The organism is uncultured Draconibacterium sp. (genome assembly GCF_913060805.1).
Lineage (GTDB): Bacteria > Bacteroidota > Bacteroidia > Bacteroidales > Prolixibacteraceae > Draconibacterium.
The window spans coordinates 1-191,149 of the sequence record NZ_CAJXTC010000006.1 but is presented as its reverse complement, the minus strand read 5'-3'; the positions used below and the strand labels follow the sequence as shown (position 1 = coordinate 191,149).

General features: G+C 42.1%; 126 protein-coding genes. 61 read left to right on the top strand and 65 right to left on the bottom strand.

Annotated features, from left to right (window positions below; translation table 11 throughout):
• Positions 1–382: 382 nt before the first annotated feature.
• The 10 genes from efp to QZ576_RS05490 all read right to left on the bottom strand — a co-directional run bounded on the left by efp (position 383) and on the right by QZ576_RS05490 (position 12,719).
• Positions 383–952, bottom strand: a complete 570-nt coding sequence (efp, locus tag QZ576_RS05535) for an elongation factor P (RefSeq protein WP_297094903.1) — start codon at positions 950–952, stop codon at positions 383–385.
• A gap of 93 nt (positions 953–1,045) precedes the next feature.
• The gene (locus tag QZ576_RS05530; RefSeq protein ID WP_297094902.1) at positions 1,046–1,780 is read right to left on the bottom strand and encodes a DUF3108 domain-containing protein; all 735 of its coding nucleotides are present in this window, start codon (positions 1,778–1,780) and stop codon (positions 1,046–1,048) included.
• Positions 1,777–2,490: a tRNA (adenosine(37)-N6)-threonylcarbamoyltransferase complex dimerization subunit type 1 TsaB gene (gene tsaB / locus QZ576_RS05525; protein ID WP_297094900.1), complete on the bottom strand. Its 714-nt coding sequence runs from the start codon at positions 2,488–2,490 to the stop codon at positions 1,777–1,779. Before tsaB ends, QZ576_RS05530 begins: the two co-directional genes overlap by 4 nt.
• A gap of 183 nt (positions 2,491–2,673) precedes the next feature.
• Positions 2,674–4,323, bottom strand: coding sequence for a carbamoyltransferase C-terminal domain-containing protein (locus tag QZ576_RS05520; RefSeq protein WP_297094898.1), 1,650 nt, complete (start codon positions 4,321–4,323; stop codon positions 2,674–2,676).
• Positions 4,323–5,318 carry a DUF6427 family protein gene (locus QZ576_RS05515; protein WP_297094896.1) on the bottom strand — a complete coding sequence of 332 codons (996 nt, stop codon included), beginning with the start codon at positions 5,316–5,318 and terminating at the stop codon, positions 4,323–4,325. Before QZ576_RS05515 ends, QZ576_RS05520 begins: the two co-directional genes overlap by 1 nt.
• Before the next feature lie 97 nt (positions 5,319–5,415).
• Positions 5,416–6,684, bottom strand: a complete 1,269-nt coding sequence (gene purD / locus QZ576_RS05510) for a phosphoribosylamine--glycine ligase (protein WP_297094894.1) — start codon at positions 6,682–6,684, stop codon at positions 5,416–5,418.
• A 26-nt stretch (positions 6,685–6,710) separates the two neighbouring features.
• Positions 6,711–9,788: a DUF2723 domain-containing protein gene (locus QZ576_RS05505; protein WP_297094892.1), complete on the bottom strand. Its 3,078-nt coding sequence runs from the start codon at positions 9,786–9,788 to the stop codon at positions 6,711–6,713.
• Between the two features lie 594 nt (positions 9,789–10,382).
• Positions 10,383–11,243, bottom strand: coding sequence for a type IX secretion system membrane protein PorP/SprF (locus QZ576_RS05500; RefSeq protein WP_297094891.1), 861 nt, complete (start codon positions 11,241–11,243; stop codon positions 10,383–10,385).
• 68 nt (positions 11,244–11,311) lie between these two features.
• Positions 11,312–12,049 (bottom strand): peptidoglycan editing factor PgeF, encoded by a 738-nt coding sequence (pgeF, locus tag QZ576_RS05495; RefSeq protein WP_297094889.1) that lies wholly within the window; start codon positions 12,047–12,049, stop codon positions 11,312–11,314.
• Entirely contained in the window at positions 12,042–12,719 is a 678-nt protein-coding gene (locus QZ576_RS05490) for a Crp/Fnr family transcriptional regulator (RefSeq protein ID WP_297094887.1), read from the bottom strand. Before QZ576_RS05490 ends, pgeF begins: the two co-directional genes overlap by 8 nt.
• A gap of 78 nt (positions 12,720–12,797) precedes the next feature.
• On the opposite strand from QZ576_RS05490, the gene QZ576_RS05485 reads away from it, so the two are divergent.
• Together QZ576_RS05485 and hcp are read left to right on the top strand one after the other, a co-directional pair.
• Complete coding sequence (locus tag QZ576_RS05485; protein WP_297094885.1) at positions 12,798–13,679, top strand: ATP-binding protein; 882 nt, start codon at positions 12,798–12,800, stop codon at positions 13,677–13,679.
• Positions 13,680–13,756: 77 nt separating this feature from the next.
• Positions 13,757–15,412, top strand: coding sequence for a hydroxylamine reductase (gene hcp, locus QZ576_RS05480; RefSeq protein WP_297094882.1), 1,656 nt, complete (start codon positions 13,757–13,759; stop codon positions 15,410–15,412).
• A gap of 93 nt (positions 15,413–15,505) precedes the next feature.
• On the opposite strand, the gene QZ576_RS05475 is transcribed toward hcp, so the two are convergent.
• Both QZ576_RS05475 and QZ576_RS05470 read right to left on the bottom strand, forming a co-directional pair.
• Positions 15,506–18,745: a two-component regulator propeller domain-containing protein gene (locus QZ576_RS05475; RefSeq protein WP_297094880.1), complete on the bottom strand. Its 3,240-nt coding sequence runs from the start codon at positions 18,743–18,745 to the stop codon at positions 15,506–15,508.
• Positions 18,746–19,014: 269 nt separating this feature from the next.
• Positions 19,015–20,010 (bottom strand): class II fructose-bisphosphate aldolase, encoded by a 996-nt coding sequence (locus QZ576_RS05470; protein ID WP_297094878.1) that lies wholly within the window; start codon positions 20,008–20,010, stop codon positions 19,015–19,017.
• A 252-nt stretch (positions 20,011–20,262) separates the two neighbouring features.
• On the opposite strand from QZ576_RS05470, the gene fbaA reads away from it, so the two are divergent.
• Positions 20,263–21,339, top strand: coding sequence for a class II fructose-bisphosphate aldolase (gene fbaA, locus QZ576_RS05465; protein WP_297094876.1), 1,077 nt, complete (start codon positions 20,263–20,265; stop codon positions 21,337–21,339).
• A 318-nt stretch (positions 21,340–21,657) separates the two neighbouring features.
• Here the strand turns inward: fbaA and QZ576_RS05460 are convergent, their stop codons facing one another.
• A complete protein-coding gene (locus tag QZ576_RS05460) occupies positions 21,658–23,091 on the bottom strand; it encodes a transporter substrate-binding domain-containing protein (RefSeq protein WP_297094874.1) in 1,434 nt (477 codons plus the stop codon).
• A gap of 219 nt (positions 23,092–23,310) precedes the next feature.
• On the opposite strand from QZ576_RS05460, the gene QZ576_RS05455 reads away from it, so the two are divergent.
• The 6 genes from QZ576_RS05455 (at position 23,311) to QZ576_RS05430 (ending at position 33,667) form a co-directional block, all read left to right on the top strand.
• Positions 23,311–25,395, top strand: coding sequence for an ATP-binding protein (locus QZ576_RS05455; RefSeq protein WP_297094871.1), 2,085 nt, complete (start codon positions 23,311–23,313; stop codon positions 25,393–25,395).
• A 305-nt stretch (positions 25,396–25,700) separates the two neighbouring features.
• Positions 25,701–28,139 carry a DUF4982 domain-containing protein gene (locus QZ576_RS05450; protein WP_297094869.1) on the top strand — a complete coding sequence of 813 codons (2,439 nt, stop codon included), beginning with the start codon at positions 25,701–25,703 and terminating at the stop codon, positions 28,137–28,139.
• Positions 28,140–28,155: 16 nt separating this feature from the next.
• On the top strand, positions 28,156–29,592 hold the full coding sequence (locus tag QZ576_RS05445; protein ID WP_297094866.1) for an arylsulfatase: 1,437 nt from the start codon (positions 28,156–28,158) through the stop codon (positions 29,590–29,592).
• Positions 29,593–29,602: 10 nt separating this feature from the next.
• Positions 29,603–31,177: a sulfatase gene (locus QZ576_RS05440; RefSeq protein ID WP_297094864.1), complete on the top strand. Its 1,575-nt coding sequence runs from the start codon at positions 29,603–29,605 to the stop codon at positions 31,175–31,177.
• Between the two features lie 113 nt (positions 31,178–31,290).
• A complete protein-coding gene (locus QZ576_RS05435) occupies positions 31,291–32,220 on the top strand; it encodes a TIM barrel protein (protein WP_297094862.1) in 930 nt (309 codons plus the stop codon).
• Positions 32,221–32,815: 595 nt separating this feature from the next.
• Complete coding sequence (locus QZ576_RS05430; RefSeq protein ID WP_297094860.1) at positions 32,816–33,667, top strand: AraC family transcriptional regulator; 852 nt, start codon at positions 32,816–32,818, stop codon at positions 33,665–33,667.
• A 23-nt stretch (positions 33,668–33,690) separates the two neighbouring features.
• On the opposite strand, the gene QZ576_RS05425 is transcribed toward QZ576_RS05430, so the two are convergent.
• From QZ576_RS05425 to QZ576_RS05405, 5 genes are all read right to left on the bottom strand, one after another.
• Entirely contained in the window at positions 33,691–36,099 is a 2,409-nt protein-coding gene (locus QZ576_RS05425; RefSeq protein ID WP_297094858.1) for an ABC transporter permease, read from the bottom strand.
• A gap of 117 nt (positions 36,100–36,216) precedes the next feature.
• Entirely contained in the window at positions 36,217–36,885 is a 669-nt protein-coding gene (locus QZ576_RS05420) for an ABC transporter ATP-binding protein (protein WP_297094856.1), read from the bottom strand.
• A 198-nt stretch (positions 36,886–37,083) separates the two neighbouring features.
• Positions 37,084–39,501 carry an ABC transporter permease gene (locus tag QZ576_RS05415; RefSeq protein ID WP_297094854.1) on the bottom strand — a complete coding sequence of 806 codons (2,418 nt, stop codon included), beginning with the start codon at positions 39,499–39,501 and terminating at the stop codon, positions 37,084–37,086.
• Between the two features lie 227 nt (positions 39,502–39,728).
• Positions 39,729–42,071, bottom strand: coding sequence for an ABC transporter permease (locus tag QZ576_RS05410; RefSeq protein WP_297094853.1), 2,343 nt, complete (start codon positions 42,069–42,071; stop codon positions 39,729–39,731).
• A gap of 10 nt (positions 42,072–42,081) precedes the next feature.
• Positions 42,082–44,457 carry an ABC transporter permease gene (locus tag QZ576_RS05405; protein ID WP_297094851.1) on the bottom strand — a complete coding sequence of 792 codons (2,376 nt, stop codon included), beginning with the start codon at positions 44,455–44,457 and terminating at the stop codon, positions 42,082–42,084.
• Positions 44,458–44,747: 290 nt separating this feature from the next.
• On the opposite strand from QZ576_RS05405, the gene QZ576_RS05400 reads away from it, so the two are divergent.
• Complete coding sequence (locus QZ576_RS05400; protein WP_297094849.1) at positions 44,748–45,563, top strand: SGNH/GDSL hydrolase family protein; 816 nt, start codon at positions 44,748–44,750, stop codon at positions 45,561–45,563.
• Positions 45,564–45,566: 3 nt separating this feature from the next.
• Here the strand turns inward: QZ576_RS05400 and QZ576_RS05395 are convergent, their stop codons facing one another.
• From QZ576_RS05395 to QZ576_RS05340, 12 genes are all read right to left on the bottom strand, one after another.
• Positions 45,567–46,568, bottom strand: a complete 1,002-nt coding sequence (locus QZ576_RS05395; protein WP_297094847.1) for a DUF4097 family beta strand repeat-containing protein — start codon at positions 46,566–46,568, stop codon at positions 45,567–45,569.
• A gap of 362 nt (positions 46,569–46,930) precedes the next feature.
• The gene (locus tag QZ576_RS05390) at positions 46,931–49,321 is read right to left on the bottom strand and encodes an ABC transporter permease (protein ID WP_297094844.1); all 2,391 of its coding nucleotides are present in this window, start codon (positions 49,319–49,321) and stop codon (positions 46,931–46,933) included.
• A 99-nt stretch (positions 49,322–49,420) separates the two neighbouring features.
• A complete protein-coding gene (gene tnpA, locus QZ576_RS05385; RefSeq protein ID WP_297094842.1) occupies positions 49,421–49,882 on the bottom strand; it encodes an IS200/IS605 family transposase in 462 nt (153 codons plus the stop codon).
• A 110-nt stretch (positions 49,883–49,992) separates the two neighbouring features.
• Positions 49,993–52,395 carry an ABC transporter permease gene (locus QZ576_RS05380; RefSeq protein WP_297094840.1) on the bottom strand — a complete coding sequence of 801 codons (2,403 nt, stop codon included), beginning with the start codon at positions 52,393–52,395 and terminating at the stop codon, positions 49,993–49,995.
• A gap of 85 nt (positions 52,396–52,480) precedes the next feature.
• Positions 52,481–54,784 carry an ABC transporter permease gene (locus QZ576_RS05375; protein ID WP_297094838.1) on the bottom strand — a complete coding sequence of 768 codons (2,304 nt, stop codon included), beginning with the start codon at positions 54,782–54,784 and terminating at the stop codon, positions 52,481–52,483.
• 30 nt (positions 54,785–54,814) lie between these two features.
• Positions 54,815–57,148, bottom strand: a complete 2,334-nt coding sequence (locus QZ576_RS05370) for an ABC transporter permease (RefSeq protein WP_297094836.1) — start codon at positions 57,146–57,148, stop codon at positions 54,815–54,817.
• 63 nt (positions 57,149–57,211) lie between these two features.
• Positions 57,212–59,599 (bottom strand): ABC transporter permease, encoded by a 2,388-nt coding sequence (locus QZ576_RS05365; RefSeq protein ID WP_297094834.1) that lies wholly within the window; start codon positions 59,597–59,599, stop codon positions 57,212–57,214.
• 28 nt (positions 59,600–59,627) lie between these two features.
• Positions 59,628–61,952, bottom strand: a complete 2,325-nt coding sequence (locus QZ576_RS05360) for an ABC transporter permease (protein ID WP_297094832.1) — start codon at positions 61,950–61,952, stop codon at positions 59,628–59,630.
• A gap of 96 nt (positions 61,953–62,048) precedes the next feature.
• Positions 62,049–64,397 (bottom strand): ABC transporter permease, encoded by a 2,349-nt coding sequence (locus tag QZ576_RS05355; protein ID WP_297094830.1) that lies wholly within the window; start codon positions 64,395–64,397, stop codon positions 62,049–62,051.
• Between the two features lie 163 nt (positions 64,398–64,560).
• Positions 64,561–65,259 carry an ABC transporter ATP-binding protein gene (locus tag QZ576_RS05350; RefSeq protein ID WP_297094828.1) on the bottom strand — a complete coding sequence of 233 codons (699 nt, stop codon included), beginning with the start codon at positions 65,257–65,259 and terminating at the stop codon, positions 64,561–64,563.
• Between the two features lie 174 nt (positions 65,260–65,433).
• A complete protein-coding gene (locus QZ576_RS05345; protein ID WP_297094826.1) occupies positions 65,434–66,714 on the bottom strand; it encodes an efflux RND transporter periplasmic adaptor subunit in 1,281 nt (426 codons plus the stop codon).
• Positions 66,715–66,739: 25 nt separating this feature from the next.
• Positions 66,740–68,050: a TolC family protein gene (locus tag QZ576_RS05340; protein ID WP_297094824.1), complete on the bottom strand. Its 1,311-nt coding sequence runs from the start codon at positions 68,048–68,050 to the stop codon at positions 66,740–66,742.
• A gap of 311 nt (positions 68,051–68,361) precedes the next feature.
• Here QZ576_RS05340 and QZ576_RS05335 point away from each other — a divergent pair, with 311 nt between their 5' ends.
• Together QZ576_RS05335 and QZ576_RS05330 are read left to right on the top strand one after the other, a co-directional pair.
• Positions 68,362–69,747, top strand: a complete 1,386-nt coding sequence (locus QZ576_RS05335; RefSeq protein ID WP_297094822.1) for a sigma-54 dependent transcriptional regulator — start codon at positions 68,362–68,364, stop codon at positions 69,745–69,747.
• On the top strand, positions 69,744–71,096 hold the full coding sequence (locus QZ576_RS05330) for an ATP-binding protein (protein WP_297094819.1): 1,353 nt from the start codon (positions 69,744–69,746) through the stop codon (positions 71,094–71,096). Before QZ576_RS05335 ends, QZ576_RS05330 begins: the two co-directional genes overlap by 4 nt.
• A 114-nt stretch (positions 71,097–71,210) precedes the next feature.
• On the opposite strand, the gene QZ576_RS05325 is transcribed toward QZ576_RS05330, so the two are convergent.
• The 17 genes from QZ576_RS05325 to QZ576_RS05245 form a co-directional block, all read right to left on the bottom strand.
• A complete protein-coding gene (locus QZ576_RS05325) occupies positions 71,211–72,935 on the bottom strand; it encodes a coagulation factor 5/8 type domain-containing protein (protein WP_297094818.1) in 1,725 nt (574 codons plus the stop codon).
• A 51-nt stretch (positions 72,936–72,986) separates the two neighbouring features.
• Entirely contained in the window at positions 72,987–76,595 is a 3,609-nt protein-coding gene (locus QZ576_RS05320; RefSeq protein ID WP_297094817.1) for a family 78 glycoside hydrolase catalytic domain, read from the bottom strand.
• 11 nt (positions 76,596–76,606) lie between these two features.
• A complete protein-coding gene (locus tag QZ576_RS05315; protein WP_297094816.1) occupies positions 76,607–78,844 on the bottom strand; it encodes a cellulase family glycosylhydrolase in 2,238 nt (745 codons plus the stop codon).
• A gap of 156 nt (positions 78,845–79,000) precedes the next feature.
• On the bottom strand, positions 79,001–80,512 hold the full coding sequence (locus QZ576_RS05310) for a RagB/SusD family nutrient uptake outer membrane protein (RefSeq protein ID WP_297094815.1): 1,512 nt from the start codon (positions 80,510–80,512) through the stop codon (positions 79,001–79,003).
• A 19-nt stretch (positions 80,513–80,531) separates the two neighbouring features.
• Complete coding sequence (locus tag QZ576_RS05305; RefSeq protein ID WP_297094814.1) at positions 80,532–83,888, bottom strand: TonB-dependent receptor; 3,357 nt, start codon at positions 83,886–83,888, stop codon at positions 80,532–80,534.
• A gap of 100 nt (positions 83,889–83,988) precedes the next feature.
• A complete protein-coding gene (locus QZ576_RS05300) occupies positions 83,989–84,963 on the bottom strand; it encodes a FecR family protein (RefSeq protein WP_297094813.1) in 975 nt (324 codons plus the stop codon).
• Positions 84,964–85,199: 236 nt separating this feature from the next.
• Positions 85,200–85,793, bottom strand: coding sequence for an RNA polymerase sigma-70 factor (locus QZ576_RS05295; RefSeq protein WP_297094812.1), 594 nt, complete (start codon positions 85,791–85,793; stop codon positions 85,200–85,202).
• A 154-nt stretch (positions 85,794–85,947) separates the two neighbouring features.
• The gene (locus QZ576_RS05290; protein WP_297094811.1) at positions 85,948–86,358 is read right to left on the bottom strand and encodes a DoxX family protein; all 411 of its coding nucleotides are present in this window, start codon (positions 86,356–86,358) and stop codon (positions 85,948–85,950) included.
• Positions 86,359–86,623: 265 nt separating this feature from the next.
• Entirely contained in the window at positions 86,624–88,585 is a 1,962-nt protein-coding gene (locus QZ576_RS05285; protein WP_297094810.1) for a glycoside hydrolase family 127 protein, read from the bottom strand.
• An 11-nt stretch (positions 88,586–88,596) separates the two neighbouring features.
• Positions 88,597–91,182: an alpha-L-arabinofuranosidase C-terminal domain-containing protein gene (locus tag QZ576_RS05280; RefSeq protein ID WP_297094809.1), complete on the bottom strand. Its 2,586-nt coding sequence runs from the start codon at positions 91,180–91,182 to the stop codon at positions 88,597–88,599.
• Between the two features lie 111 nt (positions 91,183–91,293).
• On the bottom strand, positions 91,294–93,675 hold the full coding sequence (locus QZ576_RS05275; protein WP_297094808.1) for a glycoside hydrolase family 127 protein: 2,382 nt from the start codon (positions 93,673–93,675) through the stop codon (positions 91,294–91,296).
• Between the two features lie 11 nt (positions 93,676–93,686).
• Positions 93,687–95,054, bottom strand: coding sequence for a glycoside hydrolase family 27 protein (locus QZ576_RS05270; RefSeq protein ID WP_297094807.1), 1,368 nt, complete (start codon positions 95,052–95,054; stop codon positions 93,687–93,689).
• A 155-nt stretch (positions 95,055–95,209) separates the two neighbouring features.
• Positions 95,210–95,782 carry a twin-arginine translocation signal domain-containing protein gene (locus QZ576_RS05265; protein ID WP_297094806.1) on the bottom strand — a complete coding sequence of 191 codons (573 nt, stop codon included), beginning with the start codon at positions 95,780–95,782 and terminating at the stop codon, positions 95,210–95,212.
• A gap of 73 nt (positions 95,783–95,855) precedes the next feature.
• Entirely contained in the window at positions 95,856–97,484 is a 1,629-nt protein-coding gene (locus QZ576_RS05260) for a RagB/SusD family nutrient uptake outer membrane protein (RefSeq protein WP_297094805.1), read from the bottom strand.
• Between the two features lie 18 nt (positions 97,485–97,502).
• The gene (locus QZ576_RS05255; protein WP_297094804.1) at positions 97,503–100,793 is read right to left on the bottom strand and encodes a TonB-dependent receptor; all 3,291 of its coding nucleotides are present in this window, start codon (positions 100,791–100,793) and stop codon (positions 97,503–97,505) included.
• Between the two features lie 105 nt (positions 100,794–100,898).
• Positions 100,899–101,897: a FecR family protein gene (locus tag QZ576_RS05250; RefSeq protein ID WP_297094803.1), complete on the bottom strand. Its 999-nt coding sequence runs from the start codon at positions 101,895–101,897 to the stop codon at positions 100,899–100,901.
• Positions 101,898–102,037: 140 nt separating this feature from the next.
• Complete coding sequence (locus tag QZ576_RS05245; protein WP_297094802.1) at positions 102,038–102,586, bottom strand: sigma-70 family RNA polymerase sigma factor; 549 nt, start codon at positions 102,584–102,586, stop codon at positions 102,038–102,040.
• A 165-nt stretch (positions 102,587–102,751) separates the two neighbouring features.
• Between QZ576_RS05245 and QZ576_RS05240 the strand changes: the two genes are divergently transcribed.
• The 20 genes from QZ576_RS05240 (at position 102,752) to QZ576_RS05145 (ending at position 142,486) form a co-directional block, all read left to right on the top strand.
• Entirely contained in the window at positions 102,752–107,038 is a 4,287-nt protein-coding gene (locus QZ576_RS05240; RefSeq protein ID WP_297094801.1) for a two-component regulator propeller domain-containing protein, read from the top strand.
• Between the two features lie 143 nt (positions 107,039–107,181).
• Complete coding sequence (locus QZ576_RS05235; protein ID WP_297094800.1) at positions 107,182–107,340, top strand: hypothetical protein; 159 nt, start codon at positions 107,182–107,184, stop codon at positions 107,338–107,340.
• Positions 107,341–107,483: 143 nt separating this feature from the next.
• Entirely contained in the window at positions 107,484–109,181 is a 1,698-nt protein-coding gene (locus tag QZ576_RS05230) for a hypothetical protein (RefSeq protein WP_297094799.1), read from the top strand.
• Positions 109,182–109,206: 25 nt separating this feature from the next.
• Positions 109,207–112,404: a TonB-dependent receptor gene (locus QZ576_RS05225; protein WP_297094798.1), complete on the top strand. Its 3,198-nt coding sequence runs from the start codon at positions 109,207–109,209 to the stop codon at positions 112,402–112,404.
• A gap of 29 nt (positions 112,405–112,433) precedes the next feature.
• Positions 112,434–114,191, top strand: coding sequence for a RagB/SusD family nutrient uptake outer membrane protein (locus QZ576_RS05220; RefSeq protein ID WP_297094796.1), 1,758 nt, complete (start codon positions 112,434–112,436; stop codon positions 114,189–114,191).
• Between the two features lie 83 nt (positions 114,192–114,274).
• Positions 114,275–115,966: an arabinan endo-1,5-alpha-L-arabinosidase gene (locus tag QZ576_RS05215; RefSeq protein ID WP_297094793.1), complete on the top strand. Its 1,692-nt coding sequence runs from the start codon at positions 114,275–114,277 to the stop codon at positions 115,964–115,966.
• Positions 115,967–116,463: 497 nt separating this feature from the next.
• Positions 116,464–117,465: a glycoside hydrolase family 43 protein gene (locus QZ576_RS05210; RefSeq protein WP_297094790.1), complete on the top strand. Its 1,002-nt coding sequence runs from the start codon at positions 116,464–116,466 to the stop codon at positions 117,463–117,465.
• Between the two features lie 10 nt (positions 117,466–117,475).
• On the top strand, positions 117,476–118,453 hold the full coding sequence (locus QZ576_RS05205; protein WP_297094788.1) for an arabinan endo-1,5-alpha-L-arabinosidase: 978 nt from the start codon (positions 117,476–117,478) through the stop codon (positions 118,451–118,453).
• A 179-nt stretch (positions 118,454–118,632) separates the two neighbouring features.
• Entirely contained in the window at positions 118,633–120,165 is a 1,533-nt protein-coding gene (locus tag QZ576_RS05200) for an alpha-L-arabinofuranosidase C-terminal domain-containing protein (RefSeq protein ID WP_297094786.1), read from the top strand.
• Between the two features lie 285 nt (positions 120,166–120,450).
• The gene (locus tag QZ576_RS05195; RefSeq protein ID WP_297094784.1) at positions 120,451–121,041 is read left to right on the top strand and encodes a sigma-70 family RNA polymerase sigma factor; all 591 of its coding nucleotides are present in this window, start codon (positions 120,451–120,453) and stop codon (positions 121,039–121,041) included.
• A gap of 73 nt (positions 121,042–121,114) precedes the next feature.
• The gene (locus QZ576_RS05190; protein ID WP_297094782.1) at positions 121,115–122,305 is read left to right on the top strand and encodes a FecR family protein; all 1,191 of its coding nucleotides are present in this window, start codon (positions 121,115–121,117) and stop codon (positions 122,303–122,305) included.
• Positions 122,306–122,448: 143 nt separating this feature from the next.
• Positions 122,449–125,745: a TonB-dependent receptor gene (locus QZ576_RS05185; protein WP_297094780.1), complete on the top strand. Its 3,297-nt coding sequence runs from the start codon at positions 122,449–122,451 to the stop codon at positions 125,743–125,745.
• 13 nt (positions 125,746–125,758) lie between these two features.
• On the top strand, positions 125,759–127,582 hold the full coding sequence (locus tag QZ576_RS05180) for a RagB/SusD family nutrient uptake outer membrane protein (protein ID WP_297094778.1): 1,824 nt from the start codon (positions 125,759–125,761) through the stop codon (positions 127,580–127,582).
• 171 nt (positions 127,583–127,753) lie between these two features.
• Positions 127,754–131,131 (top strand): glycosyl hydrolase, encoded by a 3,378-nt coding sequence (locus QZ576_RS05175; RefSeq protein WP_297094776.1) that lies wholly within the window; start codon positions 127,754–127,756, stop codon positions 131,129–131,131.
• Between the two features lie 195 nt (positions 131,132–131,326).
• A complete protein-coding gene (locus QZ576_RS05170) occupies positions 131,327–132,253 on the top strand; it encodes a hypothetical protein (protein WP_297094774.1) in 927 nt (308 codons plus the stop codon).
• An 81-nt stretch (positions 132,254–132,334) separates the two neighbouring features.
• A complete protein-coding gene (locus tag QZ576_RS05165; RefSeq protein WP_297094772.1) occupies positions 132,335–134,944 on the top strand; it encodes a family 78 glycoside hydrolase catalytic domain in 2,610 nt (869 codons plus the stop codon).
• A 171-nt stretch (positions 134,945–135,115) separates the two neighbouring features.
• Positions 135,116–136,732 carry a glycoside hydrolase family 43 protein gene (locus tag QZ576_RS05160; protein ID WP_297094770.1) on the top strand — a complete coding sequence of 539 codons (1,617 nt, stop codon included), beginning with the start codon at positions 135,116–135,118 and terminating at the stop codon, positions 136,730–136,732.
• Between the two features lie 191 nt (positions 136,733–136,923).
• A complete protein-coding gene (locus tag QZ576_RS05155; protein WP_297094768.1) occupies positions 136,924–138,420 on the top strand; it encodes a Gfo/Idh/MocA family oxidoreductase in 1,497 nt (498 codons plus the stop codon).
• Between the two features lie 18 nt (positions 138,421–138,438).
• Positions 138,439–139,503, top strand: a complete 1,065-nt coding sequence (locus tag QZ576_RS05150; RefSeq protein ID WP_297094765.1) for a sugar phosphate isomerase/epimerase — start codon at positions 138,439–138,441, stop codon at positions 139,501–139,503.
• A gap of 202 nt (positions 139,504–139,705) precedes the next feature.
• Positions 139,706–142,486: a sugar-binding domain-containing protein gene (locus tag QZ576_RS05145; protein WP_297094763.1), complete on the top strand. Its 2,781-nt coding sequence runs from the start codon at positions 139,706–139,708 to the stop codon at positions 142,484–142,486.
• 18 nt (positions 142,487–142,504) lie between these two features.
• Here the strand turns inward: QZ576_RS05145 and QZ576_RS05140 are convergent, their stop codons facing one another.
• Together QZ576_RS05140 and QZ576_RS05135 are read right to left on the bottom strand one after the other, a co-directional pair.
• Positions 142,505–143,245, bottom strand: a complete 741-nt coding sequence (locus tag QZ576_RS05140; RefSeq protein WP_297094761.1) for a hypothetical protein — start codon at positions 143,243–143,245, stop codon at positions 142,505–142,507.
• A gap of 156 nt (positions 143,246–143,401) precedes the next feature.
• Positions 143,402–144,298, bottom strand: coding sequence for a helix-turn-helix domain-containing protein (locus QZ576_RS05135; RefSeq protein WP_297094759.1), 897 nt, complete (start codon positions 144,296–144,298; stop codon positions 143,402–143,404).
• A gap of 365 nt (positions 144,299–144,663) precedes the next feature.
• On the opposite strand from QZ576_RS05135, the gene QZ576_RS05130 reads away from it, so the two are divergent.
• From QZ576_RS05130 to QZ576_RS05055, 16 genes are all read left to right on the top strand, one after another.
• Positions 144,664–145,521, top strand: coding sequence for a DUF3737 family protein (locus QZ576_RS05130; protein WP_297094757.1), 858 nt, complete (start codon positions 144,664–144,666; stop codon positions 145,519–145,521).
• A 5-nt stretch (positions 145,522–145,526) separates the two neighbouring features.
• Positions 145,527–146,708, top strand: a complete 1,182-nt coding sequence (locus QZ576_RS05125; protein WP_297094755.1) for a MalY/PatB family protein — start codon at positions 145,527–145,529, stop codon at positions 146,706–146,708.
• A gap of 105 nt (positions 146,709–146,813) precedes the next feature.
• Entirely contained in the window at positions 146,814–148,178 is a 1,365-nt protein-coding gene (locus QZ576_RS05120) for an MATE family efflux transporter (protein WP_297094754.1), read from the top strand.
• A gap of 146 nt (positions 148,179–148,324) precedes the next feature.
• Positions 148,325–149,407 (top strand): Gfo/Idh/MocA family oxidoreductase, encoded by a 1,083-nt coding sequence (locus QZ576_RS05115; RefSeq protein ID WP_297094751.1) that lies wholly within the window; start codon positions 148,325–148,327, stop codon positions 149,405–149,407.
• A gap of 31 nt (positions 149,408–149,438) precedes the next feature.
• Positions 149,439–150,092 carry an SDR family oxidoreductase gene (locus tag QZ576_RS05110; protein ID WP_297094749.1) on the top strand — a complete coding sequence of 218 codons (654 nt, stop codon included), beginning with the start codon at positions 149,439–149,441 and terminating at the stop codon, positions 150,090–150,092.
• A 92-nt stretch (positions 150,093–150,184) separates the two neighbouring features.
• A complete protein-coding gene (locus QZ576_RS05105) occupies positions 150,185–151,237 on the top strand; it encodes an NAD(P)-dependent alcohol dehydrogenase (protein ID WP_297094748.1) in 1,053 nt (350 codons plus the stop codon).
• 273 nt (positions 151,238–151,510) lie between these two features.
• Complete coding sequence (locus QZ576_RS05100; protein ID WP_297094746.1) at positions 151,511–152,188, top strand: cyclophilin-like fold protein; 678 nt, start codon at positions 151,511–151,513, stop codon at positions 152,186–152,188.
• Positions 152,189–152,233: 45 nt separating this feature from the next.
• Positions 152,234–152,641, top strand: coding sequence for a cyclophilin-like fold protein (locus tag QZ576_RS05095; RefSeq protein WP_297094744.1), 408 nt, complete (start codon positions 152,234–152,236; stop codon positions 152,639–152,641).
• Positions 152,634–153,191: a DapH/DapD/GlmU-related protein gene (locus tag QZ576_RS05090; protein ID WP_297094742.1), complete on the top strand. Its 558-nt coding sequence runs from the start codon at positions 152,634–152,636 to the stop codon at positions 153,189–153,191. The genes QZ576_RS05095 and QZ576_RS05090 overlap by 8 nt, the downstream gene beginning before the upstream one ends.
• Before the next feature lie 40 nt (positions 153,192–153,231).
• Positions 153,232–153,789 (top strand): sugar O-acetyltransferase, encoded by a 558-nt coding sequence (locus tag QZ576_RS05085; RefSeq protein WP_297094740.1) that lies wholly within the window; start codon positions 153,232–153,234, stop codon positions 153,787–153,789.
• 4 nt (positions 153,790–153,793) lie between these two features.
• Positions 153,794–154,555 carry an SDR family NAD(P)-dependent oxidoreductase gene (locus tag QZ576_RS05080; RefSeq protein WP_297094738.1) on the top strand — a complete coding sequence of 254 codons (762 nt, stop codon included), beginning with the start codon at positions 153,794–153,796 and terminating at the stop codon, positions 154,553–154,555.
• A gap of 248 nt (positions 154,556–154,803) precedes the next feature.
• The gene (locus tag QZ576_RS05075) at positions 154,804–156,009 is read left to right on the top strand and encodes an alcohol dehydrogenase catalytic domain-containing protein (RefSeq protein WP_297094736.1); all 1,206 of its coding nucleotides are present in this window, start codon (positions 154,804–154,806) and stop codon (positions 156,007–156,009) included.
• Between the two features lie 49 nt (positions 156,010–156,058).
• Positions 156,059–156,925: an aldo/keto reductase gene (locus tag QZ576_RS05070; protein WP_297094734.1), complete on the top strand. Its 867-nt coding sequence runs from the start codon at positions 156,059–156,061 to the stop codon at positions 156,923–156,925.
• Between the two features lie 90 nt (positions 156,926–157,015).
• A complete protein-coding gene (locus QZ576_RS05065; protein ID WP_297094732.1) occupies positions 157,016–157,243 on the top strand; it encodes a tautomerase family protein in 228 nt (75 codons plus the stop codon).
• Between the two features lie 11 nt (positions 157,244–157,254).
• Positions 157,255–157,635, top strand: coding sequence for a DUF2255 family protein (locus QZ576_RS05060; protein WP_297094730.1), 381 nt, complete (start codon positions 157,255–157,257; stop codon positions 157,633–157,635).
• A 188-nt stretch (positions 157,636–157,823) separates the two neighbouring features.
• The gene (locus QZ576_RS05055; protein WP_297094728.1) at positions 157,824–158,792 is read left to right on the top strand and encodes a DMT family transporter; all 969 of its coding nucleotides are present in this window, start codon (positions 157,824–157,826) and stop codon (positions 158,790–158,792) included.
• 104 nt (positions 158,793–158,896) lie between these two features.
• Here QZ576_RS05055 and QZ576_RS05050 read toward each other — a convergent pair whose 3' ends face one another.
• A complete protein-coding gene (locus QZ576_RS05050) occupies positions 158,897–159,295 on the bottom strand; it encodes a pyridoxamine 5'-phosphate oxidase family protein (RefSeq protein ID WP_297094726.1) in 399 nt (132 codons plus the stop codon).
• A 114-nt stretch (positions 159,296–159,409) separates the two neighbouring features.
• Positions 159,410–160,036, bottom strand: a complete 627-nt coding sequence (locus tag QZ576_RS05045; protein WP_297094724.1) for a metalloregulator ArsR/SmtB family transcription factor — start codon at positions 160,034–160,036, stop codon at positions 159,410–159,412.
• A 202-nt stretch (positions 160,037–160,238) separates the two neighbouring features.
• On the opposite strand from QZ576_RS05045, the gene QZ576_RS05040 reads away from it, so the two are divergent.
• The 10 genes from QZ576_RS05040 to QZ576_RS04995 all read left to right on the top strand — a co-directional run bounded on the left by QZ576_RS05040 (position 160,239) and on the right by QZ576_RS04995 (position 170,081).
• A complete protein-coding gene (locus QZ576_RS05040) occupies positions 160,239–160,862 on the top strand; it encodes a superoxide dismutase (protein WP_297094722.1) in 624 nt (207 codons plus the stop codon).
• A 166-nt stretch (positions 160,863–161,028) separates the two neighbouring features.
• Complete coding sequence (locus QZ576_RS05035; protein ID WP_297094720.1) at positions 161,029–161,604, top strand: NADPH-dependent FMN reductase; 576 nt, start codon at positions 161,029–161,031, stop codon at positions 161,602–161,604.
• A gap of 552 nt (positions 161,605–162,156) precedes the next feature.
• Positions 162,157–162,912, top strand: coding sequence for a carboxymuconolactone decarboxylase family protein (locus QZ576_RS05030; protein ID WP_297094718.1), 756 nt, complete (start codon positions 162,157–162,159; stop codon positions 162,910–162,912).
• Between the two features lie 127 nt (positions 162,913–163,039).
• Positions 163,040–163,438, top strand: coding sequence for a cupin domain-containing protein (locus QZ576_RS05025; RefSeq protein ID WP_297094716.1), 399 nt, complete (start codon positions 163,040–163,042; stop codon positions 163,436–163,438).
• A gap of 41 nt (positions 163,439–163,479) precedes the next feature.
• Positions 163,480–164,538, top strand: a complete 1,059-nt coding sequence (locus tag QZ576_RS05020) for an alpha/beta hydrolase (RefSeq protein ID WP_297094714.1) — start codon at positions 163,480–163,482, stop codon at positions 164,536–164,538.
• Between the two features lie 85 nt (positions 164,539–164,623).
• Positions 164,624–165,475, top strand: coding sequence for an alpha/beta fold hydrolase (locus QZ576_RS05015; RefSeq protein WP_297094712.1), 852 nt, complete (start codon positions 164,624–164,626; stop codon positions 165,473–165,475).
• A 34-nt stretch (positions 165,476–165,509) separates the two neighbouring features.
• Positions 165,510–166,010: a cyclophilin-like fold protein gene (locus tag QZ576_RS05010; RefSeq protein ID WP_297094710.1), complete on the top strand. Its 501-nt coding sequence runs from the start codon at positions 165,510–165,512 to the stop codon at positions 166,008–166,010.
• A gap of 45 nt (positions 166,011–166,055) precedes the next feature.
• The gene (locus QZ576_RS05005) at positions 166,056–166,901 is read left to right on the top strand and encodes an AraC family transcriptional regulator (RefSeq protein ID WP_297094709.1); all 846 of its coding nucleotides are present in this window, start codon (positions 166,056–166,058) and stop codon (positions 166,899–166,901) included.
• Between the two features lie 279 nt (positions 166,902–167,180).
• Positions 167,181–168,341, top strand: coding sequence for an iron-containing alcohol dehydrogenase (locus QZ576_RS05000; protein WP_297094707.1), 1,161 nt, complete (start codon positions 167,181–167,183; stop codon positions 168,339–168,341).
• Positions 168,342–168,560: 219 nt separating this feature from the next.
• Positions 168,561–170,081, top strand: coding sequence for a family 43 glycosylhydrolase (locus QZ576_RS04995; protein ID WP_297094706.1), 1,521 nt, complete (start codon positions 168,561–168,563; stop codon positions 170,079–170,081).
• 100 nt (positions 170,082–170,181) lie between these two features.
• Here QZ576_RS04995 and QZ576_RS04990 read toward each other — a convergent pair whose 3' ends face one another.
• The 11 genes from QZ576_RS04990 to QZ576_RS04940 all read right to left on the bottom strand — a co-directional run bounded on the left by QZ576_RS04990 (position 170,182) and on the right by QZ576_RS04940 (position 184,845).
• A complete protein-coding gene (locus tag QZ576_RS04990; protein WP_297094704.1) occupies positions 170,182–172,215 on the bottom strand; it encodes a glycoside hydrolase family 3 N-terminal domain-containing protein in 2,034 nt (677 codons plus the stop codon).
• Between the two features lie 20 nt (positions 172,216–172,235).
• Positions 172,236–172,829, bottom strand: coding sequence for a NapC/NirT family cytochrome c (locus QZ576_RS04985; RefSeq protein WP_297094702.1), 594 nt, complete (start codon positions 172,827–172,829; stop codon positions 172,236–172,238).
• Between the two features lie 39 nt (positions 172,830–172,868).
• Positions 172,869–173,567, bottom strand: a complete 699-nt coding sequence (locus tag QZ576_RS04980) for an FAD-binding protein (protein WP_297094701.1) — start codon at positions 173,565–173,567, stop codon at positions 172,869–172,871.
• Positions 173,551–174,540: an FAD-binding protein gene (locus tag QZ576_RS04975; protein ID WP_297094699.1), complete on the bottom strand. Its 990-nt coding sequence runs from the start codon at positions 174,538–174,540 to the stop codon at positions 173,551–173,553. Before QZ576_RS04975 ends, QZ576_RS04980 begins: the two co-directional genes overlap by 17 nt.
• Before the next feature lie 248 nt (positions 174,541–174,788).
• Positions 174,789–177,140, bottom strand: coding sequence for an alpha-L-rhamnosidase N-terminal domain-containing protein (locus QZ576_RS04970; RefSeq protein ID WP_297094697.1), 2,352 nt, complete (start codon positions 177,138–177,140; stop codon positions 174,789–174,791).
• Between the two features lie 39 nt (positions 177,141–177,179).
• On the bottom strand, positions 177,180–178,007 hold the full coding sequence (locus QZ576_RS04965; protein ID WP_297094695.1) for an MBL fold metallo-hydrolase: 828 nt from the start codon (positions 178,005–178,007) through the stop codon (positions 177,180–177,182).
• 9 nt (positions 178,008–178,016) lie between these two features.
• Entirely contained in the window at positions 178,017–179,669 is a 1,653-nt protein-coding gene (locus tag QZ576_RS04960) for a carboxylesterase family protein (protein ID WP_297094692.1), read from the bottom strand.
• A gap of 70 nt (positions 179,670–179,739) precedes the next feature.
• Positions 179,740–180,762 carry an alpha/beta hydrolase gene (locus QZ576_RS04955; protein WP_297094690.1) on the bottom strand — a complete coding sequence of 341 codons (1,023 nt, stop codon included), beginning with the start codon at positions 180,760–180,762 and terminating at the stop codon, positions 179,740–179,742.
• A 118-nt stretch (positions 180,763–180,880) separates the two neighbouring features.
• Positions 180,881–182,548, bottom strand: a complete 1,668-nt coding sequence (locus QZ576_RS04950; RefSeq protein WP_297094688.1) for a carboxylesterase family protein — start codon at positions 182,546–182,548, stop codon at positions 180,881–180,883.
• 37 nt (positions 182,549–182,585) lie between these two features.
• Positions 182,586–183,416, bottom strand: a complete 831-nt coding sequence (locus tag QZ576_RS04945; protein WP_297094686.1) for an MBL fold metallo-hydrolase — start codon at positions 183,414–183,416, stop codon at positions 182,586–182,588.
• Between the two features lie 58 nt (positions 183,417–183,474).
• A complete protein-coding gene (locus tag QZ576_RS04940; protein ID WP_297094684.1) occupies positions 183,475–184,845 on the bottom strand; it encodes a neutral/alkaline non-lysosomal ceramidase N-terminal domain-containing protein in 1,371 nt (456 codons plus the stop codon).
• A 56-nt stretch (positions 184,846–184,901) separates the two neighbouring features.
• On the opposite strand from QZ576_RS04940, the gene QZ576_RS04935 reads away from it, so the two are divergent.
• The 3 genes from QZ576_RS04935 (at position 184,902) to QZ576_RS04925 (ending at position 186,563) form a co-directional block, all read left to right on the top strand.
• Positions 184,902–185,351: a hypothetical protein gene (locus QZ576_RS04935; protein ID WP_297094682.1), complete on the top strand. Its 450-nt coding sequence runs from the start codon at positions 184,902–184,904 to the stop codon at positions 185,349–185,351.
• Positions 185,352–185,508: 157 nt separating this feature from the next.
• The gene (locus tag QZ576_RS04930) at positions 185,509–185,958 is read left to right on the top strand and encodes a hypothetical protein (protein ID WP_297094680.1); all 450 of its coding nucleotides are present in this window, start codon (positions 185,509–185,511) and stop codon (positions 185,956–185,958) included.
• A gap of 155 nt (positions 185,959–186,113) precedes the next feature.
• Complete coding sequence (locus QZ576_RS04925) at positions 186,114–186,563, top strand: hypothetical protein (protein WP_297094678.1); 450 nt, start codon at positions 186,114–186,116, stop codon at positions 186,561–186,563.
• 489 nt (positions 186,564–187,052) lie between these two features.
• Here QZ576_RS04925 and QZ576_RS04920 read toward each other — a convergent pair whose 3' ends face one another.
• From QZ576_RS04920 to QZ576_RS04910, 3 genes are read right to left on the bottom strand one after another with little or no spacing between them, the layout of a single operon-like run.
• The gene (locus QZ576_RS04920; RefSeq protein ID WP_297094676.1) at positions 187,053–187,934 is read right to left on the bottom strand and encodes an Abi family protein; all 882 of its coding nucleotides are present in this window, start codon (positions 187,932–187,934) and stop codon (positions 187,053–187,055) included.
• A 39-nt stretch (positions 187,935–187,973) separates the two neighbouring features.
• On the bottom strand, positions 187,974–189,137 hold the full coding sequence (locus QZ576_RS04915) for a DUF262 domain-containing protein (RefSeq protein ID WP_297094674.1): 1,164 nt from the start codon (positions 189,135–189,137) through the stop codon (positions 187,974–187,976).
• Positions 189,134–190,225 (bottom strand): adenine-specific methyltransferase EcoRI family protein, encoded by a 1,092-nt coding sequence (locus QZ576_RS04910; protein ID WP_297094672.1) that lies wholly within the window; start codon positions 190,223–190,225, stop codon positions 189,134–189,136. Before QZ576_RS04910 ends, QZ576_RS04915 begins: the two co-directional genes overlap by 4 nt.
• Between the last annotated feature and the right edge of the window lie 924 nt (positions 190,226–191,149).

Here is a 191,149-nt window from a genome sequence, read left to right as displayed (position 1 = left end):
TGCTGTAATAAAAAAAGAAAAAGAGTACCTACAAAATTACATTAATCCCTTGTCTGTTTCATAAGAATAGAGAGGGACGATTGTGTTGAAGTCACAGTTAGGGTGAGTCAATAAACTTTGAACCAGATTTTGCTATAGATTTTCAAGCGGCTTTCGGAAAAAGATAGTAGTGTAATAAAAGTATCCCGGCCTCTTACAGGGCCGGAACACTCTCCCTAACCAAACAGGGTTTACTATGAAAAAATTGCCTACAAAGCCTTTGCCATGTAGCTCTTTGTTATACGAAATAAATTGGCATAAAGTTGTCGTTCCACTTTCGTTTAAAACGAAAAAGCGGGCCCTGGAAATCCAGAGCCCGCTTTTTTATTTAGCGTAAATTTGTTTACTGTTTTACACGCTCGCTGTATGAACGGTCGGCAGTGCTTACGCGAATTACGTCGCCTTCGTTAATAAACATTGGCACCATAACTTCAGCACCTGTTTCAACAGTTGCCGGTTTTAAAGCTGTTGAGCTGGCAGTGTTACCTTTTTCACCTTCAATGGTTGCAGTAATTGTTAACTCAACTTTGTCGGGCATTTCTGCTGTTAAAGGCAATTCTTCTTCGGCATGAAACTGAATTTCAATTACCTGTCCTTCTTTCATCAGGTCGTTGTTTTCAACCATCGATTCAGGAATAGAAATCTGCTCGTATGTTTCAGTATTCATTACATTTAATCCCATATCATCGCGATATAAGTATTGGTACGAACGACGCTCAACACGAACATCATCAACTTTAACACCTGAATTAAATGTATTTTCAATTACCCTTCCGGTTTTTACATTTTTAAGTTTTGTACGTACGAAAGCGGGACCTTTACCCGGTTTTACGTGAAGGAATGATACAATGGTGTAGATTTCACCTTTGAACAAGAAACACATTCCATTTTTAAAATCTGCTGTAGAAGCCATGATAAATTAATTTCTTTTTATATGCGGTGCAAAAATAATTAAATCCGTTAAAAATCAAGCATTTCTAAATGCTTTTACTAAAAAGCCGAAAATCTACTTTAAACTTTGTTCTACGCCATTAATTTTATAATGTTGTATAACGGCCTTAAGCGAACCAACCCGCATGTCGAACTCAATGTAAACCGGCACCTTGTCTTCTTTTGCCAGGTAAAACCGCACTCCGTCAGACTTTTCAAGTACTTTCCCTTTCCGAACCGATGGTGTTAATACGTGGCAATCTACCGTTCCAACATCGGTTTTAATCTTTTCGTCGCGCAAATATTGTATCGACACATCCGATATTTTATCGGCATTTATAGTTGGATAAACAACTGCATCGCCGGGCTGAAGATTCTCGAATGGATTTTTATGAACGAAATAAAAGAACACCGAAACCAGGTCGAGCAGATCATCGGGAACAGCACGCCAGCCGCTACGACTGCTGTTTATCGAATCAACATCGTGATAAAAAAGCGTTTCCGTGTAACGACGGTAACTTCCTTCCTTTACATTTCGGATTGTTTTTACCGGAAGGCGGGTTTCGGCATCAACGTAGGTTTCGTAAATATCGTAAACGCCATACAGTTTGTTGGCCAATCCCGTTGTTTTGCCCATTACGTGGTAATGAATGGCGGGCCGGTCGTTAAAAACCGTATCACTGATCGTCATTTCGGCTTCGCCACCTTTTACAAAACTAAATTTCAGGTTGAACTTTATCGAAATATCCTCGGCACTTGCGGTTTGCGCTGCCAGGAAGAAAACAATCAGTATGGAGAAAAACTTGTTCATTTTAATACTTTGTTTTTCGGAATGGTTGCTACAAAATCCTTTAAATAAAAGGGCTCGAAATAAGCAACGTCTTCAAATTCCTTTTTGTTGTACTTAATTTCTGCCAGATTTTGCATAAATCGTGCCGTTGTTTTATCGGGCCCGTTAAACAAGGCATTTGCATGCGTTATTTTTTCGCGGCATTTGTCGGCACCATTTCCAAAAAACAATATTTTTTTTGTTCGAAGATGATCTGCAAAAGAGTTCTCATCAATAATTTCGGCTGTAACTTCTGTTATTTCCGTTCCTCCTTTTTCAAAAAGGGCGGTGTAAACTTCCATGCGGCGGGCGTCAATCATTGGGCAGAACAACAGTTCTTCCCCATCAACAGCCTGGTAGAATTCGCCGGCGTTTTCGGCCACATAATGTCCCATTGCTTCAATCGAACCAATACCGATAAGCGGTTTTCCCAATCCGTAACACAAGCCTTTTGCCACCGACACGCCAATGCGCAAACCGGTATACGAACCCGGACCTTTACTTACGGCCACCGCATCAATTTTATGGATGTCGAAATTATTTTCGCTACAAAGATCCTCAATAAAAACAGTGAGCAACTTCGAATGATTCAATCCTTCGGTGCTCTCTTTTTGGTAAAGTGTTTTACCGTTCTCAGCCAGTGAAACCGAACAAACTTCGGTTGATGTTTCGATATTTAAAATTATTGCCATTTGAATCCTATTAACAAAGTTCTGCAAAAATAGTTATACCAATTGTACTTTTAAATGCCGCATGGCAATAAAATGTTTACAATAGCCTGTCCCGAAATTTTTTCGGGAGTTAATGCCGATAATACAACAAAGGAGCAGATTGAACAAAGTGAAGATATGCGACATTTTGTTGTTAAATCGGTATTAAAGCGGAACAAACTTTCCGTTTAAAACTACGCCGTTGAGTTGCATTTTTTTTGCCGATTGCAGCGCATCCTCTTCTGTATGAACGATGGGTTCGCCACCGACATTAAATGAGGTATTTATCAGCGCTTTTATACCGTTTTTTTCATCCAATTGTTTCAGCAAAGCAAACAAAAACGGGTTATCCGTTTCTTTTGAAATAGTTTGGAAACGTGCCGTTCCGTCGGCGTGAATTGCGCCGGCTATTTCCTGTTGTTTTTCGGGAAGCACAGCAAAGTCGAGCAACATAAATTTCGATAGCGGATGAACTTCCGATTGCCCGGTAAAGTATTTTACGTTTTCTTCCAAAGCCACCGGCGCCAACGGACGGTACCACTCGCGGCCCTTCTTTTCAGTGCTCAGTTTTTTCGACAGTTCTTTTGATCCGGCAAAAGCCAAAATACTACGGTTTCCCAGAGCGCGCGGCCCGGCCTCGCCAAAGTTATTGCAAATGCCGATTAGCTTATTTGCGGCCAATTGTTCAGCAACTTCGGCAATTGTTTCTTCTGAGAAATCAGCTTTATAATTTTCAATTCCCCAGTTGTTTAAATACGCTGAATGTGCCTCAACTTTTCCGTGTTTTTTCCACTCTGCAAAAGCTGCTGCCCCAAGCGCCAGACCAGAGTCTTCGGTGCACGGAGGAATAAAAACCTGTTTAAAGACTTTGCTGTTTACAATGCGTGTATTGGCGACAATATTTAATGCCGACCCGCCGGTGTAGTACAAATTTTCAGCACCGGTTTTTTCCTGAAGCTCTTTAAGTTTATTCAATATTGCCTGCGAAAAAAGCTCCTGCAAAGTAGCTGCTACATCCTGAATAAAAGGGTCTTTCTGGTTAAACGATTTCAGATCGACTCCCCATTCTTTTTTGGCAGCCTCGAAAAACACCGATGTTTTTCCCCATATATCCTGAAAGAAATTGTTGCTTTTTAACCAGTCGCCCAACTCAGACCGGTAATTTCCAAGCCCTGAAAATCCCATAAATTTTCCGGGAACGGCATTTTGTTCGGGCAGCTTTGCCCCGATTATTGCAAACACCAGTGCGTTGGCATTAAACAGCGTTGAGTACGGTTTTAAATCCCAGTGGTATTCAATCCAGTCCAACTGATTGTTCTTGTAAACTGCTGCCGAAAAATTGCTTAAACTGGCACCGCCATCAAAGTGAACCAGCAAACTGTTATCCTGCAAATTTCCGTAAAATGGCAGGCACGAAAACATATGTGCCAGCTCATGGTTCAACACCCACGCTTCTTTTTCTTCGCCAAACCACCAGCATTTTCCTTTTTCCAGATCGGTGGATAATTCGTTATTTAACGGCGCTTCAAACCGCACTTCGCCACTTTGTAACAGAAAGGTTCGCCCCACCACATTATCTACAAAAAACAGGTCGTAATCTTTACCCAATAGTTTCTTTTCCTTTAAAATCGATTTCAGATGTATGTGAAGCGAATTATCTCGTTTACGGCGCGAAATCCGTTCCTGCTGCAGAAACCACTCCACTTTTCCGTTTTGCATCAGGGCCAGATTATGGTCGTGCACATAAAACGGGTGTTCATAATCAAACCGATCCTGAATACCATAAATCGCTAATGTTGGCTTATTCTTGTCCATCAAAATAAATCGAAAGAGAACTGCATTGAAACAACAATAAGCAATAAAAGAATAAAAAACAACTCGCTCCAGAAGCGGCTTTTCATAAACACAAAATGGTTAGCAATGAGATAGGTAACGGGGATTGCCGTAATAACCAGCATTTCCTGTGAGGTTACCGGGTTTAAAGCAAATCCTGCCAGCGAAAAGATAAAGATCCAGAAAAATACAGTAAAGTATTTTCGCGAGCTGATCTTCTTCGTATCGTACTGCCCGAACATCCCGATACTTCCGGCAATAGTAAATAAAATTAGCGCTACAAGGTAAACCTGCAGGGGAGTATTTGAACGGAAATGATTAACGGGAGTAACAATACTTTCTTTCATCATATTCAGTACCTCGGGCAAGCTGTCGGTTAACACAGCATAGGCTGCAGCAAAGGCAAACGGAAGTGCAAAACCCAGGAGCAAGGTGGTAAATTCGCGCCAGCCAACTTCACGGCCCAGCAAGGCTATTCCAACAATAAATGCAGGTATCAGCACTGCAACATCCAGATAGAAAAGGGCTCCCACTCCCAGCAAAAAACCTACATCAAAAGTGGAAGAATAGGCTTTCTTCGTTTCAAAAATGCCAAACAGGCGGTAAACGGCAAGCAGCATAAATAAAGCGCCAAAATATACCGGGTGCAAAGTGTGCATCGGCACAAAACCACCCACAATAACCACAAACAACAAAGCCGGCAGCTTACTTTTTATGCGGATGAACATGTATCGGTCGTTTACCAATTGCATGGTATAGGCCAACAAAATGACCATTACAATTCCGATAATAACCTGTACCAGAGGTTTGTCGTCAACCAGTTGGTAGATGAAATTAAAAAGTATGTTTTGATCTTCGCCCGGAAAATAGTTATAAGCAAACGGATGCTGCAAACTCTTTAACCACAGCGCAATTGTTACCAAAGGCACCAGGAACAAACTTACAGAACCATTCGACTTTAACTTACTTAATATCATGTCGTTTTGCTTCTCAAAACTTTAGGGTTTCCGAGACTCCGGACTTTGGCCATCCAATTAAAACAACCAAAGTCCGGGATCTTTTTTTCAGCCAGGATTACAGATCGAATCCCAGGTCTTTGCGGTAATATTTTCCTTCGAATTCGATATGCGCGGCATTTTTAAATGAAGTGGCCAGGGCATCTTTCATATCGGTTCCGTACGAACTTACCGAGATCACACGACCTCCGGCAGTAACCACATCGTCGCCTGCTTGTTTTGTTCCTGCATGAAAAACGATACTGTCGTTTACCTTTTCAGTTCCGGTAATCACTTTCCCTTTTTCATAGTCTCCGGGATATCCGCCAGAAACCAACATTACAGTTACTGCAGCACGATCGTCGAATTCAATCTCTTTTTCGCCGAGTGTTCCGCTTGCGGCTCCGTCGAGTAGCTCCACAAAGTCCGATTTTACACGTAACATTACAGCTTCCGTTTCCGGGTCGCCCATACGTACGTTGTATTCAATTACATATGGTTCGTTGTTTACGTTGATCAGTCCGAAGAAGATAAAACCACAGTAGTCGATTCCATCTTTTGCCAAACCAGAAACTGTTGGTGCGATAATTTGCTTCTCTACTTTTTCCATGAAAACAGCATCGGCAAACGGTACAGGAGTAATCGCTCCCATTCCTCCGGTATTCAAACCAGTGTCGCCTTCGCCAATTCGTTTATAATCTTTTGCTTCGGGAAGAATTTTGTAGTCTTTACCATCGGTAAGAACAAATACCGAAACTTCCACTCCGCTTAAAAACTCTTCGATTACCACTTTGCTGCTGGCTTCGCCAAACTGTCCGTCGAGCATTTCTTTCAGCGAACTTTGTGCCTCTTCCAGCGAGTCGATGATCAACACACCTTTTCCGGCAGCCAAACCGTCGGCTTTCAGTACATACGGCGATTTCATGGTAGTCAGGAATTCAACTCCTTTTTCCACATTATCGGCAGTTACCGTAAAATATTTTGCTGTAGGAATAGCGTGGCGATCCATAAAAGCTTTGGCGAAGTCCTTACTTCCTTCCAGTTCGGCACCGTCTTTTTTCGGACCAACAACTTTTACCGAAGCCAGTTCAGGATCAGCAGCAAAGAAATCGTGCAATCCTTCAACCAGCGGCACTTCCGGGCCAACCAACATCAGGTCGATGTTATTCTCAAGCACCAGTGTTTTTATTTTCTGAAAATCAGAAACTCCTGCATCCAGGTTAGTTCCCAATTCAGATGTACCGGCATTTCCCGGTGCAAAAAACAAATTATCTACTTTTTCGCTTTGTTTTATTTTCCATCCCAAAGCGTGCTCTCTTCCTCCCGAGCCTACAATCAAAATATTCATCAGTATGTTGCTTTTAATTTTTACTATTACATGTTGCTAAATCGTTCGAAATAGCTTTGCAGGCTTCCGCCAATTTGTTCTGATAATTCGCCGTTACCCGCATTTGCGGCGGTACGTTGCAGCTGCTGCAAGTAGAACAGTTTGCGCTGAATTTCTTCGCCAATACCGGCCATAAACTTCGGCTGTAACGAGAAATAATAATTCAGTTCGTCGTTGAATTGGCCATACGCGGTTTCAACCATTTCAAGACCTTTATCGTTTGCACCGGCCTGGATATAACTATTGGCCAATTCCAATGCAAAATATTCGTAAGGCACAATGCTGTTTGGCAACAACTCGTTGCATCGGTCGATAACTGCAATGGCCGAATCTTTTTTACCTTCCTCAACCAATGCCGATGCCAGTCGGTTAAAACTGTTGCGGATGTTGGTCATCATGCGGGTGTTGGTTTCGTCGAGGTATACTTCCGGATCGTTCATGTTACCCCATTTGAAGTTATTCATCAGGTTATCGTACATGATTGAAGTATTTACGCGACCAAACTTCAGTTGTTGCGGATTACTCTGCGTTTTAATCGGTACCAAACGGAATGCGAAACCTTCCACCTGGAAATAATCGCTAAGATTCAGATATTTGCTGCGACCAACGGTAATCGACCAGTAAATAGGACGTTCCCAATTGTTCGTTGCCAGCATATCAAGCACCATCATTTCATCTTTCGACAACATACTTTTGCCAGACAAGTCAATAACGATCTCGTCAACAATTTTGTCGTAATCTTCCGGTGCAACCACTTTATTTCTAATCACCGCTTCTTTATCCACCTTAAAGTGAATTTTCTTTTTCGGAAGATAAGCCGCATTGTCGGCCTGCTGCAGTTTGGTCGCCGGACTATCGTTGGCAATAAAATCAATACCTTCTTTTAATCCGATGTAATCGCGTTTAATGCGCGAATCATCGAGTAAATAAACCGCGTCGCGGGTTCCTAAAAGATACTGATCTGGTTTTAACGTAAAATCGATAGGCTCTGAATCGTATGCTTTTCGGCGCATCTGATCGATATACCAATCGGTTTGCAGATAGCTTAAGTTACACACACGAACATCGGTCCGAACACCTTCAACCTCCTGGTTATACCACAGCGGGAAAGTATCGTTATCGCCGTTGGTGAAGATCACCGCATTGGGCTCGCATGTTTTCAGGTAGTTTGCCCCAAAATCGCGGGCAGTATAACGTCCCGAACGATCGTGGTCGTCCCAGTTTTGTGCCCCCATAATTCCGGGAACCAAAATCAGTGCTGCCACACCGGCAATTCCTCCGGCAAGCGTTTCAGGAATATATTTTTTCAAAGCTTCAGAAATGGCCAGCACTCCCAAACCAATCCAAATGGCAAAAGCGTAGAACGAACCGGCATAAGCATAATCGCGTTCGCGCGGCTGGTGCGGATACTGGTTCAGATAAATTACAATGGCCAAACCTGTTAATACAAATAGCAGGAATACCACCCAAAGTCCTTTCCGGCCTTCCTGACCGCGGTTGAACTGGAAAAAGATGCCCAGAATTCCGAGAATTAACGGCAGGAAGAAATAGGTGTTTCGGGCTTTGTTATTGGCCAGTTCGGCAGGCAAATTATCCTGATCGCCCAAACGTGCTTCATCAAGAAATTTAACACCGCTCAGCCAGTTTCCGTGGAGAATATCTCCGTGCCCCTGAATATCGTTTTGGCGCCCCACAAAGTTCCACATAAAGTAGCGCCAATACATGAAATTCACCTGGTACGAAAAGAAAAACCGCAGGTTCTCGCCCATGGTTGGTTTTACAATTGTTTCCACCTCGCCACGCTCGTTGCGGTGCTGAATACGCGTACCCTTTATTTGTGCCCACTGCTGATAATCCTGTGCATGCTGCGGATCCATCGAGCTCCACATACGTGGGAAAAACGTGGTGAATTTCTCATCGTAATTAGGATTAAAACGATGGTATGTAATTTCATATTTCCCGTCGATTTGCGAATAAACGGGGCTTCCTTCAGTAAAACGATCGCCCACTTTGTATGGCGTATTGTAGTACTGCCCGCTAAACAACGGACGCGATCCGTATTGCTCGCGGTTTAGATAACCCAGCAGCGAGAAAGCATCATTCGGACTATTCTGATCCATAGGCGGTTGAGCCGATGAGCGAATTATAATCATGGCAAACGACGAATAACCGATAAGAATTACGGTGATACCCAGCAAAACGGTGTTCCAAACCACTTTTTGCTTTTTATGCGTGTAGTAAATACCAAAGGCAAGAGCGGCAATTACCAGCACAACATAAAAGAAAACTCCAGAGTGATAAGGCAACCCGAAACCGTTAACGAACATCAACTCAAACCACGATGCGATGGTTACAAATCCCGGAATAATACCATACATTATCGCTCCCAGCAACACTACCGACGCTACTAAAGCCCAGATAATTCCTTTGCGGGTTACTTCGTATTTTCTGAAATAATAGACAAAAACAATGGCCGGAATAGCCAGCAAGTTCAAGAGGTGAACTCCGATTGACAAGCCAATTACGTAAGCAATAAAAATCAGCCAGCGGTTGGCATATTTTTCGTCGGCAACGTTTTCCCATTTTAAAATGGCCCAGAATACCACAGCGGTTAACAACGATGAGCTGGCGTAAACTTCGCCTTCAACTGCTGAAAACCAAAAGGTATCGGAGAAAGTGTAAGCCAAAGCTCCCACCAAACCTGCTGCACATATTGAAATGGTTTGCCCAAGAGAAACCTCGTCGGCTTTTACCATTATCTTTTTTGCCAGGTGGGTGATGGTCCAAAACAGGAACATAATGGTTCCGGCACTGGCAAGGGCAGACATAATATTTACCATTTTTGCGGCGCCTTCAGGGCCGGCAAACAGGGTGAAGAACCGTCCGACTATCATAAAGATCGGTGCTCCCGGCGGGTGACCTACTTCAAATTTAAATGCTGTTGTAATAAATTCGCCACAGTCCCAAAAACTTACAGTGGGTTCAATGGTCATTAAATAAACAATGGCTGCAATTAAAAAACTAACCCAGCCAAAGACGATATTAAACAATCTGTATTGCTTCATATTCAAGTGATTTCTGAAAGCGTAAATGTTCGAAATTTTTAATAGTTGCGAAGATAAGGCTTTTGCTGAAAACTCAGAGAGTTAAAGGGCAATTTAAAGCTTATTAACGTGCGTTGGTAATTAGCGATTAAACTGCCTCAAAAAATTATCAACGAAAACTCAGGATATCGAATTGCAGAGAAACATCCTGAGAGCCGGGACTTCGAAACATTCCATTATTATCCTTAATGGCTAAATCCCAGTAAAATCAATGGATACAGTCGCAATATCTTAAGATATGGTGATGATTTCTTTGGATAGAATGACAATATCCAAAGACAGAATGTCGCCAGCCCACTTTTTTATGGTCATATCCCTGGATATGGTGTTGCTATCCTTGTTTTTTGAGTCAATATCCAAAGATATGTAATACCTATCCATGTTTTTCGGGACAAAAAACAGGGCTACCGGCTTGCCAGCGTTGGATAGAATTACGCTAGCTTTGTTTTTTATAATCTGAAGTAAGGCCTCCGAATAAAAAATAAGGTACGCACTTTGTTTATACTTTCACTGCAAGTCCCTACACCGTTCTCCCACTTCGAAAAGATGGCTTTACTAATTCAATTTGTATCCCAGCGTGAATTGATAATATTTTGACCTTCCAAGCTGCTGGTAGTATTCGGAAAAAGAATACCTCAATGCAATCCTGAATCGTTTTGAAACATCTGCCCCTGTATAAATAGAATTTACTCCGTCAGCCCCTTTAGTTTCATACCCTAACCAGGCTATATTGTCGTACTCGGTATGAATTCCCAGGTAACCATCATTGTCGCCTTCACCAAAAAAGTCCAGTCTAAGGTTAGGCTCAATTACAAACTTTTCTTTTATATAAAAGCGGTAAGCAGTAATAAAAGTAACATAGTTATCAATTAAACTACCTGAACTATATTCGTTATTTAACTCATTAAAAAAAGCATAGCTAAGCCCTAAATCTAATTTTCGCGAACGATATAAAGTACCAAGGTTTGTTTTCAGATAACTTGCTTTCGGATTACCATAACCATAGCTGCTATAATCACTTTCTTGCCCCTCAACACCTGTCAATACACCAAAATTCCATTGCCTGTTCTTTTTTCGTGTAAGCGTATATGCATATAGCAATTCTGCCAAAAATGCCTTATCATCTCCTATTTTAGTACGAATAAAATTTGCACCTATACTTCCTGCCTTTTGCGAAATGGTGTAGTCAGCAATTAATGCAAAGCTGTTAAGGGCATCATCGTAATTTGGTATATCAGCAAACTCTGCAATGCCCCAAACCCAGTCTGACGGAGTACCTATAAGTGCCGGGTTCTTAGATGATAGCCCCATCCAATAAGCTCCTTCCTGGGCGCTGCTTTTTTGCTGAGAACAAAGAAAAATGATTAAAATAATGAGAATCGTTTTGGGGAATAAACCAGTGTTTTGAGTTTTCATTTTGGGTTAATGTTATTGTTTTGGGCGCTAATTTATTGATTTTTTGCTGAACAATTTCTTAAATTATGTTACAAAATCATAATTCCCGAAACCATTCGCCCGGTATCAATCCCATCGCGGCGTGCCGAATAATATTTTTTGGTTTCTGAAAAGGAACACTCACCCAGCACCTCAATATTTTGAACTGATACCCCATTTTTCAACAACAACTGGCGGTTAGCTTCCCAAAGGTTGAAATGATAGTTGCCCATACCGTTTTTGTGAAGCGTTAATTCAACGTTGGGAATCGATTTGCGGGCGGCGGCAACCACCTCATCGCCCACTTCGTAAATTTCAGGACTGATTGACGGGCCAATTGCAGCCACAATATTTTCAGCAGATGAACCGTAATTATTCGACATTTTTTCAATCGCCTTTTCAACGATCCCACCAACGGTACCGCGCCACCCTGCATGAACGGCAGCAATAACTTTTGCCTCCGGATCGAACAACAACACCGGAACACAATCGGCCGTTTGCACACACAAACACAGCCCGGTTTGATTGGTAACCAGTGCATCGGTTTCTGAAATTACGGACGATGGTGCTTCCTGAATTTCGGCCACACAACTGCTGTGCGTTTGATCGGGGTAAACCATCTGATTCGTTTTCAGGGCCAGAACATCGGCCAGTTTTGCTTTGTTTTCGGGCACATTGCTGTAACGTATCCGATCAATCGGCAAAGTACTTTTTGTGGTGGTAAAAGCACAAATATTCGGAAACGCTTGAAATATGTTGTAGCGGATCAAATCCGGTTTTCTATCCATTTTTTAATAAGCTGTTTAATCCCTGTTTATCGAGCAGGGTAACGGTTTTCTTTTCAATTTTTATCAGGTTCTCGTTTTGCATTTCGCCAAGAACACGTGCCAGTGAAGGTCGTGTAACGCCAAACAGTTCGGCAAGTTGCTGCTGTGTATTTTTTAGTTCAAACGAATGAAACCGGTCTCCTGCTTGTTGAAGCAAAAAATGCGCAACCTTTTCTTTTATGGTTTTAAAACTCAGAAAATGCAACTTCTGCGAAAGAAACTGCGCACGGGTTGAAATGTTATTCAAATAGTTACGCAGCAAACGCGTGTTTAACTGCAACAATTTCAGAAATTCAACAACGGGAATGGCCAGCAACTCCGACTTTTTATTGGCAGTTACCGTAACCGGAAACTTATTCTCTTTACCAAACAAAAAAGCAGCTGCCAAGGGGCGCGGCGCTTCAATGTCCTCGATCTTAACCGTTTTCCCCGAGTAGTCGATCATTTCGCCCCGAACACTGCCTGATAGCACAACAAACAGGTTGGTGACTTCCTCGCCTCCCTGAACAATTATCGCATCTTTCTCGAATTTACGTACCTGGTAATGAATTTTTGAGAACAACGCCCGGCACTCCTCCTCAGGAATGCCACCAAACAAAGGGCTTTTAACAAGAATTGAATAATCTATCATTTTGTAACAATTGGTACATTTTGCCTAACGCCGGTGACCTACTTTTGTTGCGTAAACTTAAAGAAAAGAACAAGAAAGATGATACGAGAGATAATTAAAATTGACGACGAATTGTGCAACGGATGCGGCAACTGCGTTCCGAACTGCCACGAAGGAGCTTTGCAAATAATCGATGGCAAAGCACGACTTATAAGTGAGTTAATGTGCGATGGACTCGGTGCTTGTATTGGCCATTGTCCGGAAGGAGCGATTACCATTGAAGAGCGCGAAGCTGATGCTTACGACGAGATTGCCACTATTTCGCAAATGGTAAAGCAGGGAAAAGCAACCATGTTTGCGCACCTGAAACATTTGCAGGATCATAACGAAACCGGTTACTTACAGCAAGCACTCGGTTTTATTAAAGCAAATCGCGAGGCAATGCCATTCCAAATCAGCGAAGTGCATGAATTACTTCACGGAGCTAAAGAAGAACAAGCTTCGGGTGGTGGTTGCGCTACCGGAGGATGTCCGGGATCGGCACCAATGTCGTTCGATGCAGGTGGTTTAAAAATGGCCGCTCCTGCCACAGAAACACCGTCGGAACTTACCCAATGGCCGGTACAAATGCATTTGATCAATCCGGCAGCCAGTTATTTTAAAGGCGCCGATCTTTTGGTAGCAGCCGACTGCGCAGGTTTTGCCTACGGCAATTTCCACAACGACTTTATAAAAGGCCGTAAAATGGTAATCGCCTGCCCAAAACTCGATCAGGGAACTGACATTTACATTCAGAAACTGGTAAAACTGATTGATGAATCAAGAGTAAACACCATAACCGTTGTAATTATGGAAGTTCCATGTTGCGGAGGATTGTCGCAAATGGTAAAAATGGCCACTCAAATGGCATCAAGAAAGGTACCCGTTAAAGAAGTTGTGATTGGAATTAAAGGAGACATTCTTTCGGAGGAATGGATCTAAGATACCCAATTAAGTTGTGATAAAACCAGCGCCCTAACACTCAACCCAAGAAGTTTAACGAACTAAAAAATAGAAAAATGAGCATGTTTTGTTTTCAATGTCAGGAAGCAGCCAAAGGAACCGGCTGTACAATTGCAGGAGTCTGCGGAAAAACCAGCGATGTAGCGAATTTACAAGATACTTTACTATATGTATTAAAAGGAATTTGTTGGTATAACGAGAAATTGCGGGCCGTTGGCGCGAATCCTAAAAAAGTGGATAAAATCGTTTTCGATGGTTTGTTCAGCACCATTACCAATGCCAATTTTGATGCGGCAGTATTTACCAAACGAATTATCAAAGCACTTCAACTGAGAAACGAACTGCACGTATTGAGCAAAGAAGCAGGCGTGGCTTTACCCGAAGAATTACCGGCCATTGCAACCTGGACAGGAAATACTACCGAGGAGTTTGAAGCAAAAGCAGAAGAAGTTGGAGTACTGAGCACTGAAAACGAAGACATTCGTTCGTTGCGCGAGTTGATCATTTACGGTGTAAAAGGTTTGGCCGCTTATGCTGAACACGCTTACAATTTAGGTAGCCAAAAAGATGAGATTTTTGCTTTTATGCAACGTGCGTTGGTTGCCACAACCGAAGATTTGAGCGTTGATGAATTGGTTGCTTTAACATTGGAAACCGGAAAATTCGGTGTTGATGTAATGGCATTGTTGGATGCTGCCAACACAGGCTCTTACGGAAATCCGGAGGCTACAAAAGTAAATATCGGGGTACGTAATAATCCGGCAATTCTGATTTCAGGTCACGACATGAAAGACATGGAAGAGCTGCTGAAACAAACTGAAGGAACCGGCGTTGACGTGTACACCCACAGCGAAATGTTGCCGGCACACTACTATCCGGCGTTCAAAAAATACGATCACCTGGTGGGTAACTACGGAAATGCATGGTGGAAACAAAATACCGAATTCGAAAGTTTTAACGGCCCAATTCTGTTTACTACCAACTGTATCGTTCCGCCAAAAGCATCGGCAACCTACACCGATAGGATTTATACAACCGGCGCATCAGGCCTTGCGGGAGCCATTCACATTCCGGATCGCAAAGATGGTAACATGAAAGATTTCAGCGCCATTATCGAGCACGCTAAAAAATGCGCTGCACCACAGGAAATTGAAACCGGAGAAATCGTTGGAGGATTTGCACACGCACAGGTATTTGCATTGGCCGACAAAATTGTTGACGCCGTACAATCGGGTGCCATCAAAAAATTCTTTGTAATGGCAGGTTGCGACGGACGTATGAAAAGCCGTGACTACTACACTCAATTTGCTGAGCAGCTGCCACAAGACACCGTGATTCTTACCGCAGGATGTGCAAAATACCGATACAACAAATTGCCTCTTGGCGATATCGGTGGAATTCCACGTGTTATCGATGCCGGACAATGTAACGACTCGTATTCGCTGGCAGTTATCGCTCTAAAACTAAAAGAGGTATTTGAGCTGAATGATATTAACGAACTACCAATTGCCTACAACATAGCCTGGTACGAGCAAAAAGCAGTAATCGTTTTACTGGCGCTGTTGCACCTGGGCGTAAAAAATATACACCTTGGACCAACACTTCCGGCATTCCTTTCGCCAAATGTGGCTAATGTATTGGTTGAGAATTTCGGAATCGGCGGTATAACCGAGGTTGAAAAAGATTTGGAATTATTTATGAGCGCAGAATAGAAGTTGAAGTGAGAGGAGGACAAACCTTAAACTGAGGGACAGTTTGTTTGAGGTTTTACAATGGCATCTGCGAGAGTGGGTGCCATTTTTTCTTTACTTGTCGAACACTTTTTCGTTTAGCGGCACGGTAAACCAAAAAACAGAACCTTTACCCAAGGAACTTTCCACCCAAATTTTACCATTGTGTCTTTCAATAAACTCTTTGCAAAGCATTAAACCCAGTCCGCTGCCTTTTTCGCCTTTGGTTCCCGGCATTGTTTCCTGTTTCTCCGACTGAAACAAATACTTCATTTTATCGGGCTCCATTCCAATGCCTTCATCGCGAACTCCCAGCGTTATAAAACCATCATCCGATTTTCCTTTTACAATATAAACCGAACTGCCGGGATTGCTGAATTTTACTGCATTGGTAAGCAGGTTTCGGAAGATCAGAAGCAGCATATTGTAATCGGCAAACACCTTTATCGATTTATCCTGAATCTCGTTTTCAACCGCAACACCCTTTTTCTTTGCAACGGCTTCCACCTCGAAAAGAGCCACGGCAATAAAATCGTCGAGTACAATTGATTTTGGCGTAAACTCGATCACGCCACGCTGCGATCTCGACCAGTTCATCAGGTTCTCGAGCAAAGCAAAAGCACCGTCTCCCGCGGTTTTCAGATTCTCAAGAATCTGCTCCATCATATTCTTGTCGAATTTGTGGTAGCCTTCAATCAATACATCAGTGTACCCCAGAATTACGTTAAACGGATTTCGAAGATCGTGCGCAATAACCGAAAACAGCTTATCCTTGGTAGCATTTATTTCTGCAAGTTCTTTGGTTCGCCTTGCCACTGCCCTTTCCAGCTTTTGTTTTTGCTGCTCGAGCGATCGGATTCGCAAGTGATTGACGAACCAGAAAATACCAACAAAAATTACAAACAGGATCAGGACAAACCACCAGCTTTTCCACCACGGAGGCACAATTATAATCTTCAGTGCTATTCCTTTTTCGTTCCAAAGTCCATCGCCGTTGGCGCCTTTCACGCGCAAAATATAGGTTCCCGGATCAAGGTTGGTGTAGGTTGCCTGACGCCGCGTTCCGCAATAAATCCAATCTTTATCGAAGTTCTCGAGCATGTAAGCATGTTCATTTTTTGAAGGACTGGCATAATCCAAAACGCTAAAATGAAACGTTAATACCGATCGTTTTTCGGGTAGTTTAATCTCATCAACTTCTGAAATCACTCGTTTAAGTGGCGAACCCGGCTCGTTAGGATACACCACTTTGTTAAAGATCTCCAGTTCTGTAAATTTTACCACCGGCCGATGTTCATTCTTTTTCAGCTTCTCGGGAAAAATAATGCTAAAGCCGTTGATACCTCCAAAATACAAATTGTTATCCGAGTCGATCAGCGTACTCCGGGGCCTGAATTCATTGCTCTGCAAGCCGTCGTCGCTGTAGTAACAATCAAATACATCCTGGTTGTCGTTGTAGCGGCACAGTCCGCCCGAAGTTGAAAACCACAGAAATCCGTCGGCATCTTTTAAAATTCCATTCACCGTATTGTTCGGTAAACCTTCATTTACCGTATAAGTCCGTGTGTCTCCGGTTTTCGGGTTAAAATGAAATAAACCCGACAAGCTACCCACCCAAACCGAAGTTGGGCTTTCAACAAAAATATCGTAGATGTGCGCTGAACTCAGCGTTTGCATTTCTTTTTTAAGCGAGCAGTTGGTAAACGAATTATCTTCGGGATAATACCTCGCCAATCCCGAGTTTGTTCCGATAAAAAAGGATTCATCATCGGCCCGGCGAATTACATTGACATAATTCGACGAAAGATCGCTGTTTTCATCATTAAATACTTCCCACCTGTTTTCTTTTGGGAAATACCTTGCAACACCTGAATTAAATGTGGCAATTAACAAGTCGGAGTGGTTGCCAAGGCAAACATCGAACAAGTTGTCGTCAGGAATTGGAGAATTCTCAGTATCAAAAGTGCTAAACGCTTCGGTTTTTCCATCGTAACGCACCAACCCCGATCCCCATGTTGCCAGCCAGCCATTTCCCTCGTCATCTTCAATAATCGACAACAGGTAATCGTTGGGTAAATCGGAATTTGTAGTACTCAGGTTGGTAAAAAACCCGGTGTTTTTGTTCATAAAATTAACTCCACCGCCATCAGTAGCTAACGCAATGATGCTGTCGTTTAGCTCAAAAAAAGCATTTACCATATTATTGGTATTGCTTAAATCTCCTCCTTTAAATTTGCTGTACGACACAATGGCCTCGCCATATTCGGAAGCTATTTGTACTCCGCTGGTATAAGTTCCAATCCACAAATTATTGCCGTTATCGATAAAAAGATATTCGCCCGAATAAGTTTTGGCAACCAGCGGATCGGATTTAGTTGACAGATAATGTTTAAAGTGTTGTCTGTTTTTGTTGAGGCAGTAAATACCATCATTTTCGGCCCCCACCCAAATATTATTGTCTTTATCCACAACAAGGCTCAACAGGCGGTTTTCAGAAACAGAGCCCGCATCGTTTGGGTTATGCCTGAAGTTTTTTAATCGATTCTCGCCATTATCTTTCTTCTCCACCATAAACAGCCCGTGTGAGAAACTGGCCGCCCAAATGGTTCCCGAATGATCTTCAATAATTTTACCTATTCGCGTTTTCGAATAATCTTCACCATCAAGGCCTTTAACTACCCGTTCAATTTCTTTTGTTTCGGGATTCAGCACTGCAAGTCCGTTAGCCGAACCGATCCAGAGCCGCCCGTCGGAGGCAAGATACACCGCATCAATAACCGAAATGCCTAAATTATTTATATGCTCAACGGTATTATTTTGCTGATTGAAATAATAGATCCCATCAGTACTGGCGATGTACACCGAACCATTTTTGTCCATTTGCAAGGCTCGTGCCTGAATGGGAATATTGTATAAACAGGAAGTTGAATCGTATTTAAAATTGTGCAATTTATCGAGCTCCGGATCATAAAAACTTAATCCCGCATTAGAACCAACAAACAAGCGGTTATTATCGCCAATACACATCGACAGAATCAAATTATCGGGCAAAGTATTTTTTTGCAGCTCCTTTTCGTCTTGCTGGTAGGTTTTAAAACGGTCACCATCGTAACGATTAAGACCTTTGCGGGTTCCGATCCAAATGAAACCATTTTTATCCTGGGCAATGCTTGTAACAGACGATGAAGACAAGCCCTCATCTGTTCCTAAATGATGTAAAGGAAGAAAGACGGGTTGTGCAAATACGCGGTTTATCTGAAAAGAAATAATCAGAAGAATCCCTATAATTCCTATATGCCCTTGTTTTACTATCATCACACAACTCACAAAACCAAAATTGCGGCACTTCTTTTACTTTAACAAGGACGTATAAATGATTGAAAAGGAATTCACTACCTATTATGCGTCAGGGGTTTCGAGAAACCAAACTTAAGAAATATATTGCTACCAACCATACATTTTACCGACTTATTTCGCACATATACTCTTGGGTTTAGCAGGAAAAATAGCAAAATGTCATTTTTAAGCAATAAAAAAGGACGGCTAATAAACCGTCCCTTTTCTATATAATTTGAATTGCTTTCTTAAGCTTTTCCTGCCGAACCCAAAACGTTTTCGTTTTTGTGTTTGTACAACTCTTTCAACGAGTCGCGAGCAGGTCCTAAATATTTACGTGGGTCGAACTCACCCGGTTTTTCGTTCATTGTTTTGCGGATAGCAGCAGTCATTGCCAAACGACCGTCAGAGTCGATGTTAATTTTACATACTGCAGAAGAAGCCGCTTTACGCAATTGCTCTTCAGGAATACCAACAGCAGCTTTCAAATCGCCACCGTTTGCATTGATAATTTCTACCTGATCCATTGGAACAGAAGATGAACCGTGAAGAACGATTGGGAAACCAGGAATACGTTTTTCAATTTCTTCCAGGATATCGAATTTTAATGGAGGAGGAACCAAAACGCCATCTTCGTTTTTAGTACACTGCTCAGGAGTAAATTTGTGTGCTCCGTGAGAAGTACCAATTGAAATAGCCAGTGAGTCAACACCGGTACGTTTTACAAAATCCTCAACCTCTTCAGGACGTGTATAAGTTGATTCTTCAGCAACTACATCGTCTTCAACACCTGCTAAAACACCCAGCTCACCTTCAACAGTTACACCGTTTGCGTGTGCATATTCAACAACTTTTTTAGTTAAGGCAACGTTTTCTTCGTATGAGTGGTGCGAACCATCGATCATTACTGAAGAGAAACCGTTATCGATACAGTCTTTACACAATTCGAAAGTATCGCCATGATCCAGGTGAAGAACAACCGGAATTTCGCAACCCAGTTCTTTTACATACTCAACAGCACCACGCGCCATATTACGCAACAAAGTAGCGTTAGCATAATTACGTGCACCTGATGATACCTGAAGAATTACAGGCGATTTTGTTTCAACACAAGCTTGCAGAATTGCCTGCATTTGTTCAAGGTTGTTAAAATTGTAGGCTGGAACAGCGTATCCGCCTGCAACTGCTTTTGCGAACATTTCTTTACTGTTCGCCAAGCCTAAGTCTTTGTAACTTACTGCCATTTTTATTCGAGTTAATCTTTGGTTTTTAATTTTTTTTGCGCCGTGAAAGTAAATAAAAAACAAAGAATGAAGTGGTTTAGCTAAATACCCCTACCGATATTTAACGTTAAATAAAATAATGTTACAGCGTTAATTTTCAGATAATTTTGTCCGATTTTTACGTTCATTAACAAGGAAAAATTGGTTAACCTAAACTCAAATCGTAATTTTGTGTTCTTATTCTATTTGATTTAAAAGTAAAACGATTTAATTATGGGAAAAATAGCCGAAAACGTTAAACCGGGAGTTGTTACCGGTGCTGACGTACAATTTATTTTCGAAGAAGCTAAAGCCAAACAATTTGCCATGCCGGCAGTAAACGTTGTTGGTTCTTCATCAGTTAATGCCATTATGGAAGTTGCCAAAGAGGTAAACGCTCCGGTAATGATTCAATTTTCAAACGGTGGTGCTGCATTTAACGCCGGTAAAGGTTTAAAACTTGAAGGCCAGGAAGCAGCTGTTTTAGGTGCTGTTGCAGGTGCAAAACACATTCACACTTTAGCTGAAGCTTACGGTGTACGTGTTATCCTTCACACCGACCACGCAGCAAAAAAATTGTTGCCTTGGATTGACGGTTTGTTAGATGCCAGCGAAAAACACTTCGAAGAAACTGGTAAACCTCTTTTCAGCTCGCATATGCTTGACCTTAGTGAAGAGCCATTGGAAGAGAACATCGAGATCAGCAAAAAATACCTGGAGCGCATGGCCAAAATGGGCATGACTTTGGAAATTGAGTTGGGTATTACCGGTGGTGAAGAAGATGGTGTTGACAACAGCGATGTTGATGCATCAAAATTGTACACTCAGCCGGAAGAAGTTTGCTATGCTTACGAAGAGTTGAGCAAAGTATCTCCTAACTTCACAATTGCGGCATCGTTTGGTAACGTGCACGGTGTATACAAACCAGGTAACGTTAAATTGACTCCAAAAATTCTTGATAACTCACAGAAGTACATCCAGGAAAAACTGGGAACTGACGAAAAACCAGTAAACTTTGTTTTCCACGGCGGATCAGGTTCGTCACACGAAGAAATTCGCGAAGCTATTTCGTACGGTGTTGTTAAAATGAACATCGATACCGATACTCAGTGGGCATATTGGGATGGCGTTCGTGCTTTCGAAGCTGCGAACCACGATTACCTGCAAGGACAAATTGGTAACCCTGAGGGTGACGAAAAACCAAACAAAAAATTCTACGATCCACGTGTTTGGTTGCGTAAAGCAGAAGAATCAATGATTGCACGTTTGAAAGTTGCATTCGAAGATTTAAATGCTATCGACGTTCAGTAAGAACACTTTTCGATATAAAATAGTAAAACCGTTTCTCGTTTGGGAAGCGGTTTTTTTATGCTGAGTCTCAAACTCTCCCTTCTTTTGTAACCCAACACAAAAGCTTTTTTCCCTTTTTAAGGGAAAATGTCGACAGACAAAAGGGTAAGGAAAATACACTACCCCTCATCCGTCAGCAGACGGAAGCCCCTCAAAAGAGAGTCAGTTACGGAAACTGTATTCTGTAACAAGATTATTTAACTTAATTTCTGTTAGCGATTTACAGAAATCACGAATCATTTTTAGGAAGTTGTAAGGGAGTCTTTGAGAATGCCCCTTTTATTCCAGCAACTGGGTATAATGCTCGTAGCGACTAAAAATCTGTTTTACGTAACTCACCGGTTCAATCCCGCGCACATAACCATATTTTATAAACGGCTTATTGTAATTCTCGGGATAGCTTAGTTTTAACATCGATTCCTCAACACATTCGTCCCAGCGATAACTGTCAATTCCTTCCTCTTCGGCCAATGTTCGTGCATCTATCACATGGCTGTAACCACAGTTATAGGCGGCCATCGTAAACTTTATGCGCTGCACCGAATCGGGAATATCAATAAAACGATCCCACAAAACTTTCAACACTTTGGTAGCCCCTTCAAGGTTATCTTCCGGATCTGTCCTATCTTCAACACCATATCGTTCGGCAGTTTGTGGCATCATTTGCATCAATCCTTTTGCACCAGCCCACGATTCGGAAACCGGGTTAAACCTGGATTCCTGGTAGATCATCGACGCCATCAGTCGCCAGTCCCAACCAATTGTATCGGCATAGGTTTGTATCAGGTCGTCGTATTCACTAATCCGGTTATGATTTATACTGTAGTACACGCTGTTTTCGCGCATCCTAAACGAACGCTCGTTTTTAAAGTACTTGTTATAAATTACGTAATAAGTTGTACCGTTTTTCATCGAATCGATCCAGCCATTAAGCTCCGTCAGCAACTCATCCGAGTTTGGCCGGATTGCCCAGGCCATACGCTGCGAAAAACTAACAGGCACGCGGATATCGAGATTGGGATAATACGAGGCATTAATGCTGGCAATATTGTTATCGGCAAAGGTGTATTTAATATCGCCGTTCGATACCATTTCAATAATTTTATCGGTCGACAAGTCTCCGGCCAGTGTATCAACATAAATTTTACCGCCCATCTCATCCATCAGGTTTTCTACCCGGTTTAAATACGACGAGTTGGAACGCACCGAAACGGTATCGTCGATCAATTCAATGGCATCGTGTATTAACGAATTTTGTACCGCACTCCATTTCATTTTTCGCCAGTTGTCGGGCTTTTTTTGCACCAACACCTGGTGCGTGAGGTACAAATAATCGGAAAACTGCACCAACTCTTTACGCTTCCCGGTAATGGTTAATCCATGTGCAATGAGGTCGACTTTGCCGCTTATCAGCATTTCGTACATGTTCTCAAAGTCATTCGATATCTCGAGTTTGTAATCAACCCCAAGGTGATCGGCGAAACGCTTCAGCAGCTCATACTCGTAACCCATCGGTTGCCCGCGGTACAAAAAGTAACTGGTACTGCTGTAGGTGGTAACAACATTTAGCACGCCATCATCCAAAATCTCAGGCAAATCACGATCAATAATTGGGCGATCTTCTTTCTTGTCTTTTGGATTTTTGTTTGAGGAGCATGCAGTCACCATTAAAAGCAAGACGATGCAAATAATACCAAAGCAATGTTTTATCATACTTCACGGTTTATAATCACTGATCTTACGCCGACAAGGTATAAAAAGAATTAGAAATATGAAATTTATCAGTTTTTACACCTACTTCATTTACATTTTAGCAACAATGTTCACGAACGGCTACGAAACATAAAAATGTTCGTTAAAAATAAGCCACCCACCCTACATTTATTATTGTATACAGTTGATTTAATTATATTTGCAGATCTGTGCAAACCTATGAAAAATCTGAATAAACATATTTTACTACCCCTATTGTTCGTATTTATTGTTGGTATTTCATCTGCTTCTGAAAACCAAACAACACAGATCGATTCGCTTAAAACCGCTGTTAAAACGGAAACAAATGCGGAGAAAATCGTCGATATTTACATCGATCTGTCCGATTTATACGATTATATCAACCCCGATAGTTCGTTAGCTTACGGACAAAAAGCGCTAGAGCTATCGCAGAAAATCAACTACAAATACGGCGAAGGAACAGCGCTGTTTCTTATCAGTTATGTGTACGACCAAACCGGCGACTGGATTCCGGCCATTGCCAATCTTGAACAAGCCATTACCATATTTACCGAGACCAAAGATTCGGTGTCGTTAATTGCGTGCTACCTTAACCTGGGCGTGTTATATTCTTACGGAAAAGACCAGGTACAGGCATTGAATTACATGATTAAGGCAAAAAATATTTGCGAAGAGGCAGGCAATACATACGGGCTTTCAGAAGCATACGGGAACATTGCCTCGTATTACGAATACCTAAAAGAATTCCGGAGTGCGCAGCTCTACTACCAAAAGGCCTTGGATGTTGATATTGAAACACAGAACATTAGAAACCAGTGTCTGAACTACACCTCGCTGGGCTACAGTAATCTAAAACTTAACCAACAGGAACAAGCCCTTACTCATTTGAATGATGCGCTGGAGCTTTTACCGCAAATTAACGACGAACAGCGTGAAATTGAAGTACTGCTAAGCTTTATCAATTATTACCTCGAGACCGCAGATTTGTCGACTGCAAAAAACTATATTGAACGCGTTAATAAGCTAAAAAACCAAAATAACCTCACCAAATACGAAGTAGAAATCAATTACCTGCAAGGCAAATACTACCTTAAAAAGAAAGATTTCAAAACGGCCATAAACTACTACAACCAGGCCATTTCGAAAAGCAAGGAATTGGAAAAATTTGACTACCTGTCCGACTATTACACCGAAGCAGGAGAAGCTTATGCCGGCCTTGGGCAATACGAAAAAGCTTACCAAATGAATTCGGATGCCAAAGCGGCATTTCAGCTGTTAAAACCCGACGAAATTATTGAGGCACTGGGTAATTTTGAAGCCGACGAAGCCAGTAAGGCCGAACGAAATAAAATTATGCTCGAACAGCAATTGGCTTCGGCTAAAATGGAAAGCGATCAATTTAAGTTTCGCGTAAAATCGGCCTTTGCTATTGTTGCCTTGTTGGTTATTTTGGTGGCACTCAGCTTTTTTCTCATTCTGCGCAAAAAACACACCGACGAGCTAAAAGCCAACTACAACACCATAAACCGGCAGAAATTATTGCTCGAAGACAACCTTGTAAAACTTGCCGAAGACGAGCAAAACCTTAAAAAGCTAAACGCCACAAAAGATAAATTCTTTTCGATTATTGCGCACGATTTAAAAAATCCATTCAATGTGTTGATCGGTATTTCCGATTTACTGCGCAACGAAAAAGAGGCCAAAAACACCGAAGATTTTGATGTGCTGATCGATGGCATGTACCAGGCGGCTACCAGCGGCTACGAGCTGTTGGAAAACCTGTTGGAATGGTCGCGCACACAAACCGGCACCATTAAATTCGAACCACAGTCGTTCTTTATTCATAAGGTTTTTGAAATCAATAAAGACCTCAATCTCGAGGTGGCCAAAACCAAAGGTATTACCATCGAAATCTCGGAAAAGAAAACCATGGTTTATGCTGATTTCGATATGGTAAACTTTATTGTCAGAAATCTGCTGAATAACGCCATAAAATTCACAAATAGAAACGGCAAAATTGAACTGCTTGCCAAAAAGGATGACGAAATGCTGATCGTCACGGTAAAAGACGATGGCATTGGAATGACGCAGGAGATGATTAAGAACCTGTTTAAAATTGAAAAATCGGTGCAACGCGATGGAACTGCTCACGAAAAAGGAACAGGATTAGGATTGATTCTTTGCCAGGAATTTGTTAAAATAAACGGCGGTAATATCTGGGTCGAGAGCGAAAAAGGCCAGGGTAGCAGTTTCCACTTCAGTCTTCCCTTATCGTTGTCATAATCAACATTCTTAGCAATCTAGTGTTGCACAGTAGGTTCCGAAATCATTTGAATTATCGGATTTCTTTGCATATTTGCACCATACCAGTACCCACCAGTAAAAATTGAATTTGCAGCAACAAATATTTTACTGCGAGCGTATGTATGTAGTATTGAAAATGCGTCTGTTATATAAACGAACTATTGAAATCCGTTTGCAATGAAACACAAAGAACAAACGTTAATCGAAAAGCAACCTTTAGAATACAAGTTCACTCTTTGTAACACATGGCGTATTATCCACTAAAAACAAACAATTTATCGCATATGAAATCTTTATTTTCTTTCATCTTCATCCTATTTATTTTCTCGGCGTGTGTTGAAACAAGCAGCGAAACCCGAAGTGTACAAACACTTTCAAAAGACTGGAAATTTATTAACCAGGAAGTTACCGATGCCCAGCTGCCACAAACCGATGCAGCAGATTGGGAAACCGTTGAGGTTCCACACGACTGGGCTATTAAAGGACCGTTTGACAAAGAAATTGATGCACAGAAAGTGCTGGTTAGTCAGGACATGGAGAAAGAGGCTCGCCTGCGAACCGGACGTACCGGCGCATTGCCACACATTGGAATTGGCTGGTACCGCAAAACATTCGAATTGCTCGATTTTGGCCCGGGTAAACAAGCGCTGCTTGTTTTTGATGGTGCCATGAGCAATGCCGAAGTATACATAAACGGAAAGAAAGTTGGTAACCGCCCTTACGGCTACAGCTATTTCTATTTCGATATCAGCGATTATGTGAATGTTGGCGAAGAAAACCTGCTGGCTGTTCGCCTCGAAAATAAAGAATCATCATCGCGTTGGTACCCCGGCGCAGGAATTTACCGCAAAGTGCAGCTTATTGTAAAAGACGAGGTGAATTTTAACCAGTGGGGTACGTTTATTACCACGCCATTTGTATCGGAAGAAGAGGCGCAGGTAAACCTGAAAGCCGAAGTTAACGGAAGCAACGTTAAAGTGGTTACCGAAATAAAAGATGCTGAAGGAAATGTAGTAGCAACGAACACCACCAACGAATTGTTTGGCAACAAAACAGAACAAAATATTGCCATTCCGAACCCAAAACTTTGGGACACCGAATCGCCATACTTGTACACCGCAAACATGAAATTGTACGAAGGCAACACGCTGAAAGACGAACAGAATATTCGTTTTGGAGTGCGAAGTGTGGTATACGAACGTGGCAAAGGGTTGGTATTAAATGGCGAAGTTACCAAGTTTAAAGGTGTTTGTTTGCACCACGATTTGGGGCCGCTCGGTGCCGCAGTTAACAAAGCGGCACTAAAACGCCAGTTGACAATTTTGAAAGATATGGGCTGTAATGCCATCCGTTCGTCGCACAATATGCCATCGATGGAGCAATTGGAACTTTGCGACGAAATGGGCTTCCTTTTCCTTGCTGAAAGTTTTGATGAGTGGGCCAAACCAAAGGTTGAAAATGGATACAACTTGTATTTCAACGATTGGGCCGAAAAAGATGTGGTAAATCTGGTTCGTGCCACACGTAATCACCCGTGTATCGTTATGTGGAGCTCGGGCAACGAAGTTCCCGATCAGTGGGGTACCGAAGGCGTAAAACTGGCAAAATGGCTGCAGGATATTTTCCATCGTGAAGATGGAACACGCCCTGTAACCGTTGGAATGGACCAGGTGGGTAACACACTGAAAAACGGATTTGGCGCCATTATGGATATCCCCGGTTTAAATTACCGCCTGCATTTGTACGACGAAGCTTACGAGCGTTTTCCGCAAGGATTTATTTTGGGTTCGGAAACGGCTTCAACAGTAAGTTCCCGCGGAATTTACAAGTTCCCGGTAAAAGAGGGTAAAATGTTGCGATACGATGATTTCCAAAGTTCATCGTACGATTTAGAAGCCTGTTCATGGTCGAATATTCCAGACGAAGACTTTTACTGGCAGGACGACTTTGACTGGGTAATTGGCGAGTTCGTCTGGACCGGATTTGATTACCTCGGAGAGCCTACTCCATACAACGAAGCATGGCCATCGCGCAGCTCGTATTTTGGAATCTGCGATCTGGCTGGTTTACCAAAAGACCGCTACTACTTGTACCGCAGCCGCTGGAACACGGAAGACGAAACCTTGCACATTCTTCCACACTGGAACTGGGAAGGTCGCGAAGGAGAAACAACGCCTGTTTTTGTATACACCAATTATAACAGCGCCGAGTTATTTGTAAATGGCAAAAGTCAGGGTGTTCAGAATAAAAGCAAAGAGACCTTGTTGAACAGAAACCGGCTGATGTGGATGGATGTAAAATACGAACCGGGAACCGTAAAAGTGGTGGCTTTCGACGATGCCGGGAATGCTGTGGCAGAGCAGGAAATCCACACTGCAGGAGCGCCTCATCACTTGCAATTAACAGCCGATCGTGATGGAATTGCTGCCGACGGAAACGACCTTAGCTACATCACCGTTTCTGTGGTTGACAAAGACGGGAACTTCTGCCCAACTGCTACTAACCAACTAAATTTTAATGTTAGTGGTGCCGGAAAATACAAAGCCGTTTGCAATGGCGATGCTACTTCGCTCGAGTTGTTCCACCTCCCAACAATGAAAGCTTTTAGCGGCAAACTGGTGGTAACCGTTCAATCGCTTGAGGAAGCCGGAGAAATGCAATTGGAGGTGAGCGGCGAAGGACTTGAACCTGCAACAATTTCAATTCAAACCAAAGAGATTTAATACGACTAACTAAACTATGAGAAAACTAATCTTACCAACTATTCTAAGCTTATTATTGCTGGCTTGCCAGCCAAAAACAAAAACGAACGAAACGCAACCGGCAAGGCCAAATATTATTTACATTCTGGCCGATGACCTCGGATATGGCGATCTGAGTTGTTACGGGCAAACGCATTTTTCAACGCCCAATATCGATAAGCTGGCCGAAAACGGAATGCGCTTTACCCAGCACTATTCGGGTTCAACAGTTTGTGCACCTTCGCGCTCGGCCTTAATGACCGGGCAACACACCGGCCACACGCCGGTTAGAGGCAACAAAGAGTGGCAACCCGAAGGACAATATCCAATGGCGGCCGGTGCCGTTACTATTGCCGAAGCTTTAAAAGAAGCCGGCTACACAACCGGAGCTTTTGGCAAGTGGGGACTGGGTTACCCGGGCTCTGAGGGCGATCCGAACAACCAGGGATTCGACGAGTTTTATGGCTACAACTGCCAGCGAATGGGACACAACTACTACCCTTATCATCTTTGGCATAACCAGGAAAAGGTAATTCTTGAAGGTAATGCCGGTAAAAAAACGGAAGCTTACGGACCGGAACTCATCCATACCGAAGCGCTCAATTTTATCGAAAACAATAAGGATCAACCGTTCTTTATGTACTATCCTTCGATTATTCCGCATGCCGAGTTGTTTGCACCTGAAGAATACATAGCAAAATACCGTGGCAAACTCGAGCCCGAACAAGCTTACAAAGGAGTTGATGATGGAGAAAGATATAAACAGGGCGGCTACGGTTCGCAACCGGAAACACATGCCGCATTTGCTGCCATGGTGGACTACCTTGATATGCAGGTTGGCGAGATCGTTGCCAAACTGAAAGAACTGGGGATTTATGAAAACACGCTGATCATTTTTACATCCGATAACGGGCCGCATTTGGAAGGTGGAGCCGATCCTGATTATTTCAACTCCAACGGACCATTAAAAGGTTATAAACGCGATCTGTATGAAGGAGGGATTCGTGTTCCGATGATCGCTGTTTGGGACGGAAAGATTACTGCCGGCAGTTCGTCCGATCACATTTCTGCATTCTGGGATGTATTTCCAACCGTGGCCGAAATTACCGGCATTTCAACTCCCGTTTCGATTGATGGAATTTCGTTCTTACCTACACTCCTTGGTAAAGAGCAATCGGCTCAGCACGATTATTTATACTGGGAATTTCACGAAATGGGAGGAAGACAAGCTGTTCGAAAAGGTGATTGGAAACTGGTTCGCTACAATGTTTTTACACCCGAAAAAACGACTACCGAATTGTACAATCTGGCCACCGATGTTGGCGAGGAAAACAATATTGCCAGCGATCATCCTGAATTGGTGAAGGAACTGAGTGCGTTTATCGAAAAGTCACATACAAAGTCTGATCTTTTCAAATTCGGAAACGAAGAATAAGGAGGCCACTATGAGTAACAAGATCACGATTCTGATTCTAATTGCGGTTACATTGCTTTCGTGCAAACCGGAAAAGCAGGAAGTTTCAAAACCGAATGTTCTCTTTATTCTGGTTGACGATTATGGCTACACCGATTGCAGTGTAATGGGCAGCCAATACTACGAAACACCCAACATCGATCGAATTGCACACGAAGGAATGTTGTTTACCGACGGTTATGCAACTTGCCAGGTTTGCAGCCCGTCGCGAGCCAGTATTTTAAGTGGGAAGTTTCCTGCACGGCACGGTATTACCGACTGGATCGGTGCACCAACCGGAGAAGCCTGGAGTAAAACGGGCAGGGCTACTAAGTTACTGCCACCAGAATACGTTCATCATCTTGAACACAGCTATACCACTTTACCGGAAGCGCTAAAAGAAGCTGGGTACACCACATTTTTTGCCGGCAAATGGCACCTAGGTGAAAAAGGATCGTGGCCCGAAGATCATGGTTTTGACATCAACAAAGGTGGCTGGGATGTTGGAAGTCCAATTGGTGGTTATTACGCCCCTTGGGAAAATCCAAATCTCCCGAGTGGCCCCGATGGCGAGAACCTAACTATGCGTCTCGCAAAAGAAACGGTCAACTTTATACAAGAACATAAAGACACTGTATTTTTTGCCTACCTTTCGTTTTATGCGGTACATGGCCCCATTCAAACTACAGAGGAAAAATGGGCGAAATACCGCGATAAAGCCGAAACTTTGGGCATTGCCGAAACAGGATTTGAAATGGGGCATTTTCTGCCCATTCGCCAACATCAGGATAACCCCATTTATGCCGGGCTGGTAGAAAGCACCGATGATGCAGTTGGTTATGTGCTGGATGCTTTGGACGAATTGGGCTTGGCAGAAAATACCATAATCTGTTTTACCGGCGACAATGGCGGCGTGGCAGCCGGCGATGCATTTGCAACATCGAACAAACCGCTACGTGGCGGAAAGGGATATCAGTTTGAAGGTGGAATTCGCGAACCTTTCTTTATCAAAGTTCCAGAACTGGGAAATGGACTGCAATGCAACACACCTGTTACAGGTACCGATTTCTATCCAACAATTCTTGAACTTTGCGGCGCCGATTTAAAACCGGAAGAACACATGGACGGAGTCAGTCTTGTTCCGCTTTTAAAAGGCGAATCGCTTGCCGAAAGACCGCTAATCTGGCATTATCCGCACTACGGAAACCAAGGTGGCGAACCATCATCGATAATTCGTTTGGGCGACTGGAAACTCATTCATTATTACGAAGACGATAGAGAGGAACTTTACAACCTGGAAAACGATTTAAGCGAAACAAATGATCTCGCCTCAGAAAATCTGGAGAAAGTGAAAGAAATGAGCAGTCAGCTTTTTGAAATGCTGGACGACATGGGAGCACGTTTCCCAACACAAGATCCAACATGGACTGCAGAACGCGAAAAAGCACACTTGCAAAATGTGATCGAAAAAAGATGGCCGGCACTGGAAAAAGAACGACTTTGGATGCTATCAGAGGATTTTGATCCGGGTAACGATTGGTGGGGAAGCAAAATCACCATCGATTAACCAAAAACGGAATTAGTTATATTTCATTTTTTTGCGTCTTATTAGAACAAAACATCTGCAAAGATGCTTATTTGTAAACAGGCATTACAGCACATAATTTAAACCACATAACCATGGAGAGAAGAAATTTTATTCGTAACGCAGCAGCGGGAACTCTGGCTTTCAGCGGTATTTCGGGCATTGCAAATGCTTCCGTTTCTGACTCAAAAGTCTCAAATTCGGCAAAGTTTAATTTGAAATATGCTCCGGGACTCGGAACCTTCCGCGAACATGTTGGAGAAGATCCGATTGAAAACCTGAAGTTTATTGCCGACCAGGGATTTACAGCATTTTTTGATAACGGATTGATGTGGAAACCCGCCGAAATGCAGGAGAAAATCGGAAATGAAGCAGCCCGTTTAGGACTTGATATTGGCCCGTTTATCGTTTATGCCGATCATGGTGCCAAATACGCTGTTACCGACGATCCTGAAGTAACTAAAATGTTGGTAGGAAAAACCGAAGAAGCACTTGACGTACAAAAAAGAACAGGTGCAAAAACAGGATTGATAACTTTTGGTATATACGACGAAAAATTGGATTGGGACTATCAAACCATTAATGTGATCAATAATATGCGCGCTTGTTGTGATGTTGCCGGAAAAAGCGGACTGGAAATGGTTATGGAACCACTGAACCACCAGGTTGACCATCCAAAATTATTCCTCACAAAAATGGCGCAGGCAAAAATGATTTGTGTTGCCGTTAATCACCCAAGTTGTAAAATTGTTGACGATTTGTATCACCAGCAAATTACCGAGGGCAACCTTATTATGAACATGGATATTTGCTGGGATTATATTGGCGCTTTCCATTGCGGCGATAACCCCGGACGTAAAGAACCCGGAACCGGAGAGATTAACTTTGTCAATATCTTCAAACATATGTACGACAAAGGCTACAACGGTACAATTTGCGCCGAGCATGGTAAAAGTATTCCCGGAAAAGAAGGCGAAATTGCGTTTATTGAGGCTTACAGAAAAGCCGATTCATTCGAAGTTTAAGCGTTTGAAAACATATAAACAGAAAAAGGTGGTTGCTAGCAAACCACCTTTTTTCATTTATGTTTCATCTAAGAGGAGGGAGACAGTTTACAGCAATAAAGACCACCGAAGAACTGTCCAATATCTTTTTTAATTGATTGCGCTGTTGTTAATCTCAGAACGTTTAGCAAAGATCGTTCTACATTCGATAATCATAGCTTCAAATCGTAAAAATTAAGTTCCATATCGTAAAAAGCATATTCATAAAACATAATTTCGTACTTTTACATGACAACTTAATTCACAAATGATTCAAACGATTGCTCTATTATCTCCCATTTACATCACCTTATTTTGGGGCATCATATTTTTATTGCAAAAAAAATCGGATAACCCCGCACGATGGGTACTTGGCCTGTTTTTAATTTTTGCCTGCTTTCTATATGTTAGTCATGCCATATTCTTTTCCAGATTGTATCACCTGTATGCTTTTTTCGAAAGTGTTTATTTATACACCGGTCTGACTGTCTACCCTCTTTTTTACACTTACATTTTAAAGCTTACAACACTTCGCTTTAAATCACGACGGTATTTATTTCACTTCCTGCCAGGCATTTTGTTTGGGATAGTCTCATTACTATTAACGCTGATACTTTCGCCCGAGCAACGCATATTCTACGTTAAACACATCCTCATCGACACAAACCTTAAAGGAATAAACTTTAGCACTTTACCCGGAATAAAAGGTTGGGTTTTTCTCTTGAGCCGGATTGTTTTTGTTATCCAGACTATAGTTTACCTGATCCTGGCTATTCGTTTGGCCAATCAACATAACAAAACCATTAATCACTATTTTTCGAACACCGAAGGAAAAACAATGAACTGGGTAAGAGACGTGAGCATAATTGCATTTGTGGTATCGATTGCTGCCATTGTTTTTGCACTGATGGGCAGAAGTTATTTTATCCATCACAACCTTTCGCTTCTTGGTCCTTCTGTATTTTTCACCACCATATTTTTTCTGGTTGGTTACAAAGGAAATATGCAGCGCCAGATTTTTGAACCACTGTACGAACAGGAGGAAAATAATACGAATGCAGAAAGTGAGGAGTCCGCTGAAAATGATTTAAAATCACGCCTTTTAAAACTATTCGAACAAGACAAAATATACCAGGTAAACGACCTTAGGATAAGTACTATTTGCGAATCGCTGCTTACTAACCGCACCTACATTTCGAAACTGATAAACGACGAATTTGAAATGAATTTTAATGAATTTGTAAATAAGTACCGGGTTGAAGAAGCCAAACAACTTTTGCTTTCGCGGGAAAACAACAAATTCACGATGGAGTATATTGCCCAGCAAGCCGGTTTTGGTTCGGTTGCATCATTTTCGCGGGTATTTAAAGAAATTGAAGGCACTACTCCGGGTAAGTACCGCGAAAAACACAGCCACAAAATGGATTAAAATTTTCCGAATTTTACCTAAAGTTATTCATATCGTAAGGCTTCAACAGGATTTCGACTGGCTGCCCTGTACGATTGAAAACTAACCGTAAACAACGCAATTCCCAGCGCCAAAACTCCGGCCACCACAAAAATCCACCAGCTTAAAGTGGTTTTGTAAGCAAAGTTTTCGAGCCATTTATCCATGGCAAACCACGCCGCCGGACAAGCAATTACAAACGCAAGCGCTACCCATTTTATGTAATCTTTATTCAGCAGCGTAAGAATTTCTGAAACGCGCGCACCATTAACTTTTCGTACACCAATTTCTTTGGTACGGTTTTGCGTAATAATCAGCGCCAGGCCAAACAATCCCATCGAACAAATAAACAAGGCAATAAGCGTGAAAACCGATAGCAAACGCGCCTGCAACAACTCGGCTTTGTACACGCGTTTATACATGGCATTAACATGCTCGTACTGAAACGGATATTCAGGAAACAGTTCGCCCCACACCTTTTTCATATCGGCCAGCGCTTCCTCTTTCATTCCGGGTTTAAACGACACCACAAAGTTTAAAAGCCACAATTTATCGCGTTTAAAAAGTACCAGCGGCTCTACCTGTTTCCGTAAACTTGATAAATGAAAATCTTCAACCACGCCAATAATCTTGCCTTTCGGAATGGTAATTCCCGATCCCGGAGTGGAAAAAATCAACTTAAAGTCTTTGCCAATAATTTCATCCGGATTGGAATAATGCAAGCGTTCCATCGCCGCTTTATTGATGATGTATTCGCCCAAACCTTCGTTGTCTTTATTGTTTTCAGTAAAATTATTTCCGGCCAAAAACTGCAGGTTGAATATTGACGCAAATGAATAATCGCAGGGGAAAACACCGATGCTCTCAAAATTCTGTTCCGGATTTTCCGATTCGTAACCTTCCATTTCAAACGGAAACATATCGTTTGCCTCGCCACCCGGCGGTTCCAACATCGCCGAAACCGACTCGATACTGTTGTATTGCAGCAACTCCTCTTTCAGCACGCCAAACTTTTGCTGAATGCTGGCATGAACCGATTCAAAACAAAGCACATTGTCTTGCTCCACGCCCATACTGTGTTTTAGCGCATAATTGGTTTGCCGCGAAATAACAATTACGGTAATAATTAAAGCAATGGAAAAAGCATACTGAAAGACAATCAGAACACGGCTCACACCATTTCGATGAACCGCCACGGCTGAGCTCCTGTTTCCACCCAACCGAATGGAGGAGAATACAGATTTCAGAACCGGAAGCATTCCAAAAACCAGCGATAGTAAACTGAATGCCAATACTAACAGAACGATTGTAGTAGAATTGCCGGCCAGCAAATTCAGCTTATAAAAACGAATGACACCGGTATTAACCGGCACCGATAGTAAAACGGTAAACAACAAGGCTGCCCCAAGAATACAAATCCCCTCGAAAAAGAAATACTTGACCACCGCACTTTTCGACGAGCCGAGCAGCTTATTTATAAACAGGTATTTTGCGCTGAAACCGCTCATGCCGATATTCAGATTAGCGTAATTACTAATTGAAATAAGCAGCAAAATAAAAGCTGCAATGGCCAGCACATAAACGTTTCGGATGTTGCTGTTTTCCTCTATCTCGCGGAGTTTGTGCGAGTTTAAATGAATATCGGAAATCCGTTGCAAATGCACCTCGGTATCCATTTCCTCCGGATTAGCTTCGCGATTGTTTTTCAGGTAATCGGAAATTCCTACTGTAACATTCTCAACCGTAGTATTTTCGTTTAAAACGAGGTAAGTCCATGCCCAACCGTACGCAAACTGATTAGCCAGCGGAGTAGCCACAAAATCGGGATGAAAGTGACTGTTTGCCGGAAAGTCTTCCATTACACCTGCAATGGTAAAATCCTGGTCCTCGCCGTAATACTGGCCGGATGGTAAAGTAAGCACCTCGCCCACCGGATTCCTTTCTCCAAACACCTTTTGAGCAAAGCTTTGAGTAACAACCATCGATGCCGGATTTTCAAGCACCGTTTCTTTATTGCCAATCAACATTTTTGCATCAAAAACATTGAAAAAAGTGCTGTCGCATTCAAAAGCCTGCGCAATTTTGTAATACCGCTCATCGTATTTCATTAAACCGCCACGCACCGGACGCAAGCGGACAAACTCCTCCACCTCCGGCAGCGCATCACTCATTTCGTGAATGTACCCGGGATTGATAACACGGGCAAAATGTTTCCCACTGAAAAAATCGGGATCGGTAGTTGTATAGCGATAGATTTGAGCTGATTTCTGATGAAACGAATCGTAAGTCAACTCATTTTTCAAAAACAGCGCGATGAAAATTATCCCCGTCAACGCCAAACCCAGCCCAATTATTTTTACCAGGTTTAAAAACGGATGCTTTTGCAGGTTTCTTAATACGACTTTCAGGACCATTTGTTGCTTGATTAAGTTGTCATTTCGAGTGAAGCATAAACGAGAAATCTGTAACCGGAAATCAGCTTAGTAACAGATTTCTCTCTGCGTTCGAAATGACATAGTTGTTAATTTTTCCTATTCGTCTTCTTTCAAATAACCATCTTTTAAACGAACTATACGGTTTCCGTATTTTGCATTTTCTTCAGAGTGCGTTACCTGAATAATCGTCATTCCTTCATCGTTTAGTTTTTTCAGTAATTCCATAATCATTTGTCCCTGCTCGCTGTGCAGGTTTCCGGTAGGCTCGTCGGCCAGTAAAAGTTTCGGACTTCCTACAATGGCACGGGCAATAGCTACCAATTGTTGCTGACCACCCGACAACTGACTTGGGAACAGATCTTTTTTTGCCACAATGTTAAAACGATCAAGCATTTCGGCAACCATGGCTTTGCGCTCTTTGCCTTTTACCCCACGATAAACCAACGGCGTTTCGATGTTTTCGTACACATTCATTTCTTCAATCAGGTGAAAAGCCTGAAAGATAAAACCGATGTGACTTCGGTGGTACTGCACCTTTTGTTTTTCTTTTAACTGATTAGCCGGCTGATCGAGGAACAAATATTCGCCTTCGTTAGGTTCGTCCAGAAAGCCAATAATATTCAGCAAGGTTGATTTACCGGCACCACTAGGCCCCATAATTGAAACAAATTCGCCTTGGTCAATATCAAGGTTTACTCCTTTTAATACAAAAGTTCGTTGAAACTTTGCGTCGTAGTATTTGTCAATGTTTTTTAGTTGTATCATTTTACAAGCTTTGAGCAGAGAGCAACGAGCTTCGAGCTCTCCTTTTATTCATATTTATATTTGTCTTCTTTTCACCCCTAAATCCCCTAAAGGGGACTTTGGATCTGTATTTCAATTAAATTTTCCCTATTCTGTCAATAGCTTTTGCTGGTTCTTCCGCCAGCTGGCGGAGAGTTAGAGGGTGCAAAAGCGAACACATTATTCATACTTTAAACTATCCACCGCACTCGAATGTGCTGTTTTTAGTGTTTGATAACTCACTGTTAAAGAAGCGATCAACACCAGCACCACAATTGGCAAAGCAAAAAACCACCAATTCATATCGGTTCTGAATGCGTACGACTTCAGCCATTCATTCATTATAAAAAAGGCCAGCGGAATGGCTAATACTGCCGAGTACAAGGTTAGATAGATAAACTCGCTGGAAAGACTGTAAAACAAGCTTGGTGTTGATGCTCCCAAAGCTTTCCGAACACCCATTTCCTTTTTGCGGATTAATCCGGCAAACAATGCCAGTGCCCATAAACCCAAACAGGCGATAAAAATGGCCATCAAAGCAAACAACCCAAAGATGGTAGCAAACTTTCTGTCGAGCGAATACTGCGCTTCGTAAAACTGATCGGAAAAGAAATAATCGAAAGTTGAATCGGGGAAAAACTGATTCCAGATTTCGTTTACTTTTCCCGAAGCCGAAGCAACATCAACGCCCGATATTTTCATAGATAAATATTTTGGTGGCAGCCACCCGATACTGTTGTACATGATCATCATAATCGGTGTATAAGCTTTATTGAGCGATTGCTGGTGGTAATTTTCAACCACGCCAATTACCTGGTACGGTTCTTCCACTGTTTCAATTAAAACCTTCTGGTCAATGGCATCGGCATTGTTCGCAAAGCCCAGTTGTTTCACCGTTTCTTCATTCAGAATAACCTTTCTAATATCGTTGGTAAATGTTTTGTCAAAACCTCTTCCTTCCAGAATATTCATCCCGTAAGTGTCGATAAAATCGTAGTCAACCGTTTGCATTTCGTACAGTCGATTCTGTTTTGCTGCATCTTCAAACAAACGATTCGATGCAAAAAAGGCCACTTCCATTCCCGGCACCGCGTTTGAAATTGCCACATTTCTTACATCGGGCAGATCTTTTAACTGGCGTTTGAAACTCATTACTTTCTCCATTAGATTTGGAGTTTGTGCCGGAAATTTCACGACCAGAGTTTTATCAATATTTATCCCAAGCGGTTGATTCTGCATGTATTTGAGCTGCGCATAAACGATCAGGGTTCCGCAAATTAAAACCAGCGACGCCACAAACTGAAAAACCACCAAACCTTTTCGTACCATGCCTGCACGTTGCGAATTCAGGTATTTTCCTTTCAGAATAATTGCAGGTTTTACATTCGAAAGAACAAGCGACGGATACAATCCGGAAAGTATGATGCCCGTTAAAAGAAACAGGGTGATCAACACCCAAAAGCGCGGCATGTACAAAATTGAAAAGCCAATGTTTTTGCCGATAAACGAATTAAACGAAGGAATTAGCAAAATAAACAATCCGATTGAAACGGCCAGCGCAACCACATTTACCAGGGTTGATTCAATTAAAAACTGAATGATCAGTTGCTTTTTCTGCGCGCCCGACACCTTTCGTACTCCCACTTCGCGGGCACGTTCAAGCGAACGCGAGGTGGTAAGATTGATGTAATTAATCCAGGCGATAAGAAGAATAGCCAGCGCGATGAGAATCAAAGCTTTTACGGCCTTCGCGTTTCCTTTGGCTTCGCGTTCGTATTGTTTTTGCGGCGTTAGATGAATAGCTGCCAGTGGTTGTAATTCAATGGCCCAGGTTTTATTTTTTAGCGCATCTTCGGTTTTATACTTTTCTGACATGGCCGGAAAAGCCTTCTCGATACTTGCGGGCGAAATTCCGGGTTCCAGCTGCACATACGAGTAAGTTTCGTGCAGGTACCAGAAGTTTTTAATCCAGTCGGGTTGCGTATCCCATGACACAAAATAATCGAAATTAAAGTGGCTGTTCGCCGGAATATCTTCCAGCACACCAGTCACTTCGCATTCATAAGCCTGGTTCAGCGTTCTGAACTTTAGAATTTTACCCAACGCATTTTCATCCTTAAAAAACTTATGCGCTGCCAGCTGCGAGATCACGACTTTATTCGGACTGCTAAGCGCTGTTGACGCATCCCCGTCAACCAAATTAAACGAGAAAATGGAAAAGAAGGAAGGTTCGGTAACAACAACCGTATTTTCGCGCGATTTTTCCTCTTCGTAACTTACCATTTGCTCGGTACTGTTAATGGCAATTCGCACGTAATCCTGAATGCCGGGAATATTTTCTTTCATGGCACTTGCGTAACCAAACGACGCTGTTGCCCAGTCGTCGGTAAGTGTTTCACCTTCGTAGAATTTACTTTCCACACGATAAATACGATCCGCATTTTTATGCATCGAATCGTAACTGCGCTCGAAACTTACATAGTTAAAAATGAGCAGAGCCACTACCATTCCAATTACTAAACCGGTAATATTTATAAAAGTGAAAAGCTTGTTTTTCAACAAGCTGCGAAGTGCTACTTTCAGGTAATTTCTAAACATATTTTTTATTTCTTGTCAATCATTGTCTGAATCCAGATAATCAAAATTTATCGATTTTCAGGATAATATTCTTTGCATCCATATTTCCACCCCTAAATCCCCTAAAGGGGACTTTCCCTTATCTTCGAAAAGTATATTTTCCATTAAATATTTCTTTATTTTCATTTCAAAATTTCAATACTTCTTGGCCCATAAGCCCCTTTAGAGGTTTGGGGTATAACAAAAACTTATTCGTATCTGAGCGCCTCAACCGGATTTAACAACGACGCTTTTAATGCCTGGTATCCACTCGATAGTAGAGTTACAACAACGGAAATTCCTAACACAAGCAGCAGATCAAAAACGGTAAACTGGTATTTAAAATGCCCGGGTGTTACGTTCTCCAGGAAATTGGCCAATGGATAAACAATAATATTTGCCGCCACAACCAGAATAATAAACTGCCGCGTGATGAGTGGCAATATTTGTGCAGCCTGCGCTCCCTGAACTTTGCGAATTCCAATTTCTTTTACACGACGCTGAGAGGCAAAAACCACCAAGCCAAATAATCCCATTGCAGCAATCAGTACCGCCATTATTGTAAAAAATGCAAATGTATTTTTCGCGCTGGTCCAAATTTCAAGTGCCACACGGTAAGTTCCCACATCGTAACCATTTACTTCAAAAAGTATGTTCGGAAAAGCCTCGTTCAAAACCGAGTTAATATGCGCAAGACTGCTTGATGTTGTATTCGGATTCACTTTAAAAGTGAGGTCGTTATTGCTCGCAAAACCTTCATTCCGATACAACAATACATACGGAATTATCGGATTATGTACGTCGTCGTTATTAAAATCTTTTATCACTCCGATTACCGAAAAGTGACCACCATTCATTTCCAACCACTTCCCTACAGGTTCTTGCCAGCCAAACTGTTTTGCCGCGGTTTCGTTGATCAGGCATGTTTTGGTTTCAGCAGAATAATCAGTTGAAAAGTTGCGTCCTTCTGCCAAAGTCATGCTCATGGTATTCAGGTAATTTTCGTCGGCCTGGTTCCAGCGTGCATACGCGTGATCGTCGGTCGGGCCTCCCTCGTATTGAACCCGCGATCCCCAACTCGAATGCAGCGGCGAATTAATCGATATTGTCATGTTCTCGATTCCGGGATTTTCAAGAATCCGCTCCCTCACCCGCTGATACGAAACCGTGGTATTAACACTCGGCAACTTACAATACAACAGGTTATCTTTTGTGTAGCCAAGGTCTTTGTTTTTCAGGAATGTAACCTGTTTGTACATCCAGATACTGGACGTTAACAGCACAACCGAAAGTATAAACTGAAGGTAAACCATGGCGGTTAATCCACGCACTTTGCCTTTGTTGAAAGAACCTCGACCTTTTAAAACATTTACCGGCTTTAAACGCGAGATGAATAAGGCGGGATAACTTCCGCCAATAAACCCGGTTACTACTACGGTAGCCAGCAAAAACAGCACAAACAAAGGATTTTGCAATAACTGCAGGTCGATATTTCGGTTTACAACGGTATTAAACAAGGGCAGTAAAAGATAAGCCAAAAACACCGCAAATGCCAGCGAAATTAGTGCTATCAAAACTGCTTCTGTAAGAAACTGCACCCGTAAAATATTTCGGTTGCTTCCCGACACTTTTCGAATACCAATTTCAACAGCGCGCATGGTTGAAAACGATGTAGTAAGATTCATAAAACTTACGCAAGCCAGCAAGAGAGTTAAAATTCCGATAAAAGAAAAGAAGTAAATCACTGAGCCCCGATCGTCTTGGACATATTCTTTCAAATGCAAATTGCTTAATGGTTGCAGATATGCGATCCGTTTCGATTCTTTATCGTATCGCATAATCACATCCTCAATTTTATCATTTACAGTGCCGGCCGAAACACCGGGTTTAAGTAAGACAAAGATTTCGAATGAACTATTGTACCAGTTATCATTGTATCTTTTTACAAGGTCGGCATTCGATCGAAAATAGGTGGCTGCAAGTGATGACTGTTCAGAAATATCCTGCATAATCCCCGTTACACGAAGCTCCTGTTTTTCTTCATCCAGAATAATTTTTCCCATCGCATCCTGCCCGGGAAAATATCGTTCGGCCATCGTTTCACTCAATACGATAGAATTGGGATCGTCGAGTACATCCGCCTTATTTCCCCGAATCAACTTAAACGAGAAAAAATCAAAAATTTCAGAAGGTACAATTAGTCCTGTTTGTTCCTTAAAAACACGCTCCTCATCGGGCGATAAATACTCGTTCCATATTTCGTTGGTAGCGATTGCATTCTCAACCTCAGGGACATTATCGCGGATGAATTTTGCCATCGGAATAACGGTTTGCCCACTTTCATCCAATCTATCGGTTATTTTGTAGGATTGAACACGATAAATCCGGTCGAAATTTACGTTGAACTTATCGTAGTCTTTTTCATATTGAACATAGCGGGCAACCAAAATAAAAGCTGCCAGCCCCACCGAAAGGCACAAAATCTGGATAGCAGAAAGTGTTTTCCTTCTTCTGATATTTCGCCAGGCTATTAATATAAAATGTTTAATCATGTCTTTCAATTTATTCGTAACGTAATGATTCAACGGGGTTTCGCGTAGCGGAACGCCAACTGTGCCAGGTTACGGTTATCAAAGCAATTACCAGTGCCAGCACTCCGGCCAGTGCAAAAATCCACCAACTCATGCTGGTTTTGTAGGCAAAGTTCTCGAGCCATTTACTCATGGCATAAAAAGCAAGTGGAGTTGCTATTACAAATGCAATAAGCACCCATTTTACAAAACTCTGGTTTAGTAATCCCAGTATTTCCGAAACCGTTGCACCATTCACTTTTCGGATACCGATTTCTTTGGTTCGCTGCTGCGAAATAAATAAGGCCAATGCACTGATTCCAATAATGCTTATGAATATTCCAATGGTTGAAAACGCAAAAAGGATACGGCTCAAAATGGTTTCGGCTTTGTATTGCTGAGCAATTTTTTCATCAATAAAAAAGTAGTCGAGTTCCTGGTTGGGGTAATACTCATTCCAGGTGTTTTTAATGGCTTCCATGCCGGCGTGCAGGTTGTTAATTCGCACGTGGGTAAAACGTGCCCGGTTCCCTCCTTCATCCAGCCAAAAAGCAAAATCGCCAATACTTTCGTGCGCCGAACTGTAATTAAAATCTTCCGCAACACCAATGTAATTTATGCGAGTTTCTCCCGGTTCCAACGGCTGTGCATTTGAATAAGCCAAGAGATTTTCCATACTGCCGTGTCGCTCCATCAGTCGTTGGTACAAGTGATTGTTAATTACCATTCCCCGCACGGTATCGGCATCCGGTTTTATCCAATTATGTACGAGTTTAATATTCATGGTTTTGAGGTAGTCGTAGTTGGCAAAAACGAATTCAGCTGTGCCATCAAGCCCCAGTCCTTCGAGCCCAAAACCCTGTGCCGGATAACCGAAATGTTGTTGCGTAAAACCTACCGATTCTATCGCGCTTTGTTTTTCCAATTCACGGGCAAAAACTGCCGGATCTTTTGAAAAATCTTTTACTCGTATAACTACCACATTTTCTTTATCGAATCCGAGAGGTTTATTTAACACAAAACTGATCTGTTTATTTACCAAAAAAGTTCCTGAAATGAGGATAATCACAATTGTTACCTGCACCACCAGCAAGGACTTCAGCACATAACTGCCCGAAAAATTATTGCGCCCCGACAGAATATCGATGGCAGAACTGCGTGCCAGTAAAAATGCTGCTACAAAAACGGCAGTGAGCAAAAGACAGGTAAACAAAACGCCAGTTATGGTGAGGTATACAACCGGCTCTGAAAAATAAATATCGAATTCAATCTCGAATAAACGGTTAATCATTGGCTTTAAACTTTCAATGGCCAGCAACGAAATACCAATGGCCATAACACAAACTAAAAACACTTCCATTAGCACTTGTTTAACCAACTGTGATTTGGTTGCTCCTATCGATTTTTTCAGGCCCAATTCTTTTGAGCGTTTAATCAACTTGGCAATGGATAGATTGGTAAAGTTCAGCAACGAAATCGTTAGAATGACGAATGAAATAAGGATAAACAAACCAATATTTATCTTGCTTGAACTTTCGCGCAACTCAAAACGGTAATCCGATTTTAAGTGGATATCGTCCATGGGGAACAAGGCGAAACCATATTCCTGCGGACCGGGTGTTGTTTTCAGGTTGCTGTTATCGTAAAAAGCGGCCACTTTTTCGGCTACCAGTTGGGGATCTGCATCTTTCTGTAGTTTGAAATAGTTGTATGTCCACTGTATTTTTCGGTCGGGTAACGATACAAAACGTTCCTGCAGAGCTCCTTTTTGAGAGATCAGCAATTCGTACCGGAAGTGGGTTTTCGGATGGGTATTTTTCACCACTCCGCGAATCTCGTAATCACCCAAATCCCGTGTATATTGCAATGCTTCAATTTTTATGGTCTGCCCAACAGGATTTAGGTTGCCGTAGTATTTACGGGCAAAATCTTCAGTAACAAAAACAGTATTCGGTTTTGAGATCTCAGATAAATTTCCAACCAGCGGTTCCACCTCAAACAGCTGCATAAAAGCCTCATCCACCGACATAATATCTTTTTGCGAAATGGAGGTTTCGCCCATTTTAATGGTTCCTTCTTCGCAATGTGTAAACTGGGTAGCTAACTCCACTTCAGGAATTTCTTCAGACGCCGTATAAACAATTCCCATACTGCGCGCCCATGCTGCATTTTCGAGCCCTCCGGGAATCGAAGTTACGCGGTAAATATTTTCGTGGTCGGTAAAATGCTTATCGAAACTTTTTTCGTTTGAAACGTGAATGAACAAAACCAGGAAAGACGAAATACCGATCGCCAATCCAAATATGTTGATCAGCGAGAAAGCCTTGTCTTTAAACAGGCGGCGTATCGTAATTTTTAGGTTATACATTTACTGGTATTTAAGTGTCGGCATTTTACCGGCAATTTTGTTTGTTAGCTTATTAACCAACTCCGTGCCTAAACTACTACCTATTGTATTCCAAACACTTAGCAAAATTAAGATTTTTACTGTGTAAATTTTTTTTACAAAAACTGTATAATTTCTTACCACTTCAAATCCCGATTAGAAAACCGGAATAGTTGTAGTATTCAGATCATTACTACCCGAATCATCTTTTGCAATACATAAATTAGATTAATTTTATATCCGCAAAATCAATTTCAATTAAAATCTTTACGATGAAAACTTTAACCGCTACCATCCTTTTATTTTCAGTGCTGATATTGTCAGCTTTCGGGCAAGAGACCACTTTGCAGGATTCGCAATGGAAAAACAAAAAGGTAGCTTTCCTTGGAGATTCGATGACGCAAAAATGGGAGAGAGACAATACGCCACGCACAGTTTACTGGGAATACCTGACCAAAATGATGGGAATTGAACCTTATGTGTATGGAATTAGCGGACATCAATGGACAGGCATTTACGGGCAGGCACTGAAACTGAAAGAAGAACATGGAACAGATGTGGATGCCATCCTGATTTTTGCGGGCACCAACGATTACAACCACAACACTCCGATGGGCAGTTTTTACACCGAAACAGCCAAGGCGACTAATTATATCGGGACAATGGTTACCCGAAAATACCGGACACTGAATGAAGATGACGTTACTTTTTGTGGCCGGATTAACAAAGTAATGGCCTTTTTAAAAGCCAATTATCCCGATCAGCAAATTATTGTAATGACGCCGATTCATAGAGGTTTTTCAACCTTTAGCGAAACCAATGTTCAGCCCGAAGAAAGTTATTCCAACGACCTTGGTTTTTACATCGATGATTATGTAACAACTTTAAAACAAGCGGCTTCAGTTTGGGCCGTTCCACTGATCGACTTGTATTCGATCAGCGGACTTTATCCCATGGAAGATTCGCATGTAAAGTATTTTATGGACGACAAAACCGACCGTTTACATCCCAATTCATTCGGGAATTACCGCCTGGCAAAAACAATTCAGTACCAGTTAATGAGTCTGCCGTCAACGTTTGTTGAGTAAATGCTAATCCTCGTAAGTGATGTTAACATTCCCGCCTGAAGCGTGGGCATAAACCGGAATTCCACCACCGTTCATTTTACCTTTTACGCGGTCTTTTTCCGAAGTACCGTTAAAGTTATGCAATTCGATATTTACTCTGCCTGAACGTAAATCAAGATCTAGACCCATCTTTTCGCCATCGTGAATAACTGCAGAAACTCCGCCACCGCTGGATTGCAGGTTTAACTCTTCAGTTAAATTACTAATATTAACCTTCACCGAGCCGCCACTCGATTTGGCTTTAACCACACCAGCTTCACCTTGCACATAAACTCCGCCACCACTGCTACTTGCATCCACGTCGCCGTTAATTTCTTCGAGTTTCACACTGCCACCCGAGCTGCGCGCATACACACTTCCTTTGGCTTTTTCGAGCGTTACACCACCGCCGCTCGACGTCAGTTTAATATCGCCCTTGTGTTTGTATACATGAACACCGCCGCCCGATGAGCTGGCTTTTGTGTTGCCGCTTGTATTCTCCAGCTTAACTCCACCGCCGCTACTTGAAAAATCGTGTGTTCCTTTCACTCCCGAAATTTTCAGGCCGCCACCGCTTGACGACACATCGCACGACATTTCTTCGGGAACGATGATGGTTAATGCTATCCCCACATTATTTCTCCAGAAGTTCATTTGTCCTCTGCGTTTAACCACTGCCGTAATTGTAGATCCGCTTTTTGAGAAATCGATATCGAAGTCGTCTAAAACTTCATCCAGCGATTTGTCGTTTGGAGCTAATACACTTCCGTTTTTTCGAACAAAGGCCTGTATAATAACTTTGGGCTGATCATGTGTTTGCACGGTCACGCCGCCACCCGACGATGAAGCATTAAGCTGCCCCGGCTGGTTTAAATCGAAGGTTTTTGTGATTGTCGGTTCGCCGTCTTTTGCAAATCCATTCAACGAGAATGCAACGATCAACAGCACAATTATCGTATAAATTTTGTGGTTCTTTTGAGTTTTCATAACGAGTTTGATTTAATTGTTTTAATCTGATTATTAGTTATAAGACGACAAACTTTTCGAATAGTTACTATTATTTTCAAATCGATCTTACAATAATTATTTAGTCGGGCTGTAAGCCCAAATTATTCTAACCCAACGGCAAAGCGAATGCGACGCCTTGGGAGAATAACACCCGTTCTTTTTCTTTCCGACGCCCTGCAAGGGCAGCTTACTAAGCTGGGCTTTCAGCCCGATAACCTTTTTTCTTCATCTACCCAAGGCGATGTCTTGTGCTTAATTTAGCTGTCCTTTCAGGACGAAAAATCAGACTTGGATTATTCCATTTTATTTGTTCGTACCACAGAGCTTCAATCGGGATTTCGTCACTCATACCGTAAGGCTTCGACAGGATTAACTCGTGATGCTCGGTATGAGTGAAACAAAACGGTAGTTAAAACCACAAGCGTTGCCAAAATAAAAGTTATCGCAAATACCCACCAGGCAATGTTGGTTTTAAAGGCAAATTCGCCTAACCACCTGTTCATTATTACAAGTGTGACAGGAACTGAAAGAACTGTAGCGATAACTACCATAATAAAATTCTCTCTCACGAATGAAAAAGCAATCCCCTTTTCTGAACCTCCAAAAACTCTTTTTATTCCGATTTCTTTGGTTTGCGATTTCATGATAAAAAGTGTAACTCCAAACAGGCCAATTGCTGCAATAAACAGCGTAAACAAAGCAAAAAACGAAATGATAGTATTCAGGTCTTTCTCTGCCGTATAAAGTTCTCTATTAAACTCACTAATAGTTTTGTAGTTGAATAGTTCGTCTTTGGCAACTTTTTCCCATTCCTTTTTCAGCAGAGGTAACAAAGTGCCAAGTGTTCCGGCTTCGTAGCGAATTTCAACCTGCTCTACATAATTATCAAATATGGCCAAAAACAGAGGCGGAATTTCTTCATGAATAGAGTGTACATTAAAATCTTTGACAACGCCAATTATTCTTCCTCCTCCCACATGTTGACCAAAAGGATCGGTAGCAAAACCAATAGGGTTAGTAATTCCAAGCTCTTTAACAGCAGTTTCATTTATATAAAATGCTACCTCGTTATCATTCGTTGGATTCCACGAAAAGTCTTCCCCTTCAAGAAGTGTTAGGCCCATCGTCTTAATAAAGCCTTTATTCACCGGAAGCATTTGACCACTCACTTTTTTCGATTTATCCTGAAGATGCTGAAAATATGTAGGCATCCCTCCTTGCACGGGGAGTGCAAATAAAGAACCTCCGACCATTTTTACATCAGGATAAGCCTTAATGTTGTTTATAAAAGTTTCTGTTCTTGAAGGATTTATTCCAACATTGACAAACAACATATTCTTGTTGTTATAGCCGGGATCTCTATCAAGTGCAAACTTGTATTGCGAATGAATAATTAATGTGCTTGATACAAAAATGCAGAATATAACGAGTTGAACCACAATTAAAGCCGAACGAATTCTGGTTTTCCGTTTCCCTGTTTGTACTGGATTCTTTAAAATGCTGATTACATTTAATTTCGCCAGAAACGAAGAAGTGTAGAGTCCTGATACGAAACCGATTAGCAAAGTAAGAAATACATAAACCAAAATATAGAATACAATATTTGATTTAATTATCAGCAATTTGGTCTGAAATAACTCTTCTGCATAAGGCTTGCCTACCCAAGCTAGCACCATCGCAATAGGAAACACTAATAACGCGAGTATCATCGACTCGTTTAGTAATTGTCTTCGAATGGATTGAGAACTGGCTCCATTTGTTTTTCTAATTCCAATTTCTTGCGCCCTGCCTGATGATACAGCTGTTGAAAGAATGATATAATTAAAGGCAGCTACAATAATTATAAGTATTGCAATAGCTGAGAAAATGCGGATATTTTTCAAATTTCCCCGAATTCTATTCCAATCATCTATATGTTGCGAATGCAAATAAACATCAGATAAATTCTGAATCGAATAATTGCAATTGTCGTTCTCACCATATGCTTTCTTCTCTACAGCCCTAAACTGCGCATCCAACGATACAATATCTGGTTTTTCATTAAGCAACAACCAGGTTTCCCAATCCCATCCGGCCCAGTCTGTTTCTGCATTTTCACCTTCTCGTCTTTCGTTAAGGTAATCTATCCCCCAGGCAGAACTTACAAAACATTCAGCCTTAAAAGTTGAATTAACGGGAATGTCATCGAAAACTCCTTTTACAATAAAAACCGCTTCTTTCTCTTTAATTCTTACTGTTATCTCTTTTCCAATGGGATTAACATCGGGAAATAACTTTTGCGATTGTTTTTTAGAAAGAACGATTGAGTTACGCTCTTCTAAAATGTTTTCTTGTTGCCCCACAAGTTTAAAATCAAATATTTTAAATATTTCAGAGTCAGCAGAAACTGCATCTTTAATAGCAACAAATTCTTGATTCAATTTAATCTCAATTTCCCCAAAATGGATAGCAGATGCTACCTCTTGAACATGCGAAAACTCTTCTCTCATGGTTTGTCCAAGCACATAGGGAGCTTGAGCACTGGTTCTTTTAAAAGTATCCCAATAATTTACCACCCGGTAAATTTGTTTACGATTTTTAAAGTAAGTGTTGTAGCTCAACTCGTTAATTACATACAACAAAATAATAAACGAAGCGGCAAGTGCGAGTGAAAGCCCCATAATGTTGATTCCGGCAAAAAGTTTGTTTCGCTTTAAAAACCGAAGAGCTGTGGTTAAGTAGTTTTTTAACATGGTTAATTAAGTTTTGTTAAGTGCCAGCGGTACGATGTTATGGTAGCAAAGAAAATGCAGCATTGGCAAAAGTCCCATAGGGACGGTGTTATCGCTTCCTCATTCGTAAAATTCGAACAAATATGCATCTTCATATTTTATTTCATTCCTTCTCAACAACGTTAGATATTCATCTTTAAATGAACCTTTCCGATGATGTTCTTCTTGTTTCATGATGTATTGAATAACTCTGTTCCGTTGAGAACGAGAATAGGAAAACGCTCCATAGCCAGCCTGCCATTCAAACTTACCGGCAACAAATCCTTTTTCATTTATCCATTTCGATGATTTGGCTTTTGCATTCTTCAAAACATCGGAAACAGAAATTGTTGGGTGTAATTCAAAAAATATGTGAATGTGATCTTTGTAACCACCTACCGCCAGCGAATAATTTTTGGTTTCCTTTAATGTTCCTGCCATGTATCGGAACAATTCATCCCGCCATTTTTCTGAAATAAAATTACCTCTCCCTTTTACCGAAAACACGGCATGTATATTCATTTGGGTATAGGTATTTGCCATTGTTATTTATTTTTATTCGTAATTGTTATTCTAACCAAAACATCATCGCTATGCGATTTCTTCGATGAGATAAATCTCATTTCTACCATAATATCGTCGCTACGCGACTTCTATTCGTACCGAAGTGCTTCTACAGGATTTCTCGTAGCAGCTCGCCAGCTTTGCCAGCTCACGGTTAACAATGCAATTCCCAAAGCCAGCACTCCGGCCAATGCAAATATCCACCAGCTGAGATTGGTTTTATAGGCGAAGTTTTCGAGCCATTTATTCATGGCGTAGTACGCAACGGGTGTTGCAATTACAAATGCAATTGCTACCCATTTTATAAAGTCTTTATTCAGCATCGAAAGGATTTCCGAAACTTTGGCACCGTTTACTTTTCGGATACCTATTTCTTTGGTTTTTATTTGAGTAATAAACAGACTAACTCCTACTAAACCAAGTACGAGTATAACAAGCGTAACAACCGAGAACAACATTAATAAATTTTTTAGCGTCGTTTCTTTTTCATACCAATTTTCAAAATTGTAACTCAGTGTACCGTATCCGAAATAAGACTCCTTACCCAATCGTTTTAAAAAACGATTTACTTCGATTCGAAAGTCTTCTATCTGCCCCTTCTTTACACGAACAATAACAGATGGAGAATGGCTAAAACCGAATCCAATTACCATAGGAGTAACCGACTCATAAAACGGCAAATTCTTAACATCTTTAACTATTCCTGTTATCCTGCCTTTACAAGTTCCGTTGTGTTCAATTGTTACTATTTCCCCCAAAGGATCTTTCAATCCCGACTTCCTGACAAATTCTTCGTTTACCAGGATTTCGATTATTCCCCTTTTTCTCGAATAGTTGTAGTAATCAGCAATTAAAGGAAAGTCGTCTCCATTAATATTTGTTCCTGCAAGAAGTTCAATATCATATGTTTCAATATAGTTTTGATCTCCAAAAACAGTCTGAGAACCTACTGTATTCAGGGTTTCATCAATTGTTACATCGTTCAAATAGGGCGTTGGCTGAAAAAGCGTGTGCCCAACAGAAAAGTTTTCTACACATGCAAGCTTTCTACATTCTTCTACAAATAGGTCACTATCATGACCATTATTTATGTTTACAGTTATGGTATTTTCAGTATCAAAACCCAAATCCTGATCATGAATAAACTGTACCTGCCTATAACAAACAAACAAAGCTGTAAGAAGCACGATGAACACAAATAACTGGGAAGGAGCAAGATATTTGAACAATGCCTGCTGATTCTTAAATTTTATCAACTCAGGTTGGGCTTTTTTTCGATATGTTAAACCAATATATTGTATCCATCCACTAAAAACTCCCAACAGAATCAATCCGAAGAAAAATATACCCAGAATATTGAGATCCGATTTTGAAAAAAGTGAATAATGATATTCAGAAGAATAAGCCACTATTTTTTGTGCAAGCGGTATTAAAAAAAGTGCCAGAAAAAAGACAATAATGACATAAAAAACAGATTCTGAAATATATTTTTTCCTCAACCAACCGGAGTTTGCCCCCAGAATCTGATTGATCTGATTTTGTTTTTGATTTTTTATTCCCAGTCCAATGTTCAGGATAATGTAATTGGCGAAAATTATGACCAGCAGTAAAATACTTATTCCTGTTAATATCCACAGCAGTTTAAAATCTCCCTTAGGAAGGTTATCCTCAACATCTGTTGAATGTAAATATATGGAACTCAATTTCTGTAAACTCAATCGGTTTACATCAACCGGAGCTTTCCTGGTTCTGAACTCGTTTTCTTTGCTGAAATAGGTTGCAGCTAATTCTTTTGATAGTTCCGTGATATTCCTTTTCCCCGGGATATACAAAAAGAGCTGCGGAGACGAAGTAAAGTAATCGTCGGCATATTTTCTTTTTATAACACCAATATCGGTGACTATTTTAGGCTGAAGCGTTGACTCTTCGGGGTAATTTTTTAAAACACCAACAATAGTGAGTAATTGCTTCTCTTCTATTCCCGGCACTTCAATCTCAATGTTCCTACCTAAAACATTGGTGGTATTAAAATATCGTTTAGCAGTTTCTGAATCGATTAATGCCGTATTTGGATTACTAAATAACTGATGATAGTCGCCACTTTTTAGTTTGAAATCGAAGATTTGAAAAAATGAGGAATCAACAAAGCTCACTTTTTGATTTTTAAAATGATTCTCTTCAATATGCACTAAATAATACGCTCCCTCAATGTATTGTGTATAACGCTCTATTTCGCTGTAATTATTTTTTAATAAGTCGCCCATGGGAAAAGACGTGGATGACATCTTTGTAGGAGCATTTACCCTACTTATTAAAACCCGATATATATTTTTGTGTTTAGAATGAAATGTATCGGAATTAAACTCTTTTACTACAAAAAGAAAAATAAACATGACAGCTGTTATTCCAATAGAAAAACTGGTAATATTTATAAAAAACAACCGAGGTTTGTTCTTTATATTTCGGAGAAATAAACGAAGAAAAAGTAGCATATTTTATCTTTCAATATATTAAACTTACTAATTTCCTTGATCCACTTTGTATTACTCATACCGTAATGCTTCGATCGGGATTTCGTTACTCATATCTGAGTGCCTCTACAGGATTTCGTGTAGCCGCCCGCCAGCTTTGCCAGCTAACAGTTAGCAGAGCAATTCCCAAAGCCAGCACGCCGGCCAGTGCAAAAATCCACCAGCTTAGTGTCGTTTTGTAAGCGAAGTTTTCGAGCCATTTATTCATGGCGTAGTAGGCAACGGGTGTTGCAATCACAAAGGCAATTACCACCCATCTTATAAAGTCTTTATTCAGCATAGAAAGGATTTCGGAAACTTTGGCGCCATTTACTTTTCGGATGCCTATCTCTTTTGTGCGTTTTACCGATGCAAACTCGGCCATACCCAGCAATCCCAGGCACGATAAAAACAGCGCCATTAGAGAGTAGATTTTTATCGCCTTAGCCTGTTGCTCTTCTTTCTGGTACATGGTGTTAATCCAATCGTCGTAAAACCTGGGGTTATTAGTCATTGATGGTTCAAACTCCTTTAATGTGTTTTGAATATCCATTAATGTTGCTTGCAAATTGTTCCCTGCAATCCGAATATTAAGGTGACTAACTTCATCCGGCACATAATTCATTTGAAGGTAACCTAACTCTTCATGCATATTCTTAAAATGAAAGTCCTCAACAACACCCACAATTTTTTTACCCCAAATTTCCTGTCCTTCAATCGTGTTCATTTGCAGATAATCGTAAGTTTTTTTGTTTATAATGCAAGCTTCTTTGTCGGTAACACGAAAATTACGCCCCATAACCAAATTAACTCCAAAGGTTGAAAGAAAAGAAGTATCAGTATTCATACTCACCAGTTCATCAATTTCATACTCCACGCTATCGCTGATCCAGCTTCCTGATCCATAACTATATATGCTAAAAGGTAATCCGTGTGTACCGGAAACGTTAATAATTTGTGGATTATTTAAAAGCTTTTCCTTAATGATATCTGCTTTTCCACGGGCCTTTCCCTGCAAACCAATTTCAAGCAGAAGCTCTTTCTCGAAACCAACATCTTTTGTTTTTACATACCTTATTTGCTTATTAATTGTGAGTAAACAAATAATTAAAGCTACAGTTACCGAAATTTGAATTGTATTATAAACTCCCCGAAAACCTGAATTTTTAAGCTTTATATTACGCTGCAACAAATCAACCGGATTAAACTTTGCAGCTACCAAAGCAGGAATTAGTCCTGAAATCAAACCAATAACAAGAAAAATGATGGCTACGGCCAGTAAGACTGAAGGTTGTTTTAATGCTTCAAAAAGATCTATTTTGCGGTTGAACAACTCTTCAAAAATTGGGCTCAACACGCTCGCAATTACCAGCGATAAAATTAAGGCTACTAAAAAAGCAATATAAGACTCACCTACAAACTGGTAAAAGATGGTTTTGGTTCTTGCCCCTGATGTTTTCCGAATACATATTTCTTTAAAACGCTCGTTATTAAATGCTGTGCTTAGATTTATATAGTTGAATATTGCCAGCACAAGTATTATTATTGCGATTATTGCTAACAACTTGATCATATTTACATTAGCATGTACATAACTATCACCCCTGCTCTTATCGAAATAAATTTCCTTAAATGGTTGAATCATCAACTCTGCTTGTTCATAGCCCTCGTATGATTTTAGGATATCTTTTATTTTACTTTCAGTTTCCGATGGAGTTGCTGCTTGATTTAAATAGAAAACCATATCATACAAGTAGTATTTCTCCTCATTATATCCCCTGTAAGATTTCCAAATATTTTGTTCGAGATTAAAAACGACATCATACTTTAATGAACTTGTTTTTAGGGGAGTTGCGATTACTGCCTTAACCGCTTTCTCTTCCATATCACCAAATTCTATAATTTCACCTATCGGGTTTTTCTCACCAAACACTTTTTGGGCAAATTCTTCGGTTATCAGCACGTCAGATTTTGCTAAAAACAAATCCTCCTTTTGTCCTTTAACAATATCAACTGAAAATACATCCAAAAAATTTTCATCTGTTGCCAGTGCTGTAGTCCAATCTTTTTTATCGTTGTAATTGTACAACACACCATTTCGATTGAGAATACACATGTTTTCAATTTCGGGAGCAAGTGCCATTACTTCTTCGTAAATCCGTTTGGGTATTTGCAGATTCTCATCGGACTGTTTTATCCGGTACATATTGTCGATATGCGGGTAATGCTTATCAACACTTTTTTCCTCGATGATAAATGATACAATTAGCACCAAAACAGCCAAACTAACTGCAAAACCACCGATTGTTATACTGTATATCAGCTTTTGCTTTTTAAAATTTCGAAAGTAAGATTTTAGGATTGTGTACATCGACGAACGTTTTTACAGTTTAATTCTAATTTACTCGTACCGAAGTGCTTCAACAGGATTTCGCGTAGCTGCCCGCCAACTTTGCCAACTAACTGTAAGCAGTGCAATTCCCAAAGCCAGTACTCCTGAAAGCGCAAAAATCCACCAGCTTAACGTGGTTTTGTAAGCAAAGTTTTCGAGCCATTTATTCATGGCGTAGTACGCAATTGGAGAGGCAATAATTAAAGCCACAACTACCCAAATCACAAAGTCTTTATTCAGTAAAATCAGAATTTCAGAAACGGTTGCTCCATTCACTTTGCGCACACCAATTTCTTTGGTCCGGTTCAGACTGATCAGGAAAATCTGGCCAAGAATTCCCATGCAGGTAAGTACGATTGCAATTATTGAAAAGAAAGTAATGGATTTGGCCAACTTATCTTCTTTTACATACATGGCCTGAAACTGGTCGTCGTAGAAAGTAAATTCCATGGGATCGTCCGGTAACAGGCGCCCCCAAACTTTCCGAAGTTCACTAATTTGCTGTCCAACGTTTCCGGGAATCAGTCGCAATGAAAGCGTATTATACTCGCGGTCGGATTCATAAATCAAAGCAACCGGACTTAGCGAAGAATGCAGTGATTCCACGTTAAAGTTATTCACGGTCCCCACTAAATTGTAGCCGCCTTCTCTTCCATTGTTAAATTTTTTGCCATCAATATTTTCCCAACCATAACGTTTTATTGCAGCTTCATTCATTAAACAGGCCTTCCCTTTATCGCCCGCCAAAAAGTTTCGCCCATCAAGTAGCTGAACGCCCATCGTTTCCAGGAAATTTTCCGTTACGTAAATACATTCCACCATAAATTCATCGTCTTGTACCCCACTTCCCATGCTCATATTAATGTGCCCGGGATAACCGTTACTCAAAGCGCTACCTGCCACAAAAGGAAGATTGCTGAACTCATTTCGTAATGCTGTCTGATTTTTGCTCAGCCACGGAAGTTCAAGCCTCAACAGATGTTCTTCGTTAAAACCTAGATCATAATGTTTTACGTATTGTAGCTGTTTAAAAATCAGCATCACAACCGCAATCAGGGCAATGGAAACCGTTAACTGAAAAGTAAGCATTAGCTGTTTACCTAACTGCTTACCATTTCTCCTCCGTCCTCCCTGCAAAAAATCGGTAATATTAAACTGCGATAAAATATAAATAGGCGCTAAACTGTTCAGAAAAATAATGCCGACAATGGTACCCACAACAACTGGCAGCAAATGTTGCAGATTAACATCGGCAAGATGGATTTCTCTTCCAAATAAGGTTCCGGTTGACGGTAAAAGCAGCGACACCAACACCACTGAAATAGTCAGCGCAATTAAAATTCCTAAGGTAACTTCAATCAGCGAATCGATGAGCAAATGTGGTTTCCCGGCACCATTGGTTTTGTTGATGCCAATTTCTTTCATTTTTGCATACTGCATTGAAACCGTGTAATTGAGGTAATTAATGCTGGAAAGGAGAATAATCAGAATAGCAATTGCCATAAAAATGTACAGCATTTTTGAATTGCCTTTGGTATGCTCATCGGTCCAACCCAATTTTGTCGGAGAAAGATAAATATCGGATAAACTTTGCAGGGCCAGGCTATCGGTAGTGGTATTAAATTGCCCGATGGAGGCATTCATCTTTGTTGAGAAATCATAAGAATCGATTTCATTTTTTAACAGAAGAAAGTGCTCGACGGGAAATATACAAACGCCGTTATTGCACGCTTGTGCCATCTGATACTCTTCATTCTCGCTATTGAGCAGTAATTCGGCTTTAAAACTCGAATTATCCGGCAGATCCTGCATAACTGCGGTAACCGTTGCCGTAAAGAATTCTTCTTTAATTGTTCTACCCAGCGGGTTCTCATCACCAAATAGTTTTTTTGCCACCGACTCGGTAATTACTGCCGAATTTAGCTGACTAAAAGGCTTTTCCTCCAAACTGGATAAAACGGGTATTGAAAATACATCGAAGAAGTTATTATTGGTGGAAACGATGTACTCAACGCGTGTGTAATTTCGTGTTTCAGGGTCTTTAAGTGTAATCGGGAAATAAGAGAACCCGAGCGGACAGGCTTTTTCAACATCCGGGTAATGCTCTGCAATTACAGCGTTGATTTTGTAATCGAGTCCCGATTCATTCTTCTTCGCATCATAAAGGCGGTAAATCTGTTCATGTTGGGCAAAGTGTTTGTCCACATTGTGTTCCGCGCTGTAGAACAGGGCTATTAAAATACAGGCTGTAAAACCAATGGCAAACCCACCAATAATAAGCGATGAATACAGCTTATTCTTCAACAAATTCCTGAATGCCAGTTTTATTTTAAATCGTAACATAGTTTTCTTTTTTAATTGTTCGTATCGAAGTGCTTCGACCCCGACTATTCTGTCGGGATTTCGTCACTCATATCTGAGTGCCTCGACAGGATTTCGTGTAGCAGCCCGCCAACTTTGCCAACTAACGGTTAACAATGCAATTCCCAAAGCCATTACTCCGGCCAGGGCAAATATCCACCAACTCAAGTTGGTTTTGTAAGCAAAGTTCTCCAGCCATTTGTACATGGTGTAGTACGCAATCGGGCAGGCAATTACAAAGGCAATGGCTACCCATTTCAGAAAGTCTTTATTTAACAGCGCCAGGATCTCCGAAACTTTCGCCCCGTTTACTTTTCTAACTCCAATTTCTTTGGTTCGTTTGCGGGTATCGTACAACGAAATGGCAAACAGCCCGGTTGCCGAAATCAGGAAGGCGATTATAGTAAAGATGATGTAAATCTGGCTCAGTCGTTTTTCTTTTTGGTAGAGCGTTTCTATTTCGTCGGCGAGGAAAGTGTATTGAAATGCCTCGCCCGGATTGTTTTTTGTAAAAAGTCCCTCCACAAATTGTAATCCCGATTGAGTTGCTCCCTCCTCGAATTGAATCAGAAAGTTAGCTTCCATATCTTCAAAAAACAAGATCATCAGCGGCTGAGGACGCACTGAAAGGTGCTCAAAATTAAAATCTTTAACCACGCCAATAATTTCGTATCCCCCATTTCTTGACCATGATTTATTTAATATTTGTTGTGTTGAAATATCAGTAATTCCCCAATACTTCATCGCGGCTTCGTTTATTACCAGTTTTTCATCGCGGCTTTTATCTATATCGCGATCAAAAAACCTTCCTTCAACTAACTCAAGTCCTAATAGGTTTGCATATTCAGGAGTTACAGTAAGCGATTTTTCTGTTGTATAATCTTTTGTCCCACCATTTAATTTCCACGACATTTCAAAAGGATCGATTGGGGCATGTCCCAACGAAAAGGCTTTTACAGAACTGTTACTTTCCAGTTCATTTTTTACAAACTGAAAGCTATTTTGGTAGGCATCATATTTTTGTCTCTTCTCCTCATTAGTCATTGCGTCATCAAAATGCGGCTCATGAAACATCTGGGTACAAATGGTATTTTCGGCAGTAAACCCAAGGTCTTTATCAAGCATCAAATCCAATTGTCTGAAAACAACTATTGAAGCAATGAGCAACACAAACGACAGGGCAAACTGAACGGTTGCAACCACATTTCTACCGGCCAGTTTCGACGTGCCAAAAACCTGATCTTTTAAGCTGTTTGTAATCGGAATTTTCAGATAAACCAGCGACGGATATACCATTGACACCAGAATCAACGCTGAAAGAACGACAACATTCAGTACAAAAATTTGCCAAACTGATGGGTTCAAGTCCACTCCGGCTATTTGATTAAAATAAGGAACGACTACCTTAAAAGTCATGGTAATTAAAACGGCTGCAATAAAAATCAGCAAAACAATTTCAGAGAGCTTTTGATAAAAGATATGCCGGCTACCGGCTCCTGTAATTTTATTGATTCCTATATTCTTTACCGATGAATTGATATTTATAATTTGAAGGTTCGAGAAGTTAAGCAACGAAATCAGGAAAATTACTCCCATGATTGCCCAAAGCACTTGAATACTCTTTTTATCGCCGTGTTTTGAAACAACTCCGATGGTATCAACTCCTGCATTGTTAAAGTACATTTTATTAAAGGCAATAACATCAGAAATACCGTCTTTATAGCGTTCATTCTGTTGCCCAACCTGATTAAGTTTCTCCGCGAAATCAGCCTTATTAAAACCATTACCGGCCAGAATAAAATCACCTCCCATTCTGCTGTATCGCATTGAATGGTCAGGAATCAAAAAATCAAATTCCATAGAACTATTGGATGGAATATCCGCCAATATTCCTTTTACTGTATATAGTTTTTGATTGTGGGTTGTTACCACAACATTTTTACCGATCGGGTCTTCGTCGCCAAAAACCTTTCGAGCAAATTCTTTTGAAAAGATCAGTGCTTCCGGATCATGCATTACATTTTCTTTGTCTCCCCGTGCCAGTTCAAAATCGAATACTTCGAAGAATGTACTGTCGGCTACCATTCCGGCCGGAGAAAACGACGACTCGTTATAAGTAAATTTTATTTCGCCTTTCTGATACTTTTTCAGCGTTACATACGCTTCAACTTCAGGATACTTGGCATATTCAAAATCAAAAAACAAACTTGCTTCCCAGACTTCAGGTTTACTTTCAGGCGCATCTTTATAAGTTACCATGTAAATATCTTTCTCGCGCTTATGAAAATCGTCCATGGTAAGCTCGTTGTGCACGTAGGTAAATAGTAACGATATACAAAGCGCACACAGGAAAACAGTCAGAATGCTTCCGGCAAAAATTAAGCGGTTGCTTCGGAAATTTCTTATTGCGTATTTTAAGTAATGTTTCAGCATTATGGAAATTCTTTGTGTATTTATTTAGTTACTCATATCGTAAAGCTTCAACCGGGTTTCTAGTTGCGGCCCGCCAGCTTTGCCAACTCACGGTTAATAATGCAATTCCCAATGCTAACGCTCCGGCCAGGGCAAAAATCCACCAGCTCAAAGTTGTTTTGTAGGCAAAGTTTTCGAGCCATTTATTCATGGCGTAATAACCAAGTGGGCAGGCAATAATTGAGGCAATTAAAATCGACTTAATAAATCCACTGTTTAGCAAGGCTATAATTTCGCCTATATTGGCTCCATTTACTTTTCGTATTCCTATTTCTTTTATTCTGTATTCTGAAAGTAAAATTGCCAATCCTAAAACTCCAATAACAGATATGATGATTGAAATAATACAAAATATAGAAATGAGTTGAGCTTGTCTCTCCTCAGCCTTGTACATACTGTTTAACTGTTCATCCAGAAAACGATAATTAAACGTACGTTTTTTCTCGAATTGGCTATAAACGTTATTAATATGTGCAATTGTATTAGAAACATTTTGCCCCGATATTTTTACGCTTAGTTTATTGTGGCGTGTTTCGGTGAGCCAAAATGCCAGGGGTGTAACCTCTTCTCTTAACGATGCATATTTCATGTCTTTTACAACGCCAATTAAAGTACCGCTAAAGCCAAATCCCGGAATCTGTTTGCCCAAATATTCGGTTTCCCAGCCAAAATCTTTTAAGGCAGCCTCATTCATTATGAAATTATTTTCGTCCGACTTAAGATTCTCTGAAAATGCCCTTCCATCCACAATCTCAAATCCCATAAAATTCATATAGCGCTCGTCAACCGGCCAGCACTTGAAGCTAACACGCTTACCATCAATGTCACGCCCCCAGCCCATTCCTACTCCACCGGGTATAAATTGAGAAAAAGCATAGTCCGTGATATTACCATTCTTTTCTAATTCACTTACAAACGCATCTTCGTGTTCTTGTATCGACTGAGTAATATCAACGACCACAATGTTTTCTTTATCAAATCCCAGGTCGTAGTTTTTGAAAAAACGAACCTGCTTTTCAATAAACAACACACCAATAATCAGAAAAATAGAGATTCCGAATTGCAGAACCGTTAAAACCTTTCCGGTGAAATTACGTTGCTGACCTTGCGGCACATTTCCGCTTAAAGCCCTTGCCGGAGCCATATTTCCATTCATCCGGGCCGGTATCACAGCAATTACAGCTCCTAAAAGAACTACCAGTATCCAGCATAAGGCAAAAATCCAAACGTAATTTTTCAGATGAAATTCGTACGAAAAAATATCCGGCCAGAAATAAGTCACGACAGAACTCAGTATGATACTTCCAATAAACGCCAGGGTAATTATTATTACCGACTCTGAAATAGCTAAGAACAATAAATGCTTTTTCGTTTCTCCTAAAACCTGACGAACATTGACAGCTTTACGCTGTTTGGGAGCATTGGCAATGGCAAAATTCAGGTAGTTAACAAAGGCCATAAATAGCAACAAAGCGGCAACTACAACCAGCGAGCGGGTAAAAAGCAGGTTCCCACTACCCATTTGGTTATTAAAATGTTTTTCTTTTATCGGTAACAAACTAAAGGAAAAATCCTCGGTCGAATTTTCTTTCCAATCTTTTACACCTTGCGATTCATTCATTTTAAGAATTACCTCGGACAAGGAAGCATTTTCGGGCAATTGGTAATAGTGATTAAAACTATATTCCGACCAATTGGTTGCCCATGAAGCGGTTGGGAAAGAGCAAAAAGCATCGTATTCGTGATACGAACTATTTTGCGGAAGATCAAAAAATACTCCTTCAATTACAAACGGCGATTGAAAATTGGCATAGATGGTTTTTCCAACAGGATTTTCATTCCCGAATAACCTTTTAGCTCCTGTTTCAGAAAGAATAATTCCATCATTTTGTGCCAAGGTATTCAGGTCTCCAAACTTCATTTGCAAATCGAACATCCGGGCAAAAGTGGAATCAACGGCCCTGGTTGCAAGATTCACGCTTGCTTCTCCATCCTTTTCCAAAGAATAAGTACTGGCTCCCCAGGCAAACGAACAAAGCGTAGACAATTCAGGAATGTTCTCGGCAAAATAATCGGCCATCGGATTTGGCAGAAAATAAGTCGATTCATTTTCTCCATTTTCATCCGAATTCATTTCAAGCATGTATACTTGCTTGTAATTCTTATTGTACTGGTCGAAAGTAAATTCATTCCACAAATAAATCGACAATAATACAAATGCAGCAAACGAAACAGACAAGCCAATTAAATTGAAAAAGTTGGTTTGTTTTGCTTTTCGTATAGAACTCCAAATCGTTAAGAAATAATGCTTCATAAAATTTAATTGTAAGGGTGATTATATTTGGTTTTGTTTAATTATTCATATCTGAGCGCCTCATCCCGATACGCTTTGCTATCGAGGATCTTCGCCTTACTCATACCGTAAGGCTTCGACAGGATTTCGCGTAGCAGCCCGCCAACTTTGCCAGCCCACTGCCATAAAAGCTATAAACAGTGCAAATGCAGCACTAAGCAGAAAGTATACAGGACTAATGGAAACGCGGTTTACAAAATGTTGTAACCATTGATGCATGGTAAAATAGGTGCCAACAAAAGCGATAACAATGGCAATCAGTACGAGGACAAACGTTTCTTTCAGCAGCTCACGAACAACCTGTGTTTCGGTACTGCCAATTACTTTCCGTATTCCAATCTCCTTTTTCCGGCGGTTTACATTTAGTACCGAAAGTGCCATTAAACCAATAAAACTGATGATGATCGCCAGTCCGGCACCGGTAGTAACCAGTTTTATCATACGCTCTTCGTTGGTGTATTTATTGGCGTAAACATCAGTCAACTGAAACTTGCTAACAATAAGTTCCGGCGAATAACTTTTAATTACCTCATCAATTTGGGCCAGCTGAGCAGAATTGCTTCCGGTTTTTGTTCGCACATAAAGGTTATTTACGTTGTTGGGTTTGTTTGTAATAACAAGAGGTTCGACGGTAGCCCCGGGATGATCGATGTAGTAAAAATCTTTTGCAATGGCGATTACCGTTAAGGGTTCTTTGAACATTTGAACCAAGCTCCCAACTTTTACATCAGCTCCCAACATTTTTGCAGCCGCTTCGTTAAGAATTACCGCATTTCTATCTGCTTCCGATTTATTGAAATAACGACCATCAACCAATTCCAACTGCATGGTTTTTGCAAATCCGGGATGTACCCGGTACTCATTTACGCTATTCAAATTTCCAGGATCGCCATATTTTTTTATTCCCTGTCCGCTTGAACCCTGCCCCATGCCATGATCAGAAAAAGCTACATCTTCTACAAATGCCAGTTGCGTTAAATCATCAGCAATGGACGACGCACTTCTTCGCACCTCGTTATTCAGGTTGGTAATGCCGATTACATTCTCGGGATTAAAACCAAGTGGTACTTCTTTCAAATAATTCACCTGGGCAAATACAATTACCAGCGCACTAATGAGAAAAACCGAAATGGAAAACTGCGAAATAACCGCAATGCGCGACAAAGTGCTTTTGCGTTTAACTTTAGTTGATTTTCCTTTGAGTGCATTTACCAGATTTAATTTCGACAAATAATAACTTGGATAAGCACCCGAAACAAAGATTAAAACTGTTAGAATTGCCAAAACCAATAAAATGCCGGAGAGGGAAAACATGTCCGACAGCTCGATCTGGCTTTTCATTAATGAGGCAAACGCAGGCTGAACAAGTGCTGTTAATCCCAACGCCAGCACAAACGATAATAGACTGATCACAGATGTTTCGGTAAAGAATAAACGACTCAACGTGCTTTGCGTGGCTCCCAACGATTTTCGTGAGGCAATTTCGGCGATCCGTTTTTCGCCATGCAAAACATACAGGTTAATGTAGTTTACCATGGCAATTAGCAGCACCAAAAAGGCAATGCCGGCAATAATAAACACGTGCGTTAAATTGGCTTTTGGCGAAAGATCGAAATCAACAACGGTATGCAAATGCAAATCTGCCAGCAGTTCTGTTCCGGTTTCTACAGTCGCGTTAAACGGTTCACCCCATGGTTTCATCAACTCGTTGTTTGCAACAGCAATTTTTTCGCCAACCGTAGCTAAGTCAGCATTTTCATCAATTCTGAAATAGGTATAAAGTTCCAGCCCTCCCCAATTTTCGGGATGAACCGTCTGCATCGACACCAGTAAATCGAAATTAAAGTGCGTGTTATTGGGTAAATCATTAATTACACCCGTTACTGTAGCCGGCTCCTCCGAAACATTCAAAACCCTGCCAACACAATCAATGGTGTTAAAAACTTTCAGTGCAGTTGACCGGGTAATTACCACGTTGTTTTCACCCACCAAAGCGTCGTTGGTGTTTCCCTGAACTAACTCCAATCCGAATACATCGAAGAAATCCTTATCAGCAAACAGCAATTGCAAGTTGGGGAATTTTTGTTTCTCGTATTCCGCTGTTGTTCCCCATCCTCTGTAAATTTGTGTGGCCGATTGTATTTCCGGAACTCTCGACGGAATTTCAGTGTAAGAACTGCGCAAACAGATTCCCCAATTTGTAATATTGCCTTCTTCGGAAACTGCGTTGTAGAGTCTTAAAACATTGTTTTTTGTTTTAAAATGCTGGTCGTAACTTAACTCGTGTTTCAGGTAAACCGACAACAGCAATACTGCACTTAATCCGATGGCTAATCCGGGCAGGTTTACAAAAACCAGCAAGGGATTTCGCCGAAACATTCTGAATATAAATCGTAAATTTTTCATGGCGGATATCATTTTATGGTCAATCAGGCTTATTCAAAAAAATTAAATAATTAGTACGTCATGTTGAGCGTAGTCGAAGAATGTATTTTATGTCATACATTCTTCGACTCCGCTCAGAATGACACTCTGGATTACTTTTTTTGACGCCCCAATATTCAACCTGTTACAACAGGATTTCTCCCATTTCCTTTTTCACCTCTTCGGTAATGATCATACCATCGAACAGGTTTACAACGCGGTGGGCAAATTCTGAGTCGTGCAGCGAGTGAGTCACCATAACAATGGTTGTTCCTTCGCGATTGAGTTCGGTAAGCAGGTTCATTACTTCCAATCCGTTTTTCGAGTCGAGGTTACCTGTCGGCTCATCGGCAAGAATAAGCTTCGGATTGGCAACTACCGCACGGGCAATGGCCACACGTTGCTGCTGACCACCCGAAAGTTGTTGCGGGAAGTGTTTCGCACGGTGAGCAATTTTCATTCGTTCCAGTACTTTCTCTACCATTTCTTTTCGCTCGCGCGCTTTTAGTTTGAGATAGATCAATGGAAGTTCCACATTTTCGTAAACGTTCAGCTCATCGATCAGGTTAAAGCTCTGAAATACAAAACCGATGTTTCCTTTGCGCAGCATAGTGCGGTTGCGTTCTTTTAGCTGACCAACTTCCGAACCGTCGAAATAATAGTTACCGCTGGTAGGATTATCCAGCAACCCGATGATATTCATTAAGGTTGATTTCCCACAACCCGAAGGTCCCATAATGGCCACAAACTCACCTTTTTTTACGTGTAAACTTACCTCATTTAATGCACTGGTTTCCACCTCTTCTGTGCGAAATACTTTTGTAAGATTTTCTGTCTTTATCATGATATTTTTGTTATTTGATTCTACTCGTATTTTTTACCCTTTTGTCTGTCGACATTTTCCCTTAAAAAGGGAAAAGCTTTCTGAACTTATTTTCTGCTAAACAGATTAGAACGTTCTCCCCTCGTGAGGGGAGATGCCGAAAGGCAGAGGGGTAAAGCTATTCGCCCTCTGCTTTTACTTAAACACAATCCGATCATTATCACCAAACAAATCGTAGCTGGAAGTAATTACTTTCTCGCCCGGTGTTAAACCTTCCAAAACTTCGTAGTATTGTGGATTTTGTTTCCCGATACGAATGCTGCGTTTTTCGGCTTCCGTTCCGTTGTCGTTCAACACATAAACCCACTGGCCGCCGGTACTTTGAAAGAAACCACCTTTTGGAATTAACACCGCCTTTTCGGGTTGACCAAGCTGTAATTTTGTATGATATGTTTGTCCGGTACGAATGTTATCCGGTTTGTCTCCTTCAAAGATCATGTCAATTTCGAACTGTCCTTCGCGCACTTCAGGGTAGACCTTTTTAACGGTAAGGTTATAGTTTTCACCCCCGCGATCGAACGACGAATTCAAACCACGGCGAACGCGGTCGATGTAATGCTCGTCGATAAGCGCATTGATTTTAAAGTCGGTTAAAATATTCACCATACCTATTCGCTGTCCACGGGCGATTGACTCCCCGATCTCAGCATTTAATAAGCCCAACTGACCGTCGGCAGGAGCTTTTACATTCAGGTTATCTAAACGCAGGCGCGCCATTGCCAGGTTATCACGCATATTGTCCAGACTCTCGTCCATGTTTTTCTTTTGGTTGGCACGGAAAATCGAGTCCTGTTCAAATTTCAGGTAAGTCAATTCCTTTTCTTTAAGTGCCAGTTCGTAATCTTCTTTGGCTTGCAGATAGTCCTCGCGGGCAATCAGGTCATCGTCGTACAATGCTTTAAATTGCTTGTATTTTCGCTCGGCCTGTGTTACCTGAAGATCGATCTGCAACTTGGCACGTTGGTTACCGATTTGCTGCTGCTCAATGGCAATTTGTGTATTCCTAAGTTCGTTGGAATGGTAGGCCATATTCGACTCGCTGTTCATAATGGTGGTGTTCAGGTCGTTGTTTTTCAAACGAAGAATAACGTCACCTTTTTTTACCATCTCGCCTTCTTCAATGAAAATCTCTTCCACTTTTCCGCCTTCTTCCACATCAAGGAAAATGGTAGTAATCGGCTCCACTTGTCCAATTACAGTAATGTAATCATTAAACTCGCCGTCGGTTACGGAACTTATGGTCAGCTTGTCTTTCTCGGCCCGAAACACCGAACCGCTGCTTCCCAAAACGACTTTGTACAACAGAAAGGCAAACGCCAATCCGCCAACAATCCAAATAATGTGCTTGGCTTTTAAGCCTTTCTTTTTTTCAATTTTTTTATCCATTCCCATATCTATGGTCTTTACTTTTTTCAATTAATTTTCTGTCAACTGCAACTGATTACTGAGCACTTTCATCCAACTCCCAAAAGCGCTGTCCGCGATAAAACTGCAATACTTTCATTTTTATCTCCCACTGCGTACGCGAGCGCAAAACCTGACTTTGTGTGTTTGCCAGGCGGTTTTTAGCAATGTAGTAATCGTTAATGTCAATCAGTCCCTGGTCGAATTTCTTTTCAGCAGCCTGAAAAGCCAGTTCGTCAACCTCAGTGCGTTTTACATACTGACTGTGTTCTTTGTATAAAGCTTCCAATTCTGTAAGGTCATTCACCATCTCGAAAAACATTTTTTGACGTTCATCGTCCAGATTATTTTGGGCACGTTCCAGTTCCAGTTTTGCCTTTTTTACCTCGGAACGATTGCTCCACCGGCTAAAAACCGGGATACTTAACGAGGCTCCCACATACTGGCTTTTGTTGTTTTTCCACTGATCGCTAAATGCCAAAGTATTACCCTCGGCATCGGTGTTGGTTTCGTAAAAACCGGTACCTATCGAGCCACTGGCATAAATAGACGGATAAAGTGCCGAACGACTTAAAGCAAGACCTTTTTCGGTGGCTTTCACGTTGGCATAAATCGACTGGTAATACGGCGACCAACCGGTGTACTGCTCAAAAAGCTGTCGCGGCTGAGCCACTTGTTCGTTTATTACCACCGACGATTCATCCACCAGTTCCATTTCCTCAGCAGAAATAAGATTCATCATCTGCTTTAGTTTCAAAGTCGCTGTTTCCAAAGTGTTTTCAATCTGAATTTTGTTGAGTTCTTCGCGCTCCAGATTGGCGCGCATGTCCAATAAGTCGGTCTTGGCTTTTAACCCGACTTCCACTTTCTTTTCTGTTGTTTTCAAACTTAGCTTCGAGGCTTCTACCTGCTCATTGGCAATTCCGAGCATTCCTTTATAGTAAACCACATCAAAAAAGGCCACCATCACGTTAAACGCCAAATCGTCGGTTGCATTTATCCGAATGTATTCCGAGGCCTGTTTTCTGAATTTCTGGTATTTTATCTGGTTCTGAATACGAAATCCATCAAAGACAGCGATGGACGATCCCAAATCGAAGCTGCTGGAAAAAAACTCTGTATTGATATAATCGTTGGTATTCGGATCCGCCGAACGACCGAAACTTAAACCTGCCCTGGTTGAAGCACTTATTCCCGGCAACATGTTGCGTTTGGCTTGCTGCACGTCTTCCAGCGATAGTTTTTCAAGAATCTCGTATTCCTTTAAATTAATATTATTTTCAATGGCATAAGAAATACATTGGCTCAGGCTCCATTTTTGCTGGGCCTGAACCGTATTTCCTATCATCAAATAAAAAATTATAATGAGAACTATTCGTTTCTTTATCATCGTGTAAAAATTGTTTCCACTCCCCGTGCCATTATAATGCCACAAACCTTTTACCCTGATTTCGTGCACCTTACAAATTGCCCTCTCTTAAAAACGTTAAAATTATTTACAGAAAATTGTAAAATATTTTTACAGTTGATTGGAATTGGTTTTGGCTTGATCTAATTTTGATCCATCAGTTCCAAAATCAATTGTCATTTCGAACGCAGTGAGAAATCTGTTTCTTCAGAATAAATTGCAAGAGATTTCTCAGTCGTTCCTCCTTCGAAATGACAACAATATTGTACACCATGCCAAAAGGAAATATCTTAATAGTCGACGACAACAAAAGTATCATCAGCACCCTGGAAATTTTGCTGGGCCAGGAATTCGATGTCGTAAAAGGACTTACCAATCCGAATTTGATTCCCAACGAACTCAGGATTGGCAACTACAATGTTGTTATTCTCGACATGAATTTTCAAGCCGGAATAAACACCGGCAACGAAGGTTTGTATTGGCTCGAACAGATTAAAAAGAGTTATCCCGAAATTTCGGTAGTGCTGATCACCGCCTATAGCGAAGTGGAACTGGCCGTAAAAGCACTGAAACAGGGAGCCACAGATTTTGTGCCAAAACCGTGGGACAACAGCAAACTGCTGGCAACGATTAAAGCTGCCGTTCAACTTAATTTTTCGAAAACAGAAGTTGGAAAACTCCGGCAAAAAGAAGCCGGTTTAAAACAGGAACTCAACCGCGATCAGAAATTTATTATTGGCTCGTCGCCACAACTTACGCAGGTGATGAACATGGTGCGCAAAGTAGCAAAAACCAATGCTAATATCCTGATTACCGGCGAAAACGGAACCGGGAAAGAACTGATCGCCCGCGAAATACACCGCCTTTCGCAGCGCCGAAATGAGGTTATGGTAAGTGTTGACATGGGCGCCATTAGCGAAACACTTTTTGAAAGCGAACTTTTTGGCCACGTAAAAGGTGCTTTTACCGATGCCCGCGAAAACCGCGCCGGTAAATTTGAAACGGCGCACAAAGGAACACTTTTTCTCGACGAGATAGGGAACCTTTCCTTTCATTTGCAAGCCAAATTGCTGGCCGCCATTCAGAACCGTGAGTTTATGCGACTGGGATCAGACAAACCGATTCCGGTTGATATACGACTGGTTTGCGCCACCAACAAAAAACTGGAAAACATGGTAGCCGATGGTTTGTTTCGCGAAGATTTGTTGTACCGCATCAACACCATTCAGATAGAGGTTCCGCCACTGCGCGAAAGAGGCGACGACATAATTGTTCTGGCCGATTTCTTCCTGAAGAAATTTGCTGCGAAATACGAAAAACACGGCCTGAAAATTAATCAGCCGGCACAGGAAAAATTGTTGAAATACAATTGGCCCGGCAACATTCGCGAACTACAACATACCATCGAAAAAGCTGTGATCTTGAGCGATTCAATGGTATTAAAACCGGAAGATTTTTTCTTTAAACAGGTATTTGCATCGAAGTTTGAAGACGAGCTGCTGACCATTGAAGAAATGGAACGACGCATGATCGTTTCGGCCATCGATAAAAATGCCGGGAATATGAGTCTGGCTGCCGAAAAGCTCGGAATTACACGCCAAACGCTGTATAATAAAATTAAAAAATACGGGCTATGATCAGTAAGAATCTATACGTCAAAATCCTTGTCAGAGTCCTGCTTTTGCTGGCCGGTGCCCTATTTTTGGGGTGGCTTATCTTCGATCAAAAAGCTTACGTTTTTGCCATCATCCCCTCGCTGTTTCTTTTGGGAGTAACCATCAACCTCATCTACTTTCTTAACCGCATTAACCGCCGGATTTTCTACTTTTTCGATGCCATCAGAAATGAAGATTCTACGCTTCGGTTCCCGAATAATATCAACCACAAAGTTATAAACGACCTGAACCAAAGCCTACAAAAAGTAAACTCACAAATACAACAAATCTACCTGGAAAACCAGAAGCAGGAACAGTATTTCCAGGCACTGCTGGAACACGCTGCCACGGGCATGTTCACCTTCAACAGAAAAGGTTTTATTCTGCATTCGAATAAGCTGGCCAAACAACTTTTTGAAGTGGATGTTCTTACGCACATCAACCAGCTGGAGCGGATTGATCCTAAACTCTTTCAAACCATAAAAGAGATCCAACCGACAGAACAACGTCTGATTACACTGCACTTAAAAAGCGGAATTTTTCAACTGCTCATCAAGTCGAATTCATTTATCTCGGAGAAAGATGAGTTGATGCTGATTTCGGTGCACGACATTAAAAACCAGCTGGATGAAAAAGAGCTGGAATCGTGGCGTAAACTGATACGTGTTATGATGCACGAGATCATGAACTCCATCACTCCGGTTACTTCGTTATCTGAAAGTCTGGCCGGATATTTTTACAAAAACGGGGCAATGGTGTCGCCGGAAGATATCAATACAAAAACCATAGTGACAACTATTCGCGGATTGGAAGTTATTCGCGAGCAAGGCAAAGGACTGATCAATTTTGTGGAGTCGTACCGAAAGATCACACGACTTCCGGCTCCTGAAAAGAAAGTCTTCCAGGTGAGTAACCTTATCGATCATATCCGAATTTTATCGTCGTCGTTTGAGAATGCCGACCATGTGGAGCTATCGTGCAATGTTACTCCTGAAGAACTGGAATTGCATGCCGATGAAAAACAGATTTCACAGGTATTAATCAATCTTGTAAAAAATGCGTATCAGGCCAATGAAGGCAATGAAAATGCAAAAATAACGATTAAGGCAATGGTGAATGAAACAGGTCACCCGACCATTTCTGTTACCGACAATGGACCGGGAATTTCGGAGGAGTTGATGGATAAAATCTTTGTTCCCTTTTTCACTACCAAAGAAAATGGTTCGGGGATTGGGCTCAGTATTTCCAGGCAAATCATGCAATTGCATGGTGGCAGCCTGAAAATGAGCTCTGTTCCTGATAAATATACTTCAGCGGTTCTGGTTTTTTAAGCAAAAAAAGGAGGCTGTCGAACCCGACAACCTCCCGCCAACTAAACTAGACTATGTATGAAAAACTAATTATCTTATTTCATTTTTTGACCTTAAACGGGTGTGAGACAAACACTACCAGGTCGCTTTTCTGTTGTTCTGATTAACTGCAGCTCCCTTACCGTTGATAATACTTTTAACTTCACTCCCCTCGTTTCCGCCAAGCCAAATAGTAGTTGCCTGATGAAAGTTTTGTTCAAGACTTTGTGGAGCTTCAATAGCATAATCAACAATAGCGGCACTGTTAAAAAATACGTTGTAAATACCCAGTCCCCAGGCTTGGTGATTTTTAACGTGATCGGCTACTTTATAGGATGCATATCCATTTTTGCCGTCATGTTGCCAGGCTTCAGGAGTTGGCACAAAGTATGGCATTTCGCACTGGTAAAAATAAACTGTTCCATTTTCGCCGTTCCATATGGTTTGATATTCCTGAAAATGCTCGTTAAACAAGCCATAAATCGTAATATCATTACCGTTTACCGTTAAACCATTCGCTGCTTTGTTAATATCCCAACCAACACCATTGCCGTGATCTGCGCGCCACAGCCAAACATGATCAACCACAACATTGTTACTGTTTATGGTTACACAATTATTTGTAGTACCTGCATGAAAACCTCCTACACGAATAAAAAGATCATAAATGAATGTGGGATTTTCGCTGTGATCCAAATTGGCATCTGGCTCTCCAATCTGAATCAGTTGATCTGTTTTAGTCAAACCGGCATCCACCAGAATACTACCTAAAGTTACATTATCAACATCGGCAATTTTTATCACCGGTTTATCTCCTTCTGGAATCAGCGATGGCATTCCCATTCCAATAACTATTGTGCCCGGATTTTTTACTTCAATGCTGTTTTTCAGCCAATAAATTCCGGGAGTAAAAAGAATGTTTTTCCCATCAGCCAAAGCGGCATTAATACTTTCAGAATTGTCAACTTTTGGATTAGCAATATAAAATTCCGAAATACTAATTTTTTTGTTGCTGCTCTCTTTCGTGCTGTCCCAACTAACACCTTTTGTATTCTTTTTTAATGCGGGAACCTCAAGCCACAATTCGCCCGAGTCATTCATGCTCCAAAACGGTTTTTCACGAACAAATGGCGTATCTTCTATTGAAAGATAGGGTTTGTTTGGCCAATCTGCCTCGGGTGCTCCAATAACACCTAAGGAAACCATATTCCACAGTCCTCCGTTACAACTTTCCCATTCGCTGTTGCGTGAAAACCACTGTTGCTGACCACCAAAAACTACCTGCCCATCAATTTTTGAATCGGCTAAAAATCCTCCGCTGGCAGCGCCATTATCATGAAGTTGCAAATTACCTTTCACATGAACTCTCCGCATTGGAGCAGCTTGCGAAACTCCCCAAACATTGGTCGAATCGGTTGATGGATTTATCGTTAGGTTTTCTACTGCCCGCCAAAAATTTATTAATACACTACCATTATAAGTTGGTGGTGCAACTGCCGTTACCGAACCATTAATAGTAACATCGTTTGGAGATTGACCCAAGCCGATAACATGTGTATAATATCCAACTTTTACATTGAGCTCATACTCGCCCGGTTGAAACAAAAAGGCAATACGATTCTCGTTAAATTCACTCTCATTAGTTGTTTGAATAGCGTAGATTGAATCGATTAAATGCTGAATGGTTCCCATTTCCATTTCGGGTGAGAACAGGTATGCATTTTCGCCCAGATCGGTATAATCAGGGTTCTCCGTTTTGTTGGCCAAATTACATTGACTCAGAAGAAATAGTAGAAATAAACTCAGATATGTTTTATTCATTTTAGCGTTCTTTTTCAAGGTTCCAACTCCAAAAGTTGATGAAAATTCTGGTTATAAGTTTGTAACGAAACTATATTTTCCGGATTTCAGAGAATAAACCGCTTTCCCATTTTCAAACTTAAGCAGTTCGCAACCATTCGCATCAATAACATCATTTTCCGATTTTGCGGGCAAATACAATGTTGCTGAAGTGTTGGCCGGAACAGTTGCTGTGTAAGTCAACTGACCGTTTTCAACTTCCCATTTACTGTAGATTTTACCGTACATCGATTCGTAATAACCTTCTGCCCATGTCATCTCTCCTGTTGGATCGGGTGTTGGTTGCAGGATAAACTTTTGAAAGCCCGGCTCATCACGTTGAATACCTAACGAGTAGGCAATCATCCATTGTCCGACGGCACCAAACGAATAGTGGTTAAACGAGTTCATACTGTTGTTTCCGCCAAAACCGTTCTCAACTGTATAACCATTCAGGCGTTCCCAAATTGTTGTGGCGCCCTGATCGATAGAATACAACCACGATGGATACTGATTATTTTGAAGTAGTTTATAAGCATGCTCGTTGTACTCGTAATCCGAGAGTGCTTTGCTCACCCACGAAGTACCGATAAATCCGGTCATTAATGAATATTCCGGGCGTTCGATACCTTCGTCATCCAGATTCTTACGCTCAATACTTTCGGCAAGCCGTTGCGCCATTTCTTGCTCTTTGTCTTCATCAAAAGCTCCAAGTGCCAAACCAACGGCGTAAGAAGTTTGTGTATCTGCCAATTTGAATTCAGCTTTTTGCCCCGGAGGAGCACCAAATCCGCCCCCACCAATAAGGCCAAGCGTTTTTCCTTCGTCGTTCACAAAGGTTTTATTGAAAAACTCTTTTCGATCCTGATACATGTTTTCGAAACGTGCGGCATCCTCTTCCTTTCCCAGTAATTCTGCTGTATTTTTAATAATCCACAAGTCGTAAACGTGATAAGCAGTTGCCAAAAATTGCGGTCCAAGCTGGTTGTTTTGTGGTCCTAACCAGTCGCCCAACTGAACATCGCTGCTCATTCCTGTTTTTGGATCAATCGACTTGTCAAGGTACTCGATGTAAGCCACCATTGCATCGTAGTGCTCGGCCAACAGCGCCTCATCGTTGTATTGCTGATATACCTCCCATGGAACTGTTAGTCCTGCACTTCCCCAAAGCAAACCTCCAAAACCACCGCCAATCGGAGCAATATCGGTAAACTTACCACTTGCTTTTTGAACGTCGCGCATGGCAATCATATGCCTGCGCAAGAACTGAGAAGTATTGGAAATATATGTTGCAGTTCGTGAGAAAACAGAAATATCACCCGACCAACCCATGCGCTCATTACGCTGCGGACAATCGGTTGGCAAGGTCAAAAAGTTATCGACATTCGACCAGGTAAGGTTCGACCAAAGTTGATTTACTTTTGAATTTGAAGTTTTATAATCGGCAGTAAGCTCAACCACCGAACTAATTGAAACACCCTGAACAGCTTCCAATGGCAACGGTTGATCGATACCGGTAATTTCGATATACTGGTAACCGTGCGAAGTAAATTTTGGCTGGAAAACCTGTTCTCCGTCTTTCATAATATACATATCCTGACTAATGGCTGCGCGGTAATTCTCCGTCATAATCATCCCCACATTATCGCCCGATTCTTCCAGATCGGGGTACAACATTTCCGACACACGAAGAATCATAGTGTCGCCGGGAGCACCATTGGCTATGGTAATTTTTGGCACACCAACAAAGTTCTGCCCCATATTGTAAACATAAACACCCGTCCGCACTTCGTCCATGCTTTGTGCCGTTAATGTAGTGTATTGCCCGGCGTTGTCACCAATCTGACCGATCAGTTTCATTTCATCATAATTGAACTGGGTAACCTCGCCGGTAAAATCCCTTTCTTCCTCATCGAAAGTAGTTCCTTCAAGCGGAACAATAGAAGCCGATACCCATTCGGAATTATCAAATCCGGCCTCAGACCATCCTGCGATTTTTTCTTCTTTCGTGGCATTATAAATCTCGCCAAGATCAAGACTACTGTATTGAATTGGTCCGTCGCTATAAAATTGCCAGTCTTTATCGTTACTTACTATCACATCTTTTGAACCATCGTCGTATGTAATTACCAGTTTTGCCAGCAACGATTGACGGTCGCCAAAATGGTTCCAAATGGCACCAAAACTTAAAAGTCCACTCCACCAACCTTCAGAAAGCATTGCTCCCATAGCATTCGCTCCTTCCTGAAGTTGATCGGTAACATCGTAGATTTGGTAGAAATGTGTTTTGTTGTATTGTGTCTGCCCGGGATTATAATAGTCGTTTCCTACCTTTTCTCCATTTATTTGAACCTCGTAAATACCGCGGGCAGTAACATACAAACGAGCCGCTTCTATTCCTTTTTTCGTATTGAATTCAGTGCGTAACATAGGTGCTGCATTTCGACTCGGATCGGCAACAATAAAACTACCGGTCTGGCCTCCTTCAACAACATACGCATCATTCTCCACCTTCACTTTCCCCGCGAAAATTCCATTATAATTGTCCGAAAGGTCTTCTTTAAAAAGTGTATTATTTGGCGTCCGGTCATTAAAAATTTCCAGATCAGAAAAAGTAGCTTTTTGTCCAGCCTCCATTGAGAAGCCCATATCGCAAACCATCCCGAACGGAATATAGTCGTGATTGTGTCCTATCGGGTTCAGGATTATGGTTGCCCCACTGTTACCCGGCCCAAACTGTGGCATTCCACCACTTGGCTGATTGGCTTTATTGCTTACAAAAAAATCATCCTTTCCGTCAATGCTAATCGTAATTTTTCCATAAGCACTGTTAAATGCGATATTATGAGGGGCATATTTGTTTTTCGAATTGATTACAGAGGATTTTACCGTAAATGTTTTAAACGGTTCATTTGCATCATCGTTAGGTGCGTAACCGGCGCGGTAAATATTCATTTTAGCTAATCCATTTGCCGACTTTTCAAGGTCTGAAATATCCAATTCGAGCTTGATGTAACTTTCGTTGAGCTTGTTTTCGAGCTGGTAAATGTTTTTGTATTTATCCATTAAACGAAGGTCGTTGGCACCATAAATAAAACCCGCTTTTGTACTTCCTTCTTCAATTGCCACCTTGTATTTCAATCCAAAAATCAATTGATAATCTGCAAAGAAAACAAGGTCGTCATCACCTCCGCCAATCCATTGGGCGCCGTCCCATGCTTCAATATTTGGGTTCATCATTCCGGTTTCGTACCATGAATTTGCTGCATGCATTTCATTGTTTTGATCCCAGACATTCACTGTCCAGTTATATCTTGTCTCGGCTTTTAATGGTTTACCGGCATATTCTATCGCCAAAGCTTTACCATCGTCAATCTTACCCGAGTCCCAAACAAGTTCGCCATCGGCACTCGTTACCTGCAATTGATAAGCAGTCTGATAAAATCCATGTTGATTTTCGGGAGCTTTCATTTGCCATCCGAAGCGCGGAAGTTCCACATCAATTCCCAAAGGATTTGGCATATATTCAACGGTGAGTTTATCAATTGCCACCTTTTCTTTTGAACAGCCAAACATAGCAGCTAAAACCACTACCAGCAGGTATGCAGTTAAATGTTTTTGTAAGATTCGAGTTTTATTCATTTTCTGGTTTTTTATCTGACAACAAGTTTTTCTCTTTTTGAACCAAGACCAATTATGTACGTGCCCGAAGACAGAAAAGACAGATTAATTACTCCATTTCCGGAGAGATTTTCAGTATAAATTTTTTGCCCTTTCGCATTGTAAATATGAATTGGAATATCGTTGATGTTTTGAAGATTATAATTCAGCAAACGATCAGCTCCCAGTGGATTGGGATAAATTTCGATCGATTGATTGTATTCAATTACCGATGTTTGAATGTCCTGCTTTCCCCACGAATATATTTCCCATCCGTCGATGGCATTACGATTGGCATTTATCGGAACACTTCCGTCCTCCATCGACACAAATCCACCTTGTCCCAACAGCGCCATTTGGCCGTTTGAAAGGTTTATCCAGTAAAACTTTTCCGTTTCGCCAATTTCATCTTTGGTACATGTCATTGAGGTGGTACCGTTGTTCGAGCTCACATATTTTCCATTGTTTCCGAGCAATGCAATTTTGCCATCGCCGGCATCAACAACGGTAAAAACTTCGGTTTCGCCAACTGTAAAAGTATTACAAGTCATTGGCGACGTTCCATTCTCAGAACTGATGAAACTACCATTGTAGGCTTCAAACCACACGTTATCTCCAATTCCGATGTAAGAGTCGGTTTGCGTGAAGTTTACAATGGTGTCGATCAATTGATCATTTCTTATAAAATTGGGTGTGGTAAATTTATCCCACTTAGCTTTTATCTCTTCTTCGGTATCGAAGTTCAGATCGGGCGCCGGATTAAAGTTCCCGAGGTATAATCCCCAGTTTCGTTCACTGGTATTGTTTTTATAGCACCAGTTCGACCACGATCCGCTGAAAGAATTAACTCCCCTCATCCACTTGCTCCAAAGATCAAGATGCGTCCAAAAGTTATATTCGCCCGCCAAAACAGGAACATTCCAATGCATTTGGTGCCACGACATATCGGCCAAAGCATATTGAATAAATCCATTTTGTGAGTCCCAATTGTAAAAGTCGGTATTATAATAATGCGCCTGGTATAACACGTTTTCCCAACCTCGGGCAACCGGGGCATCAATCATATCGAAATTGTAAAATGCCTGAACCGAAATAATGTGATCGGGATCGATCTCGCGCACCGCCTGATAAATTTTATCGTACATGGAACTGGTTGAGAAGGATGAATTGTTACTCACCGGTTCATTCATCAAATCGTAGGCACAAACAGCAGGTTCTCCTTTAAAATGCTCGGCTACAGCTTTCCACAGGTCAACAGTCATTTGCTGATATTCCTGACTACTCCACAGTTGGTTGGTTACGGCCTGACCGCTTGTAATGTAGCCGTCCAATCCACCGGGTGCGCCATGCAAATCGAGCATCACATATATTTCTCGTTGAGAACATTCTTCAACCACCCAGTCGAGTTGGGTAAAGGCGTTTTCTTTTATGGTTCCGTCGTTGTTCATTACTTCCATCCAGTAAAACGGCACGCGAACCATGTTCATTCCCATCGCTTTTATACTGTCCAAATCTGCGGTGGTAATCCACAAATCCTGGTAGTAATCCCAAATCGAATCGGTTTTTGCCACACCAAAACGGTCGTACATCGCGTTTCTAACCGAATAATCGTCGTTCATCAAAAGGTACAATTCCGAAATGGTCCAGGTGTTAAGCGAGCTGGCCGCCAGCGTGATTTTCATGTACTGCGCTTCAACGGCACCAATTTCAATATCCACAACTGTACTGGTAGAACCACTTCCCGATGTAATTTCAGTCCAGCTGGTTCCGTTTGTTGAAATCTCAATGCGGTATTGCGATGGCGATTCATTTGCATTGTCGCCACCCACCAGGCTAATTTTATCGAAAACAACTTTCTCTTTAAGATCGAAAGTTAACGACTGTTCAACCACCGAAGTTTGGTTGGTTGATGAGTTCCATCGAGTTGTTTCATCTCCGTCGATAATATAATTCAGATTGTCGCCGGAAACATTGGCAGAAGCCGAAATTGTCCACTCCGAGCGGTCGATCAAACCATATCCCAATGGCCCGATCCAATGCTCCATACTTAGCCACGATCCAAAGTTTGTTCCGCGCAAAGCAACCACATCGCCTTCACCCGACTGATTGCGGATTACAGGCCCTGAAGCTTTAAGAAAATCGGAGGAAGTGAACTGAGCAAAACACGCCTGATTAGAAATCAATAACTGCCCAACTACTACGACAAAAACTCCTAGTATTAACTTCTTCATCTTAACCATTTTAAAAGATTACACGCAGCACAAAACACGATGATAAACTGCCAAAATTATATGGTAAAATTTGGAGGGTATGTTATAGAAAAATAAAGTAAGCAACCATCGTATACGGTCATACTCCGGTTGCTTACGCTACTTTAGACTAACAAATTAATATCCCGGATTTTGTACCATATCCGGATTCAAACGTAATTCTCTTTCAGGAATTGGGAAAAGCAAACGATCGCTTGTTACGTTATAAGCTTCGTTGATTGGCGAAACACCTTCAGGATAATAATAAGCCTGTGGATTTGCTTTGATTTTTGCTCCTTGAGCATTCATTACCTCAACGGCAGTTCCCCAACGTACCAAATCTAACCAGCGTTTATTTTCGAAAGCCAACTCAATTTGTCTTTCTTTCATAATCGCCTCTCTCAATTCCGACTGGCTGCTTAATGCCAACTCACTCAATCCTGTTCTTGGATGTGCATGAACCATATTCAGGTAAGTTAATGCATCACTGGTTTCGCCTTGTTCGTTTAATGCCTCAGCTAACATTAGCAGCACCTCAGAGTAACGATAAACCGGCCAGTCGTTATTTGTATTTGGTGCAATTTGCGCACCGTGTACATATTTTTTCACGTAAGGACGATCAACATAACCTTCGCCGGTGTAGAAACCGATTGAAGCGTCGAGACGTAAATCACCTTCTTCGTATTGTGCAATTAAGTCGGGTGTTGGAGTATTCCAACCTGCATAGTTATTTGTACTTCCGCTTGGAAATCCAGGAATAACGCCCGGATTGGTTAAAATTGGCAAGAAGTTATAGGCCCAGTTACTTGCAGCTCCCGCTGTTGGATCATCGGTATACTGAACTTCAAAAATCATCTCGGCATTGTTCTTATTATTTGGATCGAAGATTGCTGCATAATCCGATAACAGTGAATAACCTGTTACGTTTCTCAAAGCAGCTTCGGCATTCGCCCAATCTTCCATAACAAGGTAAGCATTACCCAACAAAGTATAGGCGGCTCCGTTTGCCACATATCCGGGAGCTTGAGCATCGCGGCCTGGTAACAACTCGGCAGCCTCTGCTGCATCAGCAACAATTTGCTCCAGAACCTCTGCTCTTGGCGTTCTGTTTTTCAATGTTTCCTCGTAGCTTGTTGCAGGCTCAGTCATTAACGGAACATCGCCGAAATACTGAACCAAATCGAAATGTGCAAAAGCTCTTAAAAACAAAGCCTGTCCTTTATAATTGTTTTTCGAAGCCTCGCTGATATCAGCATCGTCAATCTGGCTTAAAATCTGGTTGGCCCTTCCAATTATATAGTAGTTGTTATTGTATTTGTTCGATGTTGATCCGCCGTTCGAATCATCAATAAACAAGTCAACATATTCTCTGTCGGCATAACCGCGGTTCGATACATTGTAGCTAAATGTGGTGTTGTCCGATCGCATTTCACCCATCGTCCAGGCGCCGTAACCGGCCAAACCGGTGTTATAAAGCGAGCGCACCGGCTGATAAACGCCAATAATGGCCTGTGCGTAATCTGATTCGGTTTTGTAAAAGTCCTCGGCCGAAACAACTGTTTCCGGCAGGTTCGTTAAAAAGTCGTCGCTGCATGAAGTTGCTCCAAGCAAGGCAGCAATTATCAAGTATATTAAATTATATTTTTTCATCTTTCTAGTCATTTTAGGATTATAAGTTCAAGTTAAGACCCAAAGTAAATGTTCTTGGTACCGGGTAAGCAGTTTTATCGTTTCCGGCATACAAACCACCGGCTGCTGATACCTCGGGGTTATTACCCGGATACTTGGTGAAAACATAAGCCTGCTGAATACTTCCGTAAACGCGTAAGCCCTTAACAATTCCTGAATTTTTAAAAGGTACCTGATACCCTAAAGTGATGTTTTTAATCGCAAAATAGCTGGCATCGTATAAGAATTTCGAGCTCATCCAGTCGCGCTCGTAACCTGTTGTTCCCGAGATTACTTTACCGTAAATTCCATCACCCGGATCTTCCGGCGAACGCCATCTGCGATCAACTGCTTCAAGCACATTAAATGCACCGTCGAGGTTGGTGGTGAAACGCTCGATGTGATTGAATATTTTGTGGCCGAAAGCTCCCTGGCCAACAATTGAAAGATCGAAATTTTTATAGTTGAAGGTGTTTGTAATACCGTAAGTTGCTTTTGGTGCAGAACTTCCGAGTACAAATTTATCGCGGTCGTCGTTATTCACCCAACCATCGCCATCTTTATCGGCAAATTTTACGGTTCCTACCTGAGCACCGTCTCTGCCAACTGCATCAATTTCTTCCTGAGTATAATATAGTCCTTCCCATTTCAAAGCGTACAACTGACCAATTGGCTGACCAACTTCTGTAATTGTATTTTCGCCATAAATTGCAGCATTCGAAGTACCCAGTTTCAACGCTTTATTGCGGTTGAAAGAGATGTTGAAATCAGTGCTCCATTTAAAGTCGCCGGTTAAGTTTTTGGTGTTCAACGTAAATTCATGTCCCCAAAATTCCAGCTCGCCAATGTTGGTAGTAAAGCTGTTAAAACCTGAAGAAACAGGAATATCAACGGTGTACAACAAGTTATCGGTATTTCTGTGGAAATAATCGTAAATCAGGTAAATACGGTTATTAAAGAATCCGATATCGAAACCAACGTCGAACTCCGATGTATTCTCCCAGCCCAGTTCATTGTTGTTCAGTCCGTTCAAACTTTTTCCGCTTTGAAGAACACTGTTCATTGGCGAATTGGTAGCCACCATACTTGCATATTGTGTGTAGTTACCAATGTTATTGTTACCGGTTACACCATAGCTGGCGCGTAACTTCAGGAACGACATTTTTGGAACTACCGACATAAATTCTTCCTCAGAAGCAACCCAGCCCAAAGATGCTGAAGGGAAATCTCCCCAGCGGTTATCAGAACCGAACTTTGAAGAACCATCGCGACGATAAGCCAACGATACCAGGTAACGTTGTTTATAGTTGTAGTTTACACGGCTGATCAACGATACCAGCGACCAGTCCTGAATATCAGTTGACCCGGTAATAGTTGTCGCAACGTTTAATGTTTGAATGTTATTGTCGGGATAGCTTGATCCGTACATTACACCACTTTCGCCGTGTGCACTTTGCGATGAATAACCGGCTAAAACATCGAAGTTATGATCGTCGATACTCTTCTTGTAAGTCAGGATATTTTCCCATAACCACGAGTAACCAAAAGAATTTGAGTGAGAACCTGAAGTACGTGAGAAATCAGTCGCGCTACCAGGATCAAAGATTCCACCTGCAGTTGAAGGACGGAATGAATCGGCAACATTACTTCCTAAATCAACACCTACAGAAGATTTGTATTTTAAACCTTTCCACAGATCGATCTCAACAAAAGCGTTGGCCAAAACACCAATATTTTTAGCTGTATTTTTTACTACCTGAACCTGGTTGTACCAGTTTGGACCCGGCTGCGAACCGTAATCATTTCCCCATTCTCCGGCATTGATCGGAATAGTTCCGTCTTCGTTAATGTATGGAGCCAGTGGCGAGGTTAACAGTGCACCCTGCAGAATACCGCCAGTTTCGTACCAAACACCATCGCTCGAAGGAGTTTTGTTGTGCGTAACTGTATTCGACAAGTTTACACCCACTTTAATACGGTCGTTAAACTGGTATTCAGAGTTGGCGCGTAACGAGAAGCGGTTGAATTTTGAATTTAACAAAACACCTTCCTGGCTGAAAAATCCACCAACAACCGATGATTTGAATTTATCTTTACTGGCACTGTATTGTACCGAGTAGTTCTGAATTAAGGCTGTGCGTGTAATGGCATCCAGCCAATCTGTTCCTGCTCCGTATTGTTCCGGATTCTGGAACATTTCAGGTACTCCCCATCCGTTTTCTTCGTGAATTTCTTTTTTAAACTGGGCAAATTGTCTGGCATCCATCATATCGGGCAACAGGTATTCAGGAATTTGCTGAAGCCCCTGGTACACATTCACGTCTACTTTCGACTCGCCAAATTTTGCCTGTTTTGTAGTAATCATTACCACACCGTTTGCAGCTCTCGATCCGTAAAGTGCTGTTGAAGATGCATCTTTCAAAACCGAAATGCTTTCAATTTCGTCCGGGTTGATATTCGAGATGTCGCCGGTAATAGGGAAACCATCAACTACGTATAGCGGGTCGCTACCTGCAGAAATAGAAGCCTGACCACGAATACGGATCGACATTCCCTGTCCTGGTATACCTGATGTTTGATTGATCTGAACACCGGCCAGTTTTCCCTGCAGCTTTTGCGAAAGCTGTGCTGTTGGAATATCAGCAATTTCGTCGGTACTTAAATTCTGAACAGCACCGGTAATATTTCTTTTTGATTGTGATCCGTAACCAATGGCAATAACTTCGTCGATACCAATGTTTTCTTCTGTCATGGTAACATCGAAAACCGTTTTATCGCCTACCTCAAGTTCAACGGTGCGCATCCCCACAAACGAAATCTGGAGAACAGTTCCCTGTTCAACTCCTGAAAGCGAAAAGTTTCCGTCGATGTCGGTAACAGTTCCGTTTGTAGTTCCTTTTACAATTACCGTTACACCCGGCAGAGGAAGTCCGTCTTCATCTTTTACCGATCCGCGCACACCATTTTGCTGAGCACCCGAATTTGCGGGTTCATCTTTTAGCTCAACCAAAATCATATTGCTTTGCAGCTCTTTAAATGAATATGGCAACTCGGCGAAGGCTGATTTAAGAATATCACCAATCACTTCGTCTTCGGCATGCAAAGTAACGCGCTGATTTATATCAACTTCATCGTTACTGTAAAAAAAGCGGTATTCGCTGTTTTTTTCGATGTGTGTGAAAAGCTCAAGAAGTGTCGTGTTTTGTACATTAACATCCATTTTTGTGGTTTGAGACCACAAGCTGGCATTGGTTTGTAAGGTAAAAACCAGAACAAGAAACCACGTTAATTTCATAATTCGTACATACTTTTTCACTTTGTGCCCATGGCAGGGCCAAAGAATTCGTTTTAAATTCATAAATTTGATTGTCTTAAAGTTAAACTTCGGTTTAATTTTTACTAAGGGGAGGTGCGGGAACACTTCCTCTTTTTTTTAAACCATTCTTATTCTCTCTCTTTTAGTTCTTAGTGTAAAATGTTATTTCATTGTTGTTTATATTATATCCAACCTTATCCGAAATACTGAAATATGCCAATGCTTCCAGAATACTTTCTCTTTCCAGAATTCCTGTAAACCTTCTGGATTTTACTTCATTGTCGCTAAATTCGATATCAACATCAAACCAGCGCTCCAGCTTTAGTTCCAAATCGCCCAGCGATTCATTTCTGAACACCAATCTTCCTTCTTTCCATTCGGTTTCAGGATCGACATCTTTTAAATTATGAAGTGTCATTTTGTTGCTTTCTTTATCGAAAACAATTTTCTGATTAGGCTTCATTATCGCTTGCTGCGAAGTGCTCGAAATTTGTACACTTCCTTCAACCAAAGTGGTTGATATGGTATTTTCCTCCGGGTATGCTTTTAAATTGAATTCGGTGCCCAACACTTCCACTGTAACAGCACCGGCTTCAACCCTGAATGGAACTTCCTTGTTCTTCTCCACTTTAAAATAAGCTTCTCCTTCAATCTCCACTTCGCGGTATTCCTGCTGAAAGTTATTGTTGAAACGCAATTCACTTCCAGAATTCAGGTAAACCAACGAGCCGTCGGGCAGCGTAACGGTTGATTTGTCGCCCAAAGCACATGTTATTGTCGTGAATGTTGGTTCGCTAACGTTTTGTTGTTTTCCGAGGAAATAAATAAATGGCAGAGAAATAAGCAGCACGGCAATGGCAGCGTATTTTAATACTTCGCCAATTCTAAAGTTTTTTTTCTGCTCTTGATGGATTTCATCCTTGAATTTAAGGATGGCTTTTTCGGTATTGTATTCGTTTTGATCTCCGGTTGCTAACCAGATTTCCTGCAAGTCAGCATACATTTCCCGATTTTCATCAGACCCGTTGATCCAGTGTTGAACCGATGCTTTTTCTTTAGTGGTTGCCTCTCCACTAAAGAGACGAATAATCAGATTATGTATGTTTTCTTCCAACATGAATTTTGTGTTTCTATTGCCATGATGCATTGAAATAAAAAAACCCTGTATGGAAGATAAACTTTTTTAAAATTTTAGAAGCTTTTTAAAATTTATCCAATCATTTTATTACTCGTCTTTTTCACTACTTCTGCGTTGGAATCTCCTTAAATAGCTGTGCTATTCGCGTCAATTCCGCCTTGAATTAGTAAAAAATACTTCATAATATCTCTAATTAATAAAATTTAAACAGCCTCTTATTTCAGAAGCATAAAAAGAAGAAAAGCCGGAAGGTAATCCTGTAAGTTTTTTCGTAACGAAATAACCGCTTTTGAGAGGTGCATTTCAACTGTTTTTACAGCCAGTCCCATCTCATCGGCAATTTCTTTGTTCTTTTTGCCCTCAAATCGTTTTAGCCGAAAAGCTGTTTGTTGCTGAGGAGGCAAAAGATTAACAGCTTCTTCTATTCTTGAATTCAGTTCTTTTATCAAAAGGCTATTCTCAGTAACGCTTTCCGCCACTTCTTTAAAGCCAATATTTTCATTATCGGTGCCCGAAAAATAATCTTCTAACTTTTCTTCTTTCTTCAGTTTCCGCAAATGATTCAGCGAATTATTCGCCACCGCCTGAAACAAATATGATTTTACCGAGCTGGTAATTTCCAGTTTTTTTCGGTTCTCCCAAATCTTAAAAAAGGTCTCGGAAACAATATCCTCAGCAATATCTTTTCTCCCCACATACCTTCTGGAGTAAGCGCACAAACCAACATAATACTCTTCAAAAAGTGATATATAGGTTCCCTCGTCACCCGACTTCAGCTTCTTCAGTAGGTATTTCTGTCTATCCTCCATAAGTTATTTCAGCAAAATAAATATAAACTTATGAATTACAAACTTTATATTGCTACAAACAAATGAATTTAAGAGAAAGCAATACAAATAAACTAAGTGTCAATCCCACGCTTTAACAATGAGAGAGCCAATTGATAAAATGTAATGGTAAATTTTACTTGCGGCTGATAATGCGATCAACCGAAATTTTTCCACTTCCCGACAGCAGTAAAACAATATAACCTACCAGGTAAAGTAAAGCCAATTCTTTGCGGCCAAACGGATCGGCACCATGCGCAATAAAAGCAGCAACGGCCATAGTTACGATTGATGGAATTACCGCCAGACGCGTTCCTAAACCAAGTACGATAAGTATGGAACAGACAACCTCGGCAAAAACGGCCAATACCAACGAAACCTCGGGACCTAATCCAAGTGGATCGCCAAATTGCATTTCGCCGGCTAAAAGGCGCTGTAACTTTGGAATTCCGTGGGTAAGCATAAAACCTCCTGTTGCCAAACGCAGCAGCAACAGCGATAAATCAACACTAGTATTGTTTAATTTTGTTTGAAATAACTTCTTCATAGCGTATATATTTTTTACCCCAAACAACTACAAATTAAAATTGTTGGCACAACTAATAAAAAAGCCCGTTAATACTAAGTTAACGGGCTTCCTATATATCCACTCTTTATAATTCTGTTTTAACAGATTATCTTTCAAATATGATTTTAGGATTTTTACCCCATCCCTGAAGGGTGAAATCCTAAAAAGCAATCTGGTTCCCTTCAGGGTTCAGGGTAAAACAGATTGATTTTATCAATAATTTATTGAATCTGTTAAAATAGAATTAATCAGCCTTCGAAAGCCAAACATCCATTTTATTGGCTCCACGATTATTCCAAACGTAATACGGAATAGCTGTAAATGTTTCTGCTTTTGTTTTGCCCGAAGCTTTTATTACTTCAACTCCTGCCAGCAAATCGGCGTTATAATTACTCTCAAACTGTGTTTCTTCCGATACCTGAATTGTTTCAATTTCAGGATTATCTTTTTCTTCCACACAGTATACAATCGGGCCTCTTTCAATGGCAACTTTGCCTTTGTCGGCCTCAACAAGTTCGCTGGCTTTTACCGTGCGCACCTGCATTGACAAACTAAATTCCACCTCGTCGCCGCTGTTCCACTCGCGATCTAATACGGCGTAACCTTGCTCAGTTGCGTAGCTTACGTTTTCGCCATTAACCAAAATTTCAGGTTTTGCGGCCGGAGCATTTTCGTAACTATACAAATCGCCCGGCAGCGGTTGGTTTTGTGCCCATCCCGGAATACGAACTCGAACAGCAAATTGCGATGCTGTTTCAGGTGATACAGAAATCTTCACCTTGCCATCCCACGGATATTTTGTCTCCTGATCAATTTTTACTTCCGAGTCAGCCATTTTTACTGAAGTGCTGCTCTGAACAAACAGGTTTACGTAGATATCGTTGTCTTTTTGCGCATAAATATAACCAGGAACCGATGGCATAAAACGACACATATTTGATGGGCAACATGAACAATCGAACCAAGGCTCGCGGGTAAGGCTGCCACCACTGTTGAAATGATAGCGCATATCGCACGACAGCGGATTCGGGTAGAAGAAATTCGTTCCGTTGAGTGCGACTCCCGAAATTACTCCGTTGTACAAACTACGCTCCAACACATCGATATATTTTGAATCGCCATGCAGCAAAAACATGCGGTAATTCCAATACACATTGGCAATGGCGGCACAGGTTTCGTTGTAAGCTGTTAAGTTTGGCAATTCGTAGTTTTCGCCAAAAGCTTCACCCTCGTGTTTCGAGCCAATTCCTCCGGTGATATAGATCTTTTTATTCACCACATTATCCCACAATTTGTCAACAGCATTTGAGTAAGCTGCATCTTTATAAAGGGCGGCAATATCGGTCATTCCCGCGTACATATAAGCTGCACGAACTGCGTGTCCAACAGCTTCGTCCTGTTCAACAACCGGTACATGATCCTGGTTATAAGGCCCCCAAAGTTCGCGTTTGGTGCTGTCTCCTCTGAAATCCAGGAAATGCTTGGCCAAATCGAGGTATTCCTTTTTATCGGTGATCTGGTACAATTTGATCAGGCCGGTTTCAACAATTTGGTGACCCGGAACCTGCGGATTTTTATCGGCTCCAAAAACAGAAACCAGCAAATCGGCATTTTTTGTGGCAATATCCAGGAAGTTCTTTTTCCCGGTTGCATGATAGTGTGCTGCAGCAGCTTCGTACATGTGGCCCGCATTATAGAGCTCATGACTCCAGGCCAATCCTTCCCAGCGCTCTCCCGGAGGACACCATTCGGCCGGCGAATGTGTCGGGTCGATAATTTTCCAGGTAGTCAGGTAACCATCTTCAGCCTGCCCGATACTGATAATCTCGATCAAGGAATCAACGTAGGCATCCAATTTCGGATCGGGAATCGTGGTCATTGAATAGGCCGCTCCTTCAATAATTTTATACACATCGGTATCGTCGAAGGGCATGTCGCCACGCACGGTGCCTTCCATTTTGCCACCGGCAATCAGGAAATTCTCGAGGCGACCGGTCTCTTCACATTTCTGAAAAGACGCCGGAATGGTTGCCTTGCGATTGGTTTCAATCTTTGGCAACCAAAAAATATCATTCACCTGAACATCGCTAAACGACACCCCGTTTATGGGATATTCCGCGTGTTCCGGTTTTGTTTCTTTCGGCTGAGTTGAACAACTCGCAAAAAAGAATAAGGCTGCAATAGCCGCAGAAAAAGTTAGTCTCATTAGTTTCTATTTTATAGATTTTTAATTCGTATCACTGAAAAAGAATAAGCCGGCAGCGAATAATCGAATTTCTCCGACACGCTTATTTTAGTCTCCTCCGGTTTTGCGGTTTTAGAATCCGGTTTGCCTTTTAATACTGACAATACGGCTTCTGATCCGGAAACATCAAATCCGGAAAGATCGATGTCCGCATCAACTTCTGCAGGAAGCAGGTTCACCAGTTTTACGATAATATCGTTGGTTTTACTGTCTTTCACTACCGAAATCGCCACACGTTTTTTAACGGCTTCGCTGTTGTCCGAAAGTTTAACTTCGGATGGAATGTACGAATCGCCGGCGTTGTTTCCGTAAAGTTTTTGTACGTAATATCCCACCGTTGGGTGAACTTCTTCGTTATTGAAATAGATCAGATCAGGATTCCACTGTGTAAATCCTTCTTTAGCCAGCAGCGGCGCGTATGAAGTCATGGTAACCACATCGGCATTTCGTTCAACAGCGGTTAAATACAGAGCTTCTGAAAGCGCGGTTTCGATATTGTTCGGACGGCCAGGTAAATGCGCCGCGTATTCTCCAAGGTAAACTTTCGATTTGCTCCTGTCGTAACGATCATAATAATCCTGGTTGTGGATAAACCAACCCGGCGGCTGGTAGTAGTGCTCGTCCACCATCGGAACTTCGAGTTTTGTTGCCAGCTCCCATCCTTCAACATAGTCGGTGCCGGTGTAAAAAGGGCCAACAGTTCCGATCACGGTAATTTCAGGATATTTCTCGAGAACGGCGTCGTAGATCATGGTAAAACGTTCTTCAAAAACATCGGTGATCAGGTCTTCATTTCCAATGCCGATGTATTTCAGGTTGAACGGCTCCGGGTGTCCGGCCTCAGCACGTACTTTTCCCCATTCAGTGGTTTTATCGCCGTTTGCCCATTCAATCAAATCGAGCACTTCCTGAATGTAATCACCCATGTCGCACATCGGGATTCCGCCTTGTTGACCATGTCCGCCACACGACGAATTCTGACAAGGAACACCCGCCGCTAACACAGGTATCGGCTCCGCATCAATATCCTCGCAAAACTGAAAATATTCGAAATAGCCCAATCCTGCAGACTGATGGTAGTTCCAAATGTTTCGCTGCGGTACACGCGATTCAAGTGGTCCAACAGTATTATTCCAGTGATAGATATTTTCCAGTCCGTCGCCATGCGCAACACAACCTCCGGGGAAACGCACAAATCGTGGTTTCATATCGGCAATTGTTTGTGCTAAATCGGCACGCAAGCCATTTTTGCGATTTTTAAAAGTGTTTTCCGGGAAGAGAGAAATCATGTCTAAAGCCACTTTCCCCGCATCCTGGGGAATGACCTGCAATTTTGCTTTTGCAGTGGTTTTTGTTGCTGTTAATTGTGCTTCCAACTTTTTCCAATCACCGCCAAAAGCCTTCCTTCTCACCTCCGTCAGCACCTCGCCATTTTCATCAACCAGCGCCACACGCAAATTATTTTTTGCTCCGTCCAGCATTTTGGCAAAAACAGAGAAGTTGTATTTCTCGCCTTGCTTAATAGAAATTCCGTTGAAGCCATCGTTCACCAATGCAACGCCCGGTTTTTCAATATCGAGCACTGCAAAATGTTTGTTGTTGATATGAATCGGCGAAACCGAATCAATGGAAAAACTGGCTCCTTCACCTGATAAACTCCAGGCTTTTTTAGCATTCCATGTTGGATCGCTTCCTTTTCTGTCGGAAAGTTGGTATTCAAAACCACGGTTCTGAACCAACTCGGCATACAAACCACCATCGGCCGCGTAGTTAATATCTTCAAAAAATATCCCGATCAGCATATCGCTGATGGCTTTGCTTTTTTCAGGAAGAACCGAGATTTCTGCATCCACAGTTTTCAGGTCCTTAAACCGCTCGGCATCCAACGATGTATTATCCGCCCGTTGCTGCTCATGAAAACGGCTCCACTCATTCCATTTAATCAGGGCATCAATTTCATTCCATGCCAATTTATTGATCACTCCGGTTTGCTCTTCACCGTCAATACGAACGGTTTCGCGTAAATTCATCCGGTCCGCTTCACTAGCTACTTCCGGCTCGGAATAGATTTTAAAATCGTTTGTGGTGGTTTTGAAGATCTTTTCAGTACCGTTGATTTCGTTAATCCAGGTGATTGTATAAACTTTGTTTTGCTCGTCAAAAACAACTTCAATGTTGGCTACATTTCCGTCTTCAACAACTTCGGGGTACGACTGGCGTTTCCAATTATAAAGATCGGTTGAAGCGGCGTGTGCAAACTGTTGTACGTCTACGTTCAATGTCCACAGGCAATGCCACAAGCCATCTTTATCCTGAAACAAAAACGGATCGAACATTTTCTTTTGCCCACCCCAGGTTCCAAAATCACTTGCCAGAAACCGGAATTCCGGTCCGATGGCGTGCCAGTTTTCACGATCGACACTCCAGGCAAAATTCAGGCCGGCAGTGTTGTTATTTTTTCCGCAGGTATACGAAAATACGTAGGCCGAATCAGGCTCGTTAGCTTTTAAAGCCACTGATGACAATAGTAGGAAAAAAGTGAAAATATAGAGTTTCATAGGTTTGTTAAAATATTGGTTTACAAATTATTGAAGGTGCTAATTTAGTTATAAGCAAAAGAAAGCCATCCTGTTCCGATAGCTTTCTTTTGAGTTATTCTTGCCTTATCATTAAGGAATTTCGTTACTACTCAGTAAACGAACTTCAATCAGACGCATGCTGGCTTGATCGTTGGAAGCCTGCACCTTAAATACCAGTTCTTGTTTGGCTACTTCGCTTTCAGGTATCGGGATTACTTTTTCCAGAATAGCATTTTCATCTCCTCCATTCAGTTCCAAAGTACCTACAGATTTGTTATTCACCAAAATTTCTGCCGTGCGCGGATAACCTGAATCAAAATATTTCAGGTGTAAAAAACGACCTTTCTTATCCGGATTTTTCAGGTTATAGCTAAAGAAGTCGCTTGTTTCGCGATAGTGATAATCATTTGCGTACCCGATTCTTGATCGTTCAAACTTGACGAAGTGATCTGATTCGGGCTGCTGCTCACCTGATTCAACCTTATCAACAGTAATGGCATCTAAGGCAATTCGGGCTTTTTCTTCTTCCTCAACCTGGCGAATCATATCGTTCATCTCTTCTTTAGTTGCCTGCGACCAGTAAATGTTATATCGCGACTCGTGTATCCGGTAAAACGGTAAAAGTTCCAGTCCGCTCTCGTATTCTTCCGGGTATAAATTGTTTAGTTTAAATGCCAGCTTATCTCCGGATTCTTTTTCAAGCATCGATGGCAAATTATCAGCTGATGACACAACTACAGGGCGGTCTTTCAGCGGAATCATTTTACCGTGTGCAACGTGTCCCATACGACTTGCATCGGCGTACAATCCTTTCAAATCTTCGGTGCCGGTTTTTGCTGCCAGCACAATCGGGCCATATTCATAAGCATAATTATTACTACCATCTTCCAACTGTTCTACCGTAACTTTCATCGGTAAAACCAGCTCAACTTTATCGCCTTTTTCCCATTCGCGAGTAACAACGGCATAACCATTTTCCGACACCTGGTATTTTGCGTTTTTACCGTTCACCAATACCTTTAGCGCTCCTTCTTCTACCCACGATGGATAACGAAGGTGTAATTCAAAATTCGTTTTTTCGTTCGGATTGATGGTTAAAAAAACCTTGTCCTCATCAGGAAATTGCGATTCCAAAACAAGCTCTGTGTTTTTTGCTTCCCAGTTTAGTACTGAAGGAATGAACAGATTCACATAGAGCGACTTATCGGTGTGCGCATAGATCATCTCACCATATTTCCCCGGATTTTCGATACCGGACCCCACGCAACACCAAAAACTGGTTTGAGGTTGCGAATAAACCCTGTAATGGTTGGGACGCATGGGCGTAAAATAAACGAGGCCGCCGTTGTCGGGATTAAGCGACGCCAAAATATGATTGTAAAGTGTCCTCTCGTAATAGTCGATAAACTTGCTGTTGTTGCCGAAAGTGGGGTACAACATTTTGGTCAGTTTCAGCATATTGTACGAATTGCAGGTTTCAGGACCTTCAACCGACGAGATCATTTCCGAAAAATCATCTTTTGGGTGAAAGTGCTCGCGTACGCTGTTTCCACCAATTGCCACACTTCTGCCATTTACCACTTCATCCCAAAAAAACAGGGCCGCATCCGACCAGGCAGAGTCGCCGTCCAATTCGGCAATGCGCTGATAACCGATAACTTTTGGAATTTGCGTATTCGCATGTTTCCCATTCAACTCATCATGATGCTTGATTAAAGGATCAAGAATTACATGATGCGAGAACTTTTTAGCCAGCTCGAGGTATTTATCGTCGCCGGTAATTTCGGCTACGTCGGCAAAAGTCTCATTTAAACCGCCATGTTCGCTGTTTAGCATGGTCTGTATCTGCTCATCGTTTAACCCCGATACCAAATCCAGCATCCAGTCGGTCATATCGATCAGCATTTGTTTGGCCGTTTCGCTGTGGGCATACAACCACGCATCGCGCAACCCGGCGTAAGTTTTATGAATGTTATACAGCGGCACCCATTTGCCATTCAGACTGAAACCTCCGGCACGGATATTACCACTTTTAATCTCATCCCAAGCAGTTTGTCCACCCGGCACACCGCCAATGTAACCATTTCCGTTGGCATCCTGGCAGCGTTTCAACTCGGAGATCATGTAGTCGAGTCTTTCCTTCATCTCCGTATTGCCGGTTGAAGCGTACATCAACGACAGCGCTGTAAGGTAGTGCCCGCCAATGTGCCCGTCGAGGCCTGTGTTTTCCCAGTTCGGGTAACTTTCGGCCTTTGGTTCCAAACCGGCTTCCCGCAAAAACGGAGCTAATAAACGATCGGGATCAAGCGCCATCAGGTAGGCAATGTCCTGTTCCTGCGCGTTTTTAAATTCGCTGTCGAGTAATCTTACATCGCTGAGATCAAAATACTCAACCGGCGAATCATCTACTTCTTTTTTAACACATGAATTCAGGGCAAAAAATAACAATATGAATAACGCTGTATACTTCATCAAATTAGAAATTACTGTTGTAGTTTTAACAAGATACTTTCGTGTGCCAAAAGATTTTCATCAATGGATCCGGAGAACGTTCCAAGGTCTTCTCCTGTCCACATATTTATTGCAGAACATTCGCCATCAATACCCAATTCTGAAAGTTCAACACCCACATTCAACGGCTCTTCACCATCAGAAATATTGAATAGTGCCAGGTAAACATCTCCGGTATCTGGATTTTTTGAAGTGATTCCCACTTTGCTTTCATCCTGGAAAAGTTGTTTAACATCGGTGCTTTCGCGGTGCATTTTCAGCACTTCTTCGTTGGTTAACAACGACAGCGTGAATTCATCGTTACTTGGCAGGTCGCCGCCAAACATCAGTGGCGATTTAAAAATGGTAAACAAGGTCATTAACGAATATTGCTCATCAGGAGTCAAACGGGTCATGCGCTCTTCGCCACGTTCACCACGAATTGAGATACGTCCCAGCGGAATCATATCGCAATCGGGCCAGGTTCCGGGCGCAATGTGCGGATACCATTGTTCAGTTACTTTTATCAGGTGATCGAAATGCCACCACGAGTCCCAAACATCGTCGACCATACGCCACATGTTGGCATGTTCTTTTACGTGGTCGGCAGCTGTAATTGGAGTTGCACCGGGCGATGTACTTAAAACGATCGGGCGGCCACAATTATCGATGGCGTTGCGGATCAGTTCAATTTCTGCCTGATGGTATGGGCGCGACAAGTCGTCGATCTTGATAAAATCAACTCCCCAGCCTGCATACATATTCATAATCGAGTTGTAGTATTCCTGTGCGCCGGGTTTATCGGCAACAATGGTGTAATTATCTCGTAACCATGGGCATTGCAATTCGGTTGTGTAAATCTGATCGGCAGTAATTCCATCGGTTCCTAAAATCGGTAATTTGTTTTCAACCGCCACTTTTGGAATACCGCGCATAATGTGGATACCAAATTTTAATCCTTTGCCGTGTACATATTCGGCCAGTTCTTTAAAACCTTTACCATCGGCAGCCGACGGGAAACGATTTACGGCAGGTTGGTAACGTCCGTATTCGTCGATTACATAACGCGGATCGGTTTGGTTATAACCACCGGCTTTGTCGTTCTCAACAAACCAACGGATGTCAACCACAATGTATTCCCAACCGTAATCTTTCATTTTCTCGGCCATGTAGTCGGCATTGGCTTTTACCTCGTGTTCCTCAACAGTTGGCCCGTAGCAGTCCCAACTATTCCACCCCATTGGTGGCGTTTCGGCCCAGGTTTTAAACTCGCCTTTGGCAAACGGCTCCGCTTGTTTCTGATTATTACATGCAAAAAGTGCAAAAAGAATTGCGACAGAAAGTAGTTTTAAGTTTTTCATATTTTTTATTGAATTTATTTACAACACAAACGCCTAAAGCATAATAACAAAAGTAAAACAAACTCTTATTTTTTGAGAAGACATTTATGAGTATTATGTGGACAAATCGGTAAAAAACTTGCACATATTTGTTATCACGTAAATCTCATGAAAAATTATAGAAGCACTTTATAAATACAAGTATTATTGTTATAAATAGAGGTATTCTTTCCGCGATGGATTGATGATACTACTTCTGCTTTAACCTGATGTTCTGAAACAAAGGAAAACATGAGTTCGGCGAATCCTTCAGAGCAGTAACACAATATTGATGAGTCCACTCCTTTTTCCTGATTTACCATTGGGCAAACACAGTAATCCTTGTTTTCGTTGGCCAATACTACACCGGCATCTTTATCGTAATCAATCTTCCAGCCCCACTCTTTTTCCAAAAATGAGATGAATTTTTCGTTGTCGCCTTTGTACGGTTGCAGCACTTTTTCCATTTCTAAATGCTGAAAATGTACCTGGGCACAATTCTTCAAAATCTGTTGCGAAGCTTCGGTGTTATCGTCGATACTTTTTAAGAGAGTTGAAATCCACTGCTGCATGAGTAATTTCCCGGAATCGGGTTGCTCCTCTGCACGACTTTCATTCGCAAAAGCTAAAAATCCGCAAGCACAAGAACCTGCCAAACATGATTTCTTGATAAAACTCCTGCGACTATTGCTGGTATTATTGGCTTCCATCTCAATCAAATTTGAAGAAGGAGCCTGACCTCATCGCGAAGTCAGGCTCCCTTTATAAAGTTGAATTAACTGACTAATATCCCGGATTCTGGCTCAAATTGGTGTTTGATTCCAGTCTTCCGCGAGGAATTGGATACAAGGCACGGTACTCGCCATTTGGCGTGTGCGACAAATAAGACTTGGTTGTGTAAATTCCAAAACGAATCATATCCTGACGGCGGCGTCCTTCCTGGTTGAACTCCCAGCCCAACTCATCAAGGAAACGACCGTACTGAACATCTGCACCACCTTCTTCAGTAGTGTCGAATTCGTTACGCAAACCATAGTCGTAAACACTTCCTTCCATCAATTCAGCACCCGTAACTGTTGCCTTTGCTGCATCGTCGAAAGCACGTGCTCTAACTTCAGAAACAATTGCTGCTGCTTCATCAGCATCTCCTGTACGAAGTAAACATTCGGCTTTCATCATCAACACATCGGCGTAACGGAACAATGGATAATCGTTGTTCAGAATATTTGAAGAACCCAGTGCGATCTCAAATTTCTCGAAACGATAACCGTGGATTTCTTCCGAAGAATGTACGCCCGGCAGTTCGTTTACCAATGCCAGTGGCTCGCCAACCAGGCTACCCATTGTAACATACAGCGGATCGCCGGCAGCCGAATATTGTTGCCCCATCATAAAGTTATTGGTAAGGCGCTTATCTTCCGGATCGAAAGTGTCGATAAACTGCGGAATGGCACACATACCTCCCCACGGAGTCATTTGCAAATTGTATTTAGCCTGCATTGACGGCTGACAAGTTTGCATATGTATATCGAACGCGTTCCAGGCAGTTGTATACTGGTCGTCGATCGATAATCCGAAAATAATCTCTTTCGAGTTTTGATTCTCGGTAACAAACACACTTTTCTGGTTACCTTCCAGCTCGTAACCTGCGCCCGAGTTGATGATTGCATTACACTGCTCAATACATTCGTTCCACATTGGCGTGCCGGTGTAAACCTCAGCATTTAAATACATTTTTGCCAACAAAGTACGTGCTGCCCATTCGTTAAAACGGCCATAAGTAAGCGCGTTAAAATCGGACGACAGGTATTGAATGTTATCGGTAATTTCGGATACAATAAAGTTGAACACTTCGGCTCTTGAACTTTGCTCAGGCAAATAACCTTCTTCCACATCAAAACTGGTTACCAACGGAACATTTCCGTACAGGTCAATCAGGATATAATAGTAACTTGCACGAAGAACTTTTAATTCAGCAAGTACCTCATCTTTTGTTTCTTCGAGCGGCAAAAAGCCCGATTCTACCTGGTAAATTACACGGTTACAGTTGGCAATTCCCGAGAATGTTCTGTCCCATGTTACATACACATTATTGTCGTCGGTAGTCCAGTCGTGTTCGTGCATACGGCGGTAAATACCACCATCAACCCAACCGTTTGGGCGGCCCGGAATTACGATTTCGTCGGCGCCTACTTCCTGAGCTCGCCACAAACCATTCCACTCCAATAATATTTGTCTCCAGTTTCCGTATGCCGAGCCAACAATGGCTACAATATCTTCTTCTGTTGGTTCGAATTGTTCGGCAATAATTTCTCCGTAACTCGTGTCTTCCAACTCGGTACATGATGAAATCACCAAGGCCAGAATTAGAAATAATATGCCGAATTGATTGCTATATTTTATTTTTTTCATTTCTGATCAGTTTTAGAATTAAAAGTTAACGTTTACACCCAAAGTAAATGTCCGTGTTGTCGGATATTTATCGCGATAGTCGTTGCCCGGAGAAAGGCCGCTTCTGGATACTTCCGGATCGACACCTTTATAACCTGTGAAGGTGAAGGTGTTCAGAGAAGATACGTAAACGCGCGCTCCTTTAATGTATTCATTGTCGAGATCAAAAGTGTATCCCAATGTAATATTGTCAATCTTCCAGTAATCACCGTCTTCAATGTAGTACGAGTTGTATTCCAGGTCCATTTCATCGCTCAATACAGCTTTTCCGAATATTGGATCGTAAGCCGATTGTAAACGGTTGTACTGAATCGACATGGTATTTTCGAGGTACATGCGCTCGAAATTCAGAATCTGGTAACCAAATGCACCACGCATAGTAACACCCAGATCGAAATTTTTGTAACGGAAATTGTTGTTCCAGCCGGCATAGAATTTTGGCAAACCGTTTCCTAACACATGTTTGTCTTCGAAAGCACGCGAGAACTCATCAGAAGGAACTTCATTTCCTTCGGCGTCTTCGTAAATCCACTTTCCGTCTTCATCAACGTCAACCACTTTGAACCCGTAGAAATTACCGATCTTATCGCCAATATCAACACGGTGAGTAAAAGTCTGAATTGGTTCGCCGGTTCCTCCGGTAGTAAAATACTCCTGGGTTGCCTGGTACAAGTCGTTTGACAGGCTAACCAGTTTATTCGAGTTGGTAGAGAAATTAAAACTGCTTATCCACTCAAAATCTCTGGTGCGCACAGGCACTACATTTACCAATACTTCCAATCCTTTGTTTTCCATTTTACCAACATTGGCGCGTGTAGTTGTAACTAAGTTTGGAGGCACAGGAACAGTGTAATCGTACAACAATCCGTCGATGGTACGATTATACACATCGATACTACCGCTTACACGGCTGTCGGCCAAAACAAAATCAACACCGAGGTTGGTTTCCTTTTTCTCCTCCCAACGCAGGTATGGATTTGGGTTTCGGGTTGGAGCCAATGTTTGCATCCACTGTCCGTTTGAATAAACCGAACCGGAATAACCGATTGTAGCTACTCCAAGGAACAAGTTACTTGGCTGTGTTCCGGTTACACCATAACCGGCTCTGAATTTTAAGTCGTCAACAAAAGAAACATTCTCCATAAACGACTCTTCCGAAATACGCCAACCAACAGAAACAGATGGGAAAGTACCCCAAGGTTCTTCGGTTCCGTACAACTGGCTTGCTGCCTCGTGACGCAAACTTGCCATTAACAGGTAACGGTTTTTGTAGTTATAATTTAAACGTCCGAAGAAACCAATAAGGTTAGTTTTGGTTCTTCTGCTTCTGATACCCGACGAAGTTCCGCCTTCAAGAATTCCGGTACCCAACTGAATTTGATCGGCACCAAAAAGGTCGGTAGGGAAATCCTGGTTGGTCATCAACAAATCGTGCCAGTCGTTATCCTGATAACTGTAACCACCCAAAATGGTAAAACGGTGTTCGCCAATAATTTTAAGGTATTCGGCTGTTAATTCAACCAAACGGTCGATCGACTCAACCGATGAGTTTGAAGCATAACCATTCAATCCGTTACGAACGTTTGAAATATGATTTTTGGTTTCGTAGTAACTGCCGCGCGAATTGTATTTCGAGTAGCTAAATAATCCTTTCAAAGTAAGACCTTCGAATGGATTAATGATAACTGTTCCGTTCAGTCGCGACCACTGCGAACGATCCTCGCCGTTACTTTCTTTAATTCGGGCAACAGGGTTGTCGTAGTTGAAAGCTCCCGGATTTTCGTACCATGTTCCATCAGGATTTGTTATCGGCGCTGTTGGGTTGTAGATTTTTGCCTGACGATATGTGTAGTTGGTACTGGCCACATTGTCGTGATAAATATTACGCGATAGAATACCCAGGTTAAATTTGATCAGATCATCAAACATACTGTGGTTAATATCGGTACGGGCAGTAAAGGTTTTTTTACCTGTTTTCAGGAAAATACCTTCAGTGTCGTTGTAGTTAATGCTGGCCAAATAATTTGTTTTATTATTTCCGCCACGGAATGTTAAGTTGTGAACTTGCGAAAATGGTGTCTGAGTTATCTCGTCGATCCAGTCGGTGTTTGCGCCAAGATCGTCGCTGGCATCGCGAATACCGGCTGCAATTTGCTGACGGTAATCAGCAGCGGTAAGCATTTCGGCTTTTTGCGCAATTTGCTGTGTAGAAATATATGCGGTGTATTCAACATTTCCTTCGTAATCGCCACTGGCACGTTTTGTTGTAATAAGGATTACACCGTTTGTACCACGGGTACCGTAAATTGCTGCTGCCGAACCATCTTTTAATACGTCGATTGATTCGATATCTTCAGGAGCTACAGCGTTAAAATCGCCCGGCACGCCATCGATTAATACCAGCGGGCTGCTGCTGGTTCCGAACAGCGTAGTGTTACCCCTTAAAGTAATTGATGTTCCGGCAAGCGGGTCGCCACTGCTTGATGTAATGGTTAAACCGGCAACTTTTCCCTGGATCAACTGACCAACATCTTTTACGCTACCTTTTACAAAGTCTTCCGATTTAACTGAAGATACCGCACTGGTTACATCGGCCTTTTTTACGGTTCCGTAACCAATCGCAACTACCTCTTCAATTCCAATGGCATCAACCACAAGAGTTACATCGATGTTGCTTTGGCCGGCAACTGCAATTTCCTGCGAGCGCATTCCAACAAACGAATACTGCAAAACAGCATCTTCGGCAGCTACCTCCAGGCTGTACTCACCGTTTACATCGGTAACGGTTCCCTGCGCAGTTCCTTTAATAACAACGGTTACACCGGGCAGCGGCTCTCCAAATTCGTCGACCACTTTACCAGTAACCCGGTTTTGCTGGTCTGCATCATCATCCACTCCGAAAGACGATTTTCCATCCTTGCGAACAATTACATACCGATCCACTACTTCATAGATCATATCGGTTTCTGCAAGTACATCGTCCAGAATTTCATTAATTGTAGCATTCTCTTTCGATACTGATACTTCGTTAAATGCTAAAAGATCTTCTTTTTGATAAAAGAAGTAGAACTCACTCTTTTCTTCGATTTGACGGAACAGCTCGATAATGTTGTTGTTTTCTAACGAAACATCAAGCTTGGTGTTTTGCGAATACGTTGAGGCACTGACTGTAATCAATCCAATCAACAGAAAGGAAAACGTAAGTTTCATTTTCAATAAAATTTGGTTCCACGACCGGTTACTACCAATCGCTTTAATTAGTTTTTTCATACATTTACATGGTTTAAATTATTACTGAGATATTTAAATCGATTTGCGGTAGAGATGTGGCAGCATCTTTACCGTTTTTAGTTCATACGCGTTTTTACATAGGCACTATTTTTTAGAAATGGTTACTTTGTCTTTAGCACCCGACACATGCCTGAATTCAATTTCAACCGGCAATAAAAGTTCGAATGCTGTTATAATCTGGCTAAATGGTTTATCCTTAAGTATTGTTCCCGAAAAATTTAATTCTTCTACCTCTTTGTCTTCCAGCGTTATATCCACATTGTACCACCGTTCCAACCGCTCGCATATTTCCGAGAGTTTTTCGTCGTGGAATACAATTTTTCCTTCGGTCCACGACACATAAAAACCGGTATCTACGGTTCTCAGTTTTGCTTTCAGCGACTCATCGTCGATAGTAAGCTGCTGCGATGGTTCCAGATGTGCGATGTTATTTCCATTCAGATTATTTACGTTAACACTCCCCTCAACCAGCGTAATTTCGCTGTTACTATCGTGTTTGTACGAGATAACATTAAACTGGGTTCCCAAAACCTCTACGAATGAGTGCTTTAACTTTACGCGGAACGGAACATCGGATTTTTCCACGTCAAAAAAAGCTTCTCCATCGAGGGTAACATTTCGGCTATTTCGGCCAAACGCATTGCTGTATTTCAGTGTAGTTCCCGAGTTCAGCCAAACATGCGTACCATCGCACAAGGTAACTTCCGACATTTGCCCCAGCGGCACTTTTACTTCTGCAAACCGCTCTTCGTAGCTTTTCTGGCTCCACATTTGAACCGCCAAACCTCCCAACAACAAGGCAACTACAAAAACAGCGGCATAGCCCGAAACTTTTCGGAACAACTGTATGGTTTTGTTTTGCAAATGGGTTGTAATATGGGTCCATGAGTTTTGCTGCGAAACAAGCGAAAGCTTTTGAGTGGCTTTTACATCTTCTCTTAAATGCGCTATTTCGGTGTATATTTTGGCATATTTTTCATCCGATAGATACGAACTCAGCTCACTTAATTCATCGGCGTTTGCTTCGTTGTGAATCTTTAGCGTTGCCAGCTCCCAAAATCTATCTTTGTTGTGTTCTATCATCTAACTTTTTTTAAAGAGCAACAGTTGTTTTTGCTGCTGCTCTTATAAATCCTACCTAACCAAACTAATCTATAAAAAACGTATTCGCAATAGTATGACGAAGAAAAGTTGGTGAAAGGGTGACAGGAAAAGTGAATATTTTAAATTTTCTTCAGGAAACAGAAAAAGAAGAAGTCGACGGGATCCAGCGATTCTTTTAAAAACCCGTAGGCACGAACCATCTGCGTTTTTACCGTATTTTTTGTGATACCGAGCTTTTCGGCAATTTCCTGGTAAGTGCACGATTCAAAAATGGCGAGTTCTAAAATTTGCCGGCGTTTTTCGGGCAATCGCGAAATGGCAGTGTATAATTTTGCATAGCGCTGTTCGTTGTTCACTTCCGCCTCGTCGGGAATATCCGGAATCTGATCAAAAGAAATGGTGTTATCGTGTTTTGCCCGGTGATAATCGATAATGGCATTTCGCAGAATTTGATACAGATACGATTCAAGCGAAGATTTTATTTCAATGCGCTTTCTGTTTTTCCAGATCTTCAAAAAACAATCCGAAACGATGTGCTCAACCTGTTGGTGATCGTTGATTGATTTAAACGCAAACAAACACATCGGATGAAAATACCGTTTGTGCAAATCGTGCAATGCGTTTACATCGCCGCTCTGAATATCTTTCCACAACTTTAGTCGATCCACGTAGAATAGTTTGATTGAAACAAAAATAACATTGTTTAATCCGAAAATCCAAATTATTTATTCAACGCTGTTCTGCAAAATCGTTTTGAATGATTACCAGAACTACATATCTTGCCCAATCCTATTTAAATACATAGTTTTGTAGCGATACATGTAGCAGGGCTTATGCAAACCGTTTTAAAATATGGTATTCTTCTAATCCTCCTTTTTCAGATAGGACTGAATAGCCATGCGCAATCGGGGGTAATACTCGAACAGCCCCGCCTGAATTATCTCACCACCAACGAAGGACTGCCACAAAACACCATCGACTGTATTTTAAAAGACAGCAAAGGATTTATGTGGTTTGGCACCTGGAACGGGCTGTGCCGTTTTGATGGGTATACTTTTCAGATCTTTCAGAGCCAGCAGGAGGAATGGCTTCCCGGAAACTTTATACAAACACTTTGCGAAGACCAAAACGGAAACCTTTGGGTGGGTACCAATAAAGGATTGGCCTTTTTCGACTACTCGCTGATGAAGTTTACCGAAATACGGCTTTTAACTGAAAAACTTGGTGGCATTTCCATTACCCACATTATAAACGACAAAAACAATACACTTTGGGCGGCAACAGCCGGCAGCGGCATCTGGAAAATTGAAAACGAAGGACAGACCGCATCATCGGTTGAGTCGGTTTTTGAAAACCAGCTTACCGATAAAAATGTAAATAACTTATGCCTGTTGCCCGACAATTATTTACTGGCCGGCACCAACAACGGTTTATCGGTTATTAACTTATCGGGTGGAAAACTCAAACCGCTTTGGGAACGACTTTATGAAGACATCAGCAATATTGGCGGGTTAAACATACTTACCATTCTTGCCGACCGAAGAGGCGATATTTGGCTGGGCACCATCGATGTTGGTTTGTACCATTACAGCACCAGCACGCTCGATCTTACTTACTACGGCGCCGATAACAACAATCCAAACGACCTGAATCACCTGTCGGTTTACGATATTATTGAAGACCGCAACGGAATAATAATGGTTGGCACACTGGGAGGATTGAATTTTTATAATCCGGCCACTCAGCGTTTTACAAGCCTGCCAACAAGTAGCGAGGAACGCGAATACCTGAACAATCCTTTTATCAATTCGCTGTATGCCGACAAACTGGGCAACATTTGGATCGGTACCGAAAAAGGAGGTATTAACCATTACAACACCTACCAAAAGCCATTTAATGCGCTTACTCACGAAGCTTCCAATCCGAATTCTATAAGCCACAACACCATTAACTCGGTTTTTACCGAAAACGATGTTTTGTGGGTGGGAACAGCCGGTGGCGGAGTAAACCGCATTAGCAACAACGGGCGGAAAACGATCCATTTCGAGCAATCGGACGATAACCCGCAAAGTATAAACAGCAACTTTGTAACCTCGTTTATCCGCGACCACCAAAACCACCTGCTTGTTGGTACCTGGGGAGGCGGATTGAACAAGTTGCTCTCGGAGCGGCAAAATCGTTTCGAAGTTTCGGTAAACGTACCCGGCGACAACAAAAGTTTGTGCAGCAGTTTTATTTCAAGTCTCGAGTACCTCGATAACGAACACATATTAATTGGAACCCGCGGCGGACTTGACATTTACGATCCTGAAGAAAATATTTTCCTGCATGTTCACGAAAAAATGAACATCGATGAGCCACTCGAAATTGGATGTCTTTTAACCGACAGCCAAAACAGAGTTTGGGTAGGAACCGAAAATGGTTTGTACCGGTTTAAGCGCTCCGAACTTTTGGCGCTTAACGAAAATACCGAAGAAATCGGTTTCGAAAAATACTTAACTGATCCAACCGATTCAGCTTCGTTGGCCGGTAATTATGTCACCTCATTTTTTGAAGCCCACGACGGAACCATCTGGATTGGCACCTACGGAAACGGCATCTGTAAATACACCGAAAACGGGAGTGGTGGCGGTTTTATTAGTTACAATCAACAAAACGGATTGTGTAACAACGTTGCCTATGGCATTGAGGAAGATTCTGAAGGGAATCTGTGGATTTCAACCGATAACGGCTTGTCGAGATTTGATCCGATTGAGGAAAACTTCCAAAACTACTACTCGAGCGATGGATTATTGAGCGATCAGTTTTACTGGTCGGCCTCCTGCTCCGACGATCGTGGCAATTTATATTTTGGTGGCGTTGATGGATTGAACTATTTCAACCCGGCCGAATTTGAATCGTACCCGAATATTCCGCAGCCGGTATTTACACAGTTTTCGGTGTTTAGCGAGCCGGTTGTTATTGGCGAGAAATACCATTCGAAGGTAATTTTAGATGCGCCAATAAGCGAAACCAACAAGATCGAACTCTCCTACAAAGATGCTGTTTTCTCCATCGAGTTTTCGGCGCTCGACTATTTTCAGCCGGGCAAAATAGAATACGCTTATCAAATGGAGGGCGTAGATCAGGACTGGGTTGAAGTTTCGTCGAACCGCCGTTTTGCCAACTATACCAACCTCTCCGGCGGGCAGTATGTTTTTAAGGTAAAAGCGGCCAACAGCGATGGAATCTGGTCGGAGAATTACACCGCACTCACCATAACCATTGTTCCTCCGTTTTGGGAAACTGCCTGGTTTCAGATGCTGGCGATAATGTTTATCATCACCATGGTTTTAATCTACATTCGCTACCGTACGCAATTCCTGAAAGAGCAAAAACGCAAGCTGGAAGTGCAGGTGCGCGAACGTACTTTTAAAATCGAGGAGCAAAAAGAAGAGCTGGAGAAACAAAACCAGCAAATTGCCAAACAACGCGACGAAGTAATTGAGCTGAACGAAAAAGTAAAGCTGGTAAACCAGTTGCGTCTGCGGTTTTTTACCAATATTTCGCACGAATTCCGCACACCGTTAACGCTTATTATCGACCCGCTTGAGCAGTTAATGAAAAACATGAAAGCCGACGCCAACACGCAAAATACGCTGAACATTATTAACCGCAACGCACAGCGTTTGCTGCACCTTATTAACCAGTTGCTGTACTTCCGCCGCATTGAAACCGGAAAACTAAAACTGAATGTGAGCAAAGGCAACCTGCAGGAATTTTTACACGGTATTTTCGAGTCGTTTAAAGACCTGGCCGAGCACCAGAAAATTAACTACCACTTTGTTGAAACCGACATAGAAGAAGAAACCTGGTTTGATGCCGAGAAAGTAGAGAACGTATTTTACAACCTGCTTTCCAACGCCTTTAAAAACACGCCGGCTTCGGGTTCAATCACCTTAAAAGTGGAGAAGATTACAAAAGACCGGAAAGATGGTATTGATGCTCCGTTTGTGGCCATCAGTGTTATCGATACCGGACGCGGAATCTCCGAAGAACATATGCCGCACATTTTTAACCGATTTTATAAAGATGTTGAATCGGGAAAACAAACCGATTTTACCAGCTCGGGAATTGGGTTGGCGCTTACCTACGAAATTGTGCAAGCACTAAATGGCGAAATTAAAGTGGAAAGCGAACCCCGGAAAGGCAGTACGTTTACCGTTTACATGCCTTATTCGAAAGACCGTTTTGAAAGCGACCAGATTAACGAAACCAGCGTGCCAACCGAAATCAACCTCGAAGGCCGGGTGAATGTATTAAGTGAGCATATTGTGGCGCGTAACACCAACTACGAACTGGACGAAGTTACACCGAGCAACAAAACAAAACCTACCATATTAATTGTGGAGGACAATTTCGATTTACGCAGTTTCTTGCTGCAAACGCTGCGATCGGACTACCGGGTTTTGGGTGCCGAAAACGGAAAAATTGGCTTGGAAATGGCCAAAAAATATTCGCCCGAATTAATTATCAGCGATGTAATGATGCCGGTTATGGACGGCATTGAATTGTGCAGCCGACTGAAAAAGAACATTCAAACCAGCCACATCCCGATTATTCTGCTAACGGCAAAAAATATGGTGGAAAGCTGGATTGAAGGATTGGAAACCGGTGCCGACGACTACATTCCAAAACCGTTCAACCTGCAGATTCTTGAGATAAAAATGCGCAACATTATCGAGTCGCGCCGAAAAATTAAAAATAGTTTTAGCAGCCCTGAACCGGTGGCTCCCGATAAGTTTTCGTCGAACAAATTAGACGAGGAGTTCATAACAAAAGCCTACCAGGTTTTGGAGAAAAATTATGCCGAACCCAACTTTTCGGTGGAACAATTTGCGCGCGAAATGTTTGTAAGCCGAAGCTTATTGTACAAAAAAATAAAGGCATTAACCGACCTCAACATTACCGATTTTATTAACTCCTACAAACTGAAAAAATCGGTTGAACTGATTAAAACAACCGATCAATCGATTTCTGAAATTGCCTTTAAAACCGGCTTTAACGACCCAAAATACTTCAGTCGCATCTTCAAAAAGTTCTACGGAATAAGCCCAAGCGACTACACTAAAAAGGCCTGAACACCAGCCAAAAGCACCGAAAACACACGCTAAAAACAGATTTCCACAATCGTCCACTAAGCATATTAAATTGTCCACCCGGCTCCCACGGGTCTTACGTAGTTTTACAAACAGAAATTACGTGTAAACCAATTTAATTAATTATGAAAAAGAACTTAACTTATCTAATTGTGCGCCTGTCTCTGTTTTCTTCAGACACAAGTTTTGCACAACGCACCTTAACCGGTGCCGTATTCCGCAACCGGAGCAATTCACTTCCCGGATTTAGCAAAGTTGAAAAAAGTACACTACACGGAACATAAACTGCAAAGTGTGCACTGGGCTCGATTTTAACACTTCAGTCTATCAATACTTTATAGCAAGATCTGTTAGAATATTATACCACGAAAGTTTTATGAACAATACTTTATAATCAACAAAAATGTATTTAATCAAATTTAATTTTATGAAGACAACTAAACTGATAAGATACGCTTTATGCGTAGCAGTTTTGGCAGCGTTTGGCCTGGTTAGTTGCGAGCAATTGGAGACTTATTCAATTGATGCGCCATCTGACTTGCAGAGCCGGATCGACTCAATCGCAGATGCGAAAGCAAGTGTAAACACAGGAGACACTACTTACCTTAACATCATTACACCAATAGTTGGAGCGGAGGATAACAGTTCCGGATGGAACACTGTAGTCTCTGATTACTTTGGCATTCCTACAAACAAACTGTTGCATTTAGAATTTGTGAACCACGGCTCCGGAGTTAATAACTGGAACAACTGGAACCTTGCTGTAGCAAATATGGATGATCGTGATGCCGATGGTTTTGAACAATATTTCGTTCTTCGTTCTGATGCTTACGGCTGGGGTAACGATGATTTCGATTTAGGATTGGTATCGCAGGATTATCCTGATACCGATGGCGATGACGACATTTGGAATGACTTCCGCGAAACCATGCAAGGCGCTTATGTTACACTGGAAATTGACCACTCAGTTACCGGTAACGCATTTGTTACAGCCGTTGCTGAAGGAACTAACGGTACAGTATTAACCATGACTTACCAACAACCGGTATCAGCAACTGCCGATATTTATGCTTACCTAATTACTGATGGCAGCTGGTTCGAGATGAAAGAAGCATACCTTTTACCTTCTGAGATAACTGTTGTTGAAGATGTTGCACCGGTTTCGATTTCGGTTACAGGAACACCTGAATTTGTTGAAATTGGCAACGAAGATTTCTGGGGAAATGCAGTAGCAACTGTTACTTACGCCGACGGATCGTCTGAAGAAGTTGACACTACAGATATTACTTTCTCGGTAATTCCTGATATGACAACTCTTGGAGAAAAGACAGTTATTGTAGCTTACAACAAAACCAAACAAGGCGAATTGAGCGAGCCTGTAACAACCTTATATACTTTGGAAGTTACCAACTCGGTTACTGCTCTTGAGGTTACTACATTACCAAATATTACTGAATACTATTTCTACACCGACACAATGGATATCATATTCAACACCAGAGGATTGGTTGTTACAGCTACCTATTCCGACGGAACAACCGGTGTATTATCGAACGAATCACTTCAGTTTAGCACAATTCCGGCAGCCGAAGGTGCTCAGGAAGCAGTTATATCGTATGTTGGTGCAACAAACACAGTTACTACTACATGCCCGCTTACGCTTACTAAAGGTATTGGCCAGGTAGGTGCTTACGACTTCTCTACCGGATGGTGGACACAGTTCTCTGAAGATTACGCGGTTCCATCAGGCGAAAGCACAACAATTAAAATGTATGCTTACTCGAATGGTGTTAACAACTGGAACAGCCCGAGTACAATTCTTCGCAAAGCTGACATGACTGAATACGGTGTAGTTCGTATGGACAACTTCGGTTGGGGCGACGGTTATGCTACATCAACTAATACAAACGACTGGAACTTCGACATTTTTGGTGCAAGCATTAGCGGATCACTAATTGAGATCACTGTAACCAATAACGGCGACAACACTGCCGACATTCGTTACGATGTTACTTATGCCACCGGCGAAACACATTTCCAGGAATATGCAGGAATAACGGTAGACAGCTCTGATTTGAATACTGCAATTGTGCTGGAAGGATCTTATATCGTAATTGTTGAATAATCACTTTGATAAAACATATTTAAACATGAAATATTTATTTTTAATCCTGTTGGGGTTGCTGGCATTTTCAACGGCAACATACGCAGAAGGTAACGGTACTGCCGACCAGGTGGCGATGGCTCAACAAGACAACATAACAGTAAATGGTAAAATCGTTGACGAAAACGGAGAACCGCTTCCGGGCGCAACCATTCAACAAAAAGGAACTACAAACGGTACCATCACCGATTTAGATGGTAACTTCTCACTATCTGTTCCTTCTGATGCTACACTATCAATCTCGTTTATCGGTTACAAAAGCATTGAAGTAGCCGTTGAAGGAAAAACTCAAATCGGAAACATTACATTGGCTCCGGATATGATCGGCCTCGACCAGGTTGTGGTTGTAGGTTACGGTACACAGCGTAAAGTTGACCTTACCGGTTCGGTGGCAATTGTTGATACCGAAGAGATGAAAAAAGTTTCAAACTCAAACATCTCAACCATGCTTCAGGGTAAAGTTTCGGGTGTTCAGATTACTTCTGACGGACAACCGGGAGCCGACCCAACAGTACGTATTCGTGGTATTGGTTCGTTTGGTAGCACTGCTCCTCTTTATGTGGTTGACGGTGTACCAATGGGAACAACAATCCGCGATTTCTCGCCAAACGATATCGAAACACTCCAGGTGCTTAAAGATGCGGCGGCTGCTGCAATCTATGGTTCGCGTGCTGCAAACGGTGTGGTAATCATCACCACAAAACAAGGTAAAAAGAACCAGGCGATGAAAATCGACTATAAAGGTTACTTTGGTATCGACAAGGTACAAGAAGGTGTTTACGATGTTATGGATGCATCGCAATACGGACAGTACGTTACCATGGCATACAATAACAGCGACATGGATGTTCCTGCCGGATACAATCCAACAAGCGATAAATACCTTGATCCAAGCGTAGTTAACACCGATTGGTTCAACGAAGCATTTAAAACAGGTATTCGCCAAAACCACAACATCAACTTATCGGGTGGTGGCGAAAACAACACTTACAACATTGCGCTCGACTACTACAGCCAGGAAGGTACAATGGAAGGTGCAGGTCCTAACTTCGAACGTTATACTGCCCGTGTAAACAACACCATGGATGTTAAATTCATCAAGATTAAAACAAACATTGTTTATAGCCACAGCGACCAGGACAACATGTCGTTGAGTAACGCTAACGAGTATGTTCAGGGTTTATATGGTGCACAATATCCGGTTATGGCATCGGCATTGCTTACTCCTCCGAGTATTAAAGCTTACGATGAATCAACCTGGGTGCTCGACGATAAAATTTCGGCTGCATCAGAATACAACTACGACTCGTACGGTTACGGAACTTACTACGACGATGTGCATGGCGACTTGCGTGTAACCAACCTTTTGCTTACCAATAATTTGTTGGAAAGAAATTCTCAGGTTGACCGTGTTGTTGCGTCAGGTTCAGCAAATGTCGACCTGTTAGATATGGTTGGTCAGGCAAACGAAAATCACAATTTAAGTTACAACCTTAACTTATCGTACAGCCAAACAACTGCAAAGGATTTCACTTTTGTTCCTGCGTTTATTCAAAGTACAACAAACTACTTGTCGAAAAGCAACGAAACGCTGTCGCAAGGATACCGTAAATATACCGATGCATTGATTGAGAATACAATTAACTACGATGGCAAATTCGGACGTCATCATGTTAATGTTCTTGCCGGTCAAACGTTCCAGCGCGAGCTTTACCACACACTTGCCGCTAAAGGTGTGAACCTGCCGGAGCCTTACTATTTGCAAATCAATAATGCAGAGGAGACTTCAGGTAACAGTTACGAAAGCGAACACGTTTTGGCTTCGTACATCGGTCGTATCAACTACAATTTCGACGATAAATACCTGCTTTCGGCAACCGTACGTCGCGATGGTTCTAGCCGTCTTTCTTCTGAAGACCGTTGGGATTGGTTCCCATCAATCTCGGGAGGTTGGCGTATCGAACGCGAAGACTTCTTCGATATTGACGAATCGATAATTAACTTACTGAAAGTTCGTGGTAGCTACGGTGAGCTGGGTAACGAAAACATTGGTGAATACCAGTACATGGACGTAATGTCGAGAGGTAACTACACGTACAGTTTCGATAACAACAAAGTTACCGGTTCTGCAATTTCTAACTACGTGAACACAGGTATCATGTGGGAAAAGAAAAAAACCATCGACTTTGGTCTTGACCTGGGTATGTTCAACAATAAATTAGAATTTACTTTCGACTGGTATAAATCAACATCAGAAGATTTGCTTTACAGTGTAGCCGTTCCGACAAACGCCGGTGCTACAAACGCAACAGTAACAATGAACGCTGCAACAATGGAGAACTCAGGTCTTGAGTTCCTGGTTGCCTACCACAATCACCAAAATGCGGTTAAATTCGACCTTACTGCCAACTTATCAACGCTGAACAACGAAGTGAAAAAGTTAGGTGTTTCGGGCGAACCTCGTACCGATGGTAACAGCCGCACAGAGGTAGGTCGCGAAGTGGGTTCATTCTATGGTTACGTTTACGAAGGTATCTTCCAGTCGCAGGAAGAAATTGATAACCGTATCAACTCAGAAGGTGGATACATCAATCAACCCGGAGCACAGCCGGGCGACGTGGCTTACGCCGACCTGAACAACGATGGCGAGATTACCAACGAAGACCAGACTTACCTGGGAAGCGGTTTGCCAGACTTTAACTTTGGTTTTAATGCACGTGCAGAATGGAAAGGTTTAGACCTGAGCGTGGCAACACACGGAGCTGCAGGTTTTAAAGCTGTTGACTTTGTTGACGTTACCTTGCACAGCTCGTACGGTGCACTTAACAAAAGCACCGACCTGTTGAATGCCTGGACACCTGACAACACAAATACCGATGTACCACGTATTGCATACAAATCGGCGGGTTCAATTACCAACGATATGTTTAGCCAGCGTTACATTCAGGATGCATCGTACCTTAAAATTGCCAACATCGAGTTGGGTTACAACATGCCCGACAGCTGGTTTGGCGGATACATTAGCGGTGTTCGCGTTTACGCATCGGCTCAAAACGTAGCAACATTGTCGAAATACAAAGGTTACAACGTAGATTTTGCAGGAGGAACATTCACTCCGGGTTACAACTACGCTTCGTATCCAACACCACGAAGCATGATGTTTGGAGTAAACTTCTCATTCTAAAACTATAATCGAATAAATAAGATATCATTATGAAAAGATTAAATATAATTCTAATAATGTTGGCGCTTATTGGAGGTTTTACCGCCTGCAATGAGCAACTGGATGTTGTGAATCCGAACAACCAGACCACCTATGATTTTGGTAACACAGAATCAGAACTTCAGGAGGCGATTGTTGCGTGCTACAACCGCATTCGCCTTGAAGGTACTTACGCCCGTGTTGGTTATACTTTGGATGCTGTACGTGGCGACGAAGTTTGGAACTCATCTCAACAGTGGTATTTAGATTACGATAATTTGAACTCTCCGGGAACCATCGGAATTGGTGACGAGTGGCCTTGGCGCGACAACTACCACGTGGTAAACCGCACCAACTTTGTATTATCGAAAGTTGATGAAGTTGAAATGTCGGAAGATGCATACAACCAAATTAAAGGTCAGGCATTGTTCCTGAGATCTTTGGCTTACTATGCTTTGGCAACGTATTACCAAACAGTTCCTTTAATTACTGATTATGCTTCGTACTCGGATATTAACACCATGTATGCAGCTAACAACACGCAAGACGAAGTATTCGACCAAATTGAGGCTGACTTTGCCGAAGCGATGAACATTTTGCCATCGCGCGATGAAGGTGGCGAGTGGGCCGGAGGTCGTGCTACATGTGGTGCTGCTGCCGGATATTTGGCGCGTACTTTAATGTTCCGTCATAAATTTAACGAAGCTTACACCGTACTGAAAGACATTATTGCCGGTAAATACGGACATTACGAGTTGGTGCCCGACTATGGCGACAACTTTAAAGAAGATACTGAGAACAACGCTGAAAGTCTTTTCGAAGTACAATTTTTAGACTACGGAACAGGCGGAACTGACGAAGAGTGGACTCCGGTAAACATTAGCTCTGAAGCAACTCAGGGACACGCTGTAGAAAGTAACTTCGCTTCTCAGGAATTGGGTAGCTGGGGTGACCTTGCAGGAGCACCATGGTTGTACAACCTGTTCAGAGCTGAAAACTGTACTGATGGTCGTTTAGATCCTCGTTTATACTGGACACTGGTAACTTACGAACCGGAATATAACACTTACACCGGTTTGAAAACCGATGCATATCCAAACGGAGATCCTCGTAGTAACACCATTTATCAGCAAGAGATTACTGAAACTCCACTTTCGAACAATGCACAGGGTGGTATCTCAATTGCGAAATTCACCAATGCGAGAAACAACATTTACAGCTCGATTACAAACGGATTGCACTGTGGTGTTAACTTGCGCCTAATGCGTTACAGCGACGTTTTATTACGTGCTGCAGAGTGCGAAAACGAAATCAACGGCCCAACACAAACGGCTATCGATTACATTAACCAGGTGCGTAACCGTGTTGCTCTTGAAGATCTTCAGGTTTCAGACTTCCCATCGGCAAATGCGCTGTTCGAACAAATTGCTAACGTTGAGCGTCCAAAAGAATTTGGTTGCGAAAACGGACGTGGTATCGACTTGCTTCGTTGGGGATTTTTCTACGATGCTGATCGTTTGAATCAGTTGGTTGAGCACGCTTATTACAAACGTGATGGTACAGCTTCAACAGAACTGCTTACTGCAGAAACAGCTGATGATTCATCGTTCGAATATTACTATAAAGGACATGAATATTTCCCAATCTTTCAGTCAACCTTGAATGCTAACCCAAATCTTGTGGGTAACTCGGCAAACAAGAACGAAGACAACGGACCTGCTTTCTTTGAAAAAGGGTACACTGTTCGTCCGATTGTTGATCTGAATTAGGAACTGTTCAAAAAAAATAGCCACTTCCTTATCGGCATATTTTTTGTGTCGATAAGGAAGTTTTTAATCAAAAGCAATTAAACATGAAGCTCAAGTATTTATTGATTATTCTCATCAGCATAACTTCCCTCACATTTGTCGGGTGCAGCGATGATTCAGGACCAACAGGAATTGTAACAAAACCTGAAGATCCGGATGATAACACTGATCCCGATATCGATTTCACCATACCATCATATCCCGACGATTATTCTGCAATAGCATCGTGGAATAACCGAGACGAGTGGAACCTGGCCAACGTTCACGACCCATCGGTTGCTTACTACAACGGTTATTACTACATGTATGCCACCGATGCATCGTATGGTAATGCTCACGAAGGACACGGGCATTTTCAGGGAAAACGTTCAACCGATTTGGTAAACTGGGAATGGGTTGGCGGACCTTTTTACGACGCACCGGAATGGGTAGCCGATTCGCTTAACTCAATTCGTTCGCGCATGGGATTGGATGCCATCGCTGAAGACAATATTCAATACGGATACTGGGCACCGGTAGTGCGCCGCGTAAACGTTGGCGGACAAGAGATTTTGCGCATGTATTACAGCGTGGTAATCTTTAATTACATTGAGTCGGGTAAAACCAATTCGGCAGAAAACTTCGACGGAAGCTGGACCGAGCGTGCCTTTATTGGTATGTGCGAATCAACCGATCCGGCCGGAGCTGTTTGGGAAGACAAAGGTTTTGTAACTACCTCATCATCGGATCGTGGACTGGACTACAGTCGCTCAAGTTTATCCGACTGGAGTGGTTATTTCTACTACAACGCCATCGACCCAACATACATTGTAGCACCCGATGGAAACCACTACCTGATACACGGATCGTGGCACAGCGGTTTTGCATTGTTACAAGTTGATGCAACAACCGGAAAACCAATCAATCCGCTGGGTAATCCATGGGCCGACAGTGCAAGCGAGCTGGCTGAGCGTTATGGTGTGAGAATCGGTACACGTACCGCAGGATCGCGCTGGCAAGGAAGTGAAGCGCCGGAAGTAATTTACAAAGACGGTTACTACTACCTGTTTATGGCTTACGATGGACTGGATGTTCCGTATAACACGCGAGTGGTACGAAGCGAAAACATTGAAGGTCCGTACTACGATATTACCGGTCGGAACTTTACCGACGGGCAAGGAGACAGTTATCCGATTGTAACGCATCCTTACAAATTTAGTGAGGGTTACGGCTGGGTAGGAATTGCACACTGCTGCATTTTCCAAAAAGAAAATACCGACGAATGGTTCTACATGTCGCAGGGACGACTGCCTAAAAATGTGGGTGGTAACGCTTACTCCAATGCCATAATGATGGGTCACGTACGCCGCATTGTTTGGTGTCCGGCGTCGGTAAACGAACCCAATAACCTGTGGCCAATTGCATTGCCCGAACGTTATGCCGGCGTACCTGAAGAATACGGTGCGATTACCGAAGACGAGCTGGTTGGTACCTGGGAGCACATTAACCTGAGTTACCACTATGCGCAGCAAGATGGCGCTACCGGTCTTACCCTGAAATCGGATGGTACGATGACAGGTGCACTTACAGGAAACTGGAGCTACGATGAATCGAACAAACAACTAACATTGGGTAATGTAATTGTTTGTGTTGAACGCGAAGTGGATTGGGAAGCCTCTCCACGTGCTGTAACACTGGTTTATGCCGGTACTGAGAAAAATCTGGACGCAACTTACTGGGGTAAAAAAACAGAATAATTACGATGTTGGGATTGGATAATATAAGCTTGGAAGTTTCGATTTATAACATCGATAGATAGGATATTTATAAAGTCTGCTCAAACAAGATTTGGGCAGACTTTTATTTGTGATCTTAAAAACCATATACTTCTATAAATCAATGCTGTGAATGAATTATAGCTTTCAGTAAAAGCTTTTCTGACGGAGACTTTTAAATAGGACAAAGTGGACACAGGAGTAAAACCATTTTTTTATCCAAAACTCCACCCGGATTATTTAAAACTCCACCTGTTTACAGATTTTGTTTCGAATCTTTGAAGTACAGTTTTGGTCTGACTAATACGATAAAACAAGAATTAAAGATTGACTCAACTGTGATTTAAGAAGTACAAAACCTGGATAGTAATCAATTTTATATTTAAAAATAATCAAACCAATATGTCAAACGAAAAAAGCATAAAAGCCAGCCTTCTCAAGGCATAAAATGTCGGTTCCGTTTGATGTAAATTTTAACTATGAAATCATTAAAAAACTTAGCAACACTTTGTCTTTTTGGACTGTTTCTTTGGAACTGCTCCACGGAACAAAAAGATGAAAAACAGCAAGCTGTCGTTAACCCGCCCCATAAAGAACTTAATATCAATAATCCCATAATCAAGGATAAGTTCACTGCCGATCCTGCTGCGCTGGTATTTAACGATACCGTGTTTTTGTACGCAGGTCACGACGAAGCGCCAAACGATTTTAACTTTTACCGCATGAACGAGTGGCTGGTATATTCTTCCACCGATCTGGTAAACTGGACAGAGCACCCCGTTCCGTTAAAAACTACAGATTTCGAGTGGGCAAAAGGCGATGCCTGGGCCGCACAAGTTATCGAGCGCAACGGAAAATTTTACTGGTATGTAACTGTTGAACATGGCAGCGTTCAGGGAAAAGCAATTGGTGTTGCTGTTTCCGATAGTCCGGTTGGTCCGTTTAAAGATGCACTGGGAAAAGCTATAATCACAAACGACATGACCACTGAACATACCCAGATCACCTGGGACGATATCGACCCAACCGTTTACATCGACGACGATGGACAGGCTTACCTCTATTGGGGAAATACAGCTTGTTACTGGGCAAAACTAAAAGACAATATGATTGAGTTGGATGGCGAAATACATACAGTTGAGCTGCCTAATTTTACCGAAGCACCGTGGATTCATAAACGAGGCGACTGGTACTACCTATCGTACGCTTATCAGTTCCCGGAAAAAACGGCTTATGCAATGAGCAAGTCGATTACCGGCCCGTGGGAATACAAAGGCATTTTAAACGAATTGGCTGGCAACTCAAATACAAACCACCAGGCCATCATCGAATTTCAAGATCAGTGGTATTTCATTTATCACACTGGTGGTATTCAACCCAACGGTGGAAGTTTCCGCCGGTCGGTTTGTATCGACGAACTGCACTACAACCCCGATGGCACTATGAAACGGGTAATTATGACATCTGAAGGAATTCAATAATCACATAGAAATGAAGCAATCAATTCTCATTATAATAGCGCTGTTCCTTTTTTCAGGAAATGTATTGTCGCAAATATTTGTTCACGATCCTGTTATTACTCAGGAGAACGATAATTATTATCTGTTTTGCACAGGATTTGGAATTACACAGTGGTCGTCGCCCGATATGAAAAACTGGACGAAAGAAGGCCCTGTTTTTAAAGAAACCCCGCAATGGGTTTTAGAATCGCTGACTGATTTTGCAGGGCACATGTGGGCACCCGATATTATTTTCCACAACGATCAGTATTATTTATACTATTCGGTTTCAGCGTTTGGTAAAAACACCTCGTGTATTGGTGTAGCTACCAATAAAACACTCGATCCTGATGATCCGGATTATAAGTGGACAGATCACGGAAAAGTAATTCAGTCAGTTCCCGGAAGAGACGACTGGAACGCCATCGATCCGGCCATTGCTTTCGACGATGACGGGCAACCATGGATGTCGTTTGGTTCGTTCTGGAATGGCTTAAAACTTGTAAAATTAAACGACGACCTTACAACTATCGCTCAACCCGAAGAATGGCACACCATTGCCAAACGTGAAAGAAGTTTTGATATTGAAGAAACCGAAGCCGGCGATGGAGCAATAGAAGCGCCGTTTATCTTCAAACAGAATGGCTATTATTACCTTTTTGTTTCTTTCGATTATTGTTGCCGTGCCGCCGAAAGTACATACAAAATTATGGTTGGCCGCGCCAAAAACATCGAGGGACCCTATTTAGATAAAGAAGGAAAATCGATGCTTACCGGTGGAGGTTCGCTGGTACTAAAAGGCAACGATAACTGGTACGCCATCGGACACAACGCCGCTTACACTTTTAATGGGAAAGACTATTTGGTTTGTCATGGTTACGATGCGCACGATAATGGAAGGCAAAAATTGATTATTCGGGAAATGGAGTGGGACAACGACGGTTGGCCTGTTGTTGATCAAACGAAATAACAATTTGCCGAATACCGGCAACTATGTCGGGGCAGGACAATGTTCTTACCACGTGCAAAGCTCCCTTTACAATTGGGAAACTTCGCTAAGAAAGGCTAATTTAGTACTTTCGTTTAAAGGGCTCCTGACTGCCTATGAATTAAAAATTAGTATAGAAACAAACATAAATTAGCTGAATCATGTTAAAATTAAAATTCACATTATCTGCTTTTCTTCTATTGGCGGTTTCGGTGGCTTTTGCACAAAGTACACTGACTTTGCACACTGATCAGGCAGAAACAAAAATCAACAAAGAAATTTACGGACACTTTGCCGAGCACCTTGGCCGCTGTATTTACGGTGGTATTTATGTGGGAGAAAATTCCGACATCTCGAATACACGCGGTTTCCGCGACGATGTAATTGTTGCACTTCAGGAAATGAACATTCCTGTACTGCGCTGGCCCGGAGGATGTTTTGGTGACACTTACCACTGGAAAGATGGAATTGGCCCAAAAGAAGATCGCCCGTCAATGGTAAATATTCACTGGGGTGGAGTTACCGAAGACAACAGTTTTGGAACACACGAATTCCTTGATTTTTGCTCGATTATTGGTGCCGAACCATACATCAACATCAATGTTGGTTCGGGAACCGTTCAGGAAGCTTCTGAATGGGTTGAATACGTTACTTCATCTAACGTTAGCCCAATGACCGACCTGCGTAAAAAAAACGGTCGCGAAGAGCCTTGGGATGTAAAATACTGGGGAATTGGTAACGAAAACTGGGGATGTGGCGGAAACATGACTCCGGAATATTATTCTGATTTATACAATCGTTTTGCCAGCTACTGTGGTGGTGCCGAGTATAAAATCGCCGGTGGACCAAACATTGCCGACTACAACTGGATGGAAGTGGTAATGCAAAAAACAATGCGTCACCCTCACCTTGTTCAGGGAGTTTCGTTGCACGCTTACACGTTTACCAACTCGTGGGAAGACAAAGGGCACGCTACCGATTTTGGCGAAAAAGAGTGGATTTCGGTAATGAATAACACCCTAAACATGGAAACACTGGTTAACCGTCATTCAACCATTATGGACAAATACGATCCGGCCAAACGTGTTGGTTTGATCGTTGACGAATGGGGAAACTGGTTTAATGTTGAAGAAGGTACAAATCCTGGTTTCCTGTATCAGCAAAACACTTTGCGCGATGCATTGGTAGCCGGTATCAACCTGAATATTTTTAACAACCACGCCGACCGTGTTAAGATGAGTAACATTGCACAAACCGTTAACGTTTTGCAATCGGTAATTCTTACCAAAGAAGACGAAATGGTGTTAACGCCAACTTACTACGTGTTTAAAATGTACAGCGTTCACCAGGATGCAACAATGATTCCTACGAACCTGAAAACCGAACAATATGAGTTCGACGGAAAATCAGTTCCGGCTGTTCATACTTCGGCTTCAACAAAAGACGGAGTGGTTTCAATTACCATGTGTAATCTGAATCCAAACAAAAGCGAAACAATCGAAATTGAAGTAACCGGAGATGAATTTGCGTCTGCAAACGGACAGATCATCACTTCGGACAAAATGAATAACTATAACGATTTTGGCAGGCAGGAAACGGTGAGCTTAAAAGACTTTGATGTAGCAAAACCTAAAAACGGTAAATTAACCGTTGAGCTACCATCAAAATCAGTTGTTTTAATACAATTACAATAAGCGATTATCGTTTTACAAAATAGGAAAGGAAGCAGTTTTGCTTCCTTTTTTTTGTGTCCATTTCCACCCCTCACTGGTCTGCCGAAATTTTAACTGCTCCTATCCAAACCGCTTCTGTTTTTAAAACAGTACTTTTCTTTTTGCTAAAAACAGTCTGCAAGTTAACTTCCTAAAAATCGGAAACATACAAGATATCAACAACCCAAGCGTCGAATTTGGAAAAGGTACATATTTTTATACCTTTACTTTCAGAGACTAATTATTACTAAACTAAACTAAGGTATTTTGGACAAAAAAATTGATGCAGAATACTGGCAACTTGTATGGAACAAATTTAAAAGTGGGGATCAGACTGCTTTTAAAACCATCTACAATGAATTTAGTGATTCATTATTCTCGTATGGTGCCAGATTTACTTCCGACCGTGAGCTTCTTAAAGATGCAATTCAGGATCTGTTTGTGAATGTTTACACCTATGGTTCAAATCTCAAGAAACCGGAACTCCTTGAATTTTATCTTTTCAAAACGCTCAAGCGAATCATTATAAGAAAGTTGTCGGAGAAACAACACTATTCTTCCATACAGGAAGTCCCGTCTCTTTTTAACCTGATTTTTTCTATCGAAGAAGAAAGTTTCAGTGAAGAAGATGACGAAGCTATTCAGTTATTGCAACGCGAAGTTTCGGAGCTAAAACCATCAAAACGCGAACTCCTGTTTTTAAAATTCAACAGCAATTTAAGTTATGTTGAAATCGGTAAACTTTTAGACCTGAAACCCGATACGGTTAAGAAACAAGTGTACCGAATTTTAAAACAGTTACGTCGGAAAATTGGTGCCGAAGTTGCCGTATTTTGGCTTATGTGTTCTAAAACATAGAAAGAATATTTCAAAAAAACGTCCCCTTTTTAAAAACCGCTGCTCTTATAAGTGTTTAAAGCAACCTAATCTTATGAACGTATATCATCAACTGATAGAGAATCCTCTATTCTTTAAGTGGATATATCATAACTCTCCTGAAATCAATGATTATTGGGAACATTTTCTCGATGAACATCCCGATGATGCTGATGTAATTCGCGAATTTAAAGCCGGATTCGAGCAACACCTTCAATACGACGACCATCAACTTTCTGCTAAAGAAAAGAAAGATCTGGCCATCAGAATTCTAAAAAAAATTGAACAGGTCGATCATAAAAAAAAGTATAGAAAAACCATTCGCTTAACCATGCGTTATGCCGCCACTGCCATTCTATTTTTAATGGTAGGAAGCGCAGTAACCTGGTATTTTCTTGAGGATACCATCTCAAACCGATATGCCAGTTTCCCGGCTCCACAAAGTTTAAACATCCAGGAACCTACCCTCATCATCGATGAAAAACAAGAAGTTGCTTTAAGTAAAGGAAAATCGGAACTGGAGTACTCTGAAGAAGGAAAAATAATTATCGACAAACAACAGGTTATTGAAGACGATGTTACCGACGAGGTAAAAATGAATACCTTGGTAATTCCTTATGGCAACCATTCAACAATTACCTTATCCGATGGCACCAAAGTATGGCTAAATGCCGGTAGCCGGTTAATCTACCCATCGCGTTTTATCGATAAAAACCGCGAAGTGATGCTGATTGGAGAAGCTTTTTTCGATGTAAGTAAAATGGAAGAAAAACCATTTACTGTTAAAACTCCCGACATAGAAGTTCATGTTCTCGGAACTAAGTTTAATGTATCGGCTTACCCCGACGAAAATGTGGCACACACCGTACTAACCGAAGGCAGCGTTGAAATAAGCCATAAAAGCCAGGGCGTTTTCGACCGTAATATTGTGCTGAAACCCGGACAGTTGGCAGCCTATAACAAACAAAATTCATCGACTAATATTTACGACGTAGAAACCGAATATTTTACCAGTTGGAAAGAAGGATACCTAACCTTTACCAACAGCGACCTAAATCGCGTGGTAAAAAAACTGGAGCGCTATTATAACATCCACATGAAATATGAAGATCCGCTCGACGGATCGCTTCGGATTTCGGGGAAACTCGATATTTCGAAAGACAGAGATGTGGTATTTGAGTACATGAATTCTTTAACCGGCTTAAACTTCGAAAAAATCAATGAAAGAAATTACCTAATAAAATAAAACCGGTACATGCTGCAACATATACCGGTTAAACCAATACCATCTTTATCAATAGTATTAATCAAAAACATTGTAAACTTATGAAAAAAAATTGGTTAAGTGATTCCCTTGACCCGGGGATCACTAAGAAAATTCTTAGAACTATGCGTCTAACTATCATCTTACTATTCGGAATCATCTTTGCGGCAAACGCCAGTGATTCTTACGCTCAAGCTAAACGAATGAATGTACAGTTGCAAAACAGCACTATTACTGCTGCTTTCGACTACATTGAGCACAACAGCGAATTCATCTTTTTATACAAAGACGAAGATGTAAGGTCGAGCGACCTCGTGAATATTTCGCTGGAAAATGCTGATATTGAAACTATCTTAGGAGAGTTGCTTCAAGGTAGCGACTTAACTTACAACATTTACGACAGACAAGTTATTATTCGTAAAACCGACGATGCCGTGCTCGATGGAGTGCAGGATCAGAAAAACGTTACCGGTGTAGTTACCGACGACCAGGGACTTCCACTGCCGGGTGTTACTGTTGTTGTTGAAGGTACTACTATTGGTACCATCACCAATCCAGATGGTTCGTTTACCTTATCCATTCCGGCCGATGCCGAACAGTTGCATTTCTCGTTTGTGGGAATGAAAACCCAAATTATTCCTATCGAAGGAAAAACCAGTTTTATGGTTACTCTTGAAGTAGATGCCATTGGACTGGAAGAAATTGTAACAATTGGTTACGGGGTAACAAAACGTAAAAACTTTACGGGTTCTGTTGCTACGGTTGATATGGAGAATTCGCCAATTATGAATAAAGCCACAACCGATGCTTTTTCATTACTGGATGGTATTACAACCGGTATTAACTTCTCAAAATCGGGTGAAGCCGGCGAAGAAACAGAACTTTTGGTTCGTGGTCAAAAATCAATCAATGACGAAACAACACCTGACGGATTCAACAGTTCGGCACCTTTATTAGTTGTTGACGGAATTATTTTCTCCGGAAGCATGAACGATATCGATCCTTCCACAGTAGAAAATATTCAGGTATTAAAAGATGCTACATCTTTGGCTGCCTACGGATCGAAAGCTGCAAACGGAGTTATCATGATTACCCGCAAAAAAGGTATCAAAGGTAAACCACGTATCTCTGTAAACACATCGCTCGGTATTTCAAATCCAAACTACACGCCTGATATGCGCGGACCGGAAGGTTATATTGAATTGATGAATGCACGTACTGCATCAACAACCTGGATGTCGGCATTGGAACAGGCAAATATCGATGCCAATACACCTACCAGTTATTACGATATGATTACACGTACCGGTGTTCAGCAGAACTATTCGGTAAATGTTTCCGGTGGTGGCGAAGCAATGGATTATTTCATTGGTTCATCTTATTTGGATAACAAAAACTTTGTTGTTGGCGACCAGTACAAAAGAGCCACTTTTACAGCAAGAGTCAATACAAAAATTAACGACTACCTTTCAGTAAGTGCCAGCTTCGACCAATCGTTTAACAACAGCGATGGTATATCACCTAACTACGGTGCTGCAGTTACGCTTTCGCCTTGGACAGAACCTACTTTATCCGATGGTAGAATAAGATATTATGTTGACGGTCGTGAAGAAACAACACGACACCCTTTGTGGAATACCAAAGTTGGAAGAGACGATGAAGACCGCAGAAATGCAACAATAATTGGTGGAACTGTTGATTTCAAAATTCCTGGAATTCAGGGATTGAGTTATAAATTAACTGGTTCGTATACCACCAATACAAGATTACGTCGCCAATTTCAATACGAAACAAACTTTGTAAACTTAGCTCTTGGCGAAGATGGATACACATCTGAAGCACAAGCTGCTTATTTAGACAGAGCTAACGGATCGATCGAGGAAGATAAAACTACTTCGTGGGTAATCGATAATATTCTTTCATACACCAACCAGTTCGACGACCACTTTATTAGTGCTACAGCGGTATATACCCGCGACTCGAGAAGAATGGATTCGTTTGGAATGACCGGTACCGATTACACCGGTATTGGTAACACCAATTTAGGTTTCTACGGATTATCGAATGCGGTAACACAACAAATTCAGGAAATTGGCTACGAATTGCATACTGATGTTGGTTATCTGGCACGTGCAAGTTATTCGTTCAAAGACACCTATCACCTTAACGCATCGTTCCGTCGCGATGGTAGTTCGGTATTCGGGTCCGACAAAAAATGGGGTAATTTCCCTGCTGTTGGAGCAGCCTGGACCATGTCGAACGAATCGTTCTTAAGCTCAAGTACCTTCATCGACAACTTAAAACTAAAAGCATCGTGGGGTAAAAACGGTAACCAAACTTTACGTCCTTACGGAACGCTTTCTACAATGAATGTTGGTAGAGGTGGTGGTATCGGTTACTGGTTCGATGATCAGATTTTGTGGGGACAAAGCCTTGCAACATTGGGTAACACCGAGTTGGCATGGGAAACCACTACTTCTTTTAACATCGGTACCGAAATCGATATGATGAATCGTATTCATTTAGAAATCGATGGATATAAATCGTCTACAACCGACCAGATTTTCAGCAGAACAATCCCGGTAATGGGAGCTGGTATTACTTCGCAAATGGCTACGATGGGTAAAGTTGATAACTGGGGTATTGAAGCAGTTTTGAACACTACCAATATTGAATCGGGCGATTTCCGTTGGACTTCAGGTTTAACATTTACGCTTAACCGCAACAAATTAGTTGAGTTATATGGTGGCGACGAAGAAGACGATATAAACGCAGGTTTATTTATCGGCGAATCATTATCGGCTATTTATGGTTATGAATGGGATGGTATTGTACAAGCTGATGACACAGAATATCTTGCTGCAAACGGTGGCGAGCCGGGCGATGCAATGTATAAAAACCTTGACGGAAGTGCAGACGGCGTAATTGGTGTAACCGACAGAAAGATTCTTGGTTTCGGTATGGAAAATTTCAGAATGAGTTTAAGTAACACTTTAACTTATAAGAATTTCCAACTTTATGCCTTGTTTAACGGAATATTCAGCGGTGGCGATTATGGTTATGCCGAAAATAACATTGCATACCTTAGTTCTGATGGTTTCCAATACCACAACATGCTGAACCACCCTTGGTGGACACCGGAAAATCCTAGCGAAACTTATCCTCGCGTTAACTTTACCGACGCACGATATACCGCATTGCAGAAATACACTTTTGTGCGACTTCAAGAGTTAAATTTATCCTACACGTTTGACAGAGATCTGCTTAAGAAAATTTATTTCTCTAGCCTGAAAATCTTTGTATCGGGTTCTAACTTATTCTTTATTGCTCCTGATTGGGAATACAGTGATCCTGAAATCAGAAGTTTCTCGGCAGCACAATTGCCAAGAACATTTACTCTAGGTATTAACTTTACACTCTAAACTAATTAGAACAATGAAAAACTTTAAGTATTTAATTATAGGCTTATTTGCCATATCATCATTTTTACCAGCTTGTGAAAGTGATGAGGATTTTCTTACTGAAGATCCAAAAACGATTTATACTCCTGAATCTGCTTTTGAAAAGAGCAGCCAGGTAGATGCCCAGCTGGTTACCGCCTACCGCAAGGCCTTTAATATGTATGGTGGTTACCGAATGTTCTGGACAGGAGCTTCTACACAACAATTGTTACACGGACAAGGTGCCGACTTTTTCGACAATGTATACACCGGTGCAGCAGCGCCAACAGCAAATGCATTTTCAAATTATTCTCGCTGGTCGTCTGACTTCGCTATGTTCAACAACCTTTGGGTTGATATGTACCAACTTATCAGTTATGCAAACCTTGCAATTGCAGGGGCCGAACTGGTTGAGTGGTCGAATGCAGCAGATAAAGATTTTGCAGTTGGGCAAGCTCGATTCTTCCGTGGATATGGCTATTTGCGTTTAGCTGAATGTTTTGGTGGTGTGCCAATTGTTCAGGAGGTTAGTGAGTCGCTTAAATTAGATTATACACGCGATAGTCGCCAGGCTGTTTATGAATTTGCAATTGCCGATTTGGAAGCAGCAGAAGCACTTCTTCCACAGTATCCTTCACAAGATGGACGTATAGCAAAAGGTGCGGCTAACCACTTTATTGCTGAAGCATATTTGGCACTTGGCGTAGAAACCAACGATGCAAGCGCTTATGACAAAGCTATTGCAGCTGCGACAAAAACAATTGATGCTCACCCACTTATGACTCAACGTTTTGGCTCACGTGCAAATCCATCTGATATGTCTATGAATAACGGAGTTCCTGCATACCGCGAAGATGGTAACGTTTTCTTCGATATGTTCCAAATAGGAAACTACGATTATAGCGCAGGAAATACTGAAGCCGTATGGACTTTAGAAGCTGCAACTTATGAAGAAGCCCAGGCAAACGGACTTATTGGCGGATGGCCGGGAGCAAACCCTTATTACAGTATTACAGCCTTTGTTGGTCCTGTTTTCCGTAATATGGTTTGGCGTTCAGATTTAGCCGAGGAAGGTGCAGCAGCTTGCCCATTTAGCGGGAATGTTGATCAAAGCCTTTTCCCGGGAGGAAATACATGTGCCTATTTAGGTGGATTTTCTACAGGTGGTACTGCCGAAACCGATTATGTTTCGAAAAAAGTTTGGGCCGGCGATTATGCTGATGATATGCGTAATCTTCCGATAAACCTTCTCAGAGAATTTTTGTGCCTCGATCAGGATCATAGCTTGTATTTGCAACCTGTTACTGAAGATATGATCTCCGTTCCTGAAATGATGACTCCGATGCGTTCGAAAATTAAAATGGACGACTGGGGATGGCATCCATCAGAAATTCCAATGCACATTAACCAGTATGGTAGAGATTGGTATGCAGTTCGTTCTGCTGAGACTTTGTTACTACGTGCTGAGGCTTATTTCAGAAAAGGAAGCGCTGGTATGGCAGCTGACGATATCAATCAAATTCGTACCCGTGCAGAGGCTACTAAGATGGTTTCTGCAGGCGAAGTGGATATTTATCTGATTCTTGATGAACGTGCTCGCGAGTTGTGTTACGAAGAACACCGTTTCCCAACCTTGCTTCGTATGGGTAGCAGCTCAGGTTCAAACGAAGTTTTGGTAACTCAACTTACCAATCATTCACGGTTTATGGGCGATGTGCCTTATTACACCGGATCTATCGATTGGACACTGTTCCCAATTCCTCAAACTGTTATCAATGCGAATACAGAAGGAGGACTTGATCAGAACCCAGGATGGTAATAATATAAAGTAAAAAAGGTAAAAGGATGGTATATTTTATACCATCCTTTTCTTCAATTTCTTTCAAAATCAGCAGGTACCCAATTAAAATCCAGCCCCTGGAAGACGTATGTTCAATCCCCATAATTTCATTACGATTAGGACCATTAGTAAACTGAAAATCGATACCTCATGCTTAAAAAAACTTTGGCAGGATTTCTGACAATTGCGTCTTTACTATTTGTTCAGTGCGAACAAGATTCAGGCCTGCAAAACCAAAATGTAAACCTTGAAGAAGAATTTATAAACCCTCCGAACGAAGCTCAACCCCGTGTTTGGTGGCATTGGATGAATGGCAATGTTACCAAAGACGGAATACAAAAAGATTTGGAATGGATGCACCGAAACGGCATTGGTGGTTTCCAGAACTTTGATGCAGGAATGACAACGCCAAAAATTGTAGACGAACGCCTTGTTTACATGACTCCTGACTGGAAAGACGCTTTCCGTTTTACTACCGAACTGGCCGATTCGCTGGGGCTTGAAATGGCCATTGCCGGTTCACCCGGTTGGAGCGAAAGTGGCGGCCCCTGGGTAAAACCCGAAGAGGCCATGAAAAAAGTAGTATGGAGCGAATTGCGTGTTGAAGGCGGACAATCGTTCAGCGGCGAATTGCCGCATCCTCCAACAACGTCAGGAACATTTCAAAACGTTGGAGCCGAAGGTGCACTGGGAGCAATGGATAGCGAACACCATTTGCCGGAATACTATCAGGACATTTCTGTGATAGCTTATCGTATTCCGGAAGATGACTTCACGATGCAGGAACTACAACCCAAAATTACTTCCAGCGGAGGCAGTTTCAGTATTGCACAATTAACTGATGGCGACCTGGTAACATCCAACGAACTCCCCTACAAAAAACCGGGAGAATTCTCGTGGATTCAGTTTGAATTTAAAGAACCAACAACAATACAATCAGTAAGCATTGTTACCGGAGGCGGTAGAGGACAGTTTAATTTTGGAGGCGGACCTGCCAGCCAAAACCTGGAGGTGAGCAATGACGGAACCAACTTCGAAAAAGTTATTGATATCAGAGGCGGAAGAGCCGCACAAAAAACGCTGGCTTTTGCTCCTGTTACCGGAAAATATTTCCGTGTAAACATTATCACTCCCCAACCATCAAGAGGCGGAGGCATGATGGCCATGATGGGATTGGGCGGTGGAAATCAACCGGCTCCAACCGGCACCGAAGTCATGGAATTGTTATTGAATACAGGTGCACGTGTTAACCGTTTCGAAGACAAGGCAGGATTTGCCACTGCTACCGACCTGGAACAAGTTCCAACGCCGGAAACTTCAAATGCTATCGCTACAGAAGATATTATCGACCTTACCGCTCAATTGGCTGAAGACGGCTCATTGAACTGGGATGTTCCCGAAGGAAAATGGAACATCATCCGCATGGGATTTTCGTTGACCGGCCGCGAGAACCACCCGGCTTCGCCCGAAGCTACAGGTTTTGAGGTGGACAAATTGAATAAACAGTATGTACGGAATTATTTCACCAACTATCTCGATCAGTATAAAGATGCCACCGGTGGACTGATGGGAGAAAATGGTCTACAATACATCATTACTGACAGTTGGGAAGCCGGCACACAAAACTGGACGGACAATATGTTGGCAGAGTTTAAAGCCCGCCGCGGTTACGATCTTTTTCCATGGTTGCCTGCTCTCACCGGAAAAGTAATTGAAAGTGCTCAGGCCACTGACAAATTCCTGTGGGATTACAGACGGACTCTGGAAGAACTGGTAGCTGAATATCATTACGATCAATCAACAGAAATACTTGCCGAACGCGGAATGGGCCGCTACTCCGAATCGCACGAAGGAGGCCGCGCATTAATTGCCGACGGTATGGAAGTAAAACGTACAGCAGCAGTTCCAATGAGCGCCACCTGGACACCGGGCGGTTTTGGAGGACCCGGACCCGACGTTGCAATTCGGCATAAAGCCGACGTTCGCGAATCGGCATCAGTTTCGCATATTTACGGACAGAAATATGTAGCTGCCGAATCGTTAACCGCAATTGGAACAGCATGGGCCTGGTCGCCGCGTTTGTTAAAACCCGTGGCCGATGCCGAGCTGGCCAGCGGTCTGAACCGATTTGTTATTCACACATCGGTTCATCAACCGGTTGACGACAGAATACCCGGTTTGGGATTGGGGCCATTCGGACAATGGTTTACCCGCCACGAGACATGGGCCGAACAAGCCATTGCCTGGACTACTTACCTGGCACGAAGCTCGTACATGTTGCAGCAGGGTAATTTTGTTGCCGATGTGGCTTATATGTATGGCGAAAGCCACAACATTACCGAATTGTTTGGCGGACAATTGCCACAGGTTCCTGAAGGTTACGAATACGACTTTATAAATGCCGACGCATTGTTGCACACCTTAAAGGTTGAAGATGGAAAGATTACTTCGCCCGGCGGCGCAGCTTACAAATTGCTGGTACTCGACAAAAGTACGGCACAAATGACACTCCCGGTTTTACAGCGCATTAAAGACATGGCAACTGCCGGTGCAGTAGTTTGCGGACCAAAACCAATCGGTACTCCAAGTTTAACCGACGATGCTGACCAATTCAGTGCACTGGCCGACGAACTCTGGCCCATCGAAAACGGGGTGAATACCATTGGAAAAGGCAAAATTTACAACGGATATCCAATTAACGAGGTGTTGGAAAAAGAACAGATAGCTACAGACTTTTCTTACACCAAACCGGATGAAAACGCCGAGTTGTTATATGTACACCGCCAGTTGGGCGACATTGATTTTTACTGGGTAAATAATCGCTCCGCCCGGGAAGAAGCAGTAAATGCAACATTCAGAGTTGAAGGAAAAGAAGCCGAAATATGGCAACCGGAAACCGGGATGATAAAAAAAGCTTCCTATTCTATTGCCGATGGCAGCACCACAGTTCCGCTGCATCTGGCACCTAACGATGCTGTTTTTGTGGTTTTCCGTAATAAAGCACAATCCGATTCGTATGCTGTTCCTGAGGTCAGTGAAACAACACTTGCTGATCTTACAGGTCCGTGGCAAGTCAATTTCGAATCAAAAGTTGGTGAGCCTTTCAACGCCACTTTCGAGACGCTTTCGCCTTGGAATGAAAACGCCGACAACAACATCAAATACTTTTCCGGAGCCGGCACTTATACCAAAACCATTGACGTTCCTGCCGAATGGATCAACGATGGCGGAAATATTTGCCTCGATTTGGGTGAAGTGGAAAACCTCGCCGAAGTGAGTGTTAACGGCAAACCGCTTGGTATAGTTTGGAAAAAACCATTCCGTTTGGAAATTGGCTCAACATTGCAGGAAGGTTCCAACGAAATACAAATTAAAGTGGTTAACCTTTGGGTAAACCGCCTCATTGGCGATGCTCAACCCGATGTTACAGAGAAATTAACGTACACAACAATGCCATTTTACCAGGCAAATTCACCATTAAAAACTTCCGGATTACTCGGACCGGTAGTAGTGGTAAATACAAAATAAAACCATCAACACAAGTTTAGTTGATCTAGTTAGTTTTAATATTCCGGCAGGGATTTCCCGCCGGGATATTTTTTTGTCCCCTCTCCTCAAACCGAAATTTATTGTTCCAATTCAAGATTGAACAGGAGTATTCTTATATTTGAAAGAAACGAAACCGAAATCTGTCTGATAAAACCAATCTTACATCAAAAAACTATGATCAAAACTAATATCCTGAAAAAGCAATTACCGCTGCTTAGCCTAACCTTTTATGCATTAATAATCCTACTTTCTGCTTGCACACAAAACAAGTCTGCAATTACAAACTTAACAACAGAATACACAACAACTCCACTCGGAATTGATGTGGAGCAACCCCGTTTTGCATGGCAAATGCAGGCACCGGAAGGCGTGCGCGATCTGGCACAAACTGCTTATCAAATTGAGGTTAAATCAGCAGAAGGAGAAGTTGTTTGGAACTCAGAGAAAGTAAACAGCAATACCGCTCTGGCCATTCCGTACGAAGGAGAAAAACTGCAGCCTAAAACCCGTTACGAATGGACCGTAAAAGTTTGGGACAACAACAATGAAGAACATTCAGCAACATCGTGGTTTGAAACCGGCCTGATGAACCCGGATAATTCGGCATGGGACGGCGCTCAATGGATCGGCGGTGGCGATGACGATCTGGTTTTTTATTCGCAGTATGAAATGATCTTCAAAATGAAATATGCTGTTGCCATTGCCGAAGGAAGTAGCAAAGCCGGCTTTGTTTTCGGTGCCAACGACATGCGGTTAATGGATAGATACAAAAATATTTATCAGCTTGAAAATGAACGCAACGAAAGCTACATAAAACTGGAATTGGATGTGTCGGCCGTCGACGGTTCTTCAAATGGCCTCGCGAAACTGAATATTTACCGCGCAGGTTACACCAAAACAGATAATCCTGCTGTTCCGCTAAAAACATTCTCGATCAAATCATCGGTAATAAATGCCGCCAACAAAAACGACAAACACCTATTTGAATTAAGAAGCGCCTTTGGAAATATTACCATTACACTGGATCAAAATCCGGACTTTTTTGTAAAAAGAAAAGATGACAGTTTTGAAGACCGTCCGTGGCTGCAAAATGCGTTTTAGGGAGCGTCTTTTAACCTAAATCCAGCTGGTTCGGGTGGCGATTACCTGCCTTTTGGTCTCGTTTGCGACATGGGCTTTTCAATGGATGCCGATCAAAAAGCAAGCTTTTCTGATGTTGAAGTTTTCAACGATCGGAAACCCAACAATACGCTTTTCAAAGAAGATCTTTCCGGAAATTATAATGGTATTTATTCGGGAAAGTTAGAAGTTATAGACAATGCATATTTTGTTGATGGCGGAACTGAAGGAACATTTATTGTTGCCGATCCAAGCCGCAATTCAGCACCGATGTTGCGCACCGAATTTACAGCAGAAAAAATGGTTAAATCTGCTCGTTTATACGTTACAGCACGTGGTATTTACGAGATTCAAATAAATGGAGAAAACGTAGGAAACGACTACTACAATCCGGGCCAAACGCAATACAACAAATCGCATTTTTACCAAACTTATGATGTAACAGAAATGATTCAAAGTGGTGAAAATGCCATAGGCGCGATGCTTTCTGAAGGTTGGTGGAGTGGGTTACTAAGTTTCGGCTCCATCTGGAATCACTTTGGCGACCGCCAGTCTTTACTGGCTAAACTCGAAATCAGCTACGCCGACGGAACAAAAGAAGTGATCACTTCGAACGATAAAGACTGGAAATTTTACAACCAAGGTCCGATCATTTACAGCAGCCTCGATCAGGGAGAAATTTACGATGCTACCCGCGAATCAGACATAGCTGGCTGGTCAACCACCGGTTTTGATGATTCGGCTTGGCAACAAGCTACCGAAGTTCCGCTTGAAGGAACCACGTATTCGGGCGAAGAACGCGACTTTACAGGTGAGATCACAACTTTTGATTACGATGAACTGAAACTCATTGGGCAAATTGGCAACAACGCCGGAGAGTACAAAAAACTGGTTGCCCAAAGCATGGAAGAAGTACGCCCGGGAGTGTACGTTTACGACATGGGACAAAACTTTGTTGGTGTTCCAAAAATCACCCTGGCAAATGGGACTGCCGGCGATACGATGATCTTACGTTTTGCAGAAATTCTGTATCCCGACCTGGAAGAATCAGGAGACAATGTTGGCATGATTATGACCGAAAACTATCGCGCAGCACTCTGTCTCGATAAATACATCATGAAGGATGGCCCGCAGGTTTTTCAACCAAAATTCACTTCGCGCGGCTACCAGTATATCGAGATTACAGGAATTGATGAACCGCTTCCGCTGGAGGCAGTTGAAGGAGTTGCAATCAGTTCGGTACTGGATCTGACGGCCGACTACAATACATCGAATCCAAAAGTAAATCAGTTATGGTCGAACCTTTGCTGGTCGAATGTCGATAATTTCCTTACCCTGCCCACCGATTGTCCGCAGCGAAACGAACGAATGGGTTGGTCGGGCGATATCTCCGTATTTTCGCGCACTGCAACTTTTGTTTCCAATTCCGATCAATTCCTGCGCCGGCATATGTTTGCCATGCGCGATGTGCAAAAAGCAAACGGTAAATTCACCGATGTAGCCCCAATTGGCGGTGGTTTTGGCGGTGTGCTTTGGGGAAGTGCCGGAATTACTGTTCCGTGGGAAGTGTACCAACAGTTTAACGATGTTGCCTTGCTCGAAGAACATTACGATGCAATGGCTGCTTATATCGATTACCTGGCAACGACTTTAAATCCGGAGACAGGAATTACCAGCGACGGACAACTGGGCGACTGGCTCGGTCCGCAAAACAACAAGCTTGGAACACCATATTTGACCACAGCTTACCATGTTTTCGATTTATGGATCATTAAAAATGTTGCACAAATTCTTGGCAAAACTGATGATGCCCAACGCTTTGAAAAAATGTACGAAGAGCGAAAAGCATTCTTCAATAAGTCATTCATTAATGAGGATGGAAAAACCTTAGGTTTAATTGGCGGAGCACGTGGTTTTGGGAGCCCCGAAGGACCAGCGGAACCGGAATACCGTCTGGCAGATACACAAACTTCTTACGCCGTTGGATTGGCACTTGGTGCATTCGATAACGAAGTTGTTGCGCAAATGGCAGCTAATCTGGCAGAAGCCATCGAACGCCAAAACATAGACGACGGCGGCGTTCTTCGTCCTGAATATTCGTTGATGACCGGTTTTATCGGAACGGCGTGGATAAGCAAAGCCCTTTCCGATAACGGTTACAATGAGCAGGCATATAAATTGTTGCAGAACGACCAGTATCCATCGTGGTTATATTCCATCGATCAGGGTGCAACATCAATTTGGGAACGCCTGAATGGTTACACCGTTGAAAACGGATTTGGCGGCAATAACGGCATGAATTCGTTTAACCACTATTCGTTTGGTGCGGTTGGTCAGTGGATGATCGCTTACTCGTTGGGTATTCAACGTGATGAGCCGGGCTTCCAAAAGTTCATCCTGCAACCAACACCCGACCCGAGTGGCGAAATGACATGGGCAGAAGGTTATTATGATTCGATGTACGGAAAAATTTACAGCAAATGGGAGGTTGAAGGTGATAAGCTGACTTACACTACAACTGTTCCGGCAAACACTTCGGCCACTTTGTATTTGCCTGCAGCTTCTGAAAACGATGTTATTGATTCAGACGGTTGTGAATTGCTGAAGTTTGAAAACGGAAAAGCTGTTTACACGGTAAAATCCGGGACTTACAAATTCATTAGCCAACTGTAAACAGGATACGGTAATTCTCTCATTGACTGCTCTCTTGGAGGATTCGAATTTTGAAATTTTATTTTGTACTTTGTACAATAAGAATTAGTTTCGCACATCAGCTTAACTTTAGTAAATTAGGCTCATATTGATCTAACAAAATTGTACAACCAGCTAAAATTAATTACAACCATGAATAAAAATGAATCGCGCTCAGCTGCAGGATTAAAGAGTTTTGTTCTGCTAATCGCACTTTCTCTGAGTCTTAACCTGTTTGCGCAAGTCGCACCAAATCCGTTTGCAAAAGCACCCGAGCCAAATGCAACAGTAACCTACAATAATCCCATACTTCCGGGCTTTTATTCCGACCCGAGTGTTTGCCGCGTAGGCGACGATTATTACCTCATCACCAGTACATTCGAATATTTCCCGGGAGTTCCCATTTTTCACAGTAAAGACCTTGTTAACTGGGAACAGATCGGTCATTGTATCCACCGGAAAGAACAAATTCCAAACGGGCTGAACATATTTGCGGCCACACTGCGTTACCACGACGGAACATTTTATATGATCACCACCAACATTACCGGCGGTGGAAACTTTTTTGTAACCGCAACAAATCCTGCCGGTCCGTGGTCTGATCCAATTTGGGTGAACGTTCCGGGTATCGATCCCGACCTGTTTTGGGACGAAGATGGAAAAGCTTACATCATCAGTTCACCATTTATTTTGTATGAAGTTGACTTAAAAACCGGCGAACTTTCGGAAGGTAAAAAAGTATGGAACGGCACAGGAGGCCGATACGCTGAAGGACCACATATTTACAAAAAAGATGGCTGGTATTACCTGATGGCTGCTGAAGGCGGAACCGAGGAAGCACACTCCGAAACTATCGCCCGCAGCAACAGCATTTGGGGTCCGTACATTGATAATCCGGCCAACCCGATTTTAACACAATGTAACGCCGCCGGTCAGGGGAAACCGATTCAGGGAATCGGCCATGCTGATATTATCCAGGCGCACGACAATTCGTGGTGGATTGTTTTCCACGGCTACCGCAACATCTCTGATAAAACGCACCACATTTTAGGACGCGAGACTTGTCTTGCTCCTGTAACCTGGCCGAAAAACGGTTGGCCTGTGGTAAACGGCAACGGAACTGTTGATGTTGATATGACCTGTCCGACCCTACCTTTGAAGCCGGTTGCCGAGAAGCCATCGAAAGTTGATTTTGATAACGACAAACTTGGTTTAGACTGGAACTACATTCAGGCGCCGGTAGAAAGTAACTTTTCACTAACGGAAAGAAAAGGATTCTTGCGCTTAAAAGGAGCTGCCGAAACAATCAGTACCAACAAACCGTCAACATTTGTGGGACGCCGATTAAAAGACCATTATTTTACAGCTACAACACAAATTGAATTCGACCCGAAAAATGAGAATGAAGAGGCCGGGCTAATCTTGCTCAACAACGGATCGCACTTCGATATAATGGTAAGCAAAAAAGGAGACGACCGAATTCTGACAGTAAAATTGCAGTTTGGTCAAACCATCTACAAATCAAAAGAATACACTTTAAAACCCGGTCCTGTAGAACTACGCGTGAGTGGCAATAAAACCACATTCACCTTTTCGTTTGCACAAGGCAACGACGAATTTACCGCGGTTGAAACTGCCGATGCCAAATTCCTGGCTACCGAAACTGTTGGTTTCTTCACCGGTATTTATGTTGGTTTGTATGCCACCGGAAATGGCAAAACAGCTGAAGCCAACGCCGATTTCGACTGGATAGAATACCTGAAGAATTAACCGAAATAAATTTTCATAATACAAGGGCTGCTCAGTAATTACCGGGCAGCCCTTTTTCGTTATTCAAATAGCCCCACACATCATCGTTTACATATGATGCTCAATAACATATGTCTACGATTAAACCTATTTCGATTGGATTAATCTTACTAAAAATCAGAGCAAAACATTTTTTAACTAAACCATAAATAATGAAATTAAAAAATCAAAACTCCGGAAGTTTTTCGAGGAGATCTTTTATTGGTACTACCGCAGCTGCAGCTGCAGGTTTTACAATCGTCCCAAGACATGTTTTAGGCGGCACGGGTTACATGTCTCCAAGTGATATGGTAAACATTGCCGGTATTGGAGTCGGTAGCCAGGGCGGTGGCGACATTCAGAACATTGCCACACCTGATGTTCCCATCGAAAGAGCATTTAGTATGGGTGGCTTTTTAATGCAGCCTTATTCAGGTATAAAGCCTGAAAGACGTGGATTTGGGCAAAGAGGAGGTGTAGCAAACTCCGATGCTCCGATACAAATGGGAGATGCTGCCGAAGACAAATCGTTTAAACATGCCAATATTTATGCCCTTTGCGATGTTGATCACGATTATGCCGGCCATATTATGGCGGGCTACCCCAAAGCCAAAAAATACCACGATTTCCGCGAAATGATCGACAATGAGAAAGAAATCGATGCAGTATTGATTGGAACACCCGACCATACACACGCTGTGATTGCAGCTTACGCCATGCGCGCAGGCAAACACGTGTTTGTAGAGAAACCAATGGCAAAAACCATCCACGAAGTTCGTTTCCTCCGCGATCTGGCAAAAGAAACCGGTGTGGTTAGTCAAATGGGTAACCAGGGACACAACATCGAAGGAACAATGCAAACCGTTGAATGGATCCGCTCGGGAGCCATCGGAAATGTGAAGGAAGTGCACATGTGGTCGAACCGCCCGGTTTGGCGTCAAGGTTATCTCGATCGTCCGGCAGGCGTTGCTGTTCCTGACAATCTGAAATACGACCTCTGGTTAGGACCTGCACCCGATGCACCTTACAGTCCTGAAACCACACACTTTGCCTGGCGCGGATTGTGGGACTACGGAACCGGTGCAATGGGCGACATGGGAGCGCACACTTTCGACGCTCCTATCTGGGCGTTGGATCTTGGAATGCCAACAAAAATTCAGGCAACTACTACGCCTTTCAATGGTATTTATCTGCCACAGGCCGAAAGCGTAACCTATGAATTCCCTGCACGTGGAAACATGCCTCCGGTAAAAGTAACATGGAGCGACGGCGGTATTAAACCTGCCCGTCCTGCAGAATTGGAAGCCAACCGTCAGTTGCGCGAAGCGCTGTACATTGGCGACAAAGGTATGTTGATGCACGGAACTCACGGAGCTGCACCTGAATTGATTCCGAATGATCCGGGATTTGTGGAACCTGAAAAGTGGCTGAAACGCCCAAGCAGCGTTTATGTTGATTTTATTGAAGCCATTAAAGAAGGCCGCAAAGCTGCCAACGATTTCGAAGTTTCATCAAAACTTACTGAAATAATGCTTCTTACAAACATTGCAGTGGTTTCGCAACAGCTGAATAAAACATTGGAATACGATGCTGAAAACATGAAAATTACCAACTGCGAAGAAGCAAATAACTACTTCCATTACGAATATCGTAACGGATGGAAATTGTAAAATTTAAAACAAATTGTAATGAGTAAAAACAAAAATAACGGGCTGTCGCGCAGGAAATTTTTAGGTAGCTCGGCAGCTTTAGCTGCAGCTTCAATGGTTCCGGTAAATTTTGCCGCTGCAAATCCAGCCCCGAAAAATGACAATCCTAACTCTAACTTTGGGGGCGTACACATTGGCGCCATCACCTACAGCTGGCGTACCATGCCGGGCGGTTTGGAGAACATTGTAAAATATTGCAAAGAGTGCAACATCAGCTCAATTGAATTAATGAGCGGCGATCTGGAAACGTATTTGGGTGCGCCCGAGAGTCCGATGATGGAGATTTTTATGGAAATACGTAGGCAGCAGCAAGCCGAACAGGAAGCAAGCGGAGAGGCTCCACAACCACGCCGCAGGGGTCGTCCGCAATTAAATGCTGAACAGCAAGCCAGAATGGATAAATACAACGAAGAAGTTCGTAAATTCCGATTGAATGTTGATATGAAAAAGGTGGAATCTGCCAAAAAACTGCTGGATGACGCCGGAATAAAACCACACATTGTTAAGTTCTCGCCATCGCAATGGTCGGACGAAGAAATTGATTACGCTTTTAAAGTGGCCAAAGCTTTGGGAGCAAAAGGTGTTAGCGAAGAAATCAGCGAAGATGCCGCGAAAAAATTGGGACCGATTGCCGAGAAACATGGAATGTACGCTGTTTTCCACCAGCACATGCAGTTTGCCGACGTAGAAGGTTTTACTTACGATAATTTCGTTGGAATATCGCCAGCAGTAATGTTCAATTTCGATTCGGGTCACTATTTTGGTTCAACCGGTAAAAATCCTTGCGATATTCTCCGGAAATACCACGACCGGATTTTCAGCATACACATCAAAGACAAAACCGGACCGGAAACTGATCCGCCTAACCAAAACCAGGTTTGGGGACAGGGACAAATGCCATTGGAAGAGGTGCTGCTTCTGATCAAAAAAGAAAAGTGGCCGATTTATTGCGACATCGAGTTGGAATACGATGTAAAACCATGGTCGAACGCCGTTAAAGAAGTAAAAACCTGCGTTAACTATGCCCGCCAGATTTTGATGTAAAATCGAATAGTTATATTCACAAAACTACCCGTCTTATTATTGAGGCGGGTATTTTTTTGCAAACCATATCCAACTGAATGAAAGACTTTTAAATCAATTTATAATTTTACCTGTCGTTTGACGGAGATTAATCTGAATTTTATTTTGTTATTTTTACAATAAGCTAAGTAAAAACCGGGCTGCATGTCCTAAATTTTTTTGAATGAAAAACTTGTATTTGATTCTGTTATTGGCCGTAATTTCGTGCACAACTCAAACTCCCAATTACCGAACTACAATTGATTTGCAAGGCGACTGGCAATTTGCGCTCGACACCGCACAAATTGGTGAAGAACAGCAATGGTACCTCTCTGATTTTGATGATTCGGTAGTGTTGCCCGGAACAACCGATTCTAATAAAAAAGGCTTTCTGAATCAAAGTCCCACCACGATGCATCTCAACCGGATTTACACTTACGAGGGAGTTGCCTGGTACCGGAAAAAAGTTACAATTCCTGAAAATTTCAAGGATAAACGGCTTGAACTTCAGTTGGAAAGGACAAAACCATCAAAAGTGTGGGTTGATGACCAGTTTGTAGGATCATCGATGTTATTGCAGTCAACTCAAAAATATGATTTAACCGAGGCACTAACTCCCGGCGATCACTACATCACCATCCTGGTAAACAACGATTTGAAATTAACGCCTTACGGGAATGTGCACATTTATACCGACGAAACGCAAACCAACTGGAACGGGATTATAGGGAAAATACAAATTGAGGCAACTTCAAAAACATACATCTCCAAATTACGTGTCACCCCGGATGTTCAGAACAAAAAAGCGCTCGTAGATCTAAACATTGAGAATCAGCGGGCGGGAGAATTGGCCATTGAACTTCATGTTGAAAAAACGGTGGCTGGAAAAACTACGCACTTAAAAACGTTAAAATCAACTGTAAACGCACAGGAAAAAATTCAGCTGGAATACAACTTTGGAGACGATTGCCAACTGTGGGACGAATACAAGCAGCCGCTTTATAAACTTACCGCAGTTGTTACCGGAAAAGGTATTCAGGACACAAAAGCTGAAACCTTTGGGATGCGCGAATTTGCTGTTGACGGAACACAATTTTCGATTAACGGCCGCACAACTTTCCTACGCGGCAAACACGATGCCTGCGTTTTTCCGTTAACCGGACATCCGCCCATGGATGTTGAAGGCTGGGTACGGGTCTTTAAAATTGCCAAAAACTACGGTATCAACCATTACCGTTTTCACTCGTACTGTCCGCCCGAAGCTGCTTTTATTGCTGCCGATCAGGAAGGTATTTATTTGCAGCCCGAACTCCCTTTTTGGGGAGGTTTAGACTCGGCAAACATTGCCATGCAACTACGCAACGAAGGTTTTGCCATGTTGGATGCTTATGCCAATCACCCGTCGTTTGTACTGTTCTCGCACGGAAATGAAATCTGGGGAGGACTTGACAACGTTGAAGCTAACATTTCAGCTTTAAAAGCCTACGACGACCGCCCGCTATACACCATGGGTTGTAACAACGGCATCGGTTATATTCCGCCAACTCCAACTTCGGAATTCTTTGTTGGTGCACGTACCTCATATGCCCACGACACCATTCTTACGCACACGCGGTTGACGCATGCATTTGCCGACTCGAAGGACGGCGCCCGGTTAAACTCCGTAGCTCCTTCTACCGATTTTGATTTTAGTTATGCGGTTGATCACATGAATATGCCCATAATCAGTCACGAAATTGGCCAGTACCAGATTTTTCCTGATTACGATGAAATTGAAAAATATACCGGCGTTTTAAAAGCTACCAACCTGGAAATATTCAAAAGCCGCCTTGAAGAAGCTGGAATGCTGGATAAAGACAGCATTTATCAGCAGGCGACTGGTGCTTGGTCGGCCCTGTGTTACAAAGCCGAGATGGAAGCTGCCATTCGCACGCAAGGTTTTGCAGGATTTCAGTTGCTCGACTTGCAGGATTTCCCCGGACAGGGAACAGCTCTTGTGGGCATTCTGGATGCTTTTATGGACAGCAAAAACGTAATTACTCCCGAAGCCTGGAAACAATCATGTAACGATGTGGTTTTACTGCTCGAATTTCCAAAATACTGCTACACCAACAACGAAGCATTTAATGCCAAAGCAGTTGTAGCCAACTACTCCAACAATGCTATATCAAGCGCCAATTCATGGACGCTAAAACAGGAAGACGGAACTGTTGTTGGAGAAGGCACATTTTCCGGCTCTGAAATACCATTTGGAGGACTTACTGAACTTGGCAATGTAACGGCCGATCTATCGTCTGTGAAGAAAGCTGCTAAGCTCAACCTGCATATTTCGGTTGCCGAAAGTGATTATTCGAACGACTATCCAATATGGGTTTATCCGGCCAAAAACGAGATCAATATTCCGAAAGACATTCTGGTTGCAAACAAAGTTGACCAAAAGGTTTCAAGGGAATTGAAGAACGGTGGTAAAGTTCTGCTCTTCCCGCAAACAGCAGATGTCAAAAGAAAAAGCGAGCCCGGATTATTCCCGCCGGATTTCTGGAATTACGGCATGTTTAAATCCATCTGCGAGAATAACGGAACAGAGGTTTCGCCCGGTACGCTGGGCTTGCTAACCGATCCAACGCACCCGCTGTTCAATGCTTTCCCAACCAATTTTCACACCAACTGGCAATGGTTCTCCATTATAAAAGCCAGCAACTCGCTGATTTTGGATGTACTTCCAACGGATTACTTCCCAATTGTTCAGGTGGTAGATAACCTGGAGCGCAATCATAAAATGGGGTTGATTTTTGAACTGAAAGTTGGCGATGGAAAACTACTGGTTTGCATGTCGCAACTGAATGAGATTTTAGACAAACCGGAAGCTGCACAGCTTTACAAATCGATGTTGAATTATATGGAATCGGAAGCGTTTGACCCGGAATTTTCGATAAGTGAGACAGATTTAAACGAGTTGCTTTAATGCTGCGCGTTTAAATCCTTAATCTCCAAACGAATAAGTGAGGCTCACATTCCATAAAAAATCATCACTAACAATATCGCTGTCAATTTTCTGATTGATTTTAGCACCAAGTGTAAACGGTAACTCCCGGTGTTCCAGAGAAAATGATGAGCCGCAATACGAACCGGTGATTCCATCGGTACTCAGGTAATAGATTTCGGGCGTAAAAGAAAACAGCAATTGTTTTGAGATCTCAAGATCTGAAACCCCTAAACGCATGCTTAAATAGTGTGTATTTTGCAATCCCCGATCAAATCCGTGCCCATACAAATAATAAGGTTCAAGATCGACGTGTTCGGAAATTTTAATCGACGGCTCAATCTCTCCGGCTAAAAATCTTCGGCCTTCCAAACCTTCTTTATTCGATCCTTCTTCTTCGAAAGTAACTTCGTGAAACATAATTGCAGGATGGGCTCCAATCGACAGGCTAAATTTTTCAGTAGTAACTGTTTTATTCCTAAACCAAAAAATAAACGACCAGGGTTTTCCTTCCATGGCAAAACGAAACTGTGGCTCGAAACGCAATTTATCGCCACCCATCGACAAATCGAAAATTACTGCGGATTTTCCAAGTGAAAACGATGGTACATTCGAGATACCATTATTCGTAACCATTACTGAGCCGGAAAAATGTTTAAGGGAAGTGGTCTTTTCAGCTTCTTGTGCACCTATAAACTGCACCGCAGCCATAAATACAACGAAAAGAAGTATTCGTTTCATTTGCTAAGTTTAAGTTCGTTAGTTCTAAATTTTTTGGCTATCCCAACCAAATCAATGCCGAAAGATAGCCAAAAAAACAGAGTTTCGTGTTACTTCGACACAAAGCAAGCAAATGTAAACAAATTGAAAAAGTTAGCAGCTCTGAATTTCTTTGTTCTAGTTCAAACTCCGATACTCGTTGGGCGATACTCCCACCTGCTTTTTAAACATGCGGGTAAAGTGTTGCGGATGTTTAAAACCCAGCTCGTAAGCAATCTCGCTAATCGATTTTTCGTTATCGTAAATCTTTTCTTTAGCTACATCAATCATCTTAAGCTGAATGTGCTCCTGAGCTGATTTACCGGTTTCTTTTTTCAGCAGATCACCCAAATAGTTTGGCGAAATGAACAGTTTATCGGCACAATAACGAACTGAAGGTAAACCCGAAATCAGTGGCTGCTCCGAAGCGAAATAATCTTTCAGAATATGCTCAAAACGAGCCAATACATCTTTATTTACGTGGTTACGCGTTACAAACTGTCGCTCGTAAAAACGTTTGCTATACTTCAAAAAGAGTTCCAGGTACGACACAATTAATTCCTTACTGTGTGTATCGATGGCATGTTGCAATTCGAAATTGATATTTTCAATACACTGGTTTATCAGCACTCTTTCGCGCGCCGACAGGTGCAAAGCTTCATTTACTTCGTACGAAAAGAAAGTGTATTCGTCGATCGATTTTCCAAGCGATGTGCCATGTATTAAATCGGGGTGAAAAATTATGGCAGTACCCGACGCCTGCTGTTTCTCCCCGGTTCCTTCAACACCATACACCTGTCCGGGAGAAATAAACAACAACGTACCTTCTTCGTAGTCGTAATCGTTAATTCCGTAGGTTATATTTCCACACTTAATATCTTTCAGAAAGATGGCATACACATCCATCTGCCCTTTAAAATAGTGGAACGGTTCTGTTTTAGAAAAATCGATAACACTTACCAGTGGGTGCAATGTTTCCTGCCCAACCAGGTTATTATATTCGGTTACTGAACCTATCTTTTTTACGTCGCTCATAATCTTTCGCTTTTAAAAACAGTACAAATTTAAACAACTATTGTTTAAGGTGTTATCCTCCGGAATCACATTCCGTAATATGGGTAAGTAATTCGGTAATCTTGGTAATTCTCTCCTGCTTTTTGGGTAACATTCCAATCCCAATTTACGAATTGTATTCCAGCACTTTATTCCAAAAACTGAATGCCCCTCAATCTTATAATAGTGAACTTCAACGAACTCGTTAACATCTCATTAACACGGATTTAAGCATTCTTACCACCAATTCCGTAATTTTGGTAAATAATACAGGAATCTGGGTATTTTCCTTAAACTTATTTGCCTGATATTTGTCTCATAATTTTAATGAGAACAATTTTACAATAATGAAAACTATAGAGAACAAATTTTTTGAAGGAGAACGACCATTATTTGCGGAGAAGGATTTACATATTAAAAATGTTGAGATTGGTTTAGGCGAATCGGCATTAAAAGAAGCCAGCAATATAAAAGCTACCGGCTGCACTTTTGGCGGTAAATATCCGTTTTGGCACAATACAAACAGCATTATCGAAGACTCATTATTTACCCCCGGCGGACGTGCTGCCATTTGGTATTGCAAAGATCTTCGTATGGTAAATACGCGTGTTGATGCGCCAAAAATGTTTCGCGAAATTGATGGTTTAGAACTTGAAAACGTTGAGCTTACCGATGCCGAAGAATGTTTGTGGTGGTGTAAGAATATCAAGCTTAGAGATGTAAAAGTGACAAATGGCGATTACATTTTTAAAGACAGCAAAAACATCAAAATCGACAACCTGACCTTGCAGGGAAACTACGGTTTTCAGTATGCCCGTAACATTGAAATTCGCGATTCTCATCTGGCATCAAAAGACGCTTTCTGGAATACCGAAAATGTTACCGTTTACGATTCAGTTATTACAGGTGAATACCTGGGCTGGCACTCGAAAAATTTGCGTTTGGTAAACTGTGTTATCAGCGGAACACAGCCATTGTGTTATGCCAAAGATTTGGTAATGGAAAACTGCATAATGAAAGAGGATGCAGATCTTGCCTTCGAGTACAGCACCTTAAAAGCAGAAATCAACAGCCCCGTAACAAGCATTAAAAATCCAAGCTCCGGCGAAATCGTAGCTCAAAGTGTTGGCGAGCTTATTTTCGACGAAAACTGCAAAAATCCCGGAGGCTGCAAAGTAACTGTTCAAAGCGAAGTAAACGTTTAATCACCATGCAACACAATTTCGACGAAAAAGTAGTACGCAGAGGCACTAATTCATACAAGTGGGATTCGAAAACCAACGACGATATTATTCCGTTGTGGGTGGCCGACATGGATTTTAAAACCGCTCAACCGATTATTGATGCACTTACTAATCGTGTACAACACGGCATTTTCGGTTACACAAAAGTGCCCGATGCCTATTATAATGCAGTTATCAGTTGGTTTGGACGCCGGCACAATTTTACGGTTGAAAAAGAATGGATGATCTACACTATTGGTGTGGTTCCTGCTATTTCTGCAGCCATTTTAGCATTAACAGAACCGGGTGATAAAGTAATTGTACAGGAGCCTGTTTACAACTGTTTTTTCTCGTCGATTCGAAATAACCAATGCGAGAGTTTCTCCAACGACCTGATTTATAAAGACGGAAAATACACCATCGATTTTGAAGACCTGGAAAAAAAGGCGGCCGATCCGAAAGCCAAAGTGATGCTTTTATGCAACCCGCATAATCCGGCCGGCCGCGTTTGGACAAAGGAAGAACTGGAGAAAATTGGAGAAATTTGTTTCCGGAATAATGTAATCGTTGTTTCGGATGAAATCCATTGCGACTTGGTGCACCCGGGACATACACACATTCCGTTTGCATCGCTGGGACAGCAGTTTTTAGAGAACTCGGTAACCTGCGTTGCACCCAGTAAAACCTTTAACCTGGCAGGATTACAGATTGCCAATATTTTAACTTACGATGCTGATATCCGCAAGAAAATTGATAAGGCGATCAACATTAACGAAGTTTGCGATGTGAGTCCGTTTGCCGTTGAAGGATTGATTGCCGCTTACACACACGAAGATTCTGAGAAATGGCTCGACGATTTGCGAGCGTATTTGTGGGACAATTACCTGTTAGTAAAAGATTTCTTTGCTGAGAACTTTCCACAATTCCCGATTTTGCCGCTGGAAGCCACTTATTTGGTTTGGATCGACACTTCTGTTTTAAACATTGAGTCGGAGAAACTTACCGAATTGATGATAGAAAAAGGAAATGTTTGGCTCAACGAAGGGACGGTTTACGGCGATGCCGGAGAAGGTTTTATGCGCCTGAATATTGCCTGTCCGAGAGCTACTTTGCAGGAAGGCCTGAACAGAATGAAAAAAGCTATCGACCTGATTACCGCACAAAGCTAAAAGGAGTATTCTGCGGTTTTCGCTTCGTCTGATAAAATTTTTGCTTAGAGATATCAATTGAAAAAGAGTGCTTATTTATTGTCGCTTGTCCAGAATAAGCAGGCAATGACGTTTATGCAGCAACTGCATTTGGCTGCGCTGTTGAGTATTCCGGCTATTATTGCGCAGTTTTCATCCATCATCATGCAATATATCGATGCATCGATGGTTGGACGTTTGGGCGCAAATGCATCGGCCTCCATTGGCCTGGTAATTACTTCTACCTGGCTTTTTTGGGGAATTTGCACCACGGTTGCCGCCGGATTTTCGGTTCAGGTAGCTCACCTCATCGGCGCCGGCGACCGCAGAGGAGCACGATCTGTTTTACGACAGGCTATTTTATCTACCTTGCTATTTAGTTTTGTTATGGTGGCCATCGGGGTTTCGGTAAGCCAAAAACTCCCCTACTGGCTGGGGGGCGACGCCGCGATTGCCGAAGACGCATCGAAATACTTTCTCATATTCATCTTGTCACTCCCCGCGTTGCAGTTAAATTTTCTTGCCAGTGGCATGTTACGAAGTAGTGGAAATATGCACGTTCCGAGCGTATTAAATGTGGTGATGTGCGTTATGGATGTGGTCTTCAACTTTCTGTTGATCTTCCCATCGCGCGAGCTGCAGTTTTTAGGATACGACATTTTCATTCCGGGAGCTGACCTTGGTGTAGCGGGAGCTGCAATCGGAACAGGTTCAGCTTACCTGATAACTGCAGTAATGCTTTTCTGGTACCTGTTTACGAAAGACGGAAACCTGCGCCTAACCAAAGAAAAAGGAAGTTTCAGGCCCGAAGAAAGTACCCTGCGCAGAGCATTCAAAATTAGCATGCCCATGAGTTTGGAGCACACCGTAATTATGGGCGCACAAATTCTGTCCACCGTAATTGTGGCTCCTTTGGGAGTTGCATCCATAGCGGCCAACTCGTTTGCCATTACTGCCGAAAGTTTGTGTTACATGCCGGGCTACGGAATTGCCGAAGCAGCCACTACACTTGTGGGGCAAAGTTTTGGCGCTAACCGTAAAGACCTGGCCAAACGTTTTGCCTACATCACCGTTTTTATGGGCATGGCGGTAATGACCATTCTGGGTGCAGTCATGTATTTTACAGCCCCTCAAATTATTGGTTTTATGACTCCCGATCCGGAAATCCTTTCGCTTGGAGTTATGGCCTTGCGTATTGAAGCTTTTGCCGAACCGATGTTTGCCGCATCAATTGTGGCTTATGGTGTTTTTGTTGGTGCCGGCGATACTTTTGTTCCCAGCATTATGAACTTTGGCAGCATGTGGGCCGTTCGTCTTACCCTGGCAGCAATCTTAGCTCCGATTATGGGTTTAAAAGGCGTTTGGATTGCCATGTGTATCGAACTGTGTTTCCGCGGTGCGATTTTTCTATACCGACTCTTTAAAGGTAAGTGGCTGAACCACTCTATCTAAAAATTAATCCTGCATCAACTCCCCCGAAAAAATCATATTCTGTAATTCGGGTAATCCTAACAGTAATTTGGGTAAAACACTTCGCGGTATTCTATTTAATTTTGTAGAAATCAGAAAAAACGTTGAAAACAAAAAATTATAAGCACATGGAAAACAAGAAAATAAGAGTCGGATTTATTGGATTAAATCCCGATAGTCACTGGGCAGCAACAGCCCACATTCCTGCACTAAAATCGTTAACCGAGGATTTCGAAGTAGTTGGAGTTGCCAACCGTTCGTTGGAAAGTGCACAAGCCACTGCCAAAGCATTGAATCTAAAGTTTGCGTTCGAAAATCCACAGGTACTGATTCAGTCTCCCGAGGTTGATCTCGTTGTGGTTACCGTGAAAGTTCCTTATCACTTCGAGTACGTAAAAGCCGCACTGGAAGCCGGTAAACATGTTTCCTGCGAACACCCGCTGGGCAATGGTTTGGAAGAAACAAAAACACTGGCAGATATTGCTGAAAAGCAAGGTGTGGTAGCCGTGGTTGGTACACAAATGGTTAATGCTCCTGAAATTTTATACCTGAAAAAACTGATCGAAGAAGGTTATGTTGGAGAGGTGAAATCAACCACATTAATTGGTTCGGGCTGGAACTGGGCCAACGAAACCGTTGACGACCGGTATTACCTGTTCGATAATGCCAACGGCGCCAACATGCTTACCATTCCACTAGGACACACTTTGGCCGGATTAACAAGCGTTTTGGGAGATTTTACATCACTTAAAGCCGACATGTTCAATTTTTACAAAACCGTAAATGTTGCCGATACCGGCGAAGTAAAACCCAAAGACGCCGAAGACCAGATTTTAGTTATCGGACAATTGGAGAGTGGCGCTGCTGCATCGGTACACTACCGCGGTGGTCTCTCAAAAGGAACAAACCTGCTGTGGGAAATCAACGGAACCGAAGGTGATATTCAGGTTACCGGTGATAACGGGCACGGCCAGATGATTCAGCTTTCGATAAAAGGAGCAAAAGGCAGCGATGAAGAAATGAAAGCAATCACTATACCTCTGGAAATGTACAAAGGATTACCCGATAATTCGGTGGCAAGAAATGTGGCTCAGATTTATAAACTTTTAGCAGGCGATATCCGTAATAACACCCGTAATGCACCAACTTTTCAGCGTGCCGTGGCTTTAGCCGAATTGTATGACACCATTGAAAAATCGGCAAAAAAGTAAACAGAAGCAAATCAAATAAATCCGGAAAATTATGAATGTTTTAATTATAGGTGCAAACGGAAAGATCGGACGGATTGTTGCTGAAAAAATGGGAGCATCCGACCGGTTTAATCCCACTGCATTTATTCGTAAAGAAGAACAGAAAAGCTTTTTTGATGCCATCGGGGTTCCCGTAATTGTTGGTAGCCTTGAAAGCAGTATTGACGAATTAGCCAAAGCCGTGAAAGGTTTTGACGCAATCGTGTTTACAGCCGGATCTGGCGGCAAAACAGGCTATGACAAAACCCTGGAGATTGATTTGGATGGTGCCGTAAAGAGTATAATTGCAGCTGAAAAAACAGGAGTTAAACGATATGTTATGGTGAGTGCATATTTAGCAGATGAACGCAACAAATGGGATGCATCGGGCATTAAACCCTATTACATTGCCAAACACTTTGCCGATAAGGAGTTGAAACAATCATCTCTTGACTATACTATTCTGCGACCGGTTGGGCTAACCGATGAAGAAGGAACTGGTAAAGTAACACTGAATACAGTAGCTGAAGGCATCAGCCCAACAATTCCACGGGCAGACGTTGCAACAACGATTCTGGAAGTATTAAATCACGATAAAAGTATTGGTAAAATTTTGGTAATGAGTTCAGGAGCAAGCCCAATATCAGATGCAGTTTTAGCCCTGTAAATGCTTCATAAAATTGGCCAAAGGCTAATTCCTGAACAAACCCCATTAACGTGCCGTTTAATAAACAGTTACACCATTAAAAACAAAAAGTTATGAGTACAATTACTGTTAAAGCATTTGGAACAGAAGCACAAGACAAACCTTTGCATTCCATGGATGTGCAGCGGAGAGCACTGATGGAGAATGATGTAGAACTGGAGATACTTTATTGTGGTATCTGTCATTCAGATCTTCATGCCATAAAAAACGATTGGGGAGGCACAGCTTATCCCATTGTTCCCGGGCACGAAATAATTGGTAAAGTAACCAAAATTGGTAGCAAGGTTTCCAAATTTAAAGAAGGCGATTTGGCAGGTATTGGTTGTATTGTTGATAGCTGCGGACACTGTCACCAGTGCAACGACGGCGAAGAACAATTTTGTGAAGAAGGATGGACACTGGTATTCAACGCACCCGATAAACATTTGGGTGGTGTTACCTACGGAGGCTTTTCAAAACACATTGTTTGCGATGCGAACTACATACTGAAAATACCGGAATTCGAGAATCTGGGTGCAGCAGCTCCTTTGCTTTGTGCCGGTATTACTACCTATTCGCCATTAAAACACTGGGGAGCAGGTCCGGGCAAAAAAATAGGAATTATTGGTATTGGCGGTCTTGGCCACATGGCGGTAAAAATTGCCAAAGCCATGGGTGCTCATGTAACTGTTTTTACCACTTCGCCCGATAAAGTTGAAGATGCAAAAAGACTGGGTGCCGACGAAGCTGTCCTTTCAAAAGATCAGGAACAAATGGCAGCGCAAAAAGGATACGACATGATCCTTGATACCGTTTCGGCAAAACACGATGTAAATGCTTATTTAAACTGTCTGACGGTTGACGGTAGCCTCGTTTTGGTGGGTCTGCCAAACGAACCTCTGGATGTTGGTGCATTCAATATTGTAAGCGGACGAAAAAGTTTATCTGGCTCAATTATTGGCGGCATTGCCGAAACTCAGGAGGTTATTGATTTCTGTTACAAGCACAACATTACTGCCGATAGCGAGATCATAAAAATGCAGGATGTAAATGAAGCACTTGACCGGTTGGAAAAAGGCGATGTAAAATATCGTTTTGTAATTGATATGGCATCATTGTCAAATTAATACAAGCCATATTTTACAAGATAACTGATAGTTCCCGTATTCATTTTACGGTGCGAAATTTTAATTCACCTCCCTGCTTTTGGATTGCAAAAAGTTACTTTTTTTCAGTCCGGCAGGGAGAATATTTTAAAGGGTAGCTCCCTGTTAAATAGTCAGTTATATTTTCCGACGATTCCGTAAAAGTGGTAAGCATCTCCGTAATTCTGGTCATTTTCTTTGGCTTCTTCTTTCGATATTTGTAAAGTGATTTTATACCCACTAAAAAGAGAAGTTATGAGAATAAAGATCTGGATATTTCTACTCGCGTTAAGTTTTATAACACTCCGGGTTTCGGCGCAGCAAACACCAATTACAATTACGGTTAACGGACAAACAGAGCTTTCTGCAACTTTAGTCGATAATTCATCCACTGCCGCACTGATAGATTTGTTGAATGAAAGTCCGCTGACAGTTGAAATGCGCGATTACGGAAACATGGAAAAAGTTGGGCCGATTGGAACAACCTTACCACGAAACGACGAACAAATTACCACCGAACCCGGAGATATTATTTTGTATCAGGGTAACGCACTGGTAATTTATTATGCGGCCAACTCGTGGAACTTTACACGTCTTGGAAAAATTGACAGCCTTTCGCAGGATGAGTTGAAAGCGGTGTTGGGCGCTTTTGATGTAACTGTTACATTAAGGCTCGCCGATGTTACCACAGATGTTGCAGAGATAGCAACTGAAAATGATTTTCAGATCTATCCAAATCCTGTTCTCGACATTTTGAATGTTTCAGGGCAATTTGAAATATTAACATTGATGGACATTCAGGGACGAAGCATCTTAAAAACCAATGATAACAGTATTGATGTTAGCCAGGTAAAACCGGGAATATACTTTTTAAAGATTGAAGCAGCGGATAAGGTCGTTGCGATCAAAAAGGTGCTAAAGAAAGATAGCTAAGGAAAGACCAAACACACGTTCAGAGATAAAAAAAAAAATTACAAAATGAAAATAAGAATAAACAACAACGACACATTTATAACAGCAAATTTAAACGAGAGTGAAACTGCCAAAAGCTTCGCCTCGATGTTGCCCATTAATATCAATCTCGACGATTACGGGCAGACCAGCAAAATCAGTAAATTAGAAGAAAGACTTGATGAAAATGATTCAATCGATGGTTTTGCGCCCAAAGCCGGCGACATTGTCTACTTTGCACCGTTGGGCAACATCGCTTTTTTTTACAAAAATTCTGAATTTTCAGACAGTCTTATAAAACTGGGTGAAATTGATGGAGATGTAAAAGCATTAAGAGACGTTGAAAGAATTAAAGCCAGAATTGAATTGGCAGAACAAGCTCCCAACAGCTTACTCTCCAAATTGAAAAATAAAGAACTACAGGAAGATGAGTAAAAACATTTTTGAAAGAATGCAAGCGGGCGAGTTGGTTCAGTTCAGTGATCCACAGTTTACAGAGGTCGGCGAATCAAACCTTCGCACCAACCAATTGCTGATAAAATACAATGCAACATCCAATCCTGATGAATTGCGAAAAATCTGGGGCGATCTGACAGGTAAAACACTTGATCCGACCAGTTACGTTCAGATTCCGGTGTTTGTAAACCATGCCGAATTTGTGACGGTTGGTAAAAATGTGTACATCAATCATGCGTGTTCGATGCTGGCTTTGGGAAAAATCACTATTGAAGACGATGTACTGATTGGCCCGAAAGCCAATTTATTGTCGGAAGGTCATCCGCTCGATCCAAACAATAGAAAAGCGATGATTGTTAAACCCATAGTGATCAAGCGCAATGCATGGATTGGTGCCGGAGCAACAATACTTCCCGGTGTTACCGTTGGCGAAAATGCGGTTGTGGCAGCCGGAGCTATGGTGAATAAAGACGTTCCGGCAAACACAGTGGTTGGTGGAATTCCGGCCAAAGTGATTAAAGAAATTTAACCAAAAGACATCTATAAAACGATCTAACTACAAAACGAAAATGAGCAAGAGTATTTTTGAACGATTACAAGCCGGTGAAGCAGTATCGTATTCCGATCCGTCGCACAGCCAAATTGGCGAAGCAGCAGAACGAACCACAAAGCTGTTGTTGGAATTCAACTCCACTGCAGATGTAGAAAAAAATCGCAAATTGTGGGGTGAAATTTCAGGCGAAGCACTCGACCCGAGCAGTATGATCCAGATACCCGTTTATGTGAACATCGGGCAGTTTACCCGCATCGGAAAAAATGTGTATATCAATCATCTTTGCTCGATGCTCGACATGGGAACAATTACCATTGGCGACGATGTGTTGATCGGTCCAAAAGTGAACATTTTAAGCGAAGAACATCCCGTTGATCCTACTGAACGAAAAGCGCTCATGGTTCGTCCGGTTGTAATTAAAAACGGTGCATGGATCGGTGCCGGAGCAACAATTCTGCCGGGAGTTACTGTTGGCGAAAATTCAATTGTGGCAGCCGGAGCGGTGGTAAACAAAGATGTTCCCGATAATACTGTTGTAGGTGGAATTCCGGCAAAAGTTTTAAAAAAGATATAGCAGCATGGCACGAATATTTATTACCGGATCAGCTGACGGATTGGGTCAACTTGCAGCCAAAAAACTGGTTGCAGAAGGTCACCGGGTAGTTCTTCATGCCCGAAATGAGGAGCGGGCAAGACATGCAATTAGTAAAGTTCCCGGCGCAGAAACGGTTCTAATAGCAGATTTATCGGGTATTGAAGAAACCAAAAACCTTGCAGCGCAGGTTAATGAATTGGGATCTTTCGATACGATAATCCACAATGCTGGCATTTTAAATGTTCCGTCCAACGCGAAAAGCAAAGACGATTTGCCATTGTTGTTTGCGGTTAATACGCTGGCACCATATATTTTAACGACCATGATCAATCGCCCAAAGAGATTAGTCTACCTCAGTTCAAGTATGCACCGGGGAGGCGACGCAAGCGAAAATCAACTAACTGCCATTCTCGAAGGCAAAAAGAATCCGAGCTACTCAGACACCAAATTGCACGATTTAATTCTGGCACTTGCCGTTACTCGGAAATGGCCGGATGTGATTTCAAATGCCGTTGATCCGGGATGGGTTCCTACAAAAATGGGAGGTAGCAGTGCTCCCGACAGTCTGGAAAAAGGATACGAAACACAGGTTTGGCTGGCAACTTCGCAGGATGCCGATGCCTTAAAAAGTGGCCGCTTATTATTTCACAAGAAAGAGGTAGATTTTAATAAACAGGCAGCAAATCAAGCGATACAGGAAAAGCTTTTAGCCATTTGCGAAGAGCTATCACAGGTTTCTCTCTAGCCGTTTTTTAAAAAGGCACATTCGCCTGGCGTGGCTAAAAAAACGACAAACCGTAATACGGGTAAATAAATCTGTTATTCTGGTAATTTTCTGACAATCGTTCTTCTGATATTTGTATTGTAGAATTAGAATCTAATTTCACCGCTATATTTTTTTAGAAAAATATTACGGCTGAGATGGTAAAATCAGCGATGGAAGGCACCTGATGTTGAATCGTTTTAAATAATAACAATATAAAAAGTTGAATTATGAATGAAAAGCAATCAAACAAAAAACAGTCGAGAAGAGACTTTATTCAGAAGTCGGCAATGGCAGGTGCCGGAGCAAGTTTCTTGCTTTCCAATCCGATGCAGGTTTTTGCAGAAAACAGTAATTTAAAATCAAGTGTTATGAGTCAAAATATTAAATCAAAAGGTTACGCAGCCACCGACGAATCAGGCAAACTCAGTCCATGGGAATTCGAACGCCGTCCGGTTGGCGACAACGACATTTTAATCGATGTAAAATATGCCAGTATTTGTCACTCCGATATTCACCAAATGAAAGGACACTGGGGACAACAGCAATATCCACAGGTTCCGGGGCACGAGATTGCAGGTATTGTTTCGGCAGTTGGTATAAACGTAAGCAAATTTAAAGTTGGCGACCGTGCCGGCGTTGGATGTATGGTAGACAGCTGTATGGAATGCGACAGCTGCGAACACGGCGAAGAGCAGTTCTGCGAAAACGGTAAAACAGTATTTACCTACGGTTATCCACAAGAATCTTCACCTACAGGAATCAGCCAGGGCGGATACACATCAAATATCGTGGTTAGAGACCATTTTGCCGTTCATATTCCTGAGCATATCAGTCTGCAGGAAGCCGCTCCCCTATTGTGTGCGGGTATTACAACTTACTCTCCGTTAATGAAAGCTGATTTTAAAATTGGCGACAAAGTTGGTGTTGCAGGTATTGGAGGTCTTGGCCACATGGCTGTTAAACTTGCAGTGTCGAAAGGTGCAGAAGTGTATGCTTTCACTACTTCGGCTGATAAGGTTGACGACATAAAATCTTTCGGAGCAAAAGAAGTTATTGTGGTAAACGAAGATTTAAGCAATTTGAATGCGTACAGCAAAACCCTTGATTATATGATTTGTACCATTCCATACGAATTTAATGCGGCGCCTTACATTATGTGTGTAAAACCCGGAGGCACGTTCACTTTTGTTGGAATGCCGGTAAAATCGGAGATTACCATCAACAACCTGATGCTGGCATTTGCACGGGTTAATTTTAACGCATCGCTTATTGGCGGAATTCCTGAAACTCAGGAAGTTGTTCATTACTGTGCCGACAACAACGTTCATCCAAAAATTGAGGTAATCAGTGCCGACCAGATCAACGATGCCTGGGAAAAAGTGGTGAACAAAGAGGCTCGTTACCGCTATGTAATTGATGCCGCAACACTTTAATCAATATACAGTATAAACAGACAATTATTAATTTTAAAAGAGACACATTATGATATTAAAAGAAAATTATACGCTGTCAAACGGCGTTGAAATCCCAAAACTGGGACTCGGAACATGGTTTATTAGCGACGACGATTCGGTACAAGCCGTCAAAGATGCTGTTGAATTGGGCTATCGCCACATCGATACAGCTCAGGCTTACCAAAACGAGCGCGGAGTTGGCGAAGGAATTAGAACCAGTGGTGTAAAAAGAGAAGACTTGTTCGTTACCACAAAACTGGCTGCCGAAGTAAAATCGTATGATGAAGCAGTAAAATCAATCGATCAGTCACTGGAAACAATGGGACTCGATTACATCGATATGATGATCATTCACAGTCCGAAACCCTGGATGGAATTTCACGAAGAAGATGGGCATGAAGATGGAAACCGCGAAGCCTGGAAAGCTTTGGAAGAGGCTTATAAAGCAGGTAAACTGAAAGCGATCGGCGTTTCAAATTTCCAAAAAGCGGATATCGAGAACATCCTCGAATCGTGCACCGTAAAACCAATGGTGAACCAGATTTTGGCGCACATCAGTAATACTCCAAAAGAATTGATTGAGTACTGCGAGGCAAATAACATTCTTGTTGAAGCATATTCTCCAATTGGCCATGGCGAATTGATGAAAAACGAGGAAGTTAAAAAACTGGCAGAGAAATATGATGTTTCGGTACCACAACTGGCTATTCGTTACACCCTGCAGTTGGGTCTGCTGCCAATACCCAAAACGGCAAATCCGGCTCATATGAAAAACAATGCAGATGTTGATTTTGAGATTTCTGCAGCCGATATGGAAACTTTACAAAATCTGGAGCAAATCCAGGATTATGGCGATGCCAGCGTTTTCCCGGTTTACGGTGGAAAAATGAAATAATTTTAATGGGGGGAGAAACACTAATTTGCTCTTTCGGAGAAAACATTTTCCGAAGAGCTTTTAGTGTTGATCAAAAAAACAATAACAACAATGCCACATTTTCAAATAAAATTGCTGGAAGGCAAAACAGAAGAACAGAAACAAGAATTAACCGACGAAGTGGTTAAAGTAGCTCAAAAAATTCTTGGAAATGGTAACGAATCCTTTTCGGTTGCCATCGAAGAATATTCACTGGACGATTGGAAAAACAAAGTTTACCCCGACGATATTATGGGGAACGAGGACAAGCTTTACAAAAAGCCCGGTTATACCATGTAAAACACAAAGTCATGACAGCAAACACAGAAACATTAACAACACAAGAAATAGCTCAGATAGCAAAAAAAGACGATTTTCATATTGCACCATTTCGTGAAGACGGTGTGACTTACGGAACGCCAACCTGGATCTGGTCCGTAGAAGTTGAAGGCAAACTTTATGTGAGAGCCTACAACGGAATCCGTTCAAGGTGGTACCAGTCGGCCGTAAAACAAAAAGCCGGCAAAATAGAAGCTGCCGGTTTGATAAAAAAGGTGCAGTTTGAAACCATCACCGACAGTTGCCTCAACGAAAAAATTGACAATGCTTACCGCGCGAAATACAGCGACAGTGCCTATTTGAATTCAATGATTAGCGAGCGGGCAAAAGCGGCTACCGTTCGGGTATTTTAACATGAATTTAAGTCAAGTATTGAGAACTATTTTTTGCACCGTTCTTTAGAGCGGTGTCAGGAAATAGCGATTGTATCAACGATTTTTTAGGATTTTTGTAAAATAGAATTTACAAAAATCCTAAAAAATCAGCTTGACAGGATAATTACACATCACCGCCTTAAAAGACGGTGCAAAATGAGGAAAAGGTGGAGAAGGAAAAACGACAAGGCCTGATAGCCATTTTATGCGCCAACACCATGTTTGGCCTAAACATTCCGGTCACAAAAGCATTAATGGCCGGCTGGATGACACCCATGGGATACACAGCCACCCGAATGATTTTCGGAGCCATTGTATTTTGGAGCATCGGAGCCTTTTTGCGGCAAGAAAAGGTCAGAGGAAAAGATATACTGGTTATGTTACTCGGAGGCCTGATTGGATACATGGGCACACAATTCTTCTTTTCTCAATCGCTCAAATATACCTCTCCGGTAGTTTTTGCACTTATAATGGCCTTAACTCCGGTGCTTGTATTAATTATCGCGGCCATCTTTTTAAAGGAAGTCATCCCCTTTCGAAAAGTGATTGGAATTGGAATGAGTGTTTCGGGAGCAGCCTTAGTTATTTTACTCGGTACAAAAGGCGGTGCCGGTGGAGCAAACAGTTTGTTGGGTCTCGTTTTTGCACTTTTATGTGTTCTGGCTTACTCTGTTTACCTGGTTATTACCCGAACAATATCATTAAAATATAAGCCCGTTACTGTGGCAAAATGGATGTTCCTTATTTCGGCAGCAATATCAATGCCCTTTGGAATTTCCGAGTTTAACAGCCAGACAATATTTACAAACGAAGCAACCGGAATGGCCATTTCTTTGCTTGTTTTTGCTTTGCTGTTTTCATCCGTTCTGGCATTTTTCCTGATGCCTTATGCGCTAAAACGACTGGAAGCAAGCACGGTAAGTATTTTTATGAACTGGCAACCTATCGTTGCTTCCGTGCTGGCAATTATTGTTGGACAGGATACTTTAACGTGGGATAAACCGGTGGCGGTTATTCTGGTGTTATCAGGAGTTTACCTGGTAACGAAACAAACAAAACCTGCAGAAAAAGCAGATAAAAAGAAAATCCAACTTTTCTCCGGAAAAGCTGGTCTGCGTATTAGAAAACAGATTTAGGCTGAATGCTGAGTGGCCGAACGCACTATTTAAAGCCAAAAAGAATGCCGAAACCAATTTACAAAAATCAATTCCGGCATTTATAATCTCAATTACCTAACATCTTAGCCAATTTTTTTACCCGCCATTGGTCCGGGTTTCAAGCTGTGAATTTCTTCAATATGCAACAGGATCACCGCTTTTGGTTTTGGCATTCCTGCTTTCTGCGACATTTCAGCTGATTTTTCGTAAAGCTCACCTTCAGTAACAACTTCCGGTGTACTGATAAAACGGAAACCTTCCATCACATCGCGGTTAACAACTGAAGTCGCGACTTTCGAACCATCCAGAATATTCTGGTAAGTAATACCTCCCACTCCTTCGTTAAAAATCAATGTTTCATCGTTAAAAACACGTGTCGATCGTTTTGGTGCGTTGTTTGGGATTCCGTCTTTGCTGACGGTTGCATGAAAGCATTGCTGGCTCATTACCATCTCTTTCATTTCCGGTGTTAACTGTGACATAATTGTATCCTCCTAAAATAAATTAAGCTTAAAATATTGTACTAAATTAATGGATTTAGCTCTTGATTCTTTTTACAAATGTTAAAATTTGGCTGTAAAGGGAAGTGAAAACATCTAGCTTGATTTTTTGATTCGGTACACACAACGATTGCCGTTCTCGATAATATATTCTGTGCGTTCCAAATCGTAATCTTCACCAATTAACTGTTTAAAATTGTGCAGTTCCGATCGGCAAAATCCCTGGCATTCGGTGGCTGCCGCACAAATCGGACAATGGTTTTCGATTAAATAATAGGCATCGTCTTCTTTTTTCCACTCGGCAATGTATCCTTCTTCCGAACGCCTTTTGCTCAGTACATCCAGCTTTTGCTCAATGGTTTCCGAGCCTTCCATTTGCTTTGCGTAACGCTCGTATATAGCTTTCTCTCTATCGCTAATCAGCAGATCAAGCGCATTTTCGCCCAACAATTTTTTTACCGATTGCAACAACTGAACCGTAATATCCGCATGTGTATTGGGAAATCTTGATAATCCTTTATCGGTAAGCGAATAATAAGTTGAAGGACGTCCCACGCCCTCACTTTTAACCGTTGCCTGCACAAGACCGGCTTCCGAAAGATTTAGCAAATGTTTACGTGCTCCCTCCTTCGTAATGGCAAGCTCCTCTGAAATTAAAAGCGCTGTGGCCTCCCCTCTCATTTTAAGCTGCATCAATATTTGTTCCGACGAATTCTTCTTCATATTATTTTTACAACATTTAGTTGTTTTATTAATATAAGACAAAAATAGAAAAATAGTTCACAAATCACAATATACCAAACATATAAAGAGTTTATCAATGAGACATAGACAAAACCAATTTAATTTTTAGCAACTTTTTAGTTGTTTTATTATTCAATGTTGTAAATTTGCTCTCAGTTAATAACAATTAAAAAACAACATAATGAGCAAATTCAATTTACCGGCTCTTCCATATGCAACAGATGCATTGGAGCCACATTTCGACAATGAAACAATGACAATTCACCATCAACGTCACCATCAGGCCTATGTAACTAACCTGAATAACGCCGTTGAAGGAACAGAAGCAGAAAACAAAAGTCTTGAAGAAATTATACGTGAAGTAAGTAAATACAGCAAAGCCGTTCGCAACAATGGTGGCGGTCACTACAATCACTCGCTGTTCTGGGAAATTTTGTCGCCAACTCCACAGGCGGCTCCAACAGGCAAACTGGCAGAACAAGTTGCTGCAGCTTTTGGCGATATTGATACCTTGAAAGCAGAAATTAAAAAAGCAGGTTTAACACAATTTGGTTCGGGCTGGGCTTGGCTTTACGTAAAAGCTGACGGTTCGGTAGCAGTTACTGCAACTCCAAACCAGGACAACCCGCTGATGGATCTGGAATCGGGAGACAAAGGATTTCCAATTTTAGGAGTTGATGTGTGGGAGCACGCCTACTACCTGAAATACCAAAACAAAAGAGCTGATTACCTTGATGCATTTTGGTCGGTTTTGGACTGGGCTTCAGTAGAAAAGAAATACGAAGAAGCTTTGTCAAAACTATAATGACTGAATTATTGGAAAAACCAATAACATCATAGTACAACAATTAGATACAAAAAGTCGGCCCTGCATAATTTGGCAGGGCCTGATTTTTTCCGGTTACTGACAAACAGAAAACTATACGCACCAAGCAGATCCTAAACATTAACCAAATTTAGATTCAGAAAACATGAAAGTCCTAATATTTAACGGAGCCATGGAAAGAAAGTCGCAATCAACTCCGGCATTACTTTCCAACTACCTATCGGAACAACTGAATGAGATGGGTATTGAAACAAACATCTTCAATTTAGCCGATGCCGGAATTCCACTTTTTGACACAGCAATGACTGAAATTCCACATTCGGTAGAAATCATGAACCAGCAGTTTTTAGAAGCTGACGTACATTTATGGCTGGCTCCCTTGTATCATGGAAGTATTCCTGGTGCGATGAAAAACTGCCTCGACTGGCTGGAAGTTAGTTCAAAAGCACCACAACCCTACCTCACGAATAAAAATATTGGTATGATCTGCTGGGCCGATGGTATTCAGGCCATGCAAGGCATAAATACCATGGATGCGATTGCAAAAGCACTCCGGGCATGGCCGGTTCCGTTTAGCGCACCATTGGTTAGAAGTACGCTTTTTGAGAGTGAAAACCCTACCGAAATTACAGCTGCCAATAAAGAAAAACTGAATCTTTTGGTAAATCTGGCTACCAGCCGAAAGGTTGAGGTTAGAGAAAGTTTAGTCCCGGTTGTGTAATCCATAAACTAATTCTTGATAGATTTTATATCTACCCCTCACCCTATCGGGAGCTCCCCTCAAAAGGGGAGCAAGCGTTGAATATTCTTTCCGCATTACAACAAGGCTTTATACTTAGCATTGCAGATGTTTCCCCTCCTGAGGGGAAATGGCGACAGCCAAAGGGGTAAAAAGACTAACGCCCAATTCATTCTTCCAACCATTTTAATTGAGATGATTTCGCCAAATAAAAATATCATCAAGCACAACTCTGCACTTTCCTCAACAAAATAGCAAGCTAAATTCCAGTAACTTATCGCCATTTTCAATTTTACATACCCCAATTCCTTGCTTTTGCATAACATTCCGTAATAGAGGTAACTCTATCCGTTATTTTGGTAATTTTATAAGATAGCTAATAATGATATTTGCATTGTGAAACGAGCTTCGAAATGAAAGCTTTAGAAAACGTTCAAAATGCGAGTTACATATGATACCTTATAAAGTCAACTATTTGAATCATATGAAAATCTCATAAACGTTTGAGATTGAACAATTCTAAAAAACAAACAAATGGACAGGATAGAATTAAGTAAGAAAAAGTTTGAAGAATTATTCGGACAACACACAGGTCCGCTGGCAGAAACTGATCCGGATTTACAGGAAATGCTAAACCGTTTCATTTTCGGCGAAGTCTTCTATCAGGGCGATTTAAGCGACAAATTACGCGAGTTAATTACAATCGTTGTATTAACCACCAATCAAACGCTTGAGCAATTGCAGGCACATGTTTTTGCAGCTTTAAATATTGGCGTGTCGCCGGTTGAAATAAAGGAAGCCATTTACCAATGTGCGCCCTATCTTGGATTTCCAAAAACACTAAATGCCATTAATAAAGCCAACGAGGTTTTTAAAGCGGCTAACATTTCGCTTCCGGTTGAAAGCCAGAAAACAGTGACCGAAGAAACCCGTTTCGATGATGGCTTGAAAGTTCAAAAAAGCATCTTCGGCGAGATCATCGATAAAATGCACGAGACGGCTCCCGAAAATCAGAAGCATATCCAGAACTACTTATCGGCATTCTGTTTCGGCGACATTTATACGCGAGGAACGCTGGATCTTAAAATCCGCGAGCTACTTACCCTGTGTATTTTAAGTGCACTGGGCGGTTGCGAAAACCAGGTGAAATCACACGTAAACGGGAACCTGAGTGTTGGAAACGATAAAAACACCCTGCTCACTGCAGTTACACAATGTTTGCCCTACATGGGTTTTCCAAGAACATTGAATGCGCTGGCTTGCATAAATGAAGTAATACCGGAAAACTAATTACCCCTACCTGTCAGCCGGCTGGCTGGAATCCCCTAAAGGGGACTTGACCAACTTCCCTTTGCGGGCCGGGGTAAAACAAAAGCAATGATTAAATAAAAACATTAAATAATTGGAGGATTTTAAAATGAGTGAATTTAAACAACCATTTCCACTAGGACAAAAAAACGATGCTTACGCAGAATATTTTACAGGACAAAGTTACCTGGCAGTATTAACATTGGAAGGCGTTCCTTCATTCAATGTAACTTTTGAACCGGGATGCCGCAACAACTGGCACGTTCATAATGGTGGCGGACAAATTTTGTTTTGCACAGCTGGAACAGGATGGTACCAGGAAGAAGGCAAACCAGCCCAAAAATTGAATCCGGGCGACACCGTAAATATTCCTGCCGGAGTAAATCACTGGCACGGAGCAGCAAAAGACAGCTGGTTCGCACACATCGCATTGTCTGTTCCGGTTGAAGGATCGACTACACAATGGAACGGCCCGGTTACCGACGAAGAATACAACGCGCTGGGCTAAAACAAACAGAAAACAATTACAAAAGCAGAAACAATTATATAATGAGAAAACTAGTATTTATGGCACTGTTGTCAGTCGCTATAGTGGGACAGGCACGTTCAGAAAACAAGCAAACAAACAACAAAACAGAGATGAAACAAACAGAAGAAAATTACACATTTGAATTAAGTGATAAAGTTACCCGTGAAAAAGTAACTTTCAAAAACCGTTACGGAATCACCCTGACCGGTGACCTGTATTTACCAAAAGACAGAAGTTCGGAACCTCTTCCAGCATTGGCAATCAATGGTCCCTACGGAGCCGTTAAAGAACAATCATCAGGTTTATACGCCAACCAATTTGCACAGCGCGGTTTTGCGGTTGTAGCCTTCGATCCTTCTTTTACAGGCGAAAGTGGCGGCGAACCTCGCAATGTAGCATCACCAGATATTAATACCGAAGACTTTAGCGCAGCTATCGACTTTCTCGGAATTCAATCCTTTGTTGACCGTGAGAAAGTTGGAATTATGGGAATTTGTGGTTTCGGCGGTATGGGCTTAAACGCTACCGCTGTCGACAAACGCGTAAAAGCTGTGGCAGTTGCCAGTATGTACGACATGTCGCGCGTTACAGCACGTGGTTATTTCGATAGCATGACTCCGGAACAACGTTCGCAACTATTGGAGCAATTGGGTGAGCAACGCTGGAAAGATGCAGAAAACGGAACACCTGCTTATGGTCCTGCAGGACTACCTGAAGCTGATCAGCTAACCGGAGAAGAACCGGAATTTGTGCAAGGTTACGTTAACTACTACAAAACTGAGCGCGGTTTTCACCCACGTTCGATCAACTCAAACGGATCGTGGACAGCAACCAACGCATTATCATTTATGAATATGCCGTTGCTTACTTACATCAACGAGATTTCACCTCGCCCGGTGTTGATTATCGCCGGCGAAAATGCACACTCGCGTTACTTTAGCGAAGATGCTTACAAAGCAGCAAACGAGCCAAAAGAACTGATGATTATTCCGGGTGCCGTGCATACCGACTTGTACGACAAAACCGATGTTATTCCATTCGACAAATTAGAATCATTCTTCAAAGAAAATCTGAAGTAAAGATTTATGAAGGGTAAATGAACATAGAAAGCAGGACGCCTCGCACATGCGGGGCGTTTTTGTATATTTATAAAAAATCAACAAAATGAAACGAGTAATATTTTTAGCATTTATATGCTCTATGGTAGTAGTAATGGGATGTTCAAATCAGAAGAACAAAGCAGAAAACGAACCGGCTGCAGCGCCTGTTACAAAAGCAGTACAAATACAGGGAGCTGTTGGAAACTTAGTAGCCGAACTGCAGATACCGGCATTAAAATCCAATGAAAAATGCCCGTTGGTGGTTATTATGCACGGTGTTTTTTCAAACAGGGAATTTCCTGTTCTTACTGAAATTGCCGATTCACTTCAATCGAAAGGAATCGCCTCCATCCGTTTTGATTTTAACGGACACGGCGAAAGCGATGGTGAATTTGTCGACATGACCGTTCCATCGGAAGTGGAGGATGCAAAAGCGGTTTTCGAATACTGCAAATCGCTTGATTTCGTATCTGACATAAGTTTGTTGGGGCACTCACAAGGCGGCGTGGTAACATCCCTAACTGCCGGAGAACTGAAAGATGCCGTTAAAAGCGTAGTACTTTTAGCACCCGCAGCAGTTATGGAAGATCAGGTTAGTGCCGGCATGATGATGGGCGTAACATTTGATCCTGAAAATATTCCGGAATTCATTAACGTTTTCAACCATCAGGTTGGACGCGAATATTTGTCGACCATTCTCACTCTGAATATTTATCCACGCGCTGCTGAATACAAAGGACCGGTTTGCATCATTCAGGGAAAAGCCGACCAGGTTGTGCCTTATAAATACGCTGAAAAATACGATGAGATTTACAGCAACAGCACCCTGCATTTATTGGATGGTGAGAACCACCTATTTAATCAAAATCAGAGTCTGGCTGCTAAAATTGCTGTCGACTTTTTAGTTGAACAGTAATTTGCCATACACCTTAAACTTAACAGATAACACCATGAAAAAAACGATTCTATTTTTCAGCACCATTCTTTTTATTATGCTTTTAGCCTGTTCGGGCGAAAGTCATGACCTGAGTTCCGATAATCGGATAAATGAAAAGATTGTTGATGATGAGACAAATAACAAAACAAATTCGAATAAAATGATTTTACAAATTGGAGATACCACACTCACGGCTACACTTGCCGATAATTCGTCGGCAGAAGCGCTTGCACAGGCACTTTCTGAAGGACCGATAACCATTGAAATGCGCGACTACGGAAATATGGAAAAAGTAGGTTCGCTTGGCCGCGATTTCCCTACTAACAACGAATCCATCACCACCGAACCGGGAGATATTATTTTGTACCAGGGAAGTGCTCTGGTGATTTATTACGCACCAAATACCTGGAATTTTACGCGCCTCGGCAAGATCGACGACATTAGCAAAGAAGAGCTGATGCAAGTGCTTGGCAAAGGCGATGTAACGGTTACCTTATCGTTGCCTGAGGAATAGATTTAAGATGTAAAAAGTATATTTGTCCGGCTTAAAGAAAGAACGATGCAGGTAGAAAACATACCACAAATATACCAGCAGGAAGATCGTCAAGCCGACGATCTTTTTATTTACGACTACAAAATGACGGAGGATGTCGTAAAAAGCAAGGTGCAACTGAGCATGAACATGTTTAGTTTTTTGCAGGTGGGTAAAAAACAGGTTCATTTTGCCGATGCTTCGGTTATGGTCAACAAAGAACAGTCGTTGCTGATCAGGCAGGGAAACTGGCTGTGGACCGAACTTTTGGATAATGACGACATTTATTATTGCAAGCTGTTTTTCTTTTCTGAAAGCCGCTTAAAAGCTTTCCTCGAAAAACATTCTTCTTTGGAATACAACCAAGGCAACGAGCAATCCTTTTTTATCATCGAAAACGACGCTTACATTGCTTCCTTCCTGGGTACGCTATCGCAAATGGCAGCTATGCCCGAAAGTTATTCAACCCAAATGCTAACCATTAAGTTCGAAGAAATCATGACCTATTTGCTGGCCAAATACGGCGAACAGTTCGAACGTTACCTGTACTCCCTGATATCAAAAGAATCATCTCCATTCCGGAAAACCGTTGAGGGCAATGCCTGTTCCAATTTAAAACTCGAAGAATTTGCCTTTTTATGCAACATGAGCCTTTCTTCGTTTAAACGAAAATTTATTAGTGAATTTGGCGAATCGCCCGGGAAATGGCTGCAAGATAAACGTTTGCAAAAAGCCTACGATTTGTTGCTGCAAGGCGAACGAACAGCATCTGATATTTACCTTGATTTTGGCTACGGCAACCTCTCGAATTTTAGCGCCGCTTTTAAAACCAAATTTGGAATAAACCCAAGCGATTTACACCGAAACAGTTAAAAATCTGAATTTCAACACCCCGATGAAATCAGTCCACATTCTTGTGTCGACCATTTAAATCAGATCAAATAGTCTTATTTTCTGCATTTTTAGGCACTTTCCATCCCCTTTTGAACGGCTGCCATTTCAAGTTGATCTTTTTTCATAAACGTTTGACCTATTTTAGTAACTCCCGCCATTTCGGCTTCCTATACTTTTGTCCCCATCATTAATCAATGCTCGTTTCGGGATTGAGGAGTGAGATTTGAAGTAAAAAATCAACAATTAAAGAATAGGAAAATGGCAAAATTTATTGTACCAAAAGAGATCTTTCACGGCCTTGGTAGTTTAGAAAACCTAAAGGAAGTAAAAGGTAAAAAAGCAGTTATCGTTATCGGCGGAAGTTCAGTTAAAAAGAATGGCTCGCTGGAAAAAACTCAGGCTTACCTTTCAGAAGTTAATATCGAATCGGCAGTTTTCGAGGGTGTTGAAGCAGATCCATCGATTGAAACAGTGCTTCGCGGAGCTGAATTCTTCAAGCAGGAACAACCTGATGTGGTTATCGGATTGGGTGGATGTTCGGCAATTGATGCAGCCAAAGCAATGTGGGTATTTTATGAGTATCCGGATGCAACTCTGGAAGAAATTGCAAAACCTTTTGCAGTGAAACCATTGCGCAACAAAGCAATTTTTGTGGCCGTGCCTTCAACAAGTGGAACAGGAACAGAGGTTACCGGACTTTCAGTGATCACCGATCGCGAAAAAGGAACAAAATACCCAATCGTATCTCATGAATTAACTCCTGATGTGGCCATTATCGATGGTGAACTATGTAAATCGATGCCGGTTAACGTAACCGCAAATACAGGCCTCGACGCGTTAAGCCATGGTGTTGAAGCTTACGTATCGAATATTGCCGACCGCTACAACGATGCACTGGCAAAAGATGCAATCGCGCTGGTATTCAAAAACCTTGAAACAGCAGTTAAAGAGCCGGAAAACGCAGATGTTCGTCAGGCAATGCACGACGCATCATGTATGGGCGGAATGGCATTCACCAACGTGTGGTTGGGAATTGTTCACGCTATGTCGCACCAGGTAGGTGGTACTTTTGGCGTAGCTCACGGTTGTGCGAACGCAATTCTGATGCCTAACGTAGTTCGTTTTAACTCGAAAGGAACCGATAAATACGAAGATTTGGCTGCTTTGTTTGGCAAAACCACTGCCGAAGATTTCGCAGTTGAAATTGAAACATTGAGAAGCAGCGTTGGTAACCCTGCATCTTTCCGCGAGGCTGGTGTTGACGAGAAAACCTGGAACGAAAAATTAGATACAATGGTTGAAAATGCATTGAATGACCCATGCACATTGTTCAACCCTATTAAGCCTGATGCTGCAGATATCAAAGCAATCTACGAAGCCTGCTTCGAAGGAGTGCCTGTAACTGCTGCGCTGGTTTAGTTTTTTATATAAGGCACAGATTACAAGGTCGTTCTCCGCAATGGAGAGCGGCCTTTTTTCGTTGATTCACCAAGTGAATTACTCCAGAAACCACTTTTCTGAAACAAATCAAACATCAATCCGAAACATTTTAATCACCTGAAAATTTCCCGCAAATGCCGATGTGCATTAGCTTTGTACAGATATTAAAACCAATAAAAGCATATTCAAAAATATACAATGAACTACAAGACAATTTTTTTCGGATTGTTGTTTTTTAGTCTCTGCCTTTTTACCAACGGGCAAGACAAATCGCAACCAAATACAAACAGCTCTTTTACTAATCCCCTGTTTCATGGAGACTACCCCGACCCCAGCATTTTGCGCGATGGAGAAGACTACTACCTCGTTCATTCGTCGTTTTATTATTACCCGGGTCTTTTAATCTGGCACTCTACCGACCTCATTAACTGGGAGCCGGTTGCCAATGCGCTGCATACTAACGTTGGTTCGGTTTGGGCACCGGAGATCACAAAATACGACGACAAATACTACATCTATTTTCCGGCCGACAACAAGAATTATGTAATTACGGCCGAGAATATTGAAGGTCCGTGGACAGAACCGGTTTTAATCGACATCAGCATGATCGATCCCGGACATGTAGTGGATGAAAAAGGAAACCGCTACCTGTATTTCAGCAGCGGAAGTTATGTACCGCTAACCGACGACGGACTGGCAGTTGCCGGCGATCCGGTGCACAGTTACGACGGTTGGGAAATCCCGCGCGAGTGGTCGATCGAATGTTTTTGTATGGAAGGCCCGAAACTTTTCAAACGTGGCGAATATTACTATTTAACCGTTGCTGAAGGCGGAACTGCCGGACCGGCAACCGGGCACATGGTAATTTCTGCCCGCTCGAAATCGCCGCTTGGCCCTTGGGAAAATTCACCTTATAATCCGATTTTAAGGGCTGAGTCGAATAAAGATCAGTGGTGGTCGGTAGCTCACGGTACCGTTTTCGACGATGTGGATGGCAACTGGTTTATGATCTTTCATGGTTACGAAAATGGCTTCTATAACATGGGCCGCCAAACGATGCTCACTCCCGTTGAATGGACAGAGGACGGCTGGTACAAAATTCCGGACGACATTGATATTGCTAAACCAATGGTACTTCCCGGAAAAGCAAATGTGGCTCAGCAGCCTATGAAATTAAGCGACGATTTCTCAGGAGATGAGTTAGATCCGCAGTGGAAATTCTTTGGCGGTTTTGAGGAAGACCGCTTTGAAATAAAAGACAACAGCATTGTTATCAACGGCAAGGGACACGGAATTGCTGATTGTTCGCCAATGTTGACCATCCCGGCCGATCATGCTTATACTGCCGATGTGGAATTAGAAATTGAAGGCGACGCGATTGGTGGTTTGGTACTGTTTTACAACCAACAGGCTTCTTCCGGTATTTTAGCTGACGATACAAACATTCTTTCCAACCTACGCGGATGGCAGTTTGCCACCGAGCAAAATGTAATTAATCGACACGCTTTCTTACGTTTGAAAAGCGTAAATAACACGGTTGATATGTATTACAGCCTCGACGGTAAAAACTGGATCAAAACCGAAAATTCGTTTGAAACAACCGGATTAAACCACAATGTTTTGAGTGGCTTTCTGAGTTTGCGTATCGGGCTTTGCTCGATTGGAGATGGAAAGGTAACTTTCAAGAACTTTAACTATCAAGCCATCGACGAAGAATAAAATCAGAAAATAAAATACAATAAGAAATGCCGATGAAACTGTATCATCGGCATTTTTGTTTGCACAATCTTACAAGCACATATTTTACTTCTTCTTTTCTTTAGTAACTTATTCCGTCGTTAAAATTAAAAACGGCATATCCCTCATTTTCCTGTGCTCCCGGTACATCCGGCAGATTATTAATTACAGCCTCGGTAGAAGCCGGTATTGAAAACGGCATTTTTCCCGTCGGATTAAACTGTCCCGAAATTACATCAAGCACAGCGTTGGTTGTAGTTCCAAAAGTTGCCAGAACTGTATTTAGATTTCCATTGTCAATTTCGCTGATTACCCACGGATTGCTAAAGTTTATGGCCACTACCGTTGGCTTTTGGGCTTGAATGTGATTGACGTAGTTAACGTCGATGTTATTTTTCGACAGTTCATTATGGATTTCACCTCCGCCAGATCCAAATAAGCCACCAGATCCGGGAATCAACCACAACACAACCAAATCTGCTTTTTCGGGTGAATCCACAAATTCCACTTCCCAATTGTTCTCCTCGGGCACAATTACAACATGCGGATCATCGCTACCTCGCGAAACCACATACTTCTCGAAATAGACTTTGGTTTTAGCTTTTGCCGGCAGCAAATCAGCCTCATTTCTGAGCAAAACAATCGACTTTCGCAACGCCAGATTTGCTTTTTCCTGAAACTGAGCATTTCCAACAAATGCGTCGGCCGCTTCAACATCTACATAAGGATTTTCAAAAATTCCCAACTCAAATTTTTCTTTTAGCAACCGAGTTATAGATTCATCAATCCGGTCTTCAGACACCAATCCTTCTTTTATCGTTTCCAAAAGAAATGTGGGATCAGCCACGCCTGAAAATAAGTCGACACCGGCTTCCAATGCTTTTTGATAACGCTCAGAAACAGATAGGCTTTCAACACCCCACGGCATCATAAAAATAGGGCCTGTATCGGAATTTATAATTCCCTGAAAACCCAGTTCTCCACGAAGCAGATCGGTGATTACCCCTTTGTTGAACGCAAATCCAACTTCGTCGTATTCAGTACCAACCGGCACAGCGTAATACGGCATAATTGCAGAAGTTCCTGCATCGATAGCCGCTTTAAAAGGTTTCAGGTGGTAATCCAGCATATTTCCGGGATACTCCTGCCCTTTTCCCCAGTCGAAATGCGCATCCTGACCATCTTTCTGTGGTCCGCCTCCCGGAAAGTGTTTTGTGGTCAGCGCTACCGAATGTGGTCCTAATTCATCACCCTGAAATCCCAAAACCACTTCACGAATCATATTGGCAGCCAGATCGGCATCCTCGCCAAAAGTTCCTTCTGTTCGTCCCCAACGCGGCTCGGTAGCCAAATCGGCCATATACATGTAACCTTTACGTATTCCAACTGCACACCATTCTTTGGCTGCCGTTTCAGCAAATTCGCGGGTCAATTCAAAATCTCGCATGGCTGCCAATCCCAGTTCTCCCGGCCATTTTGAGAAACCGGTTTCCCCCAAACTTAATCCCGGCGAGTTATCGATTGTAATATGGTTTCGCGGATTTGACGTAATCAGAACCGGAATCCCCAAACGCGACGATTCCGCAACTTCCTGCACATTATTGGCCCACTGCGCAATGGTTGAAGCCTTGGTATTAGCGCGCAAAATAAAGTGGCGAAGATTTCTTTCCAATATTCCCTTAGTAGTTCCCGAAACACTTAGTGTTGGTACCGGCAGTGGCTGGCGTGTAAAAAAATTGGTTTCATTAATATTATCTTCTTCCGACAGATCGCTGGTTACATTCCGGTTTCCACCAAAACCACCACCGGATGCTCCACCCATGTTTATGGTACTGATCAGCATAAATCCGGCCTTTTCTTCCAGCGTCATTTGCTGCAGCAAATCGGCAACACGTTCATCGGTCGTCAAACGCCAGTCTTCATACTTATCCAGCTCACCGTTTTTATTCAAATCTTTAAACTGAAAACCATCTGCGCTAATCAGTTCAACACTTTTCACCCCCAGCTCGGGTTGTGAAATACCTGCATTTTTATTGCACGAAAACAGTAGCAACAAACTACCAGAGAAAAATAAATAACGTTTTAAATGCTTAAAAAATACAGGTTTCGTTTTCATCTTATTTAGTTTTAGTTATTCTAATCTAAACTGGCAATCACGCCATTTGGCTGCGGCGAAATCCAGCCTTCCGGCAATTCAAAATGATGACACTGGTTACAGGAATAAACCGACTGCCCGTGCATGGAATGGCAGGTGTAACATTCCTGCTTTCCGTGGCGCGGATCGTGCTGGCTAAAAGCAAACGACATTTCCTGCGTATTAGTTGTTGCTTTTATAATCTCCTCTTCCACATGGCATCCTGCAGTCATACAAAAACTACGGGTACCGATTTCACGCTTTTCCAGCGGAAAAGTATAGTTCCCGGTCAGCCAGTGCGCTCCTTCTGTAAGCTGCTCATTCAATTTCTGGCTGTGGCAATCCAGGCATCGAAGCGAAACGGTGTCTGCCATTGCATGACGCGTAATCATCAGCGTTGTATCGCCGCCATAATAATTTTCTACATATTCGTTCATTGGGGTGTGACAGTTGGTACAAAAGCCGGGCTGATTGTGCCAGTGCACCCCGCCGGTTACAAGTCCTGAGAGGACAACAACTATTACAGCCGCAAGAATCAGAACTCTTGGCATCCGAAGCATTGATCTCTTTCCGGCTGACTTGGTTTTATCGTTCATTTCAAAATCTTTTTAAAGTTTGTAAGTAGTAAAAAAGCTTTAAGCGGTAGGTTGCAAATTGGCAACATGTCGTCCGGCCAGGTAACCGAAAGTGTAACAGCGCCCCAGCGACAAACCGTAAACCGTTAGCGGATAATCCACTCCGCCATAAAAACCACCACCAAGATTACCGATGGCATACAAGCCTTTTATTTTGTCTCCCTCGGCATTCAAACACTGATGATTTTCATCAACAAGCAATCCTGAACAAACGGCTGAAAGTCGCAATGTGCGGTGAATACCATAAAACGGAGGAGTATCAATCGGTTTCATGAACTCGGCGGCTTTTCCGAAATCAGAATCTTGTTTCGACGCTACCAGCTCATTATACCTTTTTACTGTCGCTTTCAAGGTCTCCGGATCGGCTTCAATTTTAAGCGCAAGCTCCTCAAGAGTATCGGCTTTATGCGTATTTATAAAAGCTTCATACACGCCATGACGATGCGGAACATCCTCATCAGGCATGTAATTTTTCATATCTTCGGGCGACACCAAAACACCCGGCCAGTTTTTGGCCTGTGTCATGTAATTCGCATCGAATATCTGCGAATACTGCCCGGTTTTCTCGGGTCCGCGTAAATAATTACACAGCAACGACATTTCCACGCTTTCGTTTACAAACCTTTTTCCCGAGTGATCGACAGTCAGGAATGGCATATCGCACATGGTAGCCGGCCCGGCATCAAAATCGTGCAACATTTTTGTATGGCCAATTGGCTCGATAACACCACCTGCCCAGTATCCTTAAAACGAAACCATCGCCGGTTTTGCGCGATTGTTTGCGTCCGAAATTTTTGGCATCAGGAACAAAATAATCGCACATAGCTTTGTTATTTTGGTAATCGCCAGTTGCAAGAATAACACCTTTTTTAGCCAGAAATTTGGTGTAGGCGCCATCCTGCTTTTTCCCGATAACGCCGGTAATTTCACCGCTATCTTCCTGAACCAGCTGAACTGCAGGCGTACTATAGAAAAACTTCACACCTTGTTTCTCGGCATAAGCCGCCAAATCGCGCATTCCATCGCCATTGGTATACGGTTTTGAGCCAAAATATGCGGTATGAAAACCCAGCTTATAACCATTCATTTTTAGGATATTTACCTGCTGTAAATTCCCCTGGTTAATCACTTTTGCACCGGCTTTTTGTGCACGGTCGATTACCCACGAAACTGCCTCGCCTGAATTATATGCCCACTCGCGGAGCAATTTTGGATTACAACGATGTGCATTGTCTCCCATTAATCTTGAAACCAGCGCTTCCACACCGGCTTTATCACTTGTGCTGAGATCAATTCCGGCACCGGAATTACCCTGAGAAATAGCTATATTTTCCTTTTGAAGAACAGCAACAGAAGCGCCGTTTTCGAGTGCCGACAGCGCTGCCGGAACTCCCGAAGCACCTGCCCCAACAATTACCACATCAAATGATTCTGTTTTACTTATCTCGCTCTCCGGTATTTCCTCCGGTTTTGGAAGAAACGATAGTTTTGCTGCATCGTCTATACTTTTTCCGTAGGCCACTCCCTCCTGAAATGCTTCCTGGCTGGGACTCTCCGGCTTACAGCTGGCAAACCCAACCAAACCGGCGGCACACGAAGCCACAGCAGCGCGCGACAAAAAACTACGTCGCGAAATACCATTTTCGATAGTATGTTTTATGTACTTTTCCATATCAATATTAAATTCAGGCAACATTGTTCTCCGGAACACCTGTTTGCCACTTCTACAAAATCAATGTTTTTGGGAAATACATTTAAGTTGACAGCTGCTTAAACGCAGCATTTTAAACTCACAACTCAATATATTTCTTTCGTTAGGAGGTGCTTTTTACATTTAATAGAAAATGGTCATCCAGGGAAATTAATTCCCTGAATGACCTGTAAATGCTTAACTTAAGTATAACTATTCAACCAATGAATCTATAATTCAAGATTGTTCTTTCCGCTTTTCAATGTGTGGCTTTTACCTTCCCAAACAAATGTTCCGGTAATTCCTTCGGGCAAGCTGATTTCAGCTTTTAAACCGCTTGCTGAATTATCGTAATCAACAGCAATTGTTCCAGCCGGGTGAGGCATCTCGCCGCTAATGGTTTCGAATGCACCAATATTTGGCTCAATTTTTACTTTTTTGAAATACGGAGCAGCACTCTCAATTCCAAGAATAATGCGGTAAGCTTCAATGTTCGGACTGGCACCCCATGCATGGCAATCAGAGCGGGTAGTTTCCACTTCCGAAGTTTCGCCCCAGGTAGTTAAACCAAGATCGATATTCTTACGCCAGATGTCTAGCCATTCCAGGAAATCGTCGCCCATACCGGCTTTCGCCAATGCCAGGTGCAAGTAGTATTTAAAGTAGATAGTAGCCTGAGTCAGCGACTCATCTTCCAACATCTGCTCAGCAATTTTAACGTTTTGCTCCGGAGTGGTAAGTCCTGCAAGAATCGCCATTGAATTGGTATGTTGCGAGAAATCCTTTTTATCAGGAGTGTCGGCAAATAAGTTGCGCGAAGCATCCCAGTATTTGCTTTTAATAGTTTCCGACATTTTTTTCGCCAGGCTTGCATACATGTCCGCATACTCTTCGCTACCTTGAACTTGCTCCAGTTCCATTCCCGCCTGTAAAGCCAGTAACAACTGCAGATCGAGCAAAGCAGTACTTCCATCCTCAGCAGCAGGAGCTGTTCCCATGCGCCAGTTGCTTGCCCAGTCGGTAAAGTTCCATCCCGGCAGGTTTTTCAGTGAACCATCGTCGTCAACAAAACTGATGAAGTAGTTCAGAATCTGGCGAGATCCCAGCAATTTGTCATCCAAAAATTCAGGATCACTTCCGTACATCAGGTAGTCGTGCAACATGCAAACAAACCACATCGAGTAGGTTGCAATTACCTGGTTTTGAGTATCCGGATAACGACTTAAAGTATATCCATCCACCTGGCGAGAGTTGTTCATCAGGTTCAATGCATTTTTTGCCAAACGGTCGTCGCCACTGTTGAAATACGAAACAAACAACTGAATACGCGCATCACCAATGTATTGCAGACGTTCGTAATACGGGCAGTCCATGTAAGTTTCAACCGCACAAGAACGAGCCGTACGCCAGCCAATATCCAGAATTTTATCCAACTCAGCATCGTTGGCGTTAATCTTGGCGTTCATTTCAAACGGATAACCGGTAAATGTTCCGTAGAAATCTTCGATGGTAAGCGGACTGTCTTTTGTTTCCACTTTTATTTCCAAATAACGGTAAGTTCTCCAGTTCAAGGTTGTGAAAGTCTGGTTTTGCGAACCGTCCGAAATAATGGTATCCATACGTCCGGAAATCGTTTTTCCTTCAATCTCGTTACGGTTGTTTTTCGCGCCTTCGGCATTGTACAAACCTTCAGAATAGGTAATTACAATTGTACCTTCATCGCCGCCGCTGAATACAAGCGTTGGATAAGCGTTGGTATAAACTTCCTGATCGAGCAGGATTGTTGCAGTTGTATTTGCAGGCACTTCAATGGCCACTTTTTCTTCAGGGAAGTTGGTAGGCACAGTAACACCTTCCGCTTTTCGCGTGGACACCAAACGTTGGTAAGTCATTTCCATTTGCGGAATAATCGATGGCTGCAAGGTCCATCCGCCGCGGGTGTTAAAGCCCATTCCTCTTGTTGAACGTTCGAAAACTGCTTTGGCCGATTTCCAACTGGTATCGTCAAAACTTAAAGCTTTCCATCCTTTTACAGCGTAATTCATGTCGATTTTTTCACCGGCACCGGCTGCATAATAACCACGAACCTGCTGACGTATAGGTGTGTAACTTTTATCTTCGATACATTTCCACGAATCGTTGGTGTTCAACACTTTGGTTGCATCGTCGGTTCCCTGGAATAAAAATCCGGTCTTCCATGAGAATTGAGAAACGGGTTTCATATCACCTTCGTTCCAAACCTCGGCGGCAATAATATTTTCGCCTTGTTTCAGGAATGGAGCAATGTCAACAGTTTCGTAATTCCAGTGTTTCAAATCGCCCAATGCAGGTCCCATTGAAACCAGTTTTTCGTTGATATAAAGTTTATAGCGATTATCAGCCGTTACGCGCATTTCAAATTTAGCGGGAACAGCATCAAAATTTATTGTTTTACGGAACAGGTAAAGACCTGCGTCGGTTGCTCCGGCTTCAGGCACGCAAATCCAGCTTGCATCCCATTCGTTATTTCGTGGTGGTCCAAACATTTGCGCCGAACTTGCAAATGCCGAGATAATAAGAATTAATGTAATTAACTTTTTCATTGTATTGGTTTTATAGATTTTATTCAACTAAATATGTACTTATTTTAATGCTTGGGCGCTGTAATTTACGCGAACGCCATCGCGATTAATTAAAAGGTTAAGCCCCATAAATCCTTGTGGGTTCTCATCTCCTTTTAAGTCTCCTGACAATGCTTCTTCACTGATCTTTTCAAGATCGTCGACCCGCTTTTTGGTTTCTTTATTTCCACCAAAAAAGTGACCGGGATAAAGTTCTGTGATACCGTTATCGACCATTACTTTGCTCATTTTCTCACAAGTATTTTTCAGCGTCGAGAAGTTGGTAGTCAGCAATAAATTACCTGATCCGAACGAGTCGCCACTGAAACCGTATTTGGCAGCTTTATCGATAAAAGTTGTTGATCCGGGAGTATGACCGGGAGTGAAAACAACCTCGATCTTTCTTCCGCCAAGATCAAAGACTTCACCGTCTTTCAGAAATTTCACTTCGCCTTTATAATCGGGCATAAACTGAGGAATTCCAACTGTATCGGCCTCATTGATATAAATCTCAGAAAACACATCGATCGATGGTCCGGTATGATCGGGATGAACGTGTGTAGCCACCACTGTATAAGGTTTTGAAGTGATCGACTCCACAATTTTATCCAGCCCTTTAATGTTTGTTCCGGCATCAATCAGCAAAGCTTTCTCATTTCCTTCTACCAGGTACAAACTCTCGTTCGACATGGCTTTACCGGTTCCTACCCAGGTATGATCATCAATTTGGTGAAAAACCACATCGTCGCCTGTGTACACTTCTTCGCCATCAATTTTAAATTGTGGTTGCGCATACAAACCGATTGTAGCAATCAATATCGCGTTAAGTAATAAAACTATTTTCTTCATTTTCAATGATTAAAAGATACTTGGTTGAGGAACTGAAGTGGCAATCTCGATCATTTCTTTATCGTGATTATGAACCAGTTCCGATTGATTATCGAATAACATAGTAGCACCGCCATCGGGAGTAAATGGTTCCCACTCGGGCATATCCACGTTGTTCGGATTTCCGGTGTGCGCGAAAGTTGCCCATGTTTTACTCAACTTCTCGGCAAGCGCATATGCTTCCGGCGATCCGCTGTTGTACTCTTCGGTGCGTGCAATGTTGTTGAAAACAAACGCGATCTCCATACAGTGGCTCGATTTTAACATCCCATCCAAATGAGGTGCATTCCATTTAAACACGTAATTGTAAACCGGCGCTCCACCCGGAACTGCTGATTTCAAGTTGGCAAAGTTCAACAACATCGGACGGAACATTAAATCAACGTCCTTCATATCAGAAGGTAATTTTGTATTTGGATATGCCTTTTTAAAAGCTGCCACATAAGCATCGGTTTTGTCGCCATAACGCTCTTTCAGGTTTTCGATGATAGTTGCCTCATCGGCGTGCAACAAATCGGCACCACCGCCAAACGAACCAAATTCTACCTGGTTAGATCCCATGATTACAGGAATATCTTTAGCCAGATCTTCGGCGCCGGGAGCTCCCGGTTGCAAAGGAATAAACACACCGTCGCACGATGGCGCCCATCCTAAACGTCCCATTCCTGCACCGCTGCTTTTGGCAATTGCACGGTTTCCGGCAGCTAACAATTCATCGTGCGGAATATCTTTTAATTTCTCAACTTCACTATTTTTCAAACCCAATTCTTCCATAACGGCCAAACCCAGTTTCTGAGTAGCTTCTTTGGTGCTGTAACTTCCGGCAACACCACTTTGCATAATTGCTTTGTGGAACAAGCCTTTTGCAGAAGGCGTGTAAAGCATGGTAGCCACTTTGCCACCACCACCGGACTGACCGAAAATAGTTACGTTAGCAGGATCGCCACCAAAGTTGGCAATGTTGTTATGCACCCATTCCAACGCGGCAACAACATCCATCATTCCCACGTTGGCCGATTGAGCATATTTTTCATCAACAGCCGACAGGTCGAGGAAACCAAGCACATTTAAACGATGATTGATGGAAACTACCACCACATCGCCGGTGCGACTTAAATTCTCGCCATCGTAACTTGGCAATTCGCACGATGAACCGGCAGTGTAACCGCCACCATGCAGCCAAACCATTACCGGACGTTTTTTACCATCGTTAATTCCCGGCGACCAAACATTCAGATTGTTACAATCTTCCTCTTTCATGAACCAGAAATTGTGCTGCTGCGCAAATTCCATTTCGTCAGCCAAAATCATCGATGAAACATCGATTGGGCAAACCGGACCATACGAACGACAGCTACGCACACCGTCCCATTTATCAGGCTTTTGTGGCGGCATAAAACGCTCGGCTTTTGCATACGGAATCCCTTTGTAATTGAAAACTCCGTCGTGCACATACCCGATTACATCGCCACTTTCGGTGCTTGTTTGCGCTGTTTCGCTGTTGGCGATCATCGGATGCGATCCCGGTTGCGAACCAGTTGGAGGTGCATTTGTGGTTGAAGTTTGACATGCAAACAATCCTATGAAAAGGAATGCTGCAAGAATAAATTTTAATGATCTCATAAGTTAAGTTTTTGATTAATATGATATTGGTTTAAGTTTTCATCCAGAAAACTGCCCCACTATACTCCTACTATTTCAAATGCTCATCCAGAAAATCGATAATAATATTTATCACCTGCGGATCAGAAAATTCGGCACTGGCGTGTCCGGCTCCGTCGAGCACATAACGTGTTGATGAAACACCTTTTTCGCGCAATGCGTTGTGCAATAACAATGTCTGACTTGGTGAAACGGCCATATCGTTTGTTCCATGGAAAAGCAAAAATGGCGGATCGTTTTTGTCCACATAAGTTATCGGATTTGCTTTGGCAACAACTTCCGGTTTGTCGAGACTTGTTAATCCGCTGTTTTTTCCGTGAATAAACTGTCCGTCGGGAGAGATTACTGTAAAGTGTGCGTTTGCTGCATCTTCGTCATAATCGGCTCCGATTTTTGTAAGATCAGACAAACCATATGCATCAACCGCTGCTTTTACATCGCTGCTTTGATCCAGGTTTTCACCTTCTTCAAACTGTTTTTCGCCATTTGTTGTGGCCACCATAGCGGTTAAATAACCTCCGGCAGATTCGCCCCAGATACCAATGTTTTCAGGATCAACCCCGTATTTATCGGCATTGGCCCGCATAAAACGAATTGCAGCTTTTACATCTTTAACAGCGTCGCTGTAAATTCCGGTGCTTATAACGTGGTACTGCACACTTGCCACCACATAACCGGCTTTTGCAATTTCGTACCGATCGTAAAGATTCCGCTCTTTTGCAGCAAAAGAAAAACCTCCGCCAATAACATAAACCACACACGGACGCACCTTGTCATCCTTGTAAGTTATGATGTCCATTTTTAGCGACATCGGATCGCCATCAATACTTTTTGTCTCGTGAAAAACAACGTCTTTTTGCAGACTCATTTCACTGTCGGCAGGTAGTTCCCTGAAAAAATGCCGTTCTTTTGTAAGGTCTGTCAACAGGGTACTTGTGCTGTTATCAGTGGGTTTTATGAATTTGGGCATCAACAAACCATTTGAACCTCCCTGCGCGTAAGTTGCAATGCTAAGCACAAAAAGAGCTAAACTTAGTAGCGTAAATTTTTTCATTGTTTTCAATTTAATATCGGTTAATTCAAGGTTGAGTTTTTTAAGGCAAAACGATCTTCGAAATCAGGATCAGTCTTGCAAATTAAGTCTTTGACTAATAAGGACTAAGTTCGTTTATTCAAACAGTATGTAATTTTCCAATTTTCCTCCACATATCCAGCTCCACATTGTACCGATCGTTTATAATTGTGCACTCGGTATCGATTCGCATGGTTGGGCGGTCATTAAAATTATAGGCCGGCCACTCCGGTGCGCCTTCTGCTGAAGGCACGCCGGTTCGTGCAAAATTTGTCCACAACTCGGCAAAATTGTGCGATGCCTTGCAGCTTGCAGGCGAACTGTCGCCAAACATACGTCGTTGCTCCTCGCCTTCTTTTGGCGGCTGCACATTGTTGAATTTATAGGAAATGTCCATGGCATGTGGCGTTCCCATTGGGAAATCCGATCCCGGAATTTTCATGTCTGATTTATACCCGAAATTGTACAGGTAAACAGGCGCGCCCTCTTCTTTGGTTTTGCGCTCGGCAATTTCAATGGAACCCAGTCCCATCATATTAATCGACGAAACAGCCATAAATATTTGAGGAGCCGTTGCATTTGGCGAAGCTTTGCGGTATGCATTCACTATTGTCGCAGCATCATCACCGAACTGTGCTTCCAGCTTTGAAGGAAGATCATCAAAAGTGAATTTGGTAAATTCGGTATTCCTGTTTTGCATCGCAAAAAATGCGTATTCATCTTCGTTCCATCCGGTAAGCAAAGGTTTGTCTTTTGAGATTTTTGGCGCTGTTGGATCAAAAGGATGATTTGGCAACACCGAACCATCTACAACAGGACCAAATCCGTGCATCTCTGGCATTCCAATTTCTGCCTGGAACGGTGGAATAAACATGAATTTATTCTGAATCTCCAACAGTTGCTCCGGTGAAACTTCCAACAGTTTTCGCCAGTCATTTTTGGCGATATTCATTTCTTTTAGCACCATTTCGGTGGTTTCGGCAGCCAGGTCTTTTGTGAGCATCCGAACGCCCGGGCCACTTTCAATCGACGCTTTATTAAAGTATGGCGAAGCTTCCGGCATGGCATAAATACACGACGTTTTTCCGCCACCACCCGACTCACCAAATACCATTACATTATTCGGATCGCCGCCAAAACGGTCAATATTCTCATTCACCCATTTTAATCCGGCAGTAATATCCAACACGCCCATATTTCCTGATCCGGCGTAATCCGCTCCTGCAATTTCATCTAAATACAGAAAACCCAATAAACCTAACCGGTGGTTTGTTTGTACCACTACCACATCGAAATAACGCGCCAGGTTGGCACCGTCTTGTCCGCCCGAACCACCCGATCCGGTAACATAACCGCCACCGTGATTGTAGAACATTACCGGACGTTTTTTATTATCGTTGGCCGGTGTCCACACATTCAGGAACAGACAATCCTCTGCAGGTTTTGGTCCCCATCCGGAAGTTTGCAAGGATGGAGCGCCCAATTCCAATGCATCGCGAACACCTGTCCACGGATCAACTTTTGGCGGACGACGGAACCGGTTTTCGCCCGAAACAGAACCTCCGTACGGAATTCCTTTGAAGATATTTACACCGTCTTGCCTTACGCCTCGCAATTTTCCTGTGGCGCTTTCGGCAGTTACAAACTCTTCGGCACCAAAACCCGACATGAACTTACCTGATGAATAGGCAAGGCCTGAAAAAGCAATGGTTCCGGCAGCTGTTAATGATAATCGGTTAACGAATTGTCTTCTGTTTATTGGATTCATTTTATTCCGTTTTTAGGTTCTGTATTTGCAATGTTGATTATTTCATAGTTTTGTCACCGTAATTTACGCGCACACCGTACTTAGTAGCAATGTGGTTAAAACCAAAACGGTTACCTTCCGTTTCCTCGCCCTTTTCTTTACCCGAAAGAATATCTTTACTCAAGGTTATCAGATCTTCCACGCGTTGTTTTGTTTCAGGATTGTCGCCACGGAAGTGCCCGGGATACAATTTTTCGATACCGTCTTTCTCCATAACTGCACTCATTTTCTCGCAAGTGGCAATCAGGTCAGAGAAAGTTCCGGCAAACATTAATAAGTTTCCTGAGCCAAATGAATCGCCGCTAAAACCGTAACCGGCTTCTTTATCAATGTAAGTTGTAGATCCCCAGGTATGCGCAGGCGTGAAAACCACTTCCAGTTTTCGGCCACCAAGATCGATAACCTGTCCGTCTTCAAGGTACTTAAACTCACCTTTATAATTTGGCATCATCTGAGCAGCAGATTCTTTGTCGCCGGGATTCATATAAACCACCGGAAAATAATCGGCAGCACCAACATGGTCAGGATGTACGTGTGTCAACATCAGTGTAACCGGTTTGTCGGTAATTGACGCCACAATTTTATCCAGATCGGTAATTTTTGTTCCGGCATCAAGCAAAACAGCTTTATCATTTCCTTCAATCAGATAAATACTTTCGTTCGCCGACATGTGCCCGGTACCCACCCAGGTGTGGTCGTCGATTTTATGGAAAACAACATCGTCGTTTTTAAAAACTTCTTCTCCCTCGAAGTTGGCAGCCGGCATTTGCGCCATTATCGTTAGCTGACACAGGGCCAGCATAAAAATTAGAGCGATCGATTTCTTCATCTTGATTATTTTATAAGGTTTTAATTCTAAAGCTGTTCTGCAAGTTAAAAATTCGCTTTTAAAGTTTTGATTCTTCCATCATTTCAATTGCGGTATTCACAATTGCCGGTTCAGCATATCCGGGTTTTAGGTTTGAACCAATCACCTGGAAAGTTAGGTGAGTACTTGCCTGAGTAGAATAAATATATCCGGTACGCGTTCCGTTGGTCAATGTAACCATCATTGTTTTAGATGCAGGAGACTCGGCTTTCAGGCGCATTCCAATCTCAGAATAAACCTCGCCACTAACGGTTACCAGATTGATATCGCCAATCTGAACCAAACCCAAACCGATGTGTACATCCGGACCATCTTTGTATCCCGGATCGTAATTTTCGCGACCTTTTGTATCGATACGAACACGGCCAGGACAAACTACATCCTCTTTTTTACACCAGATTTTCGAACTCTTTTCGTATTGCGTATGATAAAGCATAACCTGAACGGCGTTGTTACCCAAAGTAGTTCCTAACATGTGTACATAGTCGCTCTTGCGATCAACAACTTTTTTATGGGCCTCCAATTGATCGGCAGGAATTTCACCCGGTCCGTCAAATGATGGTTGGCGACCTGTTGATGGAGCAGCAGGTGGAGGCAAAACACCTAGAATCTGGCCTTCCTGGAAGATAGAAGTGTAGGCCATTTTAGGATTTTGGTCGCCGGAAGCTCCCTGGCTAAATAAAGCCACAGTTTTACCGTCGAACATATCTTCAACATATTTCGTTGCATCGCCCGGGAAATCTGCACTAACAACACCACTCATAAAGAAATTAACCGGGTGCATGGCGTAATTCATGTACACAGCAATTGGCACATCGTCTTCGCCAAGGAAAGTTATTACTGCCAAGGTTTTATCTGAAGGACCATCCCAGTTTGCAGTTTGGTGCCACTCTAAATTCTCATCGAAATTATCGCGGTTTACGTTCAAATCAACTTCTGTCGTTCCGTAACCAACACGTGCAGGCGCCATATTTGCCTTCGCCTGATCAACAGAAGCAACAATGGCATCGGCAATTGTTTCCGGAGTTGGAGCTCCGTTAAAAAGACCTCCGGTGTTACCACTGTGCGTATGCGTTCCGGTAACCACATAGTTTTGTGCCGGACATCCTGTTGATGCTGATGATTTCGCCAATACATCATCAATTTCATGAATACCGCCGGCATCGATAGACACTAAAACAGCTGAATTTGTACCGTTATCGATATAAATTGAACGAACATAAAGTTTCCCACGAATAATATCTGTTGAACTCTTCAGCTCACTTTGTTTTGGTGTGATATCGACTTTAGCTGCCCCTACTTTTAAACCGGTTTGGGCAAATGCCGGACAAGCCATAAATAGTATCAGGCTCCAAAGAATTTCATCGGTCAATAAACAGACATGTTTCATGTAATTGTTTTCCAGAAGTGTTATTGCTAAATTTAATACATCGAAAACATACGCGCATGCAAATCGAACTTCTATTTAGAACAGCGAACAAAGAGTTATACCTGAACCAACGCCACGATTTTAGCGTGGCCGCCTGGGCCTTGCTTGAAGACTCTGTTGTTGCTGAGCCCGATAATGATTATTATAAACGTTTAAAAACCAAGCTACCAAAACAAAAAGACCTTTACTCCTGGGTGTGGAAGCGTATTAATACTGACTGGGCCATTACCCCTGATATTGCAAAATCCTACAAACCACTTGATTTTGTTTACCCCAGAACCTTCACGCCAAAAACAAAAACAGGCAAAGCTCTTATTATGCTTTTTGAACACGATGACTCAGTATTTATGATGAATGCCCAAACCTGGATAGGCACCGATCTCTTGCGGCTCGAATTTATTCTCTGCCATATCGACAAAAAAGAAAAATTGCTGGCCGACTATAATGCCGGAAAGCTTAACTTTTAAACTCAGATACAAAACTGACAAGAGAATAATATTATACTTCTTCCTTATTACTCATCGGATTTAGCCTCATTTAAAATATTGTTTTGTAAAACTGATTGGCCTGATAATTGCTTTACGATGGTGTTATGTTTACATTTATAACACAAAAACAAACACAATGAAAATCGAACTACTTTTTAGTACCGCCAACAAGGGGAAATACATGTTTAAAGGCGAAGACCTTAGCACTGCAGCCTGGGCAATGCTTGAAGAGGCAGCTCAAATTTACCCCAACGATGAGCATTGCATACTTTTAAAAACCGAACTTGAAAAACAAAAAGACCCGCACGAATGGACGTGGGAGCGTATAAATTTCGACTGGGATATTAGCACCGAATTTGCAGAACGCCTGAAACCGTTGGATTTTGTTTACCCCAGAACCTTTACGGCCAAAACTAAAGTAGGCGAAGCTTTTATTGAGATATTTGAGTTGGCCGACTCGATATTTTTGATGCATGCCCGAACGTGGATAGGTACCGATAAACTACAGCTTGAATTTATACCTTGCAATCTCGACACAAGACGAAAACTACTGGCTGATTTTTATGCCGGAATGGTTGACTTTTAAACTCAGAACATATTATACAAGCATATAGCCTCATTCCACTATGGCTGTAACAAATCGTATTAAGCCTTACTTATATATTGTTTTGTAAAACTGAATGGCCCGATAATTGCTTTACGGTGAGGCTATGTTTTTATTAAGAACTAAAACAAACGCATATGCGAATCGAACTACTTTTTAGTACCGCCAACGAAGGGAAATACCTGTTTAAAGGCGACGACATCTGCACAGCAGCCTGGGCAATGCTTGACGAAGCTGTTAAAACATACCCCGATAAAGATCAGTACCAGCTTTTAAAAACAGAACTGGCAAAACAAAAAGACCGCCACTACTGGACGTGGAAACGCATTAATTGCGACTTAAAACTTAAGCCAAAGTTTGCGGAACGCCTGAAACTATGGGACTTTATCCACCCCAAGGCCTTTACGTCAAAAACAAATCCGGGTAAAACATTTATTGAGCTGTTCGAACGTAACGGCTCGGTTTTTATGTTGAAAACACGAACATGGATAGGTACTGATATCTTGCGTCTTGAATTTATACTTTGCCATCTCGACAAACAACGACATTTATTGACCGACCTTTATACCGGAAAAGTTGACTTTTAATTCGTTATTACCAATATCAAAAGCTTTGTTGTCAGTGTAGGCCTGGCTACTCCAGGCATAGGCCATTCAAAGCTTTTTAGCCCTTCGGGGCTGGCGGCGGCGTTCAGTCCCGGACTGTTTCCGGCGATGATGGCACCGCTGCTTTTTTACGACCAATCAACAACAATTAGGGAGTATGATTCGTAGATGGTTCCCATCTATTTCAATCGAAAAACATACCTTTATTCAGCAATAAACCTCTTGTGTTAGTGTAAAGCGGTCTGTTGATCCGCTCCCTGCCTTCAGGAGGTTTATCCTTTGTAGTATCTGCGGCTCCTTATGCTTAGATACAGTGCAATAAATCGTGCATCAACAGAAATAATGAGGTATAGAAAACAAAAAACCCGGGGCGAACCCGGGTTTATTAGAATATTTTTAAGTGCAGAAACTAAAGCGATAATCGAATAGTAGTGCACTGCGGGTACAAAGTTAAAAACTTTGTTGATAAATTCAAATACCGACTTTGAAATTGTAGTTTATCTTGTTTTCGATAATGGCTTGAAGTGCAGCATTATCAGTATAGCTGACAAATAATTCATTGATAGAATCTTTTAGGTCTGTTTGTCTGTTTTTTGAAATATTTCCCAGAAAATATGATACAACTCTTATGCACGAGTCAAGCGAACTTCTGTCTTTGTTGTTAAAGGGAATTGATGGAATTACAGAGATTCCCGTTGGCCTCCTATAATCATAAAGAACATCACCATGTGCACAACTGTTTCTAATATCAATTATTACTTTAAACAAATTGTAAAATTTATCGAGGCTCACAATGCCAAACTCATTGGCAATTTTTTCTTTTAATGATTTGTTCCTTACGTTTTTAAAGATATTGAAAACGCTGCCAAACGTCAGGAACTCCAAGGTTTTCCAGGCGGGTGCGTACTTATCGTTGATGTGTTTTATGTGATGCTGTTTAATCGGCTTGTTATTTTTAATAAACTGGTGATTATAATTCCGGTCTAAGAAGTCAATAATTTCTTTATTGACAATCGCCGGATCAGCAAACCAGGTAGGTGAGTCTTTGTAGTGGTTAGAGACATAGTAAATTACTTTTGTCCTAAAATTTATTTCAATTCTGTTGGTGTATTTGATAAGTAAAATGCGCAGGTCGCTATCCAGATAATACAACTTAATAACATCGGAAAATTTTGTGCCTTCTTTGAATTCGTGGTGTGAATTCTTTTGAAACGGATACCAATAGAATCCTAAACGATAATAACCAATATCCAACAAGTGTTCTTTTATTTTCTCTTCTGGCAAATCCAGAATCATTCCGCGCTCCTGCAAAAGGGCTATTTGTCTGGCTGTATCGGTGGCAATGTTTCCCATATCGTTTTTTACTATTATTTGGCAGTTTTATATATCTCCCTACCGATTCCCCTTAGCCCGGTTATGTGTTTTACACAGCATCTGGCAGTTTTTGGCGTCGGTGGCACCGCCTTTACTCCATGCGGTTACATGGTCGGCATCCATTTCGTTTAGCTTCCAGATTTTTTGTTTATTGGCATCGTGGCCTAATGCGCAATGCGGACAATTGGAAATGCCTTTCTTCTCAGCCTCTGAAGTTTGTTTTTTATAGCTTGCTTTTTTTATTGGCTCGCTAAATACCCGTACGTTAAGCAATTTGGTATCGACCGAACCGCCAAGTATGTATTCGAAAATCCCCTTCCGGTTTGTTACATACGAATCGCTGATGAGCTCCTGCACTTCGTCCGAAACTTTTTTCGGATCATACGCTTTTTTATGATATGTTTCGTACAAACGCCCCCATTCCAAACCACACATCTCTTTTTCTACATCGATAAATACCCCGCTTACCCAATCGATAACACTATTGAAATAGGTTTTTAGTTCGTTGATATTAGTATCGTAACGGTGTTGGCTCATATATTCCTCAATATTGCCTTTGCTTACCCAGTGCAAAGCACGTTCTAAAAACTGTTGGCGATCAGCACTTCCCTTAATGTAGGCACTCCATTTTTGAATATTCGCATTCCGGCTATTGCTAAACTCCTCTTTCCCCAGCGTAACAAATGGTCCTGAATATATCGCATTATTTTCTTCCTGATTATTAAGTTCAATACCGGCAATATTAATGGTTTTGAACCACTGCTTTATTTCTGGCTCAGTTCCTTCGCATTCGTATATCAGCAGTTTGGTTTGGTTAATTTTTTCCCTTTTTTCGCTTGCAATACCGTCGAAGTATTGTGGTTTACCATCCTCGTCGTGTATGGCAAACTTGTTTTTTACATAGCGCCCCAGGCTGGTAATTCGTTGTTGCCCGTCGAGCACCTCGAACTTATCGTCGGCTACTTTTACAAAATAAATAAGTCCCAGCGGGTAGCCTTTAAGGATAGATTCAATTACGGCTACATCTTTTTTACCATCGGCATAAATGTAATTGCGCTGGTACTCGGGTTGTATAGTAAGTGTACCGCTTAGTCCAAACAGGCCTTTGCCCTCCAGCTCGTTGTAAATAAAACCATCGCAAATGGCTGCAACGGTAATGTCGGTTCTTAGGGTTGTTTTCATAAGGTTCTTTTTTTAATAACCAATCGATCGTACATTCTTCGATAGGTTCCATCACCGTTTGACAAATAAAAACGTGGTCCTCCCTGTACGAAAGTTCCTTTTTTAGCTATTTTAGACATAGGTATACCAAGTGTTCGACTTGAACCAATGATTTCAAACTGTTCTGGACAATATTTACTTAAAAAGCTTATCGGAACCCCCATTAATCCATCATAATCACTTGGGATATATTTTACTTGTGGAACTTCGATCGCATCATAGTTTTCATATTTACGAAATGGCTCTTTTGTTCCATATTTTATTACATCTCGCTCTGGCATTAGTTGTAAAGGTTGGTGACGTCTTCCATGGTCTATATTGGCCAACCAAATAGTTCCAGCTACGAAAGCGAATTTCTTACCATCTTCCTCCTTGTGAAAATTGTTGTAATTATCGGGTACTTGATACCAGACATTTCTGCCATCATTTTTTCCTGCTCCTAGCCAAATTCTATTTTCTTTAATAAGTGGAAATACTTCCTTGTATGTTATTGCATTCATATTACTGATTATTATGAATTGCTTCGGATCTTCAAGTACCCAAGCCAAAAAGTCCCGGAACAGCGAAAAAGGCGGATTGGTGATAATTACGTCGGCTTCGTTGCGTAGTTTTTTAATCTCATCGCTTTTAAAATCGCCATCGCCATCGAGGTAATGCCATTCCAAATCGTCAACATCAATACGTCCGTCGCCACTTTTATCGTGGTCGAGTGTAAATATTTTGCCGTTCTGTTTGGTTTTGTATTCGTCATATTGAGGATCGTTTACTTCGAACAGAGTTGGCTGGTAACCGCTTTTGTATTTTTTACTGTTGGCGGCGTAGCTAGTGCTAATTAGCTTCTTAAGGCCAAAGCGCTCGAAGTTTTGTGCAAAAAACTTGGTAAAGTTGCTCCATTCGGGGTCGTCGCAAGGCAATAAAATGGTCTTGCCTCTAAATACATCAGGATTGTATTCGATGTAGGCATTTATTTCTTTTTCAATATCGTGGTATTGGGTATAAAACTCGTCGTTTTTGGCCCGTTTTGCAGCAGTGAGGTTTTTGTTTGCCATTTACTATTTTGGTTGTTTGCTAATTTGGTGTTTTGTACGAATGCCCAATGTAGTAAAAAATGGGGAAATATTTTTATTGTTAATGAGATGTGTTGGGGCTAAAGCCCGGCATTATAAGAAAGATGACTAAGCCCGGCATTAATACCGGGGATAAGCACAACACCTTTGAAACGGGGCTTTAGCCCCAGTGCCTCACAACACGCGGCTTTCAGATAATTGCCCGAAACACAAATACATGTAACCTACTGATTTTAAAGCTCCCACAGGTGACAAAAGTTGGTTTCAAACGCGTTTTTTTACGCCCCCAGCTAACAGAAAGTGGTTTCAAACGCGTTTTTTTTCGTCTCCAGCAGCTGGGGAAGCTTTCAAACGTGTTTTTTTCCGTCCTCAGCAGCTGGGGAAGCTTTCAAACGCATTTTTTTTCGTCCCCAGGTAACAGAAATTGGTTCCAAACACGTTTTTTTGCGCCGCCAGGTGCCGGAAGTGGGTTTCAAACGCATTTTGGCACGCGGCCAGGTAAACGAAGTGGGTACAAAACGTATTTTATCTTGTGCACAGCACACGACTGGTGGTACAAAACGCATTTTGTACAGGAATTGGTCACCTGGGCAACTAAACCGTTGCGTTTTGGAGCATCATTACACTGGCAACTACGCAATAAAACAGATTCTGAAACACTTAGCATCGCACATTTTAAACAAAAGTTTGTTGTAAAACATGTTATCTGCTCTTGACTTGGCTTAACATATCGTTTAATTTTATTCAACAAATAATACCAAAAGCATACAAAATCCACAAATTCAACTACATATTTTAAAAATCAACAAACATTTCAAAACAACTCACCAATTCATTATGAAAATTTTAAGAGTGGTTTTTAGTCGTTTCCGTAATTACGACCATTATCAGTTTATAACTGAATTT

Excerpts from the sequence above, each read along its gene's own strand:
- efp (WP_297094903.1), bottom strand. The coding sequence starts at position 952 with ATGGCTTCTACAGCAGATTTTAAAAATGGAATGTGTTTCTTGTTCAAA.
- QZ576_RS05530 (WP_297094902.1), bottom strand. The coding sequence starts at position 1,780 with ATGAACAAGTTTTTCTCCATACTGATTGTTTTCTTCCTGGCAGCGCAA.
- tsaB (WP_297094900.1), bottom strand. The coding sequence starts at position 2,490 with ATGGCAATAATTTTAAATATCGAAACATCAACCGAAGTTTGTTCGGTT.
- QZ576_RS05520 (WP_297094898.1), bottom strand. The coding sequence starts at position 4,323 with ATGGACAAGAATAAGCCAACATTAGCGATTTATGGTATTCAGGATCGG.
- QZ576_RS05515 (WP_297094896.1), bottom strand. The coding sequence starts at position 5,318 with ATGATATTAAGTAAGTTAAAGTCGAATGGTTCTGTAAGTTTGTTCCTG.
- purD (WP_297094894.1), bottom strand. The coding sequence starts at position 6,684 with ATGAATATTTTGATTGTAGGCTCGGGAGGAAGAGAGCACGCTTTGGGA.
- QZ576_RS05505 (WP_297094892.1), bottom strand. The coding sequence starts at position 9,788 with ATGAAGCAATACAGATTGTTTAATATCGTCTTTGGCTGGGTTAGTTTT.
- QZ576_RS05500 (WP_297094891.1), bottom strand. The coding sequence starts at position 11,243 with ATGAAAACTCAAAACACTGGTTTATTCCCCAAAACGATTCTCATTATT.
- pgeF (WP_297094889.1), bottom strand. The coding sequence starts at position 12,049 with ATGGATAGAAAACCGGATTTGATCCGCTACAACATATTTCAAGCGTTT.
- QZ576_RS05490 (WP_297094887.1), bottom strand. The coding sequence starts at position 12,719 with ATGATAGATTATTCAATTCTTGTTAAAAGCCCTTTGTTTGGTGGCATT.
- QZ576_RS05485 (WP_297094885.1), top strand. The coding sequence starts at position 12,798 with ATGATACGAGAGATAATTAAAATTGACGACGAATTGTGCAACGGATGC.
- hcp (WP_297094882.1), top strand. The coding sequence starts at position 13,757 with ATGAGCATGTTTTGTTTTCAATGTCAGGAAGCAGCCAAAGGAACCGGC.
- QZ576_RS05475 (WP_297094880.1), bottom strand. The coding sequence starts at position 18,745 with ATGATAGTAAAACAAGGGCATATAGGAATTATAGGGATTCTTCTGATT.
- QZ576_RS05470 (WP_297094878.1), bottom strand. The coding sequence starts at position 20,010 with ATGGCAGTAAGTTACAAAGACTTAGGCTTGGCGAACAGTAAAGAAATG.
- fbaA (WP_297094876.1), top strand. The coding sequence starts at position 20,263 with ATGGGAAAAATAGCCGAAAACGTTAAACCGGGAGTTGTTACCGGTGCT.
- QZ576_RS05460 (WP_297094874.1), bottom strand. The coding sequence starts at position 23,091 with ATGATAAAACATTGCTTTGGTATTATTTGCATCGTCTTGCTTTTAATG.
- QZ576_RS05455 (WP_297094871.1), top strand. The coding sequence starts at position 23,311 with ATGAAAAATCTGAATAAACATATTTTACTACCCCTATTGTTCGTATTT.
- QZ576_RS05450 (WP_297094869.1), top strand. The coding sequence starts at position 25,701 with ATGAAATCTTTATTTTCTTTCATCTTCATCCTATTTATTTTCTCGGCG.
- QZ576_RS05445 (WP_297094866.1), top strand. The coding sequence starts at position 28,156 with ATGAGAAAACTAATCTTACCAACTATTCTAAGCTTATTATTGCTGGCT.
- QZ576_RS05440 (WP_297094864.1), top strand. The coding sequence starts at position 29,603 with ATGAGTAACAAGATCACGATTCTGATTCTAATTGCGGTTACATTGCTT.
- QZ576_RS05435 (WP_297094862.1), top strand. The coding sequence starts at position 31,291 with ATGGAGAGAAGAAATTTTATTCGTAACGCAGCAGCGGGAACTCTGGCT.
- QZ576_RS05425 (WP_297094858.1), bottom strand. The coding sequence starts at position 36,099 with ATGGTCCTGAAAGTCGTATTAAGAAACCTGCAAAAGCATCCGTTTTTA.
- QZ576_RS05420 (WP_297094856.1), bottom strand. The coding sequence starts at position 36,885 with ATGATACAACTAAAAAACATTGACAAATACTACGACGCAAAGTTTCAA.
- QZ576_RS05415 (WP_297094854.1), bottom strand. The coding sequence starts at position 39,501 with ATGTTTAGAAATTACCTGAAAGTAGCACTTCGCAGCTTGTTGAAAAAC.
- QZ576_RS05410 (WP_297094853.1), bottom strand. The coding sequence starts at position 42,071 with ATGATTAAACATTTTATATTAATAGCCTGGCGAAATATCAGAAGAAGG.
- QZ576_RS05405 (WP_297094851.1), bottom strand. The coding sequence starts at position 44,457 with ATGTATAACCTAAAAATTACGATACGCCGCCTGTTTAAAGACAAGGCT.
- QZ576_RS05400 (WP_297094849.1), top strand. The coding sequence starts at position 44,748 with ATGAAAACTTTAACCGCTACCATCCTTTTATTTTCAGTGCTGATATTG.
- QZ576_RS05395 (WP_297094847.1), bottom strand. The coding sequence starts at position 46,568 with ATGAAAACTCAAAAGAACCACAAAATTTATACGATAATTGTGCTGTTG.
- QZ576_RS05390 (WP_297094844.1), bottom strand. The coding sequence starts at position 49,321 with ATGTTAAAAAACTACTTAACCACAGCTCTTCGGTTTTTAAAGCGAAAC.
- tnpA (WP_297094842.1), bottom strand. The coding sequence starts at position 49,882 with ATGGCAAATACCTATACCCAAATGAATATACATGCCGTGTTTTCGGTA.
- QZ576_RS05380 (WP_297094840.1), bottom strand. The coding sequence starts at position 52,395 with ATGCTACTTTTTCTTCGTTTATTTCTCCGAAATATAAAGAACAAACCT.
- QZ576_RS05375 (WP_297094838.1), bottom strand. The coding sequence starts at position 54,784 with ATGTACACAATCCTAAAATCTTACTTTCGAAATTTTAAAAAGCAAAAG.
- QZ576_RS05370 (WP_297094836.1), bottom strand. The coding sequence starts at position 57,148 with ATGTTACGATTTAAAATAAAACTGGCATTCAGGAATTTGTTGAAGAAT.
- QZ576_RS05365 (WP_297094834.1), bottom strand. The coding sequence starts at position 59,599 with ATGCTGAAACATTACTTAAAATACGCAATAAGAAATTTCCGAAGCAAC.
- QZ576_RS05360 (WP_297094832.1), bottom strand. The coding sequence starts at position 61,952 with ATGAAGCATTATTTCTTAACGATTTGGAGTTCTATACGAAAAGCAAAA.
- QZ576_RS05355 (WP_297094830.1), bottom strand. The coding sequence starts at position 64,397 with ATGAAAAATTTACGATTTATATTCAGAATGTTTCGGCGAAATCCCTTG.
- QZ576_RS05350 (WP_297094828.1), bottom strand. The coding sequence starts at position 65,259 with ATGATAAAGACAGAAAATCTTACAAAAGTATTTCGCACAGAAGAGGTG.
- QZ576_RS05340 (WP_297094824.1), bottom strand. The coding sequence starts at position 68,050 with ATGATAGGAAATACGGTTCAGGCCCAGCAAAAATGGAGCCTGAGCCAA.
- QZ576_RS05335 (WP_297094822.1), top strand. The coding sequence starts at position 68,362 with ATGACAACAATATTGTACACCATGCCAAAAGGAAATATCTTAATAGTC.
- QZ576_RS05330 (WP_297094819.1), top strand. The coding sequence starts at position 69,744 with ATGATCAGTAAGAATCTATACGTCAAAATCCTTGTCAGAGTCCTGCTT.
- QZ576_RS05325 (WP_297094818.1), bottom strand. The coding sequence starts at position 72,935 with ATGAATAAAACATATCTGAGTTTATTTCTACTATTTCTTCTGAGTCAA.
- QZ576_RS05320 (WP_297094817.1), bottom strand. The coding sequence starts at position 76,595 with ATGAATAAAACTCGAATCTTACAAAAACATTTAACTGCATACCTGCTG.
- QZ576_RS05315 (WP_297094816.1), bottom strand. The coding sequence starts at position 78,844 with ATGAAGAAGTTAATACTAGGAGTTTTTGTCGTAGTAGTTGGGCAGTTA.
- QZ576_RS05310 (WP_297094815.1), bottom strand. The coding sequence starts at position 80,512 with ATGAAAAAATATAATTTAATATACTTGATAATTGCTGCCTTGCTTGGA.
- QZ576_RS05305 (WP_297094814.1), bottom strand. The coding sequence starts at position 83,888 with ATGAATTTAAAACGAATTCTTTGGCCCTGCCATGGGCACAAAGTGAAA.
- QZ576_RS05300 (WP_297094813.1), bottom strand. The coding sequence starts at position 84,963 with ATGTTGGAAGAAAACATACATAATCTGATTATTCGTCTCTTTAGTGGA.
- QZ576_RS05295 (WP_297094812.1), bottom strand. The coding sequence starts at position 85,793 with ATGGAGGATAGACAGAAATACCTACTGAAGAAGCTGAAGTCGGGTGAC.
- QZ576_RS05290 (WP_297094811.1), bottom strand. The coding sequence starts at position 86,358 with ATGAAGAAGTTATTTCAAACAAAATTAAACAATACTAGTGTTGATTTA.
- QZ576_RS05285 (WP_297094810.1), bottom strand. The coding sequence starts at position 88,585 with ATGAGACTAACTTTTTCTGCGGCTATTGCAGCCTTATTCTTTTTTGCG.
- QZ576_RS05280 (WP_297094809.1), bottom strand. The coding sequence starts at position 91,182 with ATGAAACTCTATATTTTCACTTTTTTCCTACTATTGTCATCAGTGGCT.
- QZ576_RS05275 (WP_297094808.1), bottom strand. The coding sequence starts at position 93,675 with ATGAAGTATACAGCGTTATTCATATTGTTATTTTTTGCCCTGAATTCA.
- QZ576_RS05270 (WP_297094807.1), bottom strand. The coding sequence starts at position 95,054 with ATGAAAAACTTAAAACTACTTTCTGTCGCAATTCTTTTTGCACTTTTT.
- QZ576_RS05265 (WP_297094806.1), bottom strand. The coding sequence starts at position 95,782 with ATGGAAGCCAATAATACCAGCAATAGTCGCAGGAGTTTTATCAAGAAA.
- QZ576_RS05260 (WP_297094805.1), bottom strand. The coding sequence starts at position 97,484 with ATGAAAAAAATAAAATATAGCAATCAATTCGGCATATTATTTCTAATT.
- QZ576_RS05255 (WP_297094804.1), bottom strand. The coding sequence starts at position 100,793 with ATGAAAAAACTAATTAAAGCGATTGGTAGTAACCGGTCGTGGAACCAA.
- QZ576_RS05250 (WP_297094803.1), bottom strand. The coding sequence starts at position 101,897 with ATGATAGAACACAACAAAGATAGATTTTGGGAGCTGGCAACGCTAAAG.
- QZ576_RS05240 (WP_297094801.1), top strand. The coding sequence starts at position 102,752 with ATGCAAACCGTTTTAAAATATGGTATTCTTCTAATCCTCCTTTTTCAG.
- QZ576_RS05235 (WP_297094800.1), top strand. The coding sequence starts at position 107,182 with ATGAAAAAGAACTTAACTTATCTAATTGTGCGCCTGTCTCTGTTTTCT.
- QZ576_RS05230 (WP_297094799.1), top strand. The coding sequence starts at position 107,484 with ATGAAGACAACTAAACTGATAAGATACGCTTTATGCGTAGCAGTTTTG.
- QZ576_RS05225 (WP_297094798.1), top strand. The coding sequence starts at position 109,207 with ATGAAATATTTATTTTTAATCCTGTTGGGGTTGCTGGCATTTTCAACG.
- QZ576_RS05220 (WP_297094796.1), top strand. The coding sequence starts at position 112,434 with ATGAAAAGATTAAATATAATTCTAATAATGTTGGCGCTTATTGGAGGT.
- QZ576_RS05215 (WP_297094793.1), top strand. The coding sequence starts at position 114,275 with ATGAAGCTCAAGTATTTATTGATTATTCTCATCAGCATAACTTCCCTC.
- QZ576_RS05210 (WP_297094790.1), top strand. The coding sequence starts at position 116,464 with ATGAAATCATTAAAAAACTTAGCAACACTTTGTCTTTTTGGACTGTTT.
- QZ576_RS05205 (WP_297094788.1), top strand. The coding sequence starts at position 117,476 with ATGAAGCAATCAATTCTCATTATAATAGCGCTGTTCCTTTTTTCAGGA.
- QZ576_RS05200 (WP_297094786.1), top strand. The coding sequence starts at position 118,633 with ATGTTAAAATTAAAATTCACATTATCTGCTTTTCTTCTATTGGCGGTT.
- QZ576_RS05190 (WP_297094782.1), top strand. The coding sequence starts at position 121,115 with ATGAACGTATATCATCAACTGATAGAGAATCCTCTATTCTTTAAGTGG.
- QZ576_RS05185 (WP_297094780.1), top strand. The coding sequence starts at position 122,449 with ATGCGTCTAACTATCATCTTACTATTCGGAATCATCTTTGCGGCAAAC.
- QZ576_RS05180 (WP_297094778.1), top strand. The coding sequence starts at position 125,759 with ATGAAAAACTTTAAGTATTTAATTATAGGCTTATTTGCCATATCATCA.
- QZ576_RS05175 (WP_297094776.1), top strand. The coding sequence starts at position 127,754 with ATGCTTAAAAAAACTTTGGCAGGATTTCTGACAATTGCGTCTTTACTA.
- QZ576_RS05170 (WP_297094774.1), top strand. The coding sequence starts at position 131,327 with ATGATCAAAACTAATATCCTGAAAAAGCAATTACCGCTGCTTAGCCTA.
- QZ576_RS05165 (WP_297094772.1), top strand. The coding sequence starts at position 132,335 with ATGGATGCCGATCAAAAAGCAAGCTTTTCTGATGTTGAAGTTTTCAAC.
- QZ576_RS05160 (WP_297094770.1), top strand. The coding sequence starts at position 135,116 with ATGAATAAAAATGAATCGCGCTCAGCTGCAGGATTAAAGAGTTTTGTT.
- QZ576_RS05155 (WP_297094768.1), top strand. The coding sequence starts at position 136,924 with ATGAAATTAAAAAATCAAAACTCCGGAAGTTTTTCGAGGAGATCTTTT.
- QZ576_RS05150 (WP_297094765.1), top strand. The coding sequence starts at position 138,439 with ATGAGTAAAAACAAAAATAACGGGCTGTCGCGCAGGAAATTTTTAGGT.
- QZ576_RS05145 (WP_297094763.1), top strand. The coding sequence starts at position 139,706 with ATGAAAAACTTGTATTTGATTCTGTTATTGGCCGTAATTTCGTGCACA.
- QZ576_RS05140 (WP_297094761.1), bottom strand. The coding sequence starts at position 143,245 with ATGAAACGAATACTTCTTTTCGTTGTATTTATGGCTGCGGTGCAGTTT.
- QZ576_RS05135 (WP_297094759.1), bottom strand. The coding sequence starts at position 144,298 with ATGAGCGACGTAAAAAAGATAGGTTCAGTAACCGAATATAATAACCTG.
- QZ576_RS05130 (WP_297094757.1), top strand. The coding sequence starts at position 144,664 with ATGAAAACTATAGAGAACAAATTTTTTGAAGGAGAACGACCATTATTT.
- QZ576_RS05125 (WP_297094755.1), top strand. The coding sequence starts at position 145,527 with ATGCAACACAATTTCGACGAAAAAGTAGTACGCAGAGGCACTAATTCA.
- QZ576_RS05120 (WP_297094754.1), top strand. The coding sequence starts at position 146,814 with ATGACGTTTATGCAGCAACTGCATTTGGCTGCGCTGTTGAGTATTCCG.
- QZ576_RS05115 (WP_297094751.1), top strand. The coding sequence starts at position 148,325 with ATGGAAAACAAGAAAATAAGAGTCGGATTTATTGGATTAAATCCCGAT.
- QZ576_RS05110 (WP_297094749.1), top strand. The coding sequence starts at position 149,439 with ATGAATGTTTTAATTATAGGTGCAAACGGAAAGATCGGACGGATTGTT.
- QZ576_RS05105 (WP_297094748.1), top strand. The coding sequence starts at position 150,185 with ATGAGTACAATTACTGTTAAAGCATTTGGAACAGAAGCACAAGACAAA.
- QZ576_RS05100 (WP_297094746.1), top strand. The coding sequence starts at position 151,511 with ATGAGAATAAAGATCTGGATATTTCTACTCGCGTTAAGTTTTATAACA.
- QZ576_RS05095 (WP_297094744.1), top strand. The coding sequence starts at position 152,234 with ATGAAAATAAGAATAAACAACAACGACACATTTATAACAGCAAATTTA.
- QZ576_RS05090 (WP_297094742.1), top strand. The coding sequence starts at position 152,634 with ATGAGTAAAAACATTTTTGAAAGAATGCAAGCGGGCGAGTTGGTTCAG.
- QZ576_RS05085 (WP_297094740.1), top strand. The coding sequence starts at position 153,232 with ATGAGCAAGAGTATTTTTGAACGATTACAAGCCGGTGAAGCAGTATCG.
- QZ576_RS05080 (WP_297094738.1), top strand. The coding sequence starts at position 153,794 with ATGGCACGAATATTTATTACCGGATCAGCTGACGGATTGGGTCAACTT.
- QZ576_RS05075 (WP_297094736.1), top strand. The coding sequence starts at position 154,804 with ATGAATGAAAAGCAATCAAACAAAAAACAGTCGAGAAGAGACTTTATT.
- QZ576_RS05070 (WP_297094734.1), top strand. The coding sequence starts at position 156,059 with ATGATATTAAAAGAAAATTATACGCTGTCAAACGGCGTTGAAATCCCA.
- QZ576_RS05065 (WP_297094732.1), top strand. The coding sequence starts at position 157,016 with ATGCCACATTTTCAAATAAAATTGCTGGAAGGCAAAACAGAAGAACAG.
- QZ576_RS05060 (WP_297094730.1), top strand. The coding sequence starts at position 157,255 with ATGACAGCAAACACAGAAACATTAACAACACAAGAAATAGCTCAGATA.
- QZ576_RS05050 (WP_297094726.1), bottom strand. The coding sequence starts at position 159,295 with ATGTCACAGTTAACACCGGAAATGAAAGAGATGGTAATGAGCCAGCAA.
- QZ576_RS05045 (WP_297094724.1), bottom strand. The coding sequence starts at position 160,036 with ATGAAGAAGAATTCGTCGGAACAAATATTGATGCAGCTTAAAATGAGA.
- QZ576_RS05040 (WP_297094722.1), top strand. The coding sequence starts at position 160,239 with ATGAGCAAATTCAATTTACCGGCTCTTCCATATGCAACAGATGCATTG.
- QZ576_RS05035 (WP_297094720.1), top strand. The coding sequence starts at position 161,029 with ATGAAAGTCCTAATATTTAACGGAGCCATGGAAAGAAAGTCGCAATCA.
- QZ576_RS05030 (WP_297094718.1), top strand. The coding sequence starts at position 162,157 with ATGGACAGGATAGAATTAAGTAAGAAAAAGTTTGAAGAATTATTCGGA.
- QZ576_RS05025 (WP_297094716.1), top strand. The coding sequence starts at position 163,040 with ATGAGTGAATTTAAACAACCATTTCCACTAGGACAAAAAAACGATGCT.
- QZ576_RS05020 (WP_297094714.1), top strand. The coding sequence starts at position 163,480 with ATGAGAAAACTAGTATTTATGGCACTGTTGTCAGTCGCTATAGTGGGA.
- QZ576_RS05015 (WP_297094712.1), top strand. The coding sequence starts at position 164,624 with ATGAAACGAGTAATATTTTTAGCATTTATATGCTCTATGGTAGTAGTA.
- QZ576_RS05010 (WP_297094710.1), top strand. The coding sequence starts at position 165,510 with ATGAAAAAAACGATTCTATTTTTCAGCACCATTCTTTTTATTATGCTT.
- QZ576_RS05005 (WP_297094709.1), top strand. The coding sequence starts at position 166,056 with ATGCAGGTAGAAAACATACCACAAATATACCAGCAGGAAGATCGTCAA.
- QZ576_RS05000 (WP_297094707.1), top strand. The coding sequence starts at position 167,181 with ATGGCAAAATTTATTGTACCAAAAGAGATCTTTCACGGCCTTGGTAGT.
- QZ576_RS04995 (WP_297094706.1), top strand. The coding sequence starts at position 168,561 with ATGAACTACAAGACAATTTTTTTCGGATTGTTGTTTTTTAGTCTCTGC.
- QZ576_RS04990 (WP_297094704.1), bottom strand. The coding sequence starts at position 172,215 with ATGAAAACGAAACCTGTATTTTTTAAGCATTTAAAACGTTATTTATTT.
- QZ576_RS04985 (WP_297094702.1), bottom strand. The coding sequence starts at position 172,829 with ATGAACGATAAAACCAAGTCAGCCGGAAAGAGATCAATGCTTCGGATG.
- QZ576_RS04980 (WP_297094701.1), bottom strand. The coding sequence starts at position 173,567 with ATGTTGCACGATTTTGATGCCGGGCCGGCTACCATGTGCGATATGCCA.
- QZ576_RS04975 (WP_297094699.1), bottom strand. The coding sequence starts at position 174,540 with ATGGAAAAGTACATAAAACATACTATCGAAAATGGTATTTCGCGACGT.
- QZ576_RS04970 (WP_297094697.1), bottom strand. The coding sequence starts at position 177,140 with ATGAAAAAGTTAATTACATTAATTCTTATTATCTCGGCATTTGCAAGT.
- QZ576_RS04965 (WP_297094695.1), bottom strand. The coding sequence starts at position 178,007 with ATGAAGAAAATAGTTTTATTACTTAACGCGATATTGATTGCTACAATC.
- QZ576_RS04960 (WP_297094692.1), bottom strand. The coding sequence starts at position 179,669 with ATGAGATCATTAAAATTTATTCTTGCAGCATTCCTTTTCATAGGATTG.
- QZ576_RS04955 (WP_297094690.1), bottom strand. The coding sequence starts at position 180,762 with ATGAAAAAATTTACGCTACTAAGTTTAGCTCTTTTTGTGCTTAGCATT.
- QZ576_RS04950 (WP_297094688.1), bottom strand. The coding sequence starts at position 182,548 with ATGAATCCAATAAACAGAAGACAATTCGTTAACCGATTATCATTAACA.
- QZ576_RS04945 (WP_297094686.1), bottom strand. The coding sequence starts at position 183,416 with ATGAAGAAATCGATCGCTCTAATTTTTATGCTGGCCCTGTGTCAGCTA.
- QZ576_RS04940 (WP_297094684.1), bottom strand. The coding sequence starts at position 184,845 with ATGAAACATGTCTGTTTATTGACCGATGAAATTCTTTGGAGCCTGATA.
- QZ576_RS04935 (WP_297094682.1), top strand. The coding sequence starts at position 184,902 with ATGCAAATCGAACTTCTATTTAGAACAGCGAACAAAGAGTTATACCTG.
- QZ576_RS04930 (WP_297094680.1), top strand. The coding sequence starts at position 185,509 with ATGAAAATCGAACTACTTTTTAGTACCGCCAACAAGGGGAAATACATG.
- QZ576_RS04925 (WP_297094678.1), top strand. The coding sequence starts at position 186,114 with ATGCGAATCGAACTACTTTTTAGTACCGCCAACGAAGGGAAATACCTG.
- QZ576_RS04920 (WP_297094676.1), bottom strand. The coding sequence starts at position 187,934 with ATGGGAAACATTGCCACCGATACAGCCAGACAAATAGCCCTTTTGCAG.
- QZ576_RS04915 (WP_297094674.1), bottom strand. The coding sequence starts at position 189,137 with ATGAAAACAACCCTAAGAACCGACATTACCGTTGCAGCCATTTGCGAT.
- QZ576_RS04910 (WP_297094672.1), bottom strand. The coding sequence starts at position 190,225 with ATGGCAAACAAAAACCTCACTGCTGCAAAACGGGCCAAAAACGACGAG.